This window comes from Xanthomonas sp. F14 (assembly GCF_014199865.1).
The window spans coordinates 761059-991744 of the sequence record NZ_JACHOM010000001.1; the positions used below are offsets into that span (position 1 = coordinate 761059).

Here is a 230686-nt window from a genome sequence, read left to right on the forward strand (position 1 = left end):
GAATTCGTGTCGATTTATCGCAGTCAATTCTGTACTGTTTGCAGTAGATAAGCTAACTAAATGAGCTTGTTGCTCGATTTTTAAAATGAATTTAAGTTAAATGTTAGCCTGTTATTGTTAGTCTGAATTTATATTCAAAGCAGCCATATGCCTGGATCGGAACTTTCTGACAATCCGAAAGTGTAGGCCTCCTTCTCGTCACTGACGCTTTCTTGTGGCCCTTCGCCGTGAGCCGCTTGCGCGGTGGTCGGTCCCGGTTGCGGCAGGACCGGTGCTTCGCCTACGTGCGAAGGAGCGGGCTCTAAAGAAGGCTTGTAGCGGGCACAATAAAGCGGGCATCAATTGACTCTTATCTGCGTATTGGTGCCGGTAGTGTTACGGCGTCGGGCGGAGCGGACGGCCTAGTGGCTGAGCATGAACGATTCATGCTTCTTCTGGTTCTTGGGCTCGTTGCCTGCTAAAAAGCCAAAGGGGAAGCTGTCTACCCAAGAGCATCGTCCATCTGTTTGACGATGCAGCGGAGGATTCTTGATCAAAGTCCTGCAAATTTTAGAGAAGACACAGCGGCCTGCCATAGTCGATGACCATCGCTATATGGACGTGTTTACGGGAGATGGGCTGCTGACACGCTCTTTTCGAGCAAAGTTCGGACGCAAGAAAATTCGACGGACACCTTTCATCTATGATCAAACACTTGAAGATCTGCATTCGGACGACCGTGCATTATGGGATGAGAAGAGATATTTCATTCAAGTAGTCGGTTTTGTTTCTTCTTTTTTCTTGTCAGGTAAAGCCTCTGTGGGGCAATGGAATACCTTGACTGGTAGACCCAGATTCTGCCCAGTAATAGTCTCTAGTAGAATGATAGGCGGAGTTCTGACGTCTGAAGTCTCTTTATTGACGGCACTGTCAAAGTCAGAGCCCTTTGTTAGGCCGCTTTGCATTTATGGGGATCCACGGGATTGGTTGGCAGCGTCAGCAGACAATGCCCTACTCAACTATTTAAATGGCAGGTAGGCAAGCCAGATCTCGTTTTTCCTATGTAAGTCATTCGGCATGACGAAAAGGCGACTGCCGTCGGCTCAGCAACGAGGCCGTGGTGTTTAAAAATAATTGGTTAGCTAAAAACTAAAATTAATGTAAATTTAAAATGAACGCCAGTTAAAATGTAGTTAATATTGGTCGAATTTAGTTAGTTTTTTCTATTTTATTTACTCGTGCAAACTTCCATCACGATGCAGGTGGGTGGTCCTGTCTCGGAGCGCGTCACCCATCTCCCCATGCGAAGATGAGATGTAGGACTGAGCCTATGTCTGCTAAGGGAACTAAAGCGTGGATCACTTTGAAGGCGTGGTATTGGACTACCTCCGAGCGGACCGCGCGCTGTTCGTCAACAGCCAGTGCTGCATCCAGCTCAACGAGGGCGCCAACCCGGACACCAGCGGCCCGCATTGGTATTGCGATGCGGTGGCCGTGAGTTTCAAGGAGGCGGCGGCTTATTTGTGCGAAATCAGCTACGCAGCCCGGTCCCCTTCGTTGATTGCTCGCCTGAAGGGATGGAACGAGAACTGGACCGGCATCAGGGGCGCCCTTGAGCGAGACAGCGGTGTGCCGCTGGACTGGACGGTGAGGCCTTGGCTTTTTGTCCCCGAGGCTCAGGCCGAGCGGCTGCGCGCCAGCATCGCAGGATTTGGCAACCTTCCCAGCCCCCGCATCACGTTTTTGGAGGAGGTGGTGCCTTGGCGCTATCGTTCCTGGAATCGCGGTGCATACACGGATACGACCCCATGACCCCGCTGACTCTTAGCGCTCCAGATTATGCCCTCCTGCAAGCGACCACTCAGTGCTGGAAGTGCGCAAAAGCCATTCCTGTCACTATGGTGTGGGTGCCGTCCTTCGTCGACAACGAGGGTGTGGAAGAACCAGACGACGAGCCCGAGATAGGTGGCGCGGCCACACTGGGCTACATCAAGGCGCTGGACCCAGGCACAGCGCCGCACATCCAAGCGGTTGCACCATGGCTCAAGCCGGGGAGCTCGAAGACCGCGAATGCGACCTATTGGGCCAACCATTGCAAGGCATGCGGGGCCATTCAAGGCGATCACTTCGTCAGGGGCGTCGACGGGCCGTTCTTTCCCCAGGATCAGGCTGGCGTGGACGCGCTCCAGGTCATCCCAGGCCGCGGCCCGTTGAGCGCACAAGCTTCCGCATCCCAGTCCGGGTGGATGGACCTGGTGGCGAAACGTTTGGCCTGAAGTCGGCCCAGCCACACCCCGCGATGGTTGCGCTAAACATCTAGGTCAAGTGGCTCTGACGGCGGGGCAGCAGCCCGGTTGGGTGTCCCGTCACTTCTGTGCGGCCGTGACTTGGTCGCGTCGGAGATGCCTGGGGGAAGTTGGCGTCATTGGACGACGGCTGGCTAAGAACGTCCTGACATCCCGTAGGGCTTGAGACCTATGGTTTCAGGAATTCCAGAAGCACAATTTGATTCTGCCGGACGCGGGACCGATGGTCGCTCACCTCCCGGGACGCTTGAGCAGCGTCTCGCCCGCAACCCTTTTGAGAAATGAGGTCGGCATCACTATGACGTGTGCCTAAGGTTCCAACATGCGATGCCAAGACCAAGCCTAAGCGTCGTCGACACTCTCGAAAAGCAAGGGCTGATGCAGGCATATCAGACGACTCAAAACTTTGTGCCTGCGCATCCCAAGCTGCCATCAACAATTCCAGGTCGCTTATCAGCCCTTGCATTGACGTCCCTTTGTGTGCAGACGGTGGCCGCAGTCATAGCCTGGCCATGAGCAAGCCCACCCAGCCGCTATGTCGGTATGGTTAATCTCGCTATGCGATTTATAGCGGGCGCGACCGTTTAGGACAAGCGGTTGCCTTTGCTGGGTTTGGCGGAATGATGTGTCCGCTCAGAACGCCAGTGGGTCCAGATTCTGGGCCCACGTTGGTTGGGTCAAAACTCTTGCCAGCCTGCGCCGTCCGTCGAGCCAGTGATGGGCTCGAGTTTGCGTGGTGCCCGGTGCGGAACAACCTTTGAGGGTGTCTTCACGGGACCTGCCGCTTTCCTGCCGCCAAAGCCTGCAATGGCTGACCTGGCATGACCCGCACCGACCGGGAGAGCCTTCCCCTCTTCGATCTTGAAGACGGCCACGGCCTCGGTGAGCTGCGTGGCTTGCTCTTCCATGGAACGGGCCGCCGCCGTCGCTTCCTCAACCAGGGCTGCGTTCTGCTGCGTCGTTTCGTCCATCTGCGTGACCGTAGTGTTGACCTGCTCGATGCCTGCCGACTGTTCCTGGGACGCGGCGGAGATCTCACCCATGATGTTGGTCACGCGCTGCACGCTGGAGACGATCTCAGCCATCGTGGTGCCTGCCGTGTGCACCAGCGCAGAGCCTTCGGTGACGCGTTCGACCGAGTCGTCGATCAGCGTCTTGATTTCCTTGGCCGCGGCGGTGGAGCGCTGGGCCAGCGTGCGAACTTCCGAGGCAACCACGGCAAATCCGCGCCCCTGTTCGCCGGCACGTGCCGCTTCCACGGCGGCATTCAAGGCCAGGATGTTGGTCTGGAACGAGATGCCGTCGATGACGCTGATGATGTCGGCAATCTTCTTGGACGAGGCCTCGATACCGGCCATGGTCCCAACGACCTTGCTCACGATCTCGCCGCCCTGGGACGCCACGCCTGCCGCGCCGATCGCCAGTTGGTTGGCTTGACGCGCATGTTCGGCGTTCTGGCGGACGGTGGAGGTCAGCTCTTCCATCGAGGCAGCAGTTTCCTCCAGGTTGGCCGCCTGTTGTTCGGTGCGCTGCGACAGGTCCTGGTTGCCGGCGGCAATCTCGCTGGCCGCCGAGTTGATCGACACTGCCGACTGCTGGATGCGGCCGACGATTTCGGCAAGCTGCGCGGCAGTGGTGTTGGCGTCATCGCGCATCTGCGCGAACACACCCTTGAACTCGCCGCTCATGCGTGCGGTGAGATCGCCAGCGGCGATGGACTGCAGCAGGGTGGAGAGCGATTGCAGGTTGCTGTCTGCGGTGGCCATGAGCAGATTCAAGCTCTCCACCATGACGCGGAAGTCGTATTGGAAACGCTCGGCATCGCCGCGCGCGGTGAAGTTACCGTTGGCGGCAGCCTGAGCCAGCTGCTTGATCTCGATGTTCATCGCGGACAGGTTCGCCTTGACCTCGTCCATGGTCTGGGTAAGCACGGCCTTCTCACCAGGCAGGCGTTCCATGCTCTCGCTCAGGTCGCCGATGGCATAGCGGCCCATGATCCGCGCCAGATTGGACTGCACATTAAGATGCGAAGCGACTAAGTCGTTAGTGTCTTTGGCCATGCGACCGTAGTCCCCTGGAAACGCATTGGTATCGATGCGAAAGCTGACCTGTCCTTCGTCATGGCGTTTGGCCATCTCGCCTTGCGCACTCAGCAAGGCTTGAAGCTGGGCCTGCATGCCAGCCATCGCGCGCAGGAGGCGCCCGGTTTCGTCCTTAGCATGCGTCTGCACATTGTTATCGAGCTGACCGAGAGCAATTGCCTCGGCAGTCTTGGTTGCGCGTGCCAACGGCAACGTGAGGCTGCGAGTGATAAGCCAGGCCAACAGGCTGCTTACCAGAACCACAACGCCACCGCCAACGAGAAGCAACATCCTGCCGCGCGTCATTGAACGAACGGCGTCAGCATAAGCTTGCTGGCTCTGTGCTTCCTGTCGTGAGACCAGCTCGCGAATTTTCCCTTGCCAAGCCAACGTAGCTGGGCGCGCTTTTTCACTTAAAAGGGTTTGTGCTGCTTGGTTGTCATTTTTGGCGGCAAGCGCCATCACTTCATTGTTGAGCTCGGCAGAGGCAGCGCGACGCTCGTCCATAGCTGCGCGTATTCTGCGTCCCTCCTCGGAGCTTGATAGGGTATCGAGCTTGGCGCGCAGGCCGTTGTAGCGTTGTCGCTGTTCTTTGATTGTTTTGACGGCGGCCACGTTCAAGTCTTCGGTGGTGGTCATCGCATAGGTGCCTAGTGCGATCAGCAAGGATGAGTTCGCATCTAGCATCCCATTGCCGATTTGGATTTTGGCCATGCGGTCGAGCACGATGAAGTCGAGCTGATGTCTCGCTTCAGACATGGTCCTTAGGCCTGCGGCAACCAGTAACCCCGAAAGAAGAATCAAGATACCAAATGCCGCTCCCAAACGCCGTCCGACGTTGTGCTGCTGTAAAAAATTGATCATGTGGATCTCTTCAGTTCGGTTGAGAGGGCGGGCCAGTAGGCCAGATGGTCCTAGTAGCGGCGGTCCTCTTCATTTCTGAAATTCGAGGTGTTCATCGATTCATATAGAGCAAGGGGGGGAGGGATCTACTCTGAAATTTCTACGAACGCCCCGAGTCCGCGAGGCCGGTGTTTTCCTCAAGCGTGGCGAGTTCTTGCGTTCACTTGTTTCCAAATCTACTCCTCAACACTTGGATGTCGGACATGATCGACACGGCCGTGAGAGGTTACGCTGTAAGGCAACTAGAACCGGTGTGAGAGGAATGGATCGTTTTAAGGAGCAATGGATGGCCGCTGTCGCCGATGCGCTGAGCGATTTACAGGCCGCCAGGGTGGCACAGGGGGCGATGTTGGAAGCAATGCTAGCCTCACACCCAGATCCTGAGTTGTTGACGCAGTGTTGGGATCGTCTGTCATCGTCATTGACGGCGACTGCTGCACAACGCAAAGCGGCGGGATCTGCCAAAGCTGTCGAGGCTCGGACGCTTGAACAATTGGCGGCATGGAATAAACGCATCGAGCTTCGTTTTCCCAGAGGCAAGGGAACATCGTAGGCCTCGCGGTTGCTAAGTAAATCTAAGAACGCTCCTGCATCAGAATCGGCAGTTGGTGGGCCTCTTTTGCGTATATGTATGCTGCGAACTCAGAACCGTGACGAGATAGAAGGGGCTGTCCGCTGCCTTTTGCTCTAAGGGCACACCACCCACAAGCGTTTGCACATTGATGCCTGGAAGATTGCGATGACTTTTTCTGCGTCAGGAGTGGTGCGCCGCCGGGCAGGCGCATCAACTGGAGGCGGCATTATTCCTCGAAGAGAGGTTGAGCTCGGCCTGACCCTAGCTTTACGCGAGATTTGGCGTAGTAGAGCGTTATGAGGGTCACAACCCATGAGCTCAACCATTCCGGGTGGAAAGATGCGGGTAACGACCGACGAGCATCGCCTATGCGGCGTATGGGTGGCGCATGCTTATCTGCACGTTGGCTGGAGTAAGCAGATACTCGAAAAACTCCCCCACGCGGGCTGTTCTAGCGACCGCTACGTTGCTAGGGCAGAAGCTCTGAGGGCAGGTCGAGCAGCGGCCCTAGATTGGGAGCAACTCAGCGCTGATGCCGCGCTCTATGGATTCCATTCCAGTTGAGCCATCTTCTTGGCTTGGTGCAATCTCGAAAAGATTGCCGTGGAAGTTGGTAGCAAGCGTTCCTCAATGCGGCTTTCAGAGAGGGCTTGTGGACTGTGACGGGTCGCACGATACTATTGTTGGTCCGGCGCCAGGACATGCCGGCTAGCTTTGGCCCGCACGCCAGGGAGGCGAACACGGCCATATTGAGGTCAGCCGCTTGTTAACCAGCCCCCTGCACGCGATCGCCTATGTCAGCGAGGTGAGACGTCCTTGGACGCTGGCTGAGGTTGATCGTTTGTTGGTTTCGTCAAGTGCGCTGAATGCGCAGAACTCTATCACCGGCGTATTGCTCTACGACGGTCAACGATTCTTCCAATACATCGAAGGTTCGCCTGCACAGCTTTGGGACACCTACGACCGCATCAAACGGTCAAATCGTCACGACCTCGTCGCCGAGGTTTATAACGGCCAGGTCTCCGAGCGCTACTTCCCGCAATGGCAGATGGCCTGCCGAAAAGTTCTGCCTGGTTCTATAGTGGAAGTCAGTGCGCAGCGCTGGAACCGTGCGCGACTCGCATTGACTGTTGCGGGTGAAAAGCCGAAAGCGATCCAGCACCTACTAACGTTTTGGGAGGGGTCCGAACTGGTCCTCCCATCTTGAAAAAAACCGCATCTCAAAGTCTAAGTGGCCATGACTAAGTAGAGCAAATAAAAATGCCGCCGGCATCTACCGGCGGCTTTCAAATACAACAACAAAACTAAGCCACTGCATGTCAGTCACCGCCTTTCCGACGGTGTGAGATAGCCTGACATCCGACGCCAATTTACATCAGCGGGATGTCGTCGACTATCAGGAAACTCCACTTCACTTGTGAGAAATATCCTGATAGCTCGGGTGGGGCAAAAGTTCTATCATGGTTTCACTAGAGCGGCGAAAAGGAATTCCGTCATGATCCGGCAGGTGGGTGATTATGCGCTTACGGCCCATGTCGCAGCTGTAGGGTCCCAGTTCTTTCCGGAGATCCTGGTCTCGAGATCTGGCGGCTTAACCCTGCGTTGCTATCAACTGCAAACAATGGGATTTGCAACCTACGCAGAAGCAGTGGCGCATGCTCGGCAGGAATTGAGATTGTGCAGAGTGTCGAGCACTGGAGCCCTGTTGATTGGCCTCGGTTCACCTGATGTGTCAGCGTCCCTGAACTAGTCTGTGTCATCCTCTGGCTCAATATAGGCCCGCCTGGCACTGCGCTCTGTTTCGCTGATCAGCCGGTCTAGCTGTTCCAAGGAGGCACGCCGCCCCGCTTGCGCAGCAAGGGCGGCGGTAGGAAACATTTCAGCCAGTGAGCCTCTGTTCACCGTTTGGTTCAGTTGCTTAATATCGTCGATGCGCCAAGACACCGTCCAGCGGGCACCTACCTCAGCGGTTCGCCAAGAGGTGTCACATAAACTGCAAATCGATCAATCATGAACAGCATGGGACTCCAACCGGGGGAACCCACCGGTCGGCCTTGGCCCCTGCGATGTTCCCCGTTGTCGCTAAAGGTGGGTTGATCCTGGTCAACGACGCATTGACTCTTGTCAAAGTGGCGGTTCACAGCAATTCCCAACGGTAGCCGAGATTGAGCCAAAACGCTTCGTGCTTCAACTGGCTTCGAATGGATTTATACAGTCAAAAAAGGGGGCAAAGGAAGGAGGCGCGCCTTTCGATTGCCCACCGCACGTTGGCGGAGCGTAGAGCCTGCGCAGCATGGACACCTCTGGCCTACATCTACTCCACGAGGAGGAGGATTCAGAGCTGGGGCCGAGGGCACTACAGATGTAGCTGAAGGCAGCGAAAATCCTCTATGACGGCCCTTAGCTGCGATGCGACGCCAGCCGCTTGCCCAAAGCAAGGGTAGGCAATGATCCGGTTGCCGACGACAAGTGGGCGCGCTGCCGCGAGTTTTCCTCCAGTTGCATCCACGTATGCATCGAAGGCCTGCTTCCAGTCGGCGCTTGGGGCAAAAGAAAGGTAGACGACGGTGGGCTTTCCCTGGCGATGCGAACTTGCCTCGTCTTCAGGAACTTCTAATCCCACAACGGCCAGAGGAAGGTGTCTCATTCATCAGACTCGGTGCTTTAAAGCTGAACAAAGCCGGAAAAGCTGAACTTGGAATGGTCACATCATATGCCCCGTGTGCTGCAAGAAATAGCATGGGCCTCTAGCGCTTTCGGATTAGTTCTTGTGTTAACGGTTTACTTCCGGTGGGTGAGGCCTCTTGAAGCTTCACGGATTTCATCCCAAATGCTCCTTAGGCTTTCACTGAGAAGGCTTGGGATAGAGAGCATGTCAGACGTAGACGATGCAGCAAGAAAAGTGACGAAACGTGGCTTCGCAACGATGTCCGTCGAAGCACGATTGGAGTTGTCCAGTCGTGGGGGTAGAGCGGTTCAGGCCAGTGGCAACGCATATCGCTTTTCGTCGGAACGGGCTGTTGAGGCGGGAAGGAAAGGAGGCCAGGCCGTCAGTCAGGACAAGGAACACATGTCGAGAATTGGTAGCAAAGGTGGCAGAGCAAAGCGTGCACGAGTGGCATTAGAAGACGTCTTTTCTCCCATGCCAAAGAGCGAATCAAGCGGTGAAAAGTAGTTGTCAAAACATTGTTGATTCGTCGCATCAGCATGTGTGGCCTGAACCGCTTCTGGTTGGACGAGTGAACATTGTGGGGGCGTAGAAGGCTATCGAAAAATGCCACGGAGCATTTATATGGGGATTGGCCTACCAGTCGCAGGAATGTCTTTGCGCGTCGAGAGATTCCATCCGGCTAAGATTGCCAGCCAGCAGCGCTTCCCTGATGGCAAAGGCCAAATGAGGACATGGCATATCTAGTTTCCACAAGCATTAATCTCGCCGATGCGTTGGCGGCCTTGGGCTCTGGAGACGATGCAGAAAGTATTCGTCCCCTTGAACGCGCTGTCCAGCAAGGCTCGATTATGGGTCGCGCTATCAAAGAAGCCCTTGAAAATGGGGACTCTTGCAACGCCTACGACAAACCTCGGGCCTTCGAAGTCTTCGTTCGTGGCGGGGGCAACGTTGCCCTCTATGAAGCCGTTAGCGCGGAGCTTACCAAACTTTACAACATACTTCGGCCAAGCACGGTATTAGACATTGGCGCAGGCGATGGCATGGCGTTGGTGCCCGCAATCGAGGCAAGCGTTCATGTGCCCGACCAAGTTGACGTGGTTGAGCCCAACGATGTGCTCTTGGGCGAGCTGATAGCGTCGCTCCCTCTCGTCCGGGGGTATCGGATGACGATGGAAAATTTTGTGGAAGGATTTGACGATGAGGACCATTGGGCCTTGGCGCAATCCACGTTCGCTCTCCAGTCCATCGAGGCAACGGCTCGTGAGCAGGCGTTGGCAGCCTTGGCTGGTCATGTGGATCGACTTGTTATCGTTGAGTTCGATGTGCCAGATTTGGCGCCCAACAGCGACGCCTATTACCAATCGCTTGCCCAACGCTATGAGCGTGCCGCGTCGGAGTATGGTGAGAACGCCGCGCTGGTAGCGGGAGGGTTCCTGGCGCCCATGTTGTTAGGTCAGCTTCGATCTATCGCCCCCTCCAACTATGAGCAGCCGGCAGACGCTTGGGCGGCGGAGCTGGAGAGGTCGAGCTACCGTGTGATTGGTAAAGTCAACCTTCACGATTACAGCTGGGCGACTGCGTTTTTGCTAACAGCTATTCCAAAAGGCTGAGTGGGCTTGAAGTTCCGTCATTTCTAGGTGTGATGCAGGAAGTGTCGCTAAGTGTCATGGTGGCGATGCTGCGTATCGCAAGGTGCGACGGCATTGCCGATAATCAGGCCCATGGACAGAGCCGAGCTGCGCCTTCACCTCGAACGCCTGGATGCTGCGGTGCCCGCCCTGCGTGCATCCAGTCCTGACCGCCGCCACTTTTGGCAGTCCTTCGCCAGCATGGTCGCTGCCATTGAGAGCAAGGCGGTGACGAGCGAGGACATGCAGTTTGTTGGTCGTCGAGCTCAGGAAATCTTGTCTTGGCATGGGCTCGAGAGCGAGGACCAGAACGTCTGAGTCCATTGGTGCTGCCATGTTTCATCCCCTAAGTGGCGGGCGCTTCTGGTGCGTAGGCATGCGGGCGTCACATAAACAAGAAAAGTTCGCAGAAGTCTCAATACGAGCAGCTAAAGCCTAGGGATGGTTGGTGTCATACATCTGTCCCATCCATCCTCGTGCCGTTTAGCCTGCGATCCTTGTTGGAGCATACGTTGGACGTTTCCTCTAGCGCTGGGCCTCTTAAAGGAAATCTTCGCTTCGCCGCCCCGATCGCTATGACTGGGGCGATCATCGGAGTCAGCGTAGTCATTGCCGCCGAAGAATGGGCTGCCTACCTGTGCGAAGCAACCTATGCAGTAAGGTGCCATTGCTTTCAAGGCGGCTGCGGGCCCGGCTGGTTCTTTGCAGGCACCCCGATTCCAGGACTGGTAGCGCCAAGGCACGACATCGTCTAAAAATGTGGTCAGGATTGGGAGGGGCCGGGGGCGAGCGCTCTATCTATCTTCTGAGCGGCAAAGAGGCCCAGTCGGGCCTGGATAGGCCCGGAGTCGATGCTCAACAGAGCGGTCGCCGACCATTCGGCATTGAGCCGTTGAAGGCGAGCTAATGAGCTAGTTAGTCAAAGTAAGCCTCAACTGGGGGCGTATGACCCGCCGACCTAGCTTTCCATGGACTAGTTCACGGCAGACTCGGTTGCCACGGGCCCTGCGATATAGCGCTTCCAATAGGTTTCAAACTGTCTACCTTTCAAGGGTTCCAGCTTGGGAGCAATTTGATCATGAATATACTCAACCTCTCTGTGGTCTCCAAGGCTACTGAGCTCGCGGGCGGCTTCGATAAGTGCCCTTTGCCCCACCTCAACGTTTCCGAAAGGGTCGAAGTAAGAGTCCACACGTGTAGGGTCTAAGACGCCGGTCCAGCTAAACGGTCGATCGCCTGCTGATGCTGCTATCGACCTATAACGCTTGATTGCATCTTGGGGGCGAATACGTTTTTCGAGCAAATCCAAGCGTGTTGTCAAGAGTGCAGTTTCTGGAGTGTCATGCAAACGCCTTAACTCGGCAACTGCTCTCCGAACGAACGCGAAGTCGATGTTTCCAGTGGTAGATTGAATTCCTAATAGGTTAAAGCTCGCGATGGCAAACCAGTAGTCACTACGTTCTGCCGCGATCGATTCCTCGCGTGTGGGGGCTCCGAGTGAGCTTGGCTGAATAATCTCGATGCCCACTTCGTCCGCTAGAATTGCTTCGATGTCGCGCTTGTGGAATTCGCCTACGACAAGAAGAACGGTGCCGCCGACATGGGCCTTTGCCGCGGCTGCTAATCTCTTTGCTTGTAAGAATGTGCGATATAGATAGAGTCGCCGTGGCAGATCGTCTTTGGTTTTATTGGTAGGCGTGGCAGCCCACTGCGTAACTTTGGCTACGTTTTTCGGATCGTCGGCATGGAATAGAGTTCTGGTCAGCTGGGATGGTTGATTGAAAACCAGAAATTGTTGGAACCCTGTAACAGGACGAACTTCTGGCACCGCATCCAGATCCATGCCGAAGCCCAATCTCGCGTCATCTGTTGGTGGCTCCCAGTCGATCGGGCACAGGTCGATGCCATTGCTTCGTGCAAAAGGAACTATTACGTCCTGAACTTCGTAGGTGAACTCGTAATAGTCGTTTCGGGCAAAGGCCTCTGGTGATCTTTCTATGCAGATAGCATCGGGTTTAACGCGTCTTAGAAAAGCAGTCAGTATGGCAGGGCTGTCGTTCGGCGCAATCAGCTGAGCAGCATGGTCAACCCCCAACACGACGACTCGGGTCGTCTTTTGGTCTTCACCACTTGGCGCAGCATCGGCATGTGCACAGATTCCTAGAAGAGCGAGTAACAGAAGTCTTGCTTTCATCATTGCGTCCTAATGGAGAGGACTTCGATGGTAGAGAAGAAATCAAGTGAGCAGCCTGTGCCATTGGTTGTGTTGCTTTGGCTAAGTAGCCGACTCTCTAAGTTGGCCAGTGGAGCAGGCCAAAGTTGCGGATCATTGCCCATGTTGGGAGTCTGTGTCAGGTCAAAGGCAGCAAAACGCAATCTTCTCGTGTCCGTGCTGCTCTTACGCAGCGATGCGTGCGTAAGGCAAGCAAGCACAGGTCCGCAGTAGCCCATCGCTGGCTGCAAAGCCCAGTCATCGCCTGCTGCCATTAGTTGACCGCTACCATCCGAATGCTGTTTGGCTCGTAGGCCTTTTAGGGCATGCATGGTGCTGTCTCCACCAGCGCTGGGCCTCTTAACGGAAATCCTTGCTCCGCTGTCCCGACCGCAAGGGCAGGCCTCCTCCTCGACGCTGACGCTCTGTTGCGGCCCTCCGCTGCGCGCCGCCAGCGGTGCTCACTCCCGGGTGCGGTCGAGCCGAATGCTTCGCCTGCCGGTTCCCACGAGGCGCACAACGCGCTGGTGGACAAGAACCGATGAAGCGCGCCCAAGACCGAGCAGTCCAGTATCAACTTCAGATGGACGAGGAAGGGATTCTCCTCGCAGCAGCCACCATCCTCGAACAACGCCTTCAACGCCAAGGCCGAATTCACAGCCCCGACCAAGCCGGCAACTACTTGGTCGCCCGCTGCGCCCACCTGCCGCACGAAGTGTTCGGCGTCGTCTTCCTCGACACCAAGCACCACATCCTGGCTACCGAGCACCTCTTCACCGGCACCATCGATGGCTGCGAAGTTCACCCGCGAGTTGTTGCTCAGCGCGCTCTTCAGCTCAACGCGGTCGCCGTCATCCTCTTTCACAACCACCCGAGCGGGAACCCGGAGCCGAGCGAAGCAGACCGCAAGGTCACCGAACGCCTGAAGCAGGCGCTGTCGCTTCTCGACATCCGCGTCCTCGACCATCTGGTCATCGGCGGGCGTCAGCACACCAGCCTGGCCGCAAGGGGGTGGGCATAGCCCTCCCTCTACCTACCGGGTTGGCCTGCGCCCAGTCGCTGGCGTTAAGCTGTCCAACCTCCCGACACCCGGATGTTGGCCATGGATATCTTTAGTCAAGGAAGGCGCATCGCCAAAGCCCTTTCAACAGGCACACTGCTGTTGGGAGTGGCCGCATGCGCGCAATCGTCAAACGCCCATCAGGAGAAAACCATGAGGGAACCTACGTCCGCTGACGTTCGGCGCGAGCAGGACAAGGCTGCTGCCATCTCAGATGCGGCGCTCCCTCCCGGTTCGGCGCCGATGATGACTTGGGACGGTCACCCTGCATTGCGACCAGGGCCCGAACTCACACCTGACCAGCTTCAGAAGCAAATCGAAGCACTCGCCCAGGCCCTGCATGCGCAAGCCGATTCCGAGCCCGCCAAAGTGGAGCGAGTCATGGTTCTCGCGCTTCCTCCTGACGCGAAAGGGAAGCGGAGAGGGGTGACGGGAAAGGTGGGTAGAGGCACTTACGATTGGGCCGTGTGGAAGGGTTCTCCGAACCTCCCCGGGCACCGGGTAGAGCTGACCCTCACTCCGGACGCCTGTCTCGCCTACGACACATTAAAGAGGCAGATGGAGGCCAACGGCTTCCGGGTGTATGTGCCGACGTTTGGCGACGACCAGCGAATCACGTTTGACAAGATCGTCGCCCCCTCGCTGGGGCTCTACATCGCTGTGACCCCCGACCGACGCGACGCGCCGACCTGCGTGACGGTCGTCAGCTTTGAGATGGAGCGCAGCGATGCTTGACCCTCGCATTGAGCGCATGCTCCAAGAGACCGAGCAGCAATCGTCTCTGTCCCCAGGTGCAGCCAAGGACCTCCGCGAGGCGGTGGAGTCCTCTCCTTACCTGGTTGAGGTGATGACCAAAGCCATCGACAACGGCGACCTTGAGCACATCAGGTTCGCTCACACGCCCAACGAAGGTGGGCACTATAACCATGCCGAAAAGACGATCAGCGTCAACGCCGACGTGTTGCAGCGACCGACGCGGTCAGAGCGGATAGATCAGCTCACCGGAGTCCTTGGGCACGAAACGGGGCATGCCTTGATGGCGCGCTCCAACGAAATCAGCACCTACAAGCTGTCTTACCGAATCGATGAGGCGCTGAAAGAGGGCGCGCGCTACGGCGACGCAACAGTGGACATTACTCCCTTGGCAAAGGAATACGTCAGCGCTTCCCGTCAGAACGAGGCGCTGGCCGAGCTGGTGTCGATGAATTCGGTGGCGAGCCGGGTCAAGCACCAAGACAGCCAGGTCAGCGAGGCAGAACTGCTGCGGCGCCTGGACCCGACCACGCCTTGCGTTACAAACGGGCGCCTGGCTCCGGGCATCCAGATGGATGTCCGCGGCTTGCAGCACACCGACAACCGCATCAGTAGCCCTGCGGTGGAAGCCGTTGCCATCTGTCAGTTCGACCGCTCCGGCAACAGCCTGGGGACGTTGGGCCGGTCCGACTACAACGCTTTTTACCTGTCCTACGTCGTGTCCGCCGGTGCCACCGTGTCTCGGGACCTGGACCGGGCTTCCAGTCAACCGATTCCAAGTCTCGGCCTGAACCTGAAGGAGCTTGGTGCTTCAGCGGAAGAAATCCAAGCGGCTGGAGTGTCCTTGGGTGGGCAGGGCAAGGCCTTTGGATTCACCGATACCTCTGGCGGACAGCTGCGGCCTTCCGAGGTGCGGCAGGTTGGGAAAGGGGACGCCGGCCAGCCGGACCTCGCTTCCCAACCCATCTCCCGCGGCCAGGCGGTGCTGGCCGACAACCCGGTGCACCCCGACCATCAGACCTATGCCCGCATCCATGACTGGGTCAAAGGCACGGGCAACTGGAACGACGAAGAGACCAGGAATGTCTCAGCTGCGCTTTACAAGCAGCAGGTGGACGACCCGTTACTCAAGCGGGTGGACAGGGTCACGGGAGGCTTGGGGAACGATGGCGCTCAGAACGTCGTTGCGATCTATGCCCCGCATGGGGTGGACAAAGCGCCGCAGTTCCACGCCCACGTGGACGGTCGAGAAGCGTCTCAACAGCCGGCCCAGCAAAACCTCCAGCAAGCAGAGGTTATCAAGCAGGACCAAGTGCGTCAGCAGCAGATGGAACAAACGCAGCAACAGACGGCTCAGCAGGAACAGGGGCCACGAATGACCATGGGTGGGCCTTGATGTCATTTTTCGGCATGGCATGTCCGATGGAAAACGAGGAAGTGCATTTGAGCGATACCAAAACGGCGCTATGAAATCGGTCACTCCACTTTTGTATGCCTGATTCCACCTTAGACCGTTCTACGCTGGTCGACAGTGCTCACGTCCGAAGCCTCAACCAGTGGGTCCGAGGCCAATGCCAGCGTGGTCGAGCGCTGCCGTTTTTCGACCCGCTGGATGGGGGTGAAAGGGCTCGGATGATGGTGTTGCTGGAAAGCCCCGCTCGCCATGCCGCCACGCCGCGCTTTGTGTCGCGAGACAACCCGGTTCCTGCGCAGAAAAACTTGAAACACTTCCTCGAACAGGTGGCATTGCCGCGCAACGAGACCATCCTTTGGAACGCGGTGCCATGGCTGCCATCGGCAGGTGAGACCAAGAAACCACTTAGGAAGGCAGATCTACAGGAAGGGGTGGTGATGCTCCTGGACGTGCTTTCCCGCCTTCCAAGGCTTCACGCCATCGTCTTTGCGGGGCGAGTCGCCCAGCAGTGCATGCCCAGTGTCAGAGAGAGCTTCCCTCTGTTGGCCCTCTTCGGCATGCCTCACCCAAGCCCGCTGTCGGTCTGCACCAGCCCCAAGGTTACCAAGCGCATCTTGTCCGTCCTGAGCGAAGCCAAGCGCTCGCTTCAGACCGCTCCCGCTGCCCCACGCGAAGGGTGAATCAACTCCCCTTATTGAGCGAAGCGATGCAGGGAGAAACGAACAGGTTTCCCCGGTAAGCGCCGGCCAGTGTCTTGGCAAAGACGATGGCCCACATGACGGCCAACAACACGACCAGCGCCGTGCCCAGAACTTCGAAGAAGCTCAGGTGAAGCGTGGCCCCGAGGCGCAATGTCGTCACCGCATACACGCCCAGCGGGAAGGTGAATCCCCACCAGCCGAGGTTGAACGGGATGCCGTTTCGGAGGTAGCGCACGGTGATGAGCATGGCCAGCACCATCCACCACAATCCCAATCCCCAAAACAACAACCCGCTGATGAGGCCAAATCCCGCCGCCATGCTTCCTGCCGACTCGAGGCCTTGGGCAGCCAGGATGGCAGGGGCATCCGTGCCCAGCACCAGCATCCCCAGTGCGCCGGTTCCGATGGGGCCCAGCGACAGCCAACTGGACGCGGCCATGCTTTCGTGCGGCAACTTGTGCAGCGCCATGCGCAACAACAAGATAACCAAGATGCTCAAGGCCACCGGCACCGAGTATGCCCACAGCACGTAGCTGGTGATCAGCACATGGTATTGGCTTGCGGCGTCCGTGAGGTGGGGAGCCAGCAGCCCACCACTTGCGGCCGCGACCTCGGCCGCCACCACCGGCAACAGCCAAACGGCGGTCATCTGGTCGATGCTGTGCTGTTGGCGCGTGAACATCATGAAGGGGATCAGCACCCCGCAGGCCAACGACATGGCCACATCGACCCACCAGAGCGTCTCCGCCAACGGAAGCACATCCGCTCCCCACCTAGGCAGGCCGTAAAGAAGCAAGCCATTGATGATGGTGGCCAGCCCCATGGGAATGGTCCCAAAGAACATGGAAACGGTGGAATGGCCAAAGATCTGCTTGGCCTCGTTGAAAAACAGCAGCCAACGGCTGGCGTAGAGCGTGCTGAACAAAATGAAGAGCCCGATGTTGAAGCACCACAATGCTTCGCCAACGGCCTTGGCCCACGGGGACGGGAAGGGAAGTTGGCCCAAGGCCAGCGCCAGGATGCCGGTGCCCATGGTCGCGGCAAACCAGTTCGGCGTGAACTGCCGAATGGCCTCGCGAGGGTTGGAAAGAGCGGCTAGGGGCCGGTGCCCGCCCATGATGGCCATCAGTTTGCTTTCGCTCATTGCAGCAGCCTCGCAGCGGGGTGTTGGGAACGAGCAGAGTCTAGGGCGGCTTCCAATATCTGTAAAACGGGTAATCTTGGTAAGAGTTACCTGTTTAGTGGATTGAAATGAAGGTCAGCCTCCGTCAGCTCCAAATCTTTTGCGCCGTGGCCGAGCATGGCAGCACCACTGGCGGCGGCGCCGCGGTGGCGCTTTCGCAGTCGGCCACGAGCGCTGCGCTCAACGAGTTGGAGAGCGTGCTGGAAACGCGGTTGTTCGACCGAGTCGGCAAGCGGTTGCTGCTCAATGCCGAAGGCGAACGCCTGCTGCCGCAGGCACGGCAACTGCTCGACGGCGCACGCCAGATTGAAACCAGCTACCGCCCCGGCGCTTCCGGCCGTCCGGTGCGGCTACGGATCGGCTGCAGCACGACCATCGGCAACTACGTCTTGCCCCGTTTGCTTGCCGATTTGCGCAAGTCGTTCCCCCACATTCACGTGGACGCCGACGTGGCCAACAACGCCGCGATTGCGCGAAAGGTCGCCGACTTCCAACTCGACATGGGGCTCCTGGAAGGCCCTTCTCATCTTCCGGAACTTCATGCCGAGCCCTGGTTGACGGACGAACTGCTGATCGTCGCGGGGGCCCAGCATCCGCTGGCCAAGGCCTCGAAAGTCACCAAGGCGGACCTGCGCCAGGCCGACTGGCTGCTGCGAGAGCAAGGGTCTGGCACCCGGGAGGAAGTCGAGGCGCTTCTATTGCGCCATCTCAATGACCTGGCCAACACGCAGCAGATCGGCAGTTCCGAGGCCATCAAAAACACGTTGGTCCAGGGCATCGGCGTCAGTTGCCTCTCCCGTTGGGTGGTGAGCGACTTGCTGTCTTCCGGGCGACTGGTGGCCCTTGAGGGCGTGCTTCCCTCGTTGGCCCGTCAGTTCTACTTGGTCAAGCACCGCGACAAGTTCATCTCTCAGGGGTTGGCCGGAGCTTGGGAACAGTGCCTGGAAATGGGGCGAGACCCCAAAAAGAAGATACCTAAAAAATAGGTCGGTGAAACAGGAATAATTTGTTTTCCTTCTTCGTTGCCATGGGCCAGAGTAGTGAGGTCCAGCAGATTGCTGCGATGAGAACGATCACGCGCGCAGTCGCGCAGAACCGGAGGATGCGATGAACCTGTTACAAAAAACGATTGCCGGCTTGGTTTTCGGCGGCGCGATGGCTGTATCGCTGGGAGCACAAGCCGCCGAGGAACGGTGGACCTTTGACGGCGACATCCGCAACAACTCGCTTGCTGTAAGCCCGGATGAGGCGACGGCCGTGGTGTCCTACAGTCAGCGCCCGGAAATCGTGGTGTATGACCTCAAGGCGGGCAAGTCCAAACGGGTTTTATCGGGTTACGTCACGCCCCGAAACATCGTGTTCTCACCGAACGGCGCGTTCTTTTACGTCTCCGATAGCAGCTTGGGCGTGGTGCGCAAAATCGATAGTCAGACGCTCAAAACGGTTGCCGACCTTCCGTTGGGTGCCGGGGCCTTTGGAACCACCCTCAGCAAGGACGGACGCCTTTTGTATGTCAACAACGAAGCGGCCAGCACGGTCTCGGTGTTCGACTTGAACAGCGATCGCCCGGTGGCGGTAGTGACTGGCTTCTCGCAGCCTCGCCAGGGCATCCGTATCAGCCCAGATGGTGCAACGGCTTACGTCACCAATTTCAAGGGCGACAAGATCAGCTTGCTGGACACAAAGACCAATACGATTCAAGGCGAAATCACCGGCTTCAACAAACTGCGGGCGATTTCCATCTCGTCGGACGGCAAAACGCTGTATGCCGCCAACAGCGGCAGCAACACCGTGGCTGTGGTCGACACGGCCAAGCGTTCGATCACCACCACTATTGCCGTGGGGAAGGACCCTTACGGCGCAGCGCTCACGCCCGATGGCAAGCACGTGTATTCGGGGAACATGGCGGACAATACCTTGTCGGTCATCGACACGCAGACGCTGAAAGTGACTGGAACGATTTCGGGCTTCAAAGCCCCAAGGCAGGCCATTGTCTTCAGCAAGGACCTCAAGAAGGCGTATGTCCTTAACGAGGATCTGAGCCTTTCGGCCGTCGACTTGGCAACGAACAAGGTGAGCAAAACACTGACAGCCGATTGAGGAGCACAGCGTTTGCGGGAAGAGGGCGGCGCTGTGCCGTCCGCCTTTTTCCCACCGTCGTCTCCCGTTTCTTGAATTGCCAGATCGTGAGCCCTTTAAGTGCTTGGTAATGCGGCTCGCGCGGCACCTCGCAAACGAGCGGCTTGCCTGACACTGAGTTCTTTGCGGGCGTCCAGGTGTTGGAGCAACGCTCCTGCTAACTCGTCGTCGTCCAGCACATGGGCGTCAACTGAGAAGACCAAGTCGGCCACATTCTGCCGCCGCTTCGCTTTTTCTCGCCTCGCGGTTTGCCTGGCCTTCAACTCGATGCGCTGGTTGGCTAAAAGCTCCTTCGCTTGCAGTTGGGCTAACTGCTTTGTGGCTCGGGCAATGCGGTCGTGGTAGTGGCTTGTGGCAGTCATGCGTTTCTCCAATGATCCCGTCTTTGAGTCAATCACGGAAAACCACCTAGTCAAGTTTATGCGGGTTCAAAAATTTCCAGCACTCAAAAGTTGTTCGATGCTGAAAAACAGTGCGTAAAAGAAAGAAGCAAGAGCGCACTGATGCAATGTCTGCGACATTGCGCGCGCCAGGTGCTACGCCCCCGGACCCCCAAGCGCTCCGCGCTTGCGCAAATCAAAAGCCACGGCATAAAGAGAGCAACCTCATCTGGAGCTTTGCATGGCCATCTACCACTCCCGCGTCAAAGTTTTTAGTCGTTCCCGAGGCGACTCTGCTGTTGCCGCAGCCGCCTACCGGGCCGGGCTGCTACTCATCGACCACCTCACTGGCCAGCGCCACGACTACCGCCGCCGCGGTGGAGTGGTGGCGTCCGAGTGTCTGGCCCCTGAGGATGCGCCGGCATGGGCCTTCGTCCCGGCCGAGCTCTGGCCAAAGGCCGAGGCGGCGGAGAATCGCAAAAATTCGGTGGTGGCCCGTGAGTTCGAGGTCGCCTTGCCCCACGAGCTCAACGACGAGCAGCGGTCCGTGCTCGCTGTGACCATCGGGCAAGCCCTGGTCGCCCGCTACGGTTTCGCTTTGCAGGCCAGCATCCACTCCCCGGGCTCTCGCGATGGGCTGAACCACCACGTCCATCTGCTGGCCACAACGCGTCGGCTAACCAGCGAGGGCTTCGCCGAGAAAACGAGGGAGCTGGACGGCGGAGCGTCTGGGAAGATCGAGATCGAGTGGATACGCCAAACCATTGCTTCCACCATCAACGGGCATTTGGCCGCCGCGGGAATTGATGCGCGGGTCGACCACCGTCGCTTGGAGGTCCAGGCCGAAGAAGCCCTGGCTCGTGGCGACTGGGCCGAGGCCATGATGCTGTCCCGGCAGCCCACAAAACACATGGGCAAGACAGCCACGGCATTGGCGCGCAAAGGCGTCATGACCGACCGTGCCGCCGAGAACGCGCGCATCGTTCGAGAAAACGAAGAAGCCTTCGAACGGTTGCTCGCTCAAGCCGAGCAAGAGGGTAGGGCAACTCCGAACCCTACCGGCCATAGCCACGACCAGGCGCGGCGCGACCGTCGACGCCGGGTTGGCGCCACGAACGACCTTCAAACCGCTGTGCCCGGGTTGGAAATCCATGGGCTCCGTGGCATGCGCCTCTCCGATGCTTTAGGCCGGCGTGCGGAAGATACCCAGGTGCGACCGCTACGCTCTATCAGTGAGCTTGTCAGTGAGGCGGCTCGGGACCTGGCAGACATCCTCTCGACCCGGCCAGACCTGGCGTTGACCGCCACGCAGCGTCTGGTAGGTCAGTGGACCGTTCGTGCGGCTGTCCTTGTCGACAGAGTTGATTTGCGCAGGTTGCTTAACAAGCTGGTTGACGGACTGGGCCGTCTGAAACGGAGTGTGCTGAAGTTCGCCCAGCGGACCAGCGCCCTGGGGCGTGCCCAGCGTCTCTTCAACTTGGCCGAGCAGGGCTGGGAGCAGTTCAACGGCGACCATCCCCGCCCCAACGGAGAGTGGTCCTCTGAAGAATGGGAAAAGCGGCGGGGGCGACGCTTGGCTGTTCTTGAAAAGCGCACAGCCGAACTGGCGGCAGCCCAGGCAGTCGTCTCAGAGCAGCATTGGAACGACTACGAGAATGAAGTTGAGCTCCGCACAGCTGAGGTGGAGCAGTGGAGCGAGGAGGTTCTTGCGAGTCCTGAGCTCGACATCGCGAGCCGGCCTATTGAGTCGGTCAAGGCCGCTTCTGCTGCACCCAAGCCCTCCCCGATGCCGATGCCAGCGCCGCAACCAACACGCCGTCGGCCACGCCCCTGATGGATGTCAAAAGCCCCGCATCTGCGGGGCTTTCTTCTTTGGCCTTAATGCCGGGGGCGAGGCCGCAGGTCTATGTGTTCAATCGCAGTGGGCTCCTTGGGGCGGGGGACGTTGTCCTTGTTCTTCTTCTTGCGCGCCTCTCGCCATTCCTCGATTGAAGCAGGCATGGTTGGCACGACGCTGCGATCGACAGCCGCTCGTCTAACGAGGATGGGCTGGGAGGGGGCCATGGTCGATGCCTGCATTTGACCGGCCGGCCCTGGCCCGCCGAGCCTCAGCAGCTCGGCAGCCAGATCGAGCGCGTATTGGATGTCCTCCACTTCTTGAGGGGGAAGGCGCGTAGTGCGTTGCTGAAGGAGGTGGCCGAGCAGGCGACTGGCGACCTGGATCTGCGTTTGGTGATGCATGGGTGCTCCTGTGTTGGGTAAGCACACATAGAAGCAGTTGGTGCTTTGTGCGTAAGAGCTCGCTTGGCGATTTGTTTCACAAATTCAACGAGTTGACTCACTGGAATTTGATGGTAGGTATTGCCGTGGAGCTATCGGCAGGTAGCCTGACTAACGGAGCACTGTCCTGCATCGCCTCGCTGGCAATGCACGGTGTTGGGCGGATATGATCGAGGAAACATTGAAAGGAAACCTGCCGAGCACGCTTTCTGCAACGGATTGAATGGGTTAATTCGGAGGTGATCCGATCCCACTCTCTCCGCCATATGTCGCTGCAGAGCACTAAGGCGCCCGCTTTTTTCAAGACCCGCCGATTCGTCCCATCTCCTGTCCGGTACTTGGCGCCGCGGTCCGTTCGTCATCGCGGTCACTGAGTCGTCGAGCCGTGGACAGCCGGAGGGTTTCTTCATGGCACTGCGGTGTGTTGATGCCTGCTCGCGTGTGTTGGGGCTTGAAGTGGGTGTCATCCGATCGCCGGGCGGCGATCAGCGACGTTCATGCCCATCGTATGAATCAGGCGCGGGGCAGCCGCCAACCGATGCGGCCAACGCGTGTGCAAATCTCTGCCGTCTGTCTCGGCGCAGCAGCTGATTTATGGCCATCATCTGCTTGCCGTCTCCGCGATCGCTGCGGCCGTTGCTGGGTAGCGCCGGGACGGCCTTTTCACTCGGTCAAATTCGCCATGGGGGCTTCCAATGTCTGCTCGACATCATCGTCTGCGTCGCATCTTTCGCATGATTTCGGCGCTCGCGCTTTGCCTGGTGCTGCCTGCAGCACCGGCTGCTGCGGCTGCTGCGGCTGACAGCATTCCGCCTGGGGATTGGCGCGGAATCCTGTCCACCCGCGGCGGCACCGGGCCGGTTTATGTCGTTCTGAGAGCTCGTGCAGCAGGAGCCGATGGCAGGCAGGGTGCGGACCTGCGATTCGGGCCCCCGTTCAATTGCGCACTGGAGCTGCGTGCGCAAGCAGACGATTACGCGCTGCAGTCGCGCAATGGTGGCAAGTTCTGCGATGCGCTCTCCGGCGGGCGTGCCCAGCTCCAGGCAGGGGATGGGATGGCACCAGGCATTCAGCTCACGCTGCTGGGTCGCGAGGCGCCGCTTGTCATTGCCCTGGACCAGAAGGCCGATGCAGCGTTGACCGAAGCAGGGCGCTGGCGCTCAAGCGGCCTGACGTCGGCGCAGCTGGACCTGGTGGCGACGGCGGTCCGGCCGGGTGATGTGGTCGGTCGCCTGCGCTATGGCGCTCCTCGGGACTGCCAAGTGGAATTGCGCTATGCCGGGCATGAGGCAGGTGCTTTGACTGCCTGGATCGGTGCCAACGATAGAGGCTACTGCCGGGGGCTCAGCGACAGCCAAGCCAGGATGCAGATGCGTCCGGATGGCAGCGCCGTGCTTTCGCTGCTCTTGCATGGTCAACGCGATATGGTGTCGTTTGAGCGAGTGCCCTGACCTCGGTGCAGGTGCAGGCTGCCAGTGCGACAACACCGCCGTCTTTCAAACGGTGATTACTGTGTGTTGGTGTGCTGATGGGAGTTAAGCCTTGCGGCAGCGAACGAGGAAAAACATCAGGGGCGTGGCTTGGCTATAAATTGTTCATGAAATGAGCAAGATCAGCCGCCTGCGAGTACTGCCGCGGGTTTCTCCAACGAAGCGGCAGCTTCGACCAGAAAAGCGAAAGGAATGCCGGGCGTAGGCTGCATCGCCCGTCTATTAGCCATTGCCATTGCAACGGCAGGCCAGAGTAGGAGTGTGGCCCTCGACAAGTGACTGCCTACGGCTTCGACGGAGCGTAAACAGCGGGTGGAGCACATTGGCCTGACCAGCCATAAAGCCAGGAACCCAATGAACGCGCCCGTCGAATATCGCCCCGATCTGGAAACGCCCAGCGTCAGTGAGCAGGAAACCATTCGTTCCCTGGAAGCGCTGTTCGTTGACATGGCAACGACGGTGGCGGAAAAGGAAGGTCATGCGCACCGCGCAGTCCATGCGAAAGGGCAGGGCCTGTTCACCGCCAGGCTCAGCGTATTCAACGATCTGCCTGAAGAGCTGCGACAAGGCCTGTTCGCAGGGCCTGGGCAATACGATGCTTACATCCGCCTGTCATCGCCACCTGCAGAACAACTGAGCGATGCTGTGTCGACTCCGCGTGCCCTGGCGTTGAAGGTGTTGGGTGTCAGCGGCGAGCGCGTCGAGGGCGGAGACGAGAAGCACAGCCAGGATTTCTTGATGGTCAATGGCCCTTCCTTCACCACCCCCGGTCCCGACGGGTTCTTGCGTAATTTCCGGGTGCTGGCGACGACCACGGAAAAGGCGCCAGGCGCCAAGGCGGCGCTTTCAAAAGTGCTTCGGGGTGTCGAGCACACGCTTGAAAAGATCGGCGGGGGAAGCGGCAGCATCAAGCAGATGGGCGGACAGCCGCAGGTTCATCCGCTGGGCGAGACGTTTTTCTCGCAGGTGCCGTATCTCTACGGGCGTTACATCGCCAAGTTCTCGCTTGCGCCGATATCCAGCAATCTCGTTGAACTCGATGGGCAGGAAGTTGGCGACTCCCCGGATGCGCAGCGCGAGGCCGTTCATCACGCCATCAGCACCCTGGATAGCCCGGCCGAGTGGGAGCTGCGCGTGCAGCTGTGCCGGGACGTGGAAAAGATGCCGGTCGAGGATGCGTCGATAGAATGGCCGCAATCCATCAGCCCCTTTGTGGCAGTCGCGCGCGTGGTGGTCGAGCGCCAGGCCGGTTGGGACGGAGAGAACTCGCAGCAGCTGGAAGACCGCATCGCCTTCTCGCCGTGGCATGCCTTGGCCGCGCACCGGCCGCTGGGCGCCATCAACCGGGCGCGCCGTATCGTGATGGCAGCCTCGCGCCGATTCCGCTCCGAGTTCAATCGCTGCCCGATCCACGAGCCGACTGGCGTCTAGCTGCTCCTGCTGCGTGCACGTGTCGTGCAGCACGCCTGTATCCGGGGGGCCGGAGTGCCCCTGGATCGCAGCTGCCAGGCGAGGATTTTGATCAGTCGTTGAGCGACTGCGTCGACTCGCGTGGCATGCCAGGGTGACCGCCGCTGCGTTTGGCGAGGACTAGCAGACAGCGGACTCGATCCACCGGGACTGCTGCTGTCTAGCTGAATGCTCGACTCACCCAGGGTGATGGATCGGGAAAGGACCATCAAGAACGACCGATCGCTGCCGCTAGGGACGCATCCCCAACGCAAGCAGCAGAGGCCGCTATGTTTTTCTCCGACAGCCACAAGGTGGACGCACTGACCAAGGCGGTTGATGCCACGTTGAAAGGTGGCAGTGCGCAGTGGCCCAATAACGGATCGGCTCTGCTGCTCAAGAAAATGGCCGAGCGTTTGTATGCGGCCCAGCAGGAGCGTGATCTGGCCAAGGCCCAGGCGGAAGACGCGACGACCGCGTTACGCCATCTGGAGGGCCGTTTCGAGCTGGTCGCCAGTGGTACGACCGACGGGCTCTGGGACATTGGTGTCATTGCCGGGGATCCCAGCCACCCCGACAGCCCGGTGTGGTGGTCGCCGCAGATGCGTCGGCTACTGGGCTTTGCCTCTGAACAGGATTTTCCCAATGTCCTGGACAGTTGGGTCGCATGCCTGCACCCGGATGACAAGCAGCCGACGCTGGATGCCTTTGCGGCGCACCTTGCCGATCGCAGCGGTCGAACTCCTTACGACGTCGAAAACCGCCTGCGTCTGAAGTCCGGCGAATATCGCTGGTTCCGCGCATTTGGCACTACCGAGCGCGATGCACAGGGCTTGCCGCTCCGGGTGGCGGGTTCGCTCACCGACATCACCGAGCGTCGCGCGCGGGAGCAGTTCCTCGACATCACGCTGACGCGCTTCGAGCTCGGCTCGCAGATGCTCAGCGACGGCTTGTGGGACATGAGCGTGATCGCGGGTGACCCGATCAATCCGAACAACGAATTCTGGTGGTCGCAGCAGTTCCGCCACCTGCTCGGCTTCGAGTCCGAGCAGGACTTCCCCAACGTGCTCGATAGCTGGGCGTCACGGCTGCACCCGGAAGACAAGGAGCGTTCGCTGAACGCGTTCGCGGCGCATTTGAACGACCGCAGTGGCCGCACCAACTTCGATATCGAGTATCGCCTGCAGCTCAAGAACGGCCAGTACCGCTGGTTCCGCGCACGCGGCCTGACCAAGCGCGCTGCCGATGGCACGCCGTTGCGCGCGGTTGGAGCATTGATGGACGTGGAAGCCGGGCGTCAGCTGGGCGAGGTGGCAAACACGCTCAGCAGTGCGGCAGGCGACATCGTGCGCAGCAACGATGACCTGTCGCGGCGCACGGAGCAGCAGGCGGCGGCGCTCGAGGAGACTGCAAGCTCCATGGAGGAGATGACCAGCATCGTTCGCAAGAACGCCGAAGGTGCGCGTCAGGCCAATTCACTGGCGAGCAAGGCCGCGGAGACCGCGTTGCATGGCGGTGAGCTGGTCAATGGTGTCGTCAGCACCATGGCGGCAATCCAGGCGTCGTCGCGGAAGATCGGCGAAATCATCACCGTCATCGATGGCATCGCGTTCCAGACCAATATCCTTGCCTTGAACGCTGCCGTGGAAGCGGCGCGGGCCGGCGAGCAGGGGCGTGGCTTTGCGGTCGTCGCGTCCGAGGTACGCAGCCTCGCGCAGCGCTGCACCATGGCGGCCAAGGAGATCCGCGACCTGATCGCCGACTCGGGTGCGAAGGTGGGGCAGGGCGCGGAGCAGGTCAACGTGGCGGGCAAGGCCATGGAAGAACTGCTTTCCTCGGTGCGGCAGGTCAACGACATCATGAGCGGCATTGCCGCGGCCAGTCACGAGCAAAGCGCTGGCATCGAGCAGATCAACCAAACCATCTCGCAGATGGATGCAGCGACCCAGCAAAACTCCGCTCTTGTTGACACCATGGCATCGTCGGCCCGCGCACTTGAGGATCAGGCGACTGCGTTGGTGGAGAGTGTTGCCAACAGCTCACGCAGCGCCTCCGGCAAGACGAAGCTCGCATTGGCTGCATAACGCGTGTAGCCAATGCCGCCCTGTGACCTGGTAATGCCGGGAAGCAGGGCGGTGCACTGGAAACCAGAATGCGTTCAATGGCTTTTCTACGCCCGGCCTGAAAAGGCGCCCGGTCTAGACCGATCGCCTGAAATGTTTCATCGGGCAGGTGCGGTGTCGATGCGTGCGCCGGTCGCGAATGAGGCTCTCCGGATTTTTCCATCGACCACCTCGTAGATGCATAGCATCTCAACACGGCCGATCCCTTCAGGAAAGTTGCGGGTGATGCGCTCCGCGTCGGCGACGATGTTGCCGACGACGGTCCGCGACAACAGCTGCGCATGCAGGTCCGGCTCCTGAAAGCGGGCCAGAAACCGCTCGCGAAGCATGGCATGCCCTTTGGCCAGCTGTGTTCCGTGCAAGGTGTAATGCTCGGCATCGTCAGCATAGGTGGCCAGCAAGGCGTCGATATCCTTGGCGTTGTAGGCATCCAGCTGCGCTTGAACGATCGAGAGCACGCTATCGGTGGCCATGTCTGACAATGCTCGTGTAGAGAGGGACAAGGCGCTATCGTCCAGCATCCGTGGATGACGTGCCAAGGATTTGCTGGCAGTGAGGCACCGAAGCAGGCGGATCCTGGTGGGTGTCTGCTAATACCAACCCAGATACAGCGTCGCAATGCCCCAGGTATCGATCAAGCCATGCGCCAGGATCATCGCCCAGAGGTTGCGTCGTGATCGCAGATAGACATAGCCGAACAACGCGCCGACAAGCCCGGCCAGCAGCACCCCCGAGATGCCTTGGGTCAGGTGCATCGCGCCAAACAGGGTTCCCCCTGCCACTGCCGCCATCACGCGTCCGCCACGATGGCGGCCCAGCAGGTGATCGAGGTGGTGCATCAGGAACGCACGGAAGACCAGTTCCTCGCCAAGCGCCGCGCTGAGCCAGGCGCCGCCTGCCAGGTGGGCAGCCGCGTTGACGTTGCCAAGCAGTGCGCCGTACCCGCTGTAGTCGGCCTTGGTCCCGGTCAGCGCATCGATCAGCGGTTGCACGAACGGATTAATGACGCCGATGACCAGCGCAAGCAGCAGCAGTGTCCAGCCTAACCAGGCGCGAGACGACTGATGCTTTAATCCGCAGGCACTCAGCGAGCGCGTTTCCAGCCAGACCAGGGCAATCGCTAGAATGCCGACAAGCGGCATCCGCCAGGGAAACTGCACCCAGCGGTAGTGCGCCAGTGCGAGGATGACGGCGATCGCTGCGATGCGTGCCAGAGGATGTCCCAGTACAGGAATGCCCGGGCGGGGATGTGCGCTTGAGGAGCCTTGTTGAAACATGCTGGACGAAGGATCGAGTAGGTGCTCGAACGGTAACCACGAGATTGACAAGCGTCCTGTGCCAGAGGGCATGGGTTGCTGACTGCGACGAGGGAAAGACATGCGCTGTTTCAGGCGCTCGACCGTGATCCGCCCATTGAAGTAAGGCCGGCCGATGTCGCCGTGTGCGGTGAAGACGCTGCTGGCAGCGCCTGGATTTCAACCTTCATTGCTGGCAGGTTTGCATTGAGTTCAAGCAAGGTCTGCATCAGCGCAGCGTTTCAGTTGGCAGCTGCTCCACGCTCTCATTTCATTTTCTGGTGGTGGCTGGGGATTCGTTTCAGGTTGGACTGCACATCGCTCCGAAGTGACGATGTCCTTGGTGCCTTCGCCATCCGGCTTGAGTTGCCTGATCACAGCTTGAGCATTGATTGCCGGGCTCAACGTCAGCTGGTATCGATCATCGACCAATCAGCGTGGTTTCGTCCTGGCATGCATCTCTTCAAGCCATGGTTCTACGTTGCAGAAACTAGGTTAGCTAGTGGTGACCGCTGATGTCTGTCACGCAGTGCTCTGCTTGAACTCGGCATCACCTTGCTTGTTCAGCTGTGTTTGCGCCGACTGGCAAAACGCACCACCAAGGACATGTGGATCCGGATACGCTATGCGCTTCCCACAGCGTTGTTGAAAGGTATGGAGCAGTTGAACGAGCAATGGATGACAGCGGTTGTGGATGCTTTGAGCGACCTGCAGGCAGCAAGGGTGGCGCAGGGCGCGGTGCTTGAGGCGCTGGTTGCTTCGCATCCATCCCCGGTGCTGCTGATGCGGTGTTGGGATCGCCTTTCCTCCTCCTTGGTTGCGACCGTTTCGCAACACAAGGCCTCCTCGACAATGGCAAAGCCGATCGAGGCGTATACGCTTGAGCAGTTGGCAGCGTGGACGGATCGAATGGAGCGCTGTTTTCCCCAGGCCAGAGGGCAATCCTAGCCCGGGCTACTGCAAGGCAGCGCTTGCCATTCCGCTCGACACACAGCACCTGGCCATCCAGTGCGTAGCGTAGTCATACGCCGCGCCTGGATCAGCGAAGGGGACAATGAGCAGTCGCCAGCAGTGCAGTGTGCTGGCGCCGGACGCTAGCCGGCCGTCAAGCTCCTGTTCTGAGCCTTGGCGGCTATCAGCGTTGCGAGACAGGGCGGGCAGTCTGCATTGACGCGCTGGACTTTACTGACGCATGCCAATCGCCAAACGATTGAATGCGGCCATCAGCGCGATGGCAAAGCTCAGGTCAGCGATCTCGGCGTCACTGAAATGGGCTTTTAGAAGAGCAAAGTCATCGTCAGGGGCTCGGCTGTTTGCGATATCTGTCAATGACTCGGTCCACCCCAGGGCCAGGCGCTCACGGTCGCTGAAATGCGGACTCACCCGCCACCCGGCCAGGCTGTCCAACTCGATGCGCTGCTGGCGCAGGCCGCCCAAGCACACGGACTGCCACTTCAGGCATTGAGCAGGTGGCGAATCCGGCCCTCATCGTCGGGCGGTTTGCTGATGGGATTCTCAGGCTTTGCAACGCGAGAACAAGCGTATGCCTCGGTTCAACGGCTACGAGCAGCACTGGATGACGTGTGGGCGCCTGCAGGGCATCGCGTCCGTGCTGCATCGCCCCGGGCCTGAAGCACTTTGATTAACGCCCACCCTGAAAGCGGAAGGTGAAGCGCATGTTCGACGCGGCAGCCGTTGCCGAGTCTGCTGGTGGGGCAGTGGCGTCGACCAACGTCAACTGGCCATCGGCCACAGCCACCGGAACGCCAAGCGTGAGATCGATCTGTTTGGACCAGCCTCCGCCGAGCACGGTTGCCCTGACGATCAGCCGGCCCGCCACGACGCACTGCACCTCGGCCGGGCAACGGCTGTCTTCGATGACGCGGTCGGGACGTACCTTGGGGCCATCGACCGCCGCGATTTCTCCCAGCCGCACCGGGCCTTCGATGGGCTGGCTGGTGATGGACCCAGCTGCCGCGCACGCGGCAAGCCAGGTGACCAGAAGCGTTGCAAGCATCAGCCTGCGGAAGGGGCGGAGACGTTCCATGGCGGCAATCATGCCCGTGTGTTGTGGAGATGCAAGCTGATGTCTCAGTTCGCTGTGCGGATGTAGCGACCACATCAATGCGATGCAGCGTCACTTCGCCGTGACGCGCCCGCGCAAGTGCGCAGCATTGCGCGAGCGCAGGCAGCAACACGGCCAGTCACTAAGGATCGCGCTACCCGGCTAGTCAGATCACCGAGGCATTGACCTTGAACACCTCGACCGCCTGCGTCAGCTGGGTCGAATGTGCTTCCAGCGAACGGGCCGCCGTGCTCGCGGCTTCGACCAGGCTGACGTTCTGCTGGGTGGTTTCGTCCATCTGGGCGATGGTCAGGTTGACCTGTTCGATGCCGCCGGCCTGTTCCTGCGAGGCGGCGGAGATGTGGCCCATGATGTCGGTGACATGCTGGACGCTGGTGACGACCTCGCCCATGGTGGTGCCGGCCTTGTGCACCAGCGTTGCACCGTCGGCGACGCGCTGCACGGAGTCGTCGATTAGGCGTTTGATCTCCTTGGCGGCGTCCGATGAGCGGTGCGAGAGGGTGCGCACTTCCGAGGCCACCACGGCAAAACCGCGGCCTTGTTCACCGGCGCGTGCGGCCTCGACGGCGGCATTGAGCGCGAGGATATTGGTCTGGAAGGCGATGCCGTCGATGACCGAGATGATGTCGGCGATGCGCCTGGACGAGGCTTCGATGCCGGACATCTGTTCGATGACCTGGCCAACCACGTCGCGTCCTTCCGAGGCAATGGCGGCGGCGCCCAGCGCGAGCTGATTGGCACGGCCGGCGTGCTCGGCATTCTGCTTGACGGTGGAGGTCAGCTCTTCCATCGATGCTGCGGTTTCTTCCAGGCTGGCGGCCTGTTGTTCGCTGCGGCGGGACAGTTCCTGGTTGCCACTGGCGATGTCTTCGGCGGCAAAACCGATGCTGTTGGAGGTGGTCTGGATATGCGTGACGATGTCGGTCAGGCGATGCACGGTGCTGTTGGCATCGTCGCGCATGGAGGCGAACACGCCGTGGAAGTTGCCGGTCATGCGCACGGTCAGGTCGCCATCGGCGATGCACCGCAGCAGGTCGGAAAACCTGGCCAGGTTGGTGTCGGAGGTGGCCATCATGGTGTTGAGGTTTTCGACCATCAGGCGGAAGTCGTGTTCGAACTTTTCCGGCTGGCCGCGCAGCGCGAAGTTGCCGGCGCAGGCAGCCTGGGTGAGCTGCTGGATCTGCGCGTTGATGGCGCGCAGGTTCTGCTTGACCTGCTGCATGGTGGCGGTGATGGCGGCTTTCTCGCCGGGGTATTGCTCGATTTCGGGAGCCAGGTCGCCGATGGCATAGCTGCCCATGACCTCGGTCATGCGCAGCTGGGTCTGCACGTGCGCATGTACCAGGGCGTTGGTGTCCTGCACCATGTGCCCGTATTCGCCGGGGAACTGCTGGGCGTCGGTGCGGTAGCTGATCTCGCCGGCATCGTGGCGGGCCGCCATGTTGCGTTGGGCGGAGATCACATCCTGCAGGCGGCGCTGCATCTGTTGCATGGCGCGCAGCAACTGGCCGGATTCGTCCTTGCTGGTGGGCAGGTCCTGGCTGCGCAGGTCGCCGTCGTTGATGCGCTCGGCTAACCGCAGCGATTGGCGCAAGGGCAGCACCACGCTGCGGGTCAGCAACCACGCAATGGTGGCGCCCAGCAGCAAGGCGATGACGGTGGAGACCACCATCAGCATTGCAAAGCCGCGCGCGGTGGTCACCGCGTCCTTGGCGGCCGCGCGGTTCTTGGCTTCCTGCAGGTCGATGAAGGCGTTGATGCTGGCCAGCCAGGCGACGAAGGCGGGGCGCGCCTGCTGCAGCAGGCGTTGTTCGGCATGCGGCTTGTCGGCGCCATCGCGGAACGCGCGCACCTGCGCGATCAACGGCATGGTGCGCTGCTCGATGGCCTTGATCCGCTGGAGGATGGCCTTTTCTTCCGCGTCCGTGGAGGCCGCGATCATGTCGTCCAGTGGCTTGGCGGAGCGGGCGTAGTCCGCGGCGAGCTTGTCGATCGATTGTTCTGCCGTGTGCCGCTCTACTGGGTCGTCCAGCAGCACGACATCGCGCAGGGCGATCGCGCGGTCGTGCACGCTGCCGCGGAAATTGATCGCATAGCGTTGCTTGACGCTGTTCACTTCGTTGATGGCGGTGAGCTGCTGGTCGATGCTGCGCACGCGCTGGATGCCGACGACGGTGAGGATCACCATCAGCACAATGATCGCGAGGAAGCCGAGGGCCAGGCGCTGACCGATGCGCAGATTCGAAAGCAGGGACATAGGGAGTTTGATCGGTGATCCGGCGAGCGGAAGAGCGGGGGAGAATCCCAGCAACAGCTGGGAGGCGATGCGCCCGGGACACCGATGGGGTCGGCAGCGTCGCCGCTGCACGAAGGATGTCTCGACCTGTTCGTTAGCGGCCTGCGTCAGCGGAAATGAAACCGCCGGCGGTGGCAGGATTCATCCACGGTTGGCTTCGCAATGCCGTCAGCCATGGCGATCAGAACGCAAGCCAGCGGTCGCGGCTGCAGCGCAGCGCTTTGGTACCGGTCAGCGCCGGGGCAGAAGCGGATTCAGGCGCGGCAAGTGACCGAGGCGTGGAGACGGCCGCGGCGCCGGTGCTGCGGCCGATGGCAGGCGTCGATCAGCATGCATCGTGCCGCCACCGCAGCACGGCCATCCAGGCGGCCTCAGTCATAGCGCGACAGATCCGGCGCCTTCATCGACGGCGTCATCAGCTTGGCGGCAATGTTCTGGATGCTGGGTTGGCTGGCGAATTTCAGTGCGCCGTGCAGCAACTGGATGCCGAGCCGGCTGTGCGGATTCATCAGGCGCGGGCCGATCTTCGGCACGCCCTGGCCCTGTTCCACCATCGGCCGCATGGCGTCGGCGTAGGCGGCGAAGGCGTGTTCCAGCGTTGCGGCGCGTGCGATCTCGTTGGCCAGCACGTAGCCGCCGGTGACCGCAAGAGTGGCGCCGATGCCGGCCAGCGGGGTTGCGCACCAGGCGGCGTCGCCGGTCAGCACGACGCGGCCGGCGTGCCAGCGCGGCATGCGCACCTGCCGCAAGGCATCGAAGTAGAAATCGTCGGTGGTGTCCATGCCGTCCAGTACCCGCGCAGCCTGCCAGCCGGCGTCGGTGAAGCGTTCGCGCAGATAGGCCTTCTGGGTCGCCACGTCCCAGTCCTGCTCGCCCTCGGGGGCTTTCTGCAGCGACAGCATCGCGCGTGTGGTGTCGTGCTGGTCCGGGCGCAACGAGATGCTGCGCCCGCCGGTGGTGTGATACCAACGCCACAGGCGGTCGTCGTCGGCGGTGCGTGCGATGGTGAAGTAGGCAATGGTCAGATCCATCCAGCGCGGGTCGTTCTCGCCGGGAAACACCAGCTCGCGTGTGGCCGAGCCGACGCCTTCGGCGACGATGACGGCATCGAAGTGGTCGCTGCGTCCGCTCTGGAAGCGGACGGTGGCAGCCTCGCCGTCGTCGTCGATGCTGGCGATGCGGTCGCCGAACCGGTACTCGGCCGTCTGGCGGGCGGCGTCGTAGAGCAGGCGGGCGAGGTCGCCGCGCAGGATTTCCAGCTCTGCGGTCGGGCCATCGCCATCGATGTCGTCGGTCTTGAAGGTCGCCACCGCATGGCCGTGGTCGTCGACCCAGGCAGTGCCTTCCTCACCGGTGCCGTGATCGAGTGCGGCCTGCTCCAGGCCCATGCGCTGCAGGACCTCGCGGCCGACCCCGCGCACGTCGATGTTCTGGCCGCCATCGCGAAACTGCGCGGCCTGCTCGACGACGCTGACGTCGAATCCCTGCCGGGCGAGCGCCCAGGCCACGGTGTTGCCGGCGACGCTTGCGCCGGTGATGAGGATGCGACGCGGCATGACAGATCACCCGAAAGAAGAAATATCAGAAGTGATATTACATGCCCTGGTCGCGCTGCTCCAGGTTGGCGATCAGGCGCTGCATGAACGCGACAGTCTGTTGCGCCTCCTCGGGGGAGAAGTCCTTCAGCGCATCGGCATTGAGATCGATCAGTATCTTGCCGCCGATCTCGGCGATCTTGCGCCCGCGCGACGTGAGCGAGACCACTGCGGCGCGGCGGTCCTGCGGCGCCGGGGCGCGCTCGATCAGCTGCAGGCCCTCCAGCTTGTCCAGCAGGGCCACCATTGCCGGCTGCTTCACCGCCGAGTCGATCACCAGGTCGCGTTGCAGCATCGGCCCTTTCCAGGACAGCAGCATGATCGGCCCGAGCAGTGCCAGCGACATGCCATGCGGGCGCAGTTGCGCATCCACCAGACGGTTGAAGACCCGTGCAGCATGGTTGGCCAGATACCCCGGGGCCACCGCAGCCAGCGGGTGAATGAGTGCATCGCGATCCTGCATTTGCGTCATCGTGCCACGCCGTTGGGCCATCTCGCGATTTTATCCGGGCACGCGCACCACGGGGCATTGCCTGCGCGCCGCGTCGAGACATCCATGCCGGCTGCCGCGGCAGCGCGCCATGGTGGGCCCGGCGCGCAGTCGGCAGGCATCGTCACCTGAGTGTTGTAACGTAGGCGGGCGCTGCACGCCCTGCAGGGCGCCACCGGCAACGCCGGATGGCTCTGGCAGGTGCGGCCGGCATCTCGGCCCGTTCCGTTCCTGCCTGCCGGCGCTGCGCGGCGTTTGATCCTGGTTCTTCTTCAATGGTTCGTCAAAGATGCTTGTTTGGGTGATTGGTAAGCCGTCCGCGCACCGCGTTGCGTATTGTCCGCATGACGACTGCCGCTGGGCGGCAGCGCGCCTGGGCACCACGTGAGCGCGCCGTTTCCGTATGGCGACAGCGCCATGGCGCAGGCCGTGCGCGCCTACGACTGGGCCGCAACACCGCTGGGGCCGACCACGCAGTGGCCGTCGCCGCTGCGCAATGCGGTCAGCCTGATGCTCAGCTCGCCGGAAAGCATGTATGTGGTGTGGGGCGATGCGCTGACCTTCTTCTACAACGATGCCTACACGCCGATCCTTGGGCCGCGGCAGCCGCATGCGCTGGGTGCGCCGCTGCGGGAATTGTGGGCCGATGCCTGGGAGGCGGTACGTGCGCCGATCGAGGCCGCGTTCGCGGGGCGCGCCTCGCGCTTCGAGGAAGTGCCGATCGGCATGAACCGCTACGGCACGCCGGAAGACACCTGGTGGACATTTTCGTTCTCGCCGATCTATCTGGACGATGGGCGTGTGGGCGGCGCGTTCTGCGTCACCAACGAAGTCACCGACCGCAAGGTGGCGCAAAACCGGCTTGCCGATGAGCACGAGCGGCTGATCCGGTTGTTCGAGCAGGCGCCGATGTTCATGGCGTTTCTGAGCGGTCCGCAGCATCGGGTGGAGTTCGCCAACCCGTGCTATTCGCGCCTGATCGGGCACCGCGACGTGATCGGCAAGCCGCTGGCCGAGGCCCTGCCGGATCTGGTCGAGCAGGGGCATCTGCATCGCCTGGACGAGGTGTATCAGTCCGGGCGTGCCTATGCGGCCAGTGCGCTGGCCTACAACGTGCAGGCCGAGCCGGGCGGCCCGATGGAGCGACGCCTGCTGGATCTGGTCTACCAGCCGATCGCCGGTGCCGACGGCACCGTCTCCGGCATCTTCGTGCAGGGCCTGGACATCACCGACCGCATCGGCCTGGAACGCGCGGTGCGCGAGGCGGAAGTGCGCAACCGGCAGATCCTGGACAGCGTGATGGACTACGCAATCATCGCCACCGACCTGCACGGCCTGGTCACGTCCTGGAACGAGGGCGCGCAGCGCATTCTGGGCTGGAGCGAGGCCGAGATGCTGGGCCAGACCCTGGAGCGCACCTTCACCCCGGAAGATGTGGAGCGCCGGCAGATCCTGATCGAGGCGGCGGCGGCGCTGGAAAGCGGCAGCGGCATGGACGAGCGCTGGCATGTGCGCAAGTCCGGCCAGCGTTTCTGGGCGAACGGGTCGCTGATGGTGCTGCGCGAAGAAACCGGCGCGGCGATCGGCTTTGTCAAGGTGTTGCGCGACCGCACCGCCGAGCGGCTGGCCAGCGAAGCCTTGCGCGAGAGCGAGCGCCGGCTGGATGCGCTGGTGCGCGCGTCCTCGCAGTCGATCTTTTCGGCCAGCGCCGACTGGCGCGAGCTTCGCCAACTGGTTGGCGAGGGGGCGCTGAGCGATGCGCTCTCGGCAAGCTTGAACTGGCAGCAGGAGATGGTGCACCCGGACGATCGCGCGCGGCTGGCCGAGGCCATTGCGCATTCGATCATCAACAAGACCGGGCTGGATGTGGAATACCGCGTGCTGGATGCCGATCAGCGGGTGGGCTGGACCCTGATGCGCGCGATCCCCTTGCTGGACGAGGGCGAGCAGATCGTGGAGTGGTTCGGCACCGCGGCCGACATCACCGACAAGCGGCTGGCCGAACAGCAGCTGCGCCAACTGACCGAAACGCTGGAAGAGCGCGTGCGCGAACGCAGCGCGGCGCTGCTGCTGGCCGAGGAAAAGCTGCGCCAGAGCCAGAAGATGGAGGCGGTCGGCCAGCTGACCGGCGGGCTGGCGCACGACTTCAACAATCTGCTGACGGCGATCAGCGTCGGTCTGGAGCTGTTGCAGACGCGCATCGAACAGGGCAAGTACGACCGCCTGGAGCGCTACGTGGAAATGGCGCAATCCAGCGCCGCGCGCGCCACCGCACTGACCCAGCGGCTGCTGGCGTTTTCGCGCCGGCAGACCCTGGCGCCGACCGCGCTGGAGGTGCAGGCACTGGTGCAGGGCATGCACGACATCATCGCGCGCACGCTGGGGCCTTCGATCGCCTTGCAGCTGCGCCCTGCAGCCGACCCGTGGAAAGTGCTGGTGGATGCGCCGCAGCTGGAAAACGCGCTATTGAACCTGTGCATCAACGCGCGCGACGCGATGCCCGATGGTGGCGAGCTCACCATCGCCGTCGCCAACCGGGTGCTGGACGCCGGCGCCGCCCAGCAGCTGGACCTGCCGATCGGCGAGTACGTGTGCCTGAGCGTGCGGGACACCGGCACCGGCATGAGCGCCGATGTGATGTCCAAGGTGTTCGAGCCGTTCTTCACCACCAAGCCGATCGGGCAGGGCACCGGTCTGGGCTTGTCGATGATCTACGGATTCACCCGCCAGTCCGGCGGCCACGTGCGCATCGATTCGGAGGTGGGCATCGGCACCACCATGGCGCTGTACCTGCCGCGCTTCGATGGCGTGCTGGCGCAGGACGAGGCAGTGCCGGCGACCGAGCAACCGCTGCGTTCCACCGCGCCAAGCTGCACGGTGCTGCTGGTGGAAGACGAAACCGCGATCCGCGTGCTGATGTCCGAAGTGCTGAGCGAAGCGGGCTACCGCGTCATCGAGACCGCCGAAGGCAGCGCCGCAGTGGAGCGCCTGCGCTCGCAGGAGACGATCGATCTGCTGGTGACCGACGTCGGCCTGACCGGTGGATTGAACGGACGTCAGGTCGCCGACGCGGGGCGGCAGTCGCGGCCGACGCTGCCGGTGCTGTTCGTCACCGGCTACGCGGCAACCGCGGCGGTGGGCGCCGGGCAACTGGAGGACGGCATGGAGGTGCTGACCAAGCCGTTTCTGGCCGTGGACCTGGAACGTCGCGTGGCGCAGTTGCTGGAACGCAAATCGCACTGAGGCCTGCGTGCAGGCTTGGCGATGATTCGGTCGGGGTTGCTTACAGCGCGGTCTGCACGATGCCCAGCAGGTCGCGCAACGAAAACGGCTTGGTCAACAGACGCATGCCGGTATCGAGAAAATCCGCACGCTTGGCGATGGACCCGGCATAGCCGGTCATGAACACGATGGGCAGGGCGGGATACAGACGGCGCGCATTGTCGGCGAGGTCGCGCCCGTTCATACCGGGCAGGCAGATATCGGACAGCAGCAGATCGAACGGACGCGCCTGGTTGAGCTGCTCCAGCGCCTGCTCGGCGTCTGGCGACACGATGACCTGGTAGCCCTCGTCACCCAGGATATCTGCGGTCATCGCACGAATGGCATCGTCGTCTTCGACCAGCAAGATACGGGCGTTACATGATGCGTGGTTCACCGCAGTCCTCGAGCGATCGCAACCATGCGATGCACTTCAGGTGCAACGCTAGGCCCACGCGCGTGACGAACGTGTCGGAACTGTCATAAAGCGCGGCGCAGGTCACAGCACGCTACCGATATCGCGGGGGCTCAGCTCGCGCCAAGCAAGCTGATCGATTCAGTGGTGCGCAGCGGGCAGTGATGCGCCCGTGATAAATTTAAGCCTATGGGAAATCTGAAGCCGATGATCGCAAACCGCATTACGACTGGTACGACGGGGCTTGACACCATCCTGCGCGGCGGCCTGCCGCCCAATCGCCTGTACCTGCTGGAGGGCCAGCCGGGCTCGGGCAAGACCACCGCATCGCTGCAGTTCCTGCTCGATGGCGCTGCCAAGGGCGAGAGCTGCCTGTACGTGACCTTGTCGGAAACCATCGACGAGCTCAACGAAGTGGCCGCCTCGCACAACTGGTCGCTGGAGGCGCTGCATATCTTCGAGCTGGCATCGGCCGAAGCGTTTCTGGGCGATGGACGCCAGCAGTCCATCCTGCATCCGTGGGAAATGGAGCTGGACGGCACCATCAAGCTGATCCAGGCCGAGGTGGACCGGGTCAAGCCGACGCGTGTGGTGTTCGACTCGTTGTCCGAGTTGCGCCTGCTGGCGCAGGATTCGCTGCGCTACCGGCGTCAGGTGTTGGCGCTCAAGCAGTTCTTTGCGCCGCGCAACATCACCGTGTTCCTGGTCGATGACCTCACCGGCGAGAACGGCGAACGCGATGCGCATCTGCATAGCCTGTGCCATGGGGTGATTTCGCTGGAACGCATGACGCTGGATTTCGGCGCGGCGCGGCGGCGCATGCAGGTGCAGAAGTTGCGTGGCGTGGATTTCATCGCCGGCTACCACGACATCACCATCACCACCGGCGGCATGCGGATCTTTCCGCGGCTGATCGCCTCCGATCACCATGTGCCGTTCATCGGCGATGCGGTGTCCAGTGGCGTGGCGCGTGTCGATGCGCTGCTGCACGGGGGGCCGCTGCGCGGCACCAGCACCCTGTTGACCGGGCCTGCCGGTTCGGGCAAGACCAATATCGCGCTGCAGTATGTGACCGCCGCCTGCGAGCGCGGCGAGCATTGCTGCATCCTGGAGTTCGACGAGCGCACCGGCACCTTGCTGACGCGGGCCGAGAGCCTGGGCATGGATCTGCGCAAGTATCTGGACGCGGGCCTGCTGGAACTGCATCAGATGGATCCGGCCGAGCTGACCCCGGGCGAGTTCGCCTGGGCGGTGCGCGCCAGTGTGGAACAGCGCAACTGCCGCGTGCTGGTGATCGACAGCCTCAACGGCTATCTCACCTCGATGCCGCAGGAAAAGCAGCTGATGCTGCAGATGCACGAACTGCTGTCCTACCTCAACCAGAGCGGTGTGACCACGTTCCTGGTCAATCCGCAGCACGGCCTGGTCGGCACGATGTCCACCGGCAACCTCAATATCTCCTACATGGCCGACACCGTCATCCTGTTCCGCTTCTTCGAGGCGCAGGGGCGCATCCGCAAGGCCGTGTCGGTGATCAAGAACCGCAGTGGCGCGCATGAGGATTCGATCCGCGAGTTGCGCATCGGGACGGGCGGTATCCATCTGAGCGAGCCGCTGGAGAAATTCCACGGCGTGCTGACCGGTACTCCGCATTTCGTTGGGGACGACACGCCGTTGCTGGATCGTCCACTTGACTACCTGTGACCCGGATGGGTCCATCGTCCACATCATCGCGCCGTTCGGCCGCGATGCGGAGAGCATTGCCGGCATCGTCGGTCAGCGCGGACTGACGCGCCGGGTGTACGGATCGCTGGCTGCGCTGGCGGACGACCTGCTCGATGCCTCCGGCGTGGTGGTGTTGACCGAGGAAGCGGTGGGCGGAGATCTGCGTCAGTTCTCGCATGCCCTGCAGAGCCAGGCCGCCTGGTCGGATATTCCGTTCGTGCTGTTGCGTGCGCCGCGTGGCAGCCACAACGGGCGCCAGGCCACGCTGCCGGCGGAAGTGACCAACGTCATCGAGCTGGAACGGCCGCTGAGCTCGTCGTCGTTGTTGAGCGCGATCTCCACTGCGTTGCGCTCGCGCCAGAAGCAGTTCGTGATTCGCGACCAGATGGCGCAGTTGGCCGAAAGCAGGACTGCCCTGATGTCGAGCGAGGCCGAATTGCGCCGCGTCACCGACGCACTACCGGTGCTGATTGCCTTCATCGACAAGGATCTGGTGTACCGCTTCGCCAACCGCTCGTATGAAGACTGGATCGGCATCCCCCCTGCCGAGGTGATCGGGCGGTCCATGGTGGATGTGGTGGGGCCGGCGATGGTGCAGCAGCGCCGCGCCTGGATCGAGGCCGCACTGGCCGGGCAGGCGTTGACGGTGGAGGCCAGTTGGCCGCACGCCGACGGACGCCGGCGCGATGCGGAGATCCGCTACATGCCGCGCCTGGATGCGGACGGCCAGGTGGACGGCTTTCATGTGTTTGCCACTGACATCACCGCGCGCGCGCTGGCGCTGGAATCGATCCAGCAGCAGGCCAGCCTGCTCGAGGTCAAGGTGGCCGAACGCACCGCCGAGCTGCAGCAGCAGATGCTGGCACGCGAGTCCAGCGAAGCGGCATTGCGCCAGGCGCAGAAGATGGAGGCGGTGGGCCAGCTCACCGGCGGCATCGCACACGACTTCAACAACATGCTGACCGGCATCCTGTCGGCGCTGGATCTGGCGCGCCTGCGCATCGACCAGGGTCGCACCGAAGGGCTGGGCCGCTTTCTGGATGTGGCGTCGGCCTCGGCCCTGCGCGCGGCCGCACTGACGCAACGGCTGCTGGCGTTCTCGCGCCGGCAATCGCTGGAAGCGCGGCATCTGCATCTGAACGACCTGGTGGTATCGCTGCAGGAATTGCTGGCGCGCACGCTGGGCGAATCGGTGCATCTGGAAACCGATCTGCAGGCCGACCTGCCGCAGGCGTATGTCGACGAGAACCAGCTGGAAAGCGCGCTGCTCAACCTGGCAATCAATGCCCGCGACGCCATGCCCGACGGCGGGCAGTTGCGCATCGCCACCCGGCAGTTGCAGGTCCAAGCGCAGCCGCTGGAACTGGGGCGCGCGGTGACGCTGGCGCCGGGCAATTACGTGGTGGTGTCGGTGACCGACAGCGGCGCCGGCATGCCGGCCGATGTGCTGGAGCGCGTGTTCGAACCGTTCTACACCACCAAGCCGATCGGGCAGGGCACCGGCCTGGGCATGTCGATGATCTACGGCTTCATGCAGCAGTCCAACGGACAGGTGTGGGTGGAGTCCGAGCTGGGCAAGGGCACCACGGTGAGCCTGTATCTGCCTGCCGGTCTCCATCTGCAGGCGCTGTCGCCGCAACCGCAAGCCGGTGCCGTGGTGGCCGGGCGCGGCCAGCAGGTGTTGGTGGTGGAAGACGACGAACAGGTGCGGCTGCTGGTCACCGAACTGCTCAACGAGTTGGGCTATGAGGCCGATGTGGTGGCCGACGCCGATGCGGCGCTGCCGATCCTGGCTTCGCAACGGCGCATCGATCTGCTGGTGACCGATGTGGGCCTGCCCGGGCTCAACGGGCGCCAGTTGGCGGAGATCGCGCGGCAGTCGCGGCGGGATCTACCGGTGATCTTCATGACCGGCTATGCGGAAACCGCGCGCGATCGCGGCGAGTTTCTTGCCGACGGCATGAGCATGATCGCCAAGCCGTTTACGCTGGGCGAGTTCAGCGGAAAGCTGCACGAGGTGTTGGGGCCGTCGGCCTGATGGCGTTGCGCGGTCAATCGCGCCTGATACCACGACGATGCTGCCATCGGCTGGCACCGGGGCGTCTTTGATGAGGGATGCAGCCTGAGGTTGGCTTCAGGGCGCTGCGCGCCCGGATTGCCGCGCGCTGGCCAGCGATTCGGCCACGGCGATCTTGTCGGCCACCGCCTTCTGCATCGGCGAGCCGGCGTCGAGCAAGCCATGCAAATGCCGCCAGTGCTCGCTGGCAGCGCGGTAGTCCTGCTGCTGAAAGTCGCTGATGCCCAGCAGCCACAGGCCGCGCTGATGGTCCGGCTCGCGTGCGACCACCTGTTGCAGGCGGCTGCGTGAGTCGGCGTCGATGGCGAAATCGCTGCGCGTGGCCATGTCCGCGGCCACCCAGCCGACGATGGCGGCGCTGAGATCCGGCGCGATTTTGAGCGCTTGCGCATAGGCCTCACGCGCATCGGCGGGGCGGTTGTCCTGCTCGTGGGTCCTGGCTTGCTGCATCCACGACTCCAGCGCCTGCTCCTGCGCAGCGTCGGCGTTGGCCTCTGCGGCCCGGGCTTGCTCACCCGCGGCGACGGCAGGCGCGTCTGTCGGTTGCGCTGTCGCATGCACACGCCGTGCGATCGCATCCGGCGCGCCGACCAGCCGATACAAGCCGGCCGTGGCGATCGGCAAGCCGAGCACCAGCACAATCGGCAGGCTGTAGCGTGCATTGCCCATGCGCGTTGGCTGACGCAGCAACGGCACCAGCAACAACAGCAAGGCGACGACCACCAGCGCGGCGCTTGCGATATAGAAACCGGTCATCACCATTCTTCCTCCGGTTGCGGCGCCACCGGCGTGCCGGCGCGCGCACGTTTGCGCACGGTGTGGATCACCACGCCCGCACCGGCACCCAGCAGCAGCAACGGACCGAACCACAGCAGCCAGGTGCCGCGCTTGACCGGCGGGTCGTACAGCACGAAGTCCGAATAGCGATCGACCATGTACTGCTTGATCTGCGCATCGCTCCTGCCGGCCTGCAACTGCGCGAACACCTGGTGGCGCAGATCGCGCGCAAGCTCGGCATTGGAGTCGGCCAGGTTCTCGTTCTGGCACACCAGGCAGCGCAACTGCGCGGTCAGACGCTGATAACGCGCTTCGTCGCTGCGGTTCTTGAACGGCAGCGGGTCCACCGCCTGCGCCGCCAGCGGCGGTGCAAGCAGCACGCCCAGCAGCAGCACCAGCAGCACACGCAGTTGCCGGCCCTGCATGCGCCAGTACCAGCGCCAAACCCAGCGCGCCGCCATCACCGCGTGCCCTGGGGCAGTGCGGCGATGGCGGGCAGCAGCTCGTCGTGGATGACCGCAGGCGTGAGCACGCCGATGTGCTTGTAGCGGATCACGCCTTGCGCATCGATCAGGAAACTCTCCGGCGCACCGTAGACACCGAAATCGATCGCGGTCTGGCCGGCTTCGTCGGCAATCACCAACGCATACGGATTGCCGTACTGCGCAAGCCAGGCCGTGGCGTCGGCTTGCGCGTCCTTGTAGTTATAGCCGATCAACGCCACCCCGAGCCGGCTGGCCTGCGCCATCAGCACCGGATGTTCGTGCACGCATTCGGCGCACCAGCTGCCGAACACGTTGAGGACGTAAGGCTTGCCCAGCAGCTGATCGCGGCTGACGCGTTGCTCGGGCCGATCCAGCCGCGGCAGCGAGAACGCCGGTGCCGGCTTGCCGATCAACGGCGAGGGCACATCGCGCGGGTTGTGCTGCATCGTCCAGTAAATGCCGAAGCCGAACAGCGCCGCCAGCAACAGAAAACCCAGCAAGGGCAGCAGACGGTTCATGCGTGCGATTCCTGCGCAGTGACACTGGTGCCGTGTGCCGGTGCCGTGGCCGCCGTCGTGGCGAGCGCCGGCGCACGGAACCGGCGGGCACAGGCGCTGACGAAGCCGCCCAGCATCATCAGCAGGCCGCCGGCCCAGATCCAGCGGATGAAGGGTTTGTAGTACAGCCGCAGCGTCCAGTCGTATTCGATGTGTTGATCGTCCAGCGGCTCGCCGAGGGCGACATACAGATCGCGGGTGATACCGGGGTCGATCGCCGATTCGGTCTGGATGCGCTCGCTGCTGTACAGGCGTTTTTGCGGATGCAGTTGCGCGACCAACTGGCCATCGCGGCTGACCTGCACGCTGCCTTGTTCGGCCTTCCAGTTCGGCCCGTCGATCAGTTGCACGCCGTCGAAGCGGAAGGCGTAACCGGCGATCTCGGCGGTCTGCCCGGGCGACAGCCGCACGTCGCGTTCGACCGACAGGCTTTCCGACACCAGCACGCCGGCCACGAACACCGCCACGCCCGCGTGCGCGAGCAGCATGCCGGCCATTTCCGCCGGAAACCGCCGGCCGCGCGGCATCTCGCGCCAGCGCTTGTACATGTACAGCGCGGTGCCGGCCGCCACCCATGCGGCAACGCCGATCCCGGCGATCGCCCGGGGCTGGCCCTCGGCAAACAGGCTGCCGACCAGCGCACAGGCGACTGCGGCGATGCCGGCGCGCGTGCCCAGTGCCTGCAACGGCGCCGCCTCGGCCTTGCCCCAGCGCAGGTACGGGCCGAACGGCAGCAACAGCATCACCGGCAACATCAGCAGCGGGAACAGCAAGCCGAAGTAGGGCGGCCCCACCGACACCTTGCCCAGGCCGAAGGCATCGGCCACCAGCGGAAACAAGGTGCCCAGCAACACCATCGCCGCCGCCACGGTGAGCAGCAGATTGCCGATCAGGATGGCGGTCTCGCGCGAGGCGGCGGCGAACGGTTTGCCGCTGGCGATCCGGGGCGCGCGCAGCGCATACAGCAGCAACGAGCCGCCGACCACGGCGATCAGGAAGATCAGGATGTACAGGCCGCGGCGCGGATCGGCGGCGAACGCATGCACCGAGGTCAGCACGCCCGAGCGCACCAGGAAGGTGCCCAGCAACGACAGTGAGAACGCCAGGATCGACAGCAGGATGGTCCAGGCGCGCAGGCTGCCGCGTTTTTCGGTGATCGCCTGGGTGTGGATCAGCGCAGTGCCGACCAGCCACGGCATGAAGCTGGCGTTTTCCACCGGGTCCCAGAACCACCAGCCGCCCCAGCCCAGTTCCGCGTACGCCCACCAGCTGCCGGCGACGATACCGGCGGTGAGGCAGGCCCAGGCCACATTGGTCCACGGTCGCGCCCAGCGCACCCAGGCCTGTTCCAGTTCGCCACCCAGCAAGGCCGCCACCGCAAACGCGAACGCCACCGAGAAGCCGACGTAGCCGGTGTACAGCACCGGCGGGTGGAAGGTCATGCCCGGGTCCTGCAGCACCGGATTGAGTTCGTTGCCATCCAGCGGAATCGGCGACAGTCGCGCGAACGGATTGGAGGTCAGCAGGATGAAGGCCAGAAAGCCCACCGACACCAGCCCCAGCACCGCCAGCACGCGCGCGGCAAAATGCTGCGGCAGATGCCGGCTGAAGGCGGCCAGCACCAGCGTCCAGGTCGACAGGATCCCGATCCACAGCAGCAACGAGCCTTCGTGCGCGCCCCACACCGCGGCAAAGCGGTAGTACCAGGGCAGGGCGATGTTGGCGTTGTCGGCGACATAGCGCACCGAAAAATCCAGCGACAGCAGCGACCAGGCGAGCAGGCCGAACGCCATCCACACGAACAGCGCCTGACCGACCGCGGCCGGCCGCGCAATGCCCATCAACGCGCCATTGCCGCGCCAGGCACCGATCAGCGGCAGTACGCCCTGGGCAAGCGAAAGCAGTAACGCCAGGATCAGGGCGATCTGGCCGAGTTCAGGCGTCATGGGCGAATCGCATCGTGCAGCGAATAAAGATCATCGAGGGAAAGAACAGCCTGCGCGCCGCATCAGCGTGGCGCAGACAGCGGCACCGCGGCGGCGGGAATCGGCTTGCCGACATGGCCTTCGGCCATCGCGTCCTTCAGTTCCTTCGGCATATAGGTTTCGTCGTGCTTGGCCAGCACTTCGTTGGCGACGAAGCGCCCGCCCTGCATGCGCCCGTTGGCGATCACCGACTGGTTGTCGCGGAACAGGTCCGGAAGAATGCCGGTGTACTCGACCTGCGTCGCTGCGTGCTTGTCGATCACGGTGAAGTGGACGGTGAGGCTGTCGCTGGCGCGCTGGATCGAGCCGGCCTTGACCATGCCGCCGAGGCGGAATTGCCGGTAGCTGGCCGCCTCGCCGGCATGCACCTGGCTGGGCGTGAACAGGTAGCTCATGTTCCGCTGCAGCGCGAGCACGATCAGCGTGACCGCCAATGCCGCAGCGGCGAGTGCGCCGATCACCAGCCACAGGCGTTGCTTGCGGGTGGCGTTCATGAGGCGTCACGCTCCAGCGGCGCTGTTGCCGACAACTCGCGCGTGCGCCGCGGCGTTTGCCGTTGCAGCTGGCCGCGCAGCTCGCGCGGCAGGCGGCGACGACGCAACCATGGCGATGCCAGGTCGGCCAGCAGCACCAGCACGAACATCGCGTACGCGGTCCACACGTATTGCCCGTAACCGCCCATCGCCAGCAGGGCCGTCATGCGGTGCGCTCCGTGAACACGATGCGGCGCGCCCAGTCCTTGCCGCTTTCCAGGGCGAGCAGGTCCACGCGCACGCGGCCGAACAGGCTGGCCACGTAGTAACACTTGGTCGCCAGCGTCATCGTCAGCAGCGGCCACAGCATGTCCGCGCTCATCGTGGAGGGGCCGAGCAGGCGCACGGTGGAGCCCTGGTGCAACGTGTTCCACCACACCACCGAGTAATGCACGATCGGCAGATTCACCAGGCCCACCAATGCCAGCAAGCCGGCCGCACGCATCGCCTGGCGGCGGTCCTCCACCGCGTGGTACAGGCCGAGCACGCCCAGATACAGGAACAGCAGCAGCAACTCGGAGGTCAGCCGCGCATCCCAGGTCCACCAGGTGCCCCACATCGGCTTGCCCCACAGCGAGCCGGTGCACAAGGTGATGAAGGTGAAGGCCGCGCCGATTGGCGCCGAGGCCATGGTCACCACCTCGGCCAGCTTGATCCGCCAGACCAGTGCGATGAACGCGGATACGCCCATCGCCGCGTAGATGAACAGGCTCATCCAGGCGCTGGGCACGTGGATGAAGATGATGCGGTAGGCATCGTGCTGCTGGTAATCCGGCGGCACCAGCACCAGCCCACCGTAGGCGGCCACCGCACCAAGCAACAGCGCCAGGCCCAAGGCCCACGGACGCACGCGTCCGGCCACGCGATAGAAGGTCGGCGGCGAGCTGAGTCTGTGCAGCCACAAGGGAATCCACTTGGCCATGCCGGTGTCGTCAGTTGGAATGTCTGGCGGGAGGCGCCAGCGCCTGCACGGCGGCACCGGCGTTGACCTGCAACTGGCCGTCGGAGAGCTTGCTGGTGCGCTGCATCAGCTCGCGCAATGCGGTGGCGTCCAGCGACGGCGACAGCGACAACAGCAGCGCGACCACGCCGCTGACATGCGCGGTGGCCATCGACGAGCCGGAGGTGAAGTCGTAGCGGCCGTTCGGCTGGGTGGTCAGGATGTCCTTGCCGGGGGCGCTGAGCACGCCGGGCATGGCCGCGGTGGGGCTGCTGCTGCGTACCACCAGCACGCCCGGCACATCGTTGGGAAAACCGTCCAGCCGGCCGTTGGGCGGCATCGCGGCGACCACGATGCGGCCCTGCTGCACCAGGTGCTGCAGCATCTTGCTCAGCAGCGGGTCGGCCGGGCCGCCCAGGCTCAGGTTGATCACGCGCGCGGAGCTGTTGTTGATCGCCGCCAGCGCCTTGGCCAGGGTGAAGGTGTTGCAGCGTGCGGTGGCGCCGACCGTGGGCGCATACCAGCAGGCCTTGTAGATGCTCAGCATGGCCTTGGGCGCCATGCCGACGATGCCTTGATGGTTGTTGCTGCCGGCGGCGATGATGCCGGCCACCTCGGTGCCGTGCGAGTCGCTGCTGGTCATCACCGGCGAATCGTCGACCAGGTCGTGCACGTCGCGGATGCGCGCCTTCAGGTCGGCATGCGTGGTGTCCACGCCGGTGTCGACCACCGCCACCACCACGCCGCGGCCCTGGGTGACGGTCTGCGCGCTGGCCGCATCGGTGGCGATGAAGCCGCGCTGCAGATCCACGTAGGGGTCGTTGTAGCCGGACAGCGCGGTGGTCTTTTCCGATGCGTCGGCCGAAAACACCGAGAAATCCTGCACCGGTTGCACCAGCTCCACGCCGTCGTCGTCGGCCAGCGCGCTGACCAGTTCGTCGCGCGACACGCCCGGCGGCGGCTGCAGCACGGCGCAATACAGGCCCAGCGAGGTGATTGGCCAGCCGGAGACTTCGCGCAGCTTGTAGCGCTGCTTGAGTGCTTCCATGCGCACGGCGGCCTTCTGGCCGGCGCCGTAATAACTGGAGGCGTAGCCGATCAGGCTGGAACCGGCGCGGGCCGGCGGCGCGCTGAGTGGGTTGGCCACCGCCAGCAGGATGTCGCGGCTGCTGTCGGGCGTGTGCGCATCGGCCGCCGGTGGCGTGCTGGCGCTGGCGGCGACGGGCGCCGGCTCCTGCGCGGCGGCCTGCGGGCCAAGGCCGATGCAGGCGGCGATGATGCCGATGGCGAGCAGGCGCTTCATGGTGCGGACACGATCTCGGCCATGCGGATGCCCGGGTTGGCGCGCAGCTGCTGCACGGTCTGCTGCGGCTGGGCCGGCGGTTGCGGCTGGGCCGGCACCACGGTGTAGGCGCCCATCTCGTTGGGCCCGCCGATCACCTGCAACTGCTGTGCATGCAGCAGGCGGTCCCAGTCGGCCACGGTCATCTTGGCGTCCGGCACCACCCGGATGGCGCCTTGCGGCACCGGCTGGGCGGTGGCGCTGCTGAGCGTGCGGTAGTCGTGCGAGGGCGCAGGCGCGGCCAGTCTGACGCCCATGACGCCAAGGCCGATCGCCTGCACCAGCGCCGCGGCCGCCAGGGCGCGCACGGTCCAGCTACCGGAGCGGCGCGCCGCCGGCGGCGCGGGCGCGCTGGCCTGCTCCGGCGCATCCAGGCGGCCGAGCAGGCGCTGCAGGCCGGCGTTGGCGTCCAGCTTCACTGCCGACGGCAGCGCCAGCGCCTGGCGCAGGCGGTTCTGCTGGGCGAACTCGGCACTGCACGAGGCGCACTTGGCCACGTGCGCGATCAGCCAGGTGTTCTCTTCCTCGGTGGCGCTGTCGAGCAGGACCGCGGGCATCAGTTCCCAGGCGTGCGAGCATTCCTTGCCAGGCGCGATGAAAAACGTCTTCATTGCATGGTCTCCGTATAGGGGGCGCTGCCGGCCAGGCCGGGCAGCACATTGCGTAATTTGACCCGCGCATGGAACAGCCGGGCCTTGATGGTGCCTACCGGGCACTGCATGATCTCGGCGACTTCTTCCAGCTTGTGGCCGACGCCGTAGACCAGTTCGATCACCAGGCGCTGGTCCGGCGACAGCCGTTCCATGCCCTTGTCGAGCCAGTCGCGCAGCTCGCGGTCGTCGTTGTCGTCGGCGCTGGGGGCGTGGTCTTCCACCACCGCTGTATCGTCGATGGCCTCGCCGTCGTGCTGGCGCAGGCATTTGAGGCCGCAGCGATAGGCAATGCCCATGATCCAGGTCGAAACCTGCGAATCGCCGCGGAAGTCGCCGGCCTTCTGCCAGGCGATCCAGAAACAGTCGTTGATGGCTTCTTCGATGATGTCCGGGCGCCGGGTCAGGCGCGACAGGAAGCGGCACAGCCGGCCGTGATAGCTGGTGTACATGGTGGACAACGCGGCGCGATCGCCCGCCGCCATGCGGCGCAGCAGCATGCGATCGGTGGCATCACCCAGGGTGTCGGAATCATTCATCGAGGCAGGCACGGCTTAGGACGCATGTCAGTGCCCGCGGGCGGGCAAAAGGTTGCGTGGGGATCAGAAGGTGACCGACGCGGTACTCAGCCAGGGCGTTTCGCCGGGGCCGCCCTGCAGGCGTGGGGTGTTGTCGCTGGTGACGATGCGTTCCAGCTTCAGCGTCCATCGGTCCCGACTCCAGCGCAGGCCGAATTGCCCATACTGATAGCGGCCGGACCTGGCGGCGCCGTAGGCCATCGCCGGGAAACGTGACGAGCCGGCGCCGACTGTCAGGCTGAGGTCGTCGCGCAGCGGGACATTGGCGGTGACGTCGATGGCGATATTCCACGGCGACTGGTCGGCGCGCGGGAAATTGAAGGTCGACACCGAGAAGGTCAGCACGTCGCGATAGGACCAGGCCAGGCTGGCCTCCTGGCGGTCGAAGGTGCGCGTGGCCTGGTTGGTCGGGTAGCCGTAATACAACGCGCTGGCCTGCATCTGCCAGCGGTCGCCCAGCATCCAGGCGCGTGCGGCCTGGGCGGTCACCGCCACCGGCCGGCTCAGCGAGGGCGATTGCAGCGCGACCGACGCCGACATCGACCAGCCCGGTGCGGGCAGCCAGTAGCCGGCGGTCTGCAGGGTGGCCTTGTTGGGCGCGATCGAGATGCCGCGGTCGATCAACTGCGAGGTCAGCGCCACCGCGCCGCCGACCGTGCCGGCGATGGCATTGCCCGGGCCCAACACCAGGGCCAGCAGCAGGCAGTGGCGCAACGCGGCGCGTCGGCGTGCGGCCTGCGCATGCCGGCAGTGCGGCATGCCCCGGGGCGTGGGGCAGCGTCGCCGGCCCGCCCAGTGGCCGCTCGCGAGCCACGGCTGCCCGTCGCAGGCGCAGCTGCGTCGCGTCCGGAGCGGGTAGGGCCTGGCAGTCAAGGCATTCGGCAATGGGGTAAGCGTCTACATGGAACAGGGGCGCGATAGTGACCCATCACGCAAGACGAGACCGCTGCGACGGCGGTTGTTCCGTCCGTATACGCGAAGGAACCGGCACAGGCAACGCGCACCAGTGCCGGTATGCGCCGGCGATCGCGCTCCCGGATGCCAACCGGCAGCGCTGGCGCCAGCACGCCGGTGGCGATCAGTGCAGGGTGTTGAGGTAGGCGATCAGCGCGTCGAGTTCCTTTTGATCTTCCAGGCCTTCGTACTTCATCTTGGTGCCCGGCAAGGCCTTGGAGGAGGACTGCGACAGATAGGTCTTGAGCTGGGCAGGCGTCCACTGCCACTTGCTCGCCTTGAGCGCATCGGAGTAATTGCTGTAGTCGGCCAGGCTGGCGGCCGGGCGCCCGGCCACGCCGAACATCGACGGGCCCTTCTTGTTCTTGCCCTGGGCGGCGCTGTGGCATTCGGCGCATTCGGTCATGAAAACGCCTTTGCCGTCGGCCGCGTGCGCAGGCGGGGCAAGCAGGGCGCCGGCCAGCAGCAGGCCGGCCAGCGGGGCACACAACAGGGTCTGGTGGAATGACTTCATGGGGGTCCTTACGCGTGCGGGGGATCAGAACGAGACATTGACCGACAGCGCGAAGCTGTCGAGATCGCGCGGGTTGGTGATCGGAATGCCGCCACCGAACACATTGCTGGTGCTGCCGTTGAACTTGTCGAAGCGGAACCAGGTGGCCGCGAACCGCACGTTGGCATTGGTGGTGTAGGTGCCTTCCTTGCCGAACGGGGTCCAGTACAGCAGGATCAGATTGGCGGTGGTGTCGGGGATGCCGTAGGGCTGATAGCGCGCCACATCGAACGAGCCGCTGTTGATCAGATGCGCCGCCAGCACGCCGTAGGTCTGCTTGAACGCGTAATTCATGCTGATGTTCTGGTCGCGCACGCTGCCGCGATCGCGCGGGGACATGCTCGGGTCGGTCGGCAGCAACGGGCTGCCGTATTTGCGGCGCTCGTAGATGTTGACGTAGGCCAGCGACAGCACGTGCTCGCGGGTGCCGAGGAACTGATAGGTCAGGTCGTAGCCCAGGTCGGTGAGGTCATCGCTGGGGCCGCCGCTGCGCAGCCGCTGGCGGCGCGTGGTCATGGCGGTCAGGCCGGCCGAGAAGAACTGCCGCTTCATGTCCTTCATGTAGGCAAGGCGCGCATAGCCGGTGTCGCTGAGCTTGCCCGGGTCGCCATTGGGGTTCCAGCCCAGGTGGTCCTGCGCGTCGGTGGACAGCGCGCTGTAGCTGCCGACTTCGCCGTACCAGTTGCGGTCGAACAGGCCGTACACGGTGGCGCCGATCACGCGGTTGGAGAGCGAGGACGAACTGAGCATGCTGGCCGAGCCGGCGTTGGACACCGGGCTCAACGTCGATGCATTGGGCAGCACCTGGATCGGGTCGGACACGCCGGGATTGTTGTTGATGCTGACCCCGACCATCGCGTCCTTGCCGGCCAGCTGGAACGGCTTGCTGACAAAGCGCAGATCCACATCGTCGAGCTGGGTGTTGAAGGTGTCGTTGCCGCCGTTGTTGGAGCGGATCTTGGAGTAACCGCCGACGTGGTCGTTGACCCGTCCGGCCAGATACAGGTCCGCTTCGTTGATGCGTGCGCTGCTGTCGCCGCGGCTGGGATTGCGCCGGGTCCAGGTGACCTGGCCGGAGGCCGGGATCTTGGTGCCGTTGCCGTCGGTATCGGTGAAGCCGCCGAGCTTGAAGCGCATGCCGTATGGCGTCAGCGACGGACCGTAGGAGCCGACATGGCAGTCCGCGCACGACGAACCGGTCTGGCGTGCAAAGGAGGGAATCGCCTGCGCCTGGGTGCTGGCCAGCAGCAGCAACGGGCCGGACACGCACAACAAGGAGGTCAGGGAAGCGGTGCGCGTGGCAGTGGTGCGACGCGGAGCGGGCTGGGGTGTAGGCATGGAAAGTCCTTGTTCGACGGTACGGGGGGCGGCGCTGCGGGAGCAGGGGACAGCGGGCAACACGGCGGAGCTCATCGGCGTGTTCCCGGCAGCACGCGGTGCAGCAGGCCATCGCGCAACACCAGGTGATGCCAGAGGGCGGCGCCGATATGCGCGATCACCAAGGCCAGCAACACCCAGGCGGCATTCAAGTGCCAGGTGCTTAGGGTGTCGGCCAGGTCTTCGTCCGGCGCAACCAGGTTCGGCAGCGTCAGTCCGAACAGATAGACCGGTTTGGCGTAGGCATTGCTCAACGACCAGCCGATCAGCGGCAGGGCGACCATCAAGCCGTACAGCGCGAGGTGGGTGGCGCCTGCAGCCAGCCGCATCGGCAGCGGCGATGGCGGGCCGGGCGGCAACGCGCGCAGGCGGATGCGCAGGCCCACCCGCAGGACGAACAGCAGCAGCACCATCAAACCGAAGTGGCGATGGCCTTCCATCAGCCACTGCCGCAGGGCGCGTCCTTCCAGCTCGGCGCGCAGCAGGATCAGCGCGGCCGCCATGGCCAGGCAGAACACCGTCAGCCAATGCAATACGCGCACCGGTCTGGGCAGCGGAATGACGCGCGCCGGCAGTGCGGCCTGCTCCGGCAGCGCCGTGGCACTGTCGGCTGCAACCGCATCGGGCGCGTGGGGGGATGAACTCATCGATCGGTGTCCTGCGCTGGTGTCGTTGGATCCGGCAGTACGCGGTGCGCTGCCAGGCCTGGCTCCCCACGCCGGCCGAACTGCGGCCACGTGAACGTGCACCGATATGTGCGGCGCGGCCGCTGAAAGGTTGCATCGCCGTGCAGTGATGACGTGCCTGGGCACGGTGTTGGCGGCAGCGACTGCGCTTGCGCGCACCTGGGTTCGCAGCGCCGTGACGCCGCGCAACCTTTCGCGCATGCCGGCGCACTCAGGCATGTCGCACTACGTGCAGTCAGCGGTTACGCCCTTCCGATCATGGCTATCGAACGCATCCAGTTGCATACCCACGGCGACGATCGCGGGCTGCTCATCTCGTTGGAGCAGCAGCGCAATGTCCCGTTCGAGATACGTCGTGTGTATTACCTGTTCGGCACCCGCAACGGCGTCCATCGTGGACAGCATGCACACCGTCGGCTCAACCAGCTGGCGGTGGCCTTGCATGGCTCGGTGACGATCCTGCTGGATCAGGGCGACGGCCACGGCCAGCAGGAAGTAGTGCTGGACGATCCATCGCAGGGCCTGCTGCTCGGCCGCATGGTGTGGCGCGACCTGCATCGCTTCAGCCCCGACTGCGTGCTGATGGTGCTGGCCGACCAGTTCTACGATCCCGCCGACTACATTCTCGATTACGACCAGTTCCTCAGCGAAGTGCGCGCTGGCAGCGGTCTGGATGCACGCAGGCTGGAAGCATGAGCGTGCACAAGCCCCTGGTGATCGTGGGCGCAGGCGAATTTGCGCAGATCGCCTGCGAGTATTTTCAGCACGACAGCGACTACACGGTGGTGGCCTTCAGCGTGGAGCGCGACTTCCTGTTGCGGCCCACGCTGGCCGAGTTGCCGGTGGTGGCCTACGAAGAGCTCGAGCAGCGCTATCCGCCCGAACAGTACGAGGTCTTCGTCGCCATCCCGGCCACGCAGCTCAATCGCCTGCGGACGCGCTTTTTCCAGGACATGCTGCGGCGTGGCTATCGCTGCGCCAGCTATGTCAGCTCGCGTGCGTTCGTCTGGCGCAATGCGCAGATCGGCGCCAACTGTTTCCTGTTCGAAGGCAACGTGATCCAGCCATTCACCCGGATCGGCGACAACTGCATCCTGTGGAGCGGCAACCATATCGGCCACCGCACCGTGGTGCAGGACAATGTCTTCATCGCCTCGCACGCGGTGATTTCCGGCTATTGCGAGATCGGGCGCGGCAGCTTCATCGGTGTCAACGCCACGCTCAGCGACAAGGTACGCATCGCCGCCGACAACATCATCGGCGCCGGTGCGCTGGTGACCCGGCATACCGATGCCGAGCGTGTCTACGTCGGCTCGCCGGCGCGCGCGGTGGCCGGCAGATCCAGCTTCGACGTGGAGCTGTGAGCATGTTTGCCTGGACCAAGCGCGGCCTGGTGTTCGACGTCGCACGCGATGGTGTGGGCGGCTGGATGCAGCACGCCGCGCTGACGCCGACGCCCTACCGGCTGTCTGCGCAGGTGCTGCGTGTCTATGCGGGCTTTCGCGATGCGCAGGGCGTAAGCCGGATCGGCTATGTGGACGTACGCGCCGACGCACCGACGCAGATCGTCGGTGTCAGCCGGCAGCCGGTGCTGGACATCGGCCGCGCTGGCTGTTTCGACGACAACGGCATGATTCTCGGCGATGTGGTGGCCGGGCCGGAGGGGCTGTACATGTTCTATGTCGGCTTCCAGCGTGTGGCCAAGGCCAAGTTCCTGGCCTTCACCGGGCTTGCGCTGTCCCGCGACGGCGGCGAGCGTTTCCAGCGCGTGCAGGACACCCCGCTGCTGGATCGCGCGCCCGGGCGCAGCACGATTGCCGCGGTGCACTCGGCTCGTTTCGAGGATGGGCGGTGGCGGCTGTGGTACGCGGTGGGCGACGATTGGGAAAGCATCGGCGGCCAGCCGTATCCGCGCTACCACATCCGCTATGCGGAGACCGACGATCTGCACCATATCCCTGTCGACGATGTGGTGTGCCTGCGTCCGCAGGGCGATGAATACCGTATCGGCCGTCCGCGCGTGTACCGCCTGGGTGATCGCTATCTGATGTATTTCACCCGCGGCGATACGCACGGCGGTTATTTCCCGGGTTTCGCATTCAGTCGCGACGGTGTGCAGTGGCAGCGCGATGACAGCCAGCTGGGGCTGCAGCTGTCCGAGCAGGGCTGGGATGCGCAAACACTCTGTTACCCGGCCTTGATCCAGCAGCATGATCGGGTGTTGATGTTCTACAACGGCAATGCGATGGGCCAGGCCGGCTTCGGCCTGGCCGATGCAGCGTTGCCGCCGGACCTGCAGGGGCGCCATGTTTTCGGTTAGGCCGTATCTGCCCGGCGATGCGCCTGCCTGGGATGCCCTGGTGGCGTCCTCGCGCAATGGCAATGTGTTGCATCGGCGCGGCTACATGGACTATCACGCCGACCGCTTCGTGGACGCATCGTTGCTGATCGAACGCGGTGGCGAGGTGGTGGCGGTGCTGCCGGCGAATGTGGAGGGCGACTGTGTCAGCAGCCACGCCGGCCTGACCTATGCGGGCCTGCTGTCGTCCACGGCCCTGCGCGCGGGTGCGACCTTGCAGGTGTTCGAACAGATCGCCGCGCACTATCGCGTGCGTGGGGTGCGCGAGCTTGTGTACAAGCCGGTGCCGCATATCTTTCACGCATATCCGGCCGAAGAAGACCTGTATGCCCTGTATCGCGTGGGCGCGCAGCTGTACCGGCGCGATCTGTCCTCGGCGATCGCGTTGCGCGAGCCATTTGCGTTCAGCGCCGAACGTCGACGCTCGCTGGGCAAGGCGCGCAAGGCCGGTATGCAGATCCAGGCCAGCACCCGACTCGATGAATTTCATGCCCTGCTGACCGAGGTGTTGCAGCGCCACCACGTGGCGCCGACCCATCGGCTGGACGAGCTGCAATTGCTGCAACACCGGTTTCCGCAGCAGATCGTGCTGCATGAGGCGCGAGCCGAAGGGGAGCTGTTGGCGGCAGCGCTGGTGCTGGATTTCGGCCGCAGCGTGCACACCCAGTATCTGGCGGTGTCCGCGCGCGGTCGCCAGCTGGATGCACTGAGCCTGCTGCTGGCCGAGCTGATCACCCAGGTGTATGCGCAGCGCCATTACTTCAGCTTCGGTATCTCGACCGAGCAGGCCGGCCAGGTGCTCAACGACGGTCTGGTCGAACAAAAGGAACGTTTCGGCGCACGCGCCGTGGTACAGGATTTTTATCGGTGGATGCTGTAATGGATGTGCCGTTCTTGGATTTGCGCGCGGTCAATGCGCGATATGCGGAGGAGCTGAAGGTGGCTGCGGCGCGGGTGATCGATGCCGGCTGGTATGTGCTTGGGCAGGAGCTGTCCGCCTTCGAGGAGGAATTCGCCAGCTACTGCGGCGCCGCGCAGACGGTGGGTGTGGGTAACGGGCTGGATGCGTTGTCGCTGATCCTGCGCGGCTATCGCGAGCTGGGCGTGTTGCGCGAGGGCGACGAAATCATCGTGCCCGCCAATACCTTCATCGCCACCTTTCTTGCGATCAGTCAGAACCACCTGGTGCTGGTGCCGGTGGAGCCGGACCCTGCAACCTTCAACATCGACCCGGCCAGTGTGGAGAAGGCGATCGGCCCGCGCACGCGCGCCATCATGGCAGTGCATCTGTACGGGCAGTTGGTGGATGTGGCGGCACTACAGACACTGGCGCGTCGCTACGGGCTGCTGCTGATCGAAGATGCCGCGCAGGCACATGGCGCCAGTGCGCACGGGCGACGTGCCGGCGCCTTTGGCGATGCGGCCGCGTTCAGTTTTTTCCCGACCAAGAACCTGGGCGCACTCGGCGACGGCGGCGCAGTGGTGACCTCGGATGCGCGCCTGGCCGAGCGCATCCGTGCGCTGCGCAACTACGGTTCGCAGGTGAAGTATCACCACCTCTGCCAGGGCGTGAATTCACGGCTGGACGAGATGCAGGCGGCGTTCCTGCGGGTCAAGCTGGGCTATCTGGACGATGAGATCGCCCGCCGCCGCGCGGTGGCGCAGCGCTACCTGCACGGCATCGACAACCCCCTGATCACCTTGCCGACGGTGGTGGCCGAAGCGCAGCACGTCTGGCATCTGTTCGTGGTGCGCAGCGCCCAGCGCGATGCTTTGCAGGCGCATCTGCTGCGCTCGGGCATCCATACCCAGATCCATTACCCGGTGCCGCCGCATCGGCAGCCGGCCTACACCACCTTGGGCGATGCCTGCCTGCCGGTGAGCGAGCGGCTGCACCGCGAGGTGCTGAGCCTGCCGATGGGGCCGGCGCTGGACGATGCGTCAATTGCGCGCGTGATTGCCGCATGCCAGTCGTTTGGCGCTCCCGCATGAATGTCGTGCGCAGCAGCGCCTACACCGGCGTTGCGACGCTGGCCAAGCTGCTGGCTGCGCTGGTGGTGGTGAAGCTGGTGGCGGTCTACGCCGGCCCGCAAGGGGTCGGCCGGCTGGGCCAGTTCCTCAATCTGATGTCGGTGCTGGCGGTGCTGGCGGGCGGCGGCATCAGTGCCGGCATCGTCAAGTACGTGGCCGAGTACCGCGACGACGCGGCTGCGCTGGCACGTCTGCTCAGCGCGGCGCTGTGGTACGCGTTCTGCGCGGCCTGCGTGATGGCGGTGCTAGCGTTGCTGTTCAGTGGCGCCATCGCCGAGCGCCTGCTTGGCGATGCGGCATACCGGCCGCTGATCTGCGTGGCGGCGGTGGCGCAGCTGGGCATCGCACTGGTCAACTACGTCCTGGCGGTGATCAACGGCTTCATGGATGTGCGCCGCCTGGCATTCGTGCAGGTCAGCGGTGCGGTGCTGAGCACGGCACTGGTGGCATGGCTGTCCAGCCGGGCACAGCTGCAGGGCGCCTTGCTGGCACTGGTGCTGGGGCAGGTGCTGTGGCTGCTGGCCGGCGTGCCGGCGCTGCGGCGCAGCGGTTATTTTCGACGCGAGATGTTGCGCATGCGCTTCGATGCGCAGATGACGCGCAGGCTGGCGGCGTTCTCGGTGATGACGCTGACCTCCACGCTGGTGCCGCAGCTGGTGGCCATGCTAGTGCGCGACCATCTGGCGCTGCAGTTCGGCTGGCAGCAGGTGGGTTACTGGCAGGCGGTGGGCCGGGTGTCGGATGCGTATCTGCTGTTCTTCACGACCGCGATCAACGTGTATTACCTGCCCAAGCTGGCATCGCTGCAGGAGCGCGCAGCGCTCGGGCGCGAGCTGCGTGCCGCGTATCGCCATGTGCTGCCGGCGGTGGTCTTGATGGCGCTGGGCGTCTACCTGTGTCGCGATTGGCTGACCTGGCTGCTGTTCGACGCCCGGTTTGCCCAGGCCTCCCCGCTGTATGCCCCGCAGCTGCTGGGCGATGTGATCAAGATCGCCGCCTTCGTGCTGTCGTACGTGATGCTGGCCAAGGCGATGACGCGGCTGTTCGTGATCTCCGAATGCGTGTTTGCCGCCAGCTATCTGGCGCTGGTGTATCTGTTCACCGCGCAATGGGGGCTGATCGGTGCGATGTATGCCTTCCTCGCCAACTACGTGCTGTATCTGCTGTTCAACATCGTGGTGGTGCGGCGCTATCTGGTGCAGCCGGCATGAGCGATTCCACCCAACCCCTCGGGCGTGCACGCTGGCCGCTGGTCTCGGTGCTGATCCCGGCCTTCAACCACGAACGCTTCGTGCAACGCTGTCTGGACAGCGTGCTGGAGGACCCGTACCCGTGCAAGGAACTGGTCATCATCGACGATGGTTCCAGCGATGCGACCGGCGAGAAGATTGCGCAGTGGATCGCCAGCCATGGCCACCGGCTGCCGGTGCAGTTCGTACAGCGCGCCAATCGCGGGGTGGCGGCCACACTCAACGAGCTGGCGCTGCGTGCGCGCGGCGAGTACCTGCGGCTGGGCGCAAGCGATGATTATCTGCTGGCCGGCGGGCTGGATGCACAGGTGCGCTACCTGCGTGCGCATCCGCAGAAACTGGCGGTGATCGGCGATGCCTGTGTGGTCGACCAGCATGGGCAGCTGCTGCACGGCAGCGCCATGCGCGACCTGCATCGGGTGGATGTGGACCTGTACCGCTCTGCATCCGGCATCCGCCGCGCGGTGATCCAGCAGTGGGCGGTCGGCGGCGCGGTGGCGCTGCTGCGCCGCAGTGCCTTCGATGCGCGCGCCGGCTGGGACGAGTCGCTGCGGATCGAAGACTGGGATTTCTTCCTGCGTCTGGCCGCGCGTGATGCGCTGGGCTTTGTCGACGTGCCGGTGTGCGCGTACCGGTTGCATGGCCACAACCTCAGCAAGACCGTTGACGTGCGCGCGCGCATCGCCAACCTGAGCGAGTCGCGTCAGGTAGCACGGCGCTGTGCGGAATTGTTCGATGCGCCCGAGCGCAGCTTGCTGCACGCGCAGTCGCACTACATCGCCGCAAAGGTGGCGTTCCTGCAGCGCCGGCCGCACCGGGTGATCGGGCATCTGCTCGCCTATGCCTGGATGTCGCTGCCGGCCAGGTGGCGGCCCAGGTCGGCGCGCAGCACGGTGAAACCGGCATGAGCATGCTGCTACGCCGGCCGGCGACCTATCTGGCACTGCCGATGCTGCTCAGTTGCGCGCTGACGCTGCTGACCTACAGCTTGCCCGGCGACTATGCGGACGGCATCGCGCTGCTGGCCGCCGCCGCCGCCGCGACCTGCGTGCTGGACGCCGTGCTGCGCGTGCAGTTGCCTGCGGTGGAGCGCTTTCGCGCCTACCGTTACGCCGGCACCCGTGATGCCTTCCTGGTGATGACGCTGGCGGCAGTGGTGACGCTGTTCTGCATCGTGGATGTGGCGCTGTTTCCAATTCCGCTGTTCAGCGATCCGTCCTCGTATGCGACCTTGAGCCCGCTGCGCGCGCATGTGCGGCACATCTCCAACATGTGCTGGATCCTGCCGCCGATCGCGTTGCTGTGCGTGCGCCATCGCGGGCTGCGCGCGGCGATGCTGACGCTGGGATTCGTGTTTCCGATCGTGGTGATCGACCGCAACCGGATCTTTGCCGGGTTGTTTTCGTTCGTGCTGGTGATGCTGTTGCGCCGCGATCCGGCACGTCGCCTGCCGTGGAAGACCATCGGCCTGCTGGTGCTGGCCGGTGGCGGGGTGTTTTCCATCCTCGGCGCACTGCGTTCCGGCTCGCTGGCTACCGTGGCCCTGCCGTTCAGTGCCTTGTATCGCGCCATGCCGCAGGGCGTGCAGTGGTTGCTGCTGTACATCAGCGCCGGGCCGTACAACTTCGGCGCGATCCTGGCCAAGGGCTATGTCAACGCCAGCTTCCTGGTCAATCAGCTGGTGCCGTTCAGTGGCTCGATCGCCACTGCCGGCACCAGCATTCCGCTGGATGCGCCCAACATCAATGTGGGGACCGAATTCTTTCCGTTCCTGATGGCCTGGGGGGCGCCGGGTGCGTTGCTGGCGCTGCTGGCGTTGTATGCAGGGCTGGTGTGGAGCATGCGCCTGCTCAACCGCTCGCTGTCGATCTTCCATGTGCTGATCTTCCTGCGCATCGCCTATGCCTGCCTGGTGTCGCCATTTGCGCCGCAGGCCTTCACCTGGACCAATTTCGGCTTCATCGCGCTGTGCCTGGTGTTGCATGCCTGCACGGTGCTGTTGCCTACCCGCAATGCCGTACCCACCGCTGCTGCGTAATGCGCGGCCGCTCCGCTTCACCCTGTTCCAGAGCCGGTGCACCATGACTCAACACGACGATATCTATCTGATCGACCTGTGGCGCATCCTGCGCCGCGAATGGCGCTGGGCGCTGGCCGCACTGCTGGTGGTGCTAGCACTGACCTTGGCCTTCACCCGCCTGGCCAGGCCGCAGTGGGAAGCCACCGCCTGGATCCAGGTCGGCGAGATCGGCCCCACGCCGGCCGGGCGCGACCCCAAGGTCGAACCGTTCCAGCGCGTGATCGACCGCATGAAGACGCGGCTGTTCCAGGATGCGGTGCTGCGCCAGGCCGGCGTGCCGCTGAAAAGCCGCGCTGCGCAGCTGTACCGCGGCAGCCTCAAGCCGGACCCGGACCCGTATGCCAATCTGATCGGGGTGACCATCCGGGCCGAATCGTCGGCGCAGGCGCGCAAGCTGGCGATGGCGACGGTGACCGCCTTGCAGGGCCTGCACGGCGACACCAACGCCGTGGCGCTCGCACTGGCGCGTACACGCCTGCAAGGCCTCACCGACGATCTGCGCGCGGCAATCCGCAACCGCGATCGGTTGCAGCAGCAGGTGCAGGCCGGGCAGGGCGCCGCCGCGGCCACGCCGGCCCAGGTTCTGGCAGGCGTGCTGTTGACCGACAGCAACACCACCGTGCGCGCATTGAAGAGCGAACGCGACGATCTGATTGCCCGGCTGACCACGCGCTACACCTATCAGACCTCGCTGGCATGGCCGTTGTACGTGCCCGAGCAACAGGCGTTTCCCAATGCCGTCACCGCCTGGGCCGCCGGCCTGCTCGGCGGGGCGGGCCTGGCGGTGCTGGCGGCGGTGTTGCGCAATGCATGGCGGCGCCGCAGGGTTGCCGCACCGCGCGCTGCCGGCTGATCTGCGCAGCGCCGTGCGGCACGCTACGCAAGGCTGCCCACGCTGCAACCAAACCGCCGGCGCACGGCACTCACCGGTCAATCAAGCGGTGCCGCGTTGGCGGTGTCGCGCCTGGAGAGTGTCGTGAGAACAGCTGGATCGGTGTGGGAGGCTGCGCATGTCGATGGTCAATGAGCATGCGGCGCGCGGTGGCACGGTGGCCCCTGAGCGCTTGCTGGAGACGCAACGCGCGTTCGACAGCGTTGCGCCCGACTACGACGGCCCACGCGGCAACAACGCGCTGATCCAGCGCATGCGCACCACCTTGTGGGACACGGTCGCGGCCGAACTGCCGGTGGGCTCGCACCTGGTGGACCTGGGCTGCGGTACCGGCCTGGATGCCGGCGAATTCGCACGCCGCGGTTACCACGTGCTGGCCACCGACTGGTCGCCGGCGATGGTCGAGCGCACCCGCCATCGCGCGGCCACGCAAGGCCTGCAAGAGCGCCTGAGCGCGGCCCATGTCGGCATCCAGCAGCTCGACCAGCTGCAGGGCAGCTTCGACGGCATGTATTCCAACTTCGGCCCGCTCAACTGCGCGCCGGATCTGCCGGCGGTGGCGGCCGAATGCGCGCGTCTGCTGCGCGCCGATGGCTGCCTGGTTTTCTCGGTGATCGGGCGCATCTGCCCCTGGGAAATCGGCCATTACAGCGTGCGCGGGCGGTTCAAGCGCGCCGCGGTGCGCGCCGCGCGCGGGGTCACCGCGGTGGGCATGAACGGCCACACCATCTGGACCTGGTACCACCTGCCGCGCGAGTTCTACCGCGCCTTCGCCAAGCACTTCGTCCTGGACCGCTATCGCGCGTTGAGCCTGTTCCTGCCGCCGCCGTACCTGGTGGATTTTTGCGAACGGCATCCGCGCCTGTCCGCGCGCCTGGGTCAGTGCGACGACCGGCTGGGCGGCCTGCCGTTGCTGCGCGACATGGGCGACCACTTCCTGATCGTGATGCGCAAGCGCTGAGTGGAGACGCCGATGTCCATGGCCGATGTCTGTCTGCAGGGCGCGCGCTCGATCACCCTGGCCGGCCCCTCGCGTGCGCCGCTGACCATCCTCGCAGGGCGCTTCGGCGGCACGCTCGGCACGCGCAGCCTGCGCCTGGACCTGCAGGGGCATGTGCTGGCGCCCGGCCTGATCAATGCGCACGATCATCTGCAGGTCAACTGCGTGCCGCCGCTGCCGCAGGGCGCGGCGTTTCCCAACAGCTATGCGTGGATCGAGGCATTCCAGGCGCATTTCCAGCATCCCGAGGTGGCCGCGGCCCTGCGTGTGCCCAAGGCGGTGCGTCTGCGTCACGGTGGATTGAAGAATCTGCTGGCCGGCGTCACCTGCGTGGCGCAGCACGACCCGTGGCACGCCACCCTGGACGAGGCCAGCTTTCCGGTTGGCCTGCTGCGCGAGTTCGGCTGGAGTTATGCACTGGGATGGACCGGCTATGGCCCACCGGTGCAGGGCAGCTTTGCCGCCACCTCGCCCGAGCATCCCTGGATGATCCACCTGGCCGAAGGCACCGACGCGGCGGCGGCCGCCGAGCTGGAGGAACTGGATCGGCTTGGTTGCCTGGCCTCCAACAGCGTGCTGATCCACGGCGTGGGCATGGGCGAGTGCGATATCGAGCGGGTGATCGCACGCGGCGCGGCGGTGGTGTGGTGCCCGTCGAGCAATCTTGCGCTGCTGGGTCGCACGCTCGACCCCTGGCGCCTGTGCATGGCGGGCCGGCTCGCGTTGGGCAACGATTCGCGCGTCAGCGGTTCGCGCGATCTGCTGGAAGAACTGCGCATTGCCGCCAGCAGCGGCTTGGCCGCGGATCTATTGCTCGGCCTGGTCACCCATCAGTCGGCGCGCATCCTGCGCATGGCCACGCGTGGACGCCTGGCGCCGGGGGCGGCGGCCGATCTGGTGATCGTGCGCGACCGCGGTGGCGACCCGGCCGACAGCGTGGTGGGCTGCGCACGCAGCGACCTGCGTGCGGTGATACGCGATGGCGTCCCGCGCATCGCCGACCCGGATTTTGCCGACTGGTTCGACGCTGCAGGTGTCCAGACCGTGCCGGTACTGCTGGATGGCCGACCCAAGCTGCTCGATGCCACGCTGGCCGATCCGGCGGTGCTGGCACTGGAACCGGGCCTGCAGCGCGTGGCGCAGGCTGCGCACCGGCCCGGCGTGGCCATGGCCGCCAGCGGTGCGCTGTCGTGAGCGCAGTGCCGACGCTGGAGCCGGCGGCGGCGTATGCGCTGTGGGCGCAGGCGTATCCGCCGCATGCGCACAATCCGGTGATGCTGGCCGAGGAGCGCGCCATGCTCGCGCTGATGCCGAGCGTGTTGCAGGGCCAGCACGTGCTGGACGCCGGCTGCGGCAGTGGCCGCTACATGCTGCATGCCTTGCGGCGCGGCGCGCTGCAGGTCACCGGCGTGGATCTGTCGCCGCAGATGCTGCAGCGTGCGCACACCGAGCTGTCGCAGCACTGGCCAGCGGCGCGCATGCACCTGCAACAGGGCAGCCTGGAGCAACTGCCACTGGACGATGCAGTGGCCGATCTCAGCGTCTGCGGCCTGGTGGTCGGCCATCTGCAGCGGCTATGGCCGGCGCTGGAAGAACTGCATCGGGTCACCCGCGTCGGCGGCATCGTGCTGTGCAGCGATGTGCATCCGATCGGCCATGCGCTGGGCTGGCGGCGCGACTTCAAGGCCGATGGCCGGCAGTACGCGGTGCGGCACACGCAACATCTCTACAGCCATTGGCATGCGGCCTGTGCGGCGCTAGGGATGGAAATCGAAGCGGTGGCCGAGCCGATGCTGGACCCGGCCGACATCGCGCCCGGTGCACGGTTCGATCAGGCCGCGCTGCAGGTGCCGGTTGCGCTGGTGTTGCGGCTGCGGCGCATCGCGTGAGCGCCGTGGCGGTCATGCTGGCGTGTGCCTGCAGCACCTCGGCCGCGGGCAAGCCTTGCCGTTTGCGCGCCGCGCGGTGCGCGGCACGTGGCCCGATCGCGCTTGCAGGCCGTGCAATCCGGGCGCGGTCGCTGTGATGAGCTTGCGGGTGGCACAACTCAACCTGGTGCCGACGCCGGCCGGCCTGACGGCGGAGCAGGTGTTCGCGCAATGGCCATCGCTGGCCGATATCGCCGAGGCCGTCGCCAGCGCCGGGGTGCGCGTGGCGGTGGTCCAGGCCTCTGCACTGAACCTGCGGCTCACCCGCCAGGGCGTGGACTACCGTTTCGTCGAGCTGGGTGCGCGCGGCAGTGCACAGCGCGCAGCGCTGCTTGCGGCGATGCTGCGCGAGATCGGCGCCGATGTGGTCCATGTCCACGGTCTGGAATTTGCCGGCGATGCACGCCGTCTCGCCCGCCTGCTGCCGCATACGCCGATCCTGCTGCAGGATCACGCCAACCGCCCGCCGCGCTGGTGGGCCCGGAGTGTGTGGCGGCGTCGCTACGCTGCCGCCGCCGGGATCGCGTTCACCTCGCTAGACATGGCGCAGCCGTTCGCACAGGCGCGCCTGTTCAAGGCCAGGACGCAGCTGTTTGCGATTCCCGAATCGAGCAGCCGCTTCTCGCCGGGCGATCGCCTGCAGGCACGCGAGCACACCCGCCTGCATGGCGACCCCTGCGTGTTGTGGGTCGGGCATCTGAGCGCGGCCAAGGATCCGCTGTGCGTGCTCGATGCCGTCGCCCTGGCCGCACGCGTGTTGCCGGGCCTGCGGCTGTGGTGCGTGTTCGACCAGGCGCCGTTGCTGGAGCAGGTGCAGCAACGCCTGCGCGCCGATCCGTCGCTGGCGCGCTGCGTGCAGCTACTGGGCAAGGTGCCGCATGCGCGCGTGGAAACGCTGTTGCGTGCCTGCGATCTGTTCGTCTCCGCCAGCCATGCGGAGAGCTGCGGTTACGCGGCTGTGGAAGCCTATGCCTGCGGCACCTTGCCGCTCTTGACCGATATCCCAGCCTTCCGTGCGCTCAGCGATGGCGGCGCAGTCGGTGCGTTGTGGCCGGTGGGCGATGCCTCGGCCCTGGCGGAACTGCTGTTGCGGCTCTTCCGGCAACGCCCCGACCGCGCACAGGTGCGCGCGCATTTCGATGCACGGCTGTCGTTTGCCGCGGTGGGGCAACGCTGGAAGCATGCGTACACCCGGTTGCTGGCCGCGCCAGGGCGGGCCGCATGAAACTGGCCCTGGTGGTCCCGGGCGGCGTGGACCGCAGCGGCGAGGTCCGCGTGATCCCGGTGTTCCTCACCCTGATCGAATGGCTGGCGCGCCATCACCAGGTGCATGTGTTCGTGCTGCACCAGGAGCCGCTGCCCGGTACCTGGGCATTGCGCGGCGCCACCGTGCACAACATCGGCGCCAGGCGCACCCGCACGCGCGCGATCGCCGCCATCGCCAGCGAACACCGGCGTGCCCCCTTCGATGTGATCCAGGCAATCTTTTCCGGCTATTGCAGCCTGATCGCGGTCGCCGCGGCAAGGCTGTTGCGCCGTCCCAGCGTGGTGCATATCGCCGGTGGCGAACTGGTCGCATTGCATGGCATCGGCTACGGCGGCCGGCAGCGTTGGCGCGGGCGTTTACGCGAAGCGGTGATCCTGCGCCTGGCCGACCGCGTCACCGCGGCCAGCGTGCCCATCCTGGAGTCGCTGACGGCGCTCGGCATCCACGCGCAGCGGGTGCCGCTGGGCGTGGATCTGCGGGCCTGGCCACCGGCGGCGCCACGTGCACGCAGCGGCGGCATCGCCCGCTTGCTGCATGTGGCCAGCCTCAATCCGGTCAAGGACCAGACCACCTTGCTGCAGGCAATGGCGGCGCTGAAACGCGCCGGTGTCGCCTTTACCCTGGACATGGTCGGCGTCGATACGCTGGATGGTGCCATGCAGCGCCTGGTGCACCAGCTGGACCTGGGCGGGCAGGTGCGTTTTCTTGGTTTCAAGACCCAGCGCGAGTTGCGCCCGATCATGCAGACGGCCGACCTGCTGGTGCTGTCGTCCTTGCACGAAGCCGGCCCGCTGGTGCTGCTGGAAGCGGCGGTCGCCGGCGTGCCTACCGTCGGTACCGCAGTCGGGCATCTGGTCGAGTGGGCACCGGTGTGCGCGCTCGCGGTACCGCCGGGCGACTGGGCCGGACTGGCAGAAGCCGTCCGCCAGGTCCTGGCCGACGACGAGTTGCGCCTGCGCCTGGCCTGGGCAGCGCAATGCCGTGCGGTACGCGAGGACGCGGCGTTGACCACGCGGCTGTTCGAGCAGCTGTATCGGCAACTGTGCGAGGCGCGGCCGCTGCGCTGACTGCGCCTGCAAGGACGCAGCCTGCATCGGCCGCCATGCAATACGCGCGGTGCAGCAACGAGGCTGCCAGGCCGAACCTGGTGACATCCTCGCAAGGGCGATCGGCTGAAAAGCGGCAGCCTGTGCACGCCTGCTGCAGTCCTGGAATCACCAACAAGACGTCGCGATCGGCCGATGGATGGATGCGGCCGGCGCGCCCGGAATCCGACTGGGCGGTAGATACCTGCCGCCTCCGGGCATCGGCCGCGCCGGCGCGGCAGTGAGTGCAGCAGCGTTGTCAGCCGCGCTCAGACTGGTTGCAGATAGCCGTCCAGCGCTGCACACACCACATACAGCATGTCGGTGCGCGGCACCGGCCGGGTCAGGCGCGTCATCACCCGGCGCAGCTGGGTCTGCCGCACCCATGGCTGGTCCTGAAGCCACAACTGGGTCTGCAGCATATCCGCACGTTCCTTGCGGCTCTCGGCCGACGGCACCACCCGGTTGCGCAGGTACTGGCGCGCTTCGCCCAGCGAGCGTGACCATTCGATGCCGGGCAGGGCCGACAACCACAGGTTGGAACACGAGGCGGTGGTCAGGGTCTGGCGGGCCGCACGCATACGCAGCAGGCGCGGGCAATCGGCCTGCAGCCGCGCCATCACTGCCGGCGGCACCACGCTGCGGTAATAGCGTTGCAACAGCAGCAGCGGCGGCAACGCCCACCACGGCGCCATGGCCGGGTCGTCCCACAACTGTTCCCAGTCGCGCGGGCCCATGCGCGTGGCCAGCAATGCCAGGTCATGCAGATGCATCAGGCGGATGCTGCGCTGGCAGATGCCGCCGGCCGCATGCAGCAGCAGATGGCACATCAGCGCGCCGACCGACGGATAGGGATTCAATCCCGGCTGCGCACGCTCCGGCAGGATGCGCGCGGTGATGTCCACGCTATTCAGCGGCAGGCGTTCCTGGATGCGGGTATGCAGCTCGAGATTGATCGGCGCATCGCGATGCTCGCCCAGTCCCGCAACCGCCTCGCCCTGCAGCGGCTTGAACACCTGGTGCTTCCATTGTTCGAAGGAGGCCACGTAACCCAGCTCGCACAACAGGGCCGCCGCCGCAGGCGCATCCTCCGGCGCCACCAGCAGATCGATATCGGCCATCGGGCGATCGCCGGGCAGATAGACGCCGAGCCGATGCAAGGCGGTGCCCTTGAGACCGACCAGAGCGATGCCCGCCGCACGCGCTGCCGCGTCGATGCGCGTCAGCAGCAGCGCGATGCGCCGATGGCGGTCTTCGACATGGCGGCGTTGCTCGTGCAGGAACGCGGTCCAGTCGGCGTCCTGCCACAGCGAGCGGCGTTGCAGCAGCGGCGACACCCCATGCGCGGCCGCCGCGGCCGCGGCCAGCTGCCATTGCAGCCGGTCCCACTGCGGCACCGCCTCGCCGGGCTGCGCCAATTCCCGGGCCAGCCGTTCGGTGGCCGTCTGCAGGCCGTGCTTGATGGTGCGAAGGGAAGGCTGCATGCGGCGGAGATTCCGAGAAAGGCAACGTGAGGTCGGGAAGCGAGGTCGGCGGGTTGCGCGTCAGCCGACCAGCACGCTGGCCAACTGGCGCGGTTGGCGTTCGGCAGCGCCGGCAAGCGGCTCTGTGCGATGTTGCCGTTCGCTGGCGATCAAGGCGGACCAGCGCGCTTCCAGCGTGTCCGAGGCCTGTGCAAACGCATCGGCGCCCAGCGTGGCGCGCGCCTGTTGCAGGTCCACCTGCATATGCAGCAGATCGCGCACGCTGCGGTAGAACTCCGAGTCGTACGCGCCATGGAACATCATCGCCAGGTCGTCGCTGTCCTGCCAATGGGTCTTGCCGCCCAGCTGGTTTTTCACTTCTTCGTAGAACTTGGTGCCGGGCAGCGGATAGGACACGCTGACGCCGATGATGTCCGGGTTGGCCTGCGTCACCAGTGCGCGCGTGGCCAGGATGTCTTCGAGTTCTTCGCCCAGGTAGCCGAGTTGAATGAAGAAGCCCACGCGGATCCCGTGCGCACCCAGGCGCCGGCGTGCGGCGATCACCTCGCCAACCTCGGTGCCCTTGGTCATTTTGTCCAGGATGCGCTGGCTGCCGCTTTCGGCACCCAGCCAGGCCTCGGCGCAGCCGGCGCGTGCCAGCGCAGCAGCCATACGCTCGCTGGCCAGGTCGGCACGGGTCTGGATGGTGAACGGGATCGCGCCATCGGCGTCGCTCAGGCGCTGCGCAAAGGTTTCCACCCAATCGATATGGAAGCCGAAGATGTCATCGGCCATCCAGAGGTGATCGGGCTGGAAGCTGCGCTTGAGATGGATCATTTCGGCAGCCACGTCGTCCGCATCGCGGCGCTTGTAGTGGTTGCCCCAGATCGGTTTGGCGCACCAGTTGCAGCGGAACGGACAACCGCGCGAGGCGGCCATGTTGAGGCTGAAATAGCCGTGCCGTTGCCGCCAGAACCGCTGATAGCGCGGCATGTCGACCAGGTCCCAGGCCGGCAGGCCGCTCAGGCGCGCGTCCGGCGGTTGTGCGCCACGATGCACGTGTGCTGCAGCAGATGAGCTGACGGCGATACGTGCAACGCCCGCGAGCCAGGCGTCTGTATCGATGATGGGATCTTCTTCGACGCGCGCCACCAGTTCGAGCAGTGGTGCGATGCCTTCGCCGATCAATACCGCGTGCGCGCCGGCAGCCAGAAACACATCTGGGTTGTCGGATGCATCGGAGCCGGCGACCAGCACGCGGCAGCCGGCCGCGCGCGCTTGCGCAATCATCTGACAGGCCGCCTCGCGCATGCGGCTCAGGCACATCTTGGTGAGGAAGTTGAAGTTGTCTTCGTAGAACACCACCAGGTCCGGCTGCGCAGCGTGCAAGGCGCCGGTGTAGTCCTGCACGTCGTCGGCCAGCATCGCGTCGAACAGGCTCAGTGCATGGCCACGCTCGCGCAGCAATGCCGCGACCTGCAGCGTTGCCAGCGGTGGATACGGCTTGCCGCGCTCCCATTGCTTGGGGTCGTAACGCAGGAAATACGAATGACTGACCTGGATCTTTAGCATCTGCACAAGGCTCTCGTTCTGTCGCCAGGTGCGCGCAGCGGCGGCGTGCGCAGGCACCGGCATTCGGCTCGGCAGTAGGTGCGGATGCAGGTGGCTTTGGTTGCGCCGATCGGCATGCTGTCGTTGGTGTGTATTGGGCACGCGTGCCGATGCGGATGCGGCAACCTTTCTGTTGCCGTTCGGCACACACCGGCTGATCGATGCAATGGGTGGAAGGGCATGCCGCAGTCGGCTGCGTTGGCGCAATTGATGCCGGTGGGCGATTACGCAGGCACTGGCGCGCCGGATGCGGCGGCAGTGGCAGCAGATCCGTTCGGCGAACATCGGCCGCGTCGGCAGTGCGTGCGCCGGCAGATCCTCGGCGCACTGTTCCACTTCGAAAGCGACAGCGAAGCGCTGCTGGCATTGGTGGACCTGGCCTACGCGGGCCTGCCCGCGCATCGCCTGCCGGGTGCGCCGGAATTCCATATCACGCTGGATCTGGTGGCGCGTGGTCACGCGTCTTCGAGCGCACAGCCGCCACCGGTGCGCACCCATGCCAGCGGCGGCTTGCTGTGTGGCGTCATGGATGCCTGCAATTACCTGATGTTGTCGGTGCCCGCGCGCCGCGCCATGCTGGTGGTTTCCGACGACATGCTCGCCCACGCCTATCACGTGCGTTATGAGCTGATCGAATTTTCGGTGTTCCTGCTGGCGGCGCGCGGCATGGGCCTGGTGCCGTTGCATGGCGCCTGCGTGGGCCGGCAGGGACGCTGTGTGCTGTTGCTCGGCGCCAGTGGCGCCGGCAAATCGACCCTGGCGCTGCACAGCCTGCTGCATGGCCTGGATTTCATCGCCGAAGACGGTGTGTTCGTGGCGCCGGAGAGTCTGCTCACCACCGGCGTTGCCAACTTTCTGCATCTGCGCGCCGACGCGCTGAGCCTGGTCGATGCGGACACCCGCGCGTGGATCAGCGCCTCGCCAACCATCCGTCGCCGCAGCGGTGTGGAAAAGTTCGAGATCGACATCCGCCACGGCCGTGCGCAACTGGCACACGCGCCCTTGCAGCTGTGTGCGGTGGTGATGCTGTCGGCAATGCCGGCGAGCGATCCCGCACAGCTGTTGCTGGCAATGCCCGCCGAACGCATCGCCGCTTGCCTGGCAAATGATCAGCCGTATGCGGCCGGGCAACCGGGCTGGCAGCGCTTTGTCCAACAGGTACAGCGCATCGGCATGTTCACCCTGCGCCGCGGAGCGCATCCGCAGGCCGCGCTGGATGCGCTGCTGCAGGTGTTGCGGTGAGCGCGCCGGCAACGCGGCAGCCGCGCGTCCTCTTTCAAGCCGACGCCATGCCGTATCCCACAGTGAGGGTCAGGCGTGACTGAGATACGCGCGGCTGCAGATCGCAAGCCCATGCGCGCGCTGTGGCGCGATTTCGTCGACACGCTGGTGCCGGCGGATGTGTCGACCATCGTGCTGTACGTGGGCTTGTCGCTGCTGGCCGCACTGGCCGGCAGCCTGGTCGCGGTCAGCCTGGTGCCACTGGTGCAGCCTGGTCATGCCGTCCGCCTGGCCGGCTACGCGCTGGCGTTACCAGATGGTCTGGCGATGCAGGTGACGCTGTTTGCCGGTGTCAGTCTGGTGTTTGCCGCACTGCGCTGGCATGGCGCACGGCTGGCCGCACGGCTGACCAGCCGCTATGCGATCGGGCTGCGGCAGCGCGTGCATGCGGCGTTGATCGATGCGCCGCTGCCGGCGCTGTCCGGTGCCAGCTCGGCGGAAATCGCCAATGTGCTGACCTACAACATCGAGATCGCCACCCAGGGCTTCAGTGCCGCCTTGCAGCTGCTGGTGGCCGGCATGACAGCTTTGGTGAGCATCTGCATCGCGGTCATGATCGCCCCCGCGTTGCTGATGGCGACGCCGCTGCTGCTGGCACTGGCGTGGCTGGGCTTGCGCATCTCCAGCAGCGGCACCCAGGCGCGCATCAGCCGCGATTACGTGGCCGACATGACGCAGCTGTTCTGGCTGAGCGAAGATTTCCCGCGTCGCCTGCGGCATGTGCGTTCGTTCCAGCGCGAAGCACTGGAAACCCGCCATTACGAGCGCATTTCCGCACGGCTGGGGCAGGGCTATGCGCAGCAGCAGGCGCTGGTGGCGGGCAGCCGGCTGATGCTCGAAGCCACCGCAGTGGCTGTGATCGCCGGAATCCTGGTGCTGGCCAACCTGTGGCAGGGCGCGGATCGCGCTGCGTTGATCACCGTCAGCCTGCTGCTCGGGCGCCTGCTGCCGTATCTGGTCAGCACCCGGCAGAGCGTGCAGCAACTGCGCTCGGCGTGGCCGGCGTTGCAGCTGTGGCGGCGCCATGTCGCGCTGGGCACAACGCGTCCGCCGGCGTCGGCCGCACCGGCACAACCGTTGCCGGCCGCCCTGCATCTCGAACACATCGGCCTGGCACCGCCGTTGCCCAGGCTCGCTCTCGATCCGCTGCTGTTGCTGCCCGGCGAGCTGACCTTGGTCGTCGGTCCCTCCGGCATCGGCAAGAGCAGTCTGATGGACGTGCTCTCGGGTCAGACCCCGACTGCACAGTTCACCGCGCACATGGCCGGGCGCCGGCTGGATTTTGCCGCGTATCGCGCCCTGGTGCGGCATGGCGCCTACCTCGGCCAGGGGGCGCGGCCGTGGCAGCGCACGGTCCGCGCCTGTCTGGACTGGGCATTGCCCGGCACCAGCGATGCACGCATGTGGCAGGTATTGACCGACGTCGGCCTGGGCGCGCGTCTGCAGCGCGCCGGGCAAGGCCTGGACACCCCGATCAACGGCCCGGATGGGCGCCTGTCCGGTGGCGAAGCGCAGCGCCTGCTGCTGGCGCAGGTGCTGTTGCGCAAGCCGACCCTGGCGGTACTGGACGAGGCCACTAGCGCACTGGATGCCGAGGCCGAACAGCAGGTGTTGTGCATGCTGCGGCAACGCCTGCCGCAGACCGTGCTGGTGGTGGTCTCGCATCGCACCAGCCTGGCCGCAGTGGCCGATCGCACGGTTGCCTTGGGCACCGCAGTGGCTGCGCAGACCGCTGCCCACGCCGATGCGGTTGCTAGCTCAGACGCGTGATGGCAGATGGCGTGGCCGCGTCGGCGCCGCGATCAGCCGGCAATCTCTTCCAGCGCCCGATTGCGCGTGCGCGGGCCCAATAGCGCAATCACGCTGGCCACGATCGACATGCTGATCACGATAAAGGCCAGCACGCCCTGGCTGCCGACCTGGGCGAGCAGCCAACCGATCAGCACGCTGCTCACCGCCGTGGAAAGACGGCTGAAGGAATAGCAAAAGCCTACTGCGCGCGCGCGCAAGCCGGTGGGGAACAGCTCGGCCTGATAGCCGTGATAGGCAAAGCTCATCCAGGCATTGCAGAACGCAATCATCGCCCCGCACAGCACCATGCCGAGCGCCTGATGCTGCAGCGAAAACAGCACGCCGAACAGCACCGCGCCCAGGGCCGATGCGGTGATCTGCCATTTGTTGTCCCAGCGCTGCGCAAAGCGCAGCAACAGCAGCGGCGCCAGCGGGTAGGCCAGCGAAATCGCAAAGGAATAGGCCAGGCTCTTGGTCACGCCGGTGCCTTGCGCCGAGATCAGTGCCGGCAACCAGTTGCCGAAGCCGAAGAAGCCGATCGCCTGAAAGATATGGAATACCACCAGCATGCCGATGCGCCCGCGATACGGCGCACGCCACAGCGCCGCGGTCTGCATGTCGCCGGCCGGCGAGGGGGCAAGCGGCTGCGGTGCGGCCAGGGGCGCGCCCAGATCGCGCACGCAGCGCGTTTCGAGCTGGGTCAAGACCGCATCGGCTTCGGCATGGCGTCCCTGCGCCGCCAGCCAGCGGGCCGATTCCGGCAACCGGCTACGCAACCACCAGATCGCCAGCGCAAACACCCCGCTCAGCAGCACCACCCAGCGCCAGCCGCTCACCCCCAGCGGTGCATGCGGCACCAGCAGCCAGGCAGTCAGCGCTACCGCAGGCACCGCCAGAAACTGCACGAAGAACGCAAACGCGAACGCGGCACTGCGCATATGCCGCGGCACCAGCTCGGACAGATAGGTGTCGATGGTGACCAGCTCGATGCCCAGGCCGATCCCCACCACCAAGCGCAGCACGATGACCCCGGTGGCGGTGTGCTGCAGGCCCATCGCCACGGTCGCGGCGGTGTACCAGATCAGGGCGAAGGTGAACACCGGACGGCGCCCGAGGCGGTCGGCGAACGGACTCAACAGGGCGGCGCCGACGAACAGGCCCAGAAATGTCGCCGCCGCGAACGCGGCCTGGTCGGACATGCCGAACGCGCCATCGGCAGCGCTGGCAAAGATGCCGTCGCGGATCAGCCCGGGGCTGATGTAGGCGGTCTGGAACAGGTCGTACAACTCGAAAAATCCACCCAGCGCGAGCAGGCCGATCAGCCGCCACAGCGTGGCGCTGGCCGGCAGCCGGTCGATCCGCGCGGCGATGTGCAGGGTGGCGGAAGCGGGGTCAAGCGGAGCGGTCGAAGCCATCGTCATGCAGGCGCTGCCAGTGCGGTGTCCATCATAGCCAGCAGCCCTGTCACGCGGCGCCCGTGCTTCGCGGTCAGGCAACTGCATTCGCAGGCGATCCGGCGAGCGCCAGACATCAACAGCCATCGCGCATGGCCCGAAGGCCCGCTCTCCGGGGCGCATGCATGGCTTGCACGCCATTGCCGCGCCTGCGTTGCAGCGCCTGTGCAACAAGGCGCGGGCCTGGGCACGGAGCGGGGGAGTGGCCAGCTGCAGATCCTCCCGTTGTTTGACCACTGGAATGCTGTAATCCCCCCAGCGCCACCTGGGCAGGTGGCAAAGCCGCCTGGCCAGCCCCATCTCTTGCACATCATTCATTCCCCGGAGTCATCCGATGACGCCCATTTCCGTGCTCGACCTGGCGCCGGTCTGCGAAGGCAGCGACACCACCCACGCCTTCGCCAACATGCTCGATCTGGCCCAGCACGCCGAGCGCTGGGGCTACCAGCGTTACTGGCTGGCCGAGCACCACAACATGCCGGGCATCGCCAGCGCCGCCACCGCGGTGCTGATCGGCCATGTCGCCGGTGGCACCAAGACCATCCGCGTCGGCGCCGGCGGCATCATGCTGCCCAACCATGCGCCGCTGCAGGTGGCCGAACAGTTCGGCACGCTGGCCTCGCTGTATCCGCAGCGCATCGACCTGGGCCTGGGCCGCGCGCCCGGCACCGACCAGCCGACCGCGCGCGCCCTGCGCCGCTATTTCGACAGCGCCGACCATTTCCCGCAGGACGTGGCCGAGCTGCTGCGCTACTTCGCGCCGGTGGTGCCGGGGCAACTGGTGCAGGCAGTGCCGGGGGGCGGTCTCGACGTGCCGGTGTGGCTGCTGGGTTCCAGCCTATTCAGTGCGCGGCTGGCTGCGGCGATGGGCTTGTCGTTTGCGTTCGCCTCGCATTTCGCGCCTGACGCGATGGACGAGGCGGTCGCGATCTACCGCCGCGAGTTCCGTCCGTCCGCGCAGTTGGCCAAGCCGCACGTGATGCTGGCCTTGAATGTGGTGGCTGCGGAGACCGAAGCGCAGGCACGCCGCCTGTTCACCACCCAGCAGCAGAGCTTCGTCAACCTGCGTCGCGGCAAGCCGGGCAAGATTCCCGCGCCGATCGACGATATCGACAGCTTCTGGCAGCCGCACGAGCGTGCCGGCGTGGAGCGTGCGTTGGCATGCACGGTGCTGGGCGATGCCGAGCAGATCGCGCGGGGCGTGGCCGAGTTCATCGAGCGCCACACCCCGGACGAACTGCTGTTCACCGCCAACATCTACGACCATGCCGCGCGTTTGCGTTCGTTCGAAATCGCCGCCATGGCCTGCCGCGAGCTGGACGTGACTCCTGCGTGATTCACGTCGCTTTGCGCGGCGATCCGCTCAGATGCATGCACCTCCATTGGGAACACCAGCATGCAATTTCAGGAACGCAGCGAGAGCATCAAGCAGTTGGCGGAATTGATCCGCGGCGTGGACATCGCGATGTTCACGACCGTGTCGGCCGATGGCAAGTTGGTGAGCCGGCCGTTGGGGACGCAGGAAGTCGAATTCGATGGCGACCTGTGGTTCGCCACCGCCGCCGACAGCCCGAAGGTGGCTGAAATCGCCGCCGATCCGCGCGTCAACGTGGCCTATGCCTCGACCTCGAAGAACAGCTACGTCTCGGTCGCCGGTACCGCACGCGTGGTCGATGACCGCGCCAAAATCGAGCAGCTGTGGTCACCGGCGATGAAGGTGTTCTTCCCCGGCGGCAAGGACGACCCGAACCTGCGCCTGATCCATGTGCGCGCCGAGTCGGCCGAATACTGGGATGGCCCGAGCGGATTGCTCGGCAAGGCGCTGTACTTCGTGATGACGGCCGTGACCGACGATACCGGCAGCCTGTCGGACAACCGCGTGGTCGATCTGAAGTAACTGCGCTCCAGGTGCGCCGGCTGAAGTAACTGCGCTCCAGGTGCGCCGGCCGTCGCGCGCTCAGCGCCAGGCGGCCGGCCACCAACTGCGGATCAGGTCCAGCAACTGGTCCGAGGTGACGCCGAACACCGCCACCGAGATCAGCGCAGCGGCCCAGCCCACCAGCAGCAATGCGCCGTCGCGCTCGAGCAGGGCCAGTGCAAACAGCAGCAGGATCAGCCCGAAGATGTAGTTGGTGAACGGAATCGGCAGCGTCAGCAGGATGCCGACCAGCACCAGCAGCACGCCGGTGACCATCTGCGCAGGCATCCGGTCCAGCATGCCGTGCAGGCGCGGCTTGAGCAGCCGGTCCAGGCGCTGCAACGTCGGCGCAAGCCGTGCGACGAAACGCTGGCTGGTACTGCGGCGCGGCCCGCGATCGCCGATGAAACGCGGCACCCACGGCTTGCGCAGGCAGCACATCATCTGCAGCCCGATCAATACCGTCAGCGGGCCACTGATGCCGCCGGCCAGGCCGGGAATCGGAATGAACGACGGCAGGATCGCCAGGAACAGGAACACCCCGAATGCGCTCTGCTGCAGATCGGCCAGGATCTCGCGCACCCGCAGCACATGCTCCGGATCGCCCTCGCTGAAGGCCGCCAGCAGGCTACGGATGCCTTCGTTGCGATAGCGCATCTGCGCGCCGTCCGCTCCATCCGATGGCGGTACGCGGTTATCCGACGATGTCATCGCTGCCCTCGTCGCTGACGCGGCTCAGCAGCAGCTTGTCGACGCGTGCGCCATCCAGATCGACGATCTCGATGCGCCAGCCGGCCCAATCGAAGAATTCGCCCGCCTGTGGAATGCGCCCGAAGTAGTAAATGCACAGGCCGGCGAGCGTGTGGTAGTCGCCCTCGTCGGCCTCCGGCAGTTCGGCGCCCAGCACTTCGCGCAGTTCCTCCACCGGCAGCGAGCCGTCGATCAGCAGCGAGCCGTCGGCGCGCGTGACCACCAGCGCATCCTCGTCGGTGTTTTCCACCGCCTGCAGGCGGCCGACCACCGCGCCCATCAGGTCGCTGATGGTCACCAGCCCGCGGATTTCACCGTATTCGTCCACCACCAGCGCCATCGACTGCTGTTCTTCGCGGAAGATCTCCAGCAGCTTCATCGCATGCGTAGATTCGGACACGAACAAGGTGTCGCGCAGCGCCTGGAACAGCTGCGCGCCGTGTCCGTCCATGCGCGTGACCAGCGACTTGACCTCCAGCACGCCGGCGATGTCCTGGTCGCTGCCACGGTAGACCGGGTAACGCGAGAATTCGTGCTCGCGCATCACCAACAGATTGCGTTCCGGCTCGGCGTTGGCATCCAGCCAGGCGATGCGGTTGCGCGGCGTCATCAGGCTGTCAGCGGTGCGGTCGCCCAGCCGCATCACGCGGTTCATCATGTCGCGTTCGTGCGCATCGATCACGCCGGCCTCGTGGCTTTCGGCTACCAGCATGCGGATCTCCTCTTCGGTCACCGATGCCGATTCGTCCTTGCCCATGCCGAGCATGCGCAGCACCAGCCGGGTCGAGCGCGCCAGCACCCACACGCCGGGCGCGGCGATCTTTGCCAGCCACGCCATCGGCACCGCGACCACCCCGGCGATGTCCTCGGAGTTGCGCAGCGCCAGCCGCTTGGGCACCAGTTCGCCGAAGATCAGCGTCAGGAAGGTGATCAGGGCCACCGCCAGCGTGCTGCCGATTACCACCGAATACGGGCGCGGCTTGCCGACCAGCTCGAACGAGGCCGACAGCGCCGGGAACAGCCCCTGCAGCCAGCTGCTGATGGCCTCGCCGATCGCCTCGCCACCGAACACGCCGGTCAGGATGCCGATCAGGGTGATGCCGATCTGCACCGTGGACAGGAAGTTTTCCGGGCTTTCGGCCAGCGCCAGGGCACGGGCGGCGCGCTTGCTGGAGCCGGCCATCTGCTTCAGCCGGCTCTTGCGCGAGGTCATCAGGGACATTTCCGACATCGCGAAGAAGCCGTTCAACAGGATCAGCGCGATGACGATCAGAAACTCAACCACGGGCGTCTTCCCCGGTCAGTGAAGGGGAGGGCGGGCGAGCACTGGGTTGGCCGGCGCGCACGGGGGCGGGGCGGCAACGGGGGAATATAGGGTCGTCTTCCATAGGGTGCACCCGAGGGCGCGGGAGCATGTTAGCAAACCACAGGGTGGTTCGAGCCGGGAAATGCCGATGTGAAGGCCGCCTGCGCCGCCGAGATACCCAGACAGGTCATGGAACGGTCATAATTCGCGCTTGGCGTCCGTCTCTCCCTCGACGGCAGGAAGTTTTCCACCCATGTTCTCGTTGCAGACCATCTTCGGCTCCGGCAAGCAGTTCTATGCGCTTCTGAACGAAGCGGCGCAGGCCGCCTACGACAGCACCAAGGCCTTGCACGCCATGATGCGCACGTCCGACCGCCAACCCGCGCTGGACGCCTTCAAGCTGGCCCGCCTGCGCGAACGCGCCGCCTCGGACAAGATCGGCCAGGCGCTGGTGGACAGCTTCATGACCCCGATCGAGCGCGAGGACATCGAAGCGCTGGGCTCGGCCCTGTACAAGATTCCCAAGCAGGTCGAGAAGTTCGCCGACCGCTACTCGCTGGCCACCAAGCATCTGGAGCACATCGACTTCGCCCCGCGCGCGGCGATGCTGGAACAGGCCGCCGCGGTGGTGGTGGAGATGGTGGCCGACCTGCCGCAGATGAACATCGATCGCATGACCGCGCTCAACGACAAGCTGCGCATGCTGGAAAACGAAGCCGACCGGCTGATGCTCGAGCTGTACCGCGACATCTATTCCGGCCGCCTGGACACGCTGCAGATGTTCCTGCTCAAGGAATTCTTCGAGATTCTGGAAAAGGCCATCGACCGTTGCCGCGAGGCAGGGGTGGTGGTGTACCAGATCGTATTGAAGAACAGCTGAGGTCGCCGCGTGCTTACCCTAGTTCTGGTGGTGATCCTGGCGGCGTTGGTGTTCGAGTTCATCAACGGCTTCCACGACACCGCCAACTCCATCGCCACCGTGGTCGCCACCAAGGTGCTGTCGCCGGGCTGGGCGGTGATGCTGGCCGCCGGCATGAACCTGATTGGCGCGCTCACCGGCACCGCAGTGGCATTGACGATCGCCTCCGGCCTGCTCAACACCGAGGTGGTCGAGGTCACCCCGCAGGTGATCCTGTGCGCGCTGCTGGGCGGAATCATCTGGAACCTGATCACCTGGTGGAAGGGCCTGCCGTCGTCGTCCTCGCACGCCTTGATCGGCGGGCTGTGCGGCGCCGGCCTGGCCGCCGCGCACAACAACTGGAACGCCTTGATCTGGTCGGAAAACATCGGCAACTGGGCCAAGAACAAGGGCCTGTTGTGGAAGGTGTTCGTGCCGATGATCACCTCGCCGATCGCCGGCTTCCTGCTCGGTATCGTGGTGATGCTGCTGCTGTGGGCGATCATCGCCGGCATGGCCCGGCTGGGCGGGCCGATCGGGCGGCTGGCGCGTCCGCGCTGGGTCAATGCGTTCTTCGGCAAGGCGCAGATCGCCTCGGCCGCCTACATGGGCTATGCCCACGGCCACAACGACGCGCAGAAGACCATGGGCATCATCGCGATGACCCTGATCGGCGCGCAGTCGGCCGGTGCGCTGGACGATCTGCCGAGCTGGCTGTCGTTCCTGCATCCGGGCACCGGCCTGGCCGCGGGCGCCGGCATTCCGATGTGGATCGTACTGACCTGTGCGGTGGTGATGGCCGCCGGCACCGCCTCGGGCGGCTGGAAGATCATCAAGACGCTCGGCCACAAGATGGTCAAGCTGCATCCCATCCACGGCTTTGCCGCAGAAACCAGCTCGGCCACCGTGCTGACCGTGGCCGCGCACTTCGGCATGCCGGTGTCGACCACGCACAGCATTTCCACCGCGATCATGGGTGTGGGCTTTGCCAAGAACCCGCGCTCGCTGCGGCTGGGCGTGATCGAGCGCATCGTCTGGGCCTGGATCCTGACCATCCCGGCCGCCGGCGGGGTGGCGTATCTGATCCTGCGCTGCTTCGAATGGTTCGGCTGGACCTGAGCAATGTCGTGCTGTGGTCACCTCGGTGGGCGAGCATGCGCGCCACCCGCGGCGTGCCCTGCAGGCCCCCCGTTCGACCCTGATGTGCCAACGCGTCCTGCCTGAGGAAACGCGCCGATGATGCTTGCGCTGGTGTGCGTGCTGTTCTTGCTGTCCTGGCTGATCGGCCGCCGGCGCTGGCTGCGCAGTGCGCGTGCGCTGGCAGCGGCCACATTGGCGTTGCTGCTGCTGGTGGGCTGCGGCCCGTTGGCGAGCTGGATGCTGCACGGGCTGCAGCAGACCGGCGTCAACGATTTCAACGACTGGCGCGCGCGCAACATGATCGTGCTGCTGGGCGCGGGCACGGTGCGGCCGGATGGCCCCGACGCCACCGCCGAGGCCAACATGTTCGCCTACGGCCGCATCGTCGAGTCGGCGCGGCTGTACCGGCAGTGCCGTGCGCATGGCGGCGACTGCAAGATCGAGATCAGTGGCGGCGACGCGCGCGGGCTGGGCCTGTCCGAGGCGGTGGTGTATCGAAAGGTGCTGATCGGGCTGGGCATCGACCAGGCCGACCTGATCATGGAGCCGTCCAGCATGAACACCTGGCAGAACGCGCAGTTCAGCCAGCCATTGCTGCGCCAGTACCGCCCCGAGCGGGTCGTGCTGGTGTCCTCGGCCACGCATCTGCGGCGTGCCGAGCTGTACTTCCGCCACTTCGGCATCGACGCCACGCCAGTGCGCTCGGACTGGTTGACCGCGTCGTGGGCGTGGTTGCCGCAGAGCTACAACTTCACCGTGGCCGATGTCGCCTTGCACGAGTACCTGGGCATTGCGCGCTATCGGGTTTACGAGTGGCTGGGGTGGAATGTGGAGGCTGTTCGGGCTGGGGCGTTGTGAATCGGGAATCGGGAATCGGGAATCGGGAATGGTGATTCGGGATTCGGGATTCGTAGCAGCTGGTGCGCTTCCTGATATGTGCGGCTGATTAGCGTCCGAAGGCGATTGCCACTCTGGATTGATGGGGGTAAGGCGTGTGCGCGGCGGTCGGGAGGGGGATTGCGCTGCTTGGTGGCAGCGTGGCTGGTTGCGCGTTTAGTTGCCGCTGGCGTAATGCATCGCCTGCCGCGTTTGCGGCCGGCGATGGTGGTGCTCAGCGGGTTTCGTACATCGTCCTGACGTCGTTGCGGAATGCGGCCTGGCTGTCGGCGCGGTTGTAGAACATGTGGCCGCCAGGATATTCGCGCACCTGTACGCGCTTGGGGTCGCTGCCCATCGTCGGCATCTGGTCCACCGTCAGCACCGAGCCCATGAACGGGCAGGAGAGATCGTTCCAGCCATGCGCGATCAATACGCGCAGCTTGGGGTCGATCGCCACCGACTGGCGCAGCTGGGTGACCGCGCCCTTGCGCAGTTCGTCGTTCCAGTCCCATAGCTTGTTGACGTCGTAATTGAGCGCCTGATAACGCGCATCGACCTTCCAGCCGACCACGCGGGTGACGAAGTCCACCATCGCGGTGGTGGTCGGCGCGATGATGCTGTCCAGCAGCGGGTCGTTGGCGCGCTGCTCGGGATCGTTGGGGAAGGGGTCGAACGCGGTCACGTTGGAGTCGTAGCGGCTGCCCAGCTCGCCCTTGTCGCGGAACACCTCGCGCAGATAGGCCTGGGTTTCCAGGCGCCCGCCGGAGCGGCGCACATAGGTTGCGTCCAGCCCGGTCATGCGGGTGACCTGCTGCAGCATCGCCTCGGTCGCCTGCGGGTCGGTGCGGCCTTTCATCAGCGCCACCGCGTAGTCGCCGCGGGTGTAATCGATCACCTGGCGCATCGCCGTGTCGCTTAGCTGGCCCTGGCGTTCCAGGTGTGCGGCGGCGATCGAGGGCAGCGTCATCATCCAGGCCAGCGGCGACACATCGCTGTTGTCGTCCAGGGTGGGATTGAGATACGGCGACACCAGCACCACGCCGTTCATCGCCACGCCCAGCCGGGTCTGCAGGTACTGGGTGATGCGCGGGCCGCGGAAGCCGCCATAACTTTCGCCGACCAGGTACTTGCGTGCCTGCAGGCGGCGGTTCTTCAGCAGCCAGTCGTAGACCACACGCGAGAGATATTCCACGTCGGCCTGCGGGTTGTAGAACTGCTTCTTGGCTTCATCGTCGCCGATCAGGGCGCGGCTGAAGCCGGTGCCGACCGGGTCGATGAACACCAGGTCGGTGAAGTCCAGCCAGGTGCCGGGGTTATCGCGCAGCGCCGCCGGTGCGGAGGCGCTGTCGCCTTCGGCGCCGAAACCGACCACCTTGGGTCCGATCGCGCCCATGTTCAGATACACCGACGACGCACCGGGGCCGCCATTCAGCGCGAAGGTCACCGGGCGGTCCTTGCCATCGACGGTGTAGGCGGTGAACACCACCTCGCCGGTGGTCTTGCCCTGCGCATCGCGCACCGGCAGCGTGCCGACGGTTGCGGTGTAACTCAGCGTGCGCCCACCCACGCGGGTGCTTTGCCGCACGCTGGCATCGGCCGGCAGTGGCACGGGTTTGGCGGCCGCGGCATCGGATTTGGTGTCGGTTTTTGCAGCGTTCTTGTCGGGCGCGTCGGCCAGCGCGGTTCCGCTGAGCAGGACGCAGGCCAGCAGGCTGGCACGGAGGAAGCAGGGCATGAGCATCGGAGATTCGGCAGGGAGCGAGGATGCTAGGCCGCCGATGGCGTCGGATGGATGTGCACAAAGGCATGTGTGTCGCGTTGGCCGACGTGGCCTGCCTGGCTAGAAGCAGCATGTGCCACTGCAGGTGGCCGTCTGAGCCGAAGGGTGGGGATCGGCTTCACCCTCACCCCAACTTCCGCTTCGCACCCCCGGCCCGGGCTGGCAGCGCGGGCGCTCGAAGAGACCTGCGCAAGCAGTGCCTTCTCGCCCCGCTGGGGGGGCTTTCGCTGCTTGGTGTTTTCAGAATTTCAGCGAACTCAAACCTCCAGCGACGCCAGATCGCCCTTGGTCTCCAGCCACTGCTTGCGATCGCCGGCGCGCTTTTTCGCCAGCAGCATGTCCATCAGCGAGCGGGTCTGTTCGCCATCGTCGATGGTCAGCTGCACCAGGCGACGCGTATCCGGGTGGATGGTCGATTCGCGCAGCTGTTGCGGATTCATCTCGCCCAGGCCCTTGAAGCGGGTGACGCTGACCTGGCCCTTGAGCTTCTCGCGCGCGATCTTGTCCAGCAGCGTGGTCTTTTCCTCTTCGTCCAGCGCGTAGAACACCTGCTTGCCCACGTCCACGCGGAACAGCGGCGGCATCGCCACGAACACGTGGCCGGCCGCGACCAGCGCGGGGAAATGCTGCAGGAACAGCGCGGTCAGCAAGGTCGCGATATGCAGGCCGTCGGAGTCCGCATCGGCCAGGATCACTACCTTGCCGTAACGCAGCCCGGTGATGTCGTCCTTGCCCGGGTCGCAGCCGATCGCGATCGCCAGGTTGTGCACTTCCTCGGAGGCCAGCACGCTGCCCGATGCCACTTCCCAGGTGTTGAGGATCTTGCCGCGCAGCGGCAGGATCGCCTGGAAGTCCTTGTCGCGGGCCTGCTTGGCCGAGCCGCCGGCCGAGTCGCCCTCGACCAGGAACAGTTCGGTGCGCGACAGATCCTGGCTGATGCAGTCGGCCAGCTTGCCGGGCAGGGCCGGACCCTGGGTGACCTTCTTGCGGACGATCTGCTTTTCGGTCTTCAGGCGCGCACTGGCGCGGTCGATGGCGATCTGCGCGATCTTCTCGCCGATCTCCACGTTCTGATTCAGATACAGGCTGAAGGCATCGTGCGCGGCGCCTTCGATGAAGCCGGCGGCCTGGCGCGAGGACAGCCGCTCCTTGGTCTGCCCGGAGAACTGCGGGTCGGTCATCTTCAGGCTGAGCACGAAGGTGACCCGGTCCCATACGTCTTCCGGCGCCAGCTTGACCCCACGCGGCAGCAGGTTGCGGAAGTCGCAGAACTCGCGCAACGCATCGGTCAGGCCCGAACGCAGGCCGTTGACGTGGGTGCCGTGCTGCGCGGTCGGGATCAGGTTGACATAGCTTTCCTGCACCAGCTCGCCTTCCGGTACCCAGGCCGCGGCCCAGTCGACGATCTCGGTGTCCTTCTTCAGGCTGCCCACGAACAGGTCGGCCGGCAGCATCTCGTGCGCGGCCATCTCGCCCTTGAGATAGTCGCGCAGGCCGTTCTCGAAGTACCAGCTGTCCTGCTCGCCGGTGGCCTCGTCGTGGAGCTTGACGGTCAGGCCGGGGCACAGCACGGCCTTGGCGCGCAGCAGATGGCGCAGCGCACGCACGTTGAACTTGGGCGTGTCGAAATACTTCGGGTCGGCCCAGAAGCGCAGCCGCGTACCGGTATTCTTCTTGCCAACGGTGCCGACCACTTCCAGCTTGGAGGCGGCGTGGCCGTCGCGGAACTCCATGCGGTGCTCGCTGCCTTCGCGCTTGATGAACAGCTCGACCTTGGTCGACAGCGCATTGACCACGCTCACGCCCACGCCATGCAGGCCGCCGGAGAAGGTGTAGTTGCGGTTGCTGAACTTGCCGCCGGCATGCAGCCGGGTCAGGATCAGCTCGACACCGGGAATCTTTTCTTCCGGGTGCATGTCCACCGGCATGCCGCGGCCGTCGTCGGACACCTCGCAGCTGCCGTCCTTGTACAGGGTCACTTCGACCTGCCTGGCGTGACCGGCCAGCGCCTCGTCGACCGAGTTGTCGATCACTTCCTGCGCCAGATGGTTCGGGCGCGCAGTGTCGGTATACATGCCAGGGCGGCGTTTGACCGGGTCCAGGCCCGACAGCACTTCAATATCGGCGGCGTTATAACGGGTGTTCATGCATCTCGTTGGCACGTGAAACGACGCGCAAGTGTGGGGGTTGGGCCGATTTTTTGCACGCGACAGGCGTTCAGTGCAGGGCGGGGTGCGGCTGGATACCCTGGCGTTGGATTCGGAACCAAACGTCCCCACCTGGGGATGTCACCGAACCCGGAGGACACCATGAAGTTCAAGCACATCCTGATGCTCACCCTCGGTGCTGCCGCAGTGGCCGCGCTTCCTGCCATGGCCCAGGCCGCTCCCCAGCAGACCGGGCAGGGCGCCGGTGCCAGCGCGCAGAAGGCCGACGACGCCAAGGCCAAGACCGAAGCCGAGCGCAAGGCCGAGCGCCGCGCCGCCGCCGCGGCACACAAGCCCAAGGCCGACGCCGCCACGCGCGAGGAAGAGGAAGAAGAAAAGCCGGCGCGCTGATTCCATCGCGCGACGGCACAACGCCACACGGACGCCCCGGCCTTGGTCGGGGCGTCTGCATTTGGGCGCCAGGCGCAGCGCGTTTTTCGCCGCTGTGACGACATGATCGTCACGCAACCCTTGGGCATTCGCCCGTCACCCGCTAAACTATGGCTTTCCGGGAGGCTTCAAGCCCCATGACCCCCCTGATTTTTGTTACCGGCGGCGTAGTGTCCTCGCTAGGCAAGGGCATTGCCGCCGCTTCGCTTGCCTCCATTCTGGAAGCGCGTGGCCTGAAGGTCACGATGATGAAGCTGGACCCGTACATCAATGTGGACCCGGGCACGATGAGCCCGTTCCAGCATGGCGAGGTCTACGTCACCGACGACGGCGCCGAGACCGATCTGGATCTGGGTCACTACGAGCGCTACGTGCGCACGCGGCTGTCGCGCAAGAACTCGGTCACCACCGGCCGGATCTACGAGAACGTGATCCGCAAGGAGCGTCGCGGCGATTACCTGGGCGCCACCGTGCAGGTGATCCCGCACATCACCGACGAGATCCGCCGTTGCATCGACGAGGCCACCGCCGGGTTCGACGTGGCGCTGATCGAGATCGGCGGCACCGTCGGCGATATCGAGTCGCTGCCGTTCCTGGAAGCGATCCGCCAGGTGCGCACCGAGCGTGGCGCCGAAAAGGCCATGTTCATGCACCTCACCCTGGTGCCGTACATCGCCGCCGCCGGTGAGTTGAAGACCAAGCCGACCCAGCATTCGGTCAAGGAACTGCGCTCGATCGGCATCCAGCCGGACGTGCTGCTGTGCCGTTCCGAGCAGGCGGTACCGGATTCGGAGCGCCGCAAGATCGCGCTGTTCACCAACGTCTCCGAGCGCGCGGTGATCAGCTGCCCCGATATCGACGTGCTGTACGGCATGCCGCTGGAGCTGCGTCGCCAGGGCCTGGACGAACTGGTCATCGATCAGTTCAAGCTGCGCGACAAGGTGGCTGCGCCCGACCTGTCCGAATGGGCTGCGGTGGTGGATGCGGTCAAGCACCCGCTGGACGAGGTCACCATTGCGGTGGTCGGCAAGTACGTCGACCACCAGGACGCCTACAAGTCGGTGGCCGAAGCGCTGCGTCACGGCGGTCTGCGCCAGCGCACCAAGGTCAACCTGAAGTGGCTGGAAGCGCAGGATCTGGAAGGCAGCGACATGGCTGCGCTGCAGGATATCGACGGCATCCTGGTGCCGGGCGGCTTCGGCGACCGTGGTTTTGAAGGCAAGGTGCTCACCTCCAAATATGCACGCGAGCACAAGGTGCCGTACTTCGGCATCTGCTACGGCATGCAGGCGGCGGTGGTGGACTATGCCCGCCACGTGGCCGATCTGGATGCAGCCAACAGCACCGAGAACGACCGCCAGTCGCCACACCCGGTGATCGGCCTGATCACCGAATGGCGCACCGCAACCGGCGAAGTGGAAAAGCGCGACGAGAAGTCCGACCTGGGCGGCACCATGCGGCTGGGTCTGCAGGAGCAGCGGCTCAAGCCGGGCACGCTGGCGCGCGAGGTGTACGGCAAGGACGTGGTCGCCGAGCGTCACCGCCACCGCTACGAGTTCAACAACCGCTACCGCACCCAACTGGAAGACGCCGGCCTGGTGATCTCCGGCAAGTCGATGGACGACACGCTGGTGGAGATGGTGGAGCTGCCGCGCGATGCGCACCCGTGGTTCCTGGCCTGCCAGGCACATCCGGAATTCCTGTCCACCCCGCGCGACGGGCATCCGCTGTTCATCGGCTTCGTGCGCGCCGCGCGCGAGAAGAAGGCGGGCGGAAAACTGCTGAAGGAAGCGCGTGCCTGAGCCGCTCCTTCTCCCGTCGGGAGAAGCCGGCGCGCAGCGCCGGATGAGGTGCGCTGCAACGCACCGGAAGATGGCAGCCATGACGAACGCGTCGCCACGCGTCAGCCAGGACAAACCATCGCACGTCAGCAGCGCTTCGCAACCGTACCCGCACACCAACCCCTCTCCCGACGGGAGAGGGGCTTTAATCAATAGGTGACCTGATGAAACTGTGTGACTTTGACGTTGGCCTGGATCAGCCGTTGTTCCTGATCGCCGGCCCCTGCGTGATCGAGTCGATGCAGCTGCAGCTGGACGTGGCCGGCAAGCTGAAGGAAATCACCGGCAAGCTGGGGATCAACTTCATCTTCAAGTCGAGCTTCGACAAGGCCAACCGCACCTCCGGCACCAGCTTCCGCGGCCCGGGCCTGGAAGAGGGCCTGAAGGTGCTGGAGGCGGTGAAACAGCAGATCGGCGTGCCGGTGCTGACCGACGTGCACGAATACACCCCGATGAACGAGGTCGCCGCCGTCGTCGACGTGCTGCAGACCCCGGCCTTCCTGGTGCGCCAGACCGATTTCATCAAGAACGTCTGCGCCGCCGGCAAGCCGGTCAACATCAAGAAGGGCCAGTTCCTGGCGCCGTGGGACATGAAGCCGGTGGTCGACAAGGCCAAGTCGACCGGCAACGAGCAGATCATGGTCTGCGAGCGTGGCGCCTCGTTCGGCTACAACAATCTGGTCAGCGACATGCGCTCGCTGAGCGTGATGCGCGACACCGGCTGCCCGGTGGTGTTCGATGCCACCCATTCGGTGCAGTTGCCGGGCGGGCAGGGCAGCAGTTCCGGCGGCCAGCGCGAGTTCGTGCCGGTGCTCGCGCGCGCGGCGGTGGCGGTGGGCATTTCCGGCCTGTTTGCCGAAACCCATCCGGATCCGTCCAAGGCCTTGTCGGATGGCCCCAACGCCTGGCCGCTGGACCGCATGGAAGAGCTGCTCGAGACCCTGATGGAACTGGATGCCGTCACCAAGAAGCACGGGTTCGCGCGCTTCGCATGAGTTCCGATCCCTGGGCGCTGGCCGCGTCGCAGCGCCAGCCTCGGCAGTGGCGCCACTGGCCCTGGGGCTGGATCGCGCTGGTCGCATCGATCGCCGCGTGGGCGTGTATGGCCGCAATGGTGTTTCTGGTCGCTGCCAGCATCGGCATGCCGGGTGACGGCGACCATGCCATGCAGGCCACGCGGGTGCCAATGCTGGTTACGCTGCTGCTGGCCGCGGTGGCGATCACAAGTTGCCTGATCGCCGGCCCGCTGGCGTTGCGGCTGGCTCGCCAATCCGGCGCAGCGATCTTTGCGTTGGTGTTGCTGTCGGTCTTGCTGCTGCTGTCTGGGCTACCGCTGCTGGGCTTGATGGCCTAGCGGCATGTGTGCCGGCCTGTTGCGTGCGGCAGCTTCACGCGATTTGGCAATGTGCCGGTGTGCGGCGATAATCCCGCAGCTTGTTTCCGGTGTACTTCCCCCTTACTGGTAACCGATCGACCTATGACCACTATCGCCAAGATCCTCGCCCGCGAAATCCTCGACTCCCGCGGCAACCCCACGCTGGAGGCCGAAGTCACGCTGGACGACGGCTCGTTCGGCCGCGCTGCCGTGCCCTCGGGCGCCTCGACCGGCACCAAGGAAGCGGTGGAACTGCGCGATGGCGACAAGACCCGCTACCTGGGCAAGGGCGTGCTGCATGCGGTGCAGAACGTCAACGGCACCATCGCCGAGACGCTCAAGGGCTTTGACGCGGCCGACCAGCAGGGTCTGGACCGCCGCCTGATCGACCTGGACGGCACCGAGAACAAGGGCCGCCTGGGCGCGAATGCGCTGCTGGGTGTGTCGCTGGCCGCCGCGCATGCCGTGGCCGCCTCGCGCAAGCAGCCGCTGTGGCAGTACCTGTCCACCATCACCGAGTCCGACGTGGCGCTGCCGGTGCCGATGATGAACATCATCAACGGCGGCGCGCATGCCGACAACAACGTCGACTTCCAGGAGTTCATGGTGCTGCCGGTCGGCTGCAGCTCGTTCTCCGAAGCGCTGCGTGCCGGCACCGAAATCTTCCACGCGCTCAAGTCGGTACTCAAGGGCCACGGTCTGAGCACGGCAGTGGGCGACGAAGGCGGCTTTGCGCCGGACTTCCGCAGCAACGTCGAAGCGCTGGACACCATCCTCGAGGCGATCGGCAAGGCCGGCTATACCGCCGGCGAAGACGTGCTGCTGGGCCTGGACGTGGCCTCCAGCGAGTTCTACGACAACGGCAAGTACAACCTAGTTGGCGAAAACAAGCGCCTGACCAGCGAGCAGTTCGTCGACTTCCTGGCCGACTGGGTCGCGCAGTACCCGATCATCAGCATCGAAGACGGCCTGGCCGAGGACGACTGGGCCGGCTGGAAGCTGCTCACCGACCGCGTCGGCAAGAAGGTGCAGCTGGTCGGCGACGATCTGTTCGTCACCAACCCGAAGATCTTCAAGCAGGGCATCGACTCGGGCACCGCCAACGCGATCCTGATCAAGGTCAACCAGATCGGCACGCTGACCGAGACGCTGGAAGCCATTGCGATGGCGCATGCGGCCAACTATGCCTCGATCGTCTCGCACCGCTCGGGCGAAACCGAAGACACCACCATCGCCGACATCGCCGTGGCCACCACCGCCACGCAGATCAAGACCGGCTCGCTGTGCCGCAGCGACCGCGTCGCCAAGTACAACCAGTTGCTGCGCATCGAGCAGGCGCTGGGCTCCGGCGCGCGTTACGCCGGCCGCGACGCGTTCGTTTCGCTCAAGCGCTAAGCCGTGCGCAACTGGCGCTGGCTACTGCTGGTGCTGGCGGTGCTGCTGGCTTGGCTGCAGTACCGCTTCTGGTTCGGGCCTGGGAATTCCGGCGAAGTGATGATGCTGGAAGCCCAGGTCGCGCATCAGACACAGGACAACGAAGGTCTGCGCCAACGCAACCAGGCGTTGGCAGCAGAGGTGAAGGATTTGAAGGACGGCGAGGCGGCAATCGAAGAGCGCGCGCGCAGCGAACTGGGCATGATCAAACCGGGCGAGACGTTCTATCGCGTGGTCGAGGATGCACCGCCGCTGCCGCCCGCAGTGGCCGCGCCGTCCGCTGCGCCCGTCGAGCCTGACGCTCCGGCGGAACAGCCATGACCGGTTCGATCTGGGCGATTGTGCCGGCCGCCGGGCGCGGCACGCGTTTTGGTGGGCAGACCCCCAAGCAATATCTGTGCGCTGCCGGGCAACCGCTGATGGCCTACACGCTGGCGGCGCTTGCCGCGCATCCGGTGGTGGCCGGCATCGTGGTGGCCATCGCGCCCGACGATGCGGATTGGCCGGGCTGGACCTCGGTGCAGGGCAAGCCGGTGCTCACCTGCGTCGGCGGCGGGACACGTGCGGCATCGGTACTGGCCGGATTGCTTGCCCTGCCGGAGAGCGTGCGGGCCGATGACTTTGTGCTGGTGCACGATGCCGCGCGGCCCAATCTGGCGCTGGCCGATCTGGAACGTCTGCTGGAGATCGGCCGCGGCGATCCGGTCGGCGCGATCCTGGCTGCGCCGGTGCGCGACACGCTCAAGCGGGCCGGCGACGATGGGGGCATCGATGCCACCGAGCCACGCGAGCGGCTGTGGCGCGCGCTGACCCCGCAGCTGTTCCGTCGCCATCAACTGATCCGCGGCCTCACCGAGGCGTCGGCGGCCGGGGTGGACGTGACCGACGAGGCGATGGCGATGGAGCGGCTGGGATTGCGCCCGTTGCTGGTGGAAGGTGCTGAAGACAACTTCAAGGTGACCACGCCAACGGATCTGGCGCGCTTCGAATTCGAACTGGCGCGCCGAGGTGTTGCAGTGGATGCCCAGTCGCCTGCAACCGACCCGCGCGCCGGCGCGGTCGTTGGCCACAACGATGCGCTGTCCGCTGGCGCGCACCACGACGCCGACGCTCCCTAATCACCACGGATTACCATGTCTTTCAATTTTCGAATCGGTCAGGGCTACGACGTGCACGCGTTCGGTGCGGGCGACCACGTGATGCTGGGCGGCGTGCGCGTCGCGCACAGCCATGGCGTGCTCGCGCACAGCGATGGCGACGTGGTGCTGCACGCGCTATGCGATGCGATGCTGGGCGCGCTGGCGCTGGGCGATATCGGTCAGCACTTTCCGCCGTCCGACGCGCGCTGGAAGGATGCCGACAGCGCGCAGTTCCTGCAGCATTGTGATCACTTGCTGCGCGAGCGTGGCTGGCGCGTTGGCAATGCCGATGTCACCGTGATCTGCGAGCGCCCCAAGATCGGCCCGCATGCGCTGGCGATGCGCGAACGCATCGCCAGCCTGCTGGCGATCGAACTCGATGCGGTCAGCGTCAAGGCCACCACCAGCGAAAAACTCGGCTTCACCGGCCGCAGCGAGGGCATCGCTGCGCAAGCGGCAGTCTTGCTCGGCAGGATCGCCGGCTGACCGCGGCTCACAGACGCCTGCGCACCGTCGGTGGCATGGACGGTGCCGGGCATGGCGATCATCCCGCATACCCTGCAGTGCTGAGCCTGCCGTCCACGCATCCGGCCACTGCCGGCTAGCTGTTCCAGCCGCTCCAGATCGCGGTTACCTGCGCCGGGCTCGTCTTGGCGTCGCACCGCGACATCACCGCGCCGAGGCATTCGGCACATAGCGCACGACCTGTCGGCGCGAAGGTAAATCACAGCATGAGCGACACCTCTGTTCTGCCGCGCGCGCATGGCGCTGCGGTCCTCGGCGCGGCAATGCGCAGCACGCCCGAAGATTTTCAGGTCGATGAGCTGCCTGCCTTCGAGCCAACCGGCGAGGGCGAGCACCTGTTGCTCACCATCCGCAAGCGTGGGCAGAACACCGCCTATATCGCGAAGAAACTCGCGCAGTGGGCCGGAATCGCCGAGATGGGCGTCAGCTACGCCGGGCTGAAGGACCGCCATGCGGTGACCACGCAGCGCTTCAGCGTGCATCTGCCCAAGCGCATCGCGCCGGAGCTCGCCGCGCTCGACGATGATGAGATGCAGGTCATCGCCAGTACTTGGCATAACCGCAAGCTGCAACGCGGCGCACTGCTGGGCAATCGTTTCGTGTTGACGTTGCGCCAGGTGCACGGCGAGCGTGCGGCGATCGAACAGCGCCTGCAGGCGATCGCCGCGCGCGGTATCCCGAACTGGTTTGGCGAACAGCGTTTCGGCCGCGATGGCGGCAACGTGGCCTCCGCGCTGGCGATGTTCGGTTATGTGTCCAATGCCGACGGCACCTTGTCGGCGGCGCCGGCATCCCGGCGGCGGCTGCGCAACGATCAACGCTCGATGCTGCTGTCGGCGGCGCGCTCGGCGTTGTTCAATCGGGTGCTCACCGCGCGCGTGGAGCAGGGCAGCTGGGACACCGCGCTGGATGGCGAGGCGTGGATGCTGGATGGCTCGCGCAGCGTGTTCGGCCCCGAGCCGTTCACCGATGTACTGGCAGAGCGCCTGGCGCGTTTCGATATCCATCCCAGCGGGCCGTTGTGGGGCGCCGGCGAGCTGCGTTCGACCGCGCAGGCCGCGGCGGTGGAGCAGGGCGCGTTGTCCGATCCGCAATCGGAGGTGCTGCGACAAGGTCTGGAGGCCGCGGGCTTGAAGCAGGAGCGCCGCGCACTGCGCTTGCGTCCGCAACAGCTGGAGTATCGCTGGCTGGATGCGGATAGCCTGCAGATCGCATTCGCACTGCCGCCGGGCTGCTACGCCACCGCGGTGCTGTGGGAGCTGGGCGAGGTCAGCGACGCCGGCCGTCTCAACGCTGGCCTGGGTTCCGACGCCTAGGCCTGCCCGGTTGTCGTTGGCTGCCCGGCAAACACGTCACCGCCGTAGGAGCGGACCTGGCCGCGACAGGCCTGCCCATCAACGCGTCCTTTGCGCAAGCGCATGCCTGCACCAGCGACCCGTCGCCCAATCGGCGCTAACGCCGTGCCAGCAACACCAGCAATGCTCCGGTGCCACCTTGCGTGGCCGGCGCGGAATGAAACGCCAGCACGTCGTTGCGCTGACGCAGCAGGCGATCCATCAGGTTTTTCAACACCGGCGCGCCGTTGTCCGACTGCAGCCCCTTGCCGTGGATGATGCGCACGCAGCCATGGTCGTGCGCATGCGCTTCCAGCAGGAACTGCCGCAGCAGGGATTCGGCCTGCGCGGCGGTAGCGCCATGCAGGTCCAGTTCGTCCTGGATCGAGAATTGACCGCGCTTGAGCCGCTGAAACAATCGGGTGGGAAGATTCTCGCGCCGGTAGCTGGCGGTATCGCCCGCCTCCAGCGGCGCACTGTCGCGCAGCAGACGCGCGAATTCGGTGTGCGCGTCCGCATCGTCGCGCTCGGCCATGCGTGCGCGCGGCTTGGGGCGCGGCTTGGCATTGGCCGGTGGGGCGACTTCACGAATCGGCTTGACCGCGCCGATCGCTGCGCGGAACAGCGCGCCGTCGTCTTCGTCTTCAGGATGCGACATGCTCACAGCCTAACCTGCCCAACCTCAGGCGCAAGCGAAGATCAAGCGCGAAGGGCGCGGACGCATCCGGTATCATGACCCGGTTTTCCGAGGAGTCCCATGCGCGTACTGGTTAGCAACGACGACGGTGTCGACGCCCCCGGCATCCAGATTTTGGCCGAGGCGCTGCGCCATGCCGGTCATGAAGTGATGGTGGTCGCGCCCGACCGCGACCGTTCCGGCGCCAGCAACTCGCTGACGCTGGATGTGCCGATCCGCACCCGCCGCATCGACGCGCAGACCTGCGCGGTTGCCGGCACGCCGACCGACTGCGTGCATCTGGCGCTGACCGGCATGCTCGATTACGACCCGGACATTGTGGTCTCCGGCATCAACAACTCGGCCAATCTCGGCGACGACGTGATCTATTCGGGCACCGTGTCCGCCGCGATGGAAGGCCGCTTCCTCGGCCTGCCGGCGGTGGCGGTCTCGCTGGTGACGCACAATCACGAAGCGCATCACTACGAAACCGCCGCGCGCGCCGCGGTGGAGATCGTGGCACGGCTGAAGTCCGACCCGTTGCCCGCCGATACCATCCTCAACGTCAACGTGCCGGACCTGGCCTGGTCGGAGGTGCTCGGTTTCGAGGTCACCCGGCTGGGCAACCGCCATCGGTCCGAGCCCTGCGTGCCGCAGCGCGACCCGCGCGGCCGCACCGTGTACTGGATCGGCCCGGCCGGGCCGGAGCAGGACGCCGGCGCCGGCACCGACTTCCATGCCGTGCGCACCGGGCATATCTCGATCACCCCGATCCATGTCGACCTGACCCGCTATCAGGCGCTGGAGACGGTGGCCGGCTGGGTGGGCGGCCTGACCGCCGCGCTGGATACGCCGGCATGACGCCGAGGCTGCGGCTGCAACCGGAATCGGTCGGGATCGGCATGACCTCGCAACGCGTGCGCGACCGGCTGGTCGAGCGCCTGCGCGAGGCTGGCATCCAGGACGAGGCCACGCTCAACGCGGTGCGCACCGTGCCGCGCCATCTGTTCATCGACGAAGCGCTGGCCTCGCGTGCCTATGAAGACACTGCCTTGCCGATCGGCCACGGCCAGACCATCTCGCAGCCCTGGGTGGTCGCGCGCATGACCGAGGCGGTGCTGCAGGTTGGCCCGACCAAAGTGCTCGAAGTGGGCACCGGCTCCGGCTACCAGGGCGCGATCCTCGCCGCGCTGGGGCTGGAGGTGTACACCGTCGAGCGCATCGGCGACCTGCTGCGGCAGGCGCGCAAGCGCTTCCGCCATCTGGGCATGAACGTGCGCAGCAAGCACGACGATGGTCGCATCGGCTGGCCCGAACATGGCCCCTACGATGCCATCGTGGTCACCGCCGCCGCCCCGGCGCTGGTCGACGCGCTGGTCGATCAGCTGGCGGTCGGCGGGCGGCTGGTCGCGCCGGTCGGTGGCGCCTCGTCGCAGTCACTGGTGCAACTCACGCGCGCTGCCGACGGCGCGATCGAGCAGCAGGTTCTGGCGCCGGTCACGTTCGTCCCGCTGTTGTCGGGCATGCTGGATTGAATCCATGAGAGTTTTTCGATGAAGATCTTCGGGCCGTTGTACGACGTGGCCATTCGCTGGTCGCGCAATCGCCGCGCTCCGGCGCTGCTGACCGGCCTCAGTTTCGTGGAGGGCTTCATCTTCCCGGTACCGCCGGAGGTGATGCTGGCGCCGATGTCGCTGGCCGAACCCAGGCGCGCCCTGTGGTTCGCCACCTTGAGCCTGATCGGCTCGGTCTGCGGCGCGCTGGTCGGTTATCTGCTGGGCCATTTCGCCTTCGCCGCCTTGCAGCCGCTGATCGAATGGCTGGGCTGGAGCGCCAAGATCCAGGCGCAGATCGAGACGTTGCGCACGCTGGTCGCCGATTCGCCGTGGAAGGCCTTCTGGGCGCTGGTGCTGGTGGGCTTTACCCCGATCCCGTTGAAGATTTTTACCTGGGCCTCGGGCGTGGTCGGCGTGCCGATCCTGCCCTTCATTGCCAGCATGCTGGTGGGGCGCGGCAAGCGCGTGTATCTGGTGGCCGGCGCGATCCGGCTGGGTGGGGCGCGCGCCGAGGCCGCGCTGCATCGCTGGATCGAGCCGCTGGGCTGGGTGGCCATGGCCGTCCTGGCGGTGGGCGCGGGCTGGCTGGTGTGGAAGACAACCAACGGATGAGCAAGTTGCAGATGAACTCGGTACGTAAGACAGCAGTCCTGCTCGCAGTCGCCGTCGGGCTGGGCGCCTGCAGCAGCGCCACGGTGGTGCGCTCGCCCGGAGCCGGCGGCGGTTCGGCGTCCGCGCGTCCGTCCGCGGCGCCGCGTCCGTCGGTGCCGCGCCCGGGCGCGACCGTCACCGTTCAGCGCGGCGACACGCTATACGCCATCTCGCGCCGCACCAATATCACCGCGCCGGATCTGGCGGCCTGGAATGGCCTGTCCTCGCCGAACACCATCTATCCCGGCCAGACCCTCAAGCTCTATCCGCCCGGAGCCAGCAGGCCGGGCGGCAGCAGCTCCAGCGCCGGTACGGTGGTTCCACCGCGCCCGAGTACCCCGATCGCAGCACCGGTCAGCAGCGGATTTCCGTGGCGCTGGCCAGCCGACGGCGTGGTGGTCGGCACCTTCGTCAGCGGCGAGACCACCAAGCAGGGCGTGGACATCGCCGGTGCCAGCGGGCAGGCGGTGCGTGCCGCGGCCGACGGTGTGGTGGTGTACTCCGGCGCCGGCCTGGTCGGCTACGGCGAGCTGATCATCATCAAGCACAACGACCAGTGGCTGTCCGCCTACGGGCACAACCGCAAGCGCCTGCTCAACGAAGGCCAGAGCGTCAAGGCCGGCCAGCAGATCGCCGAGATGGGCCGCAGCGGCGCCGCCCGCGACATGCTGCACTTCGAGATCCGCTACAACGGCAAGCCGGTGGATCCGCTGCTGTATCTGCCGAGGAAGTGATTCGGGATTCGGGATTTGGGATTCGCAACGGCAACGGCGCTGGGCTGATGCTGCCGCGTGGAAGATGCGTTCTAGCGGCCTGAAGATTGCTTGGGGTGTCGCTCCTGCTGTTGGCATGAGAGCGACATCTGCTCCAGCCTGCAGTTGCGAATCCCCAATCCCGACTCCCTAATCCCGGCCTTCAAGAATCATCGCCAGTGCCACCCGGCGGCCTTCGCTGGCCAGCACGTTGTAGGTGCGTGCCGCGGCCGCATTGGTCATCGCTTCCAGGCCGATGCCGCGGGTCAGGCAGGCTGCCAGCACGTCCGTCTTCGGGAACTGCTGTCGCTCGCCGGTGCCGAGCAGGATCACCGCCGGGGCGAGAGCCAGCACCGCGTCCATATGCGCGACCTGGAGCTGTTCCAGGCCGGAGACCGGCCAGCCTTCCACCAGCTCGTCGGGCATCAGGATGAAGCTGCGCTGCAGAATCTGATCGTTCACCTTGGCGTGGCGGCCATCGGCCGCGCGCAGCGCATAGGTGTAGTCGGGGTGTTCCTGGCTTAAGGGCATGTCGAACTCGTCGGGTCAGCCGCGCGGCAGCACGATCTGACGCTTTTCCTTGCTGGGGCGGTACAGGATGGCGACATGGCCGATCCGCTGCACCAGCGCGCTGCCGGTCTGCTCGGTCAGTTCGGCAATCATGGCGTCACGGGCCTCGCGATCCTCCGATGTCACCTTCACCTTGATCAGTTCGTGGCGCTCGAGCACTTCCTCGAGTTCGGCCAGAAATGCAGGCGTGACCCCTTTGCCGCCGGTTTGCAGCAGTGCCTTGAGATCGTGGGCCTGGCCGCGCAGGAAACGGTTCTGGGCGGAGGTGAGAACAATGGACATGCAGGATCAAAGGGCAGCAAAGGGTGTTCAGGGTATCATGGCGACCCGTTCAGACCCCTTTGCCGATGCCTTCCCGTAGTAAAAGTAGCCAGCGCTGGCTCAAGGAACACTTCGCCGATCCGTTCGTCAAGAAGGCGCAGGCCGAAGGCATGCGCTCGCGTGCGGCCTACAAGCTGGAAGAACTGCTCCAGCGCGACCGCCTGCTCAAGCCGGGCATGGTGGTGGTCGACCTGGGCGCGGCGCCAGGCGGTTGGTCGCAACAGGTGCGCAAATCCATGGGCGACAGCGGCCGGGTGGTGGCGCTGGATATCCTGGAGATGCCGCCGCTGGCCGGCGTGGAGTTCCTTCACGGCGACTTCAGGGAGCAAACCGTCCTATCGGAATTCGAGGCGATGCTGGGCGATGTGCCGGTGGACCTTGTGCTGTCCGATATGGCCCCCAATAAGAGTGGCATGGATGCGGTCGACCAACCGCGGATGATGCACCTGGCGGAACTGGCGATGGAATTTGCCGACACCCACCTCAAACCGGGCGGGGCGTTCCTGATCAAGCTGTTCCAGGGTGTCGGGTCCGACGATTACATTCGTGAGCTTCGCCGCCGCTATGACAAGGTGACGATTCGCAAGCCGGCGGCCTCGCGCAAGCGCTCCCCGGAAGTTTATGCGCTCGGTCAGGGCAAGCGTGCCCAGATCAAGTAAGCTGCCAATGACCACCGTGTTTCAAGAATTTGAAGAGTAGAGGGCACCGGAGCCAATGAGGATGAACGACTTGACCAAGAATCTGCTGCTGTGGGTGGTCGTCGCGGTTGTGCTGATGGTCGTCTTCCAGAGCTTCTCGCCGCGGATGGCGGGCGGTGTCGGCCCCGACTCGATCACCTACACCCAGTTCCTGAAGGAAGTGGACTCGGGCCGCGTGAAGTCGGTGGACTACACCGACGAGACCAACCTGGCGGTCAACGCGATCCGCTTCAAGCGCACCGACGGCAGCGAAGCCACCGTCTACGGTCCGCGTGACGACAAGCTGGTCGACGTGCTGTATAGCAAGAACATCGAAATGACCCGCCAGAAGCCCTCCACCGGGCCCGGCTTCTGGTCGTTGGTGCTCAATTTCCTGCCGGTCATCCTGATCATCGGCTTCTGGCTGTTCATCATGCGCCAGATGCAGGGCGGTGGCGGTGGCGCCAAGGGCGCAATGAGCTTCGGCAAGTCGCGCGCCAAGCTGCAGGGCGAGGACCAGGTCAAGATCACCTTTGCCGACGTCGCCGGCTGCGACGAGGCCAAGGAAGAAGTCGGCGAGCTGGTCGACTTCCTGCGCGACCCGACCAAGTTCACCAAGCTGGGCGGCAAGATCCCGCGCGGCGTGTTGATGGTCGGCCCGCCCGGTACCGGTAAGACGCTGCTCGCCAAGGCGATCGCCGGTGAGGCCAAGGTACCGTTCTTCAGCATCTCCGGCTCGGACTTCGTGGAAATGTTTGTCGGCGTGGGTGCCAGCCGCGTGCGCGACATGTTCGAGCAGGCCAAGAAGCATGCGCCGTGCATCATCTTCATCGACGAAATCGATGCGGTGGGCCGTCATCGCGGCGCCGGTCTCGGCGGCGGGCATGACGAGCGCGAGCAGACCCTGAACCAGTTGCTGGTTGAGATGGACGGTTTCGAAGGCGGCGAAGGCGTGATTGTCATCGCGGCGACCAACCGTCCGGACGTGCTGGATCCGGCGCTGCTGCGTCCAGGCCGTTTCGACCGCCAGGTCGTGGTCGGCCTGCCGGACGTCAAGGGGCGCGAGCAGATCCTGCGTGTGCACATGCGCAAGCTGCCGCTGGCCGACGACGTGGTGCCGATGGTCATCGCACGCGGTACGCCAGGCTTCTCCGGTGCCGACCTGGCCAACCTGTGCAACGAGGCGGCGTTGTTTGCCGCACGCGGCAGCGAGAAGGAAGTCCGCATGGACCACTTCGATCGTGCCCGCGACAAGATCCTGATGGGTGCCGAGCGCCGCTCGATGGCCATGAGCGAGGACGAGAAGACGCTCACCGCTTACCACGAGGCAGGCCATGCCATCGTCGGCCGTCTGGTGCCCGAGCATGACCCGGTCTACAAGGTCACCATCATTCCGCGTGGTCGTGCGCTGGGCGTGACCATGTACCTGCCCGAGGGCGACCGCTACTCGATGAATCGCGTGGCGATCGAGTCGCAGCTGTGCTCGCTGTACGGCGGCCGCGTTGCCGAAGAACTGATCTTTGGTGGCGACAAGGTCACCACCGGCGCGTCCAACGACATCGAGCGTGCGACCAAGATGGCACGCAACATGGTGACCAAGTGGGGCCTGTCCGACGAGCTCGGCCCGGTGGCCTACGGCGAGGAGGAGGACGAGGTGTTCCTGGGGCGCTCGGTCACCCAGCACAAGAACGTGTCCGACGAGACCGCGCGCAAGATCGACGAAGTGGTGCGCTCGATTCTGGACAAGGCTTACAGCAAGACCAAGGCCATCCTCACCGAGAACCTGGACAAGCTGCACGCGATGTCGCAGCTGCTGCTGCAGTACGAGACCATCGACGTGCCGCAGATCGACGCCATCATGGAAGGCCGCGAGCCGCCGCCGCCGGCGGGTTGGGGCAAGTCCGACAAGGACGGTGGCAACAACAACGACAAGGGCAGCCCGCGTCCGTTGCCGCCGATCGCCGGGCCGGCCGAGCAGCTGTAACCGACGCATCGGTCAGCTGCAGCAGCATCCATCAAGGCCGGGAAGCGATTCCCGGCCTTGATGCGTTGTAGCGACGCCTCGCCCCGGCGGCGCTGATCGCAACCATCCAAGGAGACACCACCGATGTTCGATACTGCCCTCAAGCTGGATTGCGCCGGTCGCGCGCTGCGACTGGATGCGCCGCAGGTGATGGGAATCGTCAATGTCACGCCGGATTCGTTTTCCGACGGCGGCCAGCACGCCAGCTGCGACGCCGCCATCGCGCATGGTTTGAGGCTGGTCGAGCAGGGCGCTGCGGTGCTGGATATCGGTGGCGAATCCACCCGCCCCGGTGCCACGCCGGTATCGCTGGAGGAAGAGCTGCAGCGCGTGGTCCCGGTGATCCAGGCATTGGCGCAGCAGACCACTGTCCCGATCAGCGTGGATACTTACAAGCCGGAGGTGATGCGCGCGGCGGTCGCGGCCGGCGCCGGCATGATCAACGACGTGCATGCGCTGCGCTCGCCGGGGGCGCTGGATGCGGCAGCCGAATTGCGGGTGCCGGTGGTGTTGATGCATGCACGCAGCGCGCCGCATGCGATGCAGGACGCGCCGCACTATGACGACGTGGTGGCCGAGGTGCATCGCTTCCTGGCCGAGCGCATCTTCGCGGCCGAAATGGCCGGGATCGACAAGCGCCGCTTGATCCTCGACCCGGGGTTCGGCTTCGACAAGACCACCACGCACAATCTGACCGTGCTGGCGCAGTTGCAGCGCCTGCAGGAGTTCGGTCTGCCGGTGCTGGCGGGGCTGTCGCGCAAGCGCAGCATCGGTGAGTTGACCGGGCGCCAGCTCGCCGCAGAGCGCGTATACGGCTCGGTCGCCGCGCATCTGATCGCCGCCCAACACGGCGCGATGTTGCTGCGGGTGCATGATGTGGCCGCCACCGTGGATGCCCTAAAGGTGTGGAGCGCGATGACGGCGATTCCGCTGCCGCGGGTGAGCGCGCCTGCGGCACCGAGCATTCGCTGGCCGGACGAGGACTGATGCCGGCCGACCGCCGCCCGCTGGCGATTGCGCTGATGGGGCCGACCGCCAGCGGCAAGACCGCGCTGGCACTGGACGCCGCGCAGCGCTGGAACGGCGAGATCGTCAGTGTCGATTCGGCGCTGGTGTATCGCGGCCTGGACATCGGCGCGGCCAAGCCGGATGCGGCGATGCGCGCGGCAGTGCCGCATCACTTGATCGATCTGCGCGAGCCCTGGCAGATCTATTCGGCGGCGGAATTCGCCAGCGATGCGCGGCAGGCGATCGAGCAGATCGTGGCGCGCGGCAAGCTGCCGATCCTGGCCGGCGGCACCGGGCTGTACTTCCGCGCCTTGCTGGAAGGGCTGTCGCAGTTGCCCGAGGCCGATCCGGCGGTGCGCGCGGCAATCGCAGCCGAAGCCGGGGAACTTGGCTGGGCGCGGATGCACGCACAACTGGCGGACGTCGACCCGGTCGCGGCGGCGCGCATCCACACCACCGATCCGCAGCGGATCCAGCGTGCGCTGGAGGTCTACCGCATCAGCGGCAGGCCGATCAGCTACTGGCAGGCGCTGCCTTCGGGTCCCCGTTTGCCGGTGCGGGTGCTGAAGGTGGTGCTGGCGCCGCGCGAGCGCGCGGTGCTGCATGCACGCATCGAGCAGCGCCTGGACACGATGCTGGCACAGGACTTTCTGGCCGAGGTGGAACGTCTGCGGGCACTGCCGCAACTGCGTGCAGTCTCCGCGCCGCTGGATCTGCCCGCAGTGCGCGCAGTGGGGTATCGCCAGGCTTGGGAGTACCTGGATGGGGCCGGTCGCCTGGCCGACTTTCGCGACAAGGCGGTGCAGGCCACCCGTCAACTGGCCAAGCGGCAGCTCACCTGGCTGCGTGGCGAGCTCGACGCGCGCTGGTTCGACCCGGAGCATGACCGCCAACGATTGGAAAGTGCACTTGTCGGCTTCCTCGGCCAACGTCCCGCTGTACGGCAGGCTTCAGGCGTGTAACATCCCGTTTCCGGGGCCGGCTGGGGATGGCAGGTGTCGACCGGGACTATAAGAACAATAATGAAGAGGAGTTTTCGATGGCTAAGGGGCAATCTTTACAGGACCCATTCCTCAACGCGCTGCGGCGCGAGCGGGTGCCGGTTTCTGTGTATCTGGTCAACGGCATCAAGCTGCAGGGCACGATCGAGTCGTTCGACCAGTTCGTGGTCCTGCTGCGCAATACCGTGAGTCAGATGGTCTACAAGCACGCCATCTCCACGGTCGTGCCGGCGCGCAATGTGCGCGTGGGACCGGGTGGTGGGTATGTGCAATCCAATGAAGGCAACCAGGCGGAAGATGACGACGTCGAGCAGTAATGGAGTAGTGCGTGTTTGATCGCTCACGCAAGGGTGAACACGCGTTGTTGATTCAGACCCACTCCGGTGGGCCTGCCGAAGAGGATGTGCTGGAGGAGTTCGCCGACCTTGCCAAGTCGGCGGGCGCCACGGTGGCGGCCACGCTCACCGCGCGCATCGACAAACCGAACCCGTCGACCTTGATCGGCAGCGGCAAGCTGGAAGAGATCAAGGCTGCTGCCGAGGCCACCGGTGCGGATCTGGTGTTGGTCAATCACACCTTGTCGCCCGGCCAGGAGCGCAATCTGGAGCGCTATCTGGAGCGGCGCGTGATCGACCGGACCGGCCTGATCCTGGACATCTTCGCGCAACGGGCACGCAGCCACGAGGGCAAGCTGCAGGTGGAGCTGGCGCAGTTGCGGCATATGGCCACCCGGCTGGTCCGCGGCTGGACCCACCTGGAACGTCAGCGCGGCGGTTCGATCGGCCTGCGCGGCCCTGGCGAAACCCAGCTGGAAACCGACCGTCGCCTGCTGCAGAAGCGGGTGGAGCAGTTGCAGCAGCGGCTGGAAAAGGTCGAGGTGCAGCGGACCCAGATGCGGCGTGCGCGCATGCGCAGCGAACTGCCGCGGATTGCATTGGTCGGTTACACCAATGCCGGCAAATCCACGCTGTTCAACGCCTTGACCGGTGCGGAGGCCTACGTGGCCGACCAGTTGTTCGCCACGCTCGATCCTACCGTGCGCCGCATCGCGCTGCCGGGCGGCAGTGCGATCCTGGCCGACACGGTCGGCTTCGTGCGTGACCTGCCGCACCAACTGGTCGCCGCATTCCGTTCGACCTTGTCCGAGGCGCGCGACGCCGATCTGCTGTTGCATATCGTCGATGCGGCCGACCCGCTGCGCGAGGAACGCATCCAGCAGGTCGATGAGGTGTTGCATGCGGTAGGTGCGGGCGATCTGCCGCAGCTGCTGGTATTCAACAAGATCGACAAGATCGAAGGCGCGCAGGTGCGTCACGATGCGCAGGACGGCATTCCCGACCAGGCGCGGCGTGAGCGCGTGTGGGTCTCCGCGCGCGACGGACGCGGGCTGCAGGAATTGCAGCATGCGCTCGGGCAGCGACTGGACCTGCGCCATGTGACCGGGCAACTGCGGTTGCCGCCGTCGGCCGGCCGTCTGCGCTCGAAGTTGCATCAACTGGAAGTGGTGCGCGGCGAGCAGTCCGACGAGGACGGCTGGTTGCTGGAGGTCGACCTGCCGATGGTCGAGGCCGAGCGCCTGGCTGCCGGCGACGACGGTGCGCCACTGCGGGCGATGCTGCCCGATCGTCGCGAAGACTGGGAGTCGTGAGCGGCGCTGCACGGTCGGCTTGTGCCAGCCGTGCAGATCGCCGTTGTCGGGGCAGGCCGATATCTGCCGGCGGTGTGGCGATCGCGCTGGGTGACGGTGGGTTCTGTTGCTGGCGCGACCGAATGCGTGTCTGCAGCAGTCGTGCAGGCGTGAGAATGTCCTCCAGCCGCCGATATCCTTGCGATCCGGTTACCAGCGCAGCCGATGCCCGTTGCCATCGGCTGCACACCGCCACTGAACCTCGGCCACGTCGTCGCTGGCGCGGATTGGGCGCCAGCGCAGACAGGCGCGGCGAATTCGGCTAAAACGTCGGTTGCTTCTTCATGCGCCGTGCCCATGTCCATGTCCGCCGATTCCGAACTGCAGCAGCTGGCCGAACGCCTCGGTCAGCAGCTGCTTGCCGCGCGCGAGCGCCTGGTCACTGCCGAGAGCTGCACCGGTGGCTGGATCGCCAAGGCAGTCACCGATGTGGCGGGGTCCTCGCACTGGTTCGATTGCGGCATGGCCGCCTATAGCTACGAGGCCAAGCAGGCCTTGCTGGGCGTGCGGCCGCAGACGCTGGAAGTGCATGGTGCGGTCAGCCGCGAAACGGTGATCGAAATGGTGTCGGGCGCGCTGGTCAATTCCGGTGCGAGCATCGCGGTGGCGGTGACCGGCATCGCCGGCCCGGGTGGCGGCAGTGAGGACAAGCCGGTCGGCACGGTATGGATCGGCTGGAAGCGGCGCGGCGGCTATGCCACTGCGCAGTTGTTCCAGTTCGCTGGTGATCGCGATGCAGTGCGGCGTCAGACCGTGGTTGCCGCGCTGCAGGGCTTGAGCGCACTGCTCTAATTCCGGCGAATCCGTCGACCGCTACGAGCTCGGCGCCAAGGCCAGCTGGCTAGGTGACAACCGTCTGCTCAATGCCGCGCTGTTCTACCAGGACTTCAGCGACTTTCAGCGCAGTCATTTCCTCGCAACCAGCTTCTGGTGGGTGCCATTCCCAGCGTGGTGTCGCGCGACATCGATACCGAACTGCTGCGGCAGGGCGTCATCCCCGGCCTGATGCGGCAGGGCGGGATCAGCTACACGGATGCTGCGCTGCTGCCCGGCAGTCGTGATTGTCTGGGCGCGCCGCGCACGTATGGGGTGACCTTGCGATTACGGGATGAAGGCTTGAAGACCTGGGCACGCCCTTGCCAAGCCACCAGGATGCAAGCGTAGGCGCAACCTCGGCTAAGCCGGCAAACGTCCATGACGCGACAGGCTGGTGCAGATCGGCTACAAACAAGGTCCCGTCTTCAACCCGCATGCCGATGCTTCCGCTGTTTGCTCATGCGTTGTTTTTGTCCGTACCGTGCCGATCTGCTGGCGATGTCCCGGTGTTGCCCGATGGCCTGCGCGCATCCGGCAGGCAACCGATGCCGGAGGCGGCCGCTCGGTGCGCCATCGTGTGCGCAAGCGATCATGCCGCCATGGCGGTTGCGCGTGGTCGTGCATGCTCAATGGGTGCGCGCAGCGACGGCACACATGCAGCGATGCACGTTAACGCCATTTGTCCTGTTGCCGCAGCGCGATCGCAGGCGGTGTGCTGATGTGGGAAGCGCTCGGCACCGTTCGGGACCTGGGGCGGCTGCAGGAAATCGCCGCGGTGCTGATCCGTTACGGATTCGGCGATGTGGTGCGGCGCATCGGGCTTGCCGACGTGCTCGAACGTGCCGGCAAGCTGCTGCACTGGCATAACGCCGAGGGCCGCCTGCGCATGTCCGCCGCGACGCGGGTGCGGCGCGCGCTCGAGGAACTCGGGCCGACCTTCGTCAAGCTGGGGCAGGTGCTGGCCACGCGTGTGGACCTGCTGCCGCCGGAGTGGATCGAGGAGCTGAGCGAGCTGCAGAACGCGGTGCCCGCGCTGCCGTTCGAACAGATCCGCCCGCAACTGGTGGCAGCCCTGGGCGCGGAGCCGGAAAGCGTGTTCGCACGCCTGGACGAGCAGCCTCTGGCTGCGGCATCGCTGGCGCAGACGCATCGCGCCTGGCTGGCCGATGGCACGCCGGTGGTATTGAAGATCCGCCGCCCCGGCATTGGCGATGTCATCGATGCGGATCTGCGCCTGTTGGCACGCCTGGCGGAAATCGTGGAAACGCGTGCTCCCGATCTCAAGCGCTATCGCCCCGCCGAGGTGGTGCAGCAGTTCACCTTCTCCCTGCGGCGCGAACTCGATTTCGCCGCCGAGTGCCGCAATGCCGAGCGCATCGCAGCCAATTTCGTCAACGACCCCCAGGTGGTGGTGCCGTCTGTCTATTGGCAGTGGACCTGCGAATCGCTCAACGTGCAGGAATTCATCGACGGCATCCCGGGGCGGGATCTGGTCGCCGTGGATGCGGCCGGCCTGGACCGCAAGGCGCTCGCACGCACCGGCGCCGGGATCGTGTTGAAGATGGTGCTGCAGGATGGCTGCTTTCACGCCGACCCGCATCCGGGCAATATTTTTTATCTGCGCGACGGGCGCATCGCCGTCATCGATTTCGGCATGGTCGGACGCGTTTCCGAGCAGCGCCGCTTCCAGGTCGCACAACTGCTGCATGGCATGGTCAGCTACGACGCCGAAGCGGTCATCGACGTACTGTTGGAGTGGGCCGGTACCAGCCTGGAAATCGATGAGTCGCGGCTGCAGCAGGATATCGGTGCCTTCGTCGACGAGTACCGTGGGGTGCCGCTGAAGGAGCTGCGCATCGGCGCGATGCTGGGCGATGTGACCTCGATCCTGCGCGATCACGGGCTGACCCTGCCGTCGGATCTGGCGTTGATGATCAAGGCGTTTCTGACGCTCGAAGGCATGGGACGCCAGCTCGATCCGGATTTCGACATGGCCACCGAGGCGCGCCCGTATCTCGAACGCGTGGTGCTGCAGCGTTATGCGCCCAGCGCAATGCTGCGGCGCAGCCGTCGCACCGTGACCGGCGCGATCGACCTGATCGGCGATCTGCCGCGCGACCTCAAACGGCTGCTGCAGGCCGCGCGGCGCGGCAAGCTGCAACTGCAGATCGAAACGCGTGCATTGCGCGAGTTCGGCGAGCAGGTCGATCGCGCGGCCAACCGGCTCACCATGGGGATCGTGACTGCCGCGCTGGTGATCGGCTCGTCGATCGTCATGAACAGTGTCGGGGGCAGTGCCAGCCGCTGGCTGCTCGCGTTGGGCGTCGGCGGGTTCATCGGTGCAGCCCTGTGCGGCGTCTGGATCCTGTTCTCCATCTGGCGCAGCCGACGCTAGACGCGGCACGCGTGCCGACTCCGGTGGCTGACCCGTGCGTAGCGTACGACACGGCTATTGCGCAGGCGCCAGTTAGTAGTAATACTACTAACCATGGACCTGACCGATACCCAGCAAGCAATCCTGGCCTTGATCGCCGAGCGCATCGATGCCGACGGCGTACCTCCCTCGCAGACCGAGATCGCGCGCGCCTTCGGCTTCAAGGGTGTGCGCGGCGCGCAATACCATCTGGAGGCATTGGAGCAGGCCGGTGCGATTCGTCGCGTCCCCGGCCAGGCTCGCGGCATCCGCCTGGCCGGGCAGGGCGCCCAATCGCGTACCCCGCCTGCCGCTGCAAACGAGCCGGTGCGCGACGATGTGCTGCGCCTGCCGGTGCTGGGACGCGTGGCGGCAGGCCTGCCGATTGGCGCGGATATCGGCTCGGACGACTTCGTGGTGCTGGACCGGGTGTTCTTTTCGCCGTCGCCGGACTATCTGCTCAAGGTGCAGGGCGACTCGATGCGCGACGAAGGCATCTTCAACGGCGACCTGATCGGGGTGCACCGCACCCGCGACGCGCGCTCGGGGCAGATCGTGGTGGCGCGCATCGATGAGGAGATCACGGTCAAGCTGTTGAAGATCGGCAAGGACCGCATCCGCCTGCTGCCGCGCAACCCGGACTACGCGCCGATCGAAGTGTTGCCAGATCAGGATTTCGCGATCGAGGGCCTGTACTGCGGGCTGTTGAGGCCGAATCGTTGAGTACTGCGCCGATGGCCCCACTGGCGTTATCCCGAGCCGGTGCCGCAGGATTTCCCGCTGCCATCGCCATGGCCACCTCCCTAATCTGAGTGTGTCGCAGCCAGTCTCAGCCTGTGCGATACACCGCCGTTACATTAGCCCTACACCGAAATCACTGACAAGGATCACCCAGATGGATGAGAACAAGAAGCGCGCCCTTTCCGCCGCACTGAGCCAGATCGAGAAGCAATTCGGAAAGGGCTCGGTGATGCGCATGGGCGACCGTGTGATCGAGGCCGTCGAAGTCATTCCGACCGGCTCGCTGATGTTGGACATCGCACTGGGGATCGGCGGCCTGCCCAAGGGCCGCGTGGTGGAGATCTATGGTCCGGAATCGTCGGGCAAGACCACCCTGACCCTGCAGGCGATTGCCGAATGCCAGAAGAAGGGAGGCACCGCTGCCTTCATCGACGCCGAGCATGCGCTGGACCCGATCTACGCCGCCAAGCTGGGCGTCAATGTCGACGACCTGCTGCTGTCGCAGCCGGACACCGGCGAACAGGCGCTGGAAATCGCCGACATGCTGGTGCGTTCCGGTTCGGTGGACATCGTGGTGGTCGACTCGGTCGCCGCGCTGACTCCGAAGGCGGAAATCGAAGGCGAAATGGGTGACCAGCTGCCGGGCCTGCAGGCCCGCCTGATGAGCCAGGCGCTGCGCAAGCTGACCGGCAATATCAAGCGTTCCAACACGCTGGTGGTCTTCATCAACCAGCTGCGCCACAAGATCGGCGTAATGATGCCGGGCCAGAGCCCGGAAGTGACCACCGGCGGCAATGCGCTGAAGTTCTACGCATCGGTCCGTCTGGACATCCGTCGCATCGGCGCGATCAAGAAGGGCGACGAAATCATCGGCAACCAGACCAAGATCAAGGTGGTCAAGAACAAGCTGGCGCCTCCGTTCAAGCAGGTCGTGACCGAAATCCTCTACGGCGAAGGCATCAGCCGCGAGGGTGAGCTGATCGACATGGGCGTAGAAGCCAAGCTGGTCGAGAAGGCCGGCGCCTGGTACAGCTACGGCGAAGAACGCATCGGGCAGGGCAAGGACAACGCGCGTGGCTATCTGCGCGACAACCCGCAGGTTGCAGTGCGGCTGGAAGCCGAGCTGCGTGAGAAGTTCCAGCCGGCCGAAGCGCCACGCGAAGCCGGCGACGACGTCGAGAAGGAATAACAGCAGCCAGGCAGTGCGAGCCCAGCCGTCATCAGGCAGGTGTCTCGGCAGCAGTGCGAACCGTGACGTCCGCGTGGGGCCACCCCGGTTTTGCCTACCGGCCGCGTCCGCCTGATGGCAGAACGGCAGCACTGACGGCTGTGGCAGGTTTTCTATCGCGGGGACGGCGGAGTCAGTGCCGTCGCTTCCCGCGGTAGATCTATTGAAGGCCAGGAGGGCAGGCGCCACGGACGGCGCATTGATGCTGTGTGGTTTTGGTACTCGGGACACCCACGATGGACGAGCAACAGCCCGCGCCAAAGCGGGGACGCCGCTTTAAGGAGCAGACGCCAGTACAACGCGCACTGGGATTGCTGGTGCGGCGTGAGCATTCGCGCAAGGAATTGAACCGCAAGCTGCTGGCCCGCGGTATCGAGCCGGACGCTGCACAGGCGGCCGTGGAGCGCCTGGCTGACGAGGGGTGGCAGGACGACACCCGTTTTGCGGCCTCGGTCGTGCGCACTCGTGCAGGCTCGGGCTACGGCCCACTGCATATCCGCGCAGAGTTGGGAACCCATGGTCTGGACAGCGATGCCATCAGCGCCGCAATGGCGACATTTGAGGGCGACTGGACCGAAAACGCGCGCGATCTGATCCGGCGTCGCTTTGGCGACCAGGGCCCCACCGATCTGCCGCAGCGGCGCAAGGCCGCCGATCTGCTGGCCCGGCGTGGTTTCGATGGCAACAGCATTCGTAGCGCCACGCGCTTCGACCTTGAGGACTGAGGGCGTCAGGCCTGCTACCCTTCGTGGTTTCAGGTTGTTCCGCTCATCTGCGCCCACATCTCATTGGGTGACCGGGACTGCCGCCCGCCCAATGCCAGCACATGAACGCACCTGCCAAATTCAGCACTTCCCAGATCCGTAGTGACTTCCTCGCGTTCTTCGAGAGGAAGGGCCACACCATCGTGCCATCCGCGCCGCTGGTGCCGGGCAACGACCCGACCTTGCTGTTCACCAACTCCGGCATGGTCCAGTTCAAGGACGTCTTCCTCGGCGCGGAGAAGCGCAGCTACGTCCGCGCGGCCGACGTGCAGCGCTGCCTGCGTGCCGGCGGCAAGCACAACGATCTGGATTCGGTGGGCTACACCGCGCGCCATCACACCTTCTTCGAGATGCTGGGGAACTGGTCGTTCGGCGACTACTTCAAGAAGGACGCCATCAGCTGGGCCTGGGAGCTGCTGACCCAGGTCTGGAAGCTGCCGGCCGAGCGGCTGCTGGTCACCGTCTATCACACCGACGAAGAAGCCTTCGCGCTGTGGCGCGACATGATCGGCATTCCGGAAAGCCGCATCGTGCGCATCGGCGACAACAAGGGTGCGCCGTACGCGTCGGACAACTTCTGGCAGATGGCCGATACCGGCCCGTGCGGCCCGTGCACCGAGATCTTCTTCGACCACGGCGACCACATCGCCGGAGGCCCCCCGGGCTCCCCGGACGAGGATGGCGACCGCTTCATCGAGATCTGGAACCTGGTGTTCATGCAGTTCGACCGCCAGCCCGACGGCACCCTGGTGCCGTTGCCGGCCCCGTGCGTGGATACCGGCATGGGCCTGGAGCGCCTGGCTGCGATCCTGCAGCACGTGCATACCAACTACGAGATCGATCTGTTCCAGGCCTTGATCGGCAAGGCCAGCGCGCTGACCGGCGTCACCGATCTGGAGAACAAGTCGCTGCGGGTGATCGCCGACCACATCCGCGCCTGTTCGTTCCTGATCGTCGACGGTGTGCTGCCGTCCAACGAAGGCCGTGGCTATGTGCTGCGTCGGATCATCCGGCGTGCGCTGCGCCACGGCTGGATGCTGGGGGTACGCCAGCCGTTCTTCAGCAAGATGGTGCCGACCCTGGTCGAGCTGATGGGCGAGGCCTATCCCGAACTGGTGGTCGCGCGGGAGACCGTGGCGCGCGCGTTGTTGGCCGAGGAAGAGCGCTTTGCCGAGACGCTGGACGCCGGCATGAAGATCTTCGACGACGTTGCCGCGCGCGCGCAGGAAGTGATTCCCGGCGCCGATGCGTTCCGCCTTTTCGATACCTACGGGTTCCCGGTCGATCTGACCTCCGACATCGCACGCGAGCGCGGCTTGCGCGTGGACATGGAGGGCTTCGAGTTCGCCATGGAGCGTCAGCGCGAGACCGCGCGTGCCGCCGGCAAGTTCGGTGGCGGCGTCGCATTGCCGGCCGATCTGGTCGCCACCATGTCGCCGACGGTGTTTCTGGGCTACGAGGCCTACGATGCCGATGCACTCAAGGTCGTGGCGTTGCTCAAGCAGGGCCGTCCAGTTGAACGCGCGGAAGCCGGCGACGAGGTCATCGTGTTCACCGACCGCACGCCGTTCTATGCCGAGTCCGGTGGTCAAGTCGGCGATAGCGGCCAGCTGAGCGGTAGCGATGTCTCCATCGAGATCACTGACACCCAGAAGTTTGCCGGCCAGTTCCATGGCCATGTCGGGCGCATCACCGAGGGTGCGCTGGCATTGGGCGATGTGCTGGCAGGCGGCATCGACGTGCAGCGTCGCGGCAAGACCATCCTCAACCACTCGGCCACGCATCTGCTGCATGCGGCCCTGCGCGAGGTGCTGGGCACCCACGTGCAGCAGAAGGGCTCGCTGGTTGCACCGGACCGCTTGCGGTTCGACTTCTCGCACTTCCAGCCGATCACACCCGAAGAGCTCGCCGTGATCGAACGCAAGGTCAACGCCGAGGTGCGCACCAACCACAGCGTGGAAGTGCACAACATGGCCATGCAGGAGGCGCTGGATTTCGGCGCGATGGCGCTGTTCGGCGAAAAGTACGGCGAGAACGTGCGCGTGCTGAAGATGGGCGGTTATTCCACCGAGCTCTGCGGCGGCACCCATGTCACCCGCACCGGCGACATCGGCTTGTTCAAGATCACCTCCGAGGGCGGTGTGTCCTCGGGTGTGCGTCGCATCGAGGCAGTGACCGGGCAGGGCGCGCTGGACCATGTCGCCGATGAGGAACGACGTCTGCTTGAGGCGGCCAGCCTGCTCGGCGGTAATGCCACCGAGGTGGTCGACAAGGTTCGCGCGCTCACCGAACGGCAGAAGCGGCTCGAGCGTGAGCTGGAGTCGCTCAAGGCCAAGCTGGCCTCCGGCGCAACTGCAGACCTGGGTTCCAGCGCGGTCGATGTGGCGGGCGTCAAGGTGGTCGCCGTGCGTCTGGAGGGCTTCGATGCCAAGGCGTTGCGCGATGCGATGGATCGCCTCAAGCAGCAGTTGGGCGATTCGGTCATCGTGTTGGCAGGCGCGGCTGCCGGCAAGGTTGCGCTCGTTGCCGGCGTGAACGGCAGCCCAACTGGCAAGGTGAAGGCGGGGGAACTCCTCGGGCATATCGCCAGTCAGATCGGAGGCAAGGGCGGTGGTCGTCCGGATCTCGCCCAGGGTGGTGGCGAGGATGGTCCCGCCCTTGCGACCGCGCTGGAAGGCGTGCCCTCCTGGGTCAAGCAACACTTGGGCTGAACACTTGTCCTGGTATGCCTTGCTGCTTGGCAGGGTGTCCCGCTACCATTTCCGGTCTATTCCCTTTACCTAGGGCGCGCCTCGTCAGTCGGCCGCCGATGCTGGTGGGAAACCCACCGGTTCCAGGAGATTTGCAAAATGTTGATCCTCACTCGCCGGGTAGGCGAAACCTTGATGATCGGCGACTCGGTCACTGTGACCGTACTCGGCGTCAAGGGCAATCAGGTGCGTATCGGCATCACCGCACCGAAAGATGTTGCCGTACACCGCGAGGAAATCTATCAGCGGATCCAGCGTGGGGATGAGCCGGTCGCTTCCGGTGCGCATCAAGGCGACGATTCTTCGAATTGATCGTCATAAAGGGTTTACGTTAGCCCCTCTTACCCGGTATTCTTCGCGGCCTGCAACGGACACCGCGGCAGGACGCAAAAACTGGAGCGATGCCCGAGCGGCTGAAGGGGCTCCCCTGCTAAGGGAGTATAGGGTCAAAAGCTCTATCGAGGGTTCGAATCCCTCTCGCTCCGCCAGTGTTTCAAGCGCCCGCAAATCCCTGATTTGCGGGCGTTTTCATTTGTGCCGGCAGGTCAGTGACGGTCTGCAGTGGCATCGCTGGCGCCACGCTGGTGGCTGTGCCGGCCTCAGCATCTGAATTGCCACGAACGCGCTGCATGCAGCGATTCAAGTAAGCCGGGCACGGGTCGCTAAGGCTGTGACACCTCTCTCGGATCTCACCCCGATGCGCCTACCGCCTCTGCTTGGACGCCTGTTTTCTTCCCGGAGCCGTGGGCTGCAGCACAAGGCCGATGCGGTGGACCGGGTGATGGCGGTGATCGAGTTCGATCTTGATGGCCGCATCCTGCATGCGAACCAGAATTTCCTGTCGCTGATGGGCTACCGGCTCGACGAAGTTGTCGGTCAGCATCACCGCATGTTCGTGACCCCCAGCGACCGCGACAGCGAAAGCTATCAGCAGTTCTGGCAGGCGCTGCGTCGTGGCGACTTCAACGCCGGGCGATTCTGCCGGCTGGACAAGAACGGGCGCGAGGTATGGATCAACGCTTCCTACAATCCGTTGCTGGATCGTGCAGGCAAGGCCTATCGGGTGGTCAAGTACGCCACCGACATCACCACGCAGGTGCGCCAGACCGCCGACTTCGAGGGCCGCATCGATGCGATCGACAAGGTCATGGCGGTCATTGAGTTTTCGCTGGATGGCACGGTGCTCGATGCCAACGAGAATTTCCTTGCGGTGATGGGCTACCGGCTCGATGAGATTCGCGGCAAGCACCATGGCATGTTCGTGGACGCGCAAACGCGTCAGTCGGCGGCCTATCGCGCGTTCTGGGAGAAGCTGGGACGCGGCGCGTTCGACGCGGGGCGCTACAAGCGCCTCAACAAGGACGGCAGCGAGGTGTGGATCCAGGCGTCCTACAACCCGGTGCTCGACGAGCACGGGCGGCCGTACAAGGTGGTCAAGTACGCCACCGACGTGACCCGTCAGGTGATCGATTCGGCCGACGCCGATGGTCGCATCCAGGCCATCGACAAGGTGATGGGCGTGATCGAGTTCGATCTGGAAGGGCACGTGTTGAGTGCCAACGACAACTTCCTGGCCATTTTGGGGTACTCCGCCGAGGAGGCGATCGGCCAGCATCACCGCATCTTCGTGGACGCAAACTACGGTGCCTCCGAAGACTATCGGCATTTCTGGGCGAAGCTGGCGCGTGGGCAATTCGATGCGGGCCGCTACCGTCGGCTGCGCAAGGACGGCAGTCCGGTGTGGATCCAGGCGTCCTATAACCCGATCCTGGATGTGTCCGGTCGTCCGTACAAGGTGGTCAAGTACGCCACCGATGTCACCGATCAGGTGCGCTCGGCCGAGCGCATGCGTCAGTTGATGCAGCAGACCATGAGCATTGCGCAGAACGTGCAGCGCGAGGCGCACCATATTTCGGTCAGCAACCAGGACCTGGTGAGCCGCTCGTCAACGCAGTCGGCAGCCGTGGCGCAGACCTCGACAACCATTGATCAGCTGGCAGAGACCGTACGCAGCAATTCCGACAGTGCCGGCTCGGCGCAGCGCATGGCGGAGGCATCGGCCGATGTTGCCCGACGCGGCGCTACCGTCATCGCCGACATGGTCAAGACCACGGCCGGCATACGCTCGGCTACCGATCGTATCGGCCAGATCATCGAGGTGATCGACGGCATCGCGTTCCAGACCAATATCCTGGCCTTGAATGCGGCCGTGGAAGCGGCACACGCTGGCGAGCAGGGGCGTGGATTTGCCGTGGTGGCGACCGAGGTGCGCAGCCTGGCGCAGCGCTGCAGTGTCTCGGCGAAGGAAATTCGCGGCTTGATCGACAATGCAGCCGACCAGGTGGGCGATGGTTCGCGCCTGGCCGAGCAGGCCGGGGCGGTGATGCAGGACATGGTCAGCTCGGTGCTGCGGGTCACCGCGACCGTGGAGCAGATTGCCGCTGCCAGTCAGGAGCAGGCGCGGGACATTTCCACCGCCAACACCGCGCTGCAATCGATCGGTGTGCAGGCGCGCGACCAGGCGCAGATGGTCGACGATCTGGCGCGCTCGGCGCGTGTGCTGGAAGCCGATGCCGATGCGCTGTTTGCGCTGGTCAATGGCGACAGCGATGGCGCGGCGGAGGCGGCTGCCGTGCGCAGCGAACCCGCGAGCAAGTCGCTTGTCAGGCCTGCCAAGCCGCAGGCGGCATGATCCCGCGCAGAGTGCTGCGCGGGATTGTCGATGCGCTGCGTCGTCGCAGCTGCCCTGCAAGCAGAGGTGCCTGAGCACAAAAAAGCCCGCCGGAAGCGGGCTTTTTGATATCGGCCGATCCCCAGTGCGCAGCGTGCCGCCTGGTCTGCGGCACGCCGTTCGCTGAGCTGGTGGCGCTTACCTCGGCAGATCGAACACCAGCACTTCCGCATCGCGTGCATCGGCCAGCACGATCTCCGGCTCGTCGATGATCTGCAACGCATCACCGGCCGACAGCGCCTGGCCATTGACGCTCAGGCTGCCGCGCGCCACCTGTACGTAGCCGATGCGGCCCTCGGCCAGTGGCTGCTGCAGACGCACCTCGCCGTCGAGGATCGAGGCATACAGGCGCGCGTCCTGATGCAGGCGCAGCGAGCCGTGCTCGCCGCCGGGCGAGGCGATCAGGCGCAGTTGGTTGCGCTTGCTGTCGGCATCGAAATGCTTCTCCTCGTAGCTGGGCTCGATGCCGCTGCGCTCGGGCATCACCCAGATCTGCAGGAAGTGCACCGGTTCGCTGGCGGAGTGATTGAACTCGCTGTGGGTGACGCCGCTGCCGGCGCTCATGCGCTGCACATCGCCGTAGTGCAGGACCGAGCCGGTGCCCATGCTGTCCTTGTGCTCCAGTGCGCCACCCAGCACGTAGGAAATGATCTCCATGTCGCGGTGGGCATGGGTGCCGAAGCCTTCGCCCGGGGTCACCTTGTCTTCGTTGATCACCCGCAGCGGGCCGATGCCCATGTGGCGCGGGTCGTGGTAACTGGCGAAGGAGAAGGTATGGCGCGAGGACAGCCAGCCATGTTCGGCGCGGCCACGGGTTTCGCTCTTGCGGACATTCAACATGCTGCTTCTCCTTGAAAGGGTTGGTGTCGCCAGGGAATGACTCGGTGTCCCGGCGGCTTGGTGGCTAGTCTCTACCTCCGCGCCGGCGCCAAAAAGCGAGTAGATTTGGTCGCTACCATCGAAAAAATCGAACAATGAAGATCAGCCTGGAAGCACTGCAGATCCTGGATGCGATCGACCGCCGCGGCTCGTTCGCGGCCGCGGCCAAGGTGTTGTTCAAGGTGCCGTCGACGATTTCCTACACGGTCTCCAAGCTGGAGGACGATCTGGGCGTGCAGCTGTTCGAGCGGGTCGGGCCGAAGGCGACACCGACCCAGGCCGGGCGCGAACTGCTGCGCGAAGGGCGGCAGCTGCTGCGGGCCGCGCAGGAGCTGGAGGTGCGGGTGCGGCGGGTGGCCTCGGGCTGGGAGTCGGACTTCGCGATCGGGCTGGATGCGATCTTGCCGGTGGCCTTGCTGCAGGCGCAGATCCTGGACTTCTACACGGTGGCCGACAGCACCCGCCTGCGCGTGGTGAGCGAATCCTTGTCCGGCAGCTGGGAGGCGCTGCTGGATCGGCGCGTGGACCTGATCGTGGCGGCGGGCGAGGGGCCGAGCGGTGGCGGCTATGTCGCCGAGACGATCGGCACGCTGGGCTTCGTGTTCGCGGTGGCCTCCACGCATCCGCTGGCGGGCACCGGCCTGCTGGGCGCGGCCGAGCTGGCCGAACACCGTGCGATCGCGGTGGCGGATTCGGCGCGGCGTCTGCTGCCACGCACGGTGGGCCTACTCTCCGCGCGCGATGTGCTCACCGTGCCGGACATGCAGGCCAAGCTGCAGTTGCAGCTGGCCGGTGCCGGCTACGGTTTTCTGCCCGAGCCGTATGCGCGCGGCGCGCTACAGGACGGGCGGCTGTGTGCGCTGCAGGTGGAGCCCCGTAAACCCGATGAAACCTTCTACCTGGCGTGGCGGCCGGGCGAGGAGGGCGAGGCACTGGGTTGGTGGCGGCGCGCACTGCGCCGCGATGGACTGTTCGATGGCTGGTTGCAGTCGCTTGCCGAAACGTATCGTTCCGTCGCCGGCGGGCAGCCGCGCGTGTGAGGAAGGGCGGATAATGGGCCCTCGCCGTCGCGCAGGGTCGCCGCATGCAAGGCTTGATCGAACAGTACGGATTGGCGCTGGTCTTTGCCAACGTGCTGGCGTTGTCGCTGGGCCTGCCGGTGCCGGCGCTGCCGACCCTGGTGCTGGTTGGTGCCGGCTACGCGCTGCAGGGCGGCAGCGACGCCTGGCTGGCCGGATTGCTGGCGTTGGCAGTGTCGGTGCTGGCGAGTCTGCTCGGTGACCTGGCCTGGTATCTGGCCGGCCGCCGTTTCGGCAACCGCACCCTGCAGTCGCTGTGCCGGCTGTCGCTGTCGCGCGATACCTGCATGAAGAAGACCGAGCGGTTCTTCTCGCGCTGGGGTGTGCGGGTATTGGCGGTGGCCAAGTTCGTGCCCGGTCTGTCGATGGTCTCGGTGCCGATGGCCGGTGCGATGCGGGTGCGCCCGGCGGCATTCCTGCGCTACGACGCCCTGGGTGCGTCGCTGTGGGCGTTCGTCGGGCTGAGCCTGGGCGCGCTGTTCGCGCATCAGGTCCAGGACGTGCTCGCGTTGCTGTCCGATCTGGGCTCCGGTGCGGTGGTGGTGCTGGCCGTGTTGCTGGCCTGCTACGTCGGCTGGCGTTGGTGGCGGCGGCATGCCTTGCTGCGCTCGCTGGAGCACGCGCGTATTGCGGTGGACGAGCTAGTGCCGTTGCTGGATGGCGACGAAGCGCTACGGCCGACGGTATTGGATATCCGTGCGCCGGGCTATCGCGATCTGCAGCCGTACACGATTCCCGGCGCGGTGTTTGCCGACGAGCGTCAGCTTGCGCAGATCCTGGCCAGCGTGCCGCGCGATCGCAGTGTGGTGATTTATTGCGCGTGTCCGGACGAGGTGTCGGCGGCGTGGTTGGCCGGTCGGATGCGCGAGCGCGGATATGGCGACGTGCGGCCGTTGCTGGGTGGGCTGGATGCATGGCGCGACGCCGGGCATCCGGTGACCTCGTTGCTGCCGGTGGCGGTGGTTGCCCGTACCGATGATGTGCTGGGCGCGATGGCCTGACCGCAGTGACGCGATGTCCTGCGGCGGGTGTGCTGGTCTTTGGCAGTTGCTGCGTCGCGTTCGCTGCGTGGTAACAGCGCGGCCACGCCATGCGCTCGAACGACAGGCAAAAAAAAGACCAGCAAGCTGGTCGTTTTCTTCAAGATTGGTGCGCCCGGAGAGATTCGAACTCCCGACCGCCTGGTTCGTAGCCAGGTACTCTATCCAACTGAGCTACGGGCGCATTATCTTGTTTTGACTTGCATTTCCAACTCGCAGATCCGTCGCAGTGCGATCGGACCCTTGTAACTAAAAAGACAGCGGTTGAAGGCTGTCTCTTATTGTTCTGAAGATGGTGCGCCCGGAGAGATTCGAACTCCCGACCGCCTGGTTCGTAGCCAGGTACTCTATCCAACTGAGCTACGGGCGCGTCGTCAGGAGCGGAATTATGCGGATGCCCGGAGTCCTCGTCAATCCCTTTGTGACATTCGATTGTCGCTAGCCTCATCGCCAAGACGCCGGCGCAGTGCAGCGGCCACGGCGGCAGGCGTCTTCATCCATGCGAAGTGATCGCTGCGCACGCCCAGTTGCGCATCGTCCAAGGCGACACGTTCGGCACGTGCCTGCGGCATTTTCCGCAGCAAGGCCTGCAAGGCGCCGGGCGGGCCGAAGCGGTCGCGCGCGAAGGTCACTGCGCTGATCGGCAGATCGAGTTGGCCCAACGCCTGCTCGAGATCCCACGACGTGCCTGCCGCACGATAGCGATTGCTGCGACCGACCTGCGCCCAATCGGCGATCAGGCTGCGCGCCTCGGTGCCGCCGAAACCGAGCCTTCGCCCGTGCAGCACGCCTTGCGTGCGTGCCAGCCATGGCAGCAGCCGGAAGATCAGCGGCAGGCCGTAGCGCATCGGCACCGGGAAATTGCGCCAGTACGGCGAGCCGCTGGCGACCAGCCACAGCTGCGCAATCCGTGCCGGCTGCAGCGCGGCATGGCAGCAAGCCAGTTGGCCGCCCAGGCTATGACCGCCCAGCACGCACGGCAGTTGCGGGTCATGCAGGTCGAGCAGCGCGCGGCTGGCAGGGATATCGTCGGCAAGCAGCGTGCGATAGCCCCAGTCGTGCTCGCGCGAGGGGCGCAGGGTGCTGCTGCCGTTGCCGCGCCACTCGTGCAGATACACCGCAATGCCGGCGCTCGCCAGGGCGTGCGCGAACGGCTGGTAGTGCCGGGCGGCAACGCCCAGTGCCGGCAGCCACAGCAGGCTGGCGATCGGCCGCGCCGATGCGTGGCGCAGCACCTGCCAGGCATGTCCATCCGCTGCGGTCACGGCGAGCGTGCTGGCCTGCACGCTCATGGGCTGGGCGCGGCGCCGAAATGGTCCAGCACCAGCACCTCGCTGTGACCGGGGCTGTGGCCAAGGCGGATGGCGCGCGCGATGTAGTCGATGGCCGCTTCGCAGGCGTTGAGCAGGGACAGGCCCTGGCACAGCTGCGCGGCAATGGCCGCCGACAGGCTGCAGCCGGTGCCATGCGCATCGACCTGCAGGCGCGGATGCATGAACACGTCCTGGGTGACACCGTCATCGAAGCGGTCGATCACCCGCGCGCCCTCGTGCAGGTGACCGCCCTTGAGCAGTACCGCGTTGGCGCCGAGTTCGAGCAGGGCGGCGGTGGCATGCTCGGCGGCGTCGGCATCGTCGATGCGGCGGCCGGTCAGCAGTTCGGCTTCGGGCGTATTCGGTGTGATCAGCGTGGCCAGCGGCAGTAGACGCGCGCGCAGGGCCTCCAGCGCGGCGTCTTCGAGCAGGCGGGCGCCACTGGTGGACACCATCACCGGGTCGAGCACCACGAACGGTGGGCGATGGGTTTCGAGCAGATCGGCCACGCAATGGATGACCTCGGCGTTGGCGAGCATGCCGAGCTTGACTGCCTGAATTTCGAAGTCCGCAAAGCAGGCATCGATCTGCGCCCGCAGAAACGCGACCGGGGGGATATGCACGGCAGTGACGGCGCGGGTGTTCTGCGCGGTCAATGCGGCGATCGCCGACAAGCCGTGCACGCGGTGCGCGGCGAAGGTCTTGAGGTCGGCCTGGATGCCGGCACCACCGCCGGAATCGGAGCCGGCGATGGTCAGGGCGGACAGCGTGCTGGACGTGGTCATGGGGGGGATTCTGCACTGCTGTCTGGCGGATGTGCGGATCAGCGCGTGCGCCAGCGACGCCACTGCAGGTAGCCAACGTAGCCTGCACCGGTCACTCCGGTCAGGCTGGCTGGCAGGTAGAGCGCGTCGTAGTGCCAGCGCTGGAACAGCCAGGTGCCGAGCATGCTGCCGCCGAGAAAGCCGCCGATGATCAGCCCGCTCAGCGTGAGCCGGCGCACCTGCAGCGGGCGCCCGCGCAGCAGATGCCCCAGGCCGATGCCCAGGTCGGTGAACATGCCGCTCAGATGGGTGGTGCGGACTGCGGCGCCGCTGAGGGTGGTGGCCATGGCGTTCTGCAGGCCGCAGGCGCCTGCGGCGACCAACGCGCCGCCGACATGGTGCAGCTTGAACAGTGGGATTGCGGCCAGCAGCAGCAACGCTTCGAGCAGCAGCGCCGCGCCGTAGCGCTGTCCCAGCCGCAAGACATCGTCCTGGATGATCAGACCGCTGAGCATGGCGCCTGCGCAGAAGGCGATCAGGATGCCCCAGAGAAAGCCGATCTCCGGTGCGCTGTTCTGCACCAGGGCCACGCCGAGCAGGCTGGTGGTGCCGGTGAGGTGGCTCACCACCTGATGCTCGGAGCCCAGGTAGCCGACCACGTTGACCATGCCGGCCACGCCCGATAACGCCACCGCGCCGATCCAGACCCAGCGCGGCAGCAGCAGGCCCATCGCGGGTCAGGGCGTACCGTTGACGGCGATCTGCGAGAACGCGCCGGTTTGCGGATCGTACAGCGCCCCCCAGAAGGCGCTACCGCCATCGCACACCCGGATCGCTTCCTTGGCCGGTTTCACCGGCGGATCGTTCGGGAGTTTGAAGGCGTTGATGTAGATCAGCTGCTGGCCCTGGACCACCACGCCCACGTACTGGCGATCGAAATCGCGCGGCTCGGGGATGGTCGGCGTCAAGGCATCCTGCCTGGATTCGAGCTGTTCGATCTGCTGCTGGCTCGGTGTCCAGTAGCCGGTGACCTGGCCCGAATGCCGCGCCGGGCTGTCGCGCGAGCAGGTGTCCAGCACCTGCTCGGCGATGCCCTGGCGGGTGATGACCCAGGACTGCCCGTTCTTGAGGTTGGTCGGCACGCTCGCTGGCGGCGGCGCGGTCGCGCAGCCGGCCAGTGCCATCACGGCGAGTGCCGCCGCGCCGCGCAGCCTGTGCATCACAGCACCTCCGAGGCGAAGTCGGCCAGACGCGAACGCTCGCCGCGCCGCAGCGTGATATGCGCGCTGTGCGGCCAGGCCTTGAAGCGATCCACCGCATAGGTCAGGCCAGAGGTGGTTTCGGTGAGGTAGGGCGTGTCGATCTGTTCGACGTTGCCCAGGCACACGATCTTGGTGCCGGGGCCGGCACGGGTGATCAGTGTCTTCATCTGCTTGGGAGTGAGGTTCTGCGCCTCGTCCAGGATCAGGTAGCGCGACAGGAAGGTACGCCCGCGCATGAAGTTCATCGAGCGGATCTTGATGCGGCTGGCGAGCAGGTCGTTGGTGGCCGCACGCCCCCAGGCGCCGCCGTCCTGGTTGTGGGTGAGCACTTCCAGGTTGTCGGTCAGTGCGCCCATCCACGGCGTCATCTTTTCTTCCTCGGTGCCGGGCAGGAAGCCGATGTCTTCGCCGACGCTGACGGTGGCGCGGGTCATGATGATTTCGCGGTAACGCTGCTGATCCATCGTCTGCGCCAGGCCGGCGGCCAGGGCGAGCAGGGTCTTGCCGGTGCCGGCGGTGCCGAGCAGGGTGACGAAGTCGATTTCCGGGTCCATCAAGGCATTGAGCGCGAAGTTCTGCTCGCGGTTGCGCGCCACGATGCCCCAGACCGCATGCTGGCCGCTGCGGAAATCGTCGACCAGGCACAGCGTGGCCTTGCCGCCGCCGACCTTGGCCACGCGCAGCTCCACTTCGTCCTCGCCCGGCAGGTACAGGTACTGGTTCGGATACCAGTCTTCGTCCTCGGCCAGCACGATCTCGTAATGGGTGCGGCCACGCTCGTTCCAGCTGCGCAGGTCCTGGTTGTGCTTTTCCCAGAAATTTTCCGGCAGCTCGATGGCGCCGGTGAACAGTAGGCTGAAATCGTCCAGCGCACGATCGTTCTGGTAGTCCTCCGCATTCAGGCCGCTGATGTAGGCCTTGATGCGCAGGTTGATGTCCTTGGACACCAGAATGACCGGCACATCCGGATGCTCCTCGCACAGCGCCAGCACCGAGGCCAGGATCTTGTTGTCCGGGATCATCGCGCCGAAGGTGCGGCCCGGGTCGATCGGATGGATCTGGAAATACAGCCGGCCGATCGTCGCCTGGCCCTTGAGCTGGATACCCTGCGGATGGCTGAGCAGGATGCCGGCCTGGATCTGCTCGGCATTCGTGTTCTCCAGCAATTCGTCCAGGAAGCGGCTGACCTGGCGCGCATTGCGGCTGACTTCGGACGTGCCCTTCTTGGCGTTGTCGAGTTCCTCGATCACCTGCATCGGCAGGAACACGTCGTGTTCCTCGAATTTGAACAGCGCGGTGGGATCGTGCATCAGCACGTTGGTGTCCAGCACGTAGATGCGCTTGCCTCGGGTCATTGGGTCTTCCAAGTGATGGAGCAGGGGCGAGCCATCACGCCTGCAGGGCAGGGTGATGGAGGACACGGGAAACCAGGGGGCGTCACTGTCTGGCGTGCGCCTTCAACGCGGCCAGCACGGCGTCGGCGTGGCCGGCGACCTTGACCTTGCGCCAGGCCTGCACCACCACCCCTTCGGGCGACAGCAGGAAGGTGCTGCGCTCGATGCCGAGCACCTGCTTGCCGTACATGTTCTTTTCCTTGATCACGTCGAAGGCGCGGCACAGGGCCTCGTCGCCATCGCTGACCAGCGGGAAGGTAAATCCCTGCTTGGCGCAGAAATTGTCGTGCGACTTCACCGAGTCGCGCGAAACGCCCAGCACGACCGCGCCGGCCTGGGTGAACTGCGGCAGCAGCGCGTTGAAATCCAGGCCTTCGGTGGTGCAGCCGGGCGTGCTGTCCTTCGGGTAGAAGTACAGCACCACCCACTTGCCGGCGTAGCCACGCAGCGTGGTCTGGGTGCCGCCGGACAGCGACAGTGGCAGGTCGAAGCTTGCAGCGGGTAGTTCGAATACAGCGTCGGTCATCGTTGCTCAGCCCTAAGTGGAGGGGCGTGCGGCGCGGTCAAGCCGGGCCGACGTCCATCCCATCATAAGCAGCCACGTGGAAACGTTTGGCAAGCGCATCGAACTGCGCATTGCGCTGATTCAGCGACTCGATGGTGTGCTGCTCCAGCTTGTCCACGTGCAGGAAGTACGACTCTTCGTCGTCGCCATCGTCTTCGTCGCGTTCGCCGAGGAAGATGTCGATGACCCGATAGCCGTCCCGGGTCAGTTGCTCGGCGAGGTGTTGCAGCGGTTGCTGCGCCGGGTCGGCGAAGAAATATTCCCAGCGCAACGGCCCGTCGAGATTCCAGTCGGTCTCGGAGCGGATGTGCTCGAACATCTGTTTCAGGGCGGAAAGGGCAATGGCCATCGGAACGTCTGCCTCAGAACTTCATCGGGTCCATGATCGCGTCGAGATTGAGGTGATCACAGAATTCCAGGAAATCATCGCGCAACGCGGCGATGTGCATGTTGGCCGGCACGCCGATGGTCACCTGCGCCGAGAACATCTCCGCGCCGGTCTGCATGGCGCGGTAGCGCGTGCTCTGCAGATTCTCGATGGTGATGCCCTGGCGGTCGAAGAAATCGGCCAGCTGGAACAGGATGCCCGGCTTGTCGGCGGCGATGACTTCGACGATGTAGGGCAGCAGGTTGGACTGGGTCTGCTTGGGGCCGGTGCGGTACCACACCAGCTTCAGGCCTTCCTCGCGCTCGAGCCGGGTCAGCATCGCTTCGAGCTTGGCGACCGAATCCCAGGAGCCGGTGGCCAGGGCGGTGACCGAGACATCGCGCCCCACCGTGGCCAGGCGGGCGTCTACGAGATTGCAGCCGCTGTCGGCGATGCGGCGGGTGACGGGCAACAGGGGGGACTCCGGATGCGTCGTATAGGCGTTGATCAGGAGGTGGTTTTCGGTCGGCGAAGGCCGGGGAGTCGAGTCGGTCAAAGGGGCTTCCGGCATTGCATCAGGCTGAATGGCCGCCCGGGCAGGCGCCCTGGCGGTGACCAGCATACTTGCCCGTGGTTTCGCGCCGCAAGTAACATGCAGGCGGCCACAACCCGCGTGCGCGCGGGCCTTTCCTGTCACGTAAGAGCAGCAGAATCTTGTCCCTTTCCGGCATCATCACCGCGCTGGCGACCCCTTTCGGTCCGGACGGCGCACTCGACCTGGATGCCTGGCGGCGGTTGCTGGAACAGCAACTGCACGGCGGCGTGCAGGGAATCGTCGTCGCCGGTTCCACCGGCGAGGCCGCGGCATTGAGCGACGAGGAGTACGACACCTTGTTGCGTGCCGCCGTCGCGCAGGTGGCCGGCCGTGTGCCGGTGCTGGCCGGTACCGGCCTGTCGGGCACCGCCAAGACCATCGCGCAGACGCGCCGCGCTGCGGCGCTGGGTGCGCAGTACGCGCTGGTGGTGACGCCGCCGTACGTGCGTCCGACCCAGGCCGGGCTGCAGGCACATTTCCAGGCGGTTGCCGACAACGGCGGGCTGCCGGTGGTGCTGTACAACGTGCCCGGCCGCACCGGATGCGACCTGTTGCCGGAGACGGTTGCCGCGCTGGCCGGCCATCCGAATATCGTCGGCATCAAGGAAGCACGCAGCGAGCCGGAGCGCGTCGCCGCGCTGGTGGCGCTGCGCAGCGAGTCCTTCGTGGTGCTCAGCGGTGACGATGGCAGCGCCGCGCAGGCGATGCTGTCCGGTGCCGACGGGCTGATTTCGGTCGCGTCCAACGCGTTGCCGTCGGCGTACCGGCGGCTGTGCGATCTGGCCCGCGATGGCCAGCGCGAGGCGGCCACCACGTGGGACGCACGCCTGAGCGAGTACCACAGTTTCTGCGGGATCGAATCCAATCCCATCCCGGTCAAGGCGCTGCTGCAGCGCGCCGGGATCGGGCACGGCCTGCGCCTGCCGTTACTGCCCCTTTCTGCGGCGCACCAGCCTGCCGCCGACCGCCTTGCCGCCGACGCTGTTGCGTTGGAAGCGCTTTCCAGCCGCGAAATGCTCGCGGCCTGACCCAGGAGATTTATCGATGCGTCATTCCGTTTCCCCCGTCCGCGTGCTCTCGCTCGCGTTGCTGGCGACCGCCACCGTCGCCGCCACGAGCGGTTGCAGCTGGTTCCACAAGGGCGCACGCGGTGACTACGCGCTGGCCCCGGAAGCCCGTCCGCTGGAAGTGCCGCCGGATCTGAACCTGCCCGACACCTCCGGTGCGATGAAGGTGCCGACGCTGGCATCGAGCGCGCAGCAGAACACTTCGGCGCCACCGTCCGCCAGCGCCAACAGCGGTTTCACCGTGCCGGGCGAGCGCGACGAGGTGTTCGCCAAGGTTGGCGCGGCGCTGGCCGACATTCCCGGCCTGACCATCGCCAGCAAGGCGCAGATGCTCGGTTCCTACGACGTCAGCTACGAAGGCTCCAGCTTCCTGGTGCGCGTGGTGAAGGTCGAAGCCGGCAGCTATGTGTCGGCGGTGGATCCGCGCGGCATGCCGGCCACTGCGGCAGCGCCGGTGGCGGTCATCACAGCGTTGAAGGGCAAGCTGGGCGGCTGAGGCCGCTGCAGCAACTGCAGACAGCAGAACGGGCGCTTCGGGCGCCCGTTTTGCGTTCTGGTGCGTGGTATCGCTCTGTCGCTGCGTTGTCGCCAGCTGGATGCTGCCAGGCGCCGTTTCAGCGTTGCAGCAGTGGCAGCTTGTTCGGCTTGCCGTCCCACTCGGCGGCATCGGGCAGCGGTTCCTGGCGCACGGTCAGCACCGGCCAGGCCTTGGCCAGCTCGGCGTTGAGCGCGACGAAGCCTTCCTGGCCTGCCGGGACGTCGTCTTCCGGGTAGATCGCATTGGCCGGGCATTCCGGCTCGCACAGCGTGCAGTCGATGCACTCATCCGGGTCGATGACCAGGAAATTCGGGCCGACATGGAAGCAATCCACCGGACAGACCTCGACACAGTCGGTGTATTTGCACTTGATGCAGTTTTCGGTGACAACAAAAGGCATGGCGGAATCCGGCGTTTAGCCTGTCAATTCTAAAGCAGTCCGGTGGCCGGTGTGGGGTTGGCCGGGATTTGTCGGCCTCCAGCCCTGGCCGCTCGGCGCGGTCCTGACCGTCTCCGGTCAGGCCAAGCCGCGCTGCCTGGCTAGCGCGAACAATCCCGTCGCAGCCAGATCTTCCCGATGCAGCTGCGTCCGCACGCCCAGCTGCGCCAGCGCCAGCGCGTAGCGCTGCGCCAGGCCGGGGCTGCCGACCAGGTGCACGGTGGCGTGACTGCCGCGCTGCTCGCGCAGTTCGTGGCCGATCAGCAGGCCCGAGAGGTAGGACGGCAGTGCGGTGGCGGCGAGGCGGTCGAACAGGCCCAGCGTGCGGGCGCCGAACAGGTGATGGCTGAGGCCACCGGGCGCGGCGCTGCGGTCGACGCCTTGCGCGAAGGCATCGGTGTCCAGGTCCGCAGGGTCGTCCTGCATCAACTTGCCCAGGATGCTGTGCTGGCGCAGCACCGCATACAGCTCGCCGGTCATGACGGTGGCGAAACCGGTCAGCTGGCCGTGCGCGATCTGCGCCCATTTGCTGTGGGTGCCGGGCAGGCAGGCGACGTGTTCGCCATCGCCGAGTGCGGCGATCAGGCCGACCAGCTGGGTTTCCTCGCCACGCATGACATCGGGCACGCCGTGCTGCTCGCCGGTGCTTACGCCGGGGACGAACCACAGCGTGCGCCCGGGCAGCAGGTCGGTGTAGCTGCGCATCGCCTGCGCCAGGGCGGCGGTATCGGCCGGGCAGGGCAGATAGGCCTGCTCGACCCAGCCATTGCGGCTGCCGATCATGCCCGACAGCAGTAGCGGGCCATCCCAGCCGTCGATCAGCGTGCTCAGCACGTCGGCGAAGCGGCCCTGGCAGGCCAGGATGCCGTCGCTGCCGCGGCGTTGCTCCAGCACCGTGCCGTCGGCAGCGAGCAGGTAGCCACGCAGGCTGCTGGTGCCCCAGTCGATGGCGATCATGCGCTGGTCACCCGGCTCTCGGGCAGGCCCTTGATCGGCACGTCGCAGACGTACAGGCCGCCGGCTTCCGGCGTGCGCGCCAGTTCTTCGGCGCTATGGTCCAGGCGCGAGCTGATCACGTGCAGGCGGTCCAGCGCGGCGCCGCCGAGGGCGCTGCAGGTGGGGTGTTTGACCGGCAACTGCACGATGCGCTCGATGCTGCCGTCGGGGCGGTAACGCACCACGCGCCAGGCGCGCCATTGCGCATTCCACAGATAGCCTTCGCTGTCGATGATGGAGCCGTCCGGCTCGGCATCGTCGCGATCCAGCGTGGTGAACACGCGCACGTTGCTGGTCTGCGCAGTGTCGGCGTCGTAATCGCAGCACAGGATCTGCGGGCGCAGCGAGTCGCAGTAATACAGCGTGCGGCCGTCGGGGCTGAAGCAGATCGAGTTGGGGATCGACACGCCCGGCAGCGGCAACGCACGCAGGCCGTGGCGCAGCGAAAACTGGTACATCGCGCCGCGTGCGGCCTTGTGGTCGTGCTCGTCCATGGTGCCGAACACGAGGTTGCCGTTGCGGTCGGCGCGGCCGTCGTTGCTGCGCGTGTGGGGGTTGTCGGCTTCGATATCGGCCAGGTGCTCGAGCGGCAGCGTGTCGGCGTCGGCGTTGTCGGGGTCGGCGATGCAGACCGACTTGGCCAGCGCGATCATCACGCGGCCGTCGTCCATCAGGCCGAGGCAACCGGGGCGGTCCGGCAGCGTCCAGTACTGCGTGTGTGCGCTGTGCGGATGATGCCGCCACAGCCGCTTCTCGCTGATGTCCACCCAGTACAGCGCTTCACGTTGCTCGCACCACAGCACGCCTTCGCCATGCGTGCAGCGGCTGTCGACCGCCAGCACGGCGGTGTGTTCGGGCGTGCTCACCATTCGGCGATGCTGCCATCGCTGTGACGCCAGACCGGGTTGCGCCAGTCCGGCGGATTTTCGTTTGCGCGCTTGAGCATGTCTTCGTCGATCTCCACACCGAGCCCGGGTTTGGGCAGCGCGGCGATACTGCCATCGACACACTGAAAATCGTCTTTATTGATGACGTAATCGAGCAGGTCGGCGCCTTCGTTGTAGTGGATGCCGATGCTCTGTTCCTGCAGCACCGCGTTGTGCGAAACGAAGTCCACGTGCAGGCAGGCGGCCAGCGCGATCGGCCCGAGCGGGCAGTGCGGGGCGAAGCCGACATCGTAGGCTTCGGCCATCGCGGCGATCTTGACGCACTCGGTGATGCCGCCGGCATGCGACAGGTCCGGCTGCACCATGCCGATACCGCCGGCGCACAGCACGTTCTTGAATTCGAAGCGCGAGAACATGCGCTCGCCGGCCGCCAGCGGAATCGAGGTGCTCGCGGCCAGGCGCGGGTAGTACTCGGCCTGCTCGGCCAGCACCGGTTCCTCGACGAACAGCGGCTTGAATGGCTCCAGCTCGCGCAGCAGCGCCTTGGCCATCGGCGCGCCGACGCGGCCGTGGAAGTCGATGCCGAAGTCGATGCTGTTGCCGAAGGCTTCGCGGATTTCGGCGACCTTGACCACGGCGGCATCGACGGCGCGCGCGCTGTCGATCAGCTTCATTTCCTCGGTGCCGTTGAACTTGAAGGTGTCAAAGCCCAGCGCACGGTAGTCGGTGATCTGCTGGATGATCGCGCCCGGGCGGTCGCCGCCGACCCAGCGGTAGGTCTTCATGCGATCGCGCACCAGCCCGCCCAGCAGCTCGTACACCGGCACGCCCAGGGCCTTGCCCTTGATGTCCCACAAGGCCTGGTCGATACCGGCGATGGCGCTCATCAGGATGGCGCCGCCACGGTAGAAACCGGCGCGGTACATGGTCTGCCACAGGTCGTTGATGCGCGCCGGATCCTTGCCGACGACGTAGCCGGCCAGTTCGTGCACGGCGGCTTCCACCGAGCGCGCGCGGCCTTCGATGACCGGCTCTCCCCAGCCGGTGATGCCCTCGTCGGTTTCGACCTTGAGGAACAGCCAGCGCGGTGCGGCATGGTAGGTGGTGAGGCGGGTGATCTTCATCCTTGCAGTTCCTGGTAGGCCTGCACGAAGGCGCGTGCATGCGTCTGGGTCGTTTCGAGCGATTGCGCGGGTTTGTACAGTTCGCCACCGATGCCGGCGCCGGCGGCGCCCTGGGCAACGAAGCCGGCCAGGGTCTGCGGGCTGACGCCGCCGACCACGTAGACCGGAATGTGCTTGGGCAGCACCGAGCGCAGCGCGCGCACATGCGCGGCGCCATAGGTGGCTGCCGGGAACAGCTTCAGGATCGTGGCGCCGGCATCGATGGCGTCGAACGCCTCGCTGGCGGTGGCGAAACCGGCGACCACGGTGAGCCCGCGCGACACCGCATGGCGGATCAGCGAGGGGCGCGTATTCGGGGTGACGATGAAGCGCGCACCGATCTCGGCCAGGGTGTCGACATCGTCGTTGCGCAGCACGGTGCCGGCGCCGATCCAGGCGCGCTCGCCGTAGGTCTGCTGGGCCAGGGCGATGCTCTCGGCCCAGCGCGGCGAATTGAGCGGGATCTCGATCGCGTCGAAGCCGGCGTCGATCAGTGCACCGACATGGTCGAGCGTTTCTTCCGGCGTGATGCCACGCAGGATGGCGATCAGCGGCAGGGCGAACAGGCTGGCGGTGGTGTCTGAGGTCATCGTGTTACTCGCGATAGAGCGGAAAGCGGCCGTCGGCGTCCGGATGGGCGCCAGCGTCGGGGGAAGTTGCAGCGCTGCATAGCAGCGCGCGGAGGGCGGCAGGCAGCCGCGACGAGGTGGCTGCGGCACTTGCGTGCGCACTCCAACGGCCTGCAATTGGCCGGCAAGTTGCCGTCATCGTCGTCCACCTCCGCAATCATGGCGTGCGTGTTGCCATCCTGTGGAAGATGGGTCACGTCTGTTCTGGCCGCGCCCGGGAGGTAGGGGCTCCTGCTGCGGCGTTCGATAGCCTCGCGCGGGGAGATATGTGCTGCAAATGAAATTTTCGGCATATTCTATTCCTCCTACGAATACAGCTGCGTGGCGATACCCCATGGCAAATTCCGGCACTCCCTGGTTCAACGCTGCCCGCCTCAAGACGCGCCAGCTCCTGCTGCTGCTGCATCTGCACGAACAACGCTCGGTGCTGCGCGCGGCCGAGGCTGCCAGCATGACCCAACCGGCCGCTTCCAAGCTGCTGGCGGAAATGGAAGACATGCTGGGGGTGAAACTGTTCGAGCGGCATGCCCGCGGGGTGGAGCCCACCTGGTACGGCCATGTGCTGATCCGGCGTGCGCGTGCGGCGATGTCGGAGATCGGCCGGGCGCAGGAGGAAATCGCCGCGCTGCGCGCCGGGAGGATGGGCCAGGCCTCGATCGGCACCGTGGTCAATCCGGGCACCAACCTGGTGCCGCAGGCGATCGCCGAGGTCAAGCGCGAGTTCCCCGACATCCTAGTGCGGGTGGAAATGGATTACAGCCGCCCGCTGGTGGCCAAGTTGCTGGACGGCCAGTTGGACATCGTGATCGGCCGCATCCTGGGGCCCGAAGGCGTGGGCGAGCTGGAGTTCGAGCCGCTGGCCGACGAGCCGCATTCGGTGATCGCGCGTGCCGGCCACCCGCTGGCCAGTCGGACCGGCCTGCAGCATGCGGATCTGGTGCGGCATGGCTGGATCCTGCCGCCGGCCGACAGCGTGCTGCGCGCGCGGCTGGATTCGATGTTCATGGAGCACGGCGTGCAGACACCGACCAACGCGATCGAGACCTCGTCGCTGCCGGTGACCTCCACGCTGTTGCGTGGCACCGACATGCTGACCGCCTTGCCGGTGGAGTCGGTGGCGCCGCTGATCCAGGCCAAGCTGCTGACCGTGCTGCCGATCGAGCTGGGCGTCCGCATGGAGTCGTTCGGCATCATCCGGCGGCGCGATTACATCCTGCCGCCCGGCGCCGAGCGCATTCTGCAGGCGCTGCGCACCACCGCGCGGCGTTTGTACCCCGGTCTGCGCGGGCCGGAATCCACTGGTTAAGCGGGCTCTTCCATTTGTATTCCGGCACGGCATACCAGGCTGTGAATTTTTCATTGGCTGGCGCTAGACCACGCGCCTATATCTGTGAGCCAGATCGCACGCTGAAGCGCACGTGAAGTCGGGCAGGTGATCGGCGGGCAAACCGTCAGATAGAGGGAGGGGCAGGCGTCCGTGCCGGCTCCGCCGTGATCACGCGGGCCGCGTCGCGGCGCCGCGACAACCAGTCTTCAGTCGTCTTGCGTCCTGGGAGGGATTCAGATGTACAAGTTTTCAAGCCATGCCTCGGCAGGGACGGGCGTGCACGCACGTCGTACCCCGCGTTTGCGTCATTCGGCCATGGCCGTCAGCATCGGGTTACTGCTCGCCGCCCCCGTCTATGCGCAACAGGCGCAGTCGTCGCAGGCCGCCTCCAGCGCCAATGGCGGCACCAGCGCGGTGGATCTGGACACGGTGGAAGTGCGCGGCGTGCGCGCCAGCCTGATCAAGTCGCAGGTGATCAAGCGCGATGCCAGCCAGATCGTGGATTCGGTCAGTGCCGAAGACATCGGCGCCTTGCCCGACCGCAGCGTCACCGAAACCCTGCAGCGCGTCAGCGGCGTGACCATCGATCACTTCGCCGCACGCAGCGATCCGGACCATTTCTCCGCCGAAGGCAGCGGCGTGATGATCCGCGGCCTGACCCAGGTGCGCGGCGAACTCAATGGGCGCGACATCTTCAGCGCCGCCAGCGGCCGCGGGCTGAGCTTCGAAGACGTGCCGGCCGAGTTGATGGCCGGTGTGGACGTCTACAAGAACCCCTCGGCGGAAATCATCGAGGGCGGGCTGGGCGGCACGGTCAATCTGCGTACGCGCATGCCGTTCGACAATCCGGGCCGGATCGTCGGCGGCAATGTCGATTACAACTACGGCGACATGAGCAAGAAGTACAAGCCGTCGGCCTCGTTCCTGTTCAGCGACCGCTGGAACACCGGCATCGGCGAAATGGGCTTCATGATCGATGTCGCGCATTCGGAGCTGGCCACGCGCTCGGACGGCATCCAGGTGGAGCCGTACGTGCGGCGGACCGATGAGGCCGTGCTGGCCGGAAGCGGGCGCAGCGAAGTGTTCGTGCCGGGCGGGGTGAACTGGCGTCAGCTGGATTTCGAGCGCAAGCGCGACGGGATCGCGGCGGCGTTCCAGTGGAAGCCCAGCGATGCCACCGAGATCTATGCGCAGTTCCTGCGCTCGCGCTACGAGATGAACTGGCAGGAGCGCGCCGCGTTCTTCAACGACAGTAACAACAGCATCACGCCGGCACCGGGCACCACCTTCGACTACGACGATCGCGGCGCCTTCCTGCGCGGCTCGCCGGTATCCAGCTCGTGGCGCGGGGTGCTCACCGGCGATGGTGTGCGCTTCAATACCGACAACCGCTATTCCGAACAGCGCACCACCACCACCGACATGTCGGTGGGCTTCAGCCATTTCTTCAACGACAACCTGCAGATCAAGGGCGATATGCAGCTGGTGGAGTCGGAGAACGAACAGCTGGATTTCACCGTGTTCAGTGCGACCTATCTGCCGGGCCTGTCGTACGACGTGTCGGGCAAATATCCCAGCGTGCAGATCGCCAATCCGGGCTTTACCCAGGACCCGTCCAACTACTTCTGGGCGGCGGCGATGGATCACCTGGGCAAGAACCGCGGGCGGCAGCTGTCCACGCGTGTGGATCTGGAATACACCTTCGATGACAGCAGCTGGTTGCGCTTTGCGCGCTTCGGCATGCGCGCCACCGACCGCAACCAGATCAACAAGAATTCCGGCTACAACTGGGGCGTGATCTCCGACAACTGGGCCGCCATTCCGGGCACCAGCAACGGCCTGGCGAATATGTCCGAGTTCATGACCGACCAGTCGTCGTTGTTCACCTTCTCCGACTTCTTTCGCGGCGGGGTGAACGTGCCGACCACGCTGGTGGTGCCCAACAGCAGCCTGGTCAACAACTACCGCTCCGCCTCGCAGATGATCCAGCAGATCGTGGCGCTGCGCGGCTACGGCTGGGCGCCGGACACCTATCAGCCGCAGGACACCAACCGCCAGCACGAACGCACCCAGGCCGCCTACGCGGCGCTGTACTTCGGCAACGACGAGGCCTGGGGCGTGCCGGTGGACGGCAACATCGGCATCCGCGTGGTGCAGACCAAGACCCAGGCCGAAGGCTTTGGCCAGTTCCAGAACCTGGCCGGGCTCAATGTCTCGCCGGAACTGCAGGCGCGCTATACCGGGCAGTACTTCGAGAACAACTCCCAGGGCAGCTATACCAACGTGCTGCCCAGCCTGAACCTGCGGCTGCGCTTCACCGACAGCCTGCAGTGGCGCTTTGCCGCCTCCAAGGCGATGGCGCGCCCGGACTACACCCAACTGCAGCCGTATGTGTTGCTCAACGTGGAAACCAACGACGCCGGCCAGGCGACCGATTTTGTCGGCACCGCCGGCAACCCGAACCTCAAGCCGATGGTGGCCAACCAGTTCGACACTGCGCTGGAGTGGTATTTCGACACCAGCGACATGCTGTACGCCACGCTGTTCTACAAGAAGGTCAAGGATTACTTCTCCACCCAGACCCGCAGCGAGATCTACGACAACCGCCCCTGGCTGGTGACGCGCCCGTACAACATGGACGAGGGCACCATCCGCGGTGCGGAGCTGGGCTATACCCAGTTCTTCGATCAGCTGCCGGGCTGGCTGAGCGGGTTCGGCGTCAATGCCAACTTCACCTTCGTCGACAGCCAGGGCGGCGCCAACACCGCCACCGACCCGTACACCAATACCACCGTCACCGGTGTCGAGCTGCCACTGGAAGGCCTGTCGCGGCGCAGCTACAACCTGGCCGGTATCTACGAGAAGGGCCCGTTGTCGTTGCGTCTGGCCTACAACTGGCGCTCGCGCTACCTGCTGACCACCAGCGATGCGTCCACCCGTCTGCCGACCTGGGCCGACGACTATGGCCAGCTCGACGGCTCGTTCTTCTACCGCTTCAACGAGCACCTGCAACTGGGCGTGCAGGCCAACAACCTGACCAACACGGTGACCAAGGTGCTGATGGGGCCGACCTCGTACGAAGGCGGCGAGGTGGATCCGCGTCTGTATACGCGCTCTTCGTTCGTCAACGACCGGCGCTATTCGCTGGTGCTGCGCATGAACTGGTAAGCGAAGGCCATCACGGAACTGCCGTGTGCGGGCTCGCAGACTTGAGCCCGCTTTGGCCGCTCCGGCCGTCCGGATCCGCAATGCCAGACCCAGCGGGTTTGTCGGCGTTGCTATAGTTTTTACGAATAGCTTTCCAGGAATATTTCATTGGTGTGGCACGACAGCGCCGCCCTATGCTCCGGCCGCAGCCGCTAGGTAAGCCTTGTCAGGATTACCACGCATCGCACCGCCCGGCCTTCCGGTCGTGGGCGGATGCGGGCCAGCACCAACGACGGGCAGGGCGTTCGCGCACCGGCCCGCTAAAAATTAGAAGTACATGCGTCCTGGGAGGGAGCACCATGTCAGTGCAACATCGCCACATTCCGGCAAGCCGGACTGTGGGTCAGCGTTCGATCCGTGATTTCCGCCGCTCCGTGATGGCCCTCAGTGTGGCCACGCTGTTGAGCACGCAGGCCTACGCGCAGGACGCGACCACCACAGCCACCCCGGCTCAGGACTCCACCACCCAGCAGCTCGACACGGTGCAGGTCACCGGCACGCGCAGCAGCGTCACCAAGGCGCAGCTGGTCAAGCAGAACGCCGAGCAGATCGTCGATTCCATCGTTGCCGAAGACATCGGCAAGCTGCCCGACAACAACGTCGCCGAGGCGCTGCAGCGCATCTCCGGTATCCAGATCTCGCGCAACTACGGCGAAGGCAGCTCGATCGCCATCCGCGGCCTGACCCAGGTGCGCACCGAACTCAATGGCCGTGACATCTTCACCGCCAACGATGGCCGTGGCCTGAGCTTCGAGGACGTGTCGGCCGAACTGCTCGGCGGCGTCAACGTGTACAAGAATCCCTCGGCCGACATGATCGAAGGTGGCCTGGGCGGCACCGTCGACCTGCGCACGCGCCTGCCTTTCGACTATGACGGCCGCAAGATCGCCGGCAGCGTCCAATACAACTATTACGACCTGGCCGACGACGGCAAGCCGGCGTTCTCGGGCCTGTTCAGCGATCGCTGGCAGACCGGCATCGGCGAGATCGGCCTGCTGGTGAACTACTCGCAGCAGAAGAGCCCGTTCCGCCAGGACACCATCTCGATCGAGCCGTGGTACACGCAAACCGATCTGCCGGGCTATGAAGGCCAGGGCGTGTCGGTGCCGCACGGCGCCGGCATCAACACCACCATCGGTGAGCGCGAGCGCAAGACCGGTGCGTTCGCGATGCAGTGGCGTCCGAACGATTCGGTCGAGGTCTACACGCAGGTGCTGCGTTCGGATTACGACTTCAGCTGGCACGACTATTCGTTCTTCGCCCTGACCGGCGCCAACCCGATGCAGGGCTTGCCGGGCATCCAGGTCAACGACCGCAACGAGTTCGTCAATGGCTCGTTTCAGAACGTGCCGACCGAATCCAACACCAGTCTGACCGAGCGGCATTCGGTGACCACCGATTACTCGCTGGGCGCCAAGTGGACGGTCAACGAGAAGCTGACCCTGAGCACCGACTTCCAGTACGTCGATGCCACCACCAAGGGCACGCGCTACATCGTCGCCACCGGGCAGGACACCAGCCCGCAGTTCAACGTCGACTTCCGTGGCGATCTGCCGCGCCTGTCGGTGACCGATGCCAGCGGCGCGGAAGGCTATCTGGCCGATGCCAACAACTACGACGGCTGGCGCTGGCACCTGGACAACAAGGACGACAACAAGGGCACCGAGTTCGCCTGGCGCGCCGACATGGACCTGGCCTTCGACAGCGACTTCGTGCGCAGCTTCAAGGCCGGTGTGCGTTACACCGACCGCGATGCCGAGACCAAGGGCAATATCTACCGTTTCATGTGCATCAACGATTGCTCGGGCACGCCGTTCTCGCAGTACCCGACCATCGGTCTGGTGACCAACCCGATCACCGACTTTTTCCGCGGTGAGAGCAGCACCTTCGGCCGCACGCTGACGGCTGCCGACTCGGCAGTGGCCAACTACGAGCAGACCCTGGCTACCTTCGGCGCCAGCCCGCTGGAATTTGCGCCCAACAACATCAATACGCAGAACGAGAAGACCTACGCGGCCTATGGCGTGCTGCGCTTCGGCGTGGACAGCGACTCGATTCCGTTCGACGGCAACATCGGCGTGCGCGTGGTGCGGACCGAGGTGGGCTCGCAGGGCGTGCGCACCGGAACCGACAGCGAAGGCGGCGGACTGATCCCGGTGGATGCGCAGCAGACCTATACCGACGTGCTGCCCAGCTTGAACCTGCGCTGGATGCTGAGCGATCAGCTGCAGTGGCGTTTTGCGGCCTCGCGCGGCATCTCCCGTCCCACCTTCGACCGGCTCAACCCAAACCTGAGCCTGAGCACCGGCACCTCCAATGGTGCCTCGACCTTCACCGGTACCGCGGGTAACCCGAGTCTGGAAGCGGTCAAGGCCGACCAGTTCGACACCGCGCTGGAGTGGTACTTCGGCCAGGGCTCGATGATGTACGGCACCTTGTTCTACAAGAAGGTCGAAGGCTTCATCGCCAATGCCGTCTTCAACGAGGTCTACGACGGCCAGGTCTGGCAGATCACCCGTCCGGTCAACGGCGATGCCGGCAAGATCCGCGGTGCGGAACTGGGTTATACGCAGTTCTTCGACTTCCTGCCGGGCTGGTTGAGCGGCTTCGGCCTGCAGACCAACTACACCTATGTCGACAGCGAGGCGCCGAGCCCCACCGCCACCGACACCAACGGCCAGGCGCTGACCGTGCCGCTGGAAGGTCTGTCCAAGAACAGCTACAACGCGATCCTCAGCTACGAAACCTCGCGCTTCCAGGGCCGTGTGGCCTACAACTGGCGCAGCGACTGGCTGGTGACCACCGCGGGCAACGGCACCGGCAACCTGCCGGTCTACAACAAGGGCTTCGGCCAGCTGGATGCCTCGCTGCGTTTCAACATCAATGATGTGTGGTCGATTTCGCTCGATGGCGTGAATCTGCTCGATACCCGTCGCGAAAGCTATCTGGGCACCGAGTCGCGCTACCGTGACTTCGTGATCAACGATCGTCGGTATGGCCTGACATTGCGGGCCAGCCTGTAGAACGCGCCGTAGGAAGTGCGTCTCCGGTCCGGCGAGCTGTGCAGGCAGCCCGTCGGGCCGGTGTTTTTCCTATCGACGGCAGGCCGTCGATCGCAAGAGGAGCCGGAGGAATGATCGCTGTGATCGATCCGCCTACTGTGCGCCGCGTTACCGCAGCGATGTGGCCGGTCCGTGTATGGCTGGCACTGCTGGTGCTGTTGTCGCTTTCGATCCTGCCGCTGCAGGCCGCCGATCCGGCGTCCCAGGGGCCTTACCAATGGCGCAGCGTCGCCATCGGCGGTGGCGGATTCGTCACCGGTGTGCTGTTTCATCCCGCCGAGCGCGACCTTGCGTATGCACGTACCGATGTCGGTGGTGCGTACCGCTGGGATGCGCGCGCGCAGCAGTGGGTGGCACTGACCGACTGGCTGGGTGCCGACGACTGGAACCTGATGGGGATCGACGCATTCGCGGTCGATCCTGCCGACCCGCAGGCGCTGTATCTGGCTGCAGGTACTTACATGCACGAGCGCGCCGGCAATGCCGCGGTGCTGCGCTCGTTCGATCGCGGCCGCAGTTTCGAGCGTGCCGAGTTGCCGTTCAAACTCGGCGGCAATCAATTGGGCCGTGCCAATGGCGAACGGCTGGCGGTGGACCCGCACGATGGCCGTGTGCTGTTGCTGGGCTCACGCGATGCAGGGCTGTGGCGCAGCGACGATCGCGGCGCGCACTGGGCGCGGGTGGATGCATTTCCCGCCGAGGCAATGGCGGGCGCGACGGCGCGCAATCATGTCGGACGCGAGCAGGCGGTGGGCATCGCCTTTGTCGTCTTCGATGCCGCCAGCGGCCGCCCCGGCCGTCCGACCCCGCGCATCTATGTCGGCGTGTCCACCGCGCAGACCAGTCTGTATGTTTCCGACGACGCCGGCCGCAGCTGGTCGGCAGTGGCCGGGCAGCCCAAGGGCCTGCGTCCCAGTCATATGGCCGGCGGCAGCGATGGGCAGTGGTACCTGAGCTACGGCGACCAGCCCGGGCCGGACCTGATGGCCGGCGGCGCGCTGTGGAAATACACCCCGGCGCAGGGGCGCTGGACCGAGATCAGCCCGATCGCGCAGCCGGCCAGCGGCGATGGTTTCGGCTGGGGCGCGGTGGCGGTGGATCCGCAACAGCCGCAGGTGCTGCTGGCCAGCACCTTCCGCCGTCGTAGCCCGCGCGATGAGCTATTCCGCAGCGTCGACGGCGGGCGCAGCTGGACGCCGTTGCTGGCGGGCGCGCAGTTCGATCACAGCGCAGCGCCGTGGACCGCGCAGGCCACGCCACACTGGATGGGCGCGCTGGCGATCGATCCGTTCGACAGCAACCACGCGCTGTTTGTCACCGGCTACGGCATCTGGGCCTCGCGCAACCTGCAGGATTTCGCCAGGCAGCAGCAGCCGTTGCAGTGGTGGTTCCAGGATCGTGGGCTGGAAGAGACCGTGCCGCTGGATCTGCTGAGCCCGATGCAGGGCGCGCACCTGCTCAGTGCGCTGGGCGATATCGACGGCTTCCGGCACGACGATCTGGAGCGTGCGCAGCTGCAATACGCCGGTCCGCGCCTGACCAATGGCGAGAGCATCGATGCCGCCGGGCAGGCCGCGCAGTGGGTGGTGCGCAGCGGTACCGTGCGCGATCGCCGCAACAACGAGATCCGTGCGCTGTACTCGCGCGATGGCGGCGCGCAGTGGACGGCGTTCGCCAGCGAGCCGCCAGCCGGGCAGGGCGCCGGCAACATCGCCATTGCCGCCGATGCATCCCATGTGGTGTGGGCGCCCGAGAAAGGCGGCAACTGGCGCACCGCCGATTTCGGCAAGCACTGGCAACGTGTGCAGGGCCTGCCCGAGACAGCGTTGGCGGTGGCCGATCGCGTCGATGCGCGGCGCTGGTATGCAGTGGATACCGCCAGCGGGCGCTTGTACGAGAGCCGCGATGGTGCAGCGAGCTTTCGCGACACCGGTGCACAGGCCGGCAACCCGGCGCGCGACGAACGGGCGCGCCCGCAGCTGCGCCCGGATCCGTGGCGGGCGGGGGTGGTATATCTGGCCAGCCCCGCGCTGGGCGTGATGCGCTGGCAGGATGGGCGTTTGCAGACCTTGTCCAGGCCGGATGAGGCGCGTTCGCTGGGCATCGGCAAGGCACTGCGCGATGGCGCACCGCCGGCGCTGTATCTGGCCGGCCGCGTGGATGGAGTGGACGGCGTGTTCCGCTCCGACGATGAAGGCGCGCACTGGTTGCGCATCAACGACGACGCGCACCGGTTCGGCAAGCCCTACAGCGTCACCGGCGACCCGCGCCTCCCCGGGCGCGTGTACTTCGCCACCGGTGGGCGTGGCATCTTCTACGGCGATCCACGATGAGCGCTGCGTCCCTGTGCGCGTCATCGCGCTGTCTTACCGTGTACGGCGGCATGCGCCGTCGCATCGCTGCGCGCCGAGTGGCCGCGCCGACCCTGGAGATCACTGCATGACTGTTTCCCTCATCCGTCGTGGCTGCCTGTTGGGCCTGGTGCTCGCCAGCCCTGCTGCATTGGCGCAACCGAGCCTGCCGTTGTTGTTCGCCGATGGCGCGGTGCTGCAGCGCGACCAGGCGATGCCGGTGTGGGGCTGGGCCACGCCCCATGCCGCCATCACGGTCAGCTTCGACGGCAAGCGGGCCACCGCCAAGGCCGATGCCAAAGGCCAGTGGAAGGTCAGCCTGCCCGCACACAAGGCCGGCGGCCCCTATGTGCTGAGCGTGCAGGGCGACGGCGGCGAGTTGCAGGTGCGCGATGTGCTGGTCGGCGATGTGTGGCTGGCCAGCGGTCAATCGAACATGGAGTGGCCGCTGGCGCAGGCCAGCGATGGCCCGCAGGCGGTGGCGGCGGCCAACGACCCGCAGTTGCGGCACTTCAAGGTGCCCAAGTCGTGGTCGCTGCAGCCGGAAGCGCGCCTGACCGGCGGCGACTGGAAGTCCGCCACGCCGGACAACGCCGGCGAGTTCACCGCAGTCGGTTATTTCTTCGCCAAGGAGCTGCGCGCCAGCACCGGCGTGCCGATCGGCATCGTCAACAGCACCTGGGGCGGCAGCGCGATCGAGGCGTGGATGGATGCGGCCTCGCTGGGCCTGGATGCCGGGCAGAACCAGGGCGCGATCGAAGCGATCAAGCAGCGCGATGCCGCTGCGCAGGCGGCCACCGGCAAGCGCATCGCGCGCTGGCCCAAGGTGGATGGCGAGATGCCGCAGTGGCGCGAAGCGACATTCGACGACAGCGACTGGGACAGCATCCCGACCACCCAGCAGTGGGAATCCAGCGGCTATGACGGCATGGACGGGATCGCCTGGTATCGCACCACGGTCACCCTGAGCGCTGCCGAAGCCAAGGCCGGCATCACGTTGGGCGTGGGACAGATCGACGACTCGGACATCACCTACGTCAATGGCCAGCAGGTCGGCACGACCGAAAAGCAGTGGAACCTGCCGCGCGTCTACAGCGTGCCGGCTTCGGCCTTGCATGCAGGGGTCAACCACATCGCGGTGCGGGTGGAAGATCTCAGTGGCGGTGGCGGCATGCATGGTCCGGACGAGCAGCGCTTCGTGCAGACCAGCGCCGGTGCCAAACGCGCGTTGGGCGGCTGGAAATTCCGCCCGGCCGCCGTGCGTGTATCGCTGGTCGACAACAAGAATCAGCTGCCCACGCTGCTGTACAACCAGATGATCCATCCGCTGCAGCCGTTCCCGGTCAAGGGCGTGATCTGGTACCAGGGCGAAACCAATGCCAGTGACACCGGCGCGGTGAAGTACCGTGAACAGTTCGCCGCGATGATCCAGCAATGGCGCGCCGAACGTGGCGCGAAAACGCTGCCGTTCCTGTGGGTGCAGCTGGCCAACTTCAAGGCCGGCGGCGACAAGGGTGAGCTGAGTCCGTGGGCACTGTTGCGCGAGTCGCAGTCCAAGACGCTGGCGCTGCCGGCGACCGGGCAGGCGGTGATCATCGATATCGGCAACCCCACCGATATCCATCCCACCAACAAGCGCGATGTCGGCCATCGCCTTGCGATTGCTGCACGTCATGTGGCGTATGGCGAAACGCTGGTGTACAGCGCGCCGGTGTTCAAGCAGGCGCGCTTTGCCGATGGTCAGGCACTGCTGAGTTTCGATCTGCAGGGCAGTGCCTTGCAGGTGCGTAATGGTGGCGAAGTGCAAGGCTTCCGCGTCGCCGGTGCCGACAAACACTTCCATTCGGCTACCGCGCGCATTGAGGGCGATCGCGTGATCGTGCGTAGCGACGCGGTGGCTGCACCGGTCGCGGTGCGCTACGGCTGGAGCGAAAACCCGGACGACGCCAACCTGGTCAATCGCGAACAGCTTCCCGTTTCCCCCTTCCGCACCGATACCTGGTGACACGGAGTCCTATGTCCATGCATTCCCCCGTTGCACGTGTGATCGCTTCTTCCCCTGCACGCCGTTGCCTGCGTCCGCTGCTGCTGTCCGCGCTGACGCTGGCCCTGGCAGCGTGCCAATCCGGCGAGCAGAACGACCAAGCCAAACCGGCCGCAGTCGCACCGACTGCCGGTAGCGCAGCGACCGCGCCTGCCACGGCAGCGGCGCCGGCTGCGCAGACGCCGATGCCGCAGTTCGTCAGCAAGGACGGCAAACACGCATTGATGGTCGATGGTGCGCCGTTCTTGATCCTGGGCGCGCAGGTCAACAACTCCAGCAACTATCCCGGCGTGATGGACAAGGTGTGGCCGGCGATGCAGGTGCTGGGCCCCAATACCGTGCAGGTGCCGATTGCCTGGGAGCAGGTCGAGCCGGAAGAAGGCAAGTTCGATTTCTCCTTCGTCGATACGCTGCTCACGCAGGCACGCGAGCACAAGGTGCGGCTGGTGCTGCTGTGGTTTGCGACCTGGAAGAACAACGGCCCGGCGTACGCGCCGCACTGGGTCAAGACCGACAACCAGCGCTTTCCGCGCGTGGTGACGCGCGAGGGCAAGGCGATCGGGTCGCTGTCGCCGCATGCGCAGGCCACCCTGGATGCCGACCGCAAGGCCTTCGTCGCCTTCATGCAGCACCTCAAGCAGGTCGATCCGCAGCACACCGTGATCATGATCCAGCCCGAGAACGAGCCGGGCACCTACGGCAGCGTGCGCGACTTCTCGCCGATGGCGCAGAAGCTGTTCGACGGCCCGGTGCCGGAAGAGCTGCTCAAGCGCTTGAACAAGCAGCCGGGCAGCTGGGCACAGGTGTTCGGTGCCGATGCGGACGAGATCTTCCATGCCTGGTCGATCGGTCGCTACATCGACCAGGTGGCCGAAGCCGGCAAGGCCGAATACCCGCTGCCGATGTACGTCAACGCCGCACTGCGTGGCCCGTTCAATCCCGGCCAGCCCGGCCAGTACGCCAGCGGCGGCCCCACCGACAACGTGCTGGATGTGTGGAAGGCCGCCGGCCCGCATATCGACCTGCTGGCGCCGGACATCTACATGCCCGAATACCGTACCTACACCACGGTACTGGAGCGCTACGCCCGCCCGGACAATGCGCTGTTCGTCGCCGAAACCGGCAACCGCCCGGAATACGCGCGCTATCTGTTCCCCACGCTGGGCCACGATGGCATCGGCTGGTCGGCGTTCGGCATGGACTACACGCGTTATTCCAACTATCCGCTGGGCGCCAAGCACGTCAACGCAGAAACCCTGGCCCCGTTTGCGCTGGGGTTTGAGCTGGTCAAGCGCGGCATGCGTCCGTTCGCCAAGGCCGCGTCCGAAGGCAAGCTGCACGGCACGGCCGAAGAACCCGGCCAGGCGGTGCAGGAGCTGCAGCTCAACGAGCGTTGGGGCGCCACCATCACCTACGGCGTGCCGCAGTTCTGGTTCAAGGGCGAGCCGCCGGGCAACCCCGAGCCGATCGGCGCGGCCTTGATCGCCGAGCTTGGCCCGGACGAATTCCTGGTCACCGGCTACCACGTGCGCGTGACCCTGCATCCGGCCAGCGAGGCGACCGCCAACATGCTCTACGACCGCGTCGAGGAAGGCGTGTACGACGGCAGCGACTGGAAGTTCGAGCGCAACTGGAACGGCGACCAGACCGATTACGGCGTCAATTTTTCCAGCGCGCCGCAGCTGCTGAAGATCAAGCTGGCCACCTACAAGTAAACCTGCACGGCCACTTGCTGCGCAGCCAGATCGCTGCGCAGCAGGCCCGCTTCCAGGTCGAACGCAATGAACCCATGCGTTGCCGCCCCCGCGGCAGCGTTTCGTAATTCCAAGGGAGTGAACATGCAAACCATCAACCGTTCCGCCGGCCATGCGCCTGCCACCCGACTTACACCGCTTGCGCAGTGCCTGGCGTTGTCGCTGGCCTTGCTGGCCAATGCCGCGCACGCGCAGGAAGTGCGCAAGGCCGCCGATGGCGTCACCGTGGTGCCGAGCGCCAAGGGCGCCGCACCGGTGCGTCTGCAGGTGGTCGATGCCGGCATCATCCGCGTCAGTGCCGACCCGGACGGCGACTTCGCGCGCAGCCCCAGCCTGATGCGCGTGCCGGTGCAGGGCGATGGCAACTTCCAGCTGGCCGAGCAGGGCGACAGCGTGCAGCTGAAGACCGGCAAGGTCACCGCCACCGTGTCCACCGTCGATGGCCATGTCAGCTTCGCCGATGCCAATGGCAAGCCGGTGTTGTCGGAGGTTGCCGGCGGGCGCAGCTTTGCGCCGCTGAAAGTGGAGGGCAAGCAGTACCTGAGCGTGCGTCAGCGCTTCCAGTCGCCCGACGACGAAGCGCTTTACGGCTTCGGCCAGCACCAGCAGGGCTGGATGAACCAAAAGGGCCGCAACATCGAGTTGCAGCAGAACAATATCGACATGGCGGTGCCGTACCTGGTGTCCAGCCGCAACTACGGCCTGCTGTGGGACAACAACTCGATCAGCCGCCTGGGCGACCCGCGCGGCCTGCAGCCGCTGCCCAAGACGTTGAAGTTGTACGACGCCAAGGGCAAGGCCGGTGCGCTGACCGCGCGTTATGCGATCAACGGCAAGCAGATCGTGGAACGCCGCGAGAGCGAGGTGAACTACCAGTACCTCAGCGACCTGACCAAGTATCCGAAGAAGGCGATCACCAAGGACAAGGACAGCCGCATGCAGGTCACCTGGGAGGGCGAGATCGAAGCGCTCACCGGTGGCGAGCACACCTTCTCGCTGTATTCGAGCGAGTACGCCAAGCTGTACGTGGACGGCAAGCTGGTCGTCGATCGCTGGCGCCAGAACTGGAACCCGTGGAATCACGAGTTCACGCTGGATCTGGAGCCGGGCACGCGCCACACCGTCAAGGTCGAATGGGACCTGATCGACCCCAGCTACATCGCGCTGCTGCACCGCGACCCGCTGCCAGCCGCCGAAGCGAAGGACCTGTCGCTGTGGTCAGAAGCCGGCCAGATGATCGACTACTACTTCGTCTCGGCCGATTCCTACGATCAGGCCGTGGCCGGCTACCGCGAGCTCACCGGCAAGTCGGTGATGCTGCCCAAGTGGGCCTACGGCTTCTGGCAGAGCCGCGAGCGTTACAAGAGCCAGGACGAGTTGGTCGGCGCGGTGGCCGAATACCGTAAGCGCAAGTTGTCGCTGGACAACATCGTGCTCGACTGGTCGTACTGGCCCGAGAATGCCTGGGGCTCGCACGATTTCGACCCGCAGCACTTCCCCGATCCGGACGGCATGGTCAAGGCGGTGCACGACATGCATGCGCAGATCATGATTTCGATCTGGCCCAAGTTCTATCCCACCACCGCCAACTACAAGGAACTGGACGCGGCCGGTTTCATGTTCAAGCGCAACGTGGAAGTGGGTGAGCTGGACTGGATCGGCAAGGGCTACAAGAACTCGTTCTACGATCCGTATTCGGAAAAGGCGCAGGCGATCTACTGGCGCCAGGTCAACGAAAAGCTCAACAGCAAGGGCTTCGATGCGTGGTGGATGGACGCCGACGAACCGGACGTGCATTCCAACCTGGACATCGGCGAGCGCAAGGCGCGCACCACGCCCAACGCGCTGGGCTCGTCCACCGAATACTTCAACTCCTACCCGTTGCCGCACACCCATGGCGTGTACGTGGGCGACCGTGCGGCCGACGACAAGCGCGTGTTCATCCTCTCGCGCAAGGGCTACGCCGGCACCCAGCGCAATGCGGTGGCAGTGTGGAGCGGCGACATCGTCTCGCGCTGGGACGACATGCGCGACCAGATCTCCGGTGGCGTCAACATGGCGCTGTCGGGCCTGCCCAACTGGACCTTCGACATCGGCGGCTTTGCGGTGGAGAAGCGCTACGAGAACCAGGACCCGGCACACCTGCCGGAATGGCGCGAACTCAACACGCGCTGGTTCCAGTTCGGCGCATTCGTGCCGATCTTCCGCTCGCACGGCCAGTTCCCGTACCGCGAGATCTGGAACATCGCCCCGGAAGGCACGCCGTTCTACGACAGCATGGCGTACTACAACCGCCTGCGTTACGCGTTGCTGCCGTACATCTACAGCCTGGCCGGCGACACCTATCAGCGCGATGGCGTGATCATGCGCGGCATGATGATGGACTTCCCGAACGACCCCAAGGTCCGCGACATCAACGACCAGTACCTGTTCGGCCCGGCCTTCCTGGTCGCACCGGTGACCCGCTTCGGCGCCACCTCGCGTCAGGTCTATCTGCCGGCCGGCAGCAGCTGGCTGGATTTCGCCACCGGCAAGCGCTATGAAGGCGGCCAGAGTATCGAGGCGGCCGCGCCGATCGAGCGCATGCCGTTGTTCGTGCGCGCCGGTTCCATCGTGCCGACCGGCCCGGTGCAGGAATACGTGGATCAGAAGCCGGATGCGCCGCTCACCGTGGTGGTCTACACCGGCGCCGACGGCCAGTTCTCGCTGTATGAGGACGACGGCAAGGGCTACGGCTACGAGAAGAGCGAGTTCAGCCGCATTCCGCTGCGCTGGAACCAGGCCAAGGGCGAGCTGAGCATCGGCAAGCGCGAAGGCAGCTGGACCGGCATGCAGGCCAAGCGCACCGTCAATGTGCGCTTTGTCGACGGCCCGCGCGAGGACGCCGGTGCGCTGGAGCCCAGGACCGATGCCAGCATCCAGTACGACGGCAATCCGGTCAGCGTGTTGCAGCGCAAGATTGCGTCCGGCAAAGCGCGTCGTCGATGATCGCAACTCGTTGTCAGTCAGTGAGTGCGCAGATGCCGGATCGCCGCAAGGCTCGGGCGTGCAGGTCCGGTCATGCAGCACGGTGGTGCACGTGCTGACCCGCAGGGAAGTCTGCAAGGCAACCGGTGCCGCACTCGCGGCGCTGGGCGCTGCGCCGGCTGCGTCCGTCATTGCTGCGCCGGCCAAGGCTGCCGGCGAGCAATCGCTGCCTGCCGTTGCTGCGGGCGATGCCTTGCAGCTGTGGTACCGCGAACCGGCCAACGAATGGGTGCAGGCGCTGCCGGTCGGCAACGGCCGGCTGGGCGCGATGGTGTGGGGCGGCATTGCCCACGAGCGCCTGCAACTCAACGAGGACACGCTGTACGCAGGTGGCCCGTACGATGCCACCAGCCCCGACGCGCTGGCGGCCTTGCCACAGGTGCGCGCGCTCGTGTTTGCCGGGCGCTATGCCGAAGCCGAAACCCTGGCCGACGCCAAGATGCTCTCGCGTCCGCTCAAGCAGATGCCGTATCAACCGCTGGGCGATCTGTTGCTGGATTTCGATCGTGCCGACGGCATCAGCGAGTATCGCCGCCAGCTCGATCTGGATACCGGCGTCGCCACCACCACGTTCCGCTCCGGCGGTGCTGTGCACAAGCGCGAAGTGTTCGTGTCGGCACAGTCGCAATGCATCGTGGTGCGCCTGTCCTGCGATCGGACACGCGCGATTTCCTTGCGCGTGGGCATCGACAGCCCGCAGACCGGCGCGGTCACGGTGGAGCAGGACGGGCTGCTGTTCAGCGGCCGCAACGGCAGCTTCGCCGGCATCGACGGCAAGCTGCGTTTTGCCTTGCGCGTGCTGCCGCAGGTCAAGGGCGGCACGCTCAGCGGGCTGCGTGACCGCCTGCGCATCGAGGCCGCCGATGAAGTGGTGCTGCTGCTCACCGCCGCCACCAGCTACCAACGCTTTGATGCAGTCGATGGCGATCCGTTGGCATTGACCGCAGCAAGCATGCAGAAGGCCGGCAAGCTGGACTATGCCGCACTGCTGCGTGCGCATCTGGCCGATCACCAGCGGCTGTTCCGGCGCGTGGCGATCGATCTGGGCACTAGCGAGGCGGCGGCACTGCCCACCGACGAGCGCGTGCAGCGTTTTGCGCAGGGCAACGACCCGGCGCTGGCCGCGTTGTATCACCAGTTCGGCCGTTATCTGCTGATCTGCAGCTCGCGGCCCGGCACCCAGCCGGCCAATCTGCAGGGCATCTGGAACGACCTGATGCAGCCGCCGTGGGAAAGCAAGTACACCATCAACATCAACACCGAGATGAACTACTGGCCCAGCGAGGCCAACGCGCTGCACGAGTGCGTCGAACCGTTGGAATCCATGTTGTTCGATCTGGCCAAGACCGGCGCGCACACCGCACGTGCGATGTACGACGCACCGGGTTGGGTGGTGCACAACAACACCGATCTGTGGCGCCAGGCCGGGCCGATCGATGGCGCCAAGTGGAGCCTGTGGCCGATGGGTGGCGTCTGGCTGTTGCAACAGCTATGGGACCGCTGGGATTACGGCCGCGACCGTGCCTATCTGGACAGGATCTACCCCTTGTTCAAGGGCGCGGCGGAGTTCTTCGTCGCCACGCTGGTGCGTGATCCGCAGACCGGCGCGATGGTGACCAACCCGTCGATGTCGCCGGAAAACCAGCATCCGTTCAACGCTGCGCTGTGTGCCGGCCCCACCATGGATGCGCAGCTGCTGCGCGATCTGTTCGCCCAATGCATCGCGATGAGCAAGCTGCTCAGGGTCGACGACGCCTTCGCGCAACAACTGAGCACGCTGCGCGAGCAATTGCCGCCCAACCGCATCGGCAAGGCGGGGCAATTGCAGGAGTGGCAACAGGACTGGGACATGCAGGCGCCGGAGATCCATCACCGTCACGTCTCGCATCTGTACGCCTTGCATCCTTCGAGCCAGATCAATCTGCGCGATACGCCCGAGCTTGCCGCCGCAGCCAAGCGCACGCTGGAAACGCGCGGCGACAACGCCACCGGCTGGGGCATCGGCTGGCGGCTGAATCTGTGGGCACGGCTGGCCGATGGCGAGCATGCCTACCGCATCCTGCAACTGCTGATCTCGCCCGAGCGCACCTACCCGAATCTGTTCGACGCGCATCCGCCGTTCCAGATCGACGGCAACTTCGGCGGCACCGCCGGCATCACCGAAATGCTGCTGCAAAGCTGGGGCGGCAGCGTGTTCCTGCTGCCTGCCTTGCCCAAGGCATGGCCGCGCGGCAGTGTGCGTGGCTTGCGCGTGCGCGGCGGTGCCAGCGTGGACCTGCACTGGGAGGGCGGCCGCCTGCAGCAGGCACGCGTGCACAGCGAGCGGGGCGGGCGCTATCAACTGTCTTACGCAGGGCAGACCCTGGACCTGGAACTGGGTGCCGGCCGCACCCGGCAGGTGGGCCTCAACAACAACCGATTGGTGACGCAATGAGCTTGTACGTAGGACTGGATGTGGGCACGCAGAGCGTCAAGCTGGTGGCCTACGACCCACAGGAGCGCGCCGTGGTCGCCACGATCGCCGCGCCGATGGAACTGATCAGCCGCGACGACGGCACCCGCGAGCAACAGGCGCAGTGGTGGATCGACGGCATCGTGCATTGCTTCGCGCAGCTCGATGGCGAGCAGCGTGCGCAGGTGCGTGGCATCTCGGTCTCCGGCCAGCAGCACGGTTTCGTGCCGGTGGCCGCCGATGGCAGCGTCACCGCACCGGTGAAGCTGTGGTGCGATACCAGCACCGCACTGGAATGCGAGGAAATCATGGATGCGGTAGGCGGCGCCGCAGGCAGTGTGGCCACCGCCGGCAACCCGATCATGGCCGGCTACACCGCCTCCAAGCTGCCGTGGACGCGCAAGCATCGCCCCGAGGCGTATGCGGCGATGACCACGGTGATGCTGCCGCACGACTACGTGAACTTCTGGCTCACCGGCGAGCGCTTTGCCGAAGTCGGCGATGCCTCCGGCACCGGCTGGCTGGACGTGCGCACGCGGCAGTGGTCCGAGCGCATGCTCGGCGCGGTGGACGCGCAGCGCGACCTGCGCGAGGCACTGCCGCCGTTGGTGGAGACCGGCGCGGTCTATGCCTTGTCCGACGCCGCCGCCGATGCCTTGAATCTGCCGGCCGGCGTGCGTGTCACCACCGGCGGCGGCGACAACATGATGGCCGCCATCGGCACCGGCAACGTGGTGCCGGGACGCCTGACCATGAGCCTGGGTACCTCGGGCACCTTGTTCGCCTACGCCGATCACCCGGTGGTGGACGACGAGGCACGCTGGGCCGCGTTCTGTTCGTCCAGCGGCGGCTGGCTGCCGCTGATCTGCACCATGAACTGCACCGTCGCCACCGAGGCGGTGATGCGCATGTTCTCGATCACCCGCGAGCAGACCGACGCCTTGATCGCGAGTACCACGCCGGGCGCCGATGGGCTGGTGCTGCTGCCGTTCTTCAACGGCGAGCGCACCCCGGACTTGCCGGCCGCCCGCGGCTGCCTGTTCGGCATGGACCTGCACAACACCACCCCGGCGCATTTCTATCGCGCCGCGATGGAAGGGGCGACCTACAGCCTGCGCAACGGCTTCGATGCCTTCGTTGCGGCGGGTCTGCAGTTCGACACCATCCTGCTCACCGGCGGCGGCAGCAAGAGCGCGCAATGGCGGCAGATGGTGGCCGATATTTTCAACCTGCAGGTCGTGGTGCCGACCCAGCCCGAAGGCGCTGCCTTCGGTGCCGCGCTGCAGGCCTTGTGGGCCTGCGATCGCGATGACGGCGCTACGCACGCGTTGTCGGATGTGGTGCTGGAGCATCTGCAGGTGGACGACAGCCTGTCGGCGCGCCCGGATCCGCAGCGCGTGGCCCAGTATCAGCAGCACTACCAGCACTTCCTCAAGCACCTGCATGTGGTCAGCCCGCTTTACGCCGGCTGATCGACACGCTTTCTACAACTCCCCCAGCAGCAAGGACATTCCACCCCATGAGCAACACCGTCTACATCGGCGCCAAGGAATATTTCCCCGGTATCGGCAAGATCGGCTTCGAAGGCCGTGACTCGGACAACCCGCTGGCGTTCAAGGTCTACGACGCCAACAAGCAGGTCGGCGACAAGACCATGGCCGAGCATCTGCGCTTTGCCGTGGCCTACTGGCACAGTTTCTGCGGCAACGGCGCCGATCCGTTCGGCCCGGGCACGCGCGCGTACCCGTGGGATATCGGCAACACTGCGTTGAATCGCGCCGAAGCCAAGGCCGATGCCGCGTTCGAATTCTTCACTAAGCTCGGCGTGCCGTACTACTGCTTCCACGACATCGACCTGTCGCCCGATGCCGACGACATCGGCGAGTACCAGAGCAACCTCAAGCACATGGTCGGCATCGCCAAGCAGCGCCAGGCCGACACCGGCATTAAGCTGTTGTGGGGCACCGCCAACCTGTTCTCGCACCCGCGTTACATGAATGGTGCGTCGACCAATCCTGATTTCAATGTCGTCGCGCGTGCGGCGGTGCAGGTCAAGGCCGCGATCGATGCCACCGTCGAGCTGGGCGGCGAGAACTACGTGTTCTGGGGCGGCCGCGAAGGCTATGCCTGCCTGCACAACACCCAGATGAAGCGCGAGCAGGACAACATGGCGCGCTTCTTGACCCTGGCACGCGACTACGGCCGCGCGATCGGCTTCACCGGCAACTTCCTGATCGAGCCCAAGCCGATGGAGCCGATGAAGCACCAGTACGACTTCGACAGCGCCACGGTGATCGGCTTCCTGCGCCAGCACGGCCTGGACCAGGACTTCAAGCTCAACATCGAAGCCAACCACGCCACGCTGTCGGGCCACAGCTTCGAGCACGACCTGCAGGTGGCATCCGATGCCGGCCTGCTCGGCAGCATCGATGCCAACCGCGGCAACCCGCAGAACGGCTGGGATACCGACCAGTTCCCGACCGACCTGTACGACACCGTCGGCGCGATGCTGGTGGTGCTGCGTCAGGGCGGGCTGGCACCGGGCGGACTGAACTTCGATGCCAAGGTGCGCCGCGAGTCGTCCGACCCGCAGGATCTGTTCCTGGCGCATATCGGCGGCATGGACGCGTTCGCACGCGGGCTGGAAGTGGCCAATGCGCTGCTGACTTCCTCGCCGCTGGAGCAGTGGCGCGCCGAGCGTTACGCCAGTTTCGACAGCGGCGCGGGTGCGGATTTCGCCAACGGCAGCAGCACGCTGGTGGATCTGGCCAAGTACGCCGCCGGCAACGAACCCAAGCAGCTCAGCGGCCGTCAGGAAGCCTACGAGAACCTGATCAACCAGTATCTGACCCGTTGATGTCCCGTGGCCGGCGGCGCACTGCGCGTCGCCGGCCGATGTCGGCCGCCCCCGTGGCCGCTCCCTTGCATGCTTCCAGGTGAATCCATGTCCAGTGTCTCCGTAAACGGCGCCCCCGATGCCGGTGAGAACACCCGTTTTATCGTCCTGATCAGTTGCGTAGCCACGATCGGCGGTTTTTTGTTCGGTTTCGATAGCGGTGTGATCAACGGCACTGTCGACGGCCTGAAGCAGACCTTCAATTCCAGCGCCGCCGAGACCGGGTTCGAAGTCGCCTCGATGCTGCTGGGCTGCGCCATCGGCGCCTTCTTTGCCGGCCGTCTGGCCGACCGCTGGGGCCGCCGTGCGGTCCTGATCATTTCTGCGGCACTGTTCCTGCTCTCGGCCATTGGCGCCGGTGCCTCGCACAGTTCCGGCTTCTTCATCTTCGCTCGCGTGATGGGCGGCTTTGCGGTGGGCGCCGCCAGCGTCATCTCGCCGGCCTACATCGCCGAGGTCGCCTCCGCGCGCTATCGCGGCCGGCTCGCCACGATGCAGCAGATCGCCATCATCAGCGGGCTGTTTTGCGCATTCCTGAGCAACTACCTGCTGGCCAACGCCGCCGGTGCCTCCACCGAGCCGCTATGGGCCGGGCAGGCCGCCTGGCGCTGGATGTTCTGGATGCAGGCGGTTCCCTCGCTGCTGTTCCTGTTGCTGTTGCTGGTCATCCCGGAAAGCCCGCGCTACCTGGTGGTCAAGGGCCGCCGCGAGCAGGCGCTGGTGGTGCTGAAGCGGCTATACGGCAACGCCGCCGCGCAGACCAAGCTGGCCGAGATCTCGGCCTCGATGTCGGCCGACCAGCACAAGCCCAAGTTCTCCGACCTCATCAACAAGGCCACCGGCAAGATCCGCCCGATCGTCTGGATCGGCGTGGGCCTGGCGGTGTTCCAGCAACTGGTCGGCATCAACGTGGTGTTCTATTACGGCGCGGTGCTGTGGCAGGCGGTGGGCTTCTCCGAGCAGGACGCACTGCTGATCAACGTGCTCTCCGGTGGCCTGAGCATCGGCGCCTGCCTGGTCACGGTGATGCTGGTCGACAAGATCGGCCGCAAGCCGTTGCTGTGGATCGGCTCGGCCGGCATGGCGGTCTCGCTGGCCCTGGTGACCTATGCCTTCGCCACCGCCTCGCTGGACCCCAACGGCAAGCTCGCCATGTCCGATGCCATGGGCATGCTCGCGTTGGTGGCCGCCAACGTCTACGTGGTGTTCTTCAATGCCTCGTGGGGCCCTGTGATGTGGGTGATGCTGGGCGAGATGTTCCCCAACCAGATCCGCGGCTCGGGCCTGGCCATTGCCGGCGCCGCGCAGTGGACCTCCAACTTCGCCATCACCGTCAGCTTCCCGATCCTGCTCGGCAGCATCGGCCTGGCCGGCGCGTACGGCATCTACACCGTCGCCGCCTTCATCTCGGTGTTCTTCGTGCTCAAGTACGTCTACGAGACCAAGGGCAAGGAGCTGGAGCAGATGGAGGGCTGATCTGCTCCGTTATGCGGATATCGGCATGGAAGACGAACAAGGCCGCGCACTGCGCGGCCTTGTTCGTTAATGGTCTTGCCGGGACCTTGCCGATGTCTCGCATGCCTGCATCGCTGCAGGCGCCCCAATCGCGCTGGCTGTCATCGTCGGGCTGGATTGGGTGCATTCGTCGTCTCGTGACTGCCTGCTGCTCCGGCCTGTGCTGTGTCAGGCGACCTGATTCCCATGTGGCCCAACGCACCACCAAAGTGCAATGCGCGTCTTCAACGGCGATAACCGCCTGGGAGGGCACCGGCTCTTTTTGCAAATTGTGCGCCACCGCTATACTCCACCAGGCAGTTTCCCTCCAGACTAGGGCGAATCGTGGAACCAAGGAGTGGTGGTATGGCGGTAGCTAAAGAGCTTGTCAGGGGCATGCTGATCAGCGTGTGCTACTGCCTGGTGTTTCTGATGCTTTGGCGTTTTTCCCTTGATCAGTGGTACCTACCAGTTGGTTTGCGGGTTGTTACCTTGCTCTATCGACCTTATCGGGAGTGGCCGTTTCTGTTGGCGGGGGACGCCGCAGCGATGTTGTTCCTGCGGATTCCTTTGGGCGAGCTTCAGGGGTTCAGCCCGCTCTGGTCGTATTTGAGCCCCCTATTGCACGCGCCCTTGATCGCCTGTGCGATTGGACTGCTGCGTTACCGCGCTCCTTACATCGTCAAGCGGGAGCAGTGGCTTGTCCCCGCGGCTCTCGCGCTAGCGCTTTGGAATGCGTTATGCAGCCTGTTATTGAATGGGCTGCTCGGTGGGCCGCCGATCTACCCTGTAATAGACCTGCTGTTGCGATATGGGGCGGGCAGCTATCTCGGCGTGCTCACCCTGTTGTTGCCGGTAATGTTGTGGGCCAATTGGAATGAGAGCCCTGTGCGTTCCAGTTTTCCGCGGGATGTTGGTGTCGCTGTGGTTGTTGTCCTCAGCTTCTTCTTCACTCTTAGTGTCCTGAATGATCCATCGATTCGAAACGTTTTGATGGTCGCGATGCTCGTACCGATGGTGGTACTGACTTTCAGGCATGGGTGGAGAGGGAATGCCTTAGGGGCGCTGTTGGCAAGCTTTGCGCTTGAGTTCTCGATGCCTAAGGTGTATCAGCTCGGGTTCTTTGATCAGGCTGTTTTCAATATCCAACTGCTTTATGCGTTTGTGACGACGATTCTGTTTGTCTTCAACGCCCGTCTGCGTGAGCCTGCCCGCGGCGGTATATCGAATCAGTCGAAGGATGATATTTATACCTTTGGTCGCGCAAGTTACGCCAGCGCCGAGCGCCTGTTGCGCAATCGCGTGCTTGAATACTCCGACATCAATGTGCAGATCAATCGGATGCGCAAAGATGTGGTGGCCGATTTGAGAGCAAAAGGGCAGCATTCGGTTGCGATGGAGATGACACGAGTGGGTGTTATCGAATCGCAGCTGTTGCAGCAATATGTGGCTGCATTGTATCCGTTGGAAATAGAAACGCATGGGTTGTATCAAGCGCTATGTTCGCCGGCGCTTGAGCGCTTCTGCGCTTCCAAGTTCCAATGTGTGTTTCGTGGCGACTGTAGGAGCCTGTCTTTGGAGCTACAGTTGAGTGCCTATCGCAGTGTGCTCAATTGCGTCGAGATTCTGCCTCCGGCTGGTAGGCATTTCATCCAGGTGCGTGCATGGATAGCGAGGGAGACGCGTGGTGTTGCAGTGCGTGTTATTGCTGATTCCTCATCGGTTGACGCGGTACGGCGCGACTCGAATGACGTAGAAGCAGAACTGAAAGCAAGATTGAAAGCGCATGGCGGCATGTTTCATCGCCGCCATGCATTGGTTCTGACATTCCTGGTGGCTGAAGCCAATCCCGTACTGGTCAGGGAGACACGATCCACTGATCCCCAGTTGCTCCGCGCCGTGTGAGCACTGTGAAGTTTCTTGTCTTATAGACAAGTTGGGCTTGATTGATCTGGGCTGCATCGTTTGCAGTCAGCTCGCTCAGGCTTGGAGCTGAGGAGATTTTATTTTTCTTGGGCAATACAACGCGATCCACATCCTTGCCCATTGGTAGGGTCCATAGAGCGTCATCCACCCGGGCGACGACAGCGTGGACCACACCGGTGACGTCGTTGATTTGCAAATATGTCACGCCATCACGATGGAACTCGTAGATGGCAAGCGAGGAGTCCATAGCGAGGTTGGCTGCCTTGGGATTGCTATCGCCAAGCCCGACGGCGGGCGCGCCGATGCCGCCACTGGGGCAGCAATCAGCCATCGCCGCGCTCGATGCGAAGAGTCCGATGATTAAACAAAAAGCCATAGGCCAGGTTTTTGCGTTCTTCATGATTTTGCCTTCCCCCTGCATGGGGCAACTCCGCCTGCGATTCAGGCGCTTATACGTTACGTGTTGAATGGCAGATTTTGTTGATTGTTTGTCGCAGAAAATCGCTGCGGCATACCGTCCGCCGATCAGCGAGGAACAGTCAACCGCATCCGCTGTTACCTGGACCTATCCGGTCAGGCGTGATGTGCAGTGCTGGAGCGCGCGCGCTATTTAGCGGCTCGGCTCGAGTTCGCCACCGGCACGTTCAAACCATCCAATCACTCGCCGGTGATGAGATTCGCCCCAACGACGCAAGAACTGCTGGGTGTGGTGGTCGCTCAGATCGCGCAGGCTTGCGATTCGTTGGGTGATGAAAGGGGCGGTCAGTGGCTGGGCGCAGTCGACTTCGATGCAGTGGCGCCAGGCGGTATAGCTGTCGGGGATGACGGGCGACATCGTGGCGCTCTTCGGTAAAAGTGAACGTGAGGGCAGTGGCGGGGCACGGCGGGCTTGATTTTGCGCAATAAGTGTTACTTTATAACACTTCATCCATCGTTCGTCCGGTCACGCCGTGTCGCGTTCCTTGCCGCAGAGTGTCGTTTGCCTGGTCACCATGCCGAACCGTCCGTGCTCGAAGTGGCGCGGTGGCCACGTCGATCCTCCGGGGTTGGCTCGATGAGGCGGCGGCAGGTGTTGCACGCCGTCGGTGCCGCCTTGGTGCTGTCGCCGCACCTGGTCCACGCGCAGCCGCAGCCGCTGCTGCGCAGTTGCAATCTGCAGCGTCAGGGCGCGGGACTGCGACTTCGGCTCGCATTGAGTACGCAGGTCGCCTACCGCAGCTTCAGCCTGTCCAATCCAGCGCGCTTGGTCATCGACCTGCCGGGCGTTTCGACGCAACCACCGCAGATCGATCCATTGCCTGACGATCTCGCGGTCGTCGCCATCCGTAGCGGCTCGCACGGCGATGGGCTGCGCGTGGTGCTCGATCTGGCGCAGCCGCTGACAGCCACGGCGCGCTGGGAGGATGGTGCACTGGTGGTCGATCTTGCTGCTGTGTCCGGCACTGCGTCGTTGTCCGCGGCCGATCCGACCGAGCCGGCCGTTGCGGCGGCTGCGCCCACGCGCTCCCGCCTGCATCCCTACGTGGTCGCCATCGACGCCGGTCACGGCGGCAAGGATCCCGGCGCGGTCAGTGCCGATGCGCGCTACGAGAAGCATGTGGCCATGGCGGTCGCGGGGCGGCTGCACCAGCGCCTGGCGGCCGATCCGCGTTACCGGCCGACCATGATCCGCAGCGATGATCGCTTCGTGGCGTTGCACGAGCGGGTGTTGATCGCCCATCGCCGCAATGCCGATCTGTTCGTGTCCATCCATGCCGATGCTGCGCCCAGCAGCCAGGCGCGCGGCGCGTCGGTGTTTGCCTTGTCGCAGAACGGCGCCAGCTCTGCATTGGCGCGCTGGATCGCCGACAGCGAAAACGCCGCCGACGACATGGGCGACAGTACGCGCCGTCTGCGGGTGCCAAGCAACCCGGTGTTGTCGCAGGTGCTGGCCGACCTGTCGCTGAGCGGCACCATCGCCAGCAGCGTGGCGTTCGGCAAGGTGATGCTCGGGCGGCTGCAGCAGGTGACGCGGCTGCATCAGGACCAGGTCGGGCAGGCCGGCTTTGCCGTGTTGAAGTCGCCGGATATTCCGTCGCTGCTGGTGGAAACCGGCTTCATGAGCAATCGCGACGATTGCCGGCGGCTGTGCGGCGATACGCATCAGGACGAACTGGCGCACATGCTGCATGCCGGTATCGACGATTACTTCCAGATGTTTCCCGGTCGCGCCTGAGGCGCGATTGCCCTCATCCCTTCTACGAGCTTTCGATGTCCGCCACGCTGCCCGATGTTGCCGTTACCGAACCTTCCCCACTGAGCGCGCCGCTGCGCTGGGTCGGCATGCAGGACATCGCCGTGCCGCTGCGGCTGGCCGATGCCGGGCCCGGCGGCAGCGTAGCCGCGCGTGCCATCGTGCAGGTGGATCTGCCGCGCCCGGAACTCAAGGGCATCCACATGTCGCGCTTGTACCGCCTGCTGGATCGGCATCTGGAGCAGCCGGTGTCGCCGGCGATGGTGTCGCAGCTGCTGCAGGCGCTGATCGACAGTCATGCCGATTGCGGCAGCCGTGCGGCGCGGCTGGCGCTGAACTTCGAGTTGATGCTGCGGATGCCGGCGCTGCGCAGCGAAGGACTGAGCGGTTGGCGCGCCTATCCGGTGCGCATCGATGCGCAATCCAGGGCAGGCCACACCGAGATCCAGTTGCAGGTCGATGTGCTGTATGCCTCCACCTGTCCCTGTTCGGCGGCCTTGTCGCGCCAGTTGCTGAGCGATGCGTTTTTGCAGCAGCACCAAGGGCGCGATGCGTTACCGCTCGCAGAGGTTGCGCAATGGCTGCAACACAACGGTTCGTACGCCACGCCGCATAGCCAGCGCAGCGTGGCGCAGGTGCGCGTGGAGCTGAGCGCATGCGCGCAGCGCTTGGACATCCGCGAGCTGGTCAGCCTGTGCGAACAGGCACTGGCGACGCCGGTGCAGGCGGCGGTACGGCGCATCGACGAGCAGGCGTTTGCCCGCTTGAATGGCGCCAACCTGATGTATGTCGAAGATGCCGCGCGGCGGTTGCGCAAGGTGCTGGCCGAGCGCCATGCCGTCTTCCATGTGGCGGTGCGCCACCTGGAAAGTCTGCATGCCCATGACGCCACCGCCGAAACCGACAGTAGTGCCGATGCCGATGCGTTTCCTTCCTTCGCCGAGTGAGGAGTTGCCATGCAATGCAAACATCCACGTCGATCTGCCGTTGCTGCGCGCCAATGCGAGATTGATCGCACGCTGCGGCGATGCGGACGCGCGGTCGCGCAGGCCTATGTGTTGATTGGGCCTTACATGATTTTTTTATTGGGGTGATCGGCAAGAGCCACGCCCATGCGCCCACGCCAGGTTGCACGACGTGCAGCCGCAGGACTGAAGTGCGCGATCGGCGGCAAGGCGCAACCCGCAGCGCCCGGCGCCGTAACCAGCCTCAGCCAGTCGGCGCATCTCAGCACCTTGGATCGATGGCGTTGCCATGGGAGCTGCGCTTATCTGACCCTGGGCGGGATCGAGGCGCATCCACCCGACCAGCGGCAACCACCCATGCCCAATAACGCAAAAACCCCGCAGTGCGGGGTCTTGGCGTGTTCTGCAGTCAGACGACGGTGGTGCTCCCTAGGGGACTCGAACCCCTGTTTTAGCCTTGAGAGGGCCACGTCCTAACCATTAGACGAAGGGAGCGTTTGGTGCGTCTTGTGCAGCGCGCTAGTATAGTGCGCTAAAACCCGTTGGGCAATCCTGCAACACAAGACGGAAGCGCCATCATCGAACCCTCAGTTACATCTCCGTTCACGCTGCGCGTCATCCCACGCGATCAGCACACCATCTCGCGCAAGGACATCAGCCCCAACGCGCTGCGCGTGCTGTACCGCCTGCGCGAATCGGGCTTTGGTGCCTACCTGGTCGGCGGCGCCGTCCGCGACCTGCTGGTCGGCGGCCATCCCAAGGATTTCGACGTGGCCACCAGCGCCACGCCGGAAGAAGTCAAGGCGCTATTCCGCAACTGTCGCCTGATCGGCCGCCGCTTTCGCCTGGCGCATGTGGTGTTCGGCCGCGAGATCATCGAAGTGGCCACGTTCCGCGCCAACATCGACGATGGCAGCGGCGACCGCGAACTGGATAACGGCCGGCTGGTGCGCGACAACGTCTACGGCACCATCGAAGACGATGCGATCCGTCGCGACTTCACCTGCAACGCGCTGTACTACGCGATCGAGGATTTCTCGGTACGCGACTACTGCGGCGGCTTCGAGGACGTGCAGGCACGCCTGATGAAGCTGATCGGCGACCCGGAGCTGCGCTACCAGGAAGATCCGGTGCGCATGCTGCGCGCGGTGCGTCTGGCGGCCAAGCTGAACTTCGATATCGAAGCCGGCACCGCAGAACCCATCCCGCGCCTGGCCGGTCTGTTGTCCGAGGCCGCGCCGGCGCGCTTGTTCGAAGAGATTCTCAAGCTGTTCCTGTCCGGACACGGTGTGGCCAGTTTCGAGGGGCTGGAGCGTTACGGCCTGCTCGGTGCGCTGTTCCCGGAGAGTGCGGCCGCATTGCGCTCCAACCGCAGTGGCGCATTGCGCGCCATGGTGCTGGAAGGCCTGCGCAATACCGATGCGCGCGTGGCCAACGACGAGCCGGTGTCGCCGGCGTTCCTGTTCGCCCTGCTGCTCTGGCCGGCGTTCTGCCGCACCTTGATGGGCCTGCAGGCGCAGGGCGTGCAGCCGGAAGACGCGCAGCGTCGCGCCGCCGACCGGGTCACCCTGCATCAGCTCGAGCGCGTGGCGCTGCCGCGCCGTTTCTCGCTGCCGATGCAGGAAATCTGGCTGCTGCAGACGCGCTTCTCCTCGCGTCAGCGCAAGCGCGTGTTCCGCACCTTGTCGCATCCGCGTTTCCGCGCCGCGTTCGATTTCCTGGTGTTGCGCCAGTTCGCCTCGGCCGATCACGCCGCCGATGTGGAGTTCTGGCGCGAGGCGCAGAAGTCCTCCGGCCAGGAACTGGTCGATGCGATCGAAACCGCGCAGGCCGATCACGAAGGCGAGGAAGGTGCACCGCGCAAGCGGCGGCGCCGCCGTCGTCGCACCGGCGCACCGGCAGGCGAGTAGGGGCGTGCACACCGCCTTCGTCGGCCTGGGCGCCAACCTGGGCCCGGCCGAGGCCAGCGTGCGCGCGGCCATCGCCGCACTGGGCGAGCTGCCGCAATCCACCCTGATTGCCGCCTCGCGCCTGTACCGCACGCCGGCCTGGGGCCGCGAAGACCAGCCCGATTTCATCAATGCGGTGGCGCAGCTGCGCACTGCGCTGGCGCCATTGCAACTGCTGGAGGCCTTGCTCGGCATCGAGCAGGCCTTCGGCCGGCAGCGTATCGACGGCGAGCGCTGGGGCCCGCGCACGCTGGACCTGGATCTGCTGCTGTACGCCGATCAGGTGATCGACCTGCCACGCCTGCAGGTTCCGCACCCGCATCTGCAGGCGCGCGCCTTTGCGCTGCTGCCGCTGTCCGAGCTCGCTCCGGAGGCGATCATTCCGGGTCATGGAACAGTGCGACACGCCCTGCAGGCCATCGATGTCTGCGGGCTGGAGCCGATTGGGTAGATAATGGCCGGCTTATCACCCCACGTAATGACTTCATGAGCAGCCATACCGACAGCAAGCCCTGGACCGTGCCCGCCTTGGCGCAGGCCAAGCGCGAGGGTCGAAAACTGGTCATGTTGACCGCCTACGACGCCGGCTTTGCGCGGACCTTCGATGCCAACGGCGTCGACCTGATCCTGGTTGGCGATTCGCTGGGCATGGTGGTGCAGGGGCACGATTCGACCTTGCCGGTGACCACCGCCGACATGGTCTACCACACCGCCGCAGTGGCCAGGGTGCTGGAGCGGGCGTTGCTGGTGGCCGATCTGTCGTTCCAGGCCGATGCCACGCCCGAGCGCGCACTAGACGCTGCCACCCAACTGCTGCAGGCTGGCGCGGAGATGGTCAAGATCGAGGGCGCCGGGCACAAGCTCGAGGTGATTCGCTATCTGGTCGAGCGCGAGATCCCGGTCTGCTCGCATCTGGGGCTGACCCCGCAATCGGTGCTGCGTTTCGGCGGTTACACGGTGCAGGGGCGCGGCGAAGCCGGCGAACAGTTGCGCCGCGACGCGCAGGCCGTGGTCGATGCCGGTGCCAGCCTGGTCGTGCTGGAATGCGTGCCCACGCCGATCGCCACCCAGATCAGCACCGCGCTCGGCGTGCCCACCATCGGCATCGGCGCCGGCCCTGGCTGCGATGGCCAGGTGCTGGTGATGCACGACATGCTGGGCCTGGACAGCGGCCACCGCCGGCCCAAGTTCGTCAAGGATTTCCTCGCCGAAGGCGGCTCGGTGGCGGGCGCGGTGCGCGCTTACGCGCAGGCCGTGCGCGACGGCAGCTTCCCCGACGCAGCGCACGCGTACGCCGCATGATCCAGACCCTGACCGATCTTTCCACCCTGCGCGCACTGGTCACCGGCTGGAAGCGCGAGGGCCTGCGCGTGGCGCTGGTGCCGACCATGGGCAACCTGCACGCCGGCCACTATTCGCTGGTGATGCTGGCGCGCCAGTACGCCGACCGCGTGGTGTCGAGCGTGTTCGTCAACCCGACCCAGTTCGGCCCCAACGAAGACTTCGCACGTTACCCGCGCACGCCGGAGGCCGACCTGCGCGGCCTGGAAGACGCCGGTTGCGATGCACTGTGGCTGCCCGACGTGGACACCATGTATCCGCTCGGCACCGCACTGGCCACGCCGATCCACGCGCCGGGCGTCAGCGACGTGCTGGAAGGGGTGTGCCGACCGGGGCATTTCGACGGCGTGTGCACGGTGGTGGCACGGCTGTTCAACCAGGTGCAGCCGGACGTGGCCGCCTTCGGCAAGAAGGACTATCAGCAGCTGGCGGTGATCCGCCAGATGGTGGCCGACCTGGCGTTTCCGATCGAGATCCTGGGCGGCAGCATCGTGCGCGAGGCCGACGGCCTGGCGATGAGCTCGCGCAACCAGTATCTGACCGCCGACGAGCGCCCGCGCTCGACCCAGATCCGCAAGGTGCTGCTGCAGATGCGCGACAGCTACGCCGCCGGCACGCCGCGTTCGCAGGTCGAGGACGCCGCCACCCAGGCGCTGGAACAGGCCGGTTTCCGCGTCGATTACGCGGTGGTGCGGCTGCCCGACCTGAGCGAGCCGGGCGACAGCCATGCCGGCGCGCGCGTGGCCCTGATCGCCGCCCGTCTGGGCAGCACGCGGCTGATCGACAACCTGGAATTCTGAGCGGTCTGATACCGCTGCAGGCGCTGCGTCACGCCGCAACCGGCAACGCCTGCGATCCTGCGCACAGGCGCAGTTGTCCAGTGCCGGCCTGAAGCCCTCACCACCGGTTGCGCGGCAGGCCGGTGGACACCGGCGCTTTCCGCTAAAATGCCGGCTTTCCTTTGCCGTTGCCCGTCATGCACCTGTCCCTGCTGAAAGCCAAGATCCACCGCGCCACCGTCACCCATTCCGAGCTCAATTACGAAGGCTCGATCGCCATCGACGGACTGCTGCTGGAAGCCACCGGCATCCGTGAGTTCGAACAGGTGCATATCTGGGACGTCACCAACGGTGCGCGTTTCAGCACCTATGCCATCCGCGCCGACGAAGGCAGCGGCATCATTTCGCTCAACGGCGGCGCCGCGCGTCACGTGCAGGTCGGCGACCTGATCATCGTGGCCGCCTTCGCCAGCATGAGCGAAGCCGAAGCCGAGACCTTCAAGCCCAATCTGGTATATGTGGACGGCAGCAACACGATCACCCACACCAACCACAGCATCCCCACGCAGGCCGCATGACACATACCAACGGATTCGACGCGCTTCACGCCCACGCCCAGCGCCTGCGCGGCGCTGCCATCCCCGCATTGCTTGCCGCCGAGCCGCAACGGCCGACGCAATACGCCAGGCAGGTCGGTCCGTTGTATTTCAATTTCGCGCGGCAGAAGTACGACCGCGCCGCGCTGGATGCCTTGTTCGCCATCGCGCGCGAGCGTGACCTGGCCGGCGCGTTCCAGCGCCTGTTCCGCGGCGAGCAGGTCAATGTCACCGAACAGCGCGCTGCATTGCACACCGCATTGCGCGGCGACCTGACCGATGCGCCGGTGGCCTCCGAAGCGTATGCCACCGCTGCGGAAGTCCGCCAACGCATGGGCGCGCTGATCCAGCAGCTGGAAGCCACCGACGTCACCGATATCGTCAGCGTCGGCATCGGCGGTTCGGACCTGGGGCCGCGGCTGGTGGCCGATGCCTTGCGGGCGCCGTCGGGCGCGCGTTTCCGCGTGCATTTCGTCTCCAACGTCGATGGCGCGGCGATGCAGCGCACGCTGGCCACGCTGGACCCGGCACACACCGCCGGCATCCTGATTTCCAAGACCTTCGGTACCCAGGAAACGCTGCTCAACGGCAGCATCCTGCACGCCTGGCTGGGCGGCAGCGAGCGCCTGTATGCGGTGAGTGCCAATCCCGAGCGCGCTGCCAAGGCCTTCGACATCGCACCGAGCCGCGTGCTGCCGATGTGGGACTGGGTCGGTGGGCGTTATTCGTTGTGGTCGGCGGTGGGTTTCCCGATCGCGCTGGCGATCGGCTTCGAGCGTTTCGAACAATTGCTGGAAGGCGCTGCGCAGTTCGACGCGCATGTGCTCGACACGCCATTGGAAGAAAACGTCGCCGTGCTGCACGGCCTGACCGCGGTGTGGAACCGCAACCTGCTCGGCAGCGCCACGCATGCGGTGATGACCTATGACCAGCGCCTGGCCCTGCTGCCGGCCTACCTGCAGCAGCTGGTGATGGAAAGCCTGGGCAAGCGGGTCAAGCTCGACGGTTCTGCAGTGGACAGCGACACCGTGTCGGTGTGGTGGGGCGGTGCGGGTACCGATGTGCAGCACAGCTTCTTCCAGGCGCTGCACCAGGGCACCAGCGTGGTGCCGGCCGATTTCATCGGCACCGTGCACAACGACGATCCGTATGCGGAGAACCACGTCGCGCTGATGGCCAACGTGCTGGCGCAGACCGAAGCGCTGGCCAACGGCCAGGACAGCAGCGATCCGCACCGCAGCTATCCGGGCGGCCGCCCAAGCACGGTGATCCTGCTCGATGCGCTGACCCCGCAGGCGCTGGGTGCGCTGATCTCGATGTACGAGCACAGCGTCTACGTGCAGTCGGTGATGTGGGGCATCAACGCGTTCGACCAGTTCGGCGTGGAGCTGGGCAAGCAGCTGGCCAGCCAGTTGCTGCCGGCGCTGAAGGGCGAGTCGGCCGACGTGGCCGACCCGGTGACGCGCGAGCTGCTGGCCAAGCTGCGCGGCTGAGCCTGTCGCGTATCGATGGTGTCAGACGACGGGGCCTGCGGGCCCCGTTTCGTTTCTGGAGTTCCTGCGTGGCAATAAATTTGGGCCAAATGGCCAAATTTCCCAAAATGGGACGTTGGGAGTAGGCTGGGGCCACCATAGCGCGCAGGACCGTCCCATGTCTCGCCTCCAGGATCTGCCCGAGCTCGAAAAATCCCCCGCTGCCGACATCAAGGTGAAGGGCTGGCCCAACCTGATGCGCAAGGTGCGCTCGCATGGCGCGGTGGTCATCACCAACCACAATCACCCCGAGGCGGTGGTGGTGGACGCGGAGGAATACCGCCGGCTGGTCAGCCAGGCAAGTGCAGCGACGGCCGCCTCGACGCGCGCGCAGTCGCTGCAGGCACTGCAGGCCAGGTTCGATGCACATCTTGCGGCGGTGACCGACGGCGCAGGCCTGGCCCAGGTGATCGGCAAGCCGGCACGCCGGGGCAGCAAGATCGCGCTGGGGCCGTCGCTGTAAATCGTGGGGAACATTCTGGTGCTGGCCGGCGTCAACGGCGCCGGCAAGAGTTCGCTGTTGGGCAGCCTGCTGCGGGAAGACGGCGCCACCTGGTTCAACCCGGATGCGTTCACCCGGGACCTGGTGGAGCAGGGCTGGTCACCCGAAGACGCCAATGCACAAGCCTGGCAGGAAGGCGTGCGGCGACTGCGTCAGGCCATGGACGCCGGCCATGACTGTGCGTTCGAAACCACCCTGGGCGCGACCACCATCCCGCGCCTGCTGTGGCAGGCCTGCGCGACGCACACGGTGGCGGTCTGGTTCTGCGGCCTGTCGAGCGTCGAGCTGCATATCGCACGTGTGGCGGCGCGCGTGGCCGCTGGCGGGCATGCCATCCCCGAGCACAAGATCCGCGAGCGTTACGATGCCTCGCGTGCCAACCTGATCGCACTATTGCCGCACCTGTCGGTGCTGCATGTCTACGACAACAGCGCGCCTGCCGACGCGACCGGGCAGGTCGCGCCGCTGCTGGTGCTGGAACTGGACCGCAACGGCCTGCAATACCCGCAAACGCCCGAAGAACTGGCGCAGGTGCCCGATTGGGCCAAGCCCATTGTGATGGCGGCGCTGGAGTTGCGGCAGTCCTGAATCGCACGCTCAGGCACGTGCGGTCTGATCTGCTTCTCACCGACGCGGCCAGACATCCAGCGACCTCACCCGTAGGAGCGCGCCCGGGCGCGACAGGCATACCGGCAACGCTCCTCGCGCCCAGGTGCGCTCCTACTGGCCTAGCGACAGTAGCGAGAACGCCATGCTGCACGTGTCGGCCTCACCCGTAGGAGCGCACCCGGGCGCGACAGGCATACCGGGAACGCTCCTCGCGCCCGGGTGCGCTCCTACCGGCCTTGCGACAGTAGCGAGAACGCCATGCTGCACGTGTGAGTCTCACCCGTAGGAGCGCACCCGGGCGCGACAGGCCATACCGGGAAAGCTCCTCGCGCCCGGGTGCGCTCCTACTGGCATTGCGACAGCAGCGAGAACGCCATGCTGCACGTGTCGGCCTCACCCGTAGGAGCGCACCCGGGCGCGACAGGCCATACCGGTAAAGCTCCTCGCGCCCAGGTGCGCTCCTACCGGCCCTTGCGACAGCAGCGAGACGCCACTCGGCTGTAGCGTCACGCAGCGCTGTAACTGCAACGGCGGCGCTTACGCCTTGCCCAGCTTCACCGCCACCGGGTCGCCGGTGAGATAGCCCACCGCCGCGCCGAAACGGTTCTTGTAGTTGGCGCGGATCAGCGGATCCAGCGTGGCCTTGACGGTGTCGTGCAGCGGGCTTTCCCAGTCGCCGGGATGCTGGAAATTGCTCATCACGTAGGTCCAGCCGTGGATCTGGTCGACCGCGTGCAGGCCGGTGGATTCGGCGCCGGCCGGCACCGACAGCACCCGCGTCAGCGTGCCGCTGTCCACGTTGTAGGCCCACAGGAAATTGTTCACGTGCAGGCTGCTGTCTTCGCCGATGAACAAGGTGCGCAGCGCTTCGGAGAACTTGAGATTGTCCGGGTTGGCCAGCCGCTCCGGGTCGGCCAGGTTGCCCAGCGCGTCGGCCTTGGCCAGATCGTGGCCGGTAAGCGCGGCCGGTGCGGCCATGTCGATCGGCACCCAGTCGCTGTGGATCGGCGCGCCGTGGTTGTCGCGCTGGCCGCCACGCAGATTCAGGGCGTACACCGCACCCGCATCCGGGCCTTCCACCTTCACGTCGCCCGAGCCGTTGCGCATGCTGGTGACGATGTAGGACATCGCCATGTAGGCGATCTTGTCGCGCGCGTTGACGGTGGTGCCTTCGAGCTTGGTGAAGCCCAGGCTGCCGCCGGCCAGCGCCGCGTAGCGATGGGTTTCCAGATAGGTCGCCGCCTTCTCCATGCCCGGCTTGATGCGGATCCAGTTGAAGGTGCCGTTGAACGGGATCTTGGTAAACGAGGCATCGCCCGGGTCGCTCAGATGCACGTCGAGGATGTCGGCGGCGGTCAGGCGGTCGGCCATGGCCTGGATCTCGGCACTGGTGGCGTGGCCGAGCTTGATCCAGCGCAACGTGGCCGCGCCCGGGCCCACGCCCGAGGTCTGCTGCCACTTGCCCACATACAAGGTGCCGGCCGACAGGTCCGCCTTGCGGTCGGCGATGAACATGAAAAGACCGCCATTGGTGGCGTCGTCGCCCATCAGCACGGTGCGCTGGTCGGGCATCACCTGCACCAGCTCGTGCGAGATGCGGCCCAGGCAGTAGTGCTTGCGCACGCTCCCGGTGCCGTCCGGGTGCACGGTGATTTCGGGCAGGTGGCCGTAGTGATACGGATTGGCTTTTTCCGGGTCGCCGTACAGATGTGTGCTGTAGCTGCGGAACTGGGTGTTGCCGGCCAGCGCGGTGGCGTCGGGTTCGTACTCTTCGCTGGACAGGTGGGTATTCCACGGAGACAGGCTGGCGCCGCAGGTGGTCCACAGCCCGTGCACCGGCGCGGTGTCGACGTTGTGGTATTTCACCAGCGACAGCTTGCCGGTGGCCGGGTCCTGATCCAGCGTCAGCACCGCGATCGGCGCGGGCAGGTGGCGGTTGGTGTCGTTGCCGGCCTGGTCGCGGGTGGTGTATTCGAACTGCACCACCGCAAACACGTGGTTGCCCTTGACGCCGGGCACCTTGGCATCGGGCAGGGTCAGCAGCGAGGAGCCGTCCGGGCAATCGGAAAAGAACGGGCGCTCGGCACCGGGTTTGGAGCGGTCGATGATTGGCCGATGCTGGATGTCGTAATAGCCACCGGCCAGCACGGTGCCGCCCTTGCCGTCGGGCACCTGGTCGCCGGTGACGAAGAACGGGTGGTACGCAAGCGCATAACGCTGGCTGCTGCCGTCGCTGCGCGCCACCGTCAGCGCCGACCCCACCGTGGTGGTGGCCATCGCCGCGGGGTTGGCCAGGCTGGGTGCGGGCATGCCATGGAAGGTGGCCGACACCAGCTGGGTCGGGTTGTCCGACGGCCGCAACGGGTGTGCGGCCAGTGCCGCGCCGCCGAGGTGTTGTAGGGCGGCGGCGCTGGCGCTGCCCAGCGGCAACAGCGGGACGGACGCCAGCAACTGCATCAGGCGGCGGCGGGCGGGATCGGGGGAGGCAGACATCGAAACTCCAGGCAAAGACGACGATCGACGATGGCCGGTGGCGCATCGGCAAGCCGGTCACGCTAGGCCCGGGGTATGACAGTTGTTTGACGGCGAGCTCACCCGTTGGCGGGCGTTCGTACACGGTGCAGCAAGCGAACCCAGCAACGCGCGTGCAGGTGACAGGAGCTGCGCAATGGTGATCGCGGACAGTGGTGCATTGCAGCAAACTGCGCTGCCGCGAAAGATCAAGCGCCACGCCGGATTCGGCGCTTTGCCGTGGTTTGACAGGTGCTGCCGGTATTCCAAGCCTATAGCCCGGGCCAATAAGTTGGCCGGCGTTTGGCATACAAGCGCGCGTTGTTGACAGGGTAGGGGAATCACGCAAGCGTACGCCGCCTAATGGCCTGCGGCGTCACGCATCGCCGTGGGGAGAACCACCTGGAGACCTGGATCTTGGACAAGCTGCTTCGTCGTACCGCCGCGCCCGTGGCGCGTCGTGCCCTCTCTCTGGCCACCGCCGCAGCGGTGCTGATGCTGGCCGCCTGCCAAGGCAAAGACACCGCTGCCGAGGCGAGCAAGACCGCACCGGCCGCCGCACCTGCCGAGGCGTCCACCACGATCCATCCCGACCAGTGGCCGTCGCCGAAGTGGCCGTTCGCCCAGGACCAGGCCCTGGAGCAGCGCATCACCGATGTGATGGCCAAGATGAGCGTCGAAGAGAAGGTCGCGCAGACCATCCAGGGCGACATCGCCAGCATGACCCCGGACGATGTGCGCAAGTACCGCATCGGCTCGGTGCTGGCCGGCGGCAATTCCGATCCAGGCGGCAAGTACGACGCCAGCCCGGCCGAGTGGTTGAAGCTGGCCGACGCCTTCTATGAAGCGTCGATGGACACCTCCAAGGGCGGCAACGCGATTCCGATCATCTTCGGCATCGATGCGGTGCACGGCCAGAGCAACATCGTCGGCGCCACGCTGTTCCCGCACAACATCGGCCTGGGCGCCACGCGCAACCCGGAGCTGATCAAGCAGATCGGCGAAGTCACCGCCGCCGAAACCCGCGTCACCGGCATGGAGTGGACCTTCGCGCCGACCGTGGCGGTGCCGCAGGACGACCGCTGGGGCCGCAGCTACGAAGGCTATTCCGAGTCGCCGGAGGTGGTGGCCAGCTTCGCCGGCAAGATGGTCGAAGGCGTGCAGGGCGTGCCGGGCACGCCGCAGTTCCTCGATGGCAGCCACGTGATTTCCTCGGTGAAGCATTTCGTCGGCGACGGCGGCACCACCGACGGCAAGGACCAGGGCGACACCAAGGTGTCCGAAGCCACCATGCGCGATATCCACGCGGCCGGTTACCCGCCGGCGATCGCGGCCGGTGCGCAGACGGTGATGGCCTCGTTCAACAGCTTCAACGGCGAGAAGATGCACGGCAACAAGGTCATGCTGACCGACGTGCTCAAGGGCCGCATGAACTTCGGCGGTTTCGTGGTCGGCGACTGGAATGGCCACGGCCAGGTCAAGGGCTGCACCAACGAAAACTGCCCGGCCTCGTTCATTGCCGGCGTCGACATGGCGATGGCCTCCGACAGCTGGAAGGGCATCTACGAGACCGAACTGGCGGCAGTGAAGTCGGGCCAGATCTCCGCCGAGCGCCTGGACGATGCGGTGCGCCGGATCCTGCGCGTCAAGCTGCGCCTGGGCCTGTTCGAAGCCGGCAAGCCGTCCAAGCGCCCGCTCGGCGGCAAGTACGAATTGCTCGGCGCGCCGGAACACCGCGCGATCGCCCGCCAGGCGGTGCGCGAGTCGCTGGTGCTGCTCAAGAACCAGGCCGGCATCCTGCCGCTGGATCCAAAAAAGCGCGTGCTGGTGCTGGGCGATGGTGCCAACGACATGGGCAAGCAGTCCGGCGGCTGGACGCTGAACTGGCAGGGCACCGGCACCAAGCGCAGCGACTACCCCAATGGCAACACCATCTGGGAAGGCCTGGACAAGCAGATCAAGGCTGCCGGCGGCAAGGCCGAGCTGGCAGTCGATGGTGCGTACAAGACCAAGCCCGACGTGGCGGTGGTGGTATTCGGTGAGAACCCGTACGCCGAGTTCCAGGGCGACATCGCCACCCTGCTGTACAAGCCGGGCGACGAGAGCGAGCTGGCGCTGATCAAGAAGCTCAAGGCCGAAGGCATCCCGGTGGTGGCGGTGTTCCTGAGCGGGCGTCCGTTGTGGATGAACCAGTACATCAACGCCGCCGATGCCTTCGTCGCCGCCTGGTTGCCGGGTTCGGAAGGCGAGGGCATTGCCGACGTGCTGCTGCGCAAGGCCGATGGCACGGTACAGAACGACTTCAAGGGCAAGCTGAGCTTCTCCTGGCCCAAGACCGCGGTGCAGTTCGCCAACAACGTCGGGCAGAAGGATTACGACCCGCAGTTCAAGTTCGGCTTCGGCCTGACCTATGCCGACAAGGGCGACCTGGTCGCGTTGCCGGAGGAATCGGGCGTGTCCGGCGAGCAGTCGGTGGGCGGGGTGTACTTCGTGCGCGGCAAGCCGGCACTGGGCATTGCGATGCAGCTGTCCAATGCCGGCCAGGCCAACATGCCGGCCACCACGCTGCCGGTGGGTCTGTCCGATGGCAGCCTGAAGATGACCGCTGTCGATCACAAGGCGCAGGAAGATGCGCGGCGTCTGGTCTGGTCCGGTGCCAAGGCCTCCAGCGTGTTGCTGGTGTCCGGCAAGCCGGTCGATGTCTCGCGTGAGAGCAACGGCGATGTGCAGTTGCAGCTGACCGTGCGCCGCGACAGCGCGGTGACCGCGCCGGTATGGCTGGGCGTGGGCTGTGGCGACAAGTGCGGCGGCCGCGTCGATGCGCAGAAGACCCTGGCCGCACTGCCGCAGGGCCAGTGGAAGGTGGTCGGCGTGCCCTTGAAGTGCTTCGCGGTGGCCGGTGCGGATGTGACCAAGCTGACCCAGGTCGCCAGCATCGAAAGCGCTGCGGCGCTGGACCTGTCGGTGTCGAAGATCGCGCTGGGCGCACTCAACGAGGCCGAAGTCACGCTCGACTGCCCGGTCAAGTAAGCAGCACACCCGCAGGCGCGCTTGCGGGTGTGCCCAGGTAACAACCCCATACATGCGTCGCCGGCCCCGGCGACGTGTCAAAGCGGCCACCCTCAGCGGTGGTGTCATCAGCCGCCGCGGGACGCGCGCGTCGATCGGCCGGGACGGCCTGCAGCTGCGGTTCGCCGCGCTGCTGCCACGCACGCAGTGCGGGCGGCGGCAGTCTGCAGACCTGTCCGGTCCACGACGCTCGGCCCAGAGCCAGACAGGAGAGTGCAGTGGGTTTGGCGACGTTGGATATCGTGATTGTGCTTGTCTATCTGACCGGCATCTTCGTGCTCGCGCAGTGGGTCTCGCGCGAGAAGGCAGGTCACAGCAAGAGCGCCGAGGATTACTTCCTGGCCAGCAAGTCGTTGCCGTGGTGGGCGATCGGCGCCTCGCTGATCGCCGCGAACATCTCGGCCGAGCAGATCATCGGCATGGCCGGTTCCGGCTATGCGATCGGCCTAGCGATTGCCTCCTACGAGTGGATGGCGGCGCTGACGCTGCTGATCGTCGGCAAGTTCTTCCTGCCGATCTTCCTGCGCAACGGCATCTACACCATGCCGCAGTTCCTGGAACAGCGTTACGGCAAGTGGATCCGCACGCTGATGGCGGTGTTCTGGCTGCTGCTGTACGTGTTCGTCAATCTCACCTCGATCCTGTGGCTGGGGTCGATCGCGGTCAGCCAGGTCACCGGCATGGACCAGACCCTGGCGCTGGCGTTGATCGGCGTGTTCGCGCTGGTCTACCAGCTGTACGGCGGTCTTAAAGCGGTGGCCCTGACCGACATCGTGCAGGTCACGCTGCTGGTGCTGGGCGGCCTGCTGGTGGCCGGACTGACCCTGGCACGGATCGGCGACGGTGCCGGCGTGCTGGCCGGCTTCAAGCACCTGTGGAGTGCGCACCCGGAGCACTTCCACATGATCCTGAGCAAGGACAACCCGTTCTACAAGGACCTGCCCGGCCTGAGCGTGCTGCTGGGCGGTCTGTGGGTGATGAACATCAGTTACTGGGGTTTCAACCAGTACATCATCCAGCGCGCGCTGGCGGCCAAGAACATCGGCGAGGCGCAGAAGGGCATGGTGTTCGCCGCGTTCCTGAAGCTGCTGATGCCGTTGGTGATCGTGGTGCCGGGCATCGCCGCGGTGGTGCTGGCGCCGGACCTGGCCAAGCCCGACCAGGCCTATCCGACCATGATGCAGCTGTTGCCGACCGGCATCCTGGGCCTGGTGTTCGCGGCGCTGGTGGCAGCGATCGTGGCCTCGCTGGCTTCCAAGATCAACTCGGTGGCGACGATCTTCACCCTGGATTTCTACGCCAAGTTCCGCCCGCAGACCGAGCAGAAGCAGCTGGTGCGCGTGGGTCGCATCGTGGCCATCGTGGCGGTGGTGATCGGCATCCTGACCGCGCGGCCGCTGCTGGGCAACTTCGATCAGGGCTTTCAGTTCATCCAGGAATTCACCGGCTTCTTTACGCCTGGCGTGGTGGTGATCTTCATGCTTGGCCTGTTCTGGAAGCGCGCCAACGAGGCCGGCGCACTGACCGCGGCGATCGGCTCGGTGGTGCTGTCGTTCGCGCTCAAGTTCGCCTGGCCGGAACTGCCGTTCATGGACCGCATCGGCGTGGTGTTCGTGGCGGCGCTGGTGCTGGCAGTGCTGGTGTCGTTGATGACCGCGCCTACCCAGGCGCGCGACCTGATCCGTACCGACGATGTGGCCTACGGCACCACGCTGGGCTTCAAGGTCGGTGCAATCGGGGTGGTGGTGATCCTGATCGCGCTGTACGCGGTGTTCTGGTAATCGCCCAGCCAGTCCGCTGAAATTGGTTGTGCGCACGCGGCGCGACACTCAGGTGTCGCGCCGCGTGCGTTTTGGCTGCTGTGCTGCTTTCGCTTACACCCGCGCCGCGGCCAGGCTTGCGGCGAGCAGATTGACCGGCGCTTCCAGCTGCTCATGCCACGGCGTCTGCAGCCAGGTTTCCAGTGCGGCCGCCGGCATCGGCTTGGCGATCCAGTAGCCCTGACCTTCGTCGCAGCCCCAGGTGCGCAGCTGCGCGTAGGCCTCCGCCGACTCGATGCCTTCGGCGACCACGCGCTGGCCCAGGCTGTGGCCGAGCTGGATCATCGCCGGCACCAGGGTGCGGTCGGTGCGGTTGTCCGGCAATGAGCGGATGAAGGATTGATCGATCTTCAACGAGCTGGCCGGCAGCTGCTTGAGATAGCTGAAATTGCTGTAGCCGGTGCCGAAGTCGTCGATGGCGATATGCACGCCCAGCGCCGCGATGGCCGCCAATTGCTCGGCCAGATGCTCGGGGTGGCGGATCATCGCGCTTTCGGTGAATTCGATTTCCAGCCGGCGCGGATCCAGGTTGTGGCGCTCCAGGCCACGCCGCAGCAGGCCAACGAATCCGGGCCGGTCCAGATCGGCGGCCGACACGTTCAGGGCCAGATTGAAATCCAGGCCCTGTTGCTGCCAGCGCGCGGCCTGGGCAATGCCGTTGTCGATGACCCAGGCGGTAATGCGGTTGATCAACGCGGTTTTTTCGGCCATCGGCACGAAGTCGGCGGGCATCACCGGGCCGATCATCGGATGCTGCCAGCGCAGCAGCGCCTCCACTCCGACGCAGCGGTGATCGTGCAGGTCCACGCGCGGCTGGTAGTGCAGGCGCAGTTGGCTGGCGCTGTCCAGCGCGGCGGGCAGGGAAGCCAGCAGGCGGAAGGTGTTGCGCTGGGCCACGTCGTGCTTGCGCTCGTACATGCTCCACGGCACGCCACGTTCGCGCGAGATGTCCACCGAGGTGGTCAGCGAGCGGATGGTGTCGGCCGCGCCATAGCTGGTCTGCAGCGAGACCGCGCCGATCGAGGCCACTGCGGTATGCGGAATGCCCTGATGTTCCAGCGTTTCGGCAAAGGCCTTGGAGACCTTGGTGCACAGCGCGGACAGACGCTGCGTTTCGGCCTGGGCCAGAAAACCGAAGGTGGTCGGGTCCAGCCGATACAGCGCGGTGCCGGTAGGCAGATAGGCGGCCAGCCGACGCTGCGCGATCGCCACATAACCATCGGCGTAGTCCCAGCCCAGCGCCTTGACCATGTCGCGGAAGTAATCGCTGCCGCAGATGTCGACCGCCACCGCGGTGGTGGCCGGCGCGCTGTCGCGTTGCGACAGCCAGGCATCCAGGTCTTCGGCAAAGCGCGACCGATTGGGCAGCCCGGTCGGTCCGTCGCGGTAGGTGGTGCTGCGCAGGTTTTCCACCCGCAGCACCGCCAGGTCGCGCAGGCCTTCCAGCTGGGTGATCGCTTCGGCATCCAGGCCCGGGCGCGGGCTGGTCCCGATCACGCACAAGGTGCCGATGCGGTGGCCGTCGCGCAGCGTCAGCGGCGCGCCAGCGTAGAAGCGGATGAACGGCGGTCCCAGCACCAGCGGGTTATCGCAAAAGCGCGGATCCAGTTGCGCGTCGGGCACCACCATCACCTCGGGGGCGCGGATCGCATGCGCGCAGAACGCCTGGTCGCGCGGCGTTTCCTGCGGTTCCAGGCCGATGCGGGCCTTAAACCACTGACGATGCTCATCCACCAGCGACACCAGCGCGATTTCCGCGCCCAGGTTGCGGGCGGCCATGGCGGCGATGGTCTCGAACACCGGGTCCGGCGGCGAGTCCAGCAGGCACAGGCCACGCAGGACGGACAACCGGGTCGACTCGTCGACCACGGGCGGAAGAGGGGAATTGGCAGGAGCAAGCACGGATTGCATGTGCTTCTATCGGCCTGAAGCGTAATCCCTTGATCGACGCTGCTAGGTGGCGTTCAGTTGAGGCGGCATTGCCGCGCGATGGCTGCGCCAACGCCGCTGCAGGGACAACAGCGGGGCGATGGCATCAGGCCACAGCATGACGAGGCGGCCTACATGCCAGGTCGACGGTCGCTCTGACTCTCACGTCATGCGTGATGTAAGCAAACGTGCGGCGCCGCGGTCGGCGCTGGCGCACGGCCGCTAAACATTGCCGACCCCTCGCCGATGACTGAGGGGGCGCCTGCCTTGTCCCCCACAGCAACGTAATCGTTCAGCGCACTTGTTTCGGCGTTTGTTCGATATGTGACAGGGGTTGCATCGGCAGGCACGTCAAATTGACACAGTGTTCACGCGCGCTGTGAGTGCCGCCATCGCTCGTCCTCCTCCCCTCTGTCTGGAAAAATCGATCGTGAAATCACCGTTGTCTCGTTTTGCCCACCGCATGCTGCTGGTCGTTGCAGGCCTAGCAGTGTCGTTTGCCGCGCACGCGGGGCTGTCGGTGTCCGGCACACAACTGCGTGAGTCCAATGGCAACACCGTGGTCCTGCGTGGCGTCAATCTGCCGCATGCCTGGTACGCGAGCCGCACCGACGCGGCCCTGGCAGCCATCGCTGCCACCGGCGCCAATAGCGTGCGCGTGGTGCTCAGTTCCGGTTATCGCTGGAACCGCACGCCGGAGGCCGAGGTGTCGCGCATCATCGCGCGTTGCAAGAGCCTGGGCCTGATCGCGGTGCTGGAAGTGCACGACACCACCGGCTATGGCGAAGACGGCGCTGCCGCTGGCCTCGCCCACGCTACTGCGTACTGGACCAGCATCCGCAAGGCGCTGATCGGCAACGAAGACCAGGTCATCGTCAACATCGGCAACGAGCCGTTCGGCAATCAGTTGAGCGCCAGCGAATGGGTCAACGGCCATGCAACCGCAATCGCCGCATTGCGCAAGGCAGGACTGACTCACGCACTGATGGTGGATGCGCCGAACTGGGGCCAGGACTGGAAGTTCTACATGCGCGACAACGCTGCCGCGTTGCTGGCGCGCGACAGCCGCCGCAACCTGATCTTCAGCGTGCACATGTACGAAGTGTTCGGCAGCGATGCGACGGTCAACAATTATTTGCGCGCCTTCCGCGATAAAAAGCTGGCGCTGGTGATCGGCGAGTTCGGTGGAGACCATCGCGGCGCGCACGTGGACGAGGCAGCGATCATGCGCCGTGCCCGCGACTACAACGTCGGCTATCTGGGCTGGTCGTGGTCGGGAAATGACAGCAGCACGCAATCGCTGGATATCGCAATCGGCTGGAACGCCACGCGCCTCAGCAGCTGGGGGCGCAACCTGATCCTGGGCGCCGATGGCATCACCGCGACCTCGCGCAGGGCGAGCGTGTTCGGGCCACGGTGAGAGTGACGCCCTGCGGTCAGCGTCTCTGGTTTTTGGGGATGCCTGGATAGTTTGCTGCAGAGCTGCAGCGCAGTTGAACTGCGGCTTGGCTGCAGGGCCCTTGCCCGCCCACCATCGCAGGACACGCCGCAAGTACGTCCTTGTAGGCTCTTACGCGGCATCCATGCCGCGTAAGGTCCCGCGACGGTGGGCGGGCAAGGACCAGTCGAGATGGTCGGTGTGCATGGTGTTCAACAAAACAGCCAGCAACCGGTGCGGTGTCATCGCCGTGTTCTCGACGCTGTGATTTTGCTGCAGGGCCCTTGCCCGCCCACCATCGCAGGACACGCCGCAAGTACGTCCATGTAGGCTCTTACGCGGCATCCATGCCGCGTAAGGTCCCGCGACGGTGGGCGGGCAAGGACCAGTCGAGATGGTCGGTATGCATAGGGGAAGCGATGCATGACATGTGCTGGTCGGATCACTAAGCGTTCGATCAACCTCTGACTATTTTCGCGTCGCAAGCCGAGCAGCAAACGGGCTTTCAACACGCAAGCTGCAAACGTCGCAGCTGCTGCCGCAATCCGAGCAACACGCTTTCAAGAAAGCAGCCGGCCAACTGTCTGGCACGGTGTCCTTGCCGGTTGCGGGACCCTTGGCGGCATGGATGCCGCCAAGGAGCCTCCATGGACGGATTCACGGCGTGTCCCGCAAGCGGCGAGGGCACCGCGCTCTCGACTCACCGAGCTCTGACTAAAGCATCGGATCGAGCGAAAAAACACGGCCATGGCTAAATGGATCAAGCCTGGAATAGGGCCTGAAAAACACCCTGGTTCAACGTCTCGATGTGAGGTCTCAGCGCCCGGGCTCGCGTAACGGCCCCGGGCTTGGCCGCTTGGTCAGCTTGCGCTGCAGCGAGCGGCGGTGCATGCCGAGTAGGCGTGCGGCGGCGGAGACATTGCCGCCGGTTTCGTGCAGCGCCTGCTGGATGTGCTCCCACTGCAGGCGGCTGAGCGGTGTCATCATTTCCCGCGCGGTTTCTTCTTCGTCCGGCTCCGGCAGCTCGTCGTCCTCTTCGCCCAGCGCCCGCATGATGGTCGGGATATTGGCCGGCTTGGGCAGGTAGTCGTCGGCGCCGAGCTTGATCGCCTCCACCGCGGTGGCGATGCTCGCATAGCCGGTGACCAGCAGGATGCGCATGTCGGCGCGGATCTCGCGCAGCGGCTGGATCAGGCTCAGGCCGGAATCGTGGCCGAGCTTGAGATCGATCAAGGCGAAATCGGGCAGGGCGCTGCGCGCGGTCGACAGGGCACTGGCCGCGTCGGTGGCGGTCAGGGTTTCCACGCCGCGGCGGGCGAGGCTGCGCTGCAGCGTGCGCAGGTACAGGGTGTCGTCGTCGACCAGCAGGCCGGTACGCAGGGGAGTGCTTGTCATGCGAGTGCCTCGTGTTCGGAGAGCGGCAGACGGAAACCGACGCGGGCGCCGCTGCCTTCGGCGGGCAGCATCCACAACTCGCCCTGCAGCCGCTCGACGGTGGCGTGCGAGAGCGCCAGCCCGACGCCCATGCCGTCGTGCTTGCCGCTGTTGAACAAGGTGCCCGGCAGCATGGCCTGCGAGGTGTCGAAACCCGGACCGTAGTCGCGGACTTCGCCGCTGAGATGGTCCTGCTCCACGCGCAGCGTGAGATCGATCTGCGGCCGGCCGGCACGTTCGCCGGCATCGGCCGCATTGTTGAGCAGCACCATCAGCAGGTGGCTGACGCCGGGCTGCAGCAGCAGGCGCATCGGTGCATCGTCGTTGCGGCGCAGCTCGATGGTCGGGCGCACCAGCCGCCATTGTTCCAGCACGTCCTTGACCGCCACTTCGCGGCTGAGGTGGCCGTTGTCGGCCGGTGCGGCCAGCGCCAGCACGCGCTCGTGACACTGCACCAGCAGCTCGCGCAGGGTATCCAGATCCTCGCGCAATTCGCCCTGGTCGCATTGATCGGCGATGTCGTCGACCAGCAGGGTCATCGTCGCCAGTGGCGTGTTGAGCTCATGCGCCACCGAGGCGGCATGCGTGGCCAGCGCGACGATGCCCTCGTTACGCGCAAAGCGCTCGCGCAGCGTGGAGATCTCGCGCTCGCGTTCGCGCATCGACAAGGCCAGCCGGGTGGCGAAGGCCAGCACCACCACCGTCGACAGCAGGAAGTTAGCGGCCATGCCCCACATGTGCAGGCTGAGCGGGTCGAAGCTGCCGTAGGGCAGCGGCAGGCCGAACGCCGCACTGATCACATAGCCGGCTACACAGGACGCCGCCACCGCCATCGCCCAGCCCAGCGGCAGGGCCAGCGCGGCCAGCGCGATCAGCACCAGGAACAGCGAGCCGAACGGGTTGGCGATGCCGCCGCTCCAGCCCACCATCCAGGTCAACACGGTGACATCGACCAGGATGTGGCCGAACTCGGTGGCCGGGCTGACCGCGCCGCGGTGGGCCACCCGCAGTTGCGCATACAGGTTGAACACCGCCAGTGCGGCCACGCCGGCCCACAAGGGTTGCTGCGGCAGGTCCAGGCCCATCAGGCCGGTGGCGACCAGGATGGTGGCGGCCTGGCCGGCGGTGGCCAGCCAGCGCAGGCTGCACAGGGTCCGCAGGAAGGAGGCGTCTGAGGAATTCATCACGGCAATGCTATGCGCTCGGGGGCGTGGCGGCCTGCGACAAACCGTCGCATCGGCCCGGAAGACGGCCTGCGCAGCGCTTCAGCTGTGAGCGGACCGATGACAGGCTAAAATACCGCGATGTACGACGCCGTGACTCGCCCAACCCCTCCCGCCGACGCCACCGCCTGGCCGCGCCGCATCACCCAGGCCGTCAAGATCGGCAGCGTGACTGTGGGCGGCGGCCACCCGGTGGTCGTCCAGTCGATGACCAATACCGATACCGCCGACATCGCCGGCAGCGTCAAGCAGGTGGCCGACCTGTGGCGCGCCGGCTCGGAAATGGTGCGCCTGACCGTCAACAACGCAGAGTCGGCCGCGGCCATTCCGCGCATCGTCGACAAGCTGCGCATGATGGGGATCGAGGTGCCGTTGATCGGCGACTTCCATTACAACGGTCACCAGTTGCTCGCCGCCGAGCCGGCCTGCGCCGAAGCGCTGGCCAAGTACCGCATCAATCCGGGCAATGTCGGCTTCGGCAAGAAGAAGGACCTGCAGTTCGCGCAGCTGATCGAGTTCGCGATCAAGTACGACAAACCGGTGCGCATCGGCGCCAACTGGGGCTCGCTGGACCAGTCGCTGGCTGCGCAGCTGATGGACGAGAACTCGCAACGCGACACCCCCTGGGATGCCGGCCGCGTGCTGCGCGAGGCCTTGATCCGTTCGGCAGTGGATTCGGCCGAGCGCGCGGTGGAACTGGGGCTGGCGCGCGAGCGCATCATTTTGTCGGCCAAGGTATCCGGTGTGCAGGAGCTGATCGCGGTGTATCGCGACATGGCGAGCCGCTGTGACTTTGCGCTGCATCTGGGCCTGACCGAGGCCGGCATCGGCAGCAAGGGCATCGTGGCCTCCGCCGCCGCGCTGAGCGTGCTGTTGCAGGAAGGCATCGGCGACACCATCCGCATCTCGCTGACGCCGGAACCGGGCCAGTCGCGCACCCAGGAAGTGATCGTCGCGCAGGAACTGCTGCAGACCACCGGCCAGCGCGCCTTCACGCCGATGGTCACGGCCTGCCCGGGCTGCGGCCGCACCACCTCCGAGTTCTTCCAGGAACTGGCCGGCGTGGTGCAGAACCATGTGCGCGCCAAGATGCCGGAGTGGAAGATCAGCAACCCCGGCGCGGAAAACATGACCCTGGCGGTGATGGGCTGCGTGGTCAACGGGCCGGGCGAATCGCGTCACGCCAACATCGGCATTTCGTTGCCGGGCACCGGCGAGGCGCCGTCGGCACCGGTGTTCATCGATGGCGAAAAAAGCGTCACCTTGCGTGGTGAAAACATCGCCTACGAGTTCATCGATCTGATCGATCAGTACGTCGAACGCACCTATGTCCGTCGCGCCGGCTGAATCGCCGGCGGGTTTCAGGGGATGGCTGCGCAGCAATGCGTGGCGCATGGCGTTGCTGTTTGCCGGCGTGCTGTTGCCGTTGGGCTTGTTCGTCGACCTGGCCGACGAAGTCCACGAGCTGGAAAATTTCTATTTCGACGAGCCCCTGCTGTGGAGCATGCGCAGCATCGCCACGCCGGGGCTGGATGCGTTTTTCGGGGTGGTCTCCAAGATCGGCTACCAATACGGGGTGATCCCGGCCGATATCGCCATCGTGCTGGTGTTGCTGATGTTGCGGCGCTGGCGCGAGGGGACCTTTGCCGCACTCGGCTTTGGCGGCTCGGCCTTGTTGAACATGGGCGCCAAGCAGGTGTTCCAGCGCGACCGCCCGAGCCTGTGGGAATCGATCGCCCCGGAAAGCACTTTCAGCTTTCCCAGCGGGCATGCGATGGGCTCGATGACGCTCGCTGCGGTGGTCATCGCGCTGGCCTGGAACACGCGCTGGCGCTGGCCGGTGACCACTGCCGCCAGCCTGTTCGCGGTGCTGGTCGGTGTGTCGCGGATCTACCTGGGCGTGCATTATCCCTCCGACATCCTGGGCGGCTGGTCGGCCGCGCTGGTATGGGTGGTCGGGCTGTATCTGGTGATGTTTCGCGGCGCACGGCGGCCGCATTGGCGTCGCCATCTCACCTCGGCCTGAGGGCACGGCCGCGCGACGTCGAAGGTTGTGGGCGAAAAATGCGGGTGCCGAGCGTGGCGCAGACAGGTACTGCCTTGACTCAGTAACGACGTACGCGCTCCCGGCGCCACAACTGCAGCCCGATCACGCTGCCGATTGCAGCCAGCAGAATCATGTAATACGCCGGGCCCATCGGGTGTTGCTTGAGCAACATCACCACCACCAGCGGGGTCAGGCCACCGAATACCGCATAGCCCAGGTTGTAGGCGAACGACACGCCGGACAGGCGCACCACCGGCGGAAACGCTTCGACCATGACGCGCGGAACCGCTCCCAGGACGCCTAGCGCCGCGCCCAGCAGGGCGTACAGCGGGAACAGCAACTGCGGATCACCGGCCAGGCGATAGAACAGCCAGGCGCTGGCGCCCAGGAACACGCTGCCGGCAAGCAGCACGCGTCCGTTGCCGTAGCGATCGGACAAGGCGCCGGCCACGATAGAGCCGATCGCCTGCAGCAGGACCGCGAGCAGGTTGACCTGCAAGGCGACCGCTGCCGGGTAGTGGTACGCGCTCTGCAGCAGCGTCGGCGTCATCAACGACACCACCAGCACCCCGGCTGCCACCATCCAGGTCAGCCACAACGACTGCGCCACACTGCGTGGATGATCGCGCAGCACCAGCTTGAGCGGCGTTTCGCGCGCGACGGCACGCATCGCCATCAGCTCGGCGAACACCGGTGTTTCGTGCAGCCAACGCCGCAGATATACGGAAAGCAGGCCGAAGAGGCCGCCGGCCAGGAACGGCAGGCGCCAGGCATAGTCGGCGATTTCCTGCGGCGTGAAGGCGCGATTGATCGCCCCGGCGCTGAGCGAACCGAGCAACACCCCTGCGGCCAGGCCGGCGGTCAGTGTTCCGCAGGCCAGTCCCCTGCGTTGCGCAGGCACGTGTTCTGCAACGAAGACCCATGCGCTGGGGACTTCGCCGCCGATGGCTGCGCCCTGTAGCAACCGCATCGTCAGCAGCAGGAGCGGGGCGGCCAGGCCGATCTGCGCATAGGTCGGCAGCACGCCGATGGCCAGCGTCGGCAAGGCCATCAATCCGATGCTCAGCGCGAACATGCGCTTGCGACCGAGCAGATCGCCGAAGTGCGCCATCACGATCCCGCCCAGCGGACGGATCAGGTAGCCGGCAGCAAAGATGCCGAAGGTCTGCAACTGCCGCATCCAGTCCGGTATGCCCGGCGGAAAGAACAGCTCTCCCAGCACCGTCGCGAAGAAGATGAAGATGATGAAGTCGTAGAATTCCAGCGCGCCGCCCAGCGCGGACAGGGCAAGGGTCTTGTAATCGCCGCGTGTGAGCTGGCTTGTGGGTGCAGTGCCTGTTGCGGAAGGGGTCTTCAAGGCATGACATCCTGTGGCAGGTGCCCGCGCGCATGCGCGTGCTGGAGCAGTGAGGTATGAGTCATCCGTGCCATTGCTGCGGCAACGCGCAACTTGCACGCTTGCCCGCCACGGCCAGGCGCATGCACTTCGGGAAAGGCGCGCTGGCTGCGCCTTCGGTGCCGATCAGTCGCGCACACTTGCGTGCGCCGCCGCTTCGGCATGCAGTGCAGTGGTGTCGAATAACGGCAGCTGCGCATCGCTGCTGTCCACCAGCAGCGAAATCTCGGTGCAGCCCAGGATGATGGCTTGCGCACCGTGCTGGCCGAGGTCGGCCATGACCTTGCGGAAATAGCCGCGCGACTCCGGCCGGATGATGCCCTGGCAGAGTTCGTCGTAGATCACCCGATGCAGTTGCGCGCGTGCGTCGGCCGGCGGTACCAGCACCTGCAGGCCACGCGCAGCCAGGCGCTCGCGATAGAACGGCTGTTCCATGGTGAAACGCGTGCCGAGCAGCCCGACCCGGGTGACGCCCGCGGCAATCAACGCATCGGCGGTGGCATCGGCGATATGCAGCAAGGGCAACGGCGTTGCGGAGGTGATCGCATCGGCAACGCAATGCATGGTGTTGGTGCACAGCACCAGGAAGTCGGCACCGCCGGCATGCAGCGCGCGCGCCGCTGCCGCCATTGCCTGGCCTGCGCCGTCCCAGTCGCCGGCGTGTTGCAGGCGCTCGATCTCATGGAAATTGACGCTGTACAGCAACAGCCTGGCCGAATGCAGGCCGCCGCAAGCCAGGCGCACCCGCTGGTTGATGATGCGGTAATAGGGCAGGGTGGATTCCCAGCTCATGCCGCCGATCAGGCCGATGGTTTTGCTTGGAACCGGCATGCCGACCTCACATTGGAACAGTCAACGAAGTGCGTGCGCATCGCCCCTTCGATACCCGGGGAGCGCGTACCAGCGCAGTGTACGTCGGCATCGTCGCCACGCCATCGCGCGGGCCGGTCAGGCCGCTCGCAGACGGTCGATCACTCGCCCGGTTTTGCGCCTTCCAGCGGTGCGTGCGTGGCGGCGCGACGCGCCAGCACGCTTTCACGATGGGCGATGTAGACATTGGCGCAGATGATGATGGCCGCGCCGATCAGGGTATGGCGTTCGATCGCCTCGCCGAACAGCCACCAGCCCAGCAGCGCCACCAGCGGCAGCTGCATGAAGCTGATCGGCTGCAGTGCGGAGACTTCGCCAAGCTTGAGCGCGCGCGTCCAGAACAGCTGGCCGGCGGTGCCGAAGATGCCGGTCGCCGCCAGCCAGAGCCAGTCGATGCCCTGCGGCCAGCTCCACTGGAACAGTGCCGGAATCAGCGACATCGGCACCCAGAACACATAGGTGTAGAACACCACGGTGTCCGAGTCGTCGCTGCGCGAGAGCTGCTTGATCTGGATCGCCACCACGGCGCTGATCACCGCTGCCAGCAGCGCAATCAGCAGACCGGGCGTAAAAGTGGACGAGCCTGGCCGCAGGATCACCAACACGCCGATGAATCCGGCCGCCACCGCCAGCCAGCGGCGCAGGCGCACCTGTTCGTGCAGCCACACCACGGCCAGCACGGTGACGAACAACGGGGTGGAATACGACAGCGAGATCGCCTGCGACAACGGCAGGTGGCCGATCGCCCAGAACCCGCACAGCATCGACGCCAGGCCGATCAGGGTGCGTGCCAGGTACTGCGGCAATTGCCGCGTGCGCGGCGCCTTGCCGGCGCGCAGGATCAGCGGCAACAGGGCCAACAGCCCGAACGCATTGCGAAAGAACGCGATCTCGGTGGTGGCGATCGTGCCCGACGCCAGCCGGATGCAGATGGCCATCAGGCCGAAGGCGAAGGTACTGGTGAGCATCCACAGCGCAGCACGTCGTGATGCCTGCTGCGTTGTCACCAATGCGCTCCGATGATGCGCGGCTCCGGCTCCAGGATCACCGAGTAACGCTCGCGCACCGATTCGGCGATGCGCCGCGCAAAGTCCAGCAGCTGCGCACCGCTGGCGGTGCCGTAATTGACCAGCACCAGGGCGTGATCCGGCGACACCCCGGCATCGCCTTCGCGCCGGCCCTTCCAGCCGCACTGCTCGATCAACCAGGCCGCCGACAACTTGCCCTGGCCGGGCTGTTCGCCGGGGTAGACCGGCATATCGGCAAAGGTGGCCTGCAGCGCGGCAATCTGCTCGCTGGGCAGCAAGGGATTCTTGAAGAAGCTGCCGGCATTGCCGAGCACATCCGCGTCCGGCAGTTTGCGCCGACGGATGTTGATCACCGCCTGCGCCACATCGGCGGCACCGGCCAGGTCGGCGCCCATGCTGGCCAGCTCCTCGCGGATGCCGGCGTAGTCCAGCCGCAACTCGTGCAGCAGCGGCAGATTGAATTCCACCGCGACGATCAGATAACGCTCCGGCTGCTGCTTGAACACGCTGTCGCGATAGGCAAAGGCGCACTCGGCCGCGGTCAGCCGCACGAACTGCTGGGCATGCAGATCGAAGGCATCCACCACATGGATGAAGTCGCCCACCTGCGCGCCGTATGCGCCGATGTTCTGGATCGGGCAGGCGCCGACAGTGCCGGGAATCAAGGCCAGATTCTCCAGCCCCGACAGGCCTTGCTGCAGCGAATACAGCACCAGCGCGTGCCAGTTGACGCCGGCACCGGCGCGCACGATGGCGTGGTCGGCGTGGTGCGCGATGATGGCGATGTCGCGGTTCTCGAAACACAGCACGCAGCCCGGCGGGTCGCCGGCCAGCAGCACGTTGCTGCCGCTGCCCAATACCAGCAGCGGTTGCCCGGCGATCTCCGGCGCTGCCAGCGCCTGCGGCAAGGCATCGGGTGCGTGGATGCTCAGCAACCAGCGCGCCGTGGCATCGACATGAAAGGTATTGAGCGCGCGCAGGGGCGCGTGTTCGCTCAAGCGCCAGCCGGCCTGCGCTGCAGCGCTCATAGCGGCGACACCGCACCACCGCTGGGCGCTTCGCGGCGGCGACGGATCGCGTCCACGCATTCGCCGATCAGCGGCGGCCCGCGATAGACCAGGCCGCTGTAGCACTGCACCAGCGTCGCGCCGGCCGCCATCTTGGCCACCGCATCCGCACCGGAGTTGATGCCGCCCACGCCGATCAACGGAATCGACTCCGGCAAACGCGCGCGCAGGCGGCGCAGCACCAGCGTGGATTGCCCCAGCAGCGGCGCGCCCGACAGGCCGCCGGCCTCGGCAGCCAGCGGATGGTTGGCGATCAGGGTGCGCGTTACCGTGGTGTTGGTGGCGATCACACCATCCACCGCCAGATCGGCCAGCACGCGCGCGGCCGCATCGATGTCGCGATCGTTGAGATCCGGCGCTACCTTCACCAGCATCGGCACGCGCTTGCCGTGTTGCGCGGCCAGGGCTTCCTGGGTGTCGCGCAGATCGGCGATCAGCCGGCGCAGCGCCTGTTCTTCCTGCAGTTCGCGCAAGCCGGCAGTGTTGGGCGACGAGATGTTGACCGTAATGTAGTCGGCCAGCGGGTATACGCGCTCCATGCAATAGCGGTAGTCGCTGGTGGCTTCCTCGTTGGGCGTGTCCTTGTTCTTGCCGATGTTGATACCGAGCAGGCCGCCGCGACGCCGCGCGCGTTGCACGTTGGCCACCAGCACGTCCACGCCCAGGTTGTTGAAGCCCATGCGGTTGATCACCGCCTGGTATTCCGGCAAACGGAACATACGCGGTTTGGGATTGCCTTCCTGCGGCCGCGGCGTCACCGTGCCGATCTCGACGAAGCCGAAACCCAGCGCGAGCAGCGCATCGATGTGTTCGCCGTTCTTGTCCAGGCCGGCACCGAGCCCGACCGGGTTGGGAAACATCAGACCGAAGGCCGGCGTCGGCAGCGGCACCGGGCGCTTGGCCAGCAGCGGCGTGGTGCCGGTGCGGTAGGCGACATCGATGGAGCGCAATGCCAGCGCGTGGGCGCGCTCGGCATCGAGGGAAAACAGCAAGGGGCGGGCAAGCGAATACATGCGGGTCAGTTCAATCCCCCGGCGAACACCCGGGTCTGGTATTGGAAGTCGATCAGCCCGTCGCGCGCATGCGCGTCGAACAGCGTGCGCAGTGCGGCGAGCATCGGGGCATGGCGTGGGTCATGCGCGAGCGGCGCATACGACGAAGACAGCAGCCGGCCGCGCAAGGCATCGAAGTCCAGCCGTTGCACATTCGGAAAGCGTGCCATCGCGCGGAAGCCTTCGCCGAACCACGCCTGCATGGTGGCATCGTCCTGATAGCGTTCGGCCACGGCCGAATAGTCGGTACCGTAGTCCAGCAGCAATTGCTCGTAGCCGCGCAGGAAGTCGGTGGTGTCCAGCTCGCGGCTGTTCCAGTAGATCACCGCCAGCCCGCCGGGCTGCAGGATGCGCGCCCACTCGGCACGCACCGCCTGCACGTCGAACCAGTGGAAGGCCTGCGCCGCGGACACCAAGCCGACGCTGGCATCGGCCAGCCCGGTGGCCTCGGCAGTGCCGTCGACCGCGCGGAACTTGGGGAACTCCGCCAGCCACTGCTGCGCGGCTGCGCGCATGGCCGGGTTGGGTTCCACCGCCGTGACCGGATAACCGGCCTCCAGAAACAGCCGGCTGGAGATGCCGGTGCCGGCACCGATATCGGCCACCGGGATTGCCGGCGTCAGGCCCAGCTCTTCGTGCAGCCAGCGCAGCAGCTGCGGCGGATAGCTCGGCCGGTAGCGCACATAGGCCGCGACGCGGTCGTTGAAGCGTTGGGCGGAGGAGGGGGCGGCCATGCTCAACTGTTGGCGGCCGCAAGCCAGGCCAGGCCGCCGAAGAACAGGATGAAGATCGCCACCCCTGCCACCCAGAGCGCAACCGCCAGCCAGCCAAGAATCAGCCCGCCGATGGCCAGCCCGTCGCCGTCCAGCCCCTGCGGATTGCGGCGGATTTCGCCGCGCGCCAGGTGGCCGGTGATGATGGCGCAGAGGCTGCCGAGGAACGGGATCAGCGTCCAGCCGAGAATGCCCGAGACCAGGCTGACGATGGCCATGGCACTGGTCTGTCGAACGACGACGTTCATCATGAACTCCTGAAGTGGCGGCAGCCGACGGCTGGCGTGGGCCGATTATCCCAGAGCCGCCGCCCGAATGGCGTGCCGTCCGCGGCCTGACGCGGTGCGTGGCCGGTTTTGACCGGAATGGGCGAGGCTGCATCTCTGGCCGTGCCCGACATCGGGACTAGCGGCCGATGAAACGTTGAGCACCGAGGTCGTGCGCAACAGCGTGACTCACTGCAAATGATCCAGGCACCAGGCCGCCGCTGATTGGCCGAGCCGTGCGCAGGCGCAACGTGGCAGCCATGCTCCGGTACGCTTGCGACAGCGCGCCGGCTCGATGCCCGGCGCGCTGCACCTCGATCAAAGATCGAACTTGATGCCCTGCGCCAGCGGCAGCGAGTCGGAGTAGTTGATCGTATTGGTCTGGCGACGCATATAGACCTTCCACGCATCCGAGCCGGATTCGCGGCCACCGCCGGTCTCCTTTTCGCCACCGAACGCACCGCCGATCTCCGCACCCGAGGTGCCGATGTTGACGTTGGCGATGCCGCAGTCGCTGCCGGCCGCCGACAGGAACTTCTCGGCCGCCTTCAGGTTCTGGGTGAAGATAGACGACGACAGGCCCTGCGGCACGCCGTTCTGCAGCTCGATCGCCTCGTCCAGCGTGCTGTACTTCATCACGTACAGGATCGGCGCGAAGGTCTCGTGCTGCACCACCGCGTCGCTGTTCTGCAGCCCGGTGACGATGGCCGGCAGCACGAAGTTGCCGGGGCGGTCGATCGCGGTGCCGCCCACTTCGACCGTGCCGCCAGCGGCCTTGGCCTTGGCGATCGAGGCCAGGAACTGCTCTACCGCGCCCTGGCTGTTGAGCGGGCCCATCAGGTTTGCCGGGTCGGTCGGGTCGCCGATCTTGCTGTCGAGCTGCTTGTACGCCTTGACCAGCGTGGCCAGCACGTTGTCGTAGATGGATGCGTGCACGATCAGGCGGCGCGTGGTGGTGCAGCGCTGTCCGGCGGTGCCCACCGCGCCGAACACGATGCCCGGGATGGCCAGCTTCAGGTCGGCGGTTTCGTCCAGGATGATGGCGTTGTTGCCGCCCAGCTCCAGCAGGCAACGGCCCAGGCGGTGCGCGACCTTTTCCGCAACCACGCGACCGATCTGGGTCGAACCGGTGAAGCTGATCAGCGGGATGCGGGTGTCTTCCACCAACTTCTGCGACAGCGCCGTGCCGGCATCGTTGATCAGGAAGAAGATGTCCGGGAAGCCGGCGTCCTTCAATGCCGCATTGCAGATCTTCATCGTCGCGATCGCGGTCAGCGGGGTCTTGTTGGACGGCTTCCAGATGCAGATATCGCCGCAGATGGCCGCCAGGAACGCATTCCACGCCCACACCGCCACCGGGAAGTTGAACGCGCTGATGATGCCGACCAGGCCCAGCGGCTGGTACTGCTCGTACATGCGGTGGCCCGGCCGCTCCGAGTGCATGGTGTAGCCGTACAGCATGCGGCTCTGGCCGACTGCGAAGTCGGCGATGTCGATCATCTCCTGTACTTCGCCGTCGCCCTCGGGCTTGCTCTTGCCCATTTCCAGCGCCACCAGCGAGCCCAGCGCATCCTTGTGCGCACGCAGCGCCTCGCCACACAGGCGAACGGCTTCGCCACGGCGCGGCGCAGGCGTGGTCCGCCACACCTTGAAGGCGGCCTGTGCACGCTGGACGATCAGCTCGTAGTCTTCCGGCGTGGTGGCCTGCACCTCGGCGATCACCGCGTTGGTGGTCGGATTGAGCGGCTGCAGCACCCCGGCGCCGGTGGCCTGCGACCAGGTCGCCTCGCCAAGATAGGTACCGGAATTGGACGCGGCGAGGTCGAGCGCCTTGAGCAGGTCAGCGGACATGGGATCTCCAAAGGTCGGGACGGTCGCGTGGCGGCCAGCGGCCCCCCACGACACGGTAGCCGCCGATTTTAGCAGGCTCCGCCGACCACCCGCCGGCTTGGCAATCGCAACGATCGTGCGACAATGCCGACCTTGGCCCCGTAGCTCAGCTGGATAGAGCGTCCCCCTCCTAAGGGGAAGGTCGCCCGTTCGAATCGGGCCGGGGTCACCATGAATCAACGAATTAGCGCCGATTTTCTTTTCGGGTCTTGCCAGATTTAGAGACATATCCACAGCCGACTGCCACAGTTGCCACAAGCGTGCTCGCGTGGCCGAAGTTGGCGATGAAGCGCTTCAATTCCCCTCGCGCCTTGCCTGCTGTAGCGGGGGGATTGGCCGCGTACCAATCCACGTACCACTCAAGGTAGACGCTCACCAGTGGCAGGCGCGCAAGGATGCGTACGCCATGCGTCGGCTCAGCTTCTTTCGCTGCTGGTATTTCTTCAGCTTTATGAGCGCCGAGGCGTCCGAGGCAGATGCGGTGAGGTACGCCGCTCTGGTGCCAGCGGAGGTAGGCACTTGCGCCTCGCAGAGGCTAACGAGCGAGTTAGCGCACCGCTGGTTACTTGACTTGCTGCGGTGCGGGCAAGCAGGCTCCGCTGCGTCTAAGGAAAGATGGATATGCCCATGCGCGAAATTGATGGGTGGACAGTTTCCGCCCATGTGGAGACGGATGAAAAGGGGAAGCCCGTGGCCGGCATTTTGAGCAGGCGCCTCGAAGGCCGGGCACGTCATATGCTTTGGCTGCGTGACTTCAAATTTCGCAATGAACGTGAGGCGAGAGAACACGCTGAGCGTGTTATTGCCAAGATCCGGGGCGTCACCGGTGAGGGCGTTCCGATACCTTCCTGACTAGCGCTTACGGGCCAAGACCTGCCCGCGCAAAACAGGCCCTAGTTCGTTTGTCGTTGCGCAAACGCCACCTTTCTCACCCATGCCGCACAACCCGCACCCCTACCGGCCTTGCAAATTTATCCATCGCCACCGATGAGATGCGGCTATGGCGCAGCAGGCTGCCGAGTTGCTCGGGGACGCCCAGGCGTTGATCGACTTCCGGTTCGAGCACGGTGCGGCGGCGTTTGCGTTGATCGGCCTTGGCGAAGCGGATGCGGTTGTACTCGGCCCAGCCGACGGTGGTGATGGCGCTCATCAGGGCGATTACCGGCAGGGCGCCCAGTGCGAACGGATCCAGCGCGTTGTGCTTGAGATACAGCTCCGTGTAGGCGCTGCGCAGGCCGAAGAACCAGGCGATCAGCGTTGCCAGGGGTGCCCACAGATAGAAGTAGACCATCCAGGCGCCAGCGGTGGCGGCGCCGTAGGCGAGGCGGCGCGAGCGGCCGAGGCGTTGCGGCAGGTTGATGATGGGCGGTGTCATTGGATTCCTCGGTCGGGGCTTTTCCAGCGGGCGCGTTTGCTGCGGCGCGCGAGCAGGGCACGGGGGAAGGCGATGACGGCAGTGAGCATGCCGATCATCCAGAAGGCGACCGGATACCAGATCACCCAGAAGAACTGGCGCGCCAGGCCTTTTTCGTAGCGGCGTTCGATCACCAGGCTGGTGGCGAACTGCATCAGGCACACCACCGCCAGCACCAGGCCATGCCAACGCGGCAGGATGGTGTCGACGTACAGGGCAGGCGGCAGCGGGATGACCTTGCCGAGCAGCCACAGCACGATGATGAAGAGCATCGTGTAGGCCCAGGCCAGGCTGAGCGCATATTCCAGCAGCACGCCCCACATGCGTCGGCTGCGCCAGGACAGCACGCGGCGGCCATGGCTCAGCAACACTTCCACACCACCGCGCGCCCAGCGCAGGCGTTGCATCCACAGGCCGCGAAAGGTCTCCGGCATCAGGATCCAGCACAGCGCGTTGGGTTCGTAACGGATATCCCAGTCGTCGAGCTGCAGACGCCAGGAGATGTCGATGTCTTCGGTGACCATGTTGTCGGACCAGAAGCCGACGTGATGCAGCGCCGACCGCCGGAACGCGCAGATCACGCCCGACACGGTGAACAGCCGCCCGTAAACACGCTGCGCACGCTTGATCAAACCGACGATGGCGGAGAATTCGCCCACCTGCATGCGGCCCATCAGCGTGGTGCGGTTACGCACCCGCGGGTTGCCGGTGACGCCGCCGACGCGCGGGCCGGAGATCAGGTGGCCGACCATCCAGCGGGTGGCGTTCGGGTCCAGGATGGCGTCGGCATCCACGCACACCAGATAGTCCGAGCGCGACGCCAGCGTGCCGACGCGCAGCGCGTTGGCCTTGCCATGATTCTGCTCCAGGTGCACCACGCGCAGGCGCGGATGCTGGTGGGTGAGATCGTCGAGCGCTTGGGCGGTGTCGTCGCTGCTGCCATCGTTGATGGCGATGATCTCGAAGTCCGGGTAGTTCTGCGCACTCATCGCGGCGATGGTTTCGCCGACATGCTTGGCCTCGTTGTAGCAGGGCACCAGCAACGACACGAACGGCTCGCTGGCCAACGGTGGCGGCGACGAGGGACCCGGTGTGCCGCGTTCGCGTCGCAGGTAGTAGTACGTGCCTCCGATCATCCAGAAGAACGCCATGATGATGGGATAGAAAAACGCGAAGTTGAACAGGGCGCCCAACAGGAGGCTGGTCGTCATCGGCTACCGCTCGATATATGGGAATTGCCGAGCCGACATGGCCTCGCGCGCTTCGGTAAGAGACGGGTGGCCGCCGATGAAGTCGTCGGGGTAGTACGCCAGGTGGCGCACGCCCGCAGCCAGGAGCAACTTGCTGTGTTCGAGCAGCACGCCCTCCGGCAAGGGCTTGCCGGTGCGCCAATCCACGGTCTGCAGTTCGAAAATGGTGTTCTCGAAACCATGCGGCTGCTGGCCGACCCGCTGCGCCAGCTGCTGCAGCCACTGTTGCGGGTCGTCGGCCTGCTCCATGTACGGCATCGCCATCAGCGCGGTGTAGTCGTAGGCCGAAGCAAATGCGTCCAGGCGCTGCGCGAACCAGGCCTCGCTATGCGGCTGCAGCACTGGCTGCGCGAACAGGTTGCGCACGGTCACCAGCTTGGGGCGCCAGCGTTCGGCGGCTGCTTTCAGCTCCTGGGTGAAGCCGATCAGCTGCTGCGTGCGCGTGGCAGGATCGCCATTGCCGTAGGCAGGCACTTCGTCGTCGCGCAGATAGGCATCGTCGTGGAACAGCAGGCCTTCGAAGTAGGTGTTGGCGGCCAGGTCTTCGTAGATGTCGGCGACCAGCTGATGCGTGCGCGGATTGCCCGGATCCAGGCGCGGCACATCCTTCGGGTCCTTGCCGCGAATCTGCAGCGCCGCCTGCTGCTGCGCGTCGGGCAGATGGAAGCCCAGCACCGGCAACCAGGCAAACACGCGCACCCCTGCACGGGTGCGCAGCTGCCAGGCCACACGCCCGAACAGATCCGCGCGCATCGGCAGATGCCGGTTGGGGAAGTACAGCGCATCGGCTGCGCCATCGCCATCCGGGTCGGCGAAGGCCTGCAGGAATACATGGCTGGGGCCGATGTCCTTGATGCGCTGGACCAGGATGTCGAGGTTGCGTGCCAGCTGCGCCGGGTCCGGGTCGTAGACGTAATCCAGATCGATCTGGATCGCACGCAGGCCGTCGCGCGACAGGTCGCGTCGCAGTTCGCCGGCCAAGTCGCGCACATCGGGGTTGTTGAACAGCAACAGGCGGCCGAGGCTGGCCAGCGATTGCCCGTCCACGCGGTCGCGGCCCTGCTGGCCGATATCGGCTTCGTGCGAACGGCCTTCCAGGTCGAAGCTGAGCGTCATGCCCAGTTGCGCGGCAATGGCGTTGCTGGCGCGGTTGTAAGCGGCATACGGCCACACCATGGCGCGCGGCGGTTTGCCCAGATGCGCCACGATGGCGTCGCGGCTATGGCGCAGATCGGTCTGGATGCGCTGGCGATAATCCGCTTCGCTCTCATAGCCCTTGCCCGCCTCCCAACGACGGGTGACCGCTGCCGGGGTCTGATTGCCAAATGGATTGCCGGGGATACCTTTGTGTAGATCATCGCTGTGCGAGCCGATTTCGATCAGGCCGCTGTCCTGCATTTCGCGCAGTTGCGCCCAGGTGACGAAATCATCGTGGGTGAAATCGCGATGGCCATAGGGCACTACCTGGCCGGCCGGTAATTCAACCCAGCTGGTGACGGGGGCAACCAGCGCGGGATAGCCATAGGCCTGCAATAGCGGGAACACACGTGTGTAGACGCTGCGCAAGCCGTCGTCGAAGGTCAGCAACACTGGCCTGGAGGGCAGGGTGCGCCTGCCGGCACGTGCATCCAGGACCTGCTGCACGCTCACCGGGTGGTAGGCGTGCGAGCGCAGCCAGTCCAGATGCGCGGCGAAGTTGCTGGTGGACACCGCATAACGATCGGGATCGCCCTTGGCGGCGACGTCGTCGCGAATATCGTGGTAGCTGAGCACCAGCAGGCCCGCCTGCGCCGACGACGCGAACGTCATCAGCAGCAAGGCGACCAGCAACAGCGGCAGGCGGATCAAGGCGTACCTCCCCATCGGAAATCCAGGTCGAATCCAAGTTGTTGTTCGCGCTGGCCGTCGTAGACCGGGCGCGACCAGCTCACGCCGTAGCTCAGCGCACTGCCGTCGCCCAGCGACCACAGGTGCCGGTAGGCCGCGCTGGGCACCCACTGGCTGCCGAAGCCGGACTGATAAGTCGGCCCGACGGTGACCTCCAGCCGCTGCCGGAAGGCGTAGTCGTAGCGACGCCAGCCGATCTGATCGATGCGCACGCCGGCGGCCACCGCAGAGTTGCGGCGCGGATTGAAGTAATTGACGGCGCGGTCGTCTTCGGCACGTCCGGCCGAAGCGGCGAACAGGCCATCCAGCAGCAGGTGCGGGCTGGCCCACAGTCGCTGGCTGCCGGACAGATCCAGCTGATCGCGCCGATTGCCGTCGCTGTAGCGCAGCTGGCGTGCCTGCAGTTCCCAACGGCTTTCGTCGTTGGGTGTCCAGCGCAGGGCGGCACCGATGCTGTCGCCGGTGATGCCGAAACGGCGTGCCTGCAATGAGGCGTCCGGATCGCGTGTGCGCCAAGCCAGGCTGCCGTACCAGGCATCGGAAAACCGCCAGCCGGCATCCAGCGCCCAGGCGGTGCCATCGCGATCGAATTCGTCGAGCGCGCGTCCGCCGTAGGCGCTGACATCCAGGCGGTCGTAGCGGTAGTGCGCGCCCAGCCAGAAACTGCGATAACGCACGCGCGTGTCCTGGAAATCGGCCCAATCGTCGCGTGCACGCAATCCCACGCGCCAGCGCTCGCCGAGCAGCGGCGATTCGGCTTCCAGCAGCGTGCTGCCGAAGTCGTTGCCGAGCGGCGAAGTGCTGTTAGTCAGGGTGTCGTTGTCGCTGCGGCCGCGCGCATGGCTGAGATGTACCTGCCAGCCGCGTTGACGTTCCAGCGAGGCGCCAAGCCGCTGCAGGCCGGCGTCATCCGGATATTCCTTGCGCAGCGGCGCAAAAGTCGCTGCGGCCAGATCCAGGCGATCCAGATCGCGCTGCGCTTCGACCACGCCACTGCGCGCCTGTTTCTGGTGCGGATCCAGCGTCAATGCCATCGCGTTGCGTTGCAGCGCTGCGCTCGGGTGCCCGCGACGGAATTCGATCGAGGCCAGTGCCGCCTGCAGCTCCGCATTGTCGGGGCCGATGGCCACACGTTCGCGCAACAGGGCGTCTGCGTCGCGATTGTGGTTGGCCGCCGAGCGTGCGGTGGCCAGGGCAATGTCTGCGCTGAAGCGATCCCAATTTTCGTAGCCGCTGCTGGCGCCGTTGCGGCGCGGCCACGGCGCCTGCGTGGCCGCGAGTCTTTCAAACAGCGGCATCGCCAGGTCGAAGCGTTCCTGCTCGAGCAAGGCATAGCCCAGCAGCAGCTGCGTATTGAAGTCGTCGGGATTGTGCTGCAGGGCCTGCCGGAGCACGGCTTCGGCCTCGGCCGGGCGACGCAGGCCCATCAGCGAATCGCCGACCGTCGGCAGTACATAGGCGGGAACCTCGATACCTTCCGCCTTCAACGCCTGGTAGTTGGCCACGACGTCGCGATGGCGCTGCCGCTGGTTGAGCGCGACCAGGCTGTCGACGCGCAGCCGCGTGGCTTCCCACGTCAGCGTCGGCGGTGATTCGCGTTCGATGCGGGCGACATTGACCAGGGCCTGGTCGGTCTCGGCATAGCGGTGTGCGGTGTCGATGGGTTCGGCGCTGGCCCACCCGATCATGCGGGCGACACGATCGTTTTCGATGCGCTCGCGCTCCTGCTGCGAGAACCAGTCCGGATGCCGCCACACGGCCTCTGCTGCGAGCTGTGCGCTGCCGAGGTCGCTCAGCGTGATCGCACGCATGGCATAGGCGCCACGGTCCCGTGGGTTCGCACGCAGTACACGCTCATAGATGGCCAAGGCATCCGCATGGCGTTGCTGGGCGCGCAACTGCTCAGCCTGCTGCATGGGAGTAAGGGCGGTGGAGGCATCAGTCACCCCGTTAGGCCGCACTTCACCACTGTGCGCCTGGGGCACACATGCGGCGATCAAAGCGAGGCTGAGCAGAGGAGTGAGTGCGCCCGTGCGGTCAGGACAACCGCGACGCACGTGGTTGCAAAAGCTGGGGGAAAAGGCAGTGCATTAGCGGTCCAGGCGTATGACGACTGGCGATACTGCGTATGCCTATGTAAAGCCTACGTCATCACGAATTTAACGCGATCTTCATCGGATCAGTCCGCTTTAAATGCGACTTAAGTCACATTTAAGTGTCGAATCAATGACCACAAGTGGGCTATGTTGATCACTGGCGTAACCGCACATGTGTGTGGAGAGGCTCATTGAACAGGCTGCAGGGTTCGGTGCGATAAAGTTCGGCGTTAAGCAGCCCAGCACGACTACCCCATCATCGCGATTAAGTAAATATAAATTTTCACCTAAGCGTGCAATTGGATTTTTGTGAGAATGGTTTTTTTTCTAATCTGCGTCGGAATGGTTATTTAGTTGACCCCTTGGTTAAGGGTTTGGCGGGCTGTCTGAATTAATTTTCATGTAAAAGCCGGGATTTTAGGTGGCTTACTAAAGGGCAGGGGTTTTAAATTGGGCGTTGATGTGTCAATTATGTATCCGAATTTACCGCGTCGGAATCTGCCGCTGCAGAGGTATGAAATTTTGCGTTGCGGTGAACGACTTTTTTAAAAGTGGGTTGTAACCAGATTGGATGGCGACATGATGAGTAAATCGCGATGGTTGGGGCTGCTGGGCTGGTTGGTGCTGTGCTATCTGGTGGCGGCCCTGGGAGCGGCGGCATCGATCCAAGCGGCGAGTTTCTACGCCGGCTTGCAGCGGCCGGACTGGGCACCGCCGGGATGGTTATTCGGGCCGGTGTGGACTGTGCTGTACGGGATGATGGCGATATCGGCGTGGCTGGTCTGGCGGCGCGGTGGGTGGAGCAGTGCGCGTGGGGCGCTGGGTCTGTTCGTGCTGCAGTTGGGGTTGAACGGGTTGTGGAGCTGGTTGTTCTTTGCCTGGCACATGGGTGCTTGGGCGTTTGTCGATATCGCGGCGCTGTGGATGGCGTTGGTGCTGACGATCGTAGCGTTCGCCAAGTGGCAGCGGGTGGCTGCGTGGTTGCTAGTTCCGTATCTTCTGTGGGTGAGTTTTGCGGCGGCGTTGAACTATGCGGTGTGGCAGCTCAATCCGCAGGTGCTTGGCTAAGGGTTGTATGGATCAAAAGTGGCTGATGCACCTCTGCGTTTGGCGCGAGAAGGGTGCGCGGCGGCTACTCGCATCAGCCGGATCCGACGTCGTCTAGCACCAGGTCTCACTATGGGATGCTGCGCAAGCAGCGCTTGGTCCGGCGCATAAAAAGTTTCCATAGCAATCAATCGTTTGGGACTGCCTTGCTTAAATCTTTGTCCCGCAAGGCTTTCTGTATAGGCGCCGCGTTGCGCAAGGTTGGTTTGATACACAGCGCTTGACAGGCCTCGGCCCGGTGATGTCTTTTGCGTACATGCATAACGCCTGCGCCAACGCTTCGCTTACCTGTCAGCCGCAGCTGCGGCCGGGTGCGGGCGTGGCCGGCATTACCACCACCATTACCACCGTCACCATTCGCCCGGTGCGGCCCGTCGTCTTCGCGTAACTTCCGAAAACAACGGCCCCGCACCCGGATCAGGATGCGGGGGCTTTCCTCCCTCATCTGATGCGGACGGGGCCTCCCTAACGAGGTCTGTCGATGTCATCGCCTGTTGTTTTGCTCGAACCCGCCGCTGTTGCCGCATCTTCCGCACGCACCATCGTGCACAAATTCGGCGGCACGTCGGTGGCAGATGCCGAGCGCTACCGGCATGTGGCGCAGTTGTTGCTGGCACGCGACGAGTCGGTGCAGGTTACCGTGGCGTCGGCGATGAAGGGGGTGACCGATGCCTTGATCGCGCTGGCCGAACTGGCCGCGCAGAACCGCCCCGAATGGCGCGAGCGCTGGCATGAGACGCGGGCGCGCCATCGCGGTGCGGCGGTGGCCCTGCTGGGCGAGCATTCCGGGCCGACGGTGGAGTGGCTGGACGAGCGCTTCGAGCACCTGTCGCAAATCCTCGGTGCATTGGCGGTGATCGGCGAGTTGCCGCGCGAGGTGCTCGACCGCGTGCAAGGCCTGGGCGAGGTGTATTCGGCGCAGTTGCTGGGCGACCATTTCCGCGCGCTTGGCGAGGATTGTGCGGTGCTGGATGCGCGTGAGGTGCTGGTGGTCAATCGCGGCGAACTCGGTGTCGATGTGGACTGGGACACCAGCGCGCAGCGCCTTGCGACCTGGCGCCAGGCGCATCCGCAGACGCGCGTGGTGGTCACCGGGTTCGTGGCGCGCGACCGCGCCGACCGCATCACCACGTTGGGGCGCAATGGCAGCGATTATTCCGGCGCGATCTTCGCGGCCTTGTTCGATGCCGATGAGCTGCATATCTGGACCGATGTGGACGGCGTGCTGTCGGCCGACCCGCGCGTGGTGCCCGAAGCAGTGCAGCTGGAAACGCTGAGCTACGACGAGGCCTGCGAACTGGCGTACTTCGGGGCCAAGGTGGTGCATCCGCAGACCATGTCGCCGGCGATCGAACGCGGTTTGCCGATCATCATCCGCAACACCTTCCAGCCGGAACATCCGGGCACGCGCATCACTGCCAGCAGCGCGGTGAGCGGGCCGATCAAGGGGCTGACGCTCAGCCCCGACCTGGCCGTGCTGAATCTGGAGGGCACCGGATTGATCGGCGTGCCCGGCACCGCCGAGCGGGTGTTCGCGGCGCTGCGCACGGCGCAGGTGTCGGTGGTGATGATCTCGCAGGGCTCGTCCGAGCATTCGATCTGTTGCGTGGTCAAGCAGCATGAATCCGAGCGCGCACGCAATGCCTTGCTGCAGGCGTTTGCGCATGAACTCACGGTCGGTCAGGTGCAGCGTGTGCAGCTGACCACCGGCATCAGTGTGCTCGCCGCAGTGGGCGATGGCATGGCCGGGCAGCCGGGTGTGGCGGCGCGGCTGTTCGAGTCACTGGGGCGTGCGCAGGTCAATATCCTGGCGATCGCACAGGGTTCGTCGGAGCGCAACATCTCGGTGGCCATCGACGCAGCGCATGCGACCAAGGCCTTGCGCGCTGCGCATGCCGGCTTCTGGCTGTCGCCGCAGACGTTCTCGGTGGGCGTTATCGGCCCGGGTAACGTGGGTGCGGCGTTGCTGGACCAGTTGCGCATTGCGCAGCCGCAGTTGCTGGGCAAGGCCAACCTGGATCTGCGCCTTCGCGCAGTGGTCTCGCGCGGCCGCATGCTGCTGGACGAGCGCGGCCTGGTCGGCAACTGGCGCGATGCCTTCGCCTCTGCAGCCACCGCGACCGATCTGGAGCGTTTCACCACGCACCTGTTGTCCGCGCATCTGCCGCATACGGTGATCATCGATTGCAGCGGCAGCGCGGAAGTGGCCGATCGCTACGCGGACTGGTTGGCTGCCGGCATCCATGTGGTGACGCCGAACAAACAGGCTGGCTCCGGTCCGTTGCAGCGGTATCAGGCGATCCGTGCGGCGGCCGATGCCAGCGGCGCGCGCTTCCGTTACGAAGCCACCGTGGGCGCCGGCTTGCCGGTGATCACCACGCTGCGCGATCTGGTCGATACCGGCGATGCGGTGACCTCGATCGAGGGCATCTTTTCCGGCACGTTGGCCTGGCTGTTCAACAAGTACGACGGCAGCGTGCCGTTCGCCGAGCTGGTGACGCAGGCGCGCGGCATGGGCTATACCGAACCGGATCCACGCGACGATCTGTCCGGCGTGGATGTGGCGCGCAAGCTGGTGATCCTGGCGCGCGAAGCCGGGCGCGAGATCAGCCTGGAAGATGTGCAGGTCGAGAGCCTGGTGCCTGAAGCACTGCGTCAGGCCAGCGTGGACGATTTCATGGCGCGCCTGCATGAGGTGGATGCGACGTTCGCGCAGCGCCTGGCCGACGCACGTGCACGCGGCAATGTGCTGCGCTATGTCGCGCAGCTGCCGCCGGATCGCGCACCGAGCGTCGGCCTGGTCGAACTGCCGGCCGATCACGCGTTCGCCAACTTGCGCCTGACCGACAACGTGGTGCAGTTCACCACGCGCCGCTACTGCGAAAACCCGTTGGTGGTGCAAGGCCCAGGCGCTGGCCCGGAGGTCACCGCGGCCGGCGTGTTTGCCGATCTGCTGCGGGTGGCGGCGGGCGAGGGGGCACGCTTGTGAATCAGGCGGTTGCAGACCAGTCCGCGGAGATGCAACAGGTGGCGATCGCTGCGCGCGAGCTTGGCCAGGCACGCGCCTTTGCACCGGCCTCGGTGGCGAATGTGGCGGTGGGATTCGATCTGCTCGGCTATCCCATCGACGGCGTCGGCGACACCGTCACGGTGCGGCGCATCGATGCGCCTGTGGTGCGCATCGCCGCCATCCGCGGCACCACCGTGGCCTTGCCGCTGGATGCCGAACGCAACACGGCGGGTGCGGCCTTGATGTCGTTGCGCGCGGCGTTGGCGCTGCCGTTCGGCTTTGAAATCGAAATCGACAAAGGCATCGCCTTGAGTTCGGGCATGGGCGGCTCGGCAGCGTCATGCGTGGCGGCGTTGGTTGCCGCCAACGCGCTGCTGGATGCGCCGCTGAGTAACGAGCAGCTGTATCAGCACGCACTCGATGGCGAGGCGGTGGCCAGCGGTAGCCGCCACGGCGACAATCTTGGCCCGTTGTTTTTGGGCGGCCTGGTGCTGTGCACGCTGGAGCGTCTGGTGCCGATCAGCGTGCCGGCGGCGTGGCACAGCCTGCTTGTGCATCCGGATGCGGTGCTGGAAACCCGCCGCGCGCGCGAAGCCCTGGCCGGCGACTATCAGCTGCGCGAGTTCGTCGCGCAGAGCACCAACCTGGCCTTGGTACTGGCCGGCTGCCATGCCGGCGATGCGGGGCTGGTGCGGGCGGGCCTGCGCGATGTGCTGGTCGAACCACGCCGCGCGCCGTTGATCGCCGGCTTTGCCGCTGCCAAGCAGGCCGCGCTGGGTCACGATGCCTTGGGCGCCAGCATCTCCGGCGCCGGCCCCAGTGTGTTCGCCTGGTTCGCATCGCGCGCGGCCGCCGACGCGGCCGCCGCATCGGTCAAGGCCGCCTTCGCAGGTGTTGGCCTGGACAGCCAGCACTGGGTGTCCCCGATCGCCAGCCCGGCCGCGCGGTTGCTCGCATGAGCCATCGCGCGGATGTCGTCGTCGATCGATCGCCCGCGCACGGCAGGCATGCCGTGCAGCGCGCAAGGCACGCTTCAACCGACCACGACCTCACTGATCTGCATGACCGGCGCAAGATCGGTGTAGTTGGCGATATCGGCGAGAATCTCCTCGGCGTGCGGCCCGAAGCTAGCGCCGAAGGCCTCCACCGACTCGCAGAAGATATGGCACATGCCGATGAAGGCCGGGGGGCTGCCCGGCTCGCCGCCGCTGATGCCCTTGTCCACCGTGTAGCGCAGGCAGGCCGCGCCCATCCGCGCGCTCACCAGCGGCATGTGCGAGTCGCGGTAGTAGGCATGGTCGAAGCGGGCGCCTTCGCGGTAGGGGTACATCACGCTGACCTTGATCATCTGCCGGCTCCACTGGAAGGTGCGCGCAGCATAGCGCTGCGCCGCCCTTGCCGGGCGCCGCCGCAACGCGGCGCGGCCATGCCGCAGTGTCCGGCCTTCTCATTCACGGGCAACGCCCCGTCTTCGTCTTGTCTGGAGTCGTCACCATGAACTTTCTCTCCACCCGTGGCCGCGCGCCCGCCGCAAGCCTGAGCCAGGCGATTGCCGCCGGCCTGGCGCCCGATGGCGGCCTGTACGTGCCGCAGACCCTGCCACCGGCACGCACGCTGACGGCCGGCACCACCTTGGCCGACACCGCCGCCACGTTGCTGCAGCCGTTCTTCGACGGCGATGCGCTGGCGGCCGAGCTGCCGGCCATCTGTGCCGAAGCGTTCGACTTCCCGGCGCCGCTGGTGGCCCTGGGCACGCCCGGCGATTACGCGCTGGAGCTGTTCCATGGCCCGACCGCCGCGTTCAAGGATTTCGGCGCACGCTTTCTTGCCGCCTGCCTGACCCGCCTGCGCCGTGCCGAAGACCGCCCGCTCACCATCCTGGTTGCCACCTCCGGCGACACCGGCGCTGCGGTGGCCGCGGCATTCCACCGCCAGCCGGGTCTGCGCGTGGTGGTGCTGTATCCGGACGGGCGCGTGTCGCCGCGCCAGGCGCATCAGCTGGGCTGCTTCGGCGACAACATCCACGCCCTGCGCGTGGCCGGCTCGTTCGACGATTGCCAGGCGATGATCAAGCAGGCCTTGAACGATGCCGACCTACAGGCGCAGCTGCCGCTGAGTTCGGCCAACAGCATCAGCCTGGGCCGCTTGCTGCCGCAGATGAGCTATTACGCGCACGCCGCCCTGCAGCACCATGCCGGGGCGGGGGCGGCGCTGAATCTGGTGGTGCCCACCGGCAATCTGGGCAACGGGCTGGCGGCGATCCTGGCGCGCGCGCTCGGTGTGCCGCTGGGCCGTATCGCGTTGGCGTCCAATGCCAATCATGTGTTGCCGGATTATTTTGCCGGCGACGATTACGCGCCGCAGCCCAGCATCGCCACGCTGGCCAATGCGATGGACGTGGGTGCGCCGAGCAACTTCGAACGGCTGCGCTGGCTCTACCAGGGCGACGATGCGGCGCTGCGCGAGGCCTTCCGTGCGCTCTCGGTGGACGATGCCGCGATCCGCCACACCGTGCAGCAGCGCTTTGCGCGCTATGGCGAAGTGCATTGCCCGCATACCGCCACCGCCGTGCATGTGCTGGAGCAGCTGCGCGCAGAAGGGGCCGAGGGCGGCACCGGCGAATGGGCGGTGGCGGCCACCGCACATCCGGCCAAGTTCGAGGGCGTGGTCGAGCCGCTGATCGGGCGTGAGGTGGAGGTGCCGACGGCACTGGCCGCGCTGCTGCAGCGTCCTGCGCATGCCGAAACGCTGGCGCCGGACTACGCGGCGTTCCGGCAGCGCCTGCTTGCGGATGCGGCCTGACCGAACGCGTTCAGCCTGCCGGGGTTGGAAAGTGCCGCACATGCGGCTATTTGTAGGGGGTGCGGTTCCGCCATGGCGCCGCGTCCGATGTGGGTCGTTGCATGTCTTATCGAGTGATCGCCGTTGCCGCCGCGTTGTGCGGTTGGTCAGCGGCTGGAACGGCCAGTGCGGCCGATGCCATCTCCGCCGCACCGTTGCCGGGGCTGGGCGCACCGCGTATCGGTCTGGTCGATGCGTTGGCGCGGCAGGCGCCGTCGCTGGATCGCCAGGTGTTGGCCCTGGCGGCCGAGGCGCTGCAATGCGCGCGGCAGCGCCAGCAGGTGGGCGCCGAACGCGTGCTCAGCGTCATCGACTACAGCCGGCCGTCGACCGAGCGCCGGCTGTGGGTGTTCGATCTGGAGCGGCAGCGGCTGCTGTTCCAGGAATGGGTGGCGCACGGGCGCAATACCGGCAACAACCTGGCGGCCAAGTTTTCCAACGACGACGGCAGTTTCCAGTCCAGCCTGGGCGCGTTCACCGCGCAGGAGTCGTACACCGGCCACAACGGCTATTCGTTACGGCTGAAGGGCCTGGAGCCCGGGTTCAACGACCATGCGCGCGACCGCGCGATCGTGATCCACGGCGCGCCCTATGTCAGCGAGGCGGTGATCCGCACGCAGGGCCGGCTTGGCCGCAGCCTGGGCTGCCCGGCGGTGCGTCCGGCGGTGGCCCGACAGTTGATCGATACCTTGCGTGAGGGCGCCTTCGTATTCGCCTACTACCCGGACCGGGCCTGGCTGCGGCAATCGCGGTTGCTGGGCGGCGGCTGCGGCGCGTCGGTGGCGAGCGCGAATCTGGGCGGTCGCTGAGTCGTTGTAGGCGGCGCGGGCGGTGACGATCGCGCGAGCGGCCTGGAGTGCCGGCATCGCGTTCAAATCTGCGGGTCAGTCACGCGCGGCGATGCTTGCTGTCTGCGCGACGCGCAAAGCAAAGCTTGGTCGATGGCCTGGTGCGGACGGGCGCGCAAACATCCGAAATTGTTGATGCCAACATCCGCACCACTTGCGCCTATGGGTGCGTGCGCTCGCTGGTTACATCGGTCCTGTTGGCCGTCGCGTCTCAGACGGTATCGCCCGCCAGGCTGCGCAGCGCCGCGTAATCCAGGATCTGCACCAGATGCAATTGCGGCAGCGCGATCAGCTGCTGTTGCCGCAGCTTGGTGAAGGTGCGGCTCACCGTTTCCACGGTCAGCCCGAGGTGGTCGGCGATATCGCTGCGGCTCATCGGCAGGGCGACGGTGTCGCCGCTGGCGCCGGGCTGGGTGGAGCGGGCGGCCAGTCGCAGCAGGAAGTGCGCCAGCCGTTCGCCCGGTTGCAGGCGCGCCAGCAGCAGGCCGGTGTCCTGCGCGGCGGCCAGCTCCATGCTGGCACGCTGCAGCAGCTTGCGTTCCAGCTGCGGGTAGCGCTCGCGCAACTGGCGCATCTGTGCCAGCGGCGTGCGGCAGACCCGGCTGTCGATGATGGCTTCGATATCGTGGCGGTGCTGCGGGGTTTCGGTCAGCCCCACGTAATCGCCCGGCAGCACGAAGCCGGTGACCTGGCGGCGGCCGTCGGCCAGCGTGCGCACCATGCGCAGCGCACCGGAGGTCAGCGTATAGACGTGGTGGCGGGTGTCACCGGCGCGCACCAGGGTGCTGCCGGGCGCGTACGACTGGGCGCTGGTGGCCTGGTCGAGTGCGTCCATTTCCTGCGGCGACAGCGCCGCGCAGATGGCCCGGCCGCGGACCGCACACTGTGCGCAGTCGGAGCCGCGCGCATCGGTGCGCGTGGCCGCGCCGGGCGCCGGGCAGGTCGTGCTGGGGTCTGGAAGCTGCCGGTACATGAGTCACGCACTGCTGGAATGCGTGTGAATGATACGCCATGCGGTCAGCGCGGCCGGCAGCCGGTAGAATTGCGCGTTCGCCACATTGCCCTGCAGGAGTTTCGCTCGTGATCAAGCCCCGTACGCCGCCCGGCATCATGGAATTGCTGCCGCGCGAGCAGATCGCGTTCCAGCGCATGCTGGACGTCATCCGCCGCAACTACGAGCGGTTCGGGTTCCTGCCGGTCGAAACCCCGGTGTTCGAGCTGTCCGATGTGTTGCTGACCAAGTCCGGCGGCGAGACCGAGCGCCAGGTCTACTTCGTGCAGTCCACCGGCGCGCTGGCCAATGCCGCCGCGGCGGCAGACGAGGGCGGCGAGGGCGGCCTGCCGGAGCTGGCACTGCGTTTCGACCTGACCGTGCCGCTGGCCCGCTACGTGGCCGAGCACGAGCACGACTTGAGCTTCCCGTTCCGCCGCTACCAGATGCAGCGCGTGTATCGCGGCGAGCGTGCCCAGCGCGGGCGGTTCCGCGAGTTCTACCAGTGCGACATCGACGTGATCGGCAAGGATGCGTTGAGCATCCGCTACGACGCCGAAGTGCTGGCGGTGATCCACGCGGTGTTCGCCGAGCTGGGCATCGGCGCGTTCAAGGTGCAGTTGAACAACCGCAAGCTGTTGCGCGGCTTCTTCGAAAGCCTGGGCGTGGCCGAGGGCGAGCTGCAGCTGGCGGTGTTGCGCGAGGTCGACAAGATCGACAAGCGCGGCGCCGATTACGTGCGCGACACGCTGGTGGGCGAAGGCTTCGGCATCGCCGCCGCGCAGGTCGACAAGATCCTGGCCTTCGTGGCGGTGCGCTCGAACGGGCATGCCGATGCGCTGGCACAGCTGCAGGCGCTGGAGGCCTCGGTCGCTGCGAGCGCGACGCTGGGCGAGGGCATTGCCGAGCTGCGCGAGGTGCTGGAACTGGTGAAGGCGCTGGGCGTGCCCGAGAGCGCGTACTGCCTGAACTTCTCGATCGCGCGCGGGCTGGACTACTACACCGGCACCGTCTACGAGACCACGCTGACCGACCACCCGCAGATCGGCTCGATCTGCTCGGGCGGCCGTTACGAAAGCCTGGCCAGCCACTACACCAAGTCCAAGTTGCCCGGCGTGGGCATCTCGATCGGCCTGACCCGGCTGTTCTGGCAGCTGCGCGAGGCCGGTCTGATCCAGGGCATCGCCGAGAGCAGCGTGCACGCGATGGTGGCGCTGATGGACGAGTCGCGCCTGGACGATGCGCTGGATATCGCGCGCCGGCTGCGCATCGGCGGCATCAATACCGAAGTGCAGATGGAGCCGAAGAAGATCGGCAAGCAGTTCCAGTACGCCGCACGCGCGGGCATCCGCTTCGTGGTGCTGGCCGGCGACGACGAGCTGGCGCGCGGGGTGGTGGCGGTCAAGGACCTGGTGCGCGAGCAGCAGTTCGATGTGGCCCGCGACGAGCTGGCCAGCACCTTGCTGGTGGAGCTGGAGCAGGCCAGGGCGATGCTGGTGGCCGGGGGCGTTCATCTTAAGTGACGCGAGAAATCGTCGAAGTTCAGCTTGAAGGACCGCTCTTCTTTGCGAGGGAGGACGAGGAGCGTTTCTTCAATTGGCTTTATGACTTGCCTGCTTTTCGTGATGTTGAGGGCAGTGGGCGTGTCCTGCACCTTCGCCTGACTGCCCCGGTAGATGTTGATACGGTTGAGCAGTTGCTGGTCATTTGCCATCGCTGGAAGATCGACAACGCCCCGCTCGCACCGCTGAAACTCGGTGCCGTTGCCGATCACATCTTGTGGCGCGCTGATTAAAGAAGTCGTAGGCCCTGCCGCGTAGTTCAGAGCCGATTCTGTACAGCTTGGTCTCGCCCGGCACGGGTACGTCTGGAGCGCGCTTCGTCCGACACCACTAGAAAAATGCCCGGTTCTGCGCTGCATCAGCGCAGGGCCCCTGTCTCGTTTCCTGAACTGTAAGTCTGGAAGGCGGTGACAACCCGGCTGCTTTGCGTTAATGTGCTAACACGCTATTACATTAACGCAATGAAACAACGACCTGCCCCCCGCGAAAGTGCCGATGCCGCCGCCTCCCTCAAGATGCTGGCCGATGCGCTGGCGTGCCTGAAGGAACCCGGCGCGGTCGAGGCCTTTCTGCGCGACCTGTGCACGCCCGCCGAGCTGGAGGCCATGTCCGACCGCTGGCGGGTGGTGCCCTTGTTGATCAAGGGCGTGCCGTATCGCGAAATCCACGAGCTGACCCAGGTCAGCGTGACCACCATCGGGCGCGTTGCGCGCACCCTGGAACATGGCGCCGGCGGCTATGCCGAGGCCCTGCGCGAGCAATCGTCGCGCCCTGTCAAATCCCACTGAGAGAACAAGATGAGTGCTTCCACGGCAGCACCGGCACGTGACCGGTTGCGTATCGCCATCCAGAAGAGCGGCCGTCTGGCCGAACCGGCGCGCAGCCTGCTGGCGGCCTGCGGGCTGAGCTGGCGGCAGAGCCGCGACAAGCTGTTCTGCTACGGCGAATCGCTGCCGGTGGACCTGCTGCTGGTGCGCGATGACGACATCCCCGGCCTGATCGCCGATGGCGTCTGCGATCTGGGCATCGTTGGCCAGAACGAACTCGAAGAGCAGGCATCCGAGCGACGCCGCAACGGCCTGCCGGCCGCGTATCACGCGGTGCGCGGAGTCGGTTTCGGCCAGTGCCGGTTGATGCTCGCGGTGCCGGAAGAGTGGGACTGGCAGGGCGTGGCGCAACTGGCCGGCAAGCGCATCGCCACCAGCTACCCGTCAATCCTGGCCGACTGGCTGGAGCGCCAGGGCATCGACGCGGCGGTGGTGGAGCTGTCCGGCTCGGTGGAGATCGCCCCGCGCCTGGGCACCGCCGATTTGATTTGCGATCTGGTTTCCAGCGGCGCCACCCTGGCCGCCAACCAGCTCAAGCCGGTCGAGCTGGTGATGGAGAGCGAAGCAGTGCTGGCCGGTGCGGTGCGCGAGCCGGCCGACGCACGCGCCGCGCTGCTGGCGATGCTGTTGCGGCGCATGGACGGTGTGCTCAAGCTGCGCGACAGCAAGCTGCTGATGTTCCGCGCTGAACACGGCAACGTGGATGCGCTGCGCCGTCTGCTGCCCGATGCCGAGCCGCTGGTGCAACTGCCCGACGATGGCAACGGCGCGTTGCGCCTGCAGACCATGTGTCATGGCGCGGTGACTTGGCAACGCTTGGAAGAACTCGAACGCGCAGGTGCGCAAGGTCTGATGGTGTTGACGGTGGAGCGCTCGCTGGCATGAATATTCTCGATTGGTCGCAACTGGATGCCGCTGCGCGGACGCAGGCATTGACCCGCCCGGTGCAGACCGTGGCCACGCAGACGCGCGACGCGGTGGCTGCATTGATTGCCGATGTGCGCACACGCGGCGATGCCGCCTTGCGCGAGATCACCGCGCGTTTCGATGGCGTGGCGCTGGACAGCTTTGCCGTGAGCGAGGCCGAATTCGCTGCCGCCGAAGCGGCGGTGGCGCCGGAACTGCGTCAGGCCATGCAGGATGCGGTGGCGCGCATCGACACCTTCCACCGCGCCGGCATGAGCGAGGGGTATGCGGTGGAGACCGCGCCGGGCGTGGTGTGCGAAAAGATCGTGCGGCCGATCGGCCGGGTCGGCCTGTACGTGCCGGCCGGCAGTGCGCCGTTGCCGTCGACTGCGCTGATGCTGGGCGTGCCGGCACGTCTGGCCGGATGCCGCGAGGTGGTGTTGTGCACGCCGCCGCGCAAGGACGGCAGCGTGGACCCGGCGGTGCTGGTCGCCGCGCAGCTGACCGGCGTGCGCCGGGTGTTCAAGCTCGGCGGTGCGCAGGCGATTGCGGCAATGGCGTATGGCAGCGAATCGGTTCCGAGTTGCGACAAGCTGTTCGGCCCGGGCAACAGCTTCGTCACCGAAGCCAAGCAGCAGGTGGCGCAGTCCGGCGCGGCGGCCATCGACATGCCGGCCGGTCCGTCCGAAGTGCTGGTGATTGCCGATGCCGGTGCGCAGCCGGCCTTCGTTGCCGCCGATCTGCTGTCGCAGGCCGAACACGGCCCGGACTCGCAGGTCCTGTTGTTGTCCGATAGCGATGCGCTGATCGCGGCGGTGCAGGTGGAGCTCGATGCCCAACTGGCGCAACTGTCGCGCGCCGGGATCGCACGCCAGGCGCTGGCGCAATCGCGCCTGATCAAGGTGCAGACCCTGGACGAGGCGTTTGCGATCAGCAACCGCTATGCACCTGAGCATTTGATTCTCGCGTTGCGCGAGCCGCGTGCGTGGCTGAGCCAGGTCGAAGCGGCTGGCTCGGTGTTTCTCGGCGATTACACGCCCGAAGCATTGGGCGATTACTGCAGCGGCACCAACCATGTGTTGCCGACCAGCGGCGCGGCGCGCGCCTACAGCGGCGTGAGCGTGGCAAGCTTCCAGAACATGGTCAGCGTGCAGGCGGCCAGCAAGGCAGGCATCGACGGCATCGGCGCATGCGCGCTGATTCTGGCGCGCGCCGAAGGCCTGGATGCGCACGCCAATGCAGTGGCATTGCGCATGGGAGTGGCAGCATGAACACGTCATCGATTCTGGATCTGGTGCGCGAGGACCTGCGTGCGTTCGCCGGCTATTCGTCGGCACGCACCAGCGCCTTGCAGGGCGATGTGTGGCTCAACGCCAACGAGTCGGCCTGGGGCAATCCGGCCGACCCGGGCGCAAGCACGCGGCGGTATCCGGATCCGCAACCCAAGGGTTTACGCAGCGCCCTGGCGGCGCTGTACGGCTGCGCGCCCGAGCAGCTGTTGATCGGCCGCGGCAGCGACGAGGCGATCGATCTGCTGGTGCGCGGCCTGTGCGCCCCCGGGCGCGATGCGGTGGTGGTGACGCCGCCGGTGTTCGGCATGTACGCGGTGTGCGCACGCCTGCAGAACGCACCCCTGGTCGAGGTGCCGCTGGTGGACGGGCCTGCGGGTTTCCACGCGGATATTCCGGCGATCGTCGCGGCAGCGCTGGCCTCGCAGGCCAAGCTGGTGTTCCTGTGTTCGCCGTCCAACCCGGCCGGCTCGGCGATTGCCCTGGACGCGATCGAAACCGTCGTGCAGGCCCTACAGGGCAAGGCGCTGGTGGTGGTCGACGAGGCCTACGGCGAATTCTCCGATGTGCCATCGGCTGTGAGCCTGCTTGCGCGCTACGACAATCTGGCGGTGTTGCGCACGCTGTCCAAGGCGCATGCGCTGGCAGCGGCGCGCATCGGCAGCCTGATCGCCAACGCCGAGCTGATCGCCCTGCTGCGGCGCTGCCAGGCGCCGTACCCGGTGCCGACGCCGTGCGCGGCAATGGCCGAGCAGGCCTTGTCGGCGCCTGCGCTGGAGGTCACGCGTCGGCGCATCGCCGAGGTGCGCAGCGAGCGCACGCGCGTGCACCAGGCGCTCGAGCAGCTTGCCGGTGTGCGTCAGGTGTATCCCTCGCAGGGCAACTTCCTGCTGGTGCGCTTCGACGATGCCGAAGCGGCATTCCAGGCGCTGCTGGAGGCCGGTGTGGTGGTACGCGACCAACGCGCGGTTGCGCAGCTGTCCGATGCGCTGCGCATCACCCTGGGCACGCCCGAACAGAACGAGCGCGTGCTGAGCGCGCTGCAACGCAAGCAGGAGGCCGCCGCATGACCCCGATTCTTTTCGTCGACCGCGACGGCACGCTGATCACCGAGCCGGCCGATTACCAGATCGACGCCTATGAAAAACTGCGCCTGGTCGACAACGTGATTCCGGCGATGCTGAAGTTGCGCGATGCCGGCTATCAGTTCGTCATCGTCAGTAACCAGGACGGGCTGGGCAGCGACAGCTATCCGCGCGCGTCCTTCGATGGCCCCAACAACCTGATGCTGCAGATCTTCGCCAGCCAGGGCATCGTGTTCCGCGAAGTGTTGATTGATTGCAGCTGGCCGGCCGACAACGCGCCCACGCGCAAACCCGGTGTCGGCCTGATGGTGCCTTACCTGCAGGACCGCACGATCGACTGGGCACGCTCGGCAATGGTGGGCGACCGCATCACCGACATCCAGTTCGCGCAGAACCTCAATATCCGTGGCTTCCAGTTGCGCACCGACGAGTTCGGTGGCGAGTGGGACTGGCCCGGCATCGCACACGAGCTGGCCGATGCGCCAAGGCGTGCGGTGGTTCAACGCAACACGAAGGAAACCAAAATCCGCGTCGAACTGGATCTGGACCGTGTGGCCGAGCCGAAGACCGCAACCGGCCTGCCGTTCTTCGATCACATGCTGGAGCAGATCGGCAAGCACGGCGGCTTTGCGCTGGACATCCGTGCCGAAGGCGACCTGCACATCGACGAGCACCACACCATCGAAGACACCGGTCTGGCGCTGGGCCAAGCGCTGCGCGAAGCGCTGGGCGACAAGCGCGGCATCGGCCGTTACGGCTTCGATCCCGATGACAGCCCGTGGCGCGTGGCCGGCGCCACCGCGCAGCATGGTTTCACGCTGCCGATGGACGAAACCATCGCCAGTGCCGCGCTGGATTTCAGTGGCCGGCCGTACTTCGTGTTCGAAGGCGAGTTCAAACGCGAACGTGTGGGCGACATGCCGACCGAACTGGTGCCGCATTTCTTCCGTTCGATCTGCGATGCCTCCGGTTTGAACCTGCACCTGAGCGTGCGCGGCGAAAACGATCACCACAAGGTCGAAGCCTGCTTCAAGGCCCTGGCACGTGCGTTGCGCCAGGCGATCCGTCGCGAAGGCACCGCGTTGCCCACCACCAAGGGTGCGCTATGACCGATGTCGCGTTGATCGATGCCGGCGGCGCCAACCTGGGCTCGGTGCGCTACGCGTTGGAGCGGCTGGGCGTGGAAGCGCGGCTGGTACGCGATGCAGCCGGGTTGCAGGGCGCGCAGCGGGTGATCCTGCCTGGCGTCGGCGCTGCGCCCGAAGCGATGTCGCGCCTGCGCGCACAGGGCCTGGTTGAGCCGTTGCGACAACTGCAGGTGCCGCTGATCGGCATCTGCTTAGGGATGCAATTGCTGTTCGAACATTCCGAAGAAGGCGATGTCGATTGCCTAGGCTTGCTGCCGGGCATCGTGCGTCACATGACGCCGGCGCTCGGCATTCGCGTACCGCATATGGGTTGGAATCAGCTGGTGCCGATGCGCGCGTCCGCGCTGCTGGACGGCCTGCCGGAGCGTGCCAGTGCGTATTTCGTGCATGGTTATGCCGCGCCGGTGACGGCCGACACCGTGGCCGCCTGCGATCACGGCGGTCTGTTCACGGCGGTGGTGCAGCAAGGCCTGCGCTGCGGCGCGCAGTTCCACCCCGAGCGTTCGGCCGAAACCGGTGCACGCATCCTGCGCAATTTTCTTGAGATGAGCTTCCCATGAGTTTCACCGTTTACCCGGCCCTGGATATCCGCAACGGCCGCGTGGTGCGCCTGCTGCAAGGCGACTACGCACGCGAGACGCAGTACGGCGACGATGTGCTGCCGCGCGCGCAGGCGTTTGCCGATGCCGGCGCGCGGTGGATGCATCTGGTCGATCTGGATGCGGCAAAGGCCGGTGGTTACACGCTGGCCACCACGCTGGGCGAGATTGCACGTGCCACCGGCTTGCGGGTGCAGACCGGTGGTGGCGTTCGCTCACGCGCCGATGTGGCGCGTATCCTCGATGCCGGCGCCGCACGCGTGGTGATCGGCTCGTTGGCGGTGCGCCAGCCCGACAGCGTCATCGAATGGCTGCAGGAATTTGGCGCCGATCGGTTGACCATCGCGCTGGACACGCGCCAGGACGCCGACGGCGTATGGCAGTTGCCGGTGCACGGCTGGACCGAGCCCGCCGAGGCCACGCTGGATCAGTTGGCCGTACGTTACGCGCAGGCCGGCCTGCAGCATCTGCTGTGCACCGACATCGCACGCGACGGCATGCTGTCCGGCCCGAATATGGATTTGTACGCGCACCTGCGCACGCTGGCGCCGCAGTTGCAGGTGCAGGTGTCCGGCGGTGCGCGCAACCTGGCCGATGTCGCGGCCGCCAAGGCTGCCGGCTGCGCGGGCATCGTGCTCGGCAAGGCCTTGCTGGAAGGGCATCTGGCATTGAAGGAGGCACTGGCATGCTGAGCCGCCGCATCATTCCGTGCCTGGACGTGCGCGACGGGCGCGTGGTCAAGGGCGTCAAGTTCCGCGACCACATCGACATGGGCGACATCGTCGAACTGGCGCTGCGCTACCGCGACCAGGGCGCAGACGAACTGGTGTTCTACGACATCGGTGCCAGCCCGGAAGGGCGCTCGGTCGACTACACCTGGGTCGAGCGGGTGGCGCGGCTGATCGATATCCCGTTCTGCGTGGCCGGCGGCATCGGTAATGTCGAAACCGCGCGCGCGGTGCTGCACGCCGGTGCCGACAAGATTTCGATCAACTCGCCGGCGCTCGGCAGGCCGCAGTTGATCTCCGAGCTGGCCGACGCCTTCGGCGTGCAGTGCGTGGTGGTCGGTGTCGACTCGATTCGTGAGGACGATGGGCAGTGGAGGGTGCGTCGCTATACCGGCGACCCGAGCAAGACCCAGGCCTTGCCGATGCGAACGCTGGACTGGGTGGCCGAAGCGCAGCGCCTGGGTGCGGGCGAGATCGTGCTCAACTGCATGGACAACGACGGCGTGCGGCGCGGTTACGACATCGCGCAATTGCGTCAGGTGCGTGCACTCTGCAGCGTGCCGTTGATCGCCTCCGGCGGTGCTGGCGAGATGCAGCATTTTGCCGACGTGTTCGACCAGGCCGATGTCGATGGCGCGCTGGCGGCAAGTGTGTTTCACAGCGGAGCGATTCCGATCCCGGCACTCAAGCAATTTTTGCGCGCGCAACAGATCGAGGTACGTGATGGGCAGTAACGAGATGACAGCGGGCGACGCGCTCGCCGCGCTGGACTGGAGCAAGGGCGAGGGCCTGTTGCCGGTGGTCGTGCAGGACGCCGACAACCTGCGCGTGCTGATGCTGGGCTACATGAACGCCGAAGCGCTGGCGGTGACGCAGCAGCGTGGCGAAGTGACCTTCTTCAGCCGTAGCAAGCAGCGCCTGTGGACCAAGGGCGAGAGCTCGGGCAACGTGTTGCGGGTGGTGTCGATCGAGACCGATTGCGACGCCGACACGCTGCTGGTGCAGGCGCGCCCGCACGGGCCGACCTGCCATCTGGGCCGCATTAGCTGCTTTCCGGACGCGCCCGGCCAGTTCCTCGGCAGCCTGGATGCCTTGATCGCCACGCGCGAGCAGGAGCGCCCGCACGGCAGCTACACCACCAAGCTGTTCGAACAGGGCATCCGCCGCATCGCGCAGAAGGTGGGCGAGGAGGGCGTGGAAACCGCGCTGGCCGGCGTGGTGCAGGGCGATGCCGAGTTGCTCGGCGAGTCTGCCGATCTGCTGTATCACCTGATCGTGCTGCTGCGTGCGCGCGGGCTGGGCCTGGGCGATGCGGTGGCGCTGTTGGAGTCGCGGCACAAGTAACGTAGTCATGTAGGAGCGCACCCGGGCGCGACGGGCGTTATCGGTAATGCCCGTCGCGCCCGGGTGCGCTCCTACGGAAAGTGTCGGCGTGTCTTTCGCGCCGTGCGCCTGGCGAGGGCGGGTACAATTTCCGCTGATCTTCGCGCGGGAAAACGCATGCAGCTTCGCTTCGCTCTGTTGGCCCTGGGTGTGCTCGCGGGAAGCGCCTACGCGCGCGATGCCGTGGTCGATGGCACCGTCTACGAAGAACGCGACGGGCGTGCCGGGCGCAGCGCCGATGAGCCGGGCATTGCCGATGTAGCGGTCTCCAACGGCGAGCAACTGGTGCGTACCGACGCGCAAGGCCGCTATCGCCTGCCGGTGCGTGACGGGCAGACGGTGTTCGTGATCAAACCGGGCGAGCGCAGCTTCGTGCCAGCCGCCGACGGACTGCCGGGTTTCTGGCGTCACTACGCGCCCAAGGGCTCGGCCAAGCGCAAGTATCCAGGCATCGCTGCAACCGGGCGCAATACGCAGCACTGGGATTTTGCGCTGACCCCGCGCGCCAGTGCCGGCAAGGAAGGCTTCCAGATGCTGGTGTTTGCCGACAGCCAGACCGCCAGCCTGACCGACGTGGGCTACTACCAGCGCGATATCGTGGCACCGATCGTCGGCAAGACCTCGGCCAGGCTGGGCACCACGCTGGGCGATATCGTCAGCGACGATCTGAGCCTGTACCCGGCCTTGAACAAGGTCACCACCCAATTGGGGGTGCCGTGGTTCCATGTGCCGGGCAATCACGATCTCAACGTCGACGCGGGCGACGATGCGCATTCGCTCGACAGCTGGCGTGCGGTCTATGGCCCGGACACCTATGCGGTGGAAGAGGCCAACGCCAGCTTCGTGTTCCTGGACGATGTGATCTATACGCCAGGCGGCAAACCGGCTTATGTGGGCGGCTTGCGCGAGGATCAGTTCACGTTCCTGCAGGCCTATCTGGCGCAGCTGCCGCGCGAGCGGCTGCTGGTGCTGGGCATGCATATTCCGTTGTTCGACGCGGCGCCGGGGCAGGAGACCTTCCGGCATGTCGATCGTCGCCGCCTGTTCGCCTTGTTGAAGGATTTTCCGCATGTGCTGGTGCTCAGCGCACACAGCCATACCCAGCGACAGGTCGATCACGGCGCCGACGAAGGTTGGCAGGGCGCCCGCCCGCTGCACGAATACAACGTCGGCGCGGCCTGCGGGGCGTTCTGGTCCGGTGCCAAGGATGCCGACGGCATTCCCGACGCGACGATGAGCGACGGCACGCCGAACGGGTACGCGGTGCTGCGGGTCGCGCCCGGCGGCGACTACACGCTGGCCTATCACGTCGCGCGTTCGGTCGATGATGCGCAACTGCTGCTGCACGCGCCCAAGGTGCTGCGCCAGGGTGCGTATGCGGCCTGGGGGATCTACGCCAATGTCTTCATGGGCCAGGACGACACCCTCGTCGAGATGCGCATCGACAATGGCGCATGGCAGCCGATGAAGCGGGTGGAGCGCGCCGATCCGCGCCTGCTGGCCGAGAACGTGCGCGACGATGCGGCCGAGCAATTGCGCGGCTACGACCGCTCGCCCGAGGCCACGCCGTCCACGCATCTATGGCGTGGTGCGTTGCCGACCACGCTGGAAGTGGGCGAGCACGCGGTGGATGTACGCGCATCGCTGCCGACCGGGCAGTACAGCGCACGCACGGTATATCGCTTGCAGCGCGCCGATCCCTGATAGGGAGGCGTGCGTGGTGCCGGGGGTTCTTGGGTGGAGCCCGTCGCGCATCAATGCGCTCCTACGGTGATTGGTTGTTGGTTCGTTCGACGCTTGAACCCTATTGCCGGAAACACAAACGCCTCCACGAGGGAGGCGTTTTGGGACCCGGGCTGGCAGGCGATGGCGCGCTGGCGGGGATCGATGCTGGCTGGCGTGAGCTGGCTGGCCGGGCGAGTGTAGCGAGGCTGCGCCAGCGCTGACGAAATGAGAATTAGTCTCAGCGCGTGGCAATCTTCATGGCGTCGCGGGTGCCGGCACGGGCGACGGTTTGCGCGGGCTGGCCGGTGCGGCCGGCACCTTGACCTTGGTCGGGTCGTCCAGCGACCTGCTATCGGGATCGGATTCCGGATCCTGGTCCTGCCCGGCATCCGGAGCGGTCTCCAGCGGCGGATACGGGTAGGCTACGGCCGCGCCTGCATGTAGCCCTGCACGCCAGCGTGCCAGCACCGGCGCAATGCGCTTGCCGAGCGATTGCTGCGGCAACGACGGCAGTTCGCCTTCCTGCTTCTCACGCGCAGTGATCGCCGTCCTGGCCATATCGAACGCGGCCAGCGGGTCGTCGCTGCGGTTCATCGCATCGATCAGCCAGGCCTGGCCGAAGTAGGTTGCATTGGAGGTGTTGCCGCAGCCGAACGAGGGTCGGTCCGCGCGCGCGGCGGTGAGGATCAGCGTGTCGGGCGAACGCAGCGCCGGAATGAAGCCACCCGAGTAGCAGGCCGACAGCACGATGATGCGATTGCCGATGCCGGCATCGTCGAGTGCCTGGCGCAGATCCTGCGGGCTGATGAAGTCTTCCTCGTCCTGGTCCACCTGCACGTACAGCGTGTGGTCTTCGGTGCCATGGGTGGTGACGAACAGCAGCAGCGCGTCTTGCTTGCGATCCATGCGCTTGCCGATTGCGGCGAGCGTGTCGTACAGGTTGTCATAGGTTGCCAGCGGTGCGTACGGCTGCTCGCCCAGATTGTCGGGGTTGTTGACCAGCGTCACCACGCGGCCGCGCGCAGCGAAGCGTTGTTCGAACAGCTGCCTGAGGTAGAGCGTCTCGTTGCGAAACACATCGTCGCTGGCATCGCCGGCGAAGCCGACCACATACAGGTCGGTCACCCCAGGACGCTGTGGCTGCAGCGCGTTCAATGCCTGCGCAAGCGCCGCCTGGTCGACCGGGTCGACCTCATCCTTGCCTGCCGCCGCCTGGTTCGGCAGTGCGGCACCGGCATCGGGATGACAGCCGGCCATCAAGGCCACGATGAAGATCAACAAGGAGAGTCGCCGCAACAAGGCGTTCGGTTCGAAGGGGGAGTGCAGCGACATGACAAACGCCGAGGTCTGGGAGGACGGGTGGAGCGCCTGGGCGCAGTGATCGCAACGCAGGCCATGACGTTGCACAACGTCCATCGATCCGCTTCAAGCACATCTTGCAGAACACGTTGCCTGCAGCAGGCCTGCCAAGTCTCGCCACTGCGCATCGACAAGGTCGGCTGAGCCACGCCTGCAACAGCGCCGCGAGCCTGCCGTCAGGCGGGTGCGCACGGCGCGCTTGAACCGCAATGCATCAGGAGCGCATGCAACGCGGAGTAACGACTGCGCTCACCCGAGGATGAGCGCAGCGGACTTGCAGATCGCGCCTACAGCGCCAGCTCGGTGAAACTTTCCACGCGCTGGTGGCTGCCGATCTCGTCGGCCGAGCGTGGGGTCGGGTAATCCTCGCGACGGTCCAGCAACGCGGTACGCATGCCGACACGCTTGGCGGCGTCCAGCTCTTCGATCACGTCCGACAGGAACAGGATTTCGCCCGGCGGCACGCCGATGCGTTCGGCGATACGGCGGTAGCTGGCGCTCTCGCGCTTGGGGCCGACTTCGGTATCGAACCAGTCGGTGACCAGCGCGCTCAGGTCGCCGGCATCGCTATGGGCGAAGAACAGCTTCTGCGCCGGCACCGAGCCGGACGAATACACGTACAGCGGAATGCCGGCCGCATGCCAGGCCTGCAGCTGGATCGCTGCATCGGCATAGATGTGCGCGGTGAAGTCGGCGGTCTTGTAGCCGTCGCTCCAGATCATCCCCTGCAGCGCCTTGAGCGCAGTGTGCTTGCGATCCTCGTCGATCCAGGTCTGCAGGGTGCTGACCAGGACTTCGTCCGGTACGTCCTCGCCGATCTCGTCGGCCACCTGGTTGAGCCAGTGCCGCACCTGCGGGTGACCGCCGTGCTCCTGCACGTAGGCCGGCATGGCGCGGCGCGCATACGGAAACAACACGTCCTTGACGAACGAGATGCTGCTGGTGGTGCCTTCGATATCGGTGAGGATCGCTTGCGGTTGTGTCATCGTCAGCTGGCCTTTGGAGGTTTCTCGGGGGCGTAGCGGGGGAATTGTTGGGCGATTTCGGTGCCGGTGAAGTGGCCGACCCAGCCATCGGGCTCGGTGAAGAAGCGGATCGCCACGAAGTGCGGCTCCGGCCCCATGTCGAACCAGTGCAGGGTGCTGTCGGGCACGGCGATCAGGTCGTCCTTCACGCATTCGATCTCGTAGACCTTGTTGTCCACGTGCAGCGTGAACTGGCCCGAGCCGGCGACGAAGAAGCGCACCTCGTCTTCCTTGTGGAAGTGCTCGTCCAGGAACTTGGCGCGCATTTCCTCGCGCTTGGGATTGTCCGGCGCGATGCTGACCACATCGACGGTCTTCAGGCCGCGCTCGGCGCTGAGCCGCTCGATATCCTCGCGGTAGGCTGCCATCACCTGCTCGGGTGATGCGCCCGGCTCGATCGGCTGATTGGCCTTCCAGCGCTCGAAGGTCACGCCGATCTTGCTCAGCTCGGCGGCAATCTGCTCGCCGTCGCGGCTATCGAGCTGTGGCAGGTTGGGATCGGAATCGTTGTAGATGCGAAGTCGGCTCATGGCGATCTGGCTCACAAGGAAGGGGGGAGGTGGCGAGGACTCAGCGCGGGCCGCGCAGCTTCAGCAGTTCGAGTTCGCAATGCAGCAGGAATTCGAAGGCCTCCAGGTGACGGCGCGCCTCGGCCATGTTGCGGCCCCAGGCATACAGACCGTGTCCTTCGATGAGATACCCCCACAGGCTCTGTTTGTCCAGCAGGGCCTCGACCTGCGCGGCCAGCACCTGCATGTCCTGCGTATTGGCGAACACCGGCACGTCCACTGCCGTTTCATGTGTGGTGTTGCCTTCGAAGGCTTTCAACAGCTCATAGCCCTCCAGCCGGATCATGCCGCTGCCGGCGTACAGCCGCGAGGCAATGGTCTGCACCGGCGAATGCGTGTGCAGCACGCAGCCGATCTCGGGGAAGCGGCGATACAGCTGGGTGTGCAGCAGCGTTTCCGCAGACGGACGCAACGGACGGCCAACCGCCAGGCCATCGAAGTCCACCACCATGATGTCTTCTTCGACCAGGCGGCCCTTGTCGCGGCCGGACACGGTGATCGCCGCGTGCTGTTCGTCCAGGCGATGGGAGAAATTGCTGCTGGTGGCCGGCGTCCAGCCGGCCTGGGCCAGTTCGCGGATATTGCCGATCAGCAGGTGCGCCAGCTCGTGCAGACGCGCGGCGCTATAGGGCAGGGGGGCAGTGGTCGCATTCATGGACCTATTCTACTGCCCCGCCGGATTACGGTCAGGTGCAGCGCAGCAGGGTTTTGTTCCCGCCACACCCGTACCCAGATCGGCCGACAAAACGTGAGGAGCGCACGCCTGGCAGAGGTCAAATGCCTAGCTGGTCGGGAGCGCGGTGCCCTCACCACTTGCGGGACACGCCGTGAATCCGTCCATGGAGGCTCCTTGGCGGCATCCATGCCGCCAAGGGTCCCGCAACCGGCGAGGGCACCGCACCAGGAAGCTGATCGGTGGTCGTATGAAAAGCCGCTTGTCGCCCCCGTGTCGCACCGCGAGCCGGCGCATCAGTGTCGAACAAAGCGCACTACGCACGGCGGTTACTGCTCTTCAACTGTGCACACCGATCATCCCGGTTGGTCCTTGCCCGCCCACCGTCGCGGGACCTTACGCGGCATGGATGCCGCGTAAGAGCCTACAGGGACGTACTTGCGGCGTGTCCCGCGCCGGTGGGCGGGCAAGGGCCCTGCAGCCAGGCCGCAGACCAGCACCCACCAACCAAGCTACAGATCAGCCCGCCCAGATCAGCCGCTCTGCGATAGACCGGCGCGCAGGCGTTCTATCGGCCGCTCTCAGCCCATGCGTGTGATCAACGACCGTCGCGCAGACGGCTGTGGCGGTAACCGTAGCCGAAATAGACCACCAGCCCGACCAGCGTCCACGCCCCCATCAGCATCCAGTTGTGCAGGGTCATCGCCGACAGCAGGGCCAGGCAGCTCAACACGCCAGCGCTGCAGATCAGCCAGGCCACCGGCATGCGGAACGGACGCGGCAGTTCCGGGTGGGTGCGGCGCAGGATCAGCACGCCGGCGCACACCGCGGCGAACGCGATCAGCGTGCCCATCGAGGTCAGCTCGCCCAGCACATCCAGCGGGAACACCGCTGCCAGCAGGGCGATGCCCACGCCGGTGATCACGGTATTGACGTGCGGGGTGCGGTACTTGGGATGGATGCGGGTGAAGATCGACGGCAGCAGCCCGTCGCGCGCGATGATCATGAAGATGCGCGGCTGGCCGATGATCATCACCAGCACCACCGACGACAGCCCGATCAGCGCGCCGACTTCCACCACCACGCGCAACCAGGCCAGCTGCGGATGCGCCGCCACCGCGGTCACCACCGGCTCGTCGGTGCCGAGCAGGGTGTAGGGCACCAGGCCGGTCATCACCGCCGCCATGGCGATGTACAGCACGGTGCAGATGACCAGCGACAGGATCATGCCGATTGGCAGGTCGCGTTGCGGGCGGTGCGACTCCTGCGCCGCCACCGACACCGCCTCGAAGCCGATATACGCGAAGAACACCATCGCCGCACCGCGCAGCACGCCTTCCATGCCGTATTTGCCCGGACCTTCGTTGGCCGGAATGAACGGGTGCCAGTTGGCGGTATCCACGTACTTCCAGCCCACCGCGATCACCAGCAGGATCAGCCCCGTCTTGAGGATCACCATCGCCATGTTCATCGCTGACGACTTGCGGATGCCCACGTAGCACAGCCAGGTCAGCAGCAGCACGATGCCGGCGGCAGGCAGGTTGGCGATCGCGCCGGTGCGCTGCAGCTTGCCGTCCAGCGGCGCGCTGACCAGGGCGGCCGGCAGGTGAATGTTGAAATGTTCCAGCAGGCTGAGGAAATAGCCGGTCCAGCTGACCGCCACCGCCGAGGCGGACACGCCGTACTCCAGCACCAGCATCCAGCCGATGAACCAGGCCGCCAACTCGCCGAAGGTGGCATAGGTATAGGTGTAGGCGCTGCCGGATACCGGCACCATCGCCGCGAACTCGGCGTAGGCCATTGCGCAGAACGCGCAGCACACCGCGGCCAGCACGAACGACAGCATGATCGCCGGGCCGGCATGGTCGGCCGCGGCCTGGCCGGTGATGACGAAGATGCCGCCGCCGATCACCGCCCCGATACCCAGGGCGGTCAGCCCCCACGGCCCGAGTGCGCGTTGCAGGCCCAGCCCGTCGGCCGCCTCGTGGCTGGCGTGCGGGTGCTTGGTGGCCCAGAGTTGCTTGAACATGCAGCGGTTCCTGTTGAATCCCTGCACATGGCGGTGCGGGCGTGTGCGAGATGTGCGGGCTGTTGCGAAGGACGCGTGTCGTCAAATCCCCGCACACGGATGTGCGGGCTCTTGCGAGGGACTCGCAATCAAACCTTGCGGGCCAGCCGGCTATGGCGAATGCCATAACCGAAATAGATGACCAGGCCGATCACGGTCCAGCCCACGAACACCTTCCAGTGTTCCTGGAAGGCCTGGAAGAACAGGAACAGGCAGGCCAGCGCGCCCAGCGGGCAGATCAGCATCGCCAGCGGCACTCGGAACGGGCGCGGCAGATCCGGCTTGGTGAAGCGCAGCACCATCACCCCGGCGCACACGGTGGCGAAGGCGAGCAGGGTACCCATCGACACCAGCTCGCCCAGCACGCTGAGCGGGATCAACCCTGCCAGCAACGCCGCGACCACGCCGACGAAGATCGTGCCGACATAGGGGGTATGGAACTTCGGATGCACCTTGCCGAACAGTCGGGGCATCAACCCGTCCTTGGCCATGGTGTAGAAGATGCGCGGCTGCGCCATCAGCATCACCAGCACCACCGAGGACAGGCCGGCGATCGCGCCGATCTCCACCGCGGTCTTGAGCCAGGTCAGCTGTGGGTGCGCTTCCAGCGCGGTGGCTACCGGCTTGGCGGTGCCGAGCTGGGTGTAGGGCAGCAGGCCGGTCAGCACCGCGCAGACGATGATGTAGATGACGGTGCAGACCGCCAGCGATACCAGAATGCCGATCGGCATGTTCTTCTGCGGATCCTTGGTCTCGCCGGCGGAGGTGGAGACCGCGTCAAAGCCGATATACGAGAAGAACACGATGGAGGCGGCGCGGAACACGCCGTCCCAGCCGAACTGGCCCGGCCCGGTGTTCTCCGGGATGAAGGGATGCCAGTTGGCCGGGTCGATGTAGGCGATACCGAAGCCGACGAACAGGCAGATCACCACCACCTTGATCGCCACCACGATGGCGTTGGCGAATGCCGACTGAGTGACGCCGACGTAGCACAGCATGCTCACCGCAGCCACGATCAGCACGGCCGGCAGGTTGATGAGGTTGCCGGAGCTGACAAAGTTGTGGCCGTCCCAGGCCAGTGGCGCGCCGGCCAGCTCGGCCGGGAACGGCAATCCAAGCGTTCCGGTCAGGAAACTGATCAGGTAGGCGGACCAGCCGACCGCAACGCTGGAGCCGGCGAACAGGTATTCCAGCACCAGGCACCAGCCGATGAACCAGGCGATGCCCTCGCCGAGGGTGGCATATGAATACGAGTAGGCGCTGCCGGAGACCGGCATCATCGCCGCGAACTCCGCGTAGCACAGGCCGGCGAACGCACAGGCGATGCCGGCGAACACGAACGACAGCATCACCGCCGGGCCGGCATGGTTGGCAGCGGCCTGGCCGGTCAACACGAAGATGCCGGCGCCGATCACCGCACCGATTCCCAACATGATCAGGTGCTTGGCGGTCAGGGTGCGTTGCAGGGTGGCTTCGCCTTGCAGGCTGCCTTCGACCGGTTCGCCCCCGTCGACATGTCCAGCGGGCTCGATCGGTTTGACCCTCAACAGAGACTTCAGCATTCGGTACATCCCTAAGTGGCAACTAAGGCGCGCGCGCCTGGGCGAAGGTGGTGCGCCGCGTCCCGGTGGGACAGGCAAGCGGCCTACCTTGCCAAAGCTACACGCTCACGACAAGCGCGTACGCAGCATGAATGGCGATAATGGCCGCCTGGCCCGCAACGGGCGACCGGGAACGACAGATGGTGGATGCAACCCTGCAACAGCGATTGGCCGACTACCGCGCACGCTGGCCGGACGAAGCGGAGCTGGCCGAGCAGTTCGCTCAGCTGCTGGACGATGCCACCAACCCGTTCCTGCGCGAGCGTGTCGAAGGTCATTTCACCGGCTCGGCGTGGGTGGTCAGTGCCGATGGCACGCGCACGTTGATGACCCATCACCGCAAGTTGCAACGCTGGCTGCAGCTGGGCGGGCACGCCGACGGCGACCGCGACCTGGCGCAGGTGGCCTTGCGCGAGGCGCAGGAGGAGTCCGGATTGACCGGCTTGCGCCTGGCTGACGCGGCCATCTTCGACCTGGACCGGCACTGGATTCCCACGCGCGGCGAGGTGGCCGGGCACTGGCATTACGACGCGCGCTATGTGGTGGTGGCTGGGGCGAACGAGGCATTCGAAGTCAGCGAGGAATCGCTGGCCTTGGCATGGCGCCCGGTCGCCGAGCTGCTTGCCGATCCGCAGCTGGATCCGTCGATGCGGCGCATGGCGGAGAAGTGGGTGGCGCGCGTGCGTTGAGCAGCTTGTCAAAGCCCCTTTTGTCGGGGCGATAAGGCACTGCTTGCGCGCCACTGGCTCGGGTGCCGCAAGCGCGGGCACGCCTGTTACTTGCCGGCTTCGGTGGGCGGCAGCAGCGCGGCCGGCGATCGGCTGCTCGGCTCGGTCAGACATCCTGTCTGACTCGCCGCCGCGGCACATCCGTGTGCCGCTCTCCGCCAATCCCCGGCCACGCTGCTGCCTCGGCCATTCGCTGTCATGGCCTTGGAAGCAGTGGGTGAGTGATGAGACGCCTTTTCGTGCTCAGGTCTGCGAAAGCCCCTCTCCCGTCGAGACGAGCAGGCACAGCTTGCGCGCCACAAGCGCGGCCTGGCCTGTCGCTTAGCGGCTTGGGTGGGTGGCAGCAGCGCGGCCAGCGATCGGCTGCCCGGCTCGGTCAGACATCCTGTCTGACTCGCCGCCGCGGCGCATCCGTGCGCCGCTTTCGGCAATCCCCGGCCACGCTGCCTCGGCCATTCCCTGTCATGACCTTGGAAGCAGTGGGTGAGTGATGAGACGTTTTTTCATGCTCAGGTCTGCGAAGGCCCCTCTCCTGTCGGGGCGAGCAGGCACAGCTTGCGCGCCATGGGCGCGCGTGCCTGCGAGCGCCCGCGCCGCAAGCGCGGACCGGGGCGCGGAGCGGGGGAGGGTACGGTTGAATAGTTAGGGGGATAAGGCACTGCCTGCGCGCCACTGGCGCGGAGCGGGGGTTTGGGGGAGTACCGCCAGGCACCGGCTGCCAGTCTACGAGTCAGCCTTACTGGCGCGGGGCGAGGCGTTTGCCATGGCAGACGCGCCGAAGTTGGCCGCAGCGCCCCTCATCCGGCCCTTCGGGTCACCTTCTCCCGTTGGGAGAAGGGGGCACGTCAGTACAACGTCCGCTCAGTACAGAATGCGCGTCCGCAAGGTCCCTTCGATCAAGGCCAGGCCTTCCTTCAGTGCGGTGGCCTGCGCCTCGCTGGCGCTGACGTCGATGACCACGTAGCCCACCTTGGGATCGGTGCGCAGGAACTGGCCGTCGATGTTGACGTTGTGGCGCGAGAACAGTTCGTTGATCTTGGACAGCACGCCCGGCACGTTGCGGTGGATATGCAGCAGACGCAGGCTGTCGGGGTGCTCGGGCAGGGTGACCTCGGGGAAGTTCACCGCCGACAGGGTGCTGCCGTTGTCGCTGTAGCGCACCAGCTTGGCGGCCACTTCGATGCCGATATTATCCTGCGCTTCCAGCGTGCTGCCACCCACGTGCGGGGTCAGGATCACGTTGTCGTGTGCGGTCAACTTTGATTCGAACGCATCGCCATTGCCCTTGGGCTCGATCGGGAACACGTCCACCGCCGCGCCGCCGATCTGGCCCGAGCTCAGCGCCGCGTCCAGTGCGTCGATGTCGATCACCGTGCCGCGCGAGGCGTTGATCAGATGCGCGCCGTGCTTCATGCGCGCGATTTCCGCCGCGCCGATCATGTCCTTGGTTGACGGCGTCTCCGGCACATGCAGGGTCACCACGTCCGCGCGTGCCAGCAGGTCGTCCAGATCGATCGCCGCGCGCGCGTTGCCCAGCGACAGCTTGGTTTCGATGTCGTGGAAGATCACCTGCATGCCCAGCGACTCGGCCAGCACGCCGACCTGGGTGCCGATATGCCCGTAACCGACGATGCCCAGCACCTTGCCGCGCGTTTCGTGGCTGCCGGCGGCCGACTTGGACCACCCACCGCGATGGCACTCGGCGTTCTTCTGCGGGATGCCGCGCAACAGCAGGATCGCCTCGGCGATGACCAGCTCGGCCACGCTGCGGGTATTGGAGTAGGGCGCGTTGAACACCGGGATGCCGGCCAGCTCGGCCGCGTCCAGATCGACCTGGTTGGTGCCGATGCAGAAGCAGCCCACTGCGATCAGCCGCTTGGCATGCGCCAGCACCTCGGCGCTCAACTGCGTGCGCGAGCGGATGCCGACGATATGCGCCTCGGCGATGCGCGCGATGAGTTCGTCTTCCGGCAACGACTTGGCGTGCAGTTCGATCTGCGAATAACCGGCGGCGCGGAACACATCCACGGCCGTCTGGCTGATGCCTTCCAGCAACAGAACGCGGATATCCTGCTTGGGAAACGAGGTTCTCTTCGGCGACATGGGGGAGCGCATTGCAGCAATCGGGTCGGCAACTATGCCAGATGGGCCGCGCGATGGGGCGCCCGCAACGCAGTGTTTGCGCAGGCAAAGTCCTTGTGGTGCAACGGTTTCAGCTGAATCCAACGCCGCGGCGGCGCCATGTCGTGCAACTGGACGAGGCCGGCGCGCACTGGCACGCTGTGCGGTTCCTACTGCAGCGCCGTGTGCCATGACCGATCCCCGCATCCTTTCGTTGCAACAGGCCGTGCCCGCGTTGCGTTTGAAGACCGAGCCGGCCGACCTGGAACACTACGGCCGCGACTGGACGCGGCGCTGGACGCCCAACCCGCTGGCGATCGCCTTGCCCGGTTCGGTGGACGAGGTGCAGGCGGTGCTGCGCTGGGCCAATGCGAACGCGGTTGCGGTGGTGCCTTCGGGCGGGCGCACCGGCTTGTCCGGCGGTGCGGTGGCTGCCAACGGCGAGCTGGTGCTGAGCCTGGAGCGCCTGAACAAGCCGCTGGAGTTCAATGCGGTGGATCGCACGCTCACCGTCCAGGCCGGCATGCCGCTGGAAGCGGTGCACAATGCCGCGCGCGAGCATGGTCTGTTGTATCCGGTGGATTTCGCCGCGCGCGGCTCGTGTTCGATCGGCGGCAATATCGCCACCAATGCCGGCGGCATCCGCGTGATCCGCTACGGCAATACCCGCGACTGGGTTGCCGGCCTGAAGGTGGTCACCGGTGCCGGCGAACTGCTGGAGCTCAACAACGCGCTGGTGAAGAATTCCAGCGGCTACGATTTCCGCCATCTGATGATCGGCTCCGAAGGCACGCTCGGCGTGTTGGTCGAAGCGACATTGCGACTGACCGAGCCGCCGCCGCCCAGCAACGTGATGCTGCTGGCGCTGCCTTCATTCGAGGTGTTGATGCAGGTGTTTGCCGCGTTCCGCGCGCAGCTGCGGCTGGAGGCATTCGAGTTCTTCACCGACCGCGCGCTCGAACACGTGCTGGCGCACGGCGCGCAGGCGCCGTTTGCGCAAGTGCATCCGTATTACGTGGTCACCGAATTCGCTGCTGGCGACGAGGCGCAGGAAGCCGCAGCGATGGCGGCATTCGAGACCTGCATGGAGCAGGGCTGGGTCAGCGACGGGGTGATCAGCCAGAGCGATGCGCAGGCCGCGCAACTGTGGCGGCTGCGCGAAGGCATCACCGAAGCGCTGGCGCGCTACACGCCGTACAAGAACGACGTGTCGGTGCGCATCTCGGCGATGCCGGCGTTCCTGGCCGAAACCCAGGCGTTGCTGCACGATGCGTATCCGCATTTCGATGTGGTGTGGTTCGGCCATATCGGCGACGGCAACCTGCATATCAACGTGCTCAAGCCCGACGACACCAGCCAGGCCGATTTCGTGGCGGCCTGCGATCAGGTGACCAAGTTGCTGGCGCAGGCCTTGCAGCGTTTTGGCGGCAGCATCTCTGCCGAACACGGCATCGGCCTGGTCAAGAAGGCCTATCTGTGGAGCACGCGCTCGGCCGAGGAGATCGCCTTGATGCGCGGGATCAAACATGTGCTCGATCCTCATCTTTTGCTGAATCCCGGCAAGCTGTTCGAGATGGACGACGCGCCTGCCGCCACGCGTGCCGGTTAGTCTTTCACCACCTTCACATGGAATCGATACGCCAATGATGCGCTCCCTCGTGTTTTGCGCTTTGACGCTGCTGCCGCTGGCGGCCTTCGCATCCAGCCTGGCCGGAACCTCGGCGGGTGCATCGTCGGCCGGTTCGTCCAATTCCTCCGGCAGCAGTTCCGGCGACGACAAGGTGGTGGCCGACGCACGCGAAGATGCCGCCGGCTTCGTCGCCAGCGATGGCGCGATCCGCGGCGCACGGCTGGAAGCGGCGCTGCTGCAGTTGCGCAGCCGTAGCGATGCGGCGCGGCTGTCCAGCGACCTGGAGCTGGCGCAGTCCATCCTGGCCCAGTGAGTTCTCCTCGCCGGTGCTGGTGGCTGTGGCTGGCCGCAGCGATCGCACCGGCGGCGCAGGCCGAATTACGCATCGATGTCGATCCGCAGGGCCTGTCTGCGGCGCAGATCGACGCCGCGCACGCGTTGGTGGAACAGGTGGCGCAGCGTCTGCCGCCGGCCTGGATGCAGCGCATCGACGCACCGATCCAGCTGCAGTGGCGCACGGATTTGCCGGCACACGTGCATGGCCGCGCGATCGGCCGGCGCATCCTGCTCGATCGCGACCTGCTGGATGCCTGGAGCGTGCAGGCGACAGCTACGCAGACCGAC

202 protein-coding genes and 5 tRNA genes (1 of these 207 cut by a window edge) are annotated in these 230686 nt (G+C 65.3%); 126 read left to right on the forward strand and 81 right to left on the reverse strand.

Annotated features, from left to right (window positions below; translation table 11 throughout):
• Window positions 1–1332: 1332 nt before the first annotated feature.
• Both GGR73_RS03380 and GGR73_RS03385 read left to right on the forward strand, forming a co-directional pair.
• Window positions 1333–1791, forward strand: a complete 459-nt coding sequence (locus GGR73_RS03380; protein WP_184455633.1) for a hypothetical protein — start codon at window positions 1333–1335, stop codon at window positions 1789–1791.
• Window positions 1788–2255 carry a hypothetical protein gene (locus GGR73_RS03385; RefSeq protein ID WP_184455635.1) on the forward strand — a complete coding sequence of 156 codons (468 nt, stop codon included), beginning with the start codon at window positions 1788–1790 and terminating at the stop codon, window positions 2253–2255. The genes GGR73_RS03380 and GGR73_RS03385 overlap by 4 nt, the downstream gene beginning before the upstream one ends.
• A 707-nt stretch (window positions 2256–2962) precedes the next feature.
• Here the strand turns inward: GGR73_RS03385 and GGR73_RS03390 are convergent.
• Window positions 2963–5230: a methyl-accepting chemotaxis protein gene (locus GGR73_RS03390; RefSeq protein WP_184455637.1), complete on the reverse strand. Its 2268-nt coding sequence runs from the start codon at window positions 5228–5230 to the stop codon at window positions 2963–2965.
• Window positions 5231–5531: 301 nt separating this feature from the next.
• Between GGR73_RS03390 and GGR73_RS03395 the strand changes: the two genes are divergently transcribed.
• The 5 genes from GGR73_RS03395 (at window position 5532) to GGR73_RS03415 (ending at window position 10460) form a co-directional block, all read left to right on the forward strand.
• Window positions 5532–5822 (forward strand): hypothetical protein, encoded by a 291-nt coding sequence (locus GGR73_RS03395; protein WP_184455640.1) that lies wholly within the window; start codon window positions 5532–5534, stop codon window positions 5820–5822.
• Window positions 5823–6606: 784 nt separating this feature from the next.
• On the forward strand, window positions 6607–7050 hold the full coding sequence (locus GGR73_RS03400) for a BLUF domain-containing protein (RefSeq protein ID WP_184455642.1): 444 nt from the start codon (window positions 6607–6609) through the stop codon (window positions 7048–7050).
• Window positions 7051–8715: 1665 nt separating this feature from the next.
• The gene (locus GGR73_RS03405; RefSeq protein WP_184455644.1) at window positions 8716–9018 is read left to right on the forward strand and encodes a KGG domain-containing protein; all 303 of its coding nucleotides are present in this window, start codon (window positions 8716–8718) and stop codon (window positions 9016–9018) included.
• Window positions 9019–9245: 227 nt separating this feature from the next.
• Complete coding sequence (locus tag GGR73_RS03410; RefSeq protein WP_184455646.1) at window positions 9246–10124, forward strand: hypothetical protein; 879 nt, start codon at window positions 9246–9248, stop codon at window positions 10122–10124.
• Window positions 10125–10235: 111 nt separating this feature from the next.
• Window positions 10236–10460, forward strand: coding sequence for a hypothetical protein (locus tag GGR73_RS03415; protein ID WP_184455648.1), 225 nt, complete (start codon window positions 10236–10238; stop codon window positions 10458–10460).
• A gap of 655 nt (window positions 10461–11115) precedes the next feature.
• On the opposite strand, the gene GGR73_RS03420 is transcribed toward GGR73_RS03415, so the two are convergent.
• A complete protein-coding gene (locus GGR73_RS03420; protein WP_184455650.1) occupies window positions 11116–12336 on the reverse strand; it encodes a hypothetical protein in 1221 nt (406 codons plus the stop codon).
• Between the two features lie 559 nt (window positions 12337–12895).
• Here GGR73_RS03420 and GGR73_RS03425 point away from each other — a divergent pair.
• From GGR73_RS03425 to GGR73_RS03440, 4 genes are all read left to right on the forward strand, one after another.
• Window positions 12896–13375 (forward strand): RadC family protein, encoded by a 480-nt coding sequence (locus tag GGR73_RS03425; protein WP_184455652.1) that lies wholly within the window; start codon window positions 12896–12898, stop codon window positions 13373–13375.
• An 81-nt stretch (window positions 13376–13456) separates the two neighbouring features.
• Window positions 13457–14149, forward strand: a complete 693-nt coding sequence (locus GGR73_RS03430) for a hypothetical protein (RefSeq protein WP_456362912.1) — start codon at window positions 13457–13459, stop codon at window positions 14147–14149.
• Complete coding sequence (locus GGR73_RS03435; RefSeq protein WP_184455654.1) at window positions 14142–15563, forward strand: XVIPCD domain-containing protein; 1422 nt, start codon at window positions 14142–14144, stop codon at window positions 15561–15563. The genes GGR73_RS03430 and GGR73_RS03435 overlap by 8 nt, the downstream gene beginning before the upstream one ends.
• Before the next feature lie 236 nt (window positions 15564–15799).
• A complete protein-coding gene (locus tag GGR73_RS03440) occupies window positions 15800–16261 on the forward strand; it encodes a uracil-DNA glycosylase family protein (protein WP_221233958.1) in 462 nt (153 codons plus the stop codon).
• 1 nt (window position 16262) lies between these two features.
• Here GGR73_RS03440 and GGR73_RS03445 read toward each other — a convergent pair whose 3' ends face one another.
• Complete coding sequence (locus tag GGR73_RS03445; RefSeq protein ID WP_155273458.1) at window positions 16263–17426, reverse strand: TDT family transporter; 1164 nt, start codon at window positions 17424–17426, stop codon at window positions 16263–16265.
• Between the two features lie 107 nt (window positions 17427–17533).
• Here GGR73_RS03445 and GGR73_RS03450 point away from each other — a divergent pair, with 107 nt between their 5' ends.
• Together GGR73_RS03450 and GGR73_RS03455 are read left to right on the forward strand one after the other, a co-directional pair.
• Window positions 17534–18451 (forward strand): LysR family transcriptional regulator, encoded by a 918-nt coding sequence (locus GGR73_RS03450; protein ID WP_184455658.1) that lies wholly within the window; start codon window positions 17534–17536, stop codon window positions 18449–18451.
• Window positions 18452–18572: 121 nt separating this feature from the next.
• Window positions 18573–19565 carry a YncE family protein gene (locus GGR73_RS03455; RefSeq protein WP_184455660.1) on the forward strand — a complete coding sequence of 331 codons (993 nt, stop codon included), beginning with the start codon at window positions 18573–18575 and terminating at the stop codon, window positions 19563–19565.
• Between the two features lie 95 nt (window positions 19566–19660).
• On the opposite strand, the gene GGR73_RS03460 is transcribed toward GGR73_RS03455, so the two are convergent.
• Window positions 19661–19966, reverse strand: a complete 306-nt coding sequence (locus GGR73_RS03460; protein WP_055829085.1) for a hypothetical protein — start codon at window positions 19964–19966, stop codon at window positions 19661–19663.
• A 259-nt stretch (window positions 19967–20225) separates the two neighbouring features.
• Here GGR73_RS03460 and GGR73_RS03465 point away from each other — a divergent pair, with 259 nt between their 5' ends.
• Window positions 20226–21818, forward strand: coding sequence for a MobA/MobL family protein (locus tag GGR73_RS03465; protein WP_184455662.1), 1593 nt, complete (start codon window positions 20226–20228; stop codon window positions 21816–21818).
• Between the two features lie 44 nt (window positions 21819–21862).
• Here the strand turns inward: GGR73_RS03465 and GGR73_RS03470 are convergent, their stop codons facing one another.
• On the reverse strand, window positions 21863–22225 hold the full coding sequence (locus GGR73_RS03470; RefSeq protein WP_184455664.1) for a hypothetical protein: 363 nt from the start codon (window positions 22223–22225) through the stop codon (window positions 21863–21865).
• A gap of 734 nt (window positions 22226–22959) precedes the next feature.
• Here GGR73_RS03470 and GGR73_RS03475 point away from each other — a divergent pair.
• From GGR73_RS03475 to GGR73_RS03485, 3 genes are all read left to right on the forward strand, one after another.
• Complete coding sequence (locus GGR73_RS03475; protein ID WP_184455666.1) at window positions 22960–23715, forward strand: hypothetical protein; 756 nt, start codon at window positions 22960–22962, stop codon at window positions 23713–23715.
• Between the two features lie 393 nt (window positions 23716–24108).
• Window positions 24109–25185 carry a catalase family protein gene (locus GGR73_RS03480; protein WP_184380119.1) on the forward strand — a complete coding sequence of 359 codons (1077 nt, stop codon included), beginning with the start codon at window positions 24109–24111 and terminating at the stop codon, window positions 25183–25185.
• 308 nt (window positions 25186–25493) lie between these two features.
• Window positions 25494–27287, forward strand: coding sequence for a methyl-accepting chemotaxis protein (locus GGR73_RS03485; protein WP_184380122.1), 1794 nt, complete (start codon window positions 25494–25496; stop codon window positions 27285–27287).
• Window positions 27288–27424: 137 nt separating this feature from the next.
• On the opposite strand, the gene GGR73_RS03490 is transcribed toward GGR73_RS03485, so the two are convergent.
• Window positions 27425–27799 (reverse strand): nuclear transport factor 2 family protein, encoded by a 375-nt coding sequence (locus tag GGR73_RS03490; RefSeq protein WP_104608104.1) that lies wholly within the window; start codon window positions 27797–27799, stop codon window positions 27425–27427.
• A gap of 117 nt (window positions 27800–27916) precedes the next feature.
• Window positions 27917–28468, reverse strand: a complete 552-nt coding sequence (locus tag GGR73_RS03495) for a CPBP family intramembrane glutamic endopeptidase (protein WP_184456477.1) — start codon at window positions 28466–28468, stop codon at window positions 27917–27919.
• Window positions 28469–28678: 210 nt separating this feature from the next.
• Here GGR73_RS03495 and GGR73_RS03500 point away from each other — a divergent pair, with 210 nt between their 5' ends.
• On the forward strand, window positions 28679–29137 hold the full coding sequence (locus tag GGR73_RS03500) for a hypothetical protein (protein ID WP_184455668.1): 459 nt from the start codon (window positions 28679–28681) through the stop codon (window positions 29135–29137).
• Between the two features lie 39 nt (window positions 29138–29176).
• Window positions 29177–29569 (forward strand): hypothetical protein, encoded by a 393-nt coding sequence (locus tag GGR73_RS03505; RefSeq protein WP_374057720.1) that lies wholly within the window; start codon window positions 29177–29179, stop codon window positions 29567–29569.
• Between the two features lie 234 nt (window positions 29570–29803).
• Here GGR73_RS03505 and GGR73_RS03510 read toward each other — a convergent pair whose 3' ends face one another.
• The 5 genes from GGR73_RS03510 to GGR73_RS03530 form a co-directional block, all read right to left on the reverse strand.
• On the reverse strand, window positions 29804–30058 hold the full coding sequence (locus GGR73_RS03510; RefSeq protein WP_202975120.1) for a carboxymuconolactone decarboxylase family protein: 255 nt from the start codon (window positions 30056–30058) through the stop codon (window positions 29804–29806).
• A gap of 205 nt (window positions 30059–30263) precedes the next feature.
• The gene (locus GGR73_RS03515) at window positions 30264–30668 is read right to left on the reverse strand and encodes a hypothetical protein (RefSeq protein ID WP_435014617.1); all 405 of its coding nucleotides are present in this window, start codon (window positions 30666–30668) and stop codon (window positions 30264–30266) included.
• 184 nt (window positions 30669–30852) lie between these two features.
• Entirely contained in the window at window positions 30853–32964 is a 2112-nt protein-coding gene (locus GGR73_RS03520) for a methyl-accepting chemotaxis protein (protein WP_184455672.1), read from the reverse strand.
• A 410-nt stretch (window positions 32965–33374) separates the two neighbouring features.
• Window positions 33375–34559 carry an FAD-dependent monooxygenase gene (locus GGR73_RS03525; protein ID WP_184455674.1) on the reverse strand — a complete coding sequence of 395 codons (1185 nt, stop codon included), beginning with the start codon at window positions 34557–34559 and terminating at the stop codon, window positions 33375–33377.
• Window positions 34560–34596: 37 nt separating this feature from the next.
• Window positions 34597–35061 (reverse strand): MarR family winged helix-turn-helix transcriptional regulator, encoded by a 465-nt coding sequence (locus GGR73_RS03530; protein ID WP_184456479.1) that lies wholly within the window; start codon window positions 35059–35061, stop codon window positions 34597–34599.
• Between the two features lie 444 nt (window positions 35062–35505).
• On the opposite strand from GGR73_RS03530, the gene GGR73_RS03535 reads away from it, so the two are divergent.
• Entirely contained in the window at window positions 35506–38331 is a 2826-nt protein-coding gene (locus GGR73_RS03535; protein WP_221233994.1) for a PAS domain-containing protein, read from the forward strand.
• Window positions 38332–38371: 40 nt separating this feature from the next.
• Here the strand turns inward: GGR73_RS03535 and GGR73_RS03540 are convergent, their stop codons facing one another.
• Window positions 38372–38716 (reverse strand): response regulator, encoded by a 345-nt coding sequence (locus GGR73_RS03540; protein WP_102252252.1) that lies wholly within the window; start codon window positions 38714–38716, stop codon window positions 38372–38374.
• Window positions 38717–38953: 237 nt separating this feature from the next.
• Here GGR73_RS03540 and GGR73_RS03545 point away from each other — a divergent pair, with 237 nt between their 5' ends.
• Both GGR73_RS03545 and GGR73_RS03550 read left to right on the forward strand, forming a co-directional pair.
• Window positions 38954–40468: an ATPase domain-containing protein gene (locus GGR73_RS03545; protein ID WP_024940164.1), complete on the forward strand. Its 1515-nt coding sequence runs from the start codon at window positions 38954–38956 to the stop codon at window positions 40466–40468.
• Window positions 40455–42527: a PAS domain-containing sensor histidine kinase gene (locus GGR73_RS03550; RefSeq protein WP_184455678.1), complete on the forward strand. Its 2073-nt coding sequence runs from the start codon at window positions 40455–40457 to the stop codon at window positions 42525–42527. The genes GGR73_RS03545 and GGR73_RS03550 overlap by 14 nt, the downstream gene beginning before the upstream one ends.
• 96 nt (window positions 42528–42623) lie before the next feature.
• Here GGR73_RS03550 and GGR73_RS03555 read toward each other — a convergent pair whose 3' ends face one another.
• The 14 genes from GGR73_RS03555 to GGR73_RS03620 all read right to left on the reverse strand — a co-directional run bounded on the left by GGR73_RS03555 (window position 42624) and on the right by GGR73_RS03620 (window position 53944).
• Window positions 42624–43328 (reverse strand): TPR domain-containing protein, encoded by a 705-nt coding sequence (locus tag GGR73_RS03555; RefSeq protein ID WP_184455680.1) that lies wholly within the window; start codon window positions 43326–43328, stop codon window positions 42624–42626.
• The gene (locus GGR73_RS03560) at window positions 43322–43804 is read right to left on the reverse strand and encodes a cytochrome c-type biogenesis protein (RefSeq protein ID WP_184455682.1); all 483 of its coding nucleotides are present in this window, start codon (window positions 43802–43804) and stop codon (window positions 43322–43324) included. Before GGR73_RS03560 ends, GGR73_RS03555 begins: the two co-directional genes overlap by 7 nt.
• Window positions 43804–44346 (reverse strand): DsbE family thiol:disulfide interchange protein, encoded by a 543-nt coding sequence (locus tag GGR73_RS03565; protein WP_024940340.1) that lies wholly within the window; start codon window positions 44344–44346, stop codon window positions 43804–43806. Before GGR73_RS03565 ends, GGR73_RS03560 begins: the two co-directional genes overlap by 1 nt.
• The gene (locus GGR73_RS03570) at window positions 44343–46331 is read right to left on the reverse strand and encodes a heme lyase CcmF/NrfE family subunit (protein WP_184455684.1); all 1989 of its coding nucleotides are present in this window, start codon (window positions 46329–46331) and stop codon (window positions 44343–44345) included. The genes GGR73_RS03565 and GGR73_RS03570 overlap by 4 nt, the downstream gene beginning before the upstream one ends.
• A 62-nt stretch (window positions 46332–46393) precedes the next feature.
• Window positions 46394–46864 carry a cytochrome c maturation protein CcmE gene (gene ccmE, locus GGR73_RS03575; protein WP_102252257.1) on the reverse strand — a complete coding sequence of 157 codons (471 nt, stop codon included), beginning with the start codon at window positions 46862–46864 and terminating at the stop codon, window positions 46394–46396.
• Window positions 46861–47070 (reverse strand): heme exporter protein CcmD, encoded by a 210-nt coding sequence (gene ccmD, locus GGR73_RS03580; RefSeq protein WP_184455686.1) that lies wholly within the window; start codon window positions 47068–47070, stop codon window positions 46861–46863. Before ccmD ends, ccmE begins: the two co-directional genes overlap by 4 nt.
• On the reverse strand, window positions 47067–47825 hold the full coding sequence (gene ccmC / locus GGR73_RS03585; protein WP_184455688.1) for a heme ABC transporter permease CcmC: 759 nt from the start codon (window positions 47823–47825) through the stop codon (window positions 47067–47069). The genes ccmD and ccmC overlap by 4 nt, the downstream gene beginning before the upstream one ends.
• A gap of 10 nt (window positions 47826–47835) precedes the next feature.
• On the reverse strand, window positions 47836–49146 hold the full coding sequence (locus tag GGR73_RS03590; RefSeq protein WP_065032353.1) for a S8 family serine peptidase: 1311 nt from the start codon (window positions 49144–49146) through the stop codon (window positions 47836–47838).
• Complete coding sequence (locus tag GGR73_RS03595) at window positions 49143–49796, reverse strand: zf-HC2 domain-containing protein (protein WP_024940346.1); 654 nt, start codon at window positions 49794–49796, stop codon at window positions 49143–49145. Before GGR73_RS03595 ends, GGR73_RS03590 begins: the two co-directional genes overlap by 4 nt.
• The gene (locus GGR73_RS03600; protein ID WP_065032352.1) at window positions 49793–50374 is read right to left on the reverse strand and encodes a sigma-70 family RNA polymerase sigma factor; all 582 of its coding nucleotides are present in this window, start codon (window positions 50372–50374) and stop codon (window positions 49793–49795) included. The genes GGR73_RS03595 and GGR73_RS03600 overlap by 4 nt, the downstream gene beginning before the upstream one ends.
• A 63-nt stretch (window positions 50375–50437) precedes the next feature.
• Window positions 50438–51172, reverse strand: a complete 735-nt coding sequence (locus GGR73_RS03605; RefSeq protein WP_160954975.1) for a hypothetical protein — start codon at window positions 51170–51172, stop codon at window positions 50438–50440.
• A 319-nt stretch (window positions 51173–51491) separates the two neighbouring features.
• Entirely contained in the window at window positions 51492–51881 is a 390-nt protein-coding gene (locus tag GGR73_RS03610) for a c-type cytochrome (protein ID WP_016902092.1), read from the reverse strand.
• Window positions 51882–51905: 24 nt separating this feature from the next.
• Window positions 51906–53258: a hypothetical protein gene (locus GGR73_RS03615; RefSeq protein WP_024940349.1), complete on the reverse strand. Its 1353-nt coding sequence runs from the start codon at window positions 53256–53258 to the stop codon at window positions 51906–51908.
• Window positions 53259–53329: 71 nt separating this feature from the next.
• A complete protein-coding gene (locus GGR73_RS03620) occupies window positions 53330–53944 on the reverse strand; it encodes a cytochrome b (RefSeq protein ID WP_024940350.1) in 615 nt (204 codons plus the stop codon).
• A 297-nt stretch (window positions 53945–54241) separates the two neighbouring features.
• Here GGR73_RS03620 and GGR73_RS03625 point away from each other — a divergent pair, with 297 nt between their 5' ends.
• From GGR73_RS03625 to GGR73_RS03690, 14 genes are all read left to right on the forward strand, one after another.
• Window positions 54242–54679, forward strand: coding sequence for a sugar 3,4-ketoisomerase (locus GGR73_RS03625; RefSeq protein WP_016902088.1), 438 nt, complete (start codon window positions 54242–54244; stop codon window positions 54677–54679).
• Window positions 54676–55347 carry an acetyltransferase gene (locus GGR73_RS03630; RefSeq protein WP_016902086.1) on the forward strand — a complete coding sequence of 224 codons (672 nt, stop codon included), beginning with the start codon at window positions 54676–54678 and terminating at the stop codon, window positions 55345–55347. The genes GGR73_RS03625 and GGR73_RS03630 overlap by 4 nt, the downstream gene beginning before the upstream one ends.
• Window positions 55348–55349: 2 nt before the next feature.
• Window positions 55350–56303 carry a hypothetical protein gene (locus GGR73_RS03635; RefSeq protein ID WP_024940351.1) on the forward strand — a complete coding sequence of 318 codons (954 nt, stop codon included), beginning with the start codon at window positions 55350–55352 and terminating at the stop codon, window positions 56301–56303.
• Window positions 56304–56310: 7 nt separating this feature from the next.
• Window positions 56311–57222, forward strand: a complete 912-nt coding sequence (locus tag GGR73_RS03640; RefSeq protein WP_184456481.1) for a GNAT family N-acetyltransferase — start codon at window positions 56311–56313, stop codon at window positions 57220–57222.
• A complete protein-coding gene (locus GGR73_RS03645) occupies window positions 57222–58334 on the forward strand; it encodes a DegT/DnrJ/EryC1/StrS aminotransferase family protein (protein ID WP_184455689.1) in 1113 nt (370 codons plus the stop codon). The genes GGR73_RS03640 and GGR73_RS03645 overlap by 1 nt, the downstream gene beginning before the upstream one ends.
• Window positions 58331–59584 (forward strand): O-antigen translocase, encoded by a 1254-nt coding sequence (locus GGR73_RS03650; RefSeq protein ID WP_024940354.1) that lies wholly within the window; start codon window positions 58331–58333, stop codon window positions 59582–59584. Before GGR73_RS03645 ends, GGR73_RS03650 begins: the two co-directional genes overlap by 4 nt.
• The gene (locus GGR73_RS03655; RefSeq protein ID WP_184455691.1) at window positions 59581–60531 is read left to right on the forward strand and encodes a glycosyltransferase; all 951 of its coding nucleotides are present in this window, start codon (window positions 59581–59583) and stop codon (window positions 60529–60531) included. The genes GGR73_RS03650 and GGR73_RS03655 overlap by 4 nt, the downstream gene beginning before the upstream one ends.
• Entirely contained in the window at window positions 60528–61661 is a 1134-nt protein-coding gene (locus GGR73_RS03660; protein WP_184455693.1) for a hypothetical protein, read from the forward strand. Before GGR73_RS03655 ends, GGR73_RS03660 begins: the two co-directional genes overlap by 4 nt.
• A 43-nt stretch (window positions 61662–61704) precedes the next feature.
• Window positions 61705–62556, forward strand: coding sequence for a Wzz/FepE/Etk N-terminal domain-containing protein (locus GGR73_RS03665; protein WP_184455695.1), 852 nt, complete (start codon window positions 61705–61707; stop codon window positions 62554–62556).
• A gap of 157 nt (window positions 62557–62713) precedes the next feature.
• Window positions 62714–63556 carry a class I SAM-dependent methyltransferase gene (locus tag GGR73_RS03670; RefSeq protein WP_184455697.1) on the forward strand — a complete coding sequence of 281 codons (843 nt, stop codon included), beginning with the start codon at window positions 62714–62716 and terminating at the stop codon, window positions 63554–63556.
• Between the two features lie 12 nt (window positions 63557–63568).
• Complete coding sequence (locus GGR73_RS03675) at window positions 63569–64789, forward strand: amidohydrolase family protein (RefSeq protein ID WP_184455699.1); 1221 nt, start codon at window positions 63569–63571, stop codon at window positions 64787–64789.
• Window positions 64786–65484, forward strand: a complete 699-nt coding sequence (locus GGR73_RS03680) for a class I SAM-dependent methyltransferase (RefSeq protein ID WP_167704080.1) — start codon at window positions 64786–64788, stop codon at window positions 65482–65484. The genes GGR73_RS03675 and GGR73_RS03680 overlap by 4 nt, the downstream gene beginning before the upstream one ends.
• Window positions 65485–65620: 136 nt before the next feature.
• Window positions 65621–66748, forward strand: a complete 1128-nt coding sequence (locus tag GGR73_RS03685) for a glycosyltransferase family 4 protein (protein WP_184455701.1) — start codon at window positions 65621–65623, stop codon at window positions 66746–66748.
• Window positions 66745–67857, forward strand: coding sequence for a glycosyltransferase family 4 protein (locus tag GGR73_RS03690; RefSeq protein ID WP_184455703.1), 1113 nt, complete (start codon window positions 66745–66747; stop codon window positions 67855–67857). Before GGR73_RS03685 ends, GGR73_RS03690 begins: the two co-directional genes overlap by 4 nt.
• 287 nt (window positions 67858–68144) lie before the next feature.
• On the opposite strand, the gene GGR73_RS03695 is transcribed toward GGR73_RS03690, so the two are convergent.
• Together GGR73_RS03695 and GGR73_RS03700 are read right to left on the reverse strand one after the other, a co-directional pair.
• Complete coding sequence (locus GGR73_RS03695) at window positions 68145–69359, reverse strand: nucleotidyltransferase family protein (RefSeq protein ID WP_184455705.1); 1215 nt, start codon at window positions 69357–69359, stop codon at window positions 68145–68147.
• A gap of 60 nt (window positions 69360–69419) precedes the next feature.
• Window positions 69420–70973: a B12-binding domain-containing radical SAM protein gene (locus GGR73_RS03700; protein ID WP_184455707.1), complete on the reverse strand. Its 1554-nt coding sequence runs from the start codon at window positions 70971–70973 to the stop codon at window positions 69420–69422.
• Between the two features lie 156 nt (window positions 70974–71129).
• Here GGR73_RS03700 and GGR73_RS03705 point away from each other — a divergent pair, with 156 nt between their 5' ends.
• Both GGR73_RS03705 and GGR73_RS03710 read left to right on the forward strand, forming a co-directional pair.
• On the forward strand, window positions 71130–72191 hold the full coding sequence (locus GGR73_RS03705) for a serine kinase (RefSeq protein WP_184455710.1): 1062 nt from the start codon (window positions 71130–71132) through the stop codon (window positions 72189–72191).
• 111 nt (window positions 72192–72302) lie between these two features.
• Window positions 72303–74000: an ABC transporter ATP-binding protein gene (locus GGR73_RS03710; protein ID WP_184455712.1), complete on the forward strand. Its 1698-nt coding sequence runs from the start codon at window positions 72303–72305 to the stop codon at window positions 73998–74000.
• Between the two features lie 32 nt (window positions 74001–74032).
• On the opposite strand, the gene GGR73_RS03715 is transcribed toward GGR73_RS03710, so the two are convergent.
• Window positions 74033–75442, reverse strand: coding sequence for an MFS transporter (locus tag GGR73_RS03715; protein ID WP_184455714.1), 1410 nt, complete (start codon window positions 75440–75442; stop codon window positions 74033–74035).
• Window positions 75443–75809: 367 nt separating this feature from the next.
• Here GGR73_RS03715 and GGR73_RS03720 point away from each other — a divergent pair, with 367 nt between their 5' ends.
• Together GGR73_RS03720 and GGR73_RS03725 are read left to right on the forward strand one after the other, a co-directional pair.
• The gene (locus GGR73_RS03720) at window positions 75810–76811 is read left to right on the forward strand and encodes an LLM class flavin-dependent oxidoreductase (protein WP_039527837.1); all 1002 of its coding nucleotides are present in this window, start codon (window positions 75810–75812) and stop codon (window positions 76809–76811) included.
• A gap of 60 nt (window positions 76812–76871) precedes the next feature.
• Window positions 76872–77372, forward strand: coding sequence for a pyridoxamine 5'-phosphate oxidase family protein (locus tag GGR73_RS03725; protein ID WP_047128559.1), 501 nt, complete (start codon window positions 76872–76874; stop codon window positions 77370–77372).
• A gap of 60 nt (window positions 77373–77432) precedes the next feature.
• Here GGR73_RS03725 and GGR73_RS03730 read toward each other — a convergent pair whose 3' ends face one another.
• Both GGR73_RS03730 and GGR73_RS03735 read right to left on the reverse strand, forming a co-directional pair.
• On the reverse strand, window positions 77433–78104 hold the full coding sequence (locus GGR73_RS03730) for an exopolysaccharide biosynthesis protein (RefSeq protein WP_184434267.1): 672 nt from the start codon (window positions 78102–78104) through the stop codon (window positions 77433–77435).
• The gene (locus GGR73_RS03735; RefSeq protein WP_016902067.1) at window positions 78088–79428 is read right to left on the reverse strand and encodes a hemolysin family protein; all 1341 of its coding nucleotides are present in this window, start codon (window positions 79426–79428) and stop codon (window positions 78088–78090) included. Before GGR73_RS03735 ends, GGR73_RS03730 begins: the two co-directional genes overlap by 17 nt.
• A 274-nt stretch (window positions 79429–79702) precedes the next feature.
• Between GGR73_RS03735 and GGR73_RS03740 the strand changes: the two genes are divergently transcribed.
• The 3 genes from GGR73_RS03740 to GGR73_RS03750 all read left to right on the forward strand — a co-directional run bounded on the left by GGR73_RS03740 (window position 79703) and on the right by GGR73_RS03750 (window position 82345).
• Window positions 79703–80329 (forward strand): DUF47 domain-containing protein, encoded by a 627-nt coding sequence (locus GGR73_RS03740; protein WP_016902066.1) that lies wholly within the window; start codon window positions 79703–79705, stop codon window positions 80327–80329.
• Window positions 80330–80338: 9 nt separating this feature from the next.
• Window positions 80339–81466, forward strand: coding sequence for an inorganic phosphate transporter (locus GGR73_RS03745; RefSeq protein WP_024939559.1), 1128 nt, complete (start codon window positions 80339–80341; stop codon window positions 81464–81466).
• Window positions 81467–81583: 117 nt separating this feature from the next.
• Entirely contained in the window at window positions 81584–82345 is a 762-nt protein-coding gene (locus GGR73_RS03750) for a YdcF family protein (protein WP_016902064.1), read from the forward strand.
• 253 nt (window positions 82346–82598) lie between these two features.
• Here the strand turns inward: GGR73_RS03750 and GGR73_RS03755 are convergent, their stop codons facing one another.
• Both GGR73_RS03755 and parE read right to left on the reverse strand, forming a co-directional pair.
• On the reverse strand, window positions 82599–84101 hold the full coding sequence (locus GGR73_RS03755) for a S10 family peptidase (protein ID WP_184455715.1): 1503 nt from the start codon (window positions 84099–84101) through the stop codon (window positions 82599–82601).
• Between the two features lie 302 nt (window positions 84102–84403).
• Entirely contained in the window at window positions 84404–86293 is a 1890-nt protein-coding gene (gene parE / locus GGR73_RS03760) for a DNA topoisomerase IV subunit B (protein ID WP_046342354.1), read from the reverse strand.
• Window positions 86294–86455: 162 nt separating this feature from the next.
• On the opposite strand from parE, the gene GGR73_RS03765 reads away from it, so the two are divergent.
• From GGR73_RS03765 to truD, 9 genes are all read left to right on the forward strand, one after another.
• Window positions 86456–86704, forward strand: coding sequence for a hypothetical protein (locus tag GGR73_RS03765; RefSeq protein ID WP_024939563.1), 249 nt, complete (start codon window positions 86456–86458; stop codon window positions 86702–86704).
• A 176-nt stretch (window positions 86705–86880) separates the two neighbouring features.
• Complete coding sequence (locus GGR73_RS03770; protein WP_024939564.1) at window positions 86881–88545, forward strand: CTP synthase; 1665 nt, start codon at window positions 86881–86883, stop codon at window positions 88543–88545.
• Between the two features lie 203 nt (window positions 88546–88748).
• Window positions 88749–89579: a 3-deoxy-8-phosphooctulonate synthase gene (gene kdsA / locus GGR73_RS03775; RefSeq protein WP_054592805.1), complete on the forward strand. Its 831-nt coding sequence runs from the start codon at window positions 88749–88751 to the stop codon at window positions 89577–89579.
• Window positions 89580–89695: 116 nt separating this feature from the next.
• Window positions 89696–89938, forward strand: a complete 243-nt coding sequence (locus tag GGR73_RS03780; RefSeq protein WP_024939566.1) for a hypothetical protein — start codon at window positions 89696–89698, stop codon at window positions 89936–89938.
• 123 nt (window positions 89939–90061) lie between these two features.
• Window positions 90062–91354, forward strand: coding sequence for a phosphopyruvate hydratase (gene eno / locus GGR73_RS03785; protein WP_016904017.1), 1293 nt, complete (start codon window positions 90062–90064; stop codon window positions 91352–91354).
• 3 nt (window positions 91355–91357) lie between these two features.
• Window positions 91358–91714, forward strand: a complete 357-nt coding sequence (gene ftsB, locus GGR73_RS03790; RefSeq protein WP_016904016.1) for a cell division protein FtsB — start codon at window positions 91358–91360, stop codon at window positions 91712–91714.
• Complete coding sequence (gene ispD / locus GGR73_RS03795) at window positions 91711–92511, forward strand: 2-C-methyl-D-erythritol 4-phosphate cytidylyltransferase (protein ID WP_184455716.1); 801 nt, start codon at window positions 91711–91713, stop codon at window positions 92509–92511. The genes ftsB and ispD overlap by 4 nt, the downstream gene beginning before the upstream one ends.
• Window positions 92512–92526: 15 nt before the next feature.
• Window positions 92527–93018 (forward strand): 2-C-methyl-D-erythritol 2,4-cyclodiphosphate synthase, encoded by a 492-nt coding sequence (gene ispF / locus GGR73_RS03800; RefSeq protein ID WP_046342357.1) that lies wholly within the window; start codon window positions 92527–92529, stop codon window positions 93016–93018.
• A 245-nt stretch (window positions 93019–93263) separates the two neighbouring features.
• Window positions 93264–94373, forward strand: a complete 1110-nt coding sequence (truD, locus tag GGR73_RS03805; RefSeq protein ID WP_184455718.1) for a tRNA pseudouridine(13) synthase TruD — start codon at window positions 93264–93266, stop codon at window positions 94371–94373.
• 136 nt (window positions 94374–94509) lie between these two features.
• Here the strand turns inward: truD and GGR73_RS03810 are convergent, their stop codons facing one another.
• Entirely contained in the window at window positions 94510–95049 is a 540-nt protein-coding gene (locus GGR73_RS03810) for a Smr/MutS family protein (RefSeq protein ID WP_024939571.1), read from the reverse strand.
• 99 nt (window positions 95050–95148) lie between these two features.
• Between GGR73_RS03810 and surE the strand changes: the two genes are divergently transcribed.
• Genes surE through GGR73_RS03830 form a run of 4 tightly spaced genes read left to right on the forward strand, consistent with a single transcriptional unit; the run spans window position 95149 to window position 98008 of the window.
• Entirely contained in the window at window positions 95149–95928 is a 780-nt protein-coding gene (gene surE, locus GGR73_RS03815; RefSeq protein WP_024939572.1) for a 5'/3'-nucleotidase SurE, read from the forward strand.
• Window positions 95925–96602 carry a protein-L-isoaspartate(D-aspartate) O-methyltransferase gene (locus tag GGR73_RS03820; RefSeq protein ID WP_016904010.1) on the forward strand — a complete coding sequence of 226 codons (678 nt, stop codon included), beginning with the start codon at window positions 95925–95927 and terminating at the stop codon, window positions 96600–96602. The genes surE and GGR73_RS03820 overlap by 4 nt, the downstream gene beginning before the upstream one ends.
• An 18-nt stretch (window positions 96603–96620) precedes the next feature.
• Window positions 96621–97235 (forward strand): YqaA family protein, encoded by a 615-nt coding sequence (locus GGR73_RS03825; RefSeq protein WP_016904009.1) that lies wholly within the window; start codon window positions 96621–96623, stop codon window positions 97233–97235.
• Window positions 97232–98008 carry a peptidoglycan DD-metalloendopeptidase family protein gene (locus GGR73_RS03830; protein WP_184455720.1) on the forward strand — a complete coding sequence of 259 codons (777 nt, stop codon included), beginning with the start codon at window positions 97232–97234 and terminating at the stop codon, window positions 98006–98008. The genes GGR73_RS03825 and GGR73_RS03830 overlap by 4 nt, the downstream gene beginning before the upstream one ends.
• 168 nt (window positions 98009–98176) lie before the next feature.
• Here GGR73_RS03830 and GGR73_RS03835 read toward each other — a convergent pair whose 3' ends face one another.
• Both GGR73_RS03835 and yhbY read right to left on the reverse strand, forming a co-directional pair.
• Entirely contained in the window at window positions 98177–98557 is a 381-nt protein-coding gene (locus tag GGR73_RS03835; protein ID WP_016904007.1) for an Mth938-like domain-containing protein, read from the reverse strand.
• Window positions 98558–98572: 15 nt separating this feature from the next.
• Window positions 98573–98878: a ribosome assembly RNA-binding protein YhbY gene (gene yhbY / locus GGR73_RS03840; RefSeq protein ID WP_024939574.1), complete on the reverse strand. Its 306-nt coding sequence runs from the start codon at window positions 98876–98878 to the stop codon at window positions 98573–98575.
• A 65-nt stretch (window positions 98879–98943) separates the two neighbouring features.
• Between yhbY and rlmE the strand changes: the two genes are divergently transcribed.
• From rlmE to GGR73_RS03920, 16 genes are all read left to right on the forward strand, one after another.
• Window positions 98944–99576, forward strand: coding sequence for a 23S rRNA (uridine(2552)-2'-O)-methyltransferase RlmE (gene rlmE / locus GGR73_RS03845; RefSeq protein WP_016904005.1), 633 nt, complete (start codon window positions 98944–98946; stop codon window positions 99574–99576).
• A gap of 61 nt (window positions 99577–99637) precedes the next feature.
• The gene (gene ftsH, locus GGR73_RS03850; RefSeq protein ID WP_024939575.1) at window positions 99638–101578 is read left to right on the forward strand and encodes an ATP-dependent zinc metalloprotease FtsH; all 1941 of its coding nucleotides are present in this window, start codon (window positions 99638–99640) and stop codon (window positions 101576–101578) included.
• 123 nt (window positions 101579–101701) lie between these two features.
• Complete coding sequence (folP, locus tag GGR73_RS03855) at window positions 101702–102604, forward strand: dihydropteroate synthase (protein WP_126965765.1); 903 nt, start codon at window positions 101702–101704, stop codon at window positions 102602–102604.
• Window positions 102604–103587 (forward strand): tRNA (adenosine(37)-N6)-dimethylallyltransferase MiaA, encoded by a 984-nt coding sequence (gene miaA / locus GGR73_RS03860; protein ID WP_024939577.1) that lies wholly within the window; start codon window positions 102604–102606, stop codon window positions 103585–103587. The genes folP and miaA overlap by 1 nt, the downstream gene beginning before the upstream one ends.
• A 77-nt stretch (window positions 103588–103664) precedes the next feature.
• Complete coding sequence (gene hfq, locus GGR73_RS03865) at window positions 103665–103943, forward strand: RNA chaperone Hfq (RefSeq protein WP_005915027.1); 279 nt, start codon at window positions 103665–103667, stop codon at window positions 103941–103943.
• 11 nt (window positions 103944–103954) lie between these two features.
• A complete protein-coding gene (gene hflX / locus GGR73_RS03870; protein WP_024939578.1) occupies window positions 103955–105274 on the forward strand; it encodes a ribosome rescue GTPase HflX in 1320 nt (439 codons plus the stop codon).
• A gap of 336 nt (window positions 105275–105610) precedes the next feature.
• Window positions 105611–106105 (forward strand): CinA family protein, encoded by a 495-nt coding sequence (locus tag GGR73_RS03875; RefSeq protein ID WP_039515969.1) that lies wholly within the window; start codon window positions 105611–105613, stop codon window positions 106103–106105.
• A 138-nt stretch (window positions 106106–106243) separates the two neighbouring features.
• Window positions 106244–106477, forward strand: coding sequence for a hypothetical protein (locus GGR73_RS20265; RefSeq protein WP_456362913.1), 234 nt, complete (start codon window positions 106244–106246; stop codon window positions 106475–106477).
• Window positions 106478–106847: 370 nt separating this feature from the next.
• Window positions 106848–108524 (forward strand): 2-polyprenylphenol 6-hydroxylase, encoded by a 1677-nt coding sequence (gene ubiB, locus GGR73_RS03885; RefSeq protein ID WP_184455722.1) that lies wholly within the window; start codon window positions 106848–106850, stop codon window positions 108522–108524.
• Between the two features lie 93 nt (window positions 108525–108617).
• The gene (gene lexA / locus GGR73_RS03890; RefSeq protein WP_024939582.1) at window positions 108618–109265 is read left to right on the forward strand and encodes a transcriptional repressor LexA; all 648 of its coding nucleotides are present in this window, start codon (window positions 108618–108620) and stop codon (window positions 109263–109265) included.
• 172 nt (window positions 109266–109437) lie between these two features.
• Window positions 109438–110472, forward strand: coding sequence for a recombinase RecA (gene recA, locus GGR73_RS03895; protein ID WP_016904265.1), 1035 nt, complete (start codon window positions 109438–109440; stop codon window positions 110470–110472).
• A gap of 275 nt (window positions 110473–110747) precedes the next feature.
• Window positions 110748–111236, forward strand: a complete 489-nt coding sequence (gene recX, locus GGR73_RS03900; RefSeq protein WP_046342362.1) for a recombination regulator RecX — start codon at window positions 110748–110750, stop codon at window positions 111234–111236.
• 101 nt (window positions 111237–111337) lie between these two features.
• Window positions 111338–113986 (forward strand): alanine--tRNA ligase, encoded by a 2649-nt coding sequence (alaS, locus tag GGR73_RS03905; RefSeq protein ID WP_184455724.1) that lies wholly within the window; start codon window positions 111338–111340, stop codon window positions 113984–113986.
• 138 nt (window positions 113987–114124) lie between these two features.
• Window positions 114125–114337, forward strand: coding sequence for a carbon storage regulator CsrA (gene csrA, locus GGR73_RS03910; protein WP_024939585.1), 213 nt, complete (start codon window positions 114125–114127; stop codon window positions 114335–114337).
• A gap of 83 nt (window positions 114338–114420) precedes the next feature.
• Window positions 114421–114513 (forward strand) — tRNA-Ser (locus GGR73_RS03915).
• Window positions 114514–114749: 236 nt separating this feature from the next.
• On the forward strand, window positions 114750–116717 hold the full coding sequence (locus tag GGR73_RS03920) for a methyl-accepting chemotaxis protein (protein WP_180969674.1): 1968 nt from the start codon (window positions 114750–114752) through the stop codon (window positions 116715–116717).
• 177 nt (window positions 116718–116894) lie between these two features.
• On the opposite strand, the gene GGR73_RS03925 is transcribed toward GGR73_RS03920, so the two are convergent.
• Complete coding sequence (locus GGR73_RS03925) at window positions 116895–117596, reverse strand: pirin family protein (protein ID WP_184455725.1); 702 nt, start codon at window positions 117594–117596, stop codon at window positions 116895–116897.
• Between the two features lie 134 nt (window positions 117597–117730).
• Here GGR73_RS03925 and GGR73_RS03930 point away from each other — a divergent pair, with 134 nt between their 5' ends.
• Window positions 117731–118675 (forward strand): LysR family transcriptional regulator, encoded by a 945-nt coding sequence (locus tag GGR73_RS03930; protein ID WP_184434296.1) that lies wholly within the window; start codon window positions 117731–117733, stop codon window positions 118673–118675.
• A 44-nt stretch (window positions 118676–118719) separates the two neighbouring features.
• Window positions 118720–119715: a DedA family protein/thiosulfate sulfurtransferase GlpE gene (locus tag GGR73_RS03935; protein WP_184455727.1), complete on the forward strand. Its 996-nt coding sequence runs from the start codon at window positions 118720–118722 to the stop codon at window positions 119713–119715.
• 146 nt (window positions 119716–119861) lie between these two features.
• Here the strand turns inward: GGR73_RS03935 and GGR73_RS03940 are convergent.
• From GGR73_RS03940 to GGR73_RS03985, 10 genes are all read right to left on the reverse strand, one after another.
• Window positions 119862–119938 (reverse strand) — tRNA-Arg (locus tag GGR73_RS03940).
• Between the two features lie 109 nt (window positions 119939–120047).
• Window positions 120048–120124 (reverse strand) — tRNA-Arg (locus GGR73_RS03945).
• A 40-nt stretch (window positions 120125–120164) separates the two neighbouring features.
• Entirely contained in the window at window positions 120165–121046 is an 882-nt protein-coding gene (locus tag GGR73_RS03950) for an alpha/beta fold hydrolase (protein ID WP_184455729.1), read from the reverse strand.
• Entirely contained in the window at window positions 121043–121852 is an 810-nt protein-coding gene (thiD, locus tag GGR73_RS03955) for a bifunctional hydroxymethylpyrimidine kinase/phosphomethylpyrimidine kinase (protein ID WP_065032314.1), read from the reverse strand. The genes GGR73_RS03950 and thiD overlap by 4 nt, the downstream gene beginning before the upstream one ends.
• Before the next feature lie 38 nt (window positions 121853–121890).
• Window positions 121891–122562, reverse strand: a complete 672-nt coding sequence (locus GGR73_RS03960; RefSeq protein WP_184380180.1) for a YoaK family protein — start codon at window positions 122560–122562, stop codon at window positions 121891–121893.
• A 6-nt stretch (window positions 122563–122568) separates the two neighbouring features.
• On the reverse strand, window positions 122569–123051 hold the full coding sequence (locus GGR73_RS03965) for a hypothetical protein (RefSeq protein ID WP_184455731.1): 483 nt from the start codon (window positions 123049–123051) through the stop codon (window positions 122569–122571).
• Complete coding sequence (locus GGR73_RS03970) at window positions 123051–124448, reverse strand: PhoH family protein (RefSeq protein WP_184455733.1); 1398 nt, start codon at window positions 124446–124448, stop codon at window positions 123051–123053. Before GGR73_RS03970 ends, GGR73_RS03965 begins: the two co-directional genes overlap by 1 nt.
• Window positions 124449–124530: 82 nt before the next feature.
• A complete protein-coding gene (locus GGR73_RS03975) occupies window positions 124531–125013 on the reverse strand; it encodes a peroxiredoxin (protein ID WP_039520813.1) in 483 nt (160 codons plus the stop codon).
• Between the two features lie 37 nt (window positions 125014–125050).
• Entirely contained in the window at window positions 125051–125401 is a 351-nt protein-coding gene (locus GGR73_RS03980; RefSeq protein WP_039515997.1) for a ribonuclease E inhibitor RraB, read from the reverse strand.
• 13 nt (window positions 125402–125414) lie between these two features.
• Window positions 125415–126041 carry a glycine cleavage system protein R gene (locus GGR73_RS03985; protein WP_002813792.1) on the reverse strand — a complete coding sequence of 209 codons (627 nt, stop codon included), beginning with the start codon at window positions 126039–126041 and terminating at the stop codon, window positions 125415–125417.
• A 92-nt stretch (window positions 126042–126133) separates the two neighbouring features.
• Between GGR73_RS03985 and dapA the strand changes: the two genes are divergently transcribed.
• Together dapA and GGR73_RS03995 are read left to right on the forward strand one after the other, a co-directional pair.
• Window positions 126134–127042 (forward strand): 4-hydroxy-tetrahydrodipicolinate synthase, encoded by a 909-nt coding sequence (gene dapA / locus GGR73_RS03990; protein ID WP_184455734.1) that lies wholly within the window; start codon window positions 126134–126136, stop codon window positions 127040–127042.
• A 16-nt stretch (window positions 127043–127058) separates the two neighbouring features.
• Window positions 127059–127577 carry a hypothetical protein gene (locus GGR73_RS03995; RefSeq protein ID WP_024939787.1) on the forward strand — a complete coding sequence of 173 codons (519 nt, stop codon included), beginning with the start codon at window positions 127059–127061 and terminating at the stop codon, window positions 127575–127577.
• A 118-nt stretch (window positions 127578–127695) separates the two neighbouring features.
• Here the strand turns inward: GGR73_RS03995 and fdxA are convergent, their stop codons facing one another.
• The 5 genes from fdxA to GGR73_RS04020 all read right to left on the reverse strand — a co-directional run bounded on the left by fdxA (window position 127696) and on the right by GGR73_RS04020 (window position 131694).
• Window positions 127696–128019, reverse strand: coding sequence for a ferredoxin FdxA (gene fdxA / locus GGR73_RS04000; RefSeq protein ID WP_006453280.1), 324 nt, complete (start codon window positions 128017–128019; stop codon window positions 127696–127698).
• 117 nt (window positions 128020–128136) lie between these two features.
• Entirely contained in the window at window positions 128137–129015 is an 879-nt protein-coding gene (locus tag GGR73_RS04005; RefSeq protein WP_102252486.1) for a 2-dehydro-3-deoxygalactonokinase, read from the reverse strand.
• A complete protein-coding gene (locus tag GGR73_RS04010; protein WP_184455736.1) occupies window positions 129012–129923 on the reverse strand; it encodes an SMP-30/gluconolactonase/LRE family protein in 912 nt (303 codons plus the stop codon). Before GGR73_RS04010 ends, GGR73_RS04005 begins: the two co-directional genes overlap by 4 nt.
• Window positions 129917–131065: a galactonate dehydratase gene (gene dgoD / locus GGR73_RS04015; RefSeq protein ID WP_024939784.1), complete on the reverse strand. Its 1149-nt coding sequence runs from the start codon at window positions 131063–131065 to the stop codon at window positions 129917–129919. The genes GGR73_RS04010 and dgoD overlap by 7 nt, the downstream gene beginning before the upstream one ends.
• Window positions 131062–131694: a 2-dehydro-3-deoxy-6-phosphogalactonate aldolase gene (locus GGR73_RS04020; protein ID WP_024939783.1), complete on the reverse strand. Its 633-nt coding sequence runs from the start codon at window positions 131692–131694 to the stop codon at window positions 131062–131064. The genes dgoD and GGR73_RS04020 overlap by 4 nt, the downstream gene beginning before the upstream one ends.
• Window positions 131695–132067: 373 nt before the next feature.
• On the opposite strand from GGR73_RS04020, the gene GGR73_RS04025 reads away from it, so the two are divergent.
• From GGR73_RS04025 to GGR73_RS04080, 12 genes are all read left to right on the forward strand, one after another.
• Window positions 132068–133039, forward strand: coding sequence for a LysR family transcriptional regulator (locus GGR73_RS04025; protein ID WP_024939782.1), 972 nt, complete (start codon window positions 132068–132070; stop codon window positions 133037–133039).
• A gap of 258 nt (window positions 133040–133297) precedes the next feature.
• Window positions 133298–136228: a TonB-dependent receptor gene (locus tag GGR73_RS04030; protein ID WP_046342375.1), complete on the forward strand. Its 2931-nt coding sequence runs from the start codon at window positions 133298–133300 to the stop codon at window positions 136226–136228.
• A gap of 338 nt (window positions 136229–136566) precedes the next feature.
• The gene (locus tag GGR73_RS04035) at window positions 136567–139290 is read left to right on the forward strand and encodes a TonB-dependent receptor (RefSeq protein WP_184455738.1); all 2724 of its coding nucleotides are present in this window, start codon (window positions 136567–136569) and stop codon (window positions 139288–139290) included.
• A 110-nt stretch (window positions 139291–139400) separates the two neighbouring features.
• Window positions 139401–141662: a cellulase gene (locus GGR73_RS04040; protein WP_184455740.1), complete on the forward strand. Its 2262-nt coding sequence runs from the start codon at window positions 139401–139403 to the stop codon at window positions 141660–141662.
• A 106-nt stretch (window positions 141663–141768) separates the two neighbouring features.
• Window positions 141769–143685: a sialate O-acetylesterase gene (locus GGR73_RS04045; protein WP_184455742.1), complete on the forward strand. Its 1917-nt coding sequence runs from the start codon at window positions 141769–141771 to the stop codon at window positions 143683–143685.
• Window positions 143686–143768: 83 nt separating this feature from the next.
• Window positions 143769–145439, forward strand: coding sequence for a GH35 family beta-galactosidase GalD (galD, locus tag GGR73_RS04050; RefSeq protein WP_456362935.1), 1671 nt, complete (start codon window positions 143769–143771; stop codon window positions 145437–145439).
• 123 nt (window positions 145440–145562) lie between these two features.
• The gene (locus tag GGR73_RS04055) at window positions 145563–148466 is read left to right on the forward strand and encodes a TIM-barrel domain-containing protein (RefSeq protein WP_184455746.1); all 2904 of its coding nucleotides are present in this window, start codon (window positions 145563–145565) and stop codon (window positions 148464–148466) included.
• 91 nt (window positions 148467–148557) lie between these two features.
• Window positions 148558–150939, forward strand: coding sequence for a glycoside hydrolase family 95 protein (locus GGR73_RS04060; RefSeq protein WP_184455748.1), 2382 nt, complete (start codon window positions 148558–148560; stop codon window positions 150937–150939).
• Window positions 150936–152429, forward strand: coding sequence for a xylulokinase (gene xylB / locus GGR73_RS04065; RefSeq protein ID WP_024939776.1), 1494 nt, complete (start codon window positions 150936–150938; stop codon window positions 152427–152429). Before GGR73_RS04060 ends, xylB begins: the two co-directional genes overlap by 4 nt.
• A 47-nt stretch (window positions 152430–152476) precedes the next feature.
• Window positions 152477–153814, forward strand: coding sequence for a xylose isomerase (xylA, locus tag GGR73_RS04070; protein WP_046342382.1), 1338 nt, complete (start codon window positions 152477–152479; stop codon window positions 153812–153814).
• An 87-nt stretch (window positions 153815–153901) separates the two neighbouring features.
• On the forward strand, window positions 153902–155329 hold the full coding sequence (locus GGR73_RS04075) for a sugar porter family MFS transporter (protein WP_016904374.1): 1428 nt from the start codon (window positions 153902–153904) through the stop codon (window positions 155327–155329).
• A 384-nt stretch (window positions 155330–155713) separates the two neighbouring features.
• A complete protein-coding gene (locus GGR73_RS04080) occupies window positions 155714–157252 on the forward strand; it encodes an MASE1 domain-containing protein (RefSeq protein ID WP_065032301.1) in 1539 nt (512 codons plus the stop codon).
• Here the strand turns inward: GGR73_RS04080 and GGR73_RS04085 are convergent.
• A complete protein-coding gene (locus GGR73_RS04085; protein WP_456362914.1) occupies window positions 157206–157694 on the reverse strand; it encodes a hypothetical protein in 489 nt (162 codons plus the stop codon). The two genes, GGR73_RS04080 and GGR73_RS04085, sit on opposite strands and share 47 nt — an antisense overlap.
• Before the next feature lie 189 nt (window positions 157695–157883).
• Entirely contained in the window at window positions 157884–158108 is a 225-nt protein-coding gene (locus GGR73_RS04090) for a hypothetical protein (RefSeq protein ID WP_046342384.1), read from the reverse strand.
• A gap of 219 nt (window positions 158109–158327) precedes the next feature.
• Between GGR73_RS04090 and GGR73_RS04095 the strand changes: the two genes are divergently transcribed.
• Window positions 158328–159488 carry an N-acetylmuramoyl-L-alanine amidase gene (locus GGR73_RS04095; protein WP_126966410.1) on the forward strand — a complete coding sequence of 387 codons (1161 nt, stop codon included), beginning with the start codon at window positions 158328–158330 and terminating at the stop codon, window positions 159486–159488.
• A gap of 35 nt (window positions 159489–159523) precedes the next feature.
• Window positions 159524–160453 carry a GTP cyclohydrolase FolE2 gene (folE2, locus tag GGR73_RS04100; RefSeq protein WP_184455750.1) on the forward strand — a complete coding sequence of 310 codons (930 nt, stop codon included), beginning with the start codon at window positions 159524–159526 and terminating at the stop codon, window positions 160451–160453.
• Between the two features lie 438 nt (window positions 160454–160891).
• On the opposite strand, the gene GGR73_RS04105 is transcribed toward folE2, so the two are convergent.
• Window positions 160892–160966 (reverse strand) — tRNA-Glu (locus tag GGR73_RS04105).
• 47 nt (window positions 160967–161013) lie between these two features.
• Here GGR73_RS04105 and pcnB point away from each other — a divergent pair.
• From pcnB to GGR73_RS04145, 8 genes are all read left to right on the forward strand, one after another.
• Window positions 161014–162381, forward strand: a complete 1368-nt coding sequence (pcnB, locus tag GGR73_RS04110; RefSeq protein WP_024939771.1) for a polynucleotide adenylyltransferase PcnB — start codon at window positions 161014–161016, stop codon at window positions 162379–162381.
• A gap of 4 nt (window positions 162382–162385) precedes the next feature.
• Window positions 162386–162871, forward strand: a complete 486-nt coding sequence (folK, locus tag GGR73_RS04115) for a 2-amino-4-hydroxy-6-hydroxymethyldihydropteridine diphosphokinase (RefSeq protein ID WP_047125494.1) — start codon at window positions 162386–162388, stop codon at window positions 162869–162871.
• A gap of 35 nt (window positions 162872–162906) precedes the next feature.
• The gene (gene panB, locus GGR73_RS04120) at window positions 162907–163722 is read left to right on the forward strand and encodes a 3-methyl-2-oxobutanoate hydroxymethyltransferase (protein ID WP_024939769.1); all 816 of its coding nucleotides are present in this window, start codon (window positions 162907–162909) and stop codon (window positions 163720–163722) included.
• Window positions 163719–164561, forward strand: coding sequence for a pantoate--beta-alanine ligase (gene panC, locus GGR73_RS04125; protein WP_184455752.1), 843 nt, complete (start codon window positions 163719–163721; stop codon window positions 164559–164561). The genes panB and panC overlap by 4 nt, the downstream gene beginning before the upstream one ends.
• Window positions 164562–164737: 176 nt before the next feature.
• Window positions 164738–165118: an aspartate 1-decarboxylase gene (panD, locus tag GGR73_RS04130; protein WP_024939767.1), complete on the forward strand. Its 381-nt coding sequence runs from the start codon at window positions 164738–164740 to the stop codon at window positions 165116–165118.
• On the forward strand, window positions 165115–166629 hold the full coding sequence (gene pgi, locus GGR73_RS04135; RefSeq protein WP_065048970.1) for a glucose-6-phosphate isomerase: 1515 nt from the start codon (window positions 165115–165117) through the stop codon (window positions 166627–166629). The genes panD and pgi overlap by 4 nt, the downstream gene beginning before the upstream one ends.
• Window positions 166630–166786: 157 nt before the next feature.
• Window positions 166787–167131 (forward strand): type II toxin-antitoxin system prevent-host-death family antitoxin, encoded by a 345-nt coding sequence (locus tag GGR73_RS04140; RefSeq protein ID WP_047125491.1) that lies wholly within the window; start codon window positions 166787–166789, stop codon window positions 167129–167131.
• A gap of 3 nt (window positions 167132–167134) precedes the next feature.
• Window positions 167135–167758, forward strand: a complete 624-nt coding sequence (locus GGR73_RS04145) for an AAA family ATPase (protein ID WP_184455753.1) — start codon at window positions 167135–167137, stop codon at window positions 167756–167758.
• Between the two features lie 558 nt (window positions 167759–168316).
• Here the strand turns inward: GGR73_RS04145 and GGR73_RS04150 are convergent.
• Window positions 168317–170272, reverse strand: coding sequence for a PhoX family protein (locus GGR73_RS04150; protein ID WP_104554972.1), 1956 nt, complete (start codon window positions 170270–170272; stop codon window positions 168317–168319).
• Between the two features lie 435 nt (window positions 170273–170707).
• On the opposite strand from GGR73_RS04150, the gene GGR73_RS04155 reads away from it, so the two are divergent.
• Window positions 170708–173320, forward strand: a complete 2613-nt coding sequence (locus tag GGR73_RS04155; RefSeq protein ID WP_184455755.1) for a glycoside hydrolase family 3 protein — start codon at window positions 170708–170710, stop codon at window positions 173318–173320.
• A 257-nt stretch (window positions 173321–173577) separates the two neighbouring features.
• Entirely contained in the window at window positions 173578–175140 is a 1563-nt protein-coding gene (locus GGR73_RS04160; protein ID WP_039509865.1) for a sodium/sugar symporter, read from the forward strand.
• 93 nt (window positions 175141–175233) lie between these two features.
• Here the strand turns inward: GGR73_RS04160 and GGR73_RS04165 are convergent, their stop codons facing one another.
• The gene (locus GGR73_RS04165) at window positions 175234–177090 is read right to left on the reverse strand and encodes a putative bifunctional diguanylate cyclase/phosphodiesterase (protein ID WP_024940761.1); all 1857 of its coding nucleotides are present in this window, start codon (window positions 177088–177090) and stop codon (window positions 175234–175236) included.
• A 481-nt stretch (window positions 177091–177571) separates the two neighbouring features.
• On the opposite strand from GGR73_RS04165, the gene GGR73_RS04170 reads away from it, so the two are divergent.
• The gene (locus GGR73_RS04170) at window positions 177572–178528 is read left to right on the forward strand and encodes a cellulase family glycosylhydrolase (RefSeq protein ID WP_184456485.1); all 957 of its coding nucleotides are present in this window, start codon (window positions 177572–177574) and stop codon (window positions 178526–178528) included.
• An 834-nt stretch (window positions 178529–179362) separates the two neighbouring features.
• On the opposite strand, the gene GGR73_RS04175 is transcribed toward GGR73_RS04170, so the two are convergent.
• Both GGR73_RS04175 and GGR73_RS04180 read right to left on the reverse strand, forming a co-directional pair.
• Window positions 179363–179941: a response regulator transcription factor gene (locus tag GGR73_RS04175; protein ID WP_016903100.1), complete on the reverse strand. Its 579-nt coding sequence runs from the start codon at window positions 179939–179941 to the stop codon at window positions 179363–179365.
• On the reverse strand, window positions 179938–181164 hold the full coding sequence (locus GGR73_RS04180; RefSeq protein ID WP_016903101.1) for an ATP-binding protein: 1227 nt from the start codon (window positions 181162–181164) through the stop codon (window positions 179938–179940). The genes GGR73_RS04175 and GGR73_RS04180 overlap by 4 nt, the downstream gene beginning before the upstream one ends.
• A gap of 120 nt (window positions 181165–181284) precedes the next feature.
• Here GGR73_RS04180 and ispG point away from each other — a divergent pair, with 120 nt between their 5' ends.
• Together ispG and GGR73_RS04190 are read left to right on the forward strand one after the other, a co-directional pair.
• Entirely contained in the window at window positions 181285–182550 is a 1266-nt protein-coding gene (ispG, locus tag GGR73_RS04185) for a flavodoxin-dependent (E)-4-hydroxy-3-methylbut-2-enyl-diphosphate synthase (protein WP_024940821.1), read from the forward strand.
• Window positions 182531–183229, forward strand: a complete 699-nt coding sequence (locus tag GGR73_RS04190) for a phosphatase PAP2 family protein (protein WP_102252468.1) — start codon at window positions 182531–182533, stop codon at window positions 183227–183229. Before ispG ends, GGR73_RS04190 begins: the two co-directional genes overlap by 20 nt.
• 79 nt (window positions 183230–183308) lie before the next feature.
• On the opposite strand, the gene GGR73_RS04195 is transcribed toward GGR73_RS04190, so the two are convergent.
• From GGR73_RS04195 to amaB, 8 genes are all read right to left on the reverse strand, one after another.
• Window positions 183309–184607 carry an MFS transporter gene (locus GGR73_RS04195; protein ID WP_184455757.1) on the reverse strand — a complete coding sequence of 433 codons (1299 nt, stop codon included), beginning with the start codon at window positions 184605–184607 and terminating at the stop codon, window positions 183309–183311.
• Window positions 184608–184772: 165 nt separating this feature from the next.
• The gene (locus tag GGR73_RS04200) at window positions 184773–185477 is read right to left on the reverse strand and encodes an aspartate/glutamate racemase family protein (protein WP_184455759.1); all 705 of its coding nucleotides are present in this window, start codon (window positions 185475–185477) and stop codon (window positions 184773–184775) included.
• Window positions 185478–185617: 140 nt separating this feature from the next.
• The gene (locus GGR73_RS04205) at window positions 185618–186526 is read right to left on the reverse strand and encodes a DMT family transporter (RefSeq protein WP_184455761.1); all 909 of its coding nucleotides are present in this window, start codon (window positions 186524–186526) and stop codon (window positions 185618–185620) included.
• Window positions 186520–187572: a UDP-N-acetylmuramate dehydrogenase gene (gene murB / locus GGR73_RS04210; protein ID WP_184455763.1), complete on the reverse strand. Its 1053-nt coding sequence runs from the start codon at window positions 187570–187572 to the stop codon at window positions 186520–186522. Before murB ends, GGR73_RS04205 begins: the two co-directional genes overlap by 7 nt.
• On the reverse strand, window positions 187569–188624 hold the full coding sequence (locus GGR73_RS04215) for a quinone-dependent dihydroorotate dehydrogenase (protein WP_039521311.1): 1056 nt from the start codon (window positions 188622–188624) through the stop codon (window positions 187569–187571). The genes murB and GGR73_RS04215 overlap by 4 nt, the downstream gene beginning before the upstream one ends.
• A gap of 5 nt (window positions 188625–188629) precedes the next feature.
• Window positions 188630–189397: a class I SAM-dependent methyltransferase gene (locus tag GGR73_RS04220; protein ID WP_184455765.1), complete on the reverse strand. Its 768-nt coding sequence runs from the start codon at window positions 189395–189397 to the stop codon at window positions 188630–188632.
• 2 nt (window positions 189398–189399) lie between these two features.
• Complete coding sequence (locus GGR73_RS04225; RefSeq protein WP_016903110.1) at window positions 189400–189684, reverse strand: DUF4190 domain-containing protein; 285 nt, start codon at window positions 189682–189684, stop codon at window positions 189400–189402.
• Between the two features lie 336 nt (window positions 189685–190020).
• A complete protein-coding gene (gene amaB, locus GGR73_RS04230) occupies window positions 190021–191553 on the reverse strand; it encodes an L-piperidine-6-carboxylate dehydrogenase (RefSeq protein WP_102252462.1) in 1533 nt (510 codons plus the stop codon).
• Window positions 191554–191687: 134 nt separating this feature from the next.
• Here amaB and GGR73_RS04235 point away from each other — a divergent pair.
• Both GGR73_RS04235 and GGR73_RS04240 read left to right on the forward strand, forming a co-directional pair.
• A tRNA-Arg gene (locus GGR73_RS04235) sits at window positions 191688–191764 on the forward strand.
• Between the two features lie 455 nt (window positions 191765–192219).
• Window positions 192220–192444: a hypothetical protein gene (locus GGR73_RS04240; RefSeq protein ID WP_184455767.1), complete on the forward strand. Its 225-nt coding sequence runs from the start codon at window positions 192220–192222 to the stop codon at window positions 192442–192444.
• A gap of 76 nt (window positions 192445–192520) precedes the next feature.
• Here the strand turns inward: GGR73_RS04240 and pgaD are convergent, their stop codons facing one another.
• The 4 genes from pgaD to GGR73_RS04260 are packed head-to-tail and all read right to left on the reverse strand — an operon-like array spanning window position 192521 to window position 198059.
• Window positions 192521–192967: a poly-beta-1,6-N-acetyl-D-glucosamine biosynthesis protein PgaD gene (pgaD, locus tag GGR73_RS04245; protein ID WP_024937760.1), complete on the reverse strand. Its 447-nt coding sequence runs from the start codon at window positions 192965–192967 to the stop codon at window positions 192521–192523.
• Window positions 192964–194217, reverse strand: a complete 1254-nt coding sequence (pgaC, locus tag GGR73_RS04250; RefSeq protein ID WP_039527593.1) for a poly-beta-1,6-N-acetyl-D-glucosamine synthase — start codon at window positions 194215–194217, stop codon at window positions 192964–192966. The genes pgaD and pgaC overlap by 4 nt, the downstream gene beginning before the upstream one ends.
• A gap of 3 nt (window positions 194218–194220) precedes the next feature.
• Window positions 194221–196119: a poly-beta-1,6-N-acetyl-D-glucosamine N-deacetylase PgaB gene (gene pgaB / locus GGR73_RS04255; protein ID WP_184455768.1), complete on the reverse strand. Its 1899-nt coding sequence runs from the start codon at window positions 196117–196119 to the stop codon at window positions 194221–194223.
• Window positions 196101–198059 (reverse strand): tetratricopeptide repeat protein, encoded by a 1959-nt coding sequence (locus tag GGR73_RS04260; protein WP_184455770.1) that lies wholly within the window; start codon window positions 198057–198059, stop codon window positions 196101–196103. Before GGR73_RS04260 ends, pgaB begins: the two co-directional genes overlap by 19 nt.
• Before the next feature lie 759 nt (window positions 198060–198818).
• Here GGR73_RS04260 and GGR73_RS04265 point away from each other — a divergent pair.
• The 3 genes from GGR73_RS04265 (at window position 198819) to GGR73_RS04275 (ending at window position 203315) form a co-directional block, all read left to right on the forward strand.
• Window positions 198819–199307 (forward strand): TspO/MBR family protein, encoded by a 489-nt coding sequence (locus tag GGR73_RS04265; protein ID WP_184455772.1) that lies wholly within the window; start codon window positions 198819–198821, stop codon window positions 199305–199307.
• A gap of 520 nt (window positions 199308–199827) precedes the next feature.
• Window positions 199828–202335 (forward strand): bifunctional aspartate kinase/homoserine dehydrogenase I, encoded by a 2508-nt coding sequence (gene thrA, locus GGR73_RS04270; RefSeq protein ID WP_184455774.1) that lies wholly within the window; start codon window positions 199828–199830, stop codon window positions 202333–202335.
• Between the two features lie 29 nt (window positions 202336–202364).
• On the forward strand, window positions 202365–203315 hold the full coding sequence (locus GGR73_RS04275; RefSeq protein WP_184455776.1) for a homoserine kinase: 951 nt from the start codon (window positions 202365–202367) through the stop codon (window positions 203313–203315).
• 74 nt (window positions 203316–203389) lie between these two features.
• On the opposite strand, the gene GGR73_RS04280 is transcribed toward GGR73_RS04275, so the two are convergent.
• On the reverse strand, window positions 203390–203704 hold the full coding sequence (locus GGR73_RS04280) for an EthD family reductase (RefSeq protein ID WP_065032272.1): 315 nt from the start codon (window positions 203702–203704) through the stop codon (window positions 203390–203392).
• A gap of 146 nt (window positions 203705–203850) precedes the next feature.
• Here GGR73_RS04280 and thrC point away from each other — a divergent pair, with 146 nt between their 5' ends.
• Complete coding sequence (gene thrC / locus GGR73_RS04285) at window positions 203851–205158, forward strand: threonine synthase (RefSeq protein WP_126966359.1); 1308 nt, start codon at window positions 203851–203853, stop codon at window positions 205156–205158.
• A gap of 101 nt (window positions 205159–205259) precedes the next feature.
• The gene (locus GGR73_RS04290; protein WP_184455778.1) at window positions 205260–206006 is read left to right on the forward strand and encodes a murein L,D-transpeptidase catalytic domain family protein; all 747 of its coding nucleotides are present in this window, start codon (window positions 205260–205262) and stop codon (window positions 206004–206006) included.
• 250 nt (window positions 206007–206256) lie between these two features.
• Here GGR73_RS04290 and GGR73_RS04295 read toward each other — a convergent pair whose 3' ends face one another.
• The gene (locus GGR73_RS04295) at window positions 206257–206880 is read right to left on the reverse strand and encodes a Crp/Fnr family transcriptional regulator (protein ID WP_054592468.1); all 624 of its coding nucleotides are present in this window, start codon (window positions 206878–206880) and stop codon (window positions 206257–206259) included.
• Between the two features lie 245 nt (window positions 206881–207125).
• Between GGR73_RS04295 and hisS the strand changes: the two genes are divergently transcribed.
• From hisS to GGR73_RS04355, 12 genes are all read left to right on the forward strand, one after another.
• Window positions 207126–208559 (forward strand): histidine--tRNA ligase, encoded by a 1434-nt coding sequence (gene hisS, locus GGR73_RS04300; protein ID WP_039527572.1) that lies wholly within the window; start codon window positions 207126–207128, stop codon window positions 208557–208559.
• Entirely contained in the window at window positions 208556–208831 is a 276-nt protein-coding gene (locus GGR73_RS04305) for a hypothetical protein (RefSeq protein ID WP_052726698.1), read from the forward strand. The genes hisS and GGR73_RS04305 overlap by 4 nt, the downstream gene beginning before the upstream one ends.
• Before the next feature lie 228 nt (window positions 208832–209059).
• Window positions 209060–209386: a YerC/YecD family TrpR-related protein gene (locus GGR73_RS04310; RefSeq protein ID WP_126966357.1), complete on the forward strand. Its 327-nt coding sequence runs from the start codon at window positions 209060–209062 to the stop codon at window positions 209384–209386.
• A 9-nt stretch (window positions 209387–209395) separates the two neighbouring features.
• Window positions 209396–210310 (forward strand): ATP phosphoribosyltransferase, encoded by a 915-nt coding sequence (hisG, locus tag GGR73_RS04315; RefSeq protein WP_024937748.1) that lies wholly within the window; start codon window positions 209396–209398, stop codon window positions 210308–210310.
• Window positions 210307–211602 (forward strand): histidinol dehydrogenase, encoded by a 1296-nt coding sequence (hisD, locus tag GGR73_RS04320; protein ID WP_184455780.1) that lies wholly within the window; start codon window positions 210307–210309, stop codon window positions 211600–211602. The genes hisG and hisD overlap by 4 nt, the downstream gene beginning before the upstream one ends.
• Complete coding sequence (hisC, locus tag GGR73_RS04325; RefSeq protein ID WP_184455782.1) at window positions 211599–212690, forward strand: histidinol-phosphate transaminase; 1092 nt, start codon at window positions 211599–211601, stop codon at window positions 212688–212690. The genes hisD and hisC overlap by 4 nt, the downstream gene beginning before the upstream one ends.
• Entirely contained in the window at window positions 212687–213814 is a 1128-nt protein-coding gene (gene hisB, locus GGR73_RS04330; protein WP_046342437.1) for a bifunctional histidinol-phosphatase/imidazoleglycerol-phosphate dehydratase HisB, read from the forward strand. The genes hisC and hisB overlap by 4 nt, the downstream gene beginning before the upstream one ends.
• On the forward strand, window positions 213811–214413 hold the full coding sequence (gene hisH / locus GGR73_RS04335; protein WP_039521347.1) for an imidazole glycerol phosphate synthase subunit HisH: 603 nt from the start codon (window positions 213811–213813) through the stop codon (window positions 214411–214413). The genes hisB and hisH overlap by 4 nt, the downstream gene beginning before the upstream one ends.
• Window positions 214410–215144, forward strand: coding sequence for a 1-(5-phosphoribosyl)-5-[(5-phosphoribosylamino)methylideneamino]imidazole-4-carboxamide isomerase (gene hisA / locus GGR73_RS04340; protein ID WP_184380239.1), 735 nt, complete (start codon window positions 214410–214412; stop codon window positions 215142–215144). Before hisH ends, hisA begins: the two co-directional genes overlap by 4 nt.
• Window positions 215138–215914 carry an imidazole glycerol phosphate synthase subunit HisF gene (gene hisF, locus GGR73_RS04345; protein ID WP_046342440.1) on the forward strand — a complete coding sequence of 259 codons (777 nt, stop codon included), beginning with the start codon at window positions 215138–215140 and terminating at the stop codon, window positions 215912–215914. The genes hisA and hisF overlap by 7 nt, the downstream gene beginning before the upstream one ends.
• The gene (hisIE, locus tag GGR73_RS04350) at window positions 215904–216524 is read left to right on the forward strand and encodes a bifunctional phosphoribosyl-AMP cyclohydrolase/phosphoribosyl-ATP diphosphatase HisIE (RefSeq protein WP_184455784.1); all 621 of its coding nucleotides are present in this window, start codon (window positions 215904–215906) and stop codon (window positions 216522–216524) included. The genes hisF and hisIE overlap by 11 nt, the downstream gene beginning before the upstream one ends.
• Before the next feature lie 156 nt (window positions 216525–216680).
• Window positions 216681–218267, forward strand: a complete 1587-nt coding sequence (locus GGR73_RS04355; protein WP_184455785.1) for a calcineurin-like phosphoesterase family protein — start codon at window positions 216681–216683, stop codon at window positions 218265–218267.
• A 276-nt stretch (window positions 218268–218543) separates the two neighbouring features.
• Here GGR73_RS04355 and GGR73_RS04360 read toward each other — a convergent pair whose 3' ends face one another.
• The 6 genes from GGR73_RS04360 to GGR73_RS04385 form a co-directional block, all read right to left on the reverse strand.
• Window positions 218544–219620, reverse strand: a complete 1077-nt coding sequence (locus tag GGR73_RS04360; RefSeq protein WP_184455787.1) for a C13 family peptidase — start codon at window positions 219618–219620, stop codon at window positions 218544–218546.
• A 314-nt stretch (window positions 219621–219934) separates the two neighbouring features.
• Entirely contained in the window at window positions 219935–220633 is a 699-nt protein-coding gene (gene mtnC / locus GGR73_RS04365) for an acireductone synthase (RefSeq protein ID WP_184455789.1), read from the reverse strand.
• 2 nt (window positions 220634–220635) lie between these two features.
• A complete protein-coding gene (locus tag GGR73_RS04370; protein WP_024937737.1) occupies window positions 220636–221202 on the reverse strand; it encodes a 1,2-dihydroxy-3-keto-5-methylthiopentene dioxygenase in 567 nt (188 codons plus the stop codon).
• Between the two features lie 40 nt (window positions 221203–221242).
• Entirely contained in the window at window positions 221243–221896 is a 654-nt protein-coding gene (locus tag GGR73_RS04375; protein WP_016904399.1) for a methylthioribulose 1-phosphate dehydratase, read from the reverse strand.
• Between the two features lie 616 nt (window positions 221897–222512).
• Window positions 222513–223943, reverse strand: coding sequence for an amino acid permease (locus GGR73_RS04380; protein WP_184455791.1), 1431 nt, complete (start codon window positions 223941–223943; stop codon window positions 222513–222515).
• A gap of 128 nt (window positions 223944–224071) precedes the next feature.
• A complete protein-coding gene (locus GGR73_RS04385; protein ID WP_054592451.1) occupies window positions 224072–225544 on the reverse strand; it encodes an amino acid permease in 1473 nt (490 codons plus the stop codon).
• A gap of 140 nt (window positions 225545–225684) precedes the next feature.
• Here GGR73_RS04385 and GGR73_RS04390 point away from each other — a divergent pair, with 140 nt between their 5' ends.
• Window positions 225685–226272, forward strand: a complete 588-nt coding sequence (locus tag GGR73_RS04390; protein WP_184455793.1) for an NUDIX hydrolase — start codon at window positions 225685–225687, stop codon at window positions 226270–226272.
• Window positions 226273–227172: 900 nt separating this feature from the next.
• On the opposite strand, the gene serA is transcribed toward GGR73_RS04390, so the two are convergent.
• Window positions 227173–228414 (reverse strand): phosphoglycerate dehydrogenase, encoded by a 1242-nt coding sequence (gene serA / locus GGR73_RS04395; RefSeq protein WP_054592450.1) that lies wholly within the window; start codon window positions 228412–228414, stop codon window positions 227173–227175.
• 208 nt (window positions 228415–228622) lie between these two features.
• Between serA and GGR73_RS04400 the strand changes: the two genes are divergently transcribed.
• The 3 genes in view from GGR73_RS04400 to GGR73_RS04410 are tightly spaced (at most 34 nt apart) and all read left to right on the forward strand, a layout consistent with a single transcriptional unit that may run on beyond the window.
• Complete coding sequence (locus GGR73_RS04400) at window positions 228623–230041, forward strand: FAD-binding oxidoreductase (protein ID WP_184455795.1); 1419 nt, start codon at window positions 228623–228625, stop codon at window positions 230039–230041.
• A gap of 34 nt (window positions 230042–230075) precedes the next feature.
• On the forward strand, window positions 230076–230375 hold the full coding sequence (locus GGR73_RS04405; RefSeq protein WP_024937732.1) for a DUF2388 domain-containing protein: 300 nt from the start codon (window positions 230076–230078) through the stop codon (window positions 230373–230375).
• A protein-coding gene (locus tag GGR73_RS04410; RefSeq protein ID WP_184455797.1) for an Lnb N-terminal periplasmic domain-containing protein crosses the window boundary here: on the forward strand, window positions 230372–230686 show its beginning. It continues 1521 nt past the right edge of the window; the window shows 315 of its 1836 coding nt (coding positions 1–315); it begins with the start codon at window positions 230372–230374; the stop codon falls past the right edge of the window. The genes GGR73_RS04405 and GGR73_RS04410 overlap by 4 nt, the downstream gene beginning before the upstream one ends.

Bases quoted from the DNA above. Each gene is read 5' to 3' on its own strand.
- GGR73_RS03385 (WP_184455635.1), top strand. From the start codon at position 1,788: ATGACCCCGCTGACTCTTAGCGCTCCAGATTATGCCCTCCTGCAAGCG.
- GGR73_RS03390 (WP_184455637.1), bottom strand. From the start codon at position 5,230: ATGATCAATTTTTTACAGCAGCACAACGTCGGACGGCGTTTGGGAGCG.
- GGR73_RS03395 (WP_184455640.1), top strand. From the start codon at position 5,532: ATGGATCGTTTTAAGGAGCAATGGATGGCCGCTGTCGCCGATGCGCTG.
- GGR73_RS03405 (WP_184455644.1), top strand. From the start codon at position 8,716: ATGTCAGACGTAGACGATGCAGCAAGAAAAGTGACGAAACGTGGCTTC.
- GGR73_RS03410 (WP_184455646.1), top strand. From the start codon at position 9,246: ATGGCATATCTAGTTTCCACAAGCATTAATCTCGCCGATGCGTTGGCG.
- GGR73_RS03415 (WP_184455648.1), top strand. From the start codon at position 10,236: ATGGACAGAGCCGAGCTGCGCCTTCACCTCGAACGCCTGGATGCTGCG.
- GGR73_RS03420 (WP_184455650.1), bottom strand. From the start codon at position 12,336: ATGAAAGCAAGACTTCTGTTACTCGCTCTTCTAGGAATCTGTGCACAT.
- GGR73_RS03425 (WP_184455652.1), top strand. From the start codon at position 12,896: ATGAAGCGCGCCCAAGACCGAGCAGTCCAGTATCAACTTCAGATGGAC.
- GGR73_RS03430 (WP_456362912.1), top strand. From the start codon at position 13,457: ATGGATATCTTTAGTCAAGGAAGGCGCATCGCCAAAGCCCTTTCAACA.
- GGR73_RS03435 (WP_184455654.1), top strand. From the start codon at position 14,142: ATGCTTGACCCTCGCATTGAGCGCATGCTCCAAGAGACCGAGCAGCAA.
- GGR73_RS03440 (WP_221233958.1), top strand. From the start codon at position 15,800: ATGATGGTGTTGCTGGAAAGCCCCGCTCGCCATGCCGCCACGCCGCGC.
- GGR73_RS03445 (WP_155273458.1), bottom strand. From the start codon at position 17,426: ATGAGCGAAAGCAAACTGATGGCCATCATGGGCGGGCACCGGCCCCTA.
- GGR73_RS03450 (WP_184455658.1), top strand. From the start codon at position 17,534: ATGAAGGTCAGCCTCCGTCAGCTCCAAATCTTTTGCGCCGTGGCCGAG.
- GGR73_RS03455 (WP_184455660.1), top strand. From the start codon at position 18,573: ATGAACCTGTTACAAAAAACGATTGCCGGCTTGGTTTTCGGCGGCGCG.
- GGR73_RS03460 (WP_055829085.1), bottom strand. From the start codon at position 19,966: ATGACTGCCACAAGCCACTACCACGACCGCATTGCCCGAGCCACAAAG.
- GGR73_RS03465 (WP_184455662.1), top strand. From the start codon at position 20,226: ATGGCCATCTACCACTCCCGCGTCAAAGTTTTTAGTCGTTCCCGAGGC.
- GGR73_RS03470 (WP_184455664.1), bottom strand. From the start codon at position 22,225: ATGCATCACCAAACGCAGATCCAGGTCGCCAGTCGCCTGCTCGGCCAC.
- GGR73_RS03475 (WP_184455666.1), top strand. From the start codon at position 22,960: ATGTCTGCTCGACATCATCGTCTGCGTCGCATCTTTCGCATGATTTCG.
- GGR73_RS03480 (WP_184380119.1), top strand. From the start codon at position 24,109: ATGAACGCGCCCGTCGAATATCGCCCCGATCTGGAAACGCCCAGCGTC.
- GGR73_RS03485 (WP_184380122.1), top strand. From the start codon at position 25,494: ATGTTTTTCTCCGACAGCCACAAGGTGGACGCACTGACCAAGGCGGTT.
- GGR73_RS03490 (WP_104608104.1), bottom strand. From the start codon at position 27,799: ATGGCCACCGATAGCGTGCTCTCGATCGTTCAAGCGCAGCTGGATGCC.
- GGR73_RS03495 (WP_184456477.1), bottom strand. From the start codon at position 28,468: ATGCCGCTTGTCGGCATTCTAGCGATTGCCCTGGTCTGGCTGGAAACG.
- GGR73_RS03515 (WP_435014617.1), bottom strand. From the start codon at position 30,668: ATGGAACGTCTCCGCCCCTTCCGCAGGCTGATGCTTGCAACGCTTCTG.
- GGR73_RS03520 (WP_184455672.1), bottom strand. From the start codon at position 32,964: ATGTCCCTGCTTTCGAATCTGCGCATCGGTCAGCGCCTGGCCCTCGGC.
- GGR73_RS03525 (WP_184455674.1), bottom strand. From the start codon at position 34,559: ATGCCGCGTCGCATCCTCATCACCGGCGCAAGCGTCGCCGGCAACACC.
- GGR73_RS03530 (WP_184456479.1), bottom strand. From the start codon at position 35,061: ATGCAGGATCGCGATGCACTCATTCACCCGCTGGCTGCGGTGGCCCCG.
- GGR73_RS03535 (WP_221233994.1), top strand. From the start codon at position 35,506: ATGGCGCAGGCCGTGCGCGCCTACGACTGGGCCGCAACACCGCTGGGG.
- GGR73_RS03545 (WP_024940164.1), top strand. From the start codon at position 38,954: ATGGGAAATCTGAAGCCGATGATCGCAAACCGCATTACGACTGGTACG.
- GGR73_RS03555 (WP_184455680.1), bottom strand. From the start codon at position 43,328: ATGGTGATGACCGGTTTCTATATCGCAAGCGCCGCGCTGGTGGTCGTC.
- GGR73_RS03560 (WP_184455682.1), bottom strand. From the start codon at position 43,804: ATGGCGGCGCGCTGGGTTTGGCGCTGGTACTGGCGCATGCAGGGCCGG.
- GGR73_RS03565 (WP_024940340.1), bottom strand. From the start codon at position 44,346: ATGAACCGTCTGCTGCCCTTGCTGGGTTTTCTGTTGCTGGCGGCGCTG.
- GGR73_RS03570 (WP_184455684.1), bottom strand. From the start codon at position 46,331: ATGACGCCTGAACTCGGCCAGATCGCCCTGATCCTGGCGTTACTGCTT.
- ccmE (WP_102252257.1), bottom strand. From the start codon at position 46,864: ATGAACGCCACCCGCAAGCAACGCCTGTGGCTGGTGATCGGCGCACTC.
- ccmD (WP_184455686.1), bottom strand. From the start codon at position 47,070: ATGACGGCCCTGCTGGCGATGGGCGGTTACGGGCAATACGTGTGGACC.
- ccmC (WP_184455688.1), bottom strand. From the start codon at position 47,825: ATGGCCAAGTGGATTCCCTTGTGGCTGCACAGACTCAGCTCGCCGCCG.
- GGR73_RS03590 (WP_065032353.1), bottom strand. From the start codon at position 49,146: ATGAAGCGCCTGCTCGCCATCGGCATCATCGCCGCCTGCATCGGCCTT.
- GGR73_RS03595 (WP_024940346.1), bottom strand. From the start codon at position 49,796: ATGAAGACGTTTTTCATCGCGCCTGGCAAGGAATGCTCGCACGCCTGG.
- GGR73_RS03600 (WP_065032352.1), bottom strand. From the start codon at position 50,374: ATGAATGATTCCGACACCCTGGGTGATGCCACCGATCGCATGCTGCTG.
- GGR73_RS03605 (WP_160954975.1), bottom strand. From the start codon at position 51,172: ATGCCGCACTGCCGGCATGCGCAGGCCGCACGCCGACGCGCCGCGTTG.
- GGR73_RS03610 (WP_016902092.1), bottom strand. From the start codon at position 51,881: ATGAAGTCATTCCACCAGACCCTGTTGTGTGCCCCGCTGGCCGGCCTG.
- GGR73_RS03615 (WP_024940349.1), bottom strand. From the start codon at position 53,258: ATGCCTACACCCCAGCCCGCTCCGCGTCGCACCACTGCCACGCGCACC.
- GGR73_RS03620 (WP_024940350.1), bottom strand. From the start codon at position 53,944: ATGAGTTCATCCCCCCACGCGCCCGATGCGGTTGCAGCCGACAGTGCC.
- GGR73_RS03625 (WP_016902088.1), top strand. From the start codon at position 54,242: ATGGCTATCGAACGCATCCAGTTGCATACCCACGGCGACGATCGCGGG.
- GGR73_RS03630 (WP_016902086.1), top strand. From the start codon at position 54,676: ATGAGCGTGCACAAGCCCCTGGTGATCGTGGGCGCAGGCGAATTTGCG.
- GGR73_RS03635 (WP_024940351.1), top strand. From the start codon at position 55,350: ATGTTTGCCTGGACCAAGCGCGGCCTGGTGTTCGACGTCGCACGCGAT.
- GGR73_RS03645 (WP_184455689.1), top strand. From the start codon at position 57,222: ATGGATGTGCCGTTCTTGGATTTGCGCGCGGTCAATGCGCGATATGCG.
- GGR73_RS03650 (WP_024940354.1), top strand. From the start codon at position 58,331: ATGAATGTCGTGCGCAGCAGCGCCTACACCGGCGTTGCGACGCTGGCC.
- GGR73_RS03655 (WP_184455691.1), top strand. From the start codon at position 59,581: ATGAGCGATTCCACCCAACCCCTCGGGCGTGCACGCTGGCCGCTGGTC.
- GGR73_RS03660 (WP_184455693.1), top strand. From the start codon at position 60,528: ATGAGCATGCTGCTACGCCGGCCGGCGACCTATCTGGCACTGCCGATG.
- GGR73_RS03665 (WP_184455695.1), top strand. From the start codon at position 61,705: ATGACTCAACACGACGATATCTATCTGATCGACCTGTGGCGCATCCTG.
- GGR73_RS03670 (WP_184455697.1), top strand. From the start codon at position 62,714: ATGTCGATGGTCAATGAGCATGCGGCGCGCGGTGGCACGGTGGCCCCT.
- GGR73_RS03675 (WP_184455699.1), top strand. From the start codon at position 63,569: ATGTCCATGGCCGATGTCTGTCTGCAGGGCGCGCGCTCGATCACCCTG.
- GGR73_RS03685 (WP_184455701.1), top strand. From the start codon at position 65,621: ATGAGCTTGCGGGTGGCACAACTCAACCTGGTGCCGACGCCGGCCGGC.
- GGR73_RS03690 (WP_184455703.1), top strand. From the start codon at position 66,745: ATGAAACTGGCCCTGGTGGTCCCGGGCGGCGTGGACCGCAGCGGCGAG.
- GGR73_RS03695 (WP_184455705.1), bottom strand. From the start codon at position 69,359: ATGCAGCCTTCCCTTCGCACCATCAAGCACGGCCTGCAGACGGCCACC.
- GGR73_RS03700 (WP_184455707.1), bottom strand. From the start codon at position 70,973: ATGCCGGTGCCTGCGCACGCCGCCGCTGCGCGCACCTGGCGACAGAAC.
- GGR73_RS03705 (WP_184455710.1), top strand. From the start codon at position 71,130: ATGCCGCAGTCGGCTGCGTTGGCGCAATTGATGCCGGTGGGCGATTAC.
- GGR73_RS03710 (WP_184455712.1), top strand. From the start codon at position 72,303: ATGCGCGCGCTGTGGCGCGATTTCGTCGACACGCTGGTGCCGGCGGAT.
- GGR73_RS03715 (WP_184455714.1), bottom strand. From the start codon at position 75,442: ATGACGATGGCTTCGACCGCTCCGCTTGACCCCGCTTCCGCCACCCTG.
- GGR73_RS03720 (WP_039527837.1), top strand. From the start codon at position 75,810: ATGACGCCCATTTCCGTGCTCGACCTGGCGCCGGTCTGCGAAGGCAGC.
- GGR73_RS03725 (WP_047128559.1), top strand. From the start codon at position 76,872: ATGCAATTTCAGGAACGCAGCGAGAGCATCAAGCAGTTGGCGGAATTG.
- GGR73_RS03730 (WP_184434267.1), bottom strand. From the start codon at position 78,104: ATGACATCGTCGGATAACCGCGTACCGCCATCGGATGGAGCGGACGGC.
- GGR73_RS03740 (WP_016902066.1), top strand. From the start codon at position 79,703: ATGTTCTCGTTGCAGACCATCTTCGGCTCCGGCAAGCAGTTCTATGCG.
- GGR73_RS03750 (WP_016902064.1), top strand. From the start codon at position 81,584: ATGATGCTTGCGCTGGTGTGCGTGCTGTTCTTGCTGTCCTGGCTGATC.
- GGR73_RS03755 (WP_184455715.1), bottom strand. From the start codon at position 84,101: ATGCCCTGCTTCCTCCGTGCCAGCCTGCTGGCCTGCGTCCTGCTCAGC.
- parE (WP_046342354.1), bottom strand. From the start codon at position 86,293: ATGAACACCCGTTATAACGCCGCCGATATTGAAGTGCTGTCGGGCCTG.
- GGR73_RS03765 (WP_024939563.1), top strand. From the start codon at position 86,456: ATGAAGTTCAAGCACATCCTGATGCTCACCCTCGGTGCTGCCGCAGTG.
- GGR73_RS03770 (WP_024939564.1), top strand. From the start codon at position 86,881: ATGACCCCCCTGATTTTTGTTACCGGCGGCGTAGTGTCCTCGCTAGGC.
- kdsA (WP_054592805.1), top strand. From the start codon at position 88,749: ATGAAACTGTGTGACTTTGACGTTGGCCTGGATCAGCCGTTGTTCCTG.
- GGR73_RS03780 (WP_024939566.1), top strand. From the start codon at position 89,696: ATGGTGTTTCTGGTCGCTGCCAGCATCGGCATGCCGGGTGACGGCGAC.
- eno (WP_016904017.1), top strand. From the start codon at position 90,062: ATGACCACTATCGCCAAGATCCTCGCCCGCGAAATCCTCGACTCCCGC.
- ispD (WP_184455716.1), top strand. From the start codon at position 91,711: ATGACCGGTTCGATCTGGGCGATTGTGCCGGCCGCCGGGCGCGGCACG.
- ispF (WP_046342357.1), top strand. From the start codon at position 92,527: ATGTCTTTCAATTTTCGAATCGGTCAGGGCTACGACGTGCACGCGTTC.
- truD (WP_184455718.1), top strand. From the start codon at position 93,264: ATGAGCGACACCTCTGTTCTGCCGCGCGCGCATGGCGCTGCGGTCCTC.
- GGR73_RS03810 (WP_024939571.1), bottom strand. From the start codon at position 95,049: ATGTCGCATCCTGAAGACGAAGACGACGGCGCGCTGTTCCGCGCAGCG.
- surE (WP_024939572.1), top strand. From the start codon at position 95,149: ATGCGCGTACTGGTTAGCAACGACGACGGTGTCGACGCCCCCGGCATC.
- GGR73_RS03820 (WP_016904010.1), top strand. From the start codon at position 95,925: ATGACGCCGAGGCTGCGGCTGCAACCGGAATCGGTCGGGATCGGCATG.
- GGR73_RS03825 (WP_016904009.1), top strand. From the start codon at position 96,621: ATGAAGATCTTCGGGCCGTTGTACGACGTGGCCATTCGCTGGTCGCGC.
- GGR73_RS03830 (WP_184455720.1), top strand. From the start codon at position 97,232: ATGAGCAAGTTGCAGATGAACTCGGTACGTAAGACAGCAGTCCTGCTC.
- GGR73_RS03835 (WP_016904007.1), bottom strand. From the start codon at position 98,557: ATGCCCTTAAGCCAGGAACACCCCGACTACACCTATGCGCTGCGCGCG.
- yhbY (WP_024939574.1), bottom strand. From the start codon at position 98,878: ATGTCCATTGTTCTCACCTCCGCCCAGAACCGTTTCCTGCGCGGCCAG.
- rlmE (WP_016904005.1), top strand. From the start codon at position 98,944: ATGCCTTCCCGTAGTAAAAGTAGCCAGCGCTGGCTCAAGGAACACTTC.
- ftsH (WP_024939575.1), top strand. From the start codon at position 99,638: ATGAACGACTTGACCAAGAATCTGCTGCTGTGGGTGGTCGTCGCGGTT.
- folP (WP_126965765.1), top strand. From the start codon at position 101,702: ATGTTCGATACTGCCCTCAAGCTGGATTGCGCCGGTCGCGCGCTGCGA.
- miaA (WP_024939577.1), top strand. From the start codon at position 102,604: ATGCCGGCCGACCGCCGCCCGCTGGCGATTGCGCTGATGGGGCCGACC.
- hfq (WP_005915027.1), top strand. From the start codon at position 103,665: ATGGCTAAGGGGCAATCTTTACAGGACCCATTCCTCAACGCGCTGCGG.
- GGR73_RS03875 (WP_039515969.1), top strand. From the start codon at position 105,611: ATGTCCATGTCCGCCGATTCCGAACTGCAGCAGCTGGCCGAACGCCTC.
- ubiB (WP_184455722.1), top strand. From the start codon at position 106,848: ATGTGGGAAGCGCTCGGCACCGTTCGGGACCTGGGGCGGCTGCAGGAA.
- lexA (WP_024939582.1), top strand. From the start codon at position 108,618: ATGGACCTGACCGATACCCAGCAAGCAATCCTGGCCTTGATCGCCGAG.
- recA (WP_016904265.1), top strand. From the start codon at position 109,438: ATGGATGAGAACAAGAAGCGCGCCCTTTCCGCCGCACTGAGCCAGATC.
- recX (WP_046342362.1), top strand. From the start codon at position 110,748: ATGGACGAGCAACAGCCCGCGCCAAAGCGGGGACGCCGCTTTAAGGAG.
- alaS (WP_184455724.1), top strand. From the start codon at position 111,338: ATGAACGCACCTGCCAAATTCAGCACTTCCCAGATCCGTAGTGACTTC.
- csrA (WP_024939585.1), top strand. From the start codon at position 114,125: ATGTTGATCCTCACTCGCCGGGTAGGCGAAACCTTGATGATCGGCGAC.
- GGR73_RS03925 (WP_184455725.1), bottom strand. From the start codon at position 117,596: ATGTTGAATGTCCGCAAGAGCGAAACCCGTGGCCGCGCCGAACATGGC.
- GGR73_RS03930 (WP_184434296.1), top strand. From the start codon at position 117,731: ATGAAGATCAGCCTGGAAGCACTGCAGATCCTGGATGCGATCGACCGC.
- GGR73_RS03935 (WP_184455727.1), top strand. From the start codon at position 118,720: ATGCAAGGCTTGATCGAACAGTACGGATTGGCGCTGGTCTTTGCCAAC.
- GGR73_RS03950 (WP_184455729.1), bottom strand. From the start codon at position 121,046: ATGAGCGTGCAGGCCAGCACGCTCGCCGTGACCGCAGCGGATGGACAT.
- thiD (WP_065032314.1), bottom strand. From the start codon at position 121,852: ATGACCACGTCCAGCACGCTGTCCGCCCTGACCATCGCCGGCTCCGAT.
- GGR73_RS03960 (WP_184380180.1), bottom strand. From the start codon at position 122,562: ATGGGCCTGCTGCTGCCGCGCTGGGTCTGGATCGGCGCGGTGGCGTTA.
- GGR73_RS03965 (WP_184455731.1), bottom strand. From the start codon at position 123,051: ATGCACAGGCTGCGCGGCGCGGCGGCACTCGCCGTGATGGCACTGGCC.
- GGR73_RS03970 (WP_184455733.1), bottom strand. From the start codon at position 124,448: ATGACCCGAGGCAAGCGCATCTACGTGCTGGACACCAACGTGCTGATG.
- GGR73_RS03975 (WP_039520813.1), bottom strand. From the start codon at position 125,013: ATGACCGACGCTGTATTCGAACTACCCGCTGCAAGCTTCGACCTGCCA.
- GGR73_RS03980 (WP_039515997.1), bottom strand. From the start codon at position 125,401: ATGGCCATTGCCCTTTCCGCCCTGAAACAGATGTTCGAGCACATCCGC.
- GGR73_RS03985 (WP_002813792.1), bottom strand. From the start codon at position 126,041: ATGCTGGTCACCGCCAGGGCGCCTGCCCGGGCGGCCATTCAGCCTGAT.
- GGR73_RS03995 (WP_024939787.1), top strand. From the start codon at position 127,059: ATGCGTCATTCCGTTTCCCCCGTCCGCGTGCTCTCGCTCGCGTTGCTG.
- fdxA (WP_006453280.1), bottom strand. From the start codon at position 128,019: ATGCCTTTTGTTGTCACCGAAAACTGCATCAAGTGCAAATACACCGAC.
- GGR73_RS04005 (WP_102252486.1), bottom strand. From the start codon at position 129,015: ATGATCGCCATCGACTGGGGCACCAGCAGCCTGCGTGGCTACCTGCTC.
- GGR73_RS04010 (WP_184455736.1), bottom strand. From the start codon at position 129,923: ATGGTGAGCACGCCCGAACACACCGCCGTGCTGGCGGTCGACAGCCGC.
- dgoD (WP_024939784.1), bottom strand. From the start codon at position 131,065: ATGAAGATCACCCGCCTCACCACCTACCATGCCGCACCGCGCTGGCTG.
- GGR73_RS04020 (WP_024939783.1), bottom strand. From the start codon at position 131,694: ATGACCTCAGACACCACCGCCAGCCTGTTCGCCCTGCCGCTGATCGCC.
- GGR73_RS04025 (WP_024939782.1), top strand. From the start codon at position 132,068: ATGGCAAATTCCGGCACTCCCTGGTTCAACGCTGCCCGCCTCAAGACG.
- GGR73_RS04030 (WP_046342375.1), top strand. From the start codon at position 133,298: ATGTACAAGTTTTCAAGCCATGCCTCGGCAGGGACGGGCGTGCACGCA.
- GGR73_RS04035 (WP_184455738.1), top strand. From the start codon at position 136,567: ATGTCAGTGCAACATCGCCACATTCCGGCAAGCCGGACTGTGGGTCAG.
- GGR73_RS04040 (WP_184455740.1), top strand. From the start codon at position 139,401: ATGATCGCTGTGATCGATCCGCCTACTGTGCGCCGCGTTACCGCAGCG.
- GGR73_RS04045 (WP_184455742.1), top strand. From the start codon at position 141,769: ATGACTGTTTCCCTCATCCGTCGTGGCTGCCTGTTGGGCCTGGTGCTC.
- GGR73_RS04055 (WP_184455746.1), top strand. From the start codon at position 145,563: ATGCAAACCATCAACCGTTCCGCCGGCCATGCGCCTGCCACCCGACTT.
- xylB (WP_024939776.1), top strand. From the start codon at position 150,936: ATGAGCTTGTACGTAGGACTGGATGTGGGCACGCAGAGCGTCAAGCTG.
- xylA (WP_046342382.1), top strand. From the start codon at position 152,477: ATGAGCAACACCGTCTACATCGGCGCCAAGGAATATTTCCCCGGTATC.
- GGR73_RS04075 (WP_016904374.1), top strand. From the start codon at position 153,902: ATGTCCAGTGTCTCCGTAAACGGCGCCCCCGATGCCGGTGAGAACACC.
- GGR73_RS04080 (WP_065032301.1), top strand. From the start codon at position 155,714: ATGGCGGTAGCTAAAGAGCTTGTCAGGGGCATGCTGATCAGCGTGTGC.
- GGR73_RS04085 (WP_456362914.1), bottom strand. From the start codon at position 157,694: ATGCAGGGGGAAGGCAAAATCATGAAGAACGCAAAAACCTGGCCTATG.
- GGR73_RS04090 (WP_046342384.1), bottom strand. From the start codon at position 158,108: ATGTCGCCCGTCATCCCCGACAGCTATACCGCCTGGCGCCACTGCATC.
- GGR73_RS04095 (WP_126966410.1), top strand. From the start codon at position 158,328: ATGAGGCGGCGGCAGGTGTTGCACGCCGTCGGTGCCGCCTTGGTGCTG.
- folE2 (WP_184455750.1), top strand. From the start codon at position 159,524: ATGTCCGCCACGCTGCCCGATGTTGCCGTTACCGAACCTTCCCCACTG.
- panB (WP_024939769.1), top strand. From the start codon at position 162,907: ATGAGCAGCCATACCGACAGCAAGCCCTGGACCGTGCCCGCCTTGGCG.
- panC (WP_184455752.1), top strand. From the start codon at position 163,719: ATGATCCAGACCCTGACCGATCTTTCCACCCTGCGCGCACTGGTCACC.
- panD (WP_024939767.1), top strand. From the start codon at position 164,738: ATGCACCTGTCCCTGCTGAAAGCCAAGATCCACCGCGCCACCGTCACC.
- pgi (WP_065048970.1), top strand. From the start codon at position 165,115: ATGACACATACCAACGGATTCGACGCGCTTCACGCCCACGCCCAGCGC.
- GGR73_RS04140 (WP_047125491.1), top strand. From the start codon at position 166,787: ATGTCTCGCCTCCAGGATCTGCCCGAGCTCGAAAAATCCCCCGCTGCC.
- GGR73_RS04150 (WP_104554972.1), bottom strand. From the start codon at position 170,272: ATGTCTGCCTCCCCCGATCCCGCCCGCCGCCGCCTGATGCAGTTGCTG.
- GGR73_RS04165 (WP_024940761.1), bottom strand. From the start codon at position 177,090: ATGCAATCCGTGCTTGCTCCTGCCAATTCCCCTCTTCCGCCCGTGGTC.
- GGR73_RS04170 (WP_184456485.1), top strand. From the start codon at position 177,572: ATGCTGCTGGTCGTTGCAGGCCTAGCAGTGTCGTTTGCCGCGCACGCG.
- GGR73_RS04175 (WP_016903100.1), bottom strand. From the start codon at position 179,941: ATGACAAGCACTCCCCTGCGTACCGGCCTGCTGGTCGACGACGACACC.
- GGR73_RS04180 (WP_016903101.1), bottom strand. From the start codon at position 181,164: ATGAATTCCTCAGACGCCTCCTTCCTGCGGACCCTGTGCAGCCTGCGC.
- ispG (WP_024940821.1), top strand. From the start codon at position 181,285: ATGTACGACGCCGTGACTCGCCCAACCCCTCCCGCCGACGCCACCGCC.
- GGR73_RS04190 (WP_102252468.1), top strand. From the start codon at position 182,531: ATGTCCGTCGCGCCGGCTGAATCGCCGGCGGGTTTCAGGGGATGGCTG.
- GGR73_RS04200 (WP_184455759.1), bottom strand. From the start codon at position 185,477: ATGCCGGTTCCAAGCAAAACCATCGGCCTGATCGGCGGCATGAGCTGG.
- murB (WP_184455763.1), bottom strand. From the start codon at position 187,572: ATGAGCGCTGCAGCGCAGGCCGGCTGGCGCTTGAGCGAACACGCGCCC.
- GGR73_RS04215 (WP_039521311.1), bottom strand. From the start codon at position 188,624: ATGTATTCGCTTGCCCGCCCCTTGCTGTTTTCCCTCGATGCCGAGCGC.
- GGR73_RS04220 (WP_184455765.1), bottom strand. From the start codon at position 189,397: ATGGCCGCCCCCTCCTCCGCCCAACGCTTCAACGACCGCGTCGCGGCC.
- GGR73_RS04225 (WP_016903110.1), bottom strand. From the start codon at position 189,684: ATGAACGTCGTCGTTCGACAGACCAGTGCCATGGCCATCGTCAGCCTG.
- amaB (WP_102252462.1), bottom strand. From the start codon at position 191,553: ATGTCCGCTGACCTGCTCAAGGCGCTCGACCTCGCCGCGTCCAATTCC.
- GGR73_RS04240 (WP_184455767.1), top strand. From the start codon at position 192,220: ATGCGCGAAATTGATGGGTGGACAGTTTCCGCCCATGTGGAGACGGAT.
- pgaD (WP_024937760.1), bottom strand. From the start codon at position 192,967: ATGACACCGCCCATCATCAACCTGCCGCAACGCCTCGGCCGCTCGCGC.
- pgaC (WP_039527593.1), bottom strand. From the start codon at position 194,217: ATGACGACCAGCCTCCTGTTGGGCGCCCTGTTCAACTTCGCGTTTTTC.
- pgaB (WP_184455768.1), bottom strand. From the start codon at position 196,119: ATGGGGAGGTACGCCTTGATCCGCCTGCCGCTGTTGCTGGTCGCCTTG.
- GGR73_RS04260 (WP_184455770.1), bottom strand. From the start codon at position 198,059: ATGCAGCAGGCTGAGCAGTTGCGCGCCCAGCAACGCCATGCGGATGCC.
- GGR73_RS04265 (WP_184455772.1), top strand. From the start codon at position 198,819: ATGATGAGTAAATCGCGATGGTTGGGGCTGCTGGGCTGGTTGGTGCTG.
- thrA (WP_184455774.1), top strand. From the start codon at position 199,828: ATGTCATCGCCTGTTGTTTTGCTCGAACCCGCCGCTGTTGCCGCATCT.
- GGR73_RS04275 (WP_184455776.1), top strand. From the start codon at position 202,365: ATGCAACAGGTGGCGATCGCTGCGCGCGAGCTTGGCCAGGCACGCGCC.
- GGR73_RS04280 (WP_065032272.1), bottom strand. From the start codon at position 203,704: ATGATCAAGGTCAGCGTGATGTACCCCTACCGCGAAGGCGCCCGCTTC.
- thrC (WP_126966359.1), top strand. From the start codon at position 203,851: ATGAACTTTCTCTCCACCCGTGGCCGCGCGCCCGCCGCAAGCCTGAGC.
- GGR73_RS04290 (WP_184455778.1), top strand. From the start codon at position 205,260: ATGTCTTATCGAGTGATCGCCGTTGCCGCCGCGTTGTGCGGTTGGTCA.
- GGR73_RS04295 (WP_054592468.1), bottom strand. From the start codon at position 206,880: ATGGACGCACTCGACCAGGCCACCAGCGCCCAGTCGTACGCGCCCGGC.
- GGR73_RS04310 (WP_126966357.1), top strand. From the start codon at position 209,060: ATGAAACAACGACCTGCCCCCCGCGAAAGTGCCGATGCCGCCGCCTCC.
- hisG (WP_024937748.1), top strand. From the start codon at position 209,396: ATGAGTGCTTCCACGGCAGCACCGGCACGTGACCGGTTGCGTATCGCC.
- hisD (WP_184455780.1), top strand. From the start codon at position 210,307: ATGAATATTCTCGATTGGTCGCAACTGGATGCCGCTGCGCGGACGCAG.
- hisC (WP_184455782.1), top strand. From the start codon at position 211,599: ATGAACACGTCATCGATTCTGGATCTGGTGCGCGAGGACCTGCGTGCG.
- hisB (WP_046342437.1), top strand. From the start codon at position 212,687: ATGACCCCGATTCTTTTCGTCGACCGCGACGGCACGCTGATCACCGAG.
- hisH (WP_039521347.1), top strand. From the start codon at position 213,811: ATGACCGATGTCGCGTTGATCGATGCCGGCGGCGCCAACCTGGGCTCG.
- hisA (WP_184380239.1), top strand. From the start codon at position 214,410: ATGAGTTTCACCGTTTACCCGGCCCTGGATATCCGCAACGGCCGCGTG.
- hisF (WP_046342440.1), top strand. From the start codon at position 215,138: ATGCTGAGCCGCCGCATCATTCCGTGCCTGGACGTGCGCGACGGGCGC.
- hisIE (WP_184455784.1), top strand. From the start codon at position 215,904: ATGGGCAGTAACGAGATGACAGCGGGCGACGCGCTCGCCGCGCTGGAC.
- GGR73_RS04355 (WP_184455785.1), top strand. From the start codon at position 216,681: ATGCAGCTTCGCTTCGCTCTGTTGGCCCTGGGTGTGCTCGCGGGAAGC.
- GGR73_RS04360 (WP_184455787.1), bottom strand. From the start codon at position 219,620: ATGTCGCTGCACTCCCCCTTCGAACCGAACGCCTTGTTGCGGCGACTC.
- mtnC (WP_184455789.1), bottom strand. From the start codon at position 220,633: ATGACACAACCGCAAGCGATCCTCACCGATATCGAAGGCACCACCAGC.
- GGR73_RS04370 (WP_024937737.1), bottom strand. From the start codon at position 221,202: ATGAGCCGACTTCGCATCTACAACGATTCCGATCCCAACCTGCCACAG.
- GGR73_RS04375 (WP_016904399.1), bottom strand. From the start codon at position 221,896: ATGAATGCGACCACTGCCCCCCTGCCCTATAGCGCCGCGCGTCTGCAC.
- GGR73_RS04380 (WP_184455791.1), bottom strand. From the start codon at position 223,943: ATGTTCAAGCAACTCTGGGCCACCAAGCACCCGCACGCCAGCCACGAG.
- GGR73_RS04385 (WP_054592451.1), bottom strand. From the start codon at position 225,544: ATGCTGAAGTCTCTGTTGAGGGTCAAACCGATCGAGCCCGCTGGACAT.
- GGR73_RS04390 (WP_184455793.1), top strand. From the start codon at position 225,685: ATGGCCGCCTGGCCCGCAACGGGCGACCGGGAACGACAGATGGTGGAT.
- serA (WP_054592450.1), bottom strand. From the start codon at position 228,414: ATGTCGCCGAAGAGAACCTCGTTTCCCAAGCAGGATATCCGCGTTCTG.
- GGR73_RS04400 (WP_184455795.1), top strand. From the start codon at position 228,623: ATGACCGATCCCCGCATCCTTTCGTTGCAACAGGCCGTGCCCGCGTTG.
- GGR73_RS04405 (WP_024937732.1), top strand. From the start codon at position 230,076: ATGATGCGCTCCCTCGTGTTTTGCGCTTTGACGCTGCTGCCGCTGGCG.